Genomic DNA, 209,410 nt, shown 5'->3' on the forward strand with positions numbered 1-209,410 from the left:
GTTCGGCCAGCCGCAGCAGCTTCTGCCCCGCCGCCGACAGCTTCAGCGGTTTCGAGCGGCGCACGAATAGCTCCACCCCGGTCTGATCTTCCAGCCCTTTGATTTGGTGCGACAGCGCCGATTGTGTTATGTGCAGCACGTCCGCTGCCTTCGCGAGCCCCCCGGCATCGTGAATCGCCTTGATTGTGCGCAGGTGACGGAACTCGAGATGCATCTTGTTGTTACACTCATAACGATTTTGAAGATTATGAGTTTGTCTCACAAAGCCCGATCTGGCACAAGAGAGCGAACGAAAGGACAGATTCCCATGACGACGCCCAAGGTCAGCTTCGAATTTTTCCCGCCGAAGACGCTCGATGCGTCGTTCCGGCTGTGGGAAACCGCGCAGGTTCTGGCACCGCTGAAACCCGAGTTCACCTCCGTGACCTACGGGGCGGGTGGCACGACGCGCAAGCTGACCCATGAGGCGGTCGGCACGATCCACAAGAATTACGGCCTCAACGTCGCCGCCCACCTGACCTGCGTGGAAGCGACCAAGGCCGAGACGATGGAGATCGTGGACGCCTATGCCGAGGTCGGCGTGACCGAGATCGTGGCGCTGCGGGGCGATCCGCCGCAGGGCGCCAAGCATTTCACGCCGCATCCCGAGGGCTTCGCCTCTTCGGTCGAGCTGATCGAAGCGCTGGCCGAGGATGGCCGCTTCACGATCCGCGCGGGCGCCTATCCCGAGCCGCATCCCGACGCTGCCGACGCGATGGCCGACGTGCGCTGGCTCAAGCGCAAGGTCGAGGCGGGCGCGACCTCGGCGATCACCCAGTTCTTCTTCGAGCCCGAGACCTTCTTCCGCTTCCGCGACGCCTGCGAGAAGGAAGGGATCGACGCGAAGATCATCCCCGGCATCCTGCCGATCCAGTCGTGGAAAGGTGCCAAGAAATTCGCGCAAAGCTGCGGCACCTCCATCCCCGCATGGGTCGAGGAAGCCTTCGAGGCCGCGATCCGCGACGGGCGCGAGCATCTTCTGGCGACCGCGCTGTGCACAGAACTGTGCGACAAGCTGATCGAGGGCGGCGTGGAAGACCTGCATTTCTACACGCTCAACCGCCCCGGCCTGACCCGCGACGTGTGCCACGCGCTGGGTGTGACGCCCGATACGGTGCTGGAGAAAGTGGCCTGAAAGGGCGCTCAAATGGATTGAACGGAGGGGCCTGGTAGGGCCCCTTTTTCTTTTACGGTGGCGGGGCACTGCCCGCCCTACCCCACAAGGCACTCAGGAAATCCCAACCCTCGTGATACTCTTTACCCTACGGAAGCTAGCTCAAATCTGCCGACGAGATCGCGCCGATGGCTGACTTCCGTTCCAGGGAGGAAAAACAATGGGACGTTTCGTCATCACAGGGAGTTTCTCGCCGCAGGCCCTGAAGGGCTTCATGGACAGCCCGACCGACCGATGGGGAACCATCGACGCTTTGATCAAAGTGGCTGGCGGGAAAATGGAAACCTACTACATCACCACTGGCCCGAGTGATTTCCTGATCATCGCAACGGTCGACGACGTAAAGAAGGTGCTGCCGGCCATCATGGTCGCTGCGGGTTCGGGTGCGGTATCGAAGGTACAGACGCAGGAGGCCTTCACGACCGCCGACTTCAAGGAGATGCAGGAGGCCGCAGCCGGCATCCGTTCGAACTTCGTGCCTCCGGGCAGCTGAAACCACTTCGGCCGCGAGCCGACACCTACCTCCCCTTTCCTTTCCGCGTGGCGACGATAGCTTAGGGCCGACCCGGAAAAGGAACCAAAGATGCCCGACCAGTATTTTGCCGAAGGACCCGACGATTTCCTCCCGCTCGAGGAGGTCCTATCGATGTCGGGGCTAGACTACGTGCGCAAGATGGTCACGGGCGACGTCCCCTCCCCCACCGTGCAGAAGCTGATGGCCTACCGGATCACCGAGGCCGAGGAAGGCCGCGTCACCTGTCGCGGCACGCCGGGCCATCCGCAGACCAACGGCTATGGCGGTATTCATGGCGGCTGGTATGCGATGATGCTCGATACGGTCATGACCTGCTCGGTGATCACCGGGTTGAAGAAGGGTCAGACGCAGACGACGCTCGAATTCAAGGTAAACCTGATCCGCGCGATCAAGCCCGGCTCCGAGGTGATCGGCGTGGGCCAGCTTGATCATATCGGGCGGTCAACTGGCGTCGCGCGGGGTGAGATCCGGGGCGCCGAGGATGGACGCCTCTACGCGACCGGCACCGCCACCTGTTTCGTCATGACGCCCGAGGTCTGAGGCCGGCGCGGAGCCGCGCGCGAGGCGGCGGATTTCGGGGCGCAGGATGCGCGGTCGGAAAATCGCGCGCGAGCCTTCGGGCAAGACGACGCTCTCATGCAGCCCTTCGGAAGGGTCGCGGCCCACGACACGCGGCGCACGCAGCCAGAACAGCCTGCCCCAGCCGGTCCATGTGCCGACGGATGGCGCATTGGGATCGCGCGGGAACTCCGCCTGCCAGCCGGGCTGCAGGCTCAGGCCCAGCGACTCGGCGCGCTCCAGCATCCAGACCAGCGGGATATTGGCGAGCGGTCGGGCATCGCCAAAATGGCCCAGCATCCCGCCGATATCGCCATGAGCCCCGCGAAACCAGCGCTGCTCGATCCGGGTTGCGGGCGGATCTGCCTCCACGTCGTCGCTTTCCCAGACCAACGGCTCCAGCACCGAGCGCCGCTCGTCGAGCGCGAGCGCCTGAAACCCGTGGCGCACATGATCGCTCAGGTGGTGGTCGTGAAAGCGCACGCGCTCTTCGCTGACGATCCAGAAGAACGGCACCCGGATGCCCAGCGCCTGCACCGTGTCGAACGCGCCGACCATCTCGATCTCGACATTCTCGTGGCATAGGCTGTTGCGGAAGCTTTGCAGGATGTCCGCGGGCGTCTCTTCCTCGTAATGGCGCCAGGCGAGGCGGGTGTTCCGCTCGATCGCATGTTCGGGACGCAAGAGGCCGATCCGCCCGATCATCCCGGCCAGCGAGCGCGCCGCGAAGGCGCCCCGAGAATAGCCGATCAGGAAAATCCGGTCGCCCGGACGGTAGCGCATCGCGAGCCAACCATAGGCGCGCGAGATCTGCTGGTTCACGCCCCAGCCGAACCACACGTCCGACATGTCGTGCCAGTCCCGCCAGCGCAGCCCGCGCCCGTAATAGACCGACACTTTCGGCGCGGCCCGGCGCAAGAAGCGATAGATCAGCCCGATCGAGGTGAGACGGTCGGGCCGCAGCGAGCCAAGCGTCCCGTCGAGCAGCACGACATGATCCACCGGCCCACGGCCTGCACCAGCTGCCGCGCGCGCCTCGGCCCGTTCCGGGCTGCGGCGACGCAGGGCAGAGATCACACGCTCGAAGAGACCGCGCATATCAGCGCTCCTCAGATAAGTTGGGCTTATACTATCCAATGTAGGATAAGTTTCTCTTATCTTCAGGGGCAATCGCGGCAGTTTGTTGACCCGATCGTGCCCGCCGCGCTTTTTCGGACCGCGCGCACGGGGTTTTCCTTGCCGCCTGCGCGGGCTAAACAGCCCTCAAGCCGAGCCAAGGATGCCTGACATGACGATGGACAAGACTTTCGATGCCGCGAGCGCCGAGCCGCGGATCTACGCGAAATGGGAAGAGGCCGGAGCCTTCAAGGCCGGGGCCAACGCATCGCGCGACGAGACCTTCTGCGTGATGATCCCGCCGCCCAACGTGACGGGCGCGCTGCATGTGGGCCACGCCTTCAACAACACCGTGCAGGATATCCTCGTGCGCTGGCACCGGATGCGCGGTTTCGACACGCTCTGGCAGCCGGGTCAGGACCATGCGGGCATCGCGACCCAGCTGATGGTCGAGAAGGAACTGGCCAAGACCCAGCAGCCCAAGCGGGTGGAACTGGGCCGCGAGAAATTCCTCGAGAAGGTCTGGGAGTGGAAGGGCGAATACGGCTCGACCATCATCAACCAGCTCAAGCGTCTGGGGTCATCCTGCGACTGGTCGCGCAACGCCTTTACGATGTCGGGTGCGCCCGGTGCGCCGGAAGGCAATGAGGGCAACTTCCATGACGCGGTGATCAAGGTCTTCGTCGACATGTACGAGAAGGGCCTGATCTATCGCGGCAAGCGACTGGTGAACTGGGACCCCCATTTCGAGACCGCGATCTCCGATCTGGAAGTGGAGAATATCGAAGTCGCCGGTCACATGTGGCACTTCAAATACCCGCTCGCAGGCGGTGAGACCTATACTTACGTCGAGAAGGACGAGGACGGGAATGTCCTCTTCACCGAAGAGCGCGACTACATCTCGATCGCGACCACCCGCCCCGAGACGATGCTCGGCGACGGTGCGGTTGCGGTTCATCCCTCGGATGAGCGTTACGCGCCGATCGTCGGCAAGCTCTGCGAAATCCCGGTGGGCCCGAAAGAGCATCGCCGCCTGATCCCGATCATCACCGATCAATATCCGGACCCGGACTTCGGCTCGGGCGCGGTGAAGATCACCGGCGCGCATGACTTCAACGACTACATGGTCGCCAAGCGCGGCGGCATTCCGATGTATCGCTTGATGGACACCAAGGGCGCGATGCGCGCCGACGGGCTGTCCTATGAGGAATGCGCGGCACGTGCGATGGACATCTCGAAAGGCGCCGAGTTCACCGAGGCCGAGATCGACGCGCTCAACCTCGTGCCCGAGGAACTGCGCGGGCTCGACCGGTTCGAGGCGCGTGAAGCCGTGATCCGTCAGATCAACGACGAGGGCCTCGCGGTGACGACGACCAAGACCGTCACCGACGAAGACGGCAACGAGACAGAGACCACCGTTCCCTACGTCGAAGACAAGCCGATCATGCAGCCCTTCGGCGACCGCTCGAAAGTGGTGATCGAGCCGATGCTGACCGATCAGTGGTTCGTCGATGCCGAGAAGATCGTCGGCAAGGCGCTGGACGCCGTGCGCAACGGCGACACCGTGATCATGCCGGAAGCTGGCGAGAAGACCTATTTCCACTGGCTGGAAAACATCGAGCCGTGGTGCATCTCGCGCCAGCTCTGGTGGGGCCACCAGATTCCGGTCTGGTACGGTCTGGACATGGAAGCGCCCGATTTCCGCGATGACGAAGGCGACGGCACGATCGACCTCGTGGAAATGGGCCGCCTGCTCGTCGAGACCAAGATGGTCCATCGCGACGACCGCTATCACTGCGCGTCCGATTTCGAGAGCGTCATCGGCTGGTTCAAGGCGCAGAACGCCGAGCTGCCGACACCGCTCAACGCCGCGCGCATCGTCGAGGTCGAAGACCGCCACAAGGCGATCGAAGTGCTCGCCGCGAGCCTCGCGCAATACGAGATGACCGAGGACCCGACGCAGCTCGTCTATCCGGTCTGGCGCGACGCCGACGTGCTCGACACATGGTTCTCGTCGGGCCTCTGGCCGATCGGCACGCTCGGCTGGCCCGAGGATACCGAGGAGATGCGCAAGTACTTCCCGACCGATGTCCTCGTGACCGGCTTCGACATCCTGTTCTTCTGGGTGGCGCGGATGATGATGATGCAGCTGGCCGTCATGGATCAGGTGCCCTTCCACACCGTCTACCTGCACCAGCTCGTCCGTGACGAGAAGGGCAAGAAGATGTCGAAGACGACGGGCAACGTGATCGACCCGCTCGAGATCATCGACGCTTACGGCGCGGATGCGCTGCGCTTCACCAATACCGCGATGGCGGCGATGGGCGGCGTGCTGAAGCTGTCCGAGGAGCGCATCAAGGGCTACCGGAACTTCGGCACGAAGATCTGGAACGCGACCCGCTTCGCCGAGATGAACGGCGTGTTCGAAGGCCCGGTGATTTCGGAAACTCCGAAGCCCACGCATACCGTGAACCGCTGGATCATGGCGGAAACGACCAAAACCCTTCGGCTCGTTGATGAAAGCTTTGAGGCGTATCGCTTTAATGATGCTGCGCTTGGGCTCTACAGCTTCGTTTGGGGTAAAGTCTGCGATTGGTATGTCGAGTTCGCCAAGCCTCTCTTTGATGGTGAGTATGCAGATGAGACGAAGGCAACGATGCGTTGGGTGCTGGATCAATGCTTCATCATGTTGCACCCGATCATGCCTTTCATCACCGAGGAGCTCTGGGATCTGACCGCGCCGGAAGGTGACCGAAAGAAGATGCTCGTTCACGCAGATTGGCCCACCTACAATCCTGACCTCCATGACGTGCTCGCAGAAGGCGAGATGAACTGGGTGATCGACCTGATCGAGGCGATCCGCTCCTCGCGCACCCAGATGGGCGTGCCGGTGGGGCTGAAACTGCCGATGGTTCTGGCCGAGGCCGATGACGCCGCGCGCGCAGCCCTCGCCAATAACGAGGCGCTGATCTTCAAACTGGCGCGCATCGAGAGCATCACCGAGGCGCCGATCCCGAAAGGCGCGATCTCGATCCCGGCGCAGGGCGCGCTGTTCGGGCTGCCGCTCGAAGGCGTGATCGACATCGCCAAGGAGAAGGCGCGTCTGGAGAAGGCTCTGGGCAAGATGGAGAAGGAAATCGGCGGCATGAAGGGCCGTCTGAACAATCCGAAATTCATCGCCAATGCCGATCCCGACGTGGTCGTGGAAACCCGCGAAAACCTCGCCCGCGCCGAGGAAGAGGCCGAGAAGGTGCGTCAGGCCGTGGCGCGTCTGGCCGAGATGGGCTAAGCGAGGCCTTTAGCGAAACTGGCTCGGGGCGACTAGCCCCGGGCCGCGCCCATTCGTCGGGCTTACGCCGCGCCACTGGCGCGACGGTCCCTCCTCATTCCCCCCGGGAGGGCGCATTGGCGATGTCACAGCGCGCACGCGCGACATCCGAGCTTGCGAGATAAAGCGCTCGGCCACGAGCGAAGCACAGCGCCCGCCCGAGGTCGAGCGCGCCCCTCATCGCTTACGGCTCACTCCGACACTTCCTTCATCGTGAAGGCCACGCCCGAGGCGACCACGCAGATTCCCGCATAGACGATCAGCACCATATCCGGCCCCGCCATCGCGAGCGCCGAGCTTGCCGCGCCGAAGGCCAGCAGCATCACCCCCACGGTCGTGTTGGACACCGCCGTATAGACCGCGCGGTCATCCTTGGGCGACATATCCACGAGGTAGGTCGAGCGGCCCAGCCGCACCCCCTGATAGCCGATCATCAGCCCGAATAGCGCAACCGGCGAGGCCCAGATCGTCCCCATCAGCCCCGACCAGCCCAACACCACCGCCAGCGCCAGAAACGCAGCCGCGACCAGCCCGGTGAAGATCAGCACCTTGCGCGAGGAGCGATCCGCCAGCCGACCCCAGATATAGGAGCTCACCAGCGAGGCCAGCGCCGAGGCGAGCACCATCGCCCCCAGCGCGCCGAACCGGTTATCGCCCGCCTGGGCTGCGAGCAGCACGATATAGGGCGGCGCGAGCGCGGTCGGCAGCAGCAGCACCCGCGCGATCACGAACTTGCCCAGATCGGCGTCTTTCCACAGCAGGCTCAGCTCGGACAGGCCGATGCTGCTCTTGTCTTCACCCGGCTGGTCTTCCTCGCGAAGCGTCGAGAACAGCACCGCCGCCGTAACCCAGAGCACGGCCGCCAGCGAGATCGCCCCGATTACGAGGCTCATCCGCTCCACCACGCCGGTCATCAGAATGATCGCGAACAGGATCACCCCGGCGGCAGAGACGCTCGTCGCGATCCCGGTCGTCGTGCCGCGCCGTGTGCGATCCACGGTCTTTCCCAGCACATCCTTGTAGCTCACCGAGGACAGCGAGCGCGCAATCGCCAGCACGCCCAGCGCAACCAGCATCGCAAGCCCCGCGGCCATCCCCTGCATCGTCAGTGCGATCACCACGATTGCCGCCGCGGCCAGCCCCTGAATCAGGCTCCCCGCCGCCCAGGCCCATTTGCGCTGCGGCATCTGGCGGACATGCGGCGCGGTGAACAGCTGCGGCAACAGAGAGCCCGCCTCGCGCACCGGCACCAGCCAGCTGACCAGCGCTGCGGGCGCGCCCACCGCCTGCATCAGCCAGCTCAGCACCAGTTTCGGATCGATCAGCCCATCGGCGAGCTTCGTCATCGACAACGAGCCGACATGGCGCAGGAAACTGCCGGGTTCGTGCTCGGCGGCGCGCTCGCTCAACTCTTTCACATTTCCCGGGCGGTCCCCTGTCAGCGTCTCGAACAGGGAGGTGGAGAAAGAGGTGTCGCTGGCGCTCATCGGCTGGCTTCCCAAACATATGTGATTTTTAAAGATTACGCCGGGACAAGCCTTGAGCCTAGTCCCCGGTTCCGGTGTTCCGGCTCCCCTCGCTACCTCTTGAAGCGCCCTCTTGCCGCATGACCGCTTTGCGCTTACGCCTGTAGCCATGACCGGACCCCGATATACCCGCCTGATCGACAACCTTCCCGCCACCGTGCCCTTCGTCGGGCCCGAGGAACACGAGCGCATTGCCGGTCGCCGCTTCACCGCGCGACTGGGTGCGAATGAAAACGGCTTCGGCCCCTCGCCGCGCGCGATTGCCGCGATGGCGGCGGCGGCAGGCGATGTCTGGAAATACGGCGACTCGACCAGTTTCGAGCTGCGCACGGCGATTGCCGAGCATCACGGCGTCGCGGTCGAGAATGTGCTGGTCGGCGAAGGGATCGACGGGCTTCTGGGCTATCTGTGCCGTCTGGTGATCGAACCCGGCGACCCGGTCGTCACCTCGGACGGGGCCTATCCGACCTTCAACTACCACGTCGCAGGATTTGGCGGGGTGCTGCACAAAGTGCCTTATGCCGATGACCACGAAGACCCGCAGGCGCTGATCGCGAAAGCGGCGGAGGTGGGCGCGAAGCTCGTCTATATCGCCAATCCTGACAATCCGATGGGTACCTATCATCCGCGCGAGACGATCGAGACGATGATCGAGGCGGTGCCCGAGGGCACGCTGATGGTGCTGGACGAGGCCTATGTGGAATTCGCCGACGACGGGACCGAAGCGCGCATCGCCGCCGACGATCCCCGCGTGATCCGGATGCGCACCTTCTCGAAGGCGCATGGGATGGCGGGGGCGCGTGTGGGCTATGCTCTGGCCGCGCCCGAGCTGATCGCGGCCTTCGACAAGATCCGCAATCATTTCGGCATGTGCCGGATTTCTCAGGCCGGTGCGCTGGCCGCGTTGCAGGACAAAACTTGGCAGGCCTATATGCGCCTGCTGGTGGCAGGCGCGCGCGACCGGATCGACGTGATCGCACGGGAGAACGGGCTGAGCACTCTGCCCTCCGCCACGAATTTCGTCGCCATCGACTGCGGGCAGGACGGTGAGTTCGCGCGGGCTGTACTGCAGGAACTGGATGCGCGCGCGGTGTTCGTGCGGATGCCCTTCGTCGCCCCGCAAAATCGCTGCATCCGGGTTTCGGTCGGACCGGAGGCCGAGCTCGACGCCTTCGCTGCGGCTCTGCCCGACGCGCTAAAAGCCGCCCGCGCACGCTGAGCCGCGCGCCCTCTCGGACACAATTCCGCCGATCAAATCGGCAAAAAAGCACCGGCGTCGACGCGTCTCGCCGCAAGGTGAGTTGCGCCGACTCGGGGGCGCGCCCATGTTTTGCTCAACAACAGGAGCAGACCCATGAGCCGCAAGACTCGCAACGCCCGTATCGCAATGCTTAGCCCGCTGGCCTTTGCCTTGGCCTTCGGCGCTTATGCAGGCATGACCCAATCCAGCCGCGAGATGAAGCTCTCGACGTCGCGCACCGAAGCACCGCAAGTGTCGCGCGAAGCCTCGGAAGAGGTCGAACAGCTCACCGACTGGCTGGAGCGTCACGGTCAGGCCTGACCGGCGCCTTTCGCAATCGCGCCAGCCGCCGCGGCGATGCCGCCGGGGTTGTGCGGGATTTTCAGCGCCTGCATCCCGGCCTCCATCGTCGCCAGCGCACCCAGCGTCATATGGGCGTTCACGTGGCCCATATGGGCGACACGCAGGAAATCGTTGGCCTCGGGAGTACCGGGTTCGGCCATCCCGAGCCCGATCCCCAGCGTGACCCCCGCCTCGCGCTCCAACCAGCTGCGCAGCCGCTGGGCGTTGCCCGCCCCGATCCGCGCCGCAGTCACCGAATGGGCGCGATGGGCCGGGTTCGCGATGTTGAGCGCGATGTCACCCTGCTGCCCCCACGTCTCGAAAGCGGCCCAGACGGCGGAGGCAAGCGTCGCGTGACGCGCCCAGATATGGGTCAGCCCCTCTTCCTCGAGGATCATCTTGAGCGACTCATCCAGGCCAAAGAGGTGATGGGTCGGCGAGGTGCCCCCGAAATACTGATAAACCATCTCGGGGAAGGCGCGCGGCTGCCAATCCCAATAGGGTGTGACCAGATCGGCCTCGCGACTCGCAGCCAGTGCCTTGTCGGAGAACCAGACGAAACCCAGACCCGGCGGCACCATCAGGCCCTTCTGGCTGGCGGCGACCATCACGTCGACGCCCCAATCATCCATCCGGAACTCGTCGCATCCCAGAGAGGCGATGCAATCGACCATCAGAAGTGCCGGATGCCCCGCCGCGTCGATGGCTGCACGGATCGCCGCCACGTCATTGACCACCGAGGTCGCGGTATCGACATGGGTGAGCAGCACGGCCTTGATCTCGTGATCCTTGTCGGCCCGCAGCGCCTCTTCGACTCGGGCCGGATCGGCCGACGCCTTGATACCGAATTCCAGACGCTGAACGTCCACGCCCATCGTGGCCGCGTTGCGCGCCCAGATATTGCCGAAGCGCCCGGTCACGAGGCTCAGCGCCTTGTCGCCGCGCGAGAACACGTTGGAGATCGACGCCTCCCAAGCCCCGTGCCCATTGGCGATATAGATCGCGACATGGGACGAGGACATCGCCACCCGACGCAGGTTCGCCGCAACCCGGGCCGCGATCTCCTCGATCTCGCCTTCGTAGATATTGGGCGCGGGACGATGCATCGCGGCCAGAACACGGTCAGGCATCGTCGAGGGGCCGGGAATGGCGAGGTAGGGGCGACCTTGGGCAAGGCTCATCGGGTATCTCCGTCTGGCAGAACGGATAATCGGTAATGCCGCCCGCCCGCCGCGTCAATCTCGCGCCCGGCTTGCACGCGCCCCCTGTCTCGCGGTAATTCACGGGCTTAACCGCGTGCCGAATGGCGCGCCTATCGCATGGTGCCTCGTGGCCAAGACTGCAAATCCTTACACGTCGAAACACCTCGCGGGCCGGATGTGGCGCGACTATCTGCTCAAGCACTGGCCGATGATCGGCGTGTCGATGGTCCTTCTGATGATCGAAGGCTCGACGCTGGGCGCACTGAGCTGGATGCTCAAGCCGCTCTTCGACAAGGTCTTCGTGCAAGGCGAGAGCGATCTGATCTGGTGGGTCGGCGCCGCGATCTTCGGGCTGTTCCTGATCCGCGCGACGACCTCGGTGGCCTCGCGCACGGTGATGACGAGCGTCTCGCTGCGCACCTCTAGCGATATGCAGATCGACCTGTTCCGGCACATGCTGCGGCTCGACCAGCATTTCTATCAGGCCAACCCGCCCGGCGCGCTGATCGAACGCGTGCAGGGCGACACCTCCGCCGTGCAGAACGTGTGGAAGATCTTCATCTCCAGCACCGGGCGCGACGCGGTCTCTCTGATATCGCTGTTCGGCGTGGCGGTCGCCATCGATCCCGGCTGGACGCTGGGGGCCGTGATCGGGGCACCGCTCCTGATCCTGCCGGTCGCGATGGCGCAACGCTATATTCGCCGCAAGACCCGCCAGATGCGCGAAAGCTCTTCCGAACGCGCAACCCGGCTCGACGAGGTTTTCCATGGCATCGCCGCCGTGAAGCTCAACGGGATCGAGGAGTATCAGGCGGGGCGTTTCTCCCGTCTGGTGAACGAGGTCCGCATCGCCCAGATCAAGACCACCTTCATCTCGGGTCTGGTACCAGCGATGATCGACATCATAACCGGGCTGGGCTTCTTCGTGGTACTGATCCTCGGCGGCCAGCAGATTCTGGCGGGCGAGCGGTCAGTCGGCGATTTTATGTCTTTCTTCACCGCGATGGCGTTGGCCTTCCAACCGCTGCGCCGTCTCGCGAATTCCGCGGGCGCATGGCAGACGGCAGCGGCGAGCCTCGAGCGGATCTATCGCCTGTTCGACACGCAACCCGCGATCACCTCGCCCGCGCAGCCTGCCGCCCTGCCCGAGACCACGCGGATCGAGTTCGACGACGTGCATCTGCATTACGGCGACAAGCACGTTCTGCGCGGCCTCAGCTTCGTTGCCGAACCGGGCCAGACTACCGCGCTTGTCGGCCCCTCGGGTGCGGGCAAGACCACCGTGTTCAACCTGCTGACCCGGCTCGTCGATCCCGATAGCGGTCGTATCACGTTGGGCGGCACGCCGCTGAACGATCTCGGCCTTGCCGAACTGCGCCAGCATTTCTCGACGGTGTCACAGGATTCCGCGCTGTTCGACGAGACGATCCGCGAAAATGTCCTTCTCGGGCGGCAGGAGGTCGATCCCGACCATATCCAGACCGCGCTCGAAGCGGCTCATGTGACGGAATTCACCGACCTTCTGCAAAACGGCATCAATACCGGCGCAGGCCCGCGCGGCTCGGCGCTGTCGGGCGGGCAACGCCAGCGGGTCGCCATCGCGCGCGCCGTGCTGCGCGACGCGCCGATCCTGCTGCTCGACGAGGCGACCTCCGCCCTCGACACCGTCTCCGAGGCCAAGGTCGCGCAGGCACTGGCGGACCTGAGCCAGGGCCGCACGACGCTGGTGATCGCCCACCGCCTGTCGACCGTGCGCAATGCCGACAAGATCGTGGTGGTGGTCGAGGGTCAGGTCGTCGAACAGGGCACGCATGACGAGCTGCTGGCCAAGAACGGGCCCTATGCGGGGCTCTGCCGGATGCAGCTTCTCGATTGAGTTGGCATTCCCGTCCCGGCTGCCTACATGGGCGGGGAAAGGAGACCTCAATGGCCGAGCGCATTCTCTACGAGATCACCGGTGCGGATCGCGAGCACTTCCTGCAAGGGCTGGTGACGAACGACGTGAGCCACGTGAAAGACGGGCTGGTCTATACCGCCCTGCTGACGCCGCAGGGAAAATTCCTTGCCGATTTCTTCCTGCTGGCGCGCGGCGAGGCGATCGTGCTCGATATCGATGCCAGCATCGCCGAGGCGACGATCAAGCGGCTGGGCATGTACAAGCTGCGTGCGGATGTCGCGATCGCCCCCTCCGATCTGAAGGTCTATCGCGGCACCGGGCCCGCGCCCGAGGGCGCGCTGGCCGATCCGCGCCATCCCGACATGGGCTGGCGGCTCTACGGGGACAAAGCGGGCGATGACGGCACCGATTGGGACGCGATCCGCGTTGCGCATTGCATCCCTGAGACCGGTATCGAGCTGACCCCCGACACGTTCATCCTCGAGGCCGGGTTCGATCGGCTGGACGGCGTCGATTTCCGCAAAGGTTGCTATGTCGGCCAGGAAGTCACCGCGCGGATGAAGCACAAGACCGAGCTGCGCAAAGGCTTCGTCACGGTCGGGATCGAAGGCCCTGCCGAGCCGGGAACCGAGATCACCTCGGACGGGCGCAGCGTCGGGCGTCTGTTCACCCGCTCGGGCGATCGCGCGATTGCTTATCTCCGCTTCGGCCGCGCCGCCGACGCGATGTCGGCGGGTGACGCGGTGGTCACTTATTTATGACCAGCAAGGATCAAATGTTTCGGAAAGCGCAAGCCCCATCCATGCGTTTTACGGAACATCGTGACGCAGAGGAAACGACCGCAAGAAATCCTTCGTAATACGAACGAATTCGCGCGATCTAAAGGCCATCAATAGAGCGCAATTTCAATCACTTAGAAGACCATCTAGGCCTTTGTGCGTTCGCGCTTCGCAAATAGCCGGCCTTGAATTCCAGCGGCACACGCTTACTTCGCGTGCATTGCGATCCCTTGTGAGGGGGCTAGCTTTTGATGGGCGGCAAAGGTGATATGCGCCAGACGCATACCTGCCATGTGACCCAAGGCATATCGAATCGGGGGCCGAACGGCCTAGATGGCCCTCACGCCAGGAAACGCAAGAGCAATAACAAAGGACGGAAGAATGCGCGATTTCGTTGACGGCTCGGCCTTCAATTACGAGCAGGGCCAACGAGCCCGCAAACTGTTCGCCGCTGTGGTTCTCGCGGCGCTGGATGATGCGATTGCAGACGACAAGAAATACGGCAACGGTCCCGAGCAGATCGCCCGCTGGGCACGCTCGCGCGATGGCCGTGAAGTTCTGTCCTGCGCCGGCATCGATCCGAACGAGCGCGTCGTCCGGGGTTTGATGGAATTCGTCGGCAAAGGTGTCCGCACGTCGGTCGCTCTGTCGCGCGAAGAAAGCGAACGCCGCCTCGCCGCGATTTCGGACGAGCACGAGGCCGAAGCCGCCTGATCCTGTCAGGCGCCACGGCGACAGTTGGATACACAAAACGGCGCGTCCCACAGGGCGCGCCGTTTTGAATTTCTTGGGCGTGTTTTTCTCAGCGATCTAAAGAGACGCCTTGCGTGCCTCGTCGGTGGCAAGAGTTTCCCGGTCGATGCACACCTTGTTGGCCGCGCAGAGCAGGGCTAAGTCGCTCTCGGGCGTCCCTGCCCGAGCATCTCCACTCAGTCCAGATCGCGGCTCATCAGAGCGCGCTGCACTTCGCGACGCACCATCTTGCGCAGGTTGCGCGTGATCTTCGCACCGAGCGCGCCTTTAAGCTCTTCGCGCAGCAGCGATGACACGAGGTGCCGGAGCTGGGTCTCGGTCATCGATTGCGCCAGCGGATGCAAGGCGGCATCGGGCTGGTCCGATGTGGACGCAAGCTCGGCCTCGAGCGCGGCGATCTCATCCGCCTCGAAATCTTCCTCGAGCGTCGCACGAAGCTCCGCATAGCTGGACGTCCGCGGCTCCGGCTCCGGGGCACGCGCCCCGGCATCGCTGAGATGCAGGCGACGCGGCGGCGTATCAGCCGCATGCTCGCTAGCCTGCACGAAGTTGGGAGCACTGTCAGCGCCGTCCATCTCCGGCGTGAGATCTTCCCAATTCTGAGCTGCGGTGACGTCCTGCGGCGGCTCAGGCTCAGGCTCGGCTTCGGCCCCCGGCGGCACATCGAAGCCGATCATTGCCTCGGTCCCGAAGGCCTCTTCCTCCGCGCTGATGTCTTCCGGCTCGGTCTCTGCGGGAGAGGCGTCATCGAAATCGAGGCCCGCCAGAGGATCATCCTCGGCGCTTTCAAGCGTCTCGCTGGCGATATCCGTGTCGTCTTCCGCCTCGTCGGCTTCCGGCGCTTGGGGCGCCACGAAACCGGCCACGTCCTCCCACTCGGCGCTGGTGAAGGTCTGCTCCGGATCGGAGCCCTGATCCCAAACCGGCGTAAAACTTTCGGGCAATTCGGTCAGCGGCGCGGTGCCTGCCGGTTCGAACGCGTCGCCCGTCTCGGATTCGTAATCGGCACCATCGCGCGCCACTTCCGCCTCGAGCTGGGCGAGCGAGCCCTCCAGCCGCTTGAGCTCGTCATCAAAGCTGCCCTGCGGCAATTCCGCCTCCGACGGCCAGGGCTCGGCCTCGGCATCGTCGAATTCGGGTTCGAAATTCTGCGGCTTGCGACGCGCCTCGGACAGCGGTGCGGGCTCCACCGACTCGGTGGGCGCCTCCGACAGATCGGCCGCGTCATCCTGCGCCTCTGCGGCTTCCTCTTCCGGCGAAACACCCGGCGCGGACCATTCGAGATCGTGGATATCGCCTTTCGACCCCGCCTGAGTGTCCGACACGAGATGCGCGGGTGTCAAAACCAGCGGATCGGGCGTCGAGCCCTCCCCTTTCGAAGTCGGATAGCTCTCGGCCACACGCGGGCTGTCCTGCGACACCAGTCGCCGGATCGATGCCAGCACATCTTCGATTTCGGGTCTGGGTCGGGTATCAGCCATGATCACTCCATCCTGCCGCGCGCACGCGCGCCTGTCCAGCCGTGACGGATCCGAAACTGCGAGGGACACCCGGAGGCTGCGATGCCTGCGCCACAGCGGCGCGGCAGGCGGGCCCGAAAGCCCGCCGAAACACCGTTCGGTCGTTACTGGCCGATGGCCTTGAGCACACGATCCAGACGCTTGCCCTGCGGGCTGAGCGTGAGGGGCGCGGTGCGGACCGAGTTGTAATAGGCCGCGGGATCATAGGTCGGAATTCCAAGCTTCAGGTTTTCTACCGTCAACAGACCCATAGCGGACAAAAGTTGATAATAAGCTACCTGCAGAGTGGCCGCCGCGTCGATCCGGCCCGCCTGCGCATCCAGCAAGTCCTGCTCGGCCGAGAGCACGTCGAGCGTGGTGCGCGCGCCCAGAAGCGCCTCTTCCTTGACGCCCTGATAGGCGGTCCGGGCTGCGGTGATCTGCTGATCGTAAGCCGAAATCTGCGCCTTCGCGATGTCGATCGCCGCCCAGGCGTTGGCCACGTTTTGCGAGACCGTCACGCCGGCCTGGCTCAGTTGCGCGCGGGCCGATTGATCGTTCGCCACGGCCTGACGCTGCGCCGAAAGAAGCGCGCCACCCGAATAGAGCGTCTGGTTCAGCTCGATCCCGGCGGATTGCGTCTGCACGCCCTGCTCTTGCTGGCGCAGGCCAAGCGAACCGGTGATTTTCGGCAGGCGATTGGCGCGGGCGTAATCCACACCGAGGTCATAGACCGCGACGGTGTGCTGCAGCTGCTTGATGCTCGGATGGGTGCGCAGAGCGATGTCGCGCGCCGCATCCAGCGAACCCGGCAGAGACGGACGCTTCGGGAAGGCCGCGAGGTTGCTCGGATAGTGGCCAGTGGCCGCCTTGTAGGCTTCGCGTGCGGAGCGCAGGTTGCCCTGTGCCGCAGCGAGCGAGGCGCGGGCGGAGGCCAGCTGTGCCTGAGCGAGCGACACGTCGGTCTTGGTGACTTCGCCCACTTCGAAACGGTCGTTCGAGGCCTTGAGCTCTTCGTTGAGGACGCGCGCCGAGTTCTGGTTGATCGCGACCTGCTCGGAGGCCGATTTCACGTCCGAATAGGCCTGGATCGCCGAGAGCAGCACGTTTTGCTCGACCGAGCGCAGACCCTCGCGGGTGGCCAGCACGGTCTCTTTCTTCATAGAGACATTGATCTTGTTGCGACCGAAATCGAACAGCGTCATCGACGCACCGAGCGAAGTCGAGGCGCTCTGCGAGATCGCCCCCGTGGCGTCGGAATTCAGGTAATCGTAGCTCGCGGTCCATTGCAGGACCGGGCGCAGATTCGCGACCGCCTGCGCGACGTCTTCATCGGCGGCCCGCAGTGCGGCCCGGTTCTGCTCCAGCAGGTTCGAATTGCGATATGCAGAGACCAGCGCATCGGCGAGCGTCTCCGCCCCTGCCGCGACCGGCCCAAATGCGGTAGCCGCGACCAAAGCGGTCATAGTCAGAGTCTTGCGCAGCATCGAATGTCCCTCGTTTCCTGTATCGCCGCAGATGCAGGTGTTGTCCCTCTGCCGCCGGGCGCGATTACTTCAAATTCTATCGGCTCAGCGCCCGATTGCATATCCTGCAAAACAGCTAGCCTATTCGATGTGCTCCTCAGAGCACGAATTCACGCGGCTTCACGAACCCCTGGAGGACAGGTGCGGTGCCATTGAAAAGATCGCGCCAGCTCATCGCACCGTCGATCTTGTAACCGATCCGGGCGACCCCGAGGGCGCCTTCCATGAAAATTGCGGTGATCCGGCCGCCTTCTTTGAGTTGCTCGATCAACGCCGCGGGAACGGTTTCGACCGCCCCTTCGATGAGGATCGCGTCATAGGGGCCGTGCTGGGCCGCGCCCTCGGTCAGCGCGCCGGTGACGACGGCGACATTGTCAGCCCCCGCCTCTGCCAGCGCGGACTCTGCCTGCGACGCCATCTCTTCGTCTTCGAGCGCGACGACCGCCTCGGCCATCCGCGCGATCACCGCGGAGGAATAGCCGAGCCCCGCGCCCACATCGAGCACCAGATCATCGGGCTGGATGTCGAGCGCATCGAGCATCTTCGAGAAGTTGCGCGGTTCCAGCAGGACGCGCCCCGGCGCGAGCTCGAGGTTTTCCCCGATATAGGCGGCTTCGCGCTTGGCCGCGGGCACGAATTGCTCGCGCGGCACATGCAGCATCGCCGCGATGATCGGGAATTTGGTCACATCGCTGGGACGGACCTGCGTGTCGACCATCATGGTGCGGCGCGTAGCGAAATCTTGCATGTCGAGAACTCTTCGGTAGCAAACCCTTGTGGCTGGTTTTGCCACAGAAGCAGGGTCTGAGCAAGTTATGCGAGAGGGCCTTCGGACCTGCCCTTGCGCTCAGAGCCGACGTCGCCTGCGCACAATGCGCCAAAGGCACAACTCACCTCTTGCGCGGGCGCTTGCGATACCGTATCTGACGCCAACACCACGGCGGCGAGTTGGCGGAGTGGTGACGCAGCGGATTGCAAATCCGTGTACACCGGTTCGATTCCGGTACTCGCCTCCAAATTTTTCAATGACTTACGTCGCGCTTTCTCGTTCAGAAATCGGATTTTGAAACAAGCGTTGAAACTTTCACGTTCCCTTCTTGTTCTGTTCCATTCGATTCCGGGCTTCTTGGGCCTGCTGTGCAAAAAGTCGCTGTCGGACCTCACCACCATATTTTTTCAGCATTTCTACGCCCGAGTGACCTGTGACGGCCTTCACCATTTCGTCGTCGCATCCAGCTAAGTAGAGCTCGATCGTCGCATTCTTGCGTAGACCGTGCGTGACATATTTCTTAGCTTGCGGGTGCTTCATGCTTGCCTTCACCTTACGCATCTCCTCGGCGATCATGCGGTAGCTTACTGGCCGCCCCTTCGCATCTGTGATCACGTTAAGTCCCTTCTTGGGAACCGCAGATAGATACTCCGCCAAGCGTTCGGTGAGCGGGATCCACAACTCCTTGTCAGTTTTGCCTTGCTTAACCCGATAGACGCCCTCCGAAAGGTCGCCCCAACGGATCTTCACCACATCGCCAATGCGCTGGCCGGTCCCGATACAAAGTTCGTAAACAAGCCTTGCTCTCGCTGTCGCAACTTCTTCGAACTCTTCGCGCACATCCTGCGGCCACGGCTCCCAGCCGTCACTTTTTTGCTTCAGGAGAGGAACGCCATGCGCCGCGGTTTTGTCACCGGTTCCTTTAATAAAGCCTTTCAGTCTTGCATGGTTGAGGAGCACCACCATAACCTGAACGAGATAGTTCGCTTGGCGCCAATGATGCCTGTTCGCTTGCTGTAACTCGTAGATGTGCGTTGTTTCGATCTTAGCCGGCTCATAGTCGCCCCAAATATCTCGAATATGGCTAATATACTTGTGGTAGTCGCTTTTCGTGCGGGGAGCGAGTTTCTGAAAAGCCTCGCTTTCATAATAGCTTAGAATAAGGGCCTCAAAGTTCCTCTTGGAAGGAGCTGACTTTTCTGCCTTAAGAAGCCGATTATAATGATCCCAGAATTCTGGCGACCCCGGTTCCTCGTGCATCATCTCTGACTGGCCGCGAGCCCGGCGAATAAACCGAACATACTCACGATCTTCGTAGACATATTTAGGGAGCGCTCTCCTCGTCATTTCTTCCTCATCCTCAGATCACCGCTGAGGAAGTCATCAGGGTGTTCTTGTTCAATCTTCGTCATGTGGAGGATGACACAGCCATCTGGCTTAATCTCGATCCGCGCGCCGGCCAATCCAGCGTCGGACAATTCGCGCACAAGTGTGGCGACAAGTCTTTTCGAGTGTGCCTGGGGGCTTGTGGCCATCTTCTTTTCCTAGCGATATTCCCTCTTGGGGCCTGAATTTCCGAGGTTTTGGCCCCGCATTCCCTATTGTGGTGCTTTGGGGTGAAATACCGAAGAGGTTTCGTTCCTCAATCCACAGGAAATCGTGGACAGGATGTAGCCGCTCCCTACGCCACATGGGTCCAGGCGCGGCTCTTCTGCTTCGGCGTGAGGATTAGCTTGATTGATCTGGAGCTTTGATTTTCTTTACTTCGACCTGGATCGGCAGCCATTCTCTTGTGAATAAACCGCGCGGATCGAGCACACGAAGTTTTCTTCAGTCACGTGTTCGGAACACGTGGGAGACCTCAGATGACATCCAACTCGAACGCTCCGGCAAAAGAAGATTTCACAACCTTCAGCACGCAAAGGGCGGCCTTCGTCGTGCTGCATCAGTAACGCTCCCCACTCCGCCTGGTGTGCCACGCAATCACTCTGCGTCTGCAAACAAGCTGAAACGCGCGACCAACGCTAAATTCTCGGGAGAGAGCGCACCTTCATGACACTGCCCCCGAGGCGTCTTTCACGAAAGCGAATAGCACCTCCTGTTTGTGAAGAAGATGAACCTTTGCCGCGCGGCTCCAATATTCGGAAGACAAGCGAAGCAACGCCTTCTTCGCGGAAACACCTCACGCTTCGATCAGTGCCCCGTCGCGGAGATGGATCAACCGATCGAAGCGGTCGAAGATTTTCTCGTCATGCGTCACGGTGAGAATACAGGCTTCCTGCTCGACGGCGAGCTTTCGCAGCAAATCCATCACAAGCTGAGCCCGCACGGAATCGAGAGCCGCCGTTGGCTCGTCGGCAAGAATGATCCGGGGTCGGTTCGCCAGCGCGCGCGCGATGGCAACGCGCTGCGCTTCCCCGCCTGACAGATGCGCGGGCTTGACCCCGGCGCGATGTCCGACCTCGAGATAATCCAGCAATTCGCGTGCCCGTGCTTTCGCCGCCGCAGGCTTCCAGCCCGCGAGATTCAGCACCACCGAGACATTCTCTTCGGCTGTGAGGAACGGAAGCAAGTTATGCGCCTGAAAGATGAAGCCGATCTTGTCGAGACGAAGTTGGCGCAGGTTGCCACGCAGCCATCGGCCGTCAAACACCGTCTCGCCATCAAGCAAGAGACGGCCTGCCGAGGGGTCAACAATGCAGCCGATAATGTTGAGCAGTGTGGTCTTTCCCGAACCCGAAGGGCCGAGCATCGCCACCACCTCGCCCGCATGGATCTGCAATTCGACCACGCGCAATGCATCGACGCGTGTTTCACCCTCGCCATAATGCTTGGCTACGCCTGACACATCGACGAGAAGATCACCAATTGCCATCTCAGCCTCCAATCGCCGTCGCAGGGTCGACCTTGAGCGCGGCACGGATACCGAGCCCGGAGGCCACGATGCAGACACCAACGATGATCCCGGCAAGCACCAATGCGTTGGTGGGCTCCAGCACAACACGGCGAGGAAAATTGTCTTTCACCAGCAAAATCAAAGACAGCCCGATCGCCCAGCCGGAAATTCCCAGGATCAGAGCCTGCTGAACGATGAGACCGAGGATCGTGCGATCTGGTGCCCCGATCAGCTTGAGCGTCGCGATCTGTTTAAGCTTCTCCATCGTCATCGTGTAGATGATCAGCGCTATCACCACCGCCGAGACCGTCAGCAGGATTCCCAGAAACAGCCCGATCTGGCGGCGTGCGCGATCGACGACCGATGCGAGCAAAAGTTCTTCTTGCTGTGCCTGGGTCAGAGCGCCCAAATGCTTCCATTGCCTGATCGTCGTAGCCACCCGCTCAACATCGGCATCGGGCTCAATCCGTGCAATTACTGCGGAGACATTGCTGGCGTCTGGCGACGTAGCGCCACGCGCCGCGCGGACCCTCTCGGCAGCGGGATCGAGTTCGCTTTGCAAAGCCATTGCATCGGAAAGCGTCATGAAGACCGCGGGGTCACCGCCGGAGTTCATCGCATTTTCTGTCAGCCCGACGACGGTAAACCGGTTACGTCCGATACGGATCGTGTCGCCGACCTGAAGCCCTGACTTTCGATCGGCCACCAATTCGTAGTGGCTGCGCCCAAGCCCACGCCCATCAGTGATGGTGAAGGGACCTCCCGGACGACCGCGCTCGTAACCTATAACATATAGCCGGAGCGTCTGCGTCCCGTGCTGTGCCTCGATCGTCTGGTAAGTGATCGCGCCCGCGTCAGAGATCCCCGGAAGGCGCGCCACCGCATCGCGCGTCGCGGAAGGTAGCGAAGACGCCTCGGCAAAGGGCCCCTGAGTATTCGCCTCAACGACCCAGAGATCTGCGCGCGGTGCTTTAACCGCCGCAAGTGCATCCGAAACAAGACCGTTATAAATCCCGATCATCGCCAGCACGACAGTCATCAGTAACCCCAACCCGAAGCAGGTCAGGACAAAGCGAAACAGGCTATGCCGGATATCCTTGAGCGCAAGATTCACTCGTCCACCTCGACGCTCACCTTTCGGCCTTCGACCGCGCCTTTGGGAACCGGCGAAACAACCTCTGCGCCTTCCGGCAGACCGTCCGTCACCTCTGCGCGGCCGAGATCGTCGCGCGCACCGAATTCCAGGGTCGCCTGCGCGAGCGCACCATCCTGCGCGATCCAGACCGTTCCCGAAGCACCGTCGAAGCCCGTGATATCGACCTCGGGCACCATCAACGCCCGATCGCGATGACCGGTCGTGACCAGAGTCTCAGCCTGTTCGCCCAGATACATTTCGGCGGGGCAATCCGTGCAGGCGAGCCAGACCTTGCGCTCCTCGTTGACGCGGTCGCTTTCCAGCCCGATCCGCACGATTTCGCCATGAAACTCTTGTTGCGGGCGCGAACGAAGACGGATGGCGCCCACCTGCCCCAGCGCAAGCTGACCCGCGCGCTCCTCGTCGATATAGGCCTGAATCCAGATCGTCTGCGGATCAATCAGGCTGAAGATCGTGTCACCCGCCTTGACCACCGTGCCGGCCTCCGCCTTGCGCGCAATGATCAAGGCATCATAGGGCGCCGCCAGAACGTGTTTTTCCAGAAGCGTGCGGGCCGATTGCAGATTAGCATCCGCTTCCGCCGCCTGAGCCCGCAGCACCATCAGCTCGGTTTCGGCCACCGCGAGATCGGCGCGCGCCACATCGAGATCGCGCTGGGTTTCCTCCGCGCTCTGCTTTGAGGCGCGATCCGTTCGTGCAAGTTCCTGCTGGCGCGTATTGGCCGCCTCGCGCTGTGACAAAACCGCCTGAGCGCGTGGCAGGGCAGCTTCCGCCTTGGCGAGCGCTGCACGTGCCGCTTCCACCCCCGCATCAGCCTGGGCAACGCGCGCCTGTTGTTCTTCGGGATGCAAACGCGCCAATTCCTGCCCAGCCATAACACGATCACCAGCATCTGCTGACAGGCTCTGCACGGCGCCCCCCAGTTCGAAGCCAACGGCGCTCAGCACACGTGCCTCAACTGTTCCCAAACCATAAATCCGGAGCGTGACATCCGTCTCTGGCGAAAGCACCGTTACCGGCAGCGGACGGTGGCGCAGCACCCAAATCCCAACCGCCAGCGCGACTGCGGCTACACCGACGACAAACCAGCTCTTACGCATCTCTCAGCCATCCTTCCTGCATTCGAGCAAGCGCAGTTGCACATCCAGCAGCGCCAGCCCGGTCTCTTCCATTGACGTCGTGCGCGGCCCGAGCGCCCATCGGATCGCGGCGCCCTGGACAAGCGAGCTCAGCAGATAAGCAGCATCACGCGGCATGAGATCGACCGATACCCGCCCCTGTGCTTGTGCGGCGGCGATGTCCGCCTCAAGCGTTTCATGGAATACGCTTAGGCGCTCCCGAAAAGCCCCGCGCAGAACTTCGTTCTCGGTCGTCAATTCTCGCGAGAACAGGAGCATTGGGATCGCCGGAGTGCGCGCGATCACCCCAAGCTGTGCCGCCACCAATGCGCGCACCCGGTCCAGCGGATCTGACACACCCTCGAGCGCTGCCTCCCAGGCTGCCGCCAGGGTGTCGGTGACATGCTCGGCGACCGCACCCCAAAGCTCCGCCTTGGACGGGAAGTGCCGGAACAGAGCCGCCTGTGTCAGCCCGATCTGTTTCGCGACCGCATTCGTAGTCACGCGATCAGGGCCGATCTGGTCGGCCATCTCGAGGACGGTCGAAACGATTTCTGCTTTTCGTAGATCTGCGGATTTTCGCATCACATGCCCATTAGTAAGTTATTGATTACTTACTAATGGGTGGCTTTCGAAACGTCAACTGGCTCTTAGAACTGAAACCAATCCCGCATTGCCAGCGACCATTGCTCTCGGAATTTGCGAAATCGAAAGCACCCTCGGTGGCCCGTCAGGCGCCCACAAGACCGCGCGCATCGTCGAACCAGTCGTTGAGCGCCTCGAGTGAGAAAGGAAGGCGACAACCATATCCGCCCGTAAACTCGTCATAAGCAAGTTCGTTCAGGCCGTTGATACCAACGAGGACGGGAATTCCCTGCAGTATAGCTTCAGCAATCACCGGGCGAAACCCGCGCCCCTCGGACTCCATCTTACCGAACTTATTCACGACAAGCAGATCGGCTCCACATGCAAGGCTATGTGAAACCGCTGCGACAGAAGCCTCAAGCGCTGCAGGATCAAGGCGGCAGCCGCGAGATCCCTCGCCAAGTGATTGCGAGATCGATAACACCGGCCCGTCGGGCAAAACCTTAATATCCATATCGCAGGCATGGCTTTTAGGCCGATCAATATTGACCTGAACAACGCCGCACACGCGATGCCCTCGCGCAATCACCTGTCGGGCAAAGCGCGCCATCAGAAAGTCCACGTCGCCCCGGCCAGGGCTTTGAATAGCTGCGATAGAAAACATTTCATGTCCTTTCCAATCAATCATTCGCCAAGATTCAGCGCTGCACATCCTCACCGAAAACGCTCGCGCGCGTGATGGTGCAGTCGAGGTCAGCGAGAACCCCGTCCTTGAGCCCATAGATCAATCCGTGAACCTTGACGGGCTCTCCTGCGGTCCAAGCTTGCTGAAGAATTGGTGTCTCAGCTATGCGTCGCACACCCTCGATCACGTTGAGCTCGGCCAAACGGTCGCGCCGGGCCTCGATATTGGCCAGCTGCCCCAGATCAATCGCATAGGCGCGCGCAAGACGACGAATTGGTTCAAGCCAATGGTCCGTGAGACCGCCGAGCATCTCCTCGGTCGCAGCTTTGACACCGCCGCAGCCGTAATGACCACAAACGATAATCTCGCGAATACCAAGGCTTTCGACGGCAAATTCAAGCGCACTCAGCAAGTTCATGTCTGAAGAATGCACGACGTTGGCGACGTTCCGGTGGACGAAGACCTCGCCGGGATCAAGCCCCGCAACAACATTCGCAGGCACGCGGCTATCGGCGCAACCAACCCAGAAGAACTCCGGGTTTTGCCGCGTCGCAAGACGTGAGAAATAGCCAGGCTCCTCCGCCTTGCGGCGTTCCGACCAAGTGCGGTTGCGGGTGAAAAGATCGCTCAGCATCGCTTTCGTCCCTATGCCGCCAGATCGACCCCAGAGATATCTGCTCGTGCGGCGAGCTCCGCCACGAAGGCGCGCACTGCGCGTGTCCAGGCTGCCTTCTCCATCGCTTCGGCAATACGCGGACGCACGGTCTCGTATGGCAGTGGAGCGCCTTCGGCGACCGCATCGAGCCGGATCACATGCCAGCCGAAGCGACTGAGCACGGGCTCCGCGGTAAGCTCTCCTTCGCCAAGCGCACGCAGCGCTTTCTCGAACTCAGGAACGGTGTCGCCCGGGCCGAGCTGGCCGAGGAAGCCGCCCTCGCCGCGCGACGAGCAGTCGCTATTCTCCTTGGCTAGACGCGCAAAGCTTTTGGGTTTTTCGATCGCCTCTGTCGCCAAGGCGCGCGCGCGGGCCTCAGCTGTCTCGCGTTGCGCCTCGTTGCGCGGATCGCAGGCGATCAGTATATGCGCGGCTTCCCAAAGCGGCGGGGCGCGGAACCGCGTGGGATCACGGCTCCATTCGACTTGGATATCCTCCTCGGAGGGAGGCGTCACCTCGACGGCATCCTCGAGAAGCGCACGGATCAGAGCCTCGTCCTCGGTCTCGATCTGTCCCGGAGCGACCTCCTGAGGGTCGACGTCAATCGCACGTTGCTCCGCTTCTTGCAGAAGAAGCGCGCGAACCGCGAGCGCATTGGCCGCCTTGCGCCAGGCAATGCCGGGTTTGTCACTCGGGCTGTTATGATGCTGGGCTTCCGCAGCAATCGCCGCGGAAGGGATAGTCTGGCCATTCACGACCACATCGGGAAAGAGCGGTTTGGTCATTGCTCTCACTCCGCAGCCGAAGGTCGCTTCGCCGCAGCGATACGCCTCTTATTGATGTCGGCAGCACTGCGCTCAGGCAACTTGGAGCTCCGGCGAGACCGCACGATCTGATAACCGGGGCGCAGCAGCAAATAACGTAGCGGCGCGAAGATCCCCGAAGCTATGTGAACGAGGCGGGTGAAGGGGACCAACAGGAAAATGGTCAGTCCGAGCGCGATGTGCAGCTTGAACACAAGCGCCGCGCCCGCGACATAGTCCGCAGCACCCGGCTGGAACGTCCAGATCATCTGCGCCCATGTCATGAACTTGACCATCTCGTGACCGTCGGAGTGTTGCCAGCTCACCGGAACCGTCCCGAGACCGAGCAGAAGCTGAGCCAGCAGGAGCACGAGGATCGCGATATCGGCAAAGCTCGACGTCAACCGGATACGTTGGTCGGTCCAGCGGCGATAGAGCAGCATCCCGCCGCCGATCGTCGCCATCACGCCCGCGATCCCGCCTGCCACGATTGCGAGGATTTGTTTGGCGCCGTGGCTGACATGGAGCATGTCGAATACCCAGATCGGCGTCAGAAGGCCGACGACATGGCCCACGAAGATCACAAGAACCCCGACATGGAACAGGATCGACGCGATCGCGAAATGACGCTGTCGCAGCAACTGGCTCGACGAGGTTTTCCAAGTGAAGGGATCACGATCGTAACGCGCGATCGATCCCAGGAAGAGCACGGAAAGTGCGATGTAGGGGTAGATGCCAAAGAGAAACGTATTCATCTGAGCCTCCGTCATTCCGCCGCAGTTTTCGCGTGGCGCAGTTTGGGCGGATCCATCTGCGCGAGCATGTCGCGCACCTGCGGACAGCCTGCATTCGGGTCGGGACCGAAGGTAACCTCGGTTTCTTCCCAGATCTTGTCGATCTCCTCGAGATCGTCGGGGGACGGATCAGGTCGCGCGAGAATCTCGGCCACAGCCTCCTCGTCAGCCATCTCACCCGACATTTGCACGAGCGCCGTGAAGATCGCCGCATAGGCGCTCTCGCGCTTGCCCAACCGTTCCCCGACCGCAGCGAGGATATGGGCTGCATCCGCCAGCATATCGCGCGCTTCCTCGGGCGGACGAGCCGCAAGGAACTCGAGCAGCACGGGAAGATGGTCGGGCAGTTCGGTCGTTGCTGGCTCAAAACCTGCCGCACGATAGGTCTCGAGCAGGTCGACCATGGCACCGCCACGATCACGGCTTTCTCCATGGACATGTTCGAAGAGGTTGAGCGACAGGCTGCGCGAGCGGTCGAAGAGCATCACATAGTCCTCTTCGAGCGCGTAGATGTCACGGGCACCGAGTTCTTCGATCAGCGGGCGCAAGTCCCGCCGTGCCACCGCCGTGAGCCGCGTCTCGGAGGCGAGAACGCCCCCGATTTCCGGCATCGCTTGTTGCAGTTCCTGCGTCGGATAGCTCAGCAGGACCGAGAAGGCCTTGAGCGTGCGATCGTTGAGTTGATGGTCCATCACTGCACCTCCTGCGGCATCTTGAGCGGTCTTTTGGAGCCCCCGAAGAGCGAGCCCTTCGAGATCCCGGTCGAGCAGCCGTTGCAATCGGTGAACCCGGTGCCCGCGCGCAGGTCATAGGCATCCTCGACCTGTTCACGATGGGTCGTCGGGATCACGAAGCGGTCCTCGTAATCGGCGAGCGCCATGATCTTATACATATCCTCGATCACACGACCCGAGAGACCGACACGTGCGGCGATCCCTTCGTCGCGAACCCCGTCGACGGTCTTGGCCCGCATGTAGGAACGCATCGCAAGCATCCGCTCAAGCGCGGTAGCGATCGGCGCCTCGTCACCGGCTGTCAGCATGTTGGCGAGGTAGCGCAGCGGAATACGCAGGCTCTTCACGTCCGGCATCGCGCCATCCATGCCGATCGCGCCCGCCTCGGCGGCGTTCTGGATCGGTGAGAGCGGCGGAATATACCAGACCATCGGCAGCGTCCGGTATTCGGGATGCAGCGGGAAGGCGACCTTCCACTCCATCGCCATCTTCCAGATCGGGCTTTGCTGCGCCGACTTGATCCATTCCTCCGGAACGCCATCGGCTCGTGCGGCCTCGATTACGACCGGATCGTTGGGATCGAGGAACACGTCGAGCTGCGCGTCATAGAGCTGCTGCTCGGAGGGCGCATTCGCCGCTTGCTCGATCTTGTCGGCATCATAGAGCATGACGCCGAGATACCGAATCCGGCCCACGCAGGTTTCCGAACAAACGGTCGGGTTGCCGCTCTCGATCCGCGGGTAGCACAGGGTGCATTTCTCGGATTTTCCGGTCGACCAGTTGTAATAGACCTTCTTGTAGGGGCAGCCCGAGACGCACATCCGCCAGCCGCGGCATTTTTCCTGGTCGATCAGGACGATGCCGTCTTCCTCACGTTTGTAGATCGCACCCGAAGGACACGACGCTGCACAGGCCGGATTAAGGCAATGCTCGCACAGTCGCGGCAGATACATCATGAAGGTGTTCTCGTATTCCCCGTAGATCTCCTTCTGCACCCCCTCGAAGTTGTAGTCCTTCGAGCGTTTCGAGAATTCGCCGCCAAGGATTTCTTCCCAGTTCGGCCCCTTTTCGATTTTCTCGATCCGTTCGCCAGTGATCTTGGAGAGCGGGCGGGCGGTCGGAAAAGCCTTCATCTCGGGCGCGTTGGCGAGATGCTCATAGTCGAAATCGAACGGCTCATAATAATCGTCGATCGCAGGCAGGTCGGGGTTGGCGAAGATATTCGCCACGATCCGCCATTTCGAACCCTGCCGCGGGATCAGCTTACCGGAACGGGTGCGTTTCCAGCCACCGTTCCAGCGTTTCTGATTTTCCCAGTCGGTCGGGTAGCCGGTGCCGGGCTTAGTCTCGACGTTGTTGAACCAAGCGTATTCGACACCGTCGCGGCTGGTCCAGACGTTCTTGCAAGTCACGGAGCAGGTGTGACACCCGATACATTTGTCGAGGTTCAGCACCATGCCGATTTGTGCGCGGACTCTCATTCTGCTGCCTCCTGGGTAGCGGGCTCATCGAGCCAGTCGATCTTCTTCATCTTGCGGACCACGACGAATTCGTCGCGGTTCGCACCCACGGTGCCGTAGTAGTTGAACCCGTAGGAAAGCTGGGCGTAGCCACCGATCATATGCGTGGGCTTGAGCGTCGCGCGGGTCACCGAATTGTGGATGCCTCCACGCAGGCCGGTCTTCTGAGAGCCGGGCGTATTCACGATCTTCTCCTGGGCGTGATACATGAAGATCGTGCCTTCCTTCATCCGCTGAGAGACAACCGCCCGCGCGGTCAGCGCGCCGTTAACGTTGTAGGCTTCAACCCAGTCGTTATCTTCGATTCCCGCTTTCTTCGCGTCGGTCTCCGAAATCCAGACCACCGGCCCGCCGCGGTTCAGCGTGAGCATCAGCAGGTTGTCGGTATAGGTGGAGTGGATGCCCCACTTCTGGTGCGGAGTGATGAAGTTCAGCACAACATGCTTGTCGTCGCCGGCGAGCACATCTTGCGTCACAGTCTTCAGGTCGACCGGCGGACGATAGGACACGAAGCCCTCGCCGAAAGCGCGCATCCAGAGGTGGTCCTGATAGAGCTGCTGACGACCTGAAAGGGTGCGCCATGGGATCAGCTCATGCACGTTGGTGTAGCCGGCGTTGTAGCAGACTTCCTCGCTCTCGATACCCGACCAGGTCGGGGACGAGATGATCTTGCGCGGTTGCGCGGCGATATCACGGAAGCGGATCTTCGTGTGCTCCTGCCCTTCGGCAAGGTGCTTATGCCCGCGGCCGGTGGGCTTCTCGAGCGCCCCCCAAGCCTTGACCGCAACCTCGCCGTTGGTTTCGGGCGCGAGCATTAGGATCACCTCGGTTGCGTCGATGTCGGTATCGATTTTCGGACAACCTTTGGTGGGACCATCCTCCCATTCGCCATTGAGTTTGCGAAGCGCTTCGACCTCGTGCTTGGTATCCCAGCCAATGCCCTTGCCGCCATTGCCCAGCTTGTCCATCAGCGGACCGAGCGCCACATACCGATCGTAGATCGCACCGTAGTCGCGCTCGACAGTGACGTAGTTAGGCGCGGTTTTACCCGGGATCAGGTCGCATTCACCCTTCTTCCAATCGCGCACCTCGGGCTGAGCCAATTCGCCTGCCGTGTCGTGCAGGATCGGCGCCTGGACAATGTCGGTTTCCTGACCAAGAACCTCCGGCGAAACCTCTTGGAATTTCTTGGCGATCGCCTTGAAGATCTCCCAGTCGGACTTCGACTCGTAAGCTGGGTCTACAGCCGCTTGAAGCGGGTGAATGAACGGGTGCATGTCCGAGGTGTTGAGGTCGTTCTTCTCATACCACGAAGCGGTCGGCAGAACGACGTCGGAATAGACTGCGGTCGTCGACATACGGAAGTCGATGCAAACGAGCAGGTCGAGTTTGCCTTCCGGTGCCTCGTCATGCCAAACGGCCTCCTTCGGCTTCGCCCGACCTTCCTCGCCGAGATCCTTTCCGAGAATCCCGCTGTCGGTGCCGAGTAGGTGACGAATGAAATATTCGTGCCCCTTGCCCGACGAACCCAAGAGGTTCGAGCGCCACACATAGAGATTGCGCATCCAGTTTTCAGGAGCGTCAGGGTCCTCGCAGGACATCTGCAGCTCACCGGACTTCAGCTTTTCGGCCACGTAGTCTTTGGGATCCATGCCCGCTGCCTTGGCAGCCTTGGTGACCTCAAGCGGGTTCGTCTTGAGTTGCGGCGCCGAAGGCAACCACCCCATACGCTCGGCGCGTATGTTGTAGTCGATCAGCGAGATGTCCCAGTCACCCTTCGGCGCGGTCGGAGACAGGATCTCGTCCACCCCGAGCGTTTCGTAACGCCATTGGTCAGAATGGGCATAGAAGGCTGAGGTGCCGTTCATCTGACGCGGCGGGCGCCCCCAATCCAGAGCGAAGGCGAGCGGAAGCCAACCCGTTTGCGGGCGCAGTTTCTCCTGACCGACATAGTGGCTCCAACCACCACCTTCCTGACCGACGCAACCGCACATCACCAGCAGGTTGATGATGCCACGGTAGTTCATGTCCATATGATACCAGTGGTTCAGACCCGCCCCCAGGATCACCATGGATTTGCCGTGAGTCTTTTCGGCATTGCTGGCGAACTCGCGTGCGACCGCGATGATCTTGTCGGCGGAGACCCCGGTGATCTTCTCGGCCCATTTCGGCGTGTAGGGCAGGTCCTCATTGAAGTCATGGCTGACCCAGTCGCCCCCCAGACCACGATCGAGACCGTAATTCGCACAAAGGAGGTCAAACACGGTCGCGACCATGGCCTCGCGGCCATCAGCGAGCGTGACCTTTCTAACCGGCACGTTTCGGGTCAGGACGTCAGGGTGTTGGCACTTGACGAAATTCTCCGTAGCGGCGCCGCCGAAATAGGGGAAATCGACACCGACGACATCGTCATGGCACTCTTCCATAACCTGGCTAAGCCGAAGCTTCGCCTCTCCCGTGCTGGCGCGGTCCTCGAGGTTCCACTTGCCCTCTTCCCCCCAACGGAAACCGATGGACCCGTTCGGCACGACCATCGCCCCGGAGGCTTCATCATAGGCAACGGTCTTCCATTCGGGGTTGTTGCTCTCACCCAATCCGTCTGCGAGGTCCGAAGCCCGAAGCATCTTGCCGGGGATGTGGCGGCCATCCTCCTCATCGAGCAGCACGAGCATCGGCATGTCCGAATAGCGACGCGCATAATCCTCGAAATACTCGGCCTGACGGTCGAGATGATATTCGCGCAGGACCACATGCCCCATCGCCATCGCCAGCGCCGAGTCGGTGCCCTGCTTGGGATTGAGCCAGATGTCACCGAATTTCGAGGCTTCCGAGTAATCAGGGCAAATCACGGCGGATTTGGTGCCGCGGTAGCGGGCCTCGGTATAGAAATGAGCGTCCGGCGTGCGGGTTTGCGGCACGTTCGAGCCCCAAATCAGCAGATAGCCCGCATTATACCAATCCGCAGATTCCGGGACGTCGGTCTGCTCGCCCCAGGTCTGCGGCGAGGCAGGCGGAAGATCGCAATACCAGTCATAGAAGGACAGACAGGTGCCGCCCAGCAGAGACAGGTAACGCGCACCTGCAGCGTAGCTGACCATCGACATGGCCGGGATCGGCGAGAAGCCGAAGACGCGATCGGGCCCGTAGGTCTTTGCAGTATAGGCATTGGCGGTCGCAGCGATCTCGGTAGCTTCGTCCCAGCTCGCGCGCACAAAACCGCCCTTCCCGCGGGCCTTGGTGTATTCGGCGCGCAGCAGAGGATCGCTCTGGATGGCAGTCCATGCTTCGATTGGCGACTTGGTCTTGCGCATCTCGCGCCACATTTTCAGCAGCTTGCCACGCACCATCGGGTGCTTCATCCGCGCTGCGGAATAGAGATACCAGCTATAGGAGGCGCCGCGGGCACAGCCGCGCGGCTCGTGGTTGGGCAATCCGGGACGCGTGCGCGGGTAATCGGTCTGCTGGGTCTCCCATGTCACGATCCCCGACTTCACGTAAATCTTCCAGCTGCAAGACCCGGTGCAGTTCACACCATGGGTCGAGCGGACGATCTTGTCGTGACGCCAGCGGGACCGATAGGTCTCTTCCCATTTACGGTCCTCGCGGGTCACCTGCCCGTGGCCGTCGGAGAACTGCTCCAACTCCTTGGATTGCAGGAAATTAAGTCTGTCGAGCAAGTGGCTCATGTCGCGTCTCCTTGCGGAAATGGATTGGAAGCGCGCGCCGCGGGACGCCACGGCGCGCGCCGGTCGCGTCAGCAGGGAACGGAGGCGCCCTTGCGGCTGTAGAAGAACCACGTCACCACCACGCAGAGCGCGTAGAAGATCATGAAGCCCCACAGAGCTGCGTTGGGAGCGCCGGTCAGGCTGATCGACGTGCCGTAGAATTTCGGGATGAAGAAGGCACCATAGGCCGCGATCGCCGAGGTGAAGGCGATGATCGCCGAGCTCTCCAGCTCCGATTGCTTGAGCGTGGCGGCCGCGTCGAGATGCGGGTTCAGACGCGGCACTTCCTGACGCATGATCGAGGGGATCATCTGGAAGGTCGAGGCATTGCCCACGCCGGTCAGGAAGAACAGCGCCATGAAGCAGGCGAAGAAGCCCCAGAAGCTACCGGCGTCACCGGCCGAGGGCAGGAACTGCAGCACCCCCCAGACGGCGACGATCATGCCGACGAAGGTCCAGAAGGTCACGCGACCGCCACCGAACTTGTCGGAAATCCAACCCGTGCCGGCCCGGCTCAGCGCGCCCACGAGCGGCCCGAGGAAGGCGAACTGCAGCACGTCCACCTCAGGAAACTGCGTCTTCATGAGCAGCGGGAAGCCAGCGGAATAGCCGATGAAGCTTCCGAACGTGCCGGTGTAGAGGACGCACATCACCCAGTTGTGGAAGCGCGAGAAAATCACTGATTGCTGTTTGAACGAAGCGCTGGCCGATGCGATGTCATTCATCCCGAACCATGCGGCGATCGCCGAAAGGACGATGAAGGGCACCCAGACGAAACCAGCGTTCTGCAGGAAGAGCTCACCCCCTGCCGACAATTGCTGGGGCGCGCCGCCGAGGGAGCCGAAGACGCCCGTGGTGATCACGATCGGCACGAGGAACTGCATCACCGAGACGCCCGCGTTGCCGAGGCCTGCATTGAGAGCCAGCGCGTTCCCCTTGGTCTTCTTGGGGTAGAAATAAGCGATGTTGGCCATCGAGGAGGCGAAGTTTCCACCACCGAAGCCGCAGAGCAGCGCGAGCAGCAGGAAGATGGCGTAGGGGGTCTCGGGGTTCTGCACCGCAAAGCCGATACCGAGCGCGGGCAAAAGCAGCGTGGCGGTCGAGAAGGCCGTCCATTTGCGGCCGCCGAAGATCGGGATCATGAAGCTGTAGAAGATGCGCAGTGTCGCGCCCGACAGGCCCGGCAGTGCCGCCAGCCAGAACAGTTGTCCGGTAGAGTAGTCGAAGCCGATTGCGGGAAGCTTGGCGACCACGACGGACCACACCATCCAGACCGAGAAGGCGAGGAGAAGCGCGGGGATCGATATCCAGAGGTTGCGGGTGGCGATCGCATGCCCGCGGGTTTTCCAGAACTCCGGATCCTCGGGACGCCAGTCGGTCAGCACGTGGCCGCTTTGACCGGAGGTTGCTGTTGTGGTGGCCATTGGAGTGGCTCCTTCAGAAATGTGCGAGGGGGGCGGGCCACCCAGCGGGAAGCCCGTTGGGTATTCATCAAGGCATGGACTTCGCGAGCGGCTCATCGGGCACATCGGAAAGATACTTCTCTCCTTTGAGACCAGGATGCCGTGCATGTTCCATGCGGCGGATGGCGATGTGCATCCAGACCGTCGAGACGAGGACCAGCACGAAGAGCAACATGAAGGGAGCAGTCCAGACACCGCTTTGGTCGAGCAAGAAGCCGAAGCTGATGGGCAGGAAGAAACCACCCAGTCCCCCGATCATGCCGACGAGTCCGCCAACGGCCCCGACGTGATGCGGGTAATAAACCGGGATATGCTTGTAGACGGCAGCCTTTCCGAGGCTCATCACGAAGCCCAAGATCACGGTCATCACCATAAACATCGTCGCGTTGAGGCCGAAGGTGAACGAGATCGGGCCGTGGATGCCTTCAACTGTGTAGCTGGTCTCGGGGTAGCTCATGACGAACAGGAGCACGAGCGAGACAATGAAGGTCAAATACATGACGAAACGCGCGCCCCATTTGTCGGACATCCACCCACCAAGAGCGCGGAAAACGGAACCAGGCAGGGAGTAGAAGCCAGCAAAGACTCCGGCCGTCGTGAGCGGCAGCCCATAAGCCCCGACATAGTAGCGCGGCAAGAACGAGGCGAGCGCAACAAAACCGCCGAAGACGAAGAAGTAATAGGTAGCGAAACGCCAAACCTGGATATTCTTGAGCGGTGCGAGTTGGTCCCCTGCAGATACCGGTTTGGCGCCAGTCTTCTTGCGTTCCTGTTGCACCGGATCGGTCTTCGCAGTCAGGTAGAAGAACACTGCCGTTGCAGCGAGAACGACGGCATAGACCTTCGCAGTCCCTTCCCAGCCAAGCGCGACGACAAGGAAGGGAGCAGCGAAGTTCGTCACCGCAGCGCCGACGTTGCCCGCGCCGAAGATACCCAAGGCGGTGCCCTGACGTTCTTTCTCGAACCAGCGTGACGTGTATGCGACGCCGACAATGAAGGACCCCCCCGCCAGGCCAAGGCCAAGTGCTGCGATCAGGAAAACCTCGTAGGTGTGAACCGTTGCCAGCAGCCAGACAGCAACTGCCGTAATGAGCATCTGCAGCGGAAACATGATCCGGCCACCGAACTGCTCGGTCCAGACGCCAAGGAAGATACGGCTGATCGAACCCGTCAGAACCGGGGTGGCAACCAACAGTCCGAACTGCGTATCGGACAAGCCAAGCTCCTGCTTGATCCGGACGCCAATGATCGAAAAAATCGTCCAGACCGCGAAGCAGACGGTGAAGGCGAAAGTGCTGAGCCCCAATGCCCGGTATTGGTCCGAACGAGTGACTCCATCGAGTGTATGCATGTTCTCTCTCCGCAGTTGGGCCGACGTGAACCGCCGGTCTGGTTGCGGACAGATCAACAGGCAGGGAGACTGGAAAAGGTTGATCGAAATCAAACCGATTAGCTGGTAGGATCGAAATAAGTCACCGCTCGGCAAGGATCACGCCGACAGAAAACACCTATCAACCCGCTCGCCAATCGGTGACAATTGACCGCTTGATATTTATCAAGCATCACCGTCAGGCACGATTAGAGGTGAAGCATGGCCATCCGCTTGCGCGACGATGAATCTTCCGAGATTCGCGCGCTACGACTGTTTTCCGGGATCGACGACGAGAATTTTTCTGCGTTGATCCGAGGTGCCTATGTCCAAAACTTTCCGCCGCAAATCGAGTTGTTCACTGAGGGCGAGACTAGTGATTTCCTTCACGTCGTCATCAGTGGGTCGGTGGAATTGTTCGCAACATGGAATGGGCGCGAAACGACGATGGAGACGCTGCAGCCCGTCTCAACCTTCATCGTGGCGGCTACCGTCAAAGCAGCGCCCTACCTGATGTCTGCGCGCACGCTTGAAAAGTCGCGCATCATCTTGGTGCCATCAGAGGATGTTCGTGCAATCTTCGATGCCGACCAGACATTCGCACGCAACGTCGTAACAGAGCTCGCTCAGGGATATCGTGGGGTTGTGCGGAACACAAAGAACCTAAAGCTCCGAACTTCCCTTGAGCGCCTGGCCAACTACCTTGTTCATCGCCACACATGCGAGGATAAGGCAGATGTCTTTGATCTTGGGATCGAAAAACGGCGTCTGGCTTCTTACTTGGGCATGACACCAGAAAACCTGAGTCGAGCGATCCGTCAGCTGGAACCCTACGGCGTGCAAGTTGACGGAAGCTGCGTTACGATCACCGATGCAAAAGATCTTCGTGCTTTTGCCAAACCTTCTGAACTGATCGACGATCCCTGTTCCTGAAGGTCAGCGCCTTCCCTCGGCCTCGTCGATCACCCCCTTCACCCAGAGCGAGAAACCCCATGAGGCGGGCACGCCCAGCGGCAGCGAGAGCGCCAGCGCCACGAGCGGCGGGATTGCGGGCAGGCCGATCCATTGCCCCATCAGCCCCAACATGAAGAGGTTGATCGCGACCGCTGCCGCGGCGAAGGGATAGGGCAGCAGCATCAGCCGCGACAGGCGCGGTCCCTCAGTGGCTGGTGCCGTCATCGAAGGTGATCTTGTTCCAGACATTGTATTTCCCCGAGGGCTTGCGCATCGGCAGTCGCTTCGGCTTGTCGAGCTTGCAGGAATTTGAAGGGGGCCCAACCGACGGCCCCAAGAAGAAATTCGGAGATCTTTACGATCGACTGACCTTCGATCTGACGAATGAGGACTACGCTCCTTTCCGAAACCTGCTACGCGATCACATCCTCAAAACTTGGCCGCTCGGCCCTGGGGATGACCTGATGGGTGAGCCTGTTTTAACGCGCCACCTTCACTCGGTGCTCACCGCATCTCGGGAGTATGGCATCGACAGTCGACGGCTGCGAAAATTGCTCGTCTCCGCAGGGGTAGTGCGTCCGGTCGAGCAAGGTCGGTCAGATGCCTGGGAACTGTTCACCCCCGAAGACGCTGAACCGGTCCTAAGCCGTCTGGAGACGCTTGTCTCCGCAACAGATCTTCAAGATGCGCTCCTCATTTCGCGCACGCATTTTGAATCCTTGCGTAAGGACGGCTACTTCGCGCCGACATTGGAAGGTCCTGAGCACAAACCACTTTGGGACCTCCGTGAAGCTCGCAGTTTTATCGACGGTCTCCTGCAAGGAGCGGAGCCTGTCTATGTCCCGATGCACAGCTGGGCTTACCTGTCGGATGCAGCTATCCGCCTGACCACCAGGCGCAGAAACAGATCATCAGCTGCGCAGCGCACGAATGTCAGAATAGCGCGGGGAGCAGCCATTCGCTGCATTGTTCACGAATGTCTGCTTCGCACCTCCGGCATAATGGATCACCTTAGGTGAGGATGAGGTCACAGAGCATCCTTTCTGCGGGCAGCGTCAATCCGGCGTGCACATCTTGATGGATCGTGAAGGCCGGTTCCTCGACAACGTCTTCATCGAGCATCTTTGGCGAATCCTGAGATACGATTACAGCTACCTACACGCTTGGGAGATCGGATCGGAGACGTAAGCGACCAACGGGAATGGATGGCCTTCTACAAATACCAGGGTCCTCGCGCAGCCCCGGCGGCAAGCCACAGACGCTAGTCTATTGGCAAAGAAATGATCTCAACCAACACGATCATTAGATGCAACGCATCTCGCAATTTACGCCAGATCCTGTCCAAGAGTAAGCGCTCTATTGAGGCTGTCTGCCGACGGACGCAGGAAATAAGACAGGTGTATAGCGACGTGTTTCAGGTGATCGCACAAGTATCAGCCAGGTGGTGCCATCGAAGTTGTTGCTTTCCACCTCGACCAACTTGCAACGATTTGCCGATGGCAATGTGCGTGCTGCGTTCCGCGCGAGCTTGCCGCGCAAGTAGCCTGAACAGACAACTCGCAAAACCATACCTAAACCCCGCCCGCCAATTCGGCGTGGCGGGATGTTTGATACTTTTTCACTGAAGAGCGGCTGCTGCCTCGTGACGGTGATACCAGACGGCCGCCGCTGTGCGGTTACTCACGCCGAGCTTGTTGATGATCCGATGGATATGGATTTTCGCGGTGTGCTCGGAGACCTGAAGGCGATCCGCGATGATCTTGTTTTGCTGACCGGATGCCAAGAGTTGCAAGACCTCCCGTTCGCGCCGCGTCAGAGTTTCGATCAGGCCCGGCGCAGCCACCAGATCAAAGCCCGGCTCGGCAAGCTTTTTCGAGATCGTTTTCGAGACCGTCAATCCGGTCTCAAGAAGCGCTGGCGGGACAAACTGCCCCCCCGACAGAATGAGGCGCAATGTCAGCATCCAAGTCGTGATATTGATGCTCATCGGAAGGAAACTCACCTGCTCGAGCAAGGCGCCCGATCGAAGGAAATCCATTGCCTCCATTTCGGGCGTGTCCTCGCTGTAGGCAATCGCGACACGCATGCGCGAAAGGGCTTCTCCGCGCGCCGCGATGAACGCTCTTAGTCCCGCGGCGTTGCCTTCATCCACGATCAAAGCGCAAACCCTTTCGCCATTCGCAAGGCGGCCATTCTCATCAATGCGTTGAGAGATTTCCTCCAGATAGTCTACGCGGTCCACCGAGACCTCCGGCACTTCGCTCTCTATCGTCCGGATGATCGCATCGCCGAAAATCTCTCGCTGCCCTACTAAACATATGCGCGCATCACTCTTGCGCCGTGGCGCAGCTCGAGACACCCCGCTAAAATCCGCCCTATTGTGCGTATCCATATCCCCTCCAATTTTTTGCCTCCCCAGGCCTTAATGAAACAGGATAACACAGGCGCGTGAACGGGGTATCTGCCCGAGTGATATATAATCGAAAGGCCCTAACGACCGGTGCATGCCGATGCGAAACTCGGTTTCGTGGAAAGCTTCAACGACCGTAAACGGCTGCTGCCTCCCTCCCCCGGGTAAAGCGTGGCGGTATGAAGTTGCAGGACCGGAGATCGTCGATGCGGCCTTTCAGATGGCGGCGGCAATGGCCTCCCGGGGTGGCCTTGAGATCGGCGGCAGGTCAGCGTCCGGTTCTCGCAAAATGGCTGCGAAACGACGATCGAGAGGGACACTAACCGTCTGTAGGTCACGGAAATCGGCCGCCGAAATTTGACGCGACATCATACCTCCAGGCGAATGACTGTCGCCTGAAGCAAAGACGTCACCTTATGCCTACGCGCGACAGGGCCTTTTGCGAGGCTGTGGGAGTGCGCCTCCAACGCGAACATGGACCGCGCGGAAATGCGATGTCGAATACGAAAGATAGTAGCAACATGCATTGGAGTTATCTTTCCTGAGCGAAGAGTGCTCCGGGTAACGACGGCTAGATCTGCAAGAATGAGACCTAAAAGTTGTCTCGGGAGGAACCAACCCTATCGATGCTTGTTTCGATAATGTGCGGCCGATCGCGCAAAAACTCTTACTTTTTCAAAGTTGTTAGCCCTGCGAAGCCTTTCGAAAGGTCGGATCGTGAGACGCCCCACTCCGCGCCCATCTCATGGCACGCCGATAGCCCGCCCGGCGGTCGGTCTCGCTTCCCGCAAAAGCGCAAACGTGCCACAATCGGTTGCGCTCATCGGCAGCGGAGCTACGGCCATTTATGCGCTCAAGCACCTGATTGAGATCTCCTCCCCACTCACAATTCATATCTTCGAGCGCGAGCGCGAGATCGGGCCCGGGATGCCCTATCGAAATGGGGTTAACCACCCGCAGATGCTCGCCAATATAGGCAGTCGAGAGATCCCGCCCGTGGTGGAGAGCTTGGAAGCGTTTCTGCTACAGAGCAATGCGGCAACACTCGTAGAATTCGGGATCACTCGTGCGGAAATTGGGCCAGAGGCCTTTTATCCGCGGGTCGTCCTCGGCCGCTACTTTATCGCTCAAATAGCGGCTCTCATAGCGAAAGCGCGTGGCCGCGGACATAGTGTAGAGGTCCGCTCGCGCCATACTGTCGTGGATGTAGAGCCGACCAAGCTCGGGACGCGTGTGAAGTGGGAGACACCGCACGAAAGAGGCACGGAAACTTTCAACCACGTTATCCTGGCGACCGGGCATCAATGGCGCGATCGGAAGGATAACTCGGGAGTTCAGCTCCATTCGCCGTGGCCCGCGGAATCGTTGCGACGCTTCATTGGCTGTGCAGTAGGACTCCTTGGCAGTTCGCTTACTGCGATTGATGCTGCTGTCGCCCTGGCATCCTTCCAGGGGCGATTTGAAGAGAATGAGAACCAAGTGCGCTGGGTCCCCCACGCTCCCGACGCCGGGTTCACGATGGTAATGATGTCGCGCCGTGGTGTCTTACCCGATGCAGACTGGTATTACCCTCACCCGCTTCCGCCACTTTCGCTGTTTACCCACGAAGCGCTTTCAGAGCTCGTTAAGCACGACAACTTCCTGATCAATTGCCAATCGGTTCTTGCGAAAGAACTGGAGGCACTGGACCCCGCATATGCCGCACGCACGCGACCCGCGCAGCTTGAAGGGTTCGCGCAGCGCCATTTTGCCGATCGGCTGTCAACAAACTCTTGGGAGGATGTGCGTTCCGATTTGAGTCTCGCGAAGGCGAAGCGCGCCGCAAAGATCAGTGAACCATGGCGCGTGGGCTTACTGGCAGCACATGAAGTTTATCAGGGCATCGTTCAGCATCTGACACCTGAAGACCGCGCACTGTTTGATCGTGAATTGCTTCCGGTTTTCTCCGATGTCTATGCATCGGTGCCGCATCGCTCAATCGAACGCATGCTTGCGCTGCACGACGCTGGCGTGCTCGAACTCGTGAGGCTTGGGGAGGACTATACGATCGCGGCGGAGGGACAGACGGTAAGAATCACCGGTGCTTCCGGCACGATAACAGTTGAGCACTTGATCGATGCGCGCGGCCAAAGGCCTGCCGACCTCACCGAGTTGATGTTCCCGACGCTCCGCGATGCGGCCGATCTCGATCCAGAGACTCTACTGGTCAGCGGCCCGCATCAAGCAGCCGGAACGATAACCTGCGTGGCGATCCCGGTAGTGCTGAAACGCAACCCCTTCGTGCAGGGACTGGAAAATGCCGAAGCGTTGGGGCGGCGCGCCGCGCAGAACATCGCCGATGCAATCGCGTTCTGCAGCCAAGCCTAAGAGCACTCACCCGCTTCAAACAAACAACGGCGTAGCCACGAAGACTGCACCGTTGCTTCTTTCCGGACCTTTTCCCAATCACTCTGCCGCAGGCAAGAGAAAGGCGCGCTGCGCTCTCTCAACCTCGGCCACCCGGGCTGCGTCTTTCGTTTTCGTATGCGAGGGGGCGAGCTTGTCGATCACGCGGCACGTCGTCGCGTAGGGCATGTCTTCCATTTGGGAGCAAAGCGCATAATCCATCTCGTCGGGTTCGCGCAGGATACGAATGCCGTTCGGCGTGTTCTCGTTGAGTCCATCAGACGAAAAGCGTGGGGCCTGCGTTCCATCGGCATGCAATGCGCATGTTATTGATGGAAAACCTTTGCACCCGTAACCCAGAAGATGGGAATGCCCTTCTCGTCGAGGGTGCGACCGAAATCAGCATCTCGCCGACATAGCTAACATAGCGCTCATCAAACAAAGCGGACAGAGCCCAGCTCTCGCGATCGGGTGACACCTCTCAAGTTTGGAGGGAGGTTCCGCTTGATCCTTAAAGGGTGAGGGGTTGGTGGTTTCGAGCATGTCAGAAAGGGCCCCTCTTCGCACCTCGCACTAAGTCTGCCCCCCGCCCCAACGCCACCCAACCCAAGCGTTCGTCGCCCACCGGAACCTGGCGCGGCAGAGGGCGTTACCCCAAGGTCAAGCATAAGGAGCCGCCCATGGCCTCACGCGCGATCTGGAAAGGCCAGCTGCGACTGTCGCTGGTCAGCATCCCCGTCGAAATCCACTCCGCGACCAAAACGGGCGCGCGGCTCTCGTTCCGGCAAATCCACGGCCCCTCCGGCAAGCGCGTCCATTACGAGAAAACCGTCTCCGGTATTGGGCCTATCGATGCCGACGAGATCCTCAAGGGCTACGAGATCGGCGATGACGAGTATCTGCTGCTCGAACCCGAGGAGATCGACGCGATCAAGCTCGAGACCAAGAAGACGCTCGAACTCGTGCAGTTCGTCGACGCGCCCGAAATCCCGCCGCTCTATTACGATCGACCCTATTACGTCGTGCCGACCGACGATCTCGCGCAGGATGCCTACCGGGTGGTGCGCGATGCGCTACGGCAATCGAAGAAGGTCGGGCTTGGGCAACTGGTGATGCGCGGCAAGGAATATCTCTGCGCACTGCGACCCTGCGGCGACGGTATCCTGCTGGAGACGCTGCATTACGCCGATGAAATTCGCGAGGCCGATCCGCTGTTTTCCGACATCGAGGACGAGCCGGCGGACAAGGAGCTGTTGGAGGTCGCCACGCAGCTGATAGACCGCAAGACCGACAGTTTCGACGCATCCGCCTTCACCGATCACTACGATGCGGCGCTGCGCGATCTGATCGACCGCAAGCGCAAGTCGAAGAAGACGCCCCGCGCCAAGACGGGAGAGGACGACAGCAGCAGAGGCGGCGATAACGTGGTCGACCTGATGTCCGCGCTGCAGGACAGCCTCAAGGCCGATGGCGGCGGCAAATCCGGCTCGAAGTCCGGGGGCAAATCGACGGGTCGGAAATCGTCATCGAAAACCTCCGGTTCGAAGTCGTCCGCGTCGAAATCCAGCAGATCCTCCGGCGCGAAGTCTTCAACCAAGAAGTCCGCGTGATGGGAAGCCTCGACCGTTATCTCGAGATGCGCGACTTCGCGCAGACGCCAGAGCCCGATGGCGGCACTGCCTCGGGCCATCTCGCGCCGCGCTATTCGATCCAAAAACACGACGCGACCCGCACACATTTCGATCTGCGCCTCGAATGGGAGGACGTGCTGCTGTCCTGGGCGATCACCAAGGGACCGTCTTTCGATCCGGGTGAAAAACGGCTCGCGGTGCGGACCGAGGATCACCCGCTGGATTACCTCACCTTCGAGGGCACGATACCGAAGGACAATTATGGCGCGGGCACGGTGATGCTCTGGGATCTGGGGCATTGGCAGCCGCTGATCCCGGTCGGCAAGGCGCTCAAGAAAGGGCATCTGCATTTGCGCCTGCATGGCGCGCGACTCACCGGCGAGTGGCACCTGATCCGCATGAAAACCGAAAGCAAACGCGAGAACTGGCTGCTGATGAAGGCGGAGGACGCGGCGAGCGGCGCGCGCGATCCGGTGGCGCGCTATCGCCGCTCTGTCCAGAGCCAGCGCACGATGCGCGAGATCGCTACCGACAAGGCGCCCATCGAGACGCAGGTGGGCAAGCGCCCCGGCTTCTCCAAGCCGCAGCTCGCGACGCTCTCTGACAAGATGGTCGCAGGCGACGGGTGGTGGCACGAGCTGAAATTCGACGGCTACCGCGCCCTGATCGCGCTTGGCAAAGGCGGTCCGCGTGTCTTCACCCGCAACGGCAAGGATTGGACGGATCGCTTCGACGACCTGCTACCCGCGCTGGCCGAGGTCGACTGCGACAGCGCCCTGATCGACGGCGAGATCGTCGCAGGCGCAGGGCTCGACGGGTTTTCGGAGCTGCAAAAGGCGATCACCGCAGGTGGACCGTTCCGCTTCTACGGCTTCGACATCCTGTCGCGCGACGGTAACGACCTGCGCAAGGCGCCGCTCTCCGAACGCCGCGAGGTTTTGGAAGAGGTGATGAAGCCGCTCCCCGCGCTTGGGCCCGCGCAGCTCTCTCCGGTGATCTCGAAAGATCCCGAGAGTGCATTCGACACAATCTGCAAGGCGGGCGGCGAGGGGCTGATCGCAAAGCGCATTGACGCGCCCTATCGCGGCGCGCGCTCTAAGGCGTGGATGAAGGTCAAATGCGAGCGCCGCGACGAGTTCGTCATCCTTGGCTGGCAGGAAAGCGACAAGCGCGGTCGGCCCTTCGCCTCGCTGGCGCTGGGGGCCGCCGAGGGCGACGGCTGGCGCTATGTCGGCAAGGTCGGCACCGGCTTCGACGAGAATCAGGCCGAGGCGTTGGCCAAGGCGATGAAACCGCTCGCTCGCAAGACCGCCCCCGCGGATGTCGAGGCGTCGGAGGCAAAGGGCATGCACTGGATCACGCCCGAGCTGGTTGCGGAAATTCGCTATGCCGAGCGCACCGGGGGCGACCGACTGCGGCACGCGGTCTTCCTCGGGCTGCGCGAGGACAAGCCCGCGCGCACGGTGCGGCTGGACAATGACATAGCCTCCGAGGAGCGCCCGAACGTTGCGGGGATCGGGATTTCCTCGCCCGATCGAGTGGTCTTCGAAGGTGCGGGCTATACCAAGTTGGACGTGGCGCGCTACTACGAGGCAATGGCCGATCGCATCCTTCCGCATCTTGCCGAGCACCCGGTGTCGCTGCTGCGGCTGCCGGAAGGTCTGGGCGGCGAGCGCTTTTTCCAGAAACACGCGGGGCGCGGCTTTCCTGACGGGATCGAGAATGTCGAGATCACGGAGTGCGACGGCAAAACCGCGCAATACATGGTGATCCGAAAGGCGGAAGGTCTGGTCGCGGCGGCGCAGATGGGCACGATCGAGTTCCATATCTGGGGCAGCCGCGTCGACCGGCTGGAGCGGCCCGACCGTCTGGTCTTCGATCTCGATCCCGACGAGGGGCTGGATTTCGCGGCGGTAAGGGATGCGGGTTTCGAGATCCGCGATCTGCTCGCCGAGTTGGACATGCAGAGTTGGCCGCTCCTGTCCGGCGGCAAGGGTGTCCATGTAACGGTGCCGCTGCGGCGCAGTGCCGGTTGGGACACGGTGAGGCTTTTCGCGCGGGTCTTCTCGCATTTGCTCGTGGCGCGGTCGCCCAAGCGCTACACCGCCGAAATGTCGAAGGCGAAGCGGAAGGGCCGGATTTTCGTCGACTGGCTGCGCAACGGTGAGGGAGCCACGGCGATCGCGCCCTATTCGCTGCGTGCACGGCCCGGGGCGCCGGTCGCGATGCCGGTCTCGTGGGACGAGCTGAAGAAAGTCCGCAAGGCCAACGCCTTCGATCTGGGCGCGGCGCTGAAGCGTGATGCAGAGATCGCGTTTCCCGACGCCGTGTCGATTAGTCAGGGCCGGGTCGACAAGCTCAAGGACATGCTGGAGGCTTCGGAGTAGCGCGCCTCATGCGAGGGTCGCCGTGCCACGGAGGTCGGATGCGAAATGCTTAACGACATTGAGCGGTTGGGCAACTGATCTTCCGAGAGTTCCGAGACGCCTGAGAGGCGCGCGACCTGCCGCGTCGCTCGTTCTTTTGTCTTGAGCACAGCGGCAATCGGCCTCGAACATGTGTGCTTGACCTAAGCCTTCGGCGGGCGGAAAGTTTCTCGCGCAAAAGTAGAGAAGAACTAGCGTGACTTGATGAGTGTCGACTACGTCAGGATTTCCTTGGAGGACGGATGTCAATCTTACGAGTGCTTGCAGCGGCGGGGACCATCTTGGGTCTCGCCTCCCTCGCGGGCCTTGGGCTCTCCTCTTTTTTGGGGCATCTTCAGGTTCCACCCGCTATCGCCGTCGCCGTAACAGGGTTTACCTATCTGTGCATGGCTGTGCTCTTGTGGGGCGGAGATCTCGCCAGCAGGTTCAGGCCTCGTGAGGACGAGAATGCCTCTCAGAGTATCCTCTGCCCGCGTTGCCACCAGCCCGTGGAGATTCGACGTGCTGAACGGGCCGCCTATTGCCGGGCCTGCGGGGCTCGGATCCCTCCGCGGCGAGACCCGCCGATCTCGTAGAAAGATTGGGCCGCGAAGGCCCTCTTCTCGTCTGATTGGGGCTGAACGAACTCAGTTATTCACGTCCCAAATCTTGCAATTAAGCGCGACGAGACTGAAGTTCTGACCCTTGGGGGCGCCTCGCGAAGATCCTCGGACTGAATGGCCTCGAGGGAGCGAGCTCCTCTCGGGGCCGACCGAGACGCCCGATAGGGCGCCCTGACAGAGAGGGCGGATTCCGGTCGTTCGCTGCAGACGCAAACCGCTTTAGCCGCCAGATCGAAAGAGGATGTTCAACTCGAACCATTTCCCGAAATTGCGCCGCGCCGCGGCAAGGCGGCTTCGGGCCCGGAGCTCCATCCCAGCCATTTCAAGTCAGAGATTTGATGGGCAGCCCTGCTTGATCGCACAGGCCGGGAAAATTCAGGCGAGCCAGCCAAAATCTGTTAACACGCTGTCATAAAATAGACTTCGATGCGCGGAACACTCTTCGCGCATAGACCCGCGAGAGCAGATCAAAAGCTCAACTCTCGCCTGGAACGCCACTGGTCAAGCCGAGCATCGTCGCATGCCACGCAGCCTCCGCCCGCGAGGAAATGCCGAGTTTCTTGTAAATGGACTTGATGTGGGTGGCGACCGTATTGCCGGACAAGCCCAACAGGGCCGAAACATCGGAATTGCGCATGCCACGCCCAATGAGGGCAAGAACCTCTCTTTCTCGTGCCGTCAAGACTTCCTCGTCGCCGACAGCTGGGCCCGTGCGTCGAAAATGCTCAATGATGCGACGTGCAACCGGCGGCGAAAGCGCCGGAATGCCCTGAGACAGTTGCGACAGCTGGAGGATGACCAGCTCGGCGGGTTGTTCCTTGAGAATGTAGCCATCCGCCCCCGCAGAGAGCGCTGCAACGATGTTTTCGTCACCTCCCAGAACGGTGGTGACCACATAGAGCCCCCGCGTGGACCGGGTCCGCAGGGCGCGCAACACGTCAATGCCGCTCCCGTCGGGCAGCTTCAGGTCGATCAGGGCCAAATCATAGTCATTCTGACCTGCCGCCGATAACCCCGCCTGGCAGGTTGCGGCCAGATCGATCTGAAGCGGGCCGGGAAAGGAGGCCTGTGCGATGTCGTGCAGCCACGTCCGCGCTTCCGCCAAATCTTCAAGGATCAAGGCGCGCATCATTCAAATTTCCCCCAGAAGTTCGAGCTGCCCCGAGGCCTTGAGCCCCGGCGCCGCATCCTCGAAAGCAATATGTCCCCCCAGGGCCAGGATTCGAGCGTTGATATTGGCAAGCCCGTGGCCCTGATCTGGCGCCTCGGCCGGCAGGCCGACACCATCATCGCGCACCGTGAACCGAAGTGTGCCGTTCCGATACGTAAGCCGCACATCGAGGCTGCGGCCCTTCGAATGGCGTAGGGCATTGCTCACCAACTCCCGCAGAACAGACCGAAAGCCATGCGCCGCACCGGAGGCGACGAAGGCGGCCTCGTCGTCACAGGTCGTGTCCCATGTCAGCCGGATATTGGCAAATTCCAGACGCTCGGAGGTTTCCAGCCGCAGATCCGCGAGCAGATCCCCGATGCTCAGGCCGCCGCGCGCCGCGTTCTTCACGATGTCGCGCATGTCGGCAATCGTGTCTCGAATAAGCGTGTCCTTGCGCTGGTCCGTCTTGCTGTGTAGCGCCGAAAGCAATTGCGCCCCGAGATTGTCGTGCAAGTCGCGCGCGATGCGGATGCGTTCGTCCTGCATTCCGCTGCTATAGGCATTCCGGCTGCTGATCGCATGGGCCAGCATGGTGTGGATTTCGGTGGCGAAACGCTGGTCTTCCAGATTGAAAAGGGCGCGTCCAGTCCTTGCATAGGACAGGCGCAGCGGATCAAGCTCGGACACCCCAGGAATGATCAGCGAGACGCCTTCATTGACCAGCCGCGGATGCGATTGTTCGGAGCCGGTATCGATGGCGATTTCAAGCGGTTCAAAGCAGTCACGTAGCACCTGTTGCCATTTTCCCTGCCGCAACTCGTGGGGCGCGAGCGCCACGTCCACGATCCTGTTGAAGATTGCATCGCGCGGCACCCGGCTTTTTGGCGTGAGCCAGACTGCGAGCCTTTCGCGCAACGGTAGATAGATCCACGCAATCGCCGCCAGCGACAGCGCGAAGGCCGCCGGACGGCTAAGCGAGACAACGTAGATCAGCACCGCATCAATCATCACCAATAGCGCCACGGCACCGAAATAGAACACCAACCGAAACGTCACGCGATCGAGATCGAAAAGCTGATACCGGGCCACGCCTGCCGCGACGCCCATAAATAGAAGCGCGAAGAGGGCAAAGGCATAACCTTGCGACAAGACCGGTTCGGCGGAGAACAGGGGCGGCACGAGAATAAACAGGACGAAGCCCCCCGCCCCCGCTCCGACCGACAGCGCGAACCAACGCACGGCAGCCCTCGCGGCCGGGTCTCCGGCGGTCTTTACGAATTGAGCGATGCCCGCCAGCACGATGGCCAGCATCAGCAGAACCGCCGGAAGATGAAAAAGTTCTGCTGGTCCAAGCGGGAGGGCGCGTGCCGTCTCCACCACCCAGCCCCCGGCGAAGAAGACGGTAAGCCCCCACAACAGCCGCATGGACACCAGCCTGACCGGGTAGACGAGCAGCAAAGACAGCATCGCAACCCCGAACATCAGGGCCCCGGCGTGGTTGAGGGCGCCAAGCCACCGGAACAGGGCCCCCGGAAGGGCCAGTTCCCGTGTCGAATAAAGCGCCGCCGCAAAGGCGGACAGCATGACCCCGCCCCCCGCGATGGCAAGCAGCCGCGCGGGCAACTGGCCCCGGCGCAGGCTCAGCACCCAGACCCCGATCATCGCGCTGACCATGCCCGACAGGATCTGCACCCAGAACACGGGCGGAAGGCTGGTGATCGGGCGGCTTGACCGGGGCACGACGGTGAAACGCGCCGCATCGTCTCCGCCGGTTTCAAGAATGACCTGCGGTGCGCGGATAAGCGTGTTCAGCTTCTGCTGGCGGTCGAGGAACATCCGCATCGCGACGAAGTCCTCCGCCACGTCCGGCTCCTCGACCATGTCGAAGGCAACCAGTGGCATGCCCGAAAGCGCCACGAGGGGCGCCCCGACGAGACTTGGTGGAAGAACCTGTGACGCCGGTCCGTCCGGGGCGATGGCCCGGATCATCACCGCACGCGCCTCGGCTCCCGTTTCCGGCTCAGCTGAAAGGCGCAGGCCCATCCATGGCTGCGCCAGAGCCACGAAAACTGTGAGCGCCGCGATCAAAGCGCACAGAACCGCAGTGCCGATCAAAATCCTGACCGGCGTAAATCGTCGTGCCAAGTCGTTCTCCGCCGTCCGCGCCTCATGAAGTTGCACTTGAAAAAGACAGGCTCGCCAGAGGCTTCTCACCTGTTCAAGTGATACCCACACCAACCAAACAAACTTAGTGTCGCCTTAGCAAGGGATTTGAATACGGGACGAAATAAAATGACAACCATCGGTAAACGGCGCCGGTTCATGGGGACTTCGGCGCTTCTGTCCGTGTGTCTTCCTTTCTGCAATCCGGCGTTTGCAGACGTGAACACGCAACTCGAAACCATCACCCCGGCGGAGGATACGCGCGCCTACTACGGGGACACGCCTGATCCACGGGACGAGAACTACAGCTACAGGTTGACCCACGAGGCCGTCGTGGGCGGGATGACAGCGGACGGCAACGCGTTCGTGGGAACCGTTTACCGCAACTACTCGAACGCCATCTACGCCGGGTTCGAATGGACCGAGACGGGCGGCGTCGGGCCTGCGGGAAATGCCGCCGCCACGACCCCCTCCGAGGCCTATTACTACTTCACGGCGAACGACATTTCGGCAGACGGATCCGTTATCGTCGGCAAGGCCGCAGGCGGCATTTCAAATCATCCAGGGGTTCAGCGCGCCTATCGATGGACGGCTGCGGAAGGGTATCAGGATCTTGGCACCGTGGATCGGACGGCCACGTTCGGCCAGTCCGATGCCCGCGCCGTTTCCGGCGACGGCCGCACCGTCGTCGGCTATGACCGCGCGCTAAATGGCAGCGAAACGGCGTTTCGATGGACGCAAGAAACCGGCATGGTCAGCCTTGGTTTTCTACCCGGACGCACCTCTTCCGGAAATGACTGGGCGCGTGGCGCGTCTTGGGATGGCAGCGTGATTGTCGGACAGGCAACCGGCGCCCCCGAGGGCTCCTTTGGCGCCAGCGCCCTGAAACCGTTCCGCTGGACCGAGGCAACGGGGATGGAACAGTTGTCGATCCCGGCAGGCAACAACCCCTACGCGCTCGATACAGGTTACGCCAGCGACGTGTCGTGGGACGGGCGCGTGATCGTCGGCGCGATGCAGCCGGGCGGCATCTATGGTCATCGCGCCGTGCGCTGGACCGACGGCACCATGGCCTTGCTGGGCACGCTGCCCGAGGTAGAGGCGGCCCAGGCGGCGGACATCTCCGAAGCGCTCGGTGTGTCCGGCAATGGCGACGTCATCGTCGGCTTGGTGAATGGCTTCGACAGCCGCACCCATGGCTTCCGCTGGACCGAAGACGGCGGGATGCAGACTGTCGAGGACTGGCTACGCGACAGTGGCGCGACGATTGACGCATCAGTTCCCGGCCGCTCCGAAATCACGCTGACGGCAGTCTCGACCAATGCGGACGGATCGGTCGTCGTCGGGATCACCCGCGACAGCGAGACCTATATCGCCCGTGGTAACGGAACAGGCTCTGCCGCCCTGCCCGGCTCCGGCGACACCGGCGGAGGTGACACCGGCGGAGGCGGCACCGGCGGAGGTGACACCGGCGGAGGCGATACCGGCGGAGGTGGCACCGGCGGCGGCGTCACCGGCGGCGGTGATACCGGCAGCGGCGATACCGGCGGCGGCGACACTGGCGGAGGCAATACCGGCGGAGGCGACACCGGCGGAGGTGGCACCGGCGGCGGCGACACCGGGGGCGGCGACACTGGCGGAGGCGATACCGGCGGAGGCAATACCGGAGGCGGCAATACCGGCAGCGGCGTGGGCATCATTACGGTTTCCAGCCTGGGTTCCAGCCTCGCGACGACCGGTGCCGCAAATACGACGACGACCCGCAGCCTCGGTGTCATCGTCAATGGCGCAGGCTCGCGTCCGCTTGACCGACGTGTCGAACAGGGGCGCTCCATCTTCTGGACGGGCGGCGATTGGGGAACGGACCAGATCGACGGCAAGGACGGTCGCTTTGGTCTTGGTGAGGTCGGCTTTGGCCATAACTTCGGCGCGTTTCAGCTGAACGGCGTGGTCGGCACGATTGCCAATCATCAAGACGCGATCCTTGGCGGGAAAACCGAAACCCGCGCCACCTATGTCAAGCTCGAAGCTCTGCGCCAGTTGAGCGGCACGAACGACCGCGGGCTTTGGGCCGCGTTCACGGCCTCGGGTCTGTGGGGCACGGCCGAGCTTACGCGCGGCTATCTCGTGGGCGGCGGCGCGCTCGACACGTCTCGAGGCAAAACGGATGTCGAAGCCTACGGGATCCGCGCTCGCCTCCAATACGAGAACATCGTGCCGATGATCTCTCCCTATGGCGAGCTTTCGCACTCCAAGTCATGTCTTGACGCATATAGCGAAAGCGGGGGCGCATTCCCGGCCGCCTTCGACCGGCTCTGCGACGAGGCAACGGAACTTCGGCTCGGTTTCGATGCGGAAGTGCCTTTGTCCAGCAGGATCAACCTGCTCGGCACGCTTGAAGGGGTTCACCGTTTTCAGGACAGCGGCTCTAGCGTGGCGGGCGAAGTGATCGGCATCGGCGCCTTCGACCTGGGTGCGCCGGATTACCAACAGGACTGGCTGCGCGCCGGCCTGGGTATTTCTGCGGATCTTGGTGGATCGAAACTCAGCATCATTGCTAACGGCACCACCAAAGGTGAAGCGGCAGATGCGTGGATCGCCGCGAACTGGAGCATCAAGTTCTGAGACACGATAGCACAGTCGGCCAGACACCTTTGCGCCGACTGTGCGTTCCTCTAATGGCATGTGTGAATGCGTTTTCATCGGCTATGAGCCGTCGAACGGCTCTGTGCGCACAGCATCGTTACGCCGAACCTGATGTCGTGCGAGCTGCGAATTGCAGGAAGGTCCGACTTGTGGCGCTATCCAACCCAAAAATGCGGCAAGACGCACGAACGACGTCTTCTGGCCGTCCTCGCCAGATGATCGCCTCGCCCAGGTGGGCTGATCCCCGCAGCGCTCTATGACCGGTTCGAGCCCCTTTTGACCGTGATCCAATACGCGGATAAAGGGAGGTAACGAAAATGCATTCGACTGGCTGCGGGGCGTGCCTGTCGGGAGGTGTGTGAATGGACGACAATCCAGCCATCGGACAATGCCTGTGCGGCGCAGTGAAATTCCGCATATCGGGAAAGTTCGAGAGCTTTTTCCTGTGCCACTGCGCCCGTTGCCGCAAGGACAGCGGGTCGGCCCACTCGGCAAACCTGTTTTCGTCCACGGCCAAAATTACATGGATATCAGGTGAGGAAAACATCAAGACGTTCCGGCTCCCCGGTTCACGCCACGTGAAGAGCTTTTGCTCCGACTGCGGGGCCGCGCTGCCTGTTTCCCAACCGGAGGTTGATTTGCTTGTGGTGCCAGCAGGATCGCTTGACAGCCGGATCGACATGCGACCCAATGCGCATATCTACTGTTCCAGTCGCGCGATTTGGGACAACGACCTGGCCTCCATTGAGAGTATCGACGGGCTTCCCGGCTGAACGGTCGCGCCGATAATGCATCTCGGACAACAACCAGACGACAAGGGCGCGACCGTCGGCTTCGTCTCGCACACCGACGTTTTAATCGAAAAGTGCTGCTCGGCACGTGAACGGCTGCCTCGAGGGGCCGCACCGCAGCATTCGGACCGCGATGCCAGGGTCGGCTCAGGGCCGAGAGCGTCGATACGGTCGGGCGAGTCTCACGACAGGTTTGCCGCGACGCCGCATGGCCGCTTCGAGCCCAAACTGACCGTGTTGTTCTTGGGAGATTTCGCACTTGCAGCGCGGAGGCGTCCGGCGCATTTCGGCCCTTAGCGGCCGTTCGCCGGCCGGTCTAACGCTGCAGCGCGGTTTCACCGAACCGGACCTTCGCTCAGCGCGCAGAATCTCCACCGCCCTAATGACCGCTGATCGGACGAAGCGAACGTTCTCGAAATCCCGTGGCTATAGCCAGCTGTAGCGATGTGGATCTCGTGATTTGAGCGCCTCTTTCATACGCTTGCGTTCTCCTCGCGTTGCAGCCGCAAGGATCGACCGGATCTCTCGATCAATCGTTTCCTGATCGGCGCCCAAGGCTTCCGCTTTCGCATACCAGTCGGTGCCAGCCATGAGGTCCCCCATTTCCATGTGGACTGCACCAAGCAGCGTGCAGGGGCGAAAGTCGGTTGGTGTCAGTTCGTGAGCCTCGTCACCGGACAGCTTTGCTTCATCGTAACGCTGGAGGTCACGCTGCGCGCCGCCTCGTGTCGTAAGGGCCGCCGAGCGCATTTTCTTATCAGTGACCTGACTGAGCGCCTGCCCGGCTATGGCGAGTCCTGTTTCGGCACAACCGGCTTTCCTCCAATGCGCACATGCATTGATGGCCTGCCAAACATCGTTGGTGTGATGCCATGCTTCGGTAAATGCTTCTGCTTTGTTGCAGTGGTGGGCTTTACGCAGTTCTTCGGTCCAGTAGTCTGAGCCCGTAGAGCCCAGCCAGAGAAGGTCATCAGTTTCGATCGGATTTCCATCTGCGACCGATCGGAGAATACGCATGACCCTCCCGTAATGCGCGCGGTCAATATAGCCTTGGCCGAACAGGTCAAGAAAACGACGACGCTCGAGCTGTTTTTCCCTCTTCGCGAATAATACGTTATTCGTTTGCTCGGTCGCTTCATCTCTTCGGCGACGTTCAGCCGCTTCTTTTTGCTCAGCGGCAATCTTTGCTTTGAGACGTCGTTCCTTTTCCATCCGTGAATTTTCACGAAAAGCGTCCCTGTCCAGTTTGCCGATGGCTAACTGAAGGAGCGCTTCGTATCCGCGCTCTCGCAAAAAATGCTGTTGAATGACAGTCAGCGGAGAGCAAGCCTCAACCCGTTGAAGAACGGCGTGAAGGCGACTTCCAGGAATAGCGGCGCCAGGCACGTCATCGAGGAAATACATTGAGGCAAGACCAGTATTAGATGAGTTCAAGGTGCGCTCCCTCCGTGAGCCGTTGCAATCAGACTGCGTCAGGCTGTCTACTGATCGCAAGTCAATATTTCCGCCGGTTTCCGGCGCTAATATTTCCACTATGGACCTGCGGCGTTGAGGCCATAAGGGGAGACTTTCTTTGAAAGACGAGCCGTCGCTTCGGTCTCCAAGCCGACTTGAAACAGTGCGACACGACCCCGCACGCCTCATCGCCTCGGACTGGTTTTCTCCATGACTGCTGTAAGCAGAACGGCATTTCTGTGCGCGCATATCGAGCCCGAGTGAAAGCTGGCTGTCGCGAAGTCATTGCCGCAACCATGGGCTTGAGTTGGCGCAGTGAACGGCCGAGGCTGTGTGGAAACTGAAGTCCATGGTATATTTCCGCAAGGCAGCGGGAGGCACGGATGGCGGGTTTCATTGATGGCATCGACCGGGAGCAAGCCACGCTTTCCCCCGAGCGTCTCGAAGATTGGATTGGGGAGGATCATCTGGTCCGTGTCGTCGACCTCTTCGTCGATGAGCTCGATCTTCTCGCGCTCGGGTTCGGACGCTGTGTGCCTGCTCGAACCGGTCGCCCGGGCTACCATCCATCCGTCCTCTTGAAGCTCTTCATCTATGGCTACCTGAACAGGATCCCCTCCAGCCGCAGACTGGAACGCGAAGCCGGTCGCAATGTCGAACTGATGTGGCTGACCGGTCGCCTGGTGCCCGACCACAAGACCATCTCCGACTTCCGGCGGGACAATGGCCCGGCCATCCGCAGGACCTGCGCACAGTTTGTGGAACTATGCCGCCGGATTGGCGTGCTGAAGGGGGATTGCGTTGCCATCGACGGCGAGCCAGGTTCAAGGCAGTGAATAACCGCGACCACAACTTCACGAAGGACAAGATCGCCAGCCGTCTGGCACATCTCGAGACCGATGTTGAGCGCTACATCGATGAGATGGTGCGCATAGACCGTCAGGAGGAGGGTAAGGCCCGGGCCGAAAAGGTTGCCCATCTCGCCCGTCGCTATGGCCGCATCCGGCAGGAGATCGCGCGGCTGAAGTCAATGGAGAAGGCTTTGGCCGATGCGCCCGACGGGCAGATATCGCTGATCGATCCCGATGCCCGCGCCATGTCGACCAGCGCCCGGCACAGCGGCATGGTCGGCTACAATGTGCAGACAGCGGTCGATACCGAGACGCATCTGGTCGTGGCGCACGACGTTACCAATCAAGGTTTCGATCGAGACCAGCTCAGCCCAATGGCGACCGCCGCCAAGGAAGCCCTGCGGCGCGACGACCTTCACGCCGTCGCCGACAAGGGATATTTCAGTGGGGCTCAAATCCTGGCTTGCCATCAAGCGGGGATCACCACGACCGTGTCGCGCCCGGAAACCTCGGGCAACCGGGCCAAAGGTATGTATGTGAAGGCCGATTTTGCCTATGACCCGGCACGCGATGTCTATACCTGCCCCGCGGGTGAAGAGTTGACCTACCGCTACACGCGCGAGGAAGACGGGCTGCAGGTCGGTCGCTACTGGACCAATGCCTGTCAGCAGTGTCCGGTCCGGCACCGCTGCACCAGTGGTAAGGAACGCCGGATCACGCGATGGGAGCATGAGCATCTGGTCGATGCGATGCGCGAAAGGCTGAGCGGGGACGCGGACCCGATGACCCTGCGCCGCTGCACGGTCGAACACCCGTTCGGCACGATCAAGGCTTGGATGGGGCACACCCATTTCCTGACGCGGAGGCTGAAGAATGTCAGCACCGAAATGGCGCTCAATGTTTTGGCCTATAATATCAAGCGAGTGATCACGCTGATTGGCCTCCGGCGCCTGATGCAGGCCATTCCGGCCTGATCGGGCAGCCGCCCCGGGCTCAGTCGTCATGCTCTGCCCAGCAAGGGCTCACCAGGCCGCGATGCGCGCGAAGGAATGGTCGAAGGCCGCGAAAAACGAGCCGTGCGGAAAACTTGCATCAGGAAGCCCTCGTCGACGGGTTTCCACACAGCCTCGGCCCACAGCCGACATTGCTGACAACCGCGACGAAGGTCCGGAATGAGCCCGTTTCCGCCATTGAGGCCCGAGCGCATCCATTCACACTCGGGCCACGCGGTTTGCTTACGTGCGTCTGAGATTGTCGAAGTCCTGCCGAAGCGGGGCGGTGTCATAGATGATCGTCAGTTTCTCGAACCGATCTCGCGCGTCGTTCAGTTCAAACACATCAACACATTCAAACGACACCAGCTTACCGTCAGCCAAGGTCCATTCGTATCGGAAGTGAAGGGCAACCGATTTCGACATTTCAGACGTGTCGAACACATTCAGTAACGAGGTTTCTGATCTGTTCGTATCTTTGAAAAGATCGGCATAGAACTCAAAGGCATCTAGCACCCCATAGAGCGGGGATACAACCTTCGCGTTGTCGCTGAAGAGGGCGCGCACATCCGCGAGATTTCCCTCGTTCAGGGCTTTTAGATAGTCGATGCAAAGCTGTTTGGTCGTCATTTTAGCTCCATTGAAAGAGCCGCGACCGGGGATGTCCGAAGAAGCAAACCGCCCAATCACGGCGGTTTGGATCAGCAACACTATCCACCGCCTCAGGAGCGGCGGTAATAGGTGCCTTGAGCAAGCTGGATGTGCTGACTGATCATGAAGGCCTGATATTGCTGGCGGCGCGAGAAGGCAATGCGTATTCGACCAAATGGTCGCTTTGTCCGCATTGCCGACCTTGGCACGCCAAACCATGCCGCATGAGGCACCGATGGCCGGTTTGGGGAAGCTGCGCCGCGGCAAAGCCGAACCTAGCGAAGGTCGGGATTGGGCCGTTCGCGACGGGTCCGTAGGTCTGGGCGGAGAGCAGTCGTTCACAGCGAGGCCGAAGGCACCCCTTCCGGTGTCAGGACGCGGACATACAGTCGGGAACACAGGCCCGCTCCTCGCTGAAGGTCAGGACGGGCGGAAGCGCGGGATCGAGCACAGAAAAGACTGCGCCCGGTGGCGGAAGTTATGGCGAAGTTGTGCCTGGAAATCGCGCGCCAGTATCTATGCCCTTGTTCGAATTTGTCGGCCCCAAGGATGCGGGGTGGTAGATCGCGAAAAGGCCATCTATCGTCAGCACTCTCGGGCCTTCCATTTGTTCGCATTTTGTTCTACTGTTTGGTATGGAACAGTCGATCTACTATGACGTGCAACAAGACATTGAACTTGGTGCATGTATGGCAAAAAAATTTTTTGAAGAGCGCGGCGATCAATCAGTCGTTAAGGCCCGTATTATCCAAAAATACTTTGTAGCGTGGGCAAACATCGTAGTTGGAACAGCGAAGAGGTGGGGTGAGGGAAAAATCGCCTATATCGACCTCTACGCTGGACCAGGGCGATACAAAGATGGCGCTGCTTCGACGCCCTTGATGGTGCTGGAGAAAGCAATTGAAAACGAGCGCATTCGAGACGCCCTAGTTGCACTGTTTAACGATGTTGATGAAAACAACTCTAACACTCTCAAGCAGGAAATAGCCAAGTTACCTGGTATCGAAACTCTCAAATACCCGCCTGTCGTGAATTGCAACGAGGTCGGGAAGGACGCTGAAGAGTATTTCTCGGAAACTCAAATCATTCCCGCTTTCACTTTCTTCGATCCCTTCGGCTACAAGGGCTTGTCATTACGCTTGGTCAATGGGGTGATCAAGGATTGGGGTTGCGACTGCGTCTTCTTTTTTAACTACAACCGCATCAACGCGGGTATCTCCAACCCGTCTGTTAAATCTCACATGGATGCATTGTTTGGGGAGGAGCGCGCTAATCAATTGCGCATCAAGGTCAACGACGCAAGTCCGGCTCACCGACAGGAAATGGTGCTCGAGGAGCTTTCCAATGCTCTGGTGGAAATGGGTGGAAAGTTTGTGCTCCCGTTCCGCTTTAAGAACCCGGAAGGCCGTCTGACTCACCATCTTGTCTTCGTATCGAAGGATTTTAAAGGATACGAAGTCATGAAGGAAATTATGGCAAAGGAGAGTTCCACCGAGGATCAGGGTGTGGCGAGTTTTGCTTATTCGCCTGCCGATGAAACTATGCCTTTTCTGTTCGAACTTCAGCGTCCCTTGGATGATCTTGCGGATATGCTTCTTCACGAATTCGCAGGCCGGACTGTCTCTATGAGAGACATCTACTGTGAACATAGCGTAGGCCGCCCCTTCCTGAGTCGCCACTACAAAGATGTCTTGGGAAAATTGGAGGCTGCTAAAAAAGTTTCTGTCGTTGATCCAGAAGGTAAAAATAGAAGGAAGAATTCCTTCGCTGACCGCTTACTGGTAACGTTTTTCTAGGTAGTATCATGGGCACGAACTCGAAAATTGAATGGACTGAGGCGACGTGGAATCCAGTCGCCGGTTGCAGTATCGTCTCGCCCGGCTGTACCAATTGCTATGCTATGCGGATGGCGCAACGGCTTGAGGCAATGGGGCAACCGAAATACCAAGGCCTGACCCGAAAGTCGGGCGGACGGCCCAAGTGGAATGGGAAAATACGCTTAGACGAAGAGGCTCTTCAGATTCCTGGCTCCTGGAAGCAGGGCCGGATGATATTCGTCAATTCAATGTCTGACCTGTTTCATGAAGATGTACCTCTTGATTTCATTGAGCGCGTTTTTTCAGTGATGCGTGGGTGCTCGCGTCATACGTTTCAGGTTTTGACAAAACGCTCGGAGAGGCTGAAGGAATTATCTTCATTCCTTCAATGGTCTTCCAATATCTGGATGGGGGTGAGCGTAGAGAGTGCCGATTACACTTTCCGAATTGATGATCTGCGAGCGAGTGGGGCATTCACTAAGTTCTTGTCCCTTGAACCGCTCGTGGGAGACGTTGGACAGATGAACCTAGAGGGTATCGACTGGGCAATTGCGGGGGGAGAAAGTGGCCCTGGGGCTCGCTACATGAATCCAGATTGGGTCCGTTCGATACGAGATCAGTGCGTCCGTAGTGGCGTCGCCTTCCACTTCAAACAGTGGGGTGGTGTTAACAAAAAAAAGGCTGGCCGCATTCTCGACGGTCGCACATGGGACGAGTTACCTTTTCGGGCTGTAGCATAAGGAAAGTATCAAGACATCGCGTGAGCGCCTAGCTCTGGGCGTCTCGTTAAGAACGCTGCGCAGTTCGTGTAAGACGGGTCTAGGTAAGCTGCATTGCGGCGTCGGAACGGGAGATTAACGGCGGCTATGGGCCGATGCCGTATGGAAACGCGCTGGCAAGGCCTACCTGATGCTGGTTGCCGCTCTGTTCGTTTTTGGCGGCCTCAAATCATTCATTCGCTCCCATCGCCGCCTGATGAGCCCATGTTAGGCAAGGCAACATACCCAGAGGGAGGAGTGACGCTGCCGAATGAATCCGGTCGAGTTTCGCCGAGTCTGCGGGAGAGCCGCGCCGTTCTTATACCTGAGGCGCAACCACTTGCTTCTCTCGCAACAAAGATAAGACGCGGTCTACGAGGTCTGTCTCAAAGAATGGTTTGCTTACGACCTCCGTCCCTTCGAACGATGAAGGTAAATCGGAATGATCGACTTGGCCGCTCAAGATCAGAAAAGGGATTTCCTGTTCAGACAGTTGCGACGCGATCACTTCGCTGGTCTCATCTCGAAGGTTCACGTCCAGCAGCGCAACTTCAGGGAGGCGCCGCAGGGCCTGGAGAGCGCTTAAGACGGTCGTGAAGGGACCAAGCACTTCCGCCCCGCGCGAGTGGAAAATCTCGGCGATATCCATGCCGATGATTGGGTCGTCCTCGACGATCATGATCTTTCGACCTGTGCAAGAAGTGTCGTTGCTTGCTTTCGTGTCCGCGGGGAGCTCCAAGGTTTGAGCCGGTGCTGCGTCCGCAGCGTTCAACACCTCGCGTTCGAAGCTATGATGAACCAGGATATCGCAGATCAAACCCTGCTCCGCGAAATCTAAATCGACCGTGCCTTCGTCGCGCATGGCGTTTTGCAGGATGGTCGAGCCTATACCAGTGCGCCGTGTTTTCGGAACGGGAGGCCCACCTTCTTCGGCCCATTGAATCAGAACCTGACGTCCTTCTCCCTGAACGATACTGAGTGCGACCTGACCTTTCGGCACAGAAAGCGCTCCGTGCTTTACCGCGTTGGTGAGCAGTTCATGAAGGATCATTGCCAACGCTTCAGACGCCGCGCCGGAAAACCAGATTTTCGCGTTCCCAATAATTCGGATCCGTCCTTGCCAGCCGTCAAAAGCATTGAGTTCCACTTCGAGGATATCGCTCAAGCTCGAACGCTCAGCCTCAGAGGCGATGAGAATTTTGTTCGCACGCGCCAAGGCGGCGAGCCGTTCCAGCAAAGTCGCGGAAAAGTCCTCGACCGTCGTCGCCTTCTTGCTCGCATGACGAACCATAGAATTCATAATCGCATAGGTATTCGCGACGCGGTGATTGAGTTCCCGGGATAGCAGTTTGAGGCGGTCTTCGTTCAGCTTCGTCTCGGTGATGTCGATCACGTGCCCGATGAGTTTCACAACCTGACCGGCATCAGAGAACTTGGGCATCCCCTTTGCGCTTATCCATCGCTCTGCCCCATCCGCGCGCCGGATACGCGTTTCGAAAGACCAAGGTTCGCCCTTGGCCAGAGATGCCTCCAGCAATTGCTTGACCCGATCACGATCGTCAGGTTCGACATAAGTCAGGAATGTATCCGCGCTCCATTCGTGCAGGCGCGTATCGTGGCCAAAGATCTGATCGTGGCGCAGATTGCGCACCGCTTTTCCCGTCGCAGCATCCAGTTCCCAAATCCCGATCTCGGACGTCGCCAAGATAAGGTCCAAATGGCCGCTGCCGTCCGCCGGCAACTCGAGATCGTTCATGGCTGCTCGCTGGTTAATATGCATTGATCATACGCTCACGATTATCCCCCCGAAGCAAGCCAATGCTCCGACTTAGCGAAAATTGGCATGCTGTTCCGATGCGCTCAATTTCGGAGATTTGTGGCTGCACATGGCGAACGAGAAAGCGGACTTTCGCCGCACTGACGAGAAATGCCTGCTTAGGGCCGTCACTGCGCCGGAGCAGGAAGGGCGGAAAGCGGACCTTCGCTGCGCTCGGCCCAAATGCCTGCTATGCGCACAAAGCCGCCCCTCTCCAAAACCAGGGCGCGTTGACCCGGGTCCCGTTCGGACGACAGCTTTGCGCGCCTTGCAGCTGCCGCCTACCGAGCGCCCCTTCTTTTGTTCTGCGCATCGGCGGTCAGCGCGGCGAGGCGATAGAAGCCGTGCGCCATCTTGGAAAACGGAGTCAGCAGGAAGAATGCGAGCACGGCCCCAAGATGCAAGGCCAACATGGCCGGCATCAGCGGGGTTTGACCGAGCACATAAAGCGCCAACCCGCTCAAACCCACAAAACCCAACAGAGCGATGAAGCCGAATTCGCCGCTCGTCGCGCCGGAGGCACCGAGTTCCGGATCCGCCCGTAGCTTCAGACGGATCATCTCGATGCAACCCAGGGTCAGCAGCAAGCCACCCGCCACGCCGAGAAGCTTCGGCATGGACCAGAGCGGGTAAGGGGCGCGCAGATCCAGCAGGTAATGCATCAATGTCGCCACACTCGTGGCGGCGAAACACAGAAGAAAGCCATACATCACGGCCTGATGCGCGAAGCGGCGGCCTTGGGAAAAACGGTCCTCGTCCTCGAAATTGCAGCCGTCGCCGTGCCCGCCCTTGAGGTTGCGCATGTTCGCCGCGGCGGCAAAGCCTCCCCGAAGATCGGAGAAGCGAACCCGACCGGCCCCGACCGCGCGCCAATACCGCCGCAAGCTGATCGCGAGACTAAGTAGCGGGAACAGGAAGGCAGGCAGGAAGATCGCCACCATCGTGTTGTGCGCCATGACCGCGTAAAAACCCTCGCCGCCTGCGCTTGCAAGCGACAGCATGGCCCAGATCAGGAGCGCAAAGCCCAGCACGGTCGCGAGCGCGATGCGCAGCCCGCTTTTTTGGAAGGCCTGCCCCGCCACGCGGGGAAACGCGAATTCTTCCCAGCTATCCTGCCGAACATTCGCCAGCGCCTGCGGCAGATTGAGGGCAAACTCGTGCGGTGCCGTGTATTGGCAGGCGTAATAGCACCCGCGACAATTGTGACAGAGATTGGCGAGCTGCGTCAGATCGCCGTCGCTGAAGGCGCGCTCAGCATGGAGCGCCGGAAAGACCGAGCAATATCCTTCGCAATACCGGCAGGCGTTGCAGATCTCGGCCTGACGACGTGCCTCTTCGAGAAACTCAGTTTGCATGGGCGGCGGCCTCCTTGCCTGCAATACGTCCGAAAACGGTGCCGATCGTCATGCCGAAACCGGCGAGATACCCCTGCCCGAGGATCGACCCGGCCATGGTTTCGCCGGCAGCCCATAGGTTCGAGACCGGGCGGTTTCCGACCGAGCATTGTGCGCGCTCGTCGACCTTCAGACCGAGATAGGTGAAGGTCACACCGGTGCGCAGCGAGTATCCGTAGAACGGCGGTTCGGTAATCGGACGCGCCCAGTTGGTCTTTGGCGGCGTGATCCCGGTGGTGGACACGCCGTCCAGCTCGGTCGGGTGAAATCCGGATGTGTCGCCGCAGGCTGCGTTGAACTCGGCCACGGTCTCGGCCAAGGCTGCGGACGGAAGTCCCATCTTGGTCGCCAGTTCTTCGAGCGTATCGGCCTTGATCGGCGGGAAGACCGAGGGCATGAACAACTCGAGCGACTTCGCGTCGATGATGACATAGCCCACCTGATCGGGCTGCGCCGCGACGAGACGACCCCAGATCGCATAGCGCTTCGGCCATACGTCCTCCCCCTCGTCGTAAAACCGCTCGCCATTCTTGTTCACGACGATCGAGAACGGCACGCAATCGAGCCGCGTGACTATCCCGCCATCGAATTTCGGCGCGCGCCCGTCGATCGCGACCGCGTGGCATTGCGTCGGATCGCCTACCTGTTCGACCTTCTGCTCGAGAAGGTCCGCGAGCACGACGCCGCGATTGTAGGGCGTGCCGCGGATCAGGAAGTTCTTCGCGGCCGGCCCCCAGGCGCGGGCGAGCCAATCGGTATCGGCTTGAAATCCGCCCGAAGCGACCACAACCGATTTCGGGCTGATACGCCGCGTCTCGCCATTCTGCGTGTAGTCGATATGCGTCACGCGATCATCGTCGATCTCCAGATGGGTGACGGCCGCTTCGTATTCGACTTGAACCCCGAGCGCTTCTGCGGTGCGGTAATAGGCGTTCACGAGGCCCTTGCCGCCACCGAGGAAGAAGGCGTTTGTCCGCGCGAGCGAAAGCGTGCCCGACAGCGAGGGCTGAAAGCGCACGCCATGCGCCTCCATCCACGGCAGGCATTCCTCGGAGCTTCGAATGGCGAGCCGCGCCAGACCTTCATCGGTCTTGCCGCCGGTGACTTTCATCAGGTCGGCAAGGTATTCTTCCTCGGTATAACTGTCGGTGAGTGGACCAAGCGGCCCGCGATGCATGCAGCGGAAGTTGCGCGTATGGCGGGAATTGCCGCCCCGATAGGGTTTCGGCGCGGTTTCGAGAATCAAAACGCGCGCCCCGGCCTCTGCCGCGGTGATCGCGGCACAGAGTGCCGCGTTACCGCCGCCGATGACGGCAATGTCGGGTTGAGGTGAAGCAAGTGTCACAGCAGATCTCCGTCATAGCTGGGGGTCTGGCCGGGCTCGGAGCGCAGGGCACGCACGCGCACCCGCTGGGCCGCCTCGATATGTGCGCGCATCGCGCTCTCGGCGAGCGCGCCGTCGCGCGCCTTGACGGCCTCCAGCACGGCGAAATGTTCTTCTACCGCCTTCACCGCCCGGTCCGGCTCGGTCAGCGTGGTCGGTCCAAGGATCATCAGCGCCTTTTGCAGCGAGCGGATCGAGCGGGTGAGGAACCGGTTCTTCGCTGCGTCGAGCAAAGCGGCGTGGAACTGCCGGTTAAGCGTGAATGCCTCAGGGACATTGCCGATCTCGCCCAGCTGACGGTTCATCTCGTAGAGTTCGTCGATCTCGATATCCGAAGCCGCCCGGGCCGCAAGCCGTGCCGCTGTGCCTTCGAGCACCGCGCGCATCTCGTAGAGCTCCATGACTTCGGCATAGTCGAGCCGTCGAATGCAGGCGCCCTGCCGCGCAACGTGACTGACGATGTTATCCGCTTCGAGCTTTCGTATCGCTTCCCGGACAGGCGTTCGCGACATACCCAGGCGCTCCGCAAGTTCGGTTTCCCGCAAGCGGTCGCCCGGGTTGAGCCGCCCTTCGCGCAATTCGGTCAGCAGACGGTCGTAAGCAGCGTTTCCCTGCGGTGTGCTGCCATCCTCATTTGCCATTTCGCCCTCCGCGTTCATCTTGTGTCCAATTGGATACAATCGTATACACGTCACGTCAAGACGAACAGGAGACCAGTTTGCGCAAACATATTTATGCGGGTGCCATGCGGCGGCGCGGCCTTACATTTCTCCTCGCAGCCTGCGGCACCGCGCTCTTCTGGGCGCTGGATTTGCCGCTTCCATTCCTCTTCGGGCCGATGGCATTTTGCCTTGCCGGCGCGCTGGCGCATTTACCGCTTCAGGGCTTCGGCCAGATCTCTGTCGGCGCGCGCACGATCCTCGGGGTGGCCGTCGGCGCCTCGATCACGCCCGAGGTCATCGCGCAATTGCCGCGCATGGCGCTCTCGGTCTCTCTCGTCCCTGTCTTCATCGCGGTGATCGCGCTCATCGGCGTGCCTTTCTTTCGAAAGTTCTGGGGCTTCGACGCGCCCACCGCCTATTACGCCGCGATGCCTGGCGGACTGCAGGACATGGTGATCTTCGGCACGGAAGCGGGCGGCGACCCTCGCGCGCTTTCGTTGGTGCACGCGACACGGGTTCTGATCATCGTGACCGTGGCGCCGTTTTTCCTGAGCCATTTCTACGGTGCCGAACTCAGCAACCCGATCGGCGCGCCCGTCGCGGATCTGCCGTGGTATGAGCTGGCGATCATGGCCGTCGCCGCGGTGCTCGGCTGGAAAGGCGGCGAGAGGCTCGGGTTGTTCGGCGCCTCGATTCTCGGCCCGATGATCGTCACGGCGGCCCTGTCGCTCTCGGGGATCATCCATTTCCGCCCGCCCGCCGAGGCGATCCTCGCGGCCCAATTCTTCATCGGCTGCGGGATCGGCGTGCATTTCCTCGGGGTGACGTGGAAAGAGCTCACCCGCATCGTGTCGGCAGGCATCGCCTACGTGCTGGTGCTGGCCGTGCTGGCCGCGGGGTTTTCCGGTCTGGTGACCGTGTTGGGTCTGGGCGAGCGGGTGCCAGCGTTTCTGGCCTTCGCGCCCGGCGGCCAGGCGGAGATGACAGTCCTCGCGATCGTGACCGGAGCAGATCTCGGCTTCGTCATCACCCATCACCTTACGCGCATCGTGCTCGTGATCGTCGGCGCACCCGTGGTGGCGAAGATCCTCACGCGAAGGCGGACGGATTGACCATTTGGATCGGGTTGCCCTCCGCATAGGCATTTACTTGCGCGAAGATGTCGGTGAACTGCTTGTCGAACTCGTCCTCGGTCACGTAGCCGATATGGGGCGTGGCGATTAGGTTCGGATGCGCGAGCAGCGGATCTGTCGCGTCGGTCTCGGGCTCGCGGTCGAAGACATCCACCGCAGCCTGCCCGGGATGCCCGGCCTCAAGGGCCGCCAGCAAGGCCCCCGGCACAATCAGCCCTGCGCGTGACGTGTTCACCAGCACCGAGCGCGGGGACATCTGCGCGAGATCCTCGGCGGTGACGATCCCGCGGGTCTCGGGGGTCAATCGCAGATGCAGCGAAACAATGTCGCTTTGCGCGAAGAAGGCGGCACGGCTCTCGGCAACGGTTTCCCCGTCAGCCAAGACACGCGCCCGCCCCGCCTCGGAGGCCCACCACACGACCTGCATCCCGAATGCCCGGGCATAATCCGCGACGACCCGCCCCAAACGCCCGTATCCGTAAAGGCCCAGCACTCGCCCGCGCAGGCTACGGCCTACGCCAATCTGCCAGTTGCCGGCTTTGACGCTCGCCATCTGCTGCGGAAGCTGGCGCATCGCGGCGAGCATCAACGCGAAGGTCAGCTCTGCCGCGGCATAATTGGCGCCATCCCCGCCGGTGTTCGAACATAGCAGAACGCCCTGGTCGGTGCAGGCCTCCACATCGACATGCGGCCACGTGCCCCGCTGCGAAATTAGACGAAGATTGGGTAGCCGCTCGAGCAAGCCGCGCGTGATCTTCGTGCGCTCGCGGAAGAGAACAACGCATTCAGCACCCGCGAGGCGGCGCGCAAGCGCTTCCTCGTCGGGCTCGTGATCCGTCCAGACCGTCACCTCGTGCTCGTCCAGCATGCGAAAACAGGGCAAGCTGCGGAGCGTGTCGAACCAGTCGTCGAGAATATGGACCTTCATTGCCTCTCCCTTGGTTAGCCTTGACCGGACAGGGCCTTGATCGCACGGCTGACCCGGTCGTGCAGGAGCACGAGGTCGGGTGATTTGCCTTCGTCTCGGGCAATCTTCGCGACAATCTCCTTGCGAATGTCCTCGAGGTCCTGACGGACGCGGCTCAGTTTCTCGAAATGGGTCATGGCCTCCTCAATGCGACAACAATACGGGAATTTTCGTGCGCGCAAGCACTTCCGAGGTCACCCCGCCAAGGAAATCTTCGCGAAACTTGGAATGCTCGAAAGCCCCGAGCACAAGAAGCGACGGGTCGTTGCGTGTGCACCATCTTAGGAGCGTGTCCGCCACGGGTCGCGGCGTCGGCCATTCCTCATGAATGGCCGAAACACCATGCCGGGAGAGATGGGTCAGAAGGTCACTGATGGCGCGGTCGTCCTGCGGCCCAATGGTCAGAACACTGACCCGCCCGTCATCCTCGAGAAGTCGAAGACTGTCGGAGAGCGCTCGCGCAGCGGCCCGCCCTCCATCCCATGCGAGCGCCGCGTGGCTGTGCTGTGCGCCCGCATTATAGCCTTCCGGAACCACGATCACCGGACGGCCCGACATCAGCGCAATACGATCCGGATGCAGGATCACATGCGCATCGCCATCGTCAGCCTGAGTGCCTACGATCAGCATATCGTAGTAGCGCGCCGCTTCGGAAAGGACGTTATCCACGCGTCCGGCCACGACTTTCAACTCGAGATCACTGCCAAGCCCGAGGGCACGGCGCTCTTCCTCGAACCTCGCCTCGATCTCGCGCAGAATGTCGCCATTGGCCGTTTCAAGAAGCGCACGCGCTTCCTTCGGGATCCAGCGTGAGCGGCGGTCGATCACCTCGTGCGCCGCATGGGCCATTATCGCCGTCACATTAGCGCCACGCTGCGCCGCCATGGAGGCGGCATAGCGCAGGGCGGCGACCGACCCGCTCGATCCATTGAAGGCGACCAGAAGGTTCATCATTGGCATGTCAGCGTCCTTTCCAAACCGAAGCGGGAACATAGACCCGTCCGTCGGCTAACTTGCGCGCAGTGCGCAGCAAACCCGCGGAGTTCAGCGTGAAGTGGTTGTTCATTTCGAAGTCGACGAGGACTTCGATCGTGCCGGACGCATGCTCCAGCACCACGCTCGCCGGGCTCGTGGTCGGGCGCTCCAGTAGTCCGTCGGCCACGGTGCCGGGCGTAAGCGCGCAGGAGGCAAGACATTGCGCCCCGGTGACCGCCATCGAGGGATGCGTGTTCCACGGCATGAAATATCGCGTCGCGACGGTTCCACCCGTCTTGGCGGGCGCAAGCAGGCCGAATTTCGGCGTCACCGATTTCGAGACGTCGCCCATCCCCATAGCCGCGCCCGCCTTGAGGCGCACGGCCTCCATACGGGCGAAGAACTCGGCATTCGCGTCGAGCTCTGCTGCGCTTTCATAGCCGGTAAGGCCGAAGTCCTGCGCCCGCGCGATCACCATCGGCATCGCGACATCCATGCAGGTCACCTCGATACCGTCGAACTCATCGCGCAGATGCCCCGTCGGAAGAAACGCTCCGGTCGAGGAGCCGACAACCCCCATGAAATTGAGCGCGATCGGCGCGGCCGTGCCGGGCACGCCGGCGATTTCCGCGTCACCGTCGTAGCGCATCGCCCCGCCCGGCGTCTGAACGCGCGCGAGAACCTTCGCCCCGGTATTGACAGCGCGGATCTTCACCTCGGTCTCGTCCCCCGTGGGGCGGACGAGGCCAAGCTCGATCGCGGCGGGCCCCACCCCCGAGAGGATGTTGCCGCAGGTCGGCTTGAAGTCGACGAGCCGATCTTCGACAGAGACCTGCGCGAAGAAATAATCGACCTCCGCCCAGTCATCGTCCGAGGGCGAGAGCATGGCGACCTTGGTCGTCACCGCGACGCCGCCGCCGAGCCCGTCGATATTGTTCGCATGGCCCGAACCGAGCACCGCGATCAGAACCTCGGCCAGCGTCTCGCGATCAGCAGGCAGATCGGCGCGGTTGAAATAGGGGCCGCGCGAAGTGCCGCCACGCATGAATACATAGGGAATGGCTGTCTGTTCCATCTCATTCGCTCCGTCGGATCATTTCAGGGGCCAGGGAAGATTGGCTGCGTGCTGCAGCAGGCCGGGCGGGAAATCGCGGTTCAGCGCGCCGGCCATGACGCACATCAGGGCGATGCCGCTGGCGGCGAGGATCAGCGTCTTGGGCCAGCTGGCCTGGGCGCGGATGCGCAGGAAGGTGACGAGGAACCCGGCCAGTGCGAGGATGAAACCGACGACGTAAGTCGCCGCGATCAGCCCCGCGAACCACGCGAGCGTCCCCCACAGGCCATAGGGCGCGTCCGCGTCCTCTCCCGAGACTTCCTTGTCCGCGAAGATCACATCGCGCTCGGCGCGCAGGATCATCTGCACCAGAAGGATCACCAGCGCCGTCAGCGTGATGCCCCCAACCACGAGCGGCACGATCTTGTCGGTCATGTTGTAGTTCGGGATCAGGCTCGCGTTGACGAGCGCCGCAATCACGTAGCCCATGACCACCAGCAGGAAGATCAGCGGCGCGCGTTTGGAGCCCGACTGGACATCACCCTCGGCCATGATCGACTTAGCCTGCCGCAACCCGAGGAAGACCGACACGACCGTCACTATGAGCAATACGATCACGATCGGCGAGAACAGGTAGTCGACGCCCGCCGAGAAGGAATTGCGGAACCGGAAGGATGCGATCTGGAAAGCCTGGTTGGAGAATTTCTCGACCGGGTTCGACAGCACGAAGCCGATCAGGAACGCCGGACGCGACCAGTCGAACCGGCGCAGGAAGATCCCGATGAGGCCAATCGCGAACAGGGCGAGGATGTCCTCGAAATTCTGCCCTGACTGGAAGGCAGCAAAGGAGATCAGCATGAACAGGAACGGCGCGAGATAGGTGAAGCGGATCGTGGTCAACTTCGCGATCCCGCCCGAGGCCGCGATGCAGAGCACCGTGCCCACGACGTTTGCCAGAGCCAGCAGCCAGACGATCGAGTAGGTGATATCGAGATTGTCGCGCAGCATGTTGGGGCCGACTTCGATATCGCCGGAGCCCAGCAGGGCCAGTGCGCCGATGAAGATTGCCATCGAGCCCGAGCCCGGGATGCCGAAGAGCAGCGTCGGAACGAGTCCGCCGCCTTCCTTGGCGTTGTTCGAGCTTTCCGGCCCGATCACGCCGCGGATTTCGCCTTTGCCGAAATTCGACTTGTCCTTGGTGGTCTGAACGGCGTGGCCGTAGGCGATCCAGTCGACGACCGACCCGCCGAGGCCGGGGATCACACCGACGATCACGCCGATCAGCGAGCAGCGGACGGACAGCCATTTGTTGGCGACCCAGTCGCGCACGCCCTGGCTCCAGCCGGCGCCGAGCGTCGCGTCCTTGGCGATCGAGCTGTCCTGACGCAGCAGCGAGACGATTTCGGGCAAGGCGAAAATGCCGAGACCCACGATCACCAGCTGCAGCCCGTCCGTGAGATAGGGAATATCATAGGTCGCCATGCGCAGGCTGCCGCCGGCATCGGCCTCGCCGATCGTGCCGATCAGCATGCCAAGCCCCGCCGCGGCGAGCCCCTTGAGCGCCACGCGCCCCGCGAGCACAGCGACCATCGAGAGGCCGAGGATCGAGATCATCAGCATCTCGGGCAGACCGAAGGCAAGCACCAGCGGCCGGGCGACCATGATGAACATGGTCAGGAAAAGCGCGCCGACGAGACCGCCGAAGAGGGACGAAGTGAAGGCGGCCGAGAGCGCCCGCGCCGCCTGCCCTTTCTTGGCGAGCGGGAAGCCGTCGAGAACGGTCGCCTGGCTCGCCGAGGAACCGGGGATCCCCATCAGCACGGAGGCGAAGGTGTCGGAGGTCGGCACGACCGCGACCATGCCCACCATCAGGGCCAGCCCCAGCACCGGGTCCATACCGAACATGAAGGGCAGCAGGAGCGAGAGGCCGGCGATGCCGCCGAGACCGGGGAAGACCCCCACGGCCAAGCCCATGACGACCCCGAGCACCAGGTATCCCAGAACAACAGGTTGCAGAATCAGAGCCCATGCCTCGCCAAGCGCAGGCACGGCGGTTGCGAAGACATCCATCTCGCCCACCTCGAATTTTAGGATTATGAGAAAGTGAGCGGTCCGCGTCCCGCAGGAAGGGACCGCTCGAGGGTTTCGCTTAGTTCAGCGAAACGCCGTAGGCTTCTTGAAGCCAGTCGGTCACATAGGCTTTGGCTTCGGGAGACACGGTCGTGCCTTCCTTCGTCGCCTGCTCGGCGCCCTTGCCGACGAAGACGTCGTATTTACCAACCTGCTGTGCCGCGATTTTCTTGAAGTCCGGACGGTTGCGCACGGCGTCGAAGGCTTCGGTATAGGCTTCGACCACGTCATCGGGCGTGCCCTGCGGCAGGAACGCAATCTTCTGAACCGGGAAGCCCGCGATGAAGAACGCTTTCCACGAATCCCAGGCTTCGCCGGAGGTTTCGCAGCCATCGGTGGCTTCGCAAACTTCCTTGAAGGTCGGCAGATCGGGGAAGGTCGGATCGCGGACGATGTTGTTATTCTCGTCGAGCGCGCCCCAAGTCATCATCGGAACGGCCTTGCCAGCCTCTACCATCGAGGCCGAGCCGCCGAGATAGCCGGTCGTCGTCTGATAGTCGATCGTCGCTTCGCCGCGCTCGAACATCAGGCGGCCGTCACCGCGTCCCTTGATACCGAAGACCGGCTCAACGTTCATGCCCAGCATCCGCCATGCGAGAAGCGGCACGAGGTCGAGACGGGTTGCGCCCTGCGAACCGTAAATGAAGTTGAGGTCCTTGAGGTTATTCGCAGACCCGTCGAATTTCTTGCCGGCCTCGGGATTGAGATAAGCCACGCCGCCCGTGCCAGATGCCATGACCGGGATCCAGTCGGAATACTCGTAGCGCACCCGCGGATCGCCGAGCAGATAGGGGAACTGCGTCGAGCCGGAGGTGCCGAAAAGCAGCGTGCCGTCCTCGTAGCGCTGCTCCTGGAACCAGTTCGCACCCTTGGTCGAGCCTGCGCCCGGCATGAACTTCACGATCACGGTAGGCTTACCCGGCAGCTCCTGCGCGAGAAGCGGCGCAAAGAAGTTGGCCCATTTCGCGGAGCCCCCGGTCTCCGAGAACGGAATGACCCATTCGATGGTCTTGCCGCTGAAGTCGACATCCGCGAGGGCCGGTGCCGACATGAAGGCGAGCGCCGCCGCAGAATATATGAATTGCTTGATGGTCATTAGTGTCCTCCCTTAGACCTTTCGAACCGGGCGGGCTCGAAGCCGGCCGGTATGTAGTTATTCTCCTCAAGGGACGAATCCCTCCTCCTACACCGGCAACATGTCGTCCTAACCTTGCGCGAAACTTGCGCAACATGACAAAGAAGTAACCATGCGCATCGCCATCATCGAAGATAACGAGGCTCTGTCCCGCGCCATCGCCTTCCGCCTGCGGGATCGCGGCCACGCCGTGGACCTTCTGCATGATGGACTCGAGGCCGACCGTTTCCTCGCGCAGGAAGGCGCCGATCTGATCGTGCTTGACCTGAACTTACCGGGTATGGACGGGATCGAGGTGCTTCGGGCGCTGCGCAGGCGTGGTGACGGGGCGCCGGTGATCCTGCTGACCGCGCGCTCGGAAACGGCCGAGCGGGTTGCTGGGTTGGATGCCGGGGCAGATGACTATCTCACCAAGCCCTTCGAGATGGACGAGCTGGAAGCCCGGCTGCGGGCGATGGCACGGCGCAAGAACCTCGAATTCATGGAGCGCGACAAGTTCGGTCCGCTCGTCTTCGACCGCACCAGTCGCCAGCTGATGCATGACGAAACTCCGCTCGAAATTCCGCGTAAGGAAATCGCCACGCTGGAATGCCTACTCGAACGGCGCGGACGGATCGTCTCCAAATCGGCATTGATCACGCATGTCTATGGCACAGGCTCGGATGCCGAGGAGAGCGCAATCGAACCGCATGTCTCGCGGCTGCGCAAACGACTTGAGCCATACGGCATCAAGATCAAGACGGCCCGTGGCCTGGGTTACATGCTCGAGGTGGAAGCTTCATGATCGCGCAGCCCAGGTCCGTGTCCCTGCGGATGAGACTGTTCCTCGTCATCCTTCCGCCGCTCTTGCTGGTTTCCATCTTGTTAGGGTGGTGGCGCTTTACGGTGGGGCAACGGACCTCGGAAGAGCTATTCGATCGTAGTCTCCTCGCCGCGGCGCTGGCGATTTCGCGCGATGTCGCGATCTCTGAGGGCGATGCGCTTTCGCCGAGCACCCGGGATATCATTTCGGACGCAGGCGGCGGCGAAGTTTTTTACCACGTGACCGGACCCGGCGGGATCTACGTGACCGGCTACGCCTACCCGCCGCGCCCCGAGACAGACGGTCCGCAAGACAAGCCTTACTATTACATGGCGGAATATCGCGGCGAACTGATGCGCGTCATGCGGATGCATGAACGCCGGACGATCGGCAACATGACCGGAGAAACCGTCGTAACGGTCTGGCAACGGGCGAGCGATCGCCGTGCCTTCGCCCGCCAATTGGCCCAACGGGCGGCAGCCGTCATCGTCGTCCTGATGGTCGCGCTGAGTCTGCTGATCTGGTTCGGTGTCCAGATCGGTCTCCGACCTCTCAACGACCTTCAGGCCGCGATCGAAAAACGCTCGCCCGATGATCTCGCCCGCATCAAACGCCCCGTGCCCAAAGAAGTCATGGGCATCGTCACGACGCTCAACAGGCTGCTGTTGCAGATGCGTCGGAGCATAGAGACCCATCAAGCCTTCATCTCCGACGCGGCCCATCAGCTTCGCAATCCTGCGTCCGCGCTTCTCGCACTGGCCGAGACTTTGCCGGGTGTGCGTGATCCTGCCGAACGCGAGGCGCGCCAGCAGGAACTGATCGAGGCTGCGCGCAACTCCGCCCGACTGGCGGATCAACTTCTCTCGCTCGAGAGGCTTCGCTACGAAGGGGGCGAAACCGTCGAGGCGTTCGATCTGAACCCGGTCCTGGAAGAGGTCTGCCGCAGCTTTGGTTCCGCGGCGCTTTCGCGTGACATCGAATTCGAACTCGAAACGTCACCCGAGCCCCTTCCCGTGAGCGGCGACCCTGTTCTGATCGGCGAGGCCGTGCGGAACCTCCTGGAGAACGCACTGCACCATGGAGGACCAACGATGACACGTATCGCGGTGAATACGGAACGATCCGGGACGGAAGCCAAGGTCATTGTTCAGGACGATGGGGTCGGCATCCCGCTCGATCAAGAAGAGATCGCATTTCGGCGCTTCTCGCAACTTAGGAATGGCGAGGGCACCGGTCTCGGCCTCGCGATCGTCGAACAGGTTTTGCACCGCCACCGAGGGGAGGTGAGACTGACCCCTTGCGACCGCGGAACTCGCGTCCGACTGACGCTTCCGCTTGCCGCGCGTAACCCGGGCGACTGTTAGAACGACCTTCGCAGAGGGAACTACGAGTGTTCGGGTGAGTGTCCGTTCGACGTTCGAAGCGGATGCTACGTCCCAGCAAACCCAAGGGCCGCAAAGGGCCGTTTCCAGCATTACTGCTGGAAGGTCCCAGAGCAGAAATTCCATTTACGCCGCAAGAAAGCCGATGGCTACGAGGCGACGATTCAGCCCGTGGGCAACGCGACGGTTCAAGTCGAGCCGCCAACCCATTTCTTGAAGCGCTAAGTGCGCTCCAAGTCAATAAGTGCGTCTGCCAAGTTCAATTCTAGCTTGACAGGTCGTGCGCAGGCTTATGCTTTCGCCTGCGCACTCATTTGCTTTTTCTGGCTTTTCGCTGACCCGCACGAAGCCAAAACTAATGCGACATCAGCTCTTACTTTTTTCCTCCTCTAGCTTGTGGCCGTCGTCATTTAGCTCCTCCCAAGCTTCACGAGCCCTCATTTCAAGATCGTGTCTCACTTCGAGCTGCTCCACCTGCGCATTGAACCAACGGGCCTCCTCCTCGGTCAGCGGCGCATGGGATCGCTTCCACGAGCGCCGCTCAAACCAAATGGTCGCCCATAGAGCGATGATCACCAAGACGCCAAACATTGCGGCCACCACGATCGCCAGATCCAAATTCGGGTTCACACAATCCGCCATTTCAATCTCCCTGTTTCACTGCAACGGAGGACGGTTTTCGTGCGCGACTAGGGTGTCGATCAGTTTGATCACCGCGCGCAGATCCCACCCGCGCTCGGCTCCTCGCAGCATGTCCGTTAGCGCGTCGACCGTATCCGCTGGCAGGCCTCGTGCCGCCCCTTCGCGCCGCGCGAAATACGCCAGATGTGCGCCGGCGAGCGGCGGGATATAAACCACGCGACAGCGGCTTTGCAGCGGCGCTGGAACGGCAAGACGGTCGTTCGAGGTCAGGATCCAGCTGATCCAGCGCATGTCGAACCGCACGCGGAAAAATGGGCAGCTCCAGGTCCGCGCACTGAGGGGGTCCAGCAGCGGCAATAGCGCATTGCTCAGCGCAAAGCTAAAGCCTCGACTTGAACGCACATCGCCGCACTTATCCACCTCATCGATCACGATGACCGGGTTACCCACGCGCTGATGCAGGATGAGCTCCACAGGCCGGCCCGGATGGGCCGTCGACCAGCCTCGTTGGCTTCCGGCCACCGCGAAGCCCGCCGGTTCATTCGATGCGTCGATCAGTTCTGTCGGCGTGCCGATCAATTCCGCCAATCGACGCGCCCAGTGGCTCTTTCCGATGCCAGGAGGCCCATCAAGCAAGAGCGGCGGCAGACGGAGGGCGGGAGCACCTTTGCGCATGCTTTCACGCATCGCATACCACGCGAATTCTGTCGCACTGGACATCCAAGGCATCTCCTCGTGTAGCGCCGCGGCAATTTCGTCCACCCTATGCTCGCTCTCAAGCTGAATAAGCTGGACGCCGTTTTGGAGTGCCGAGAGCTTCTTCCGTTCGTCATAGCTGAGATGGCTCATTCTGGAGGCCTGCTGTCGAAGCTCTACGAGCTTTTGAGCGCGGCGGCGGATCTTGTCCCTGTCTTTGCGGCTTGGGGAGATCTGATCCGTCACATCAGACCATTCCCCGCCTCGATCGAGGTTCGAAAACCAGTCTTCATCGATCCCTAGATTCTTGCGGCGCAGTTCCGAGAGTGCCTTAGAGAGACGGGTCTCAATGTCATTTGCTGTGTCCGACGGGAAAAACCGAATATCGGCAATCTGAAAGTGAACCGAGCGACGCGGGCCGCTCCTGGTGGGGACGGAACGTCTCGTCATTCCAACGACCCTGCAGTTCGACAGAAAATCAAGGGTTCACGGCTATGCACGATAGAAAACCTCACCCGTGGTTCGCACAAGCGGCGAGCCGTCCTCCGAGAGAACTCATGGGGCCTGCACTCCGGCGACATTCCACGAACGGGGTCAATACATGCGGTTCTCTTGTCAGGAGCGCTTTTGAGCGTCGTCATTGAAAAAACTCCCGCCACTCATCGTCGGAGAAATTGCAGGAAAGATCGTCGTGAACCTTTTCCAAGGCCAGACGTTCAAACGCAGCTGTGCGATATGCCTCAGCGGTTCTTTCGCTTCGGTGACCACAGGCCTTCATGGCTAACTCGACGCCGCGGGAACCGAAACGGGCGAATTCATCATGGAGCTTCGTTCGCGCCGCGTGCGATCCTGTCCCCAGAACTTGGCTCCAGAGGAAGCTCACGTAATTCTTGTGAGGTGCTGTGTCGTCATAGTTCACAAACAACAATCGTCGTTTCTGGAAACAAGATTCTCGCATTTCCGACAAGTAGATCGGCGCACACCCTTGCAGCACGACTTGATCAATGAAGAAGGCGAAGACTGGATGGATGTGGGACTGAAACCGACGACCAGTCTTCGATACCTTCAAATCGAATTTGTAGCCAGCTTCGTCCCAGGCAAGTTCCTTGCCGAACGAGATGCGTGTATCCGCGACGCGCAACGGTAGTGCTGCAAACAGAGTGATCGCAAGCGCGGCATTCCGTCGATACTGAGCATGTCGTGGATTTGGCAGCCGGTCGGCTTCTCCAAGCATCTCGAAAGCTATCGCAAACATCTCCGAATATGTCGGCAATGAGAGGACCTTTGCCTCCTTCTTTGGCTGAATCTTGGCGGAACGACGCTCGTGGAAACGAACACGCTCAAGAAGATAATCGAGAACTTCCTCCTTGGCGCCGATGTATCCTCCGAAGTCGCGCACTTGCCGCATCGCAGAATGAATAGTGACCGGTGAGAGTGGGCGCTCTCGGTTGAACAGGGACTTCTCATATTCCCGGGTTGCCTCCAATGTCAGGTCCATCGCCAGACCGCGATCACGTGCGACTTTGGCAAACTCCCGCAACTTCACTTTCGTCGTTGCAATCATGGAAGGCGCAGGGGGATTGGCCGCAACGCCCGGCAAGCCATCTTCCATCGCTGCAAGGGCCTCCAACCAACTGTGCGGAAGATCACTAATATCCAGGGAGAACCTTTTCTCGCGCGGCTTGTGAGATCTATGCCTGTCTTCTGGGGGGCCGTGCCATCGCGCAATGGCGATGTCCAATTCACGTTCAAAAGGAGAGCGCTCAAAGATTTTCCTGAGCGCCGCTCGCAGCGAGGTCAGTTTACCCCACGTCCAATATTCGGTAGCTTTCGATATAAGGCCCGCATCAATGTGTGCCTCAGCATCCAGTTTCAATGCAGAAAAAAACTCGTCTACAATCGAAATCTGTGCAACCGAAATTTCACGCCTAACGATCTGATTCAGAGTTTGGTCAATATCCAGAATTTGTGTTAATCGCCCGCGCTCGATAATTTCTCTTGCCCTCTTCACGCGATACGTCGGTGCGTTTCCATTCTTCATTTGGAGAACCCCGCCATCTTAATAATCTTATCCTGAACTTCGAGAAGCTCTCGCTCTTCATCAATCCAAGCATAATATTTACGAACTACGTTCGGGGTATTACACAAAAGCCGCGCGGCGCCAGCGTAGTCTCCAGGCTGAGCTCGCAAGTAAAGAGAAGCGAGCCCATGCCGAAAATTATGCGGGAACATTTGAAGGTGATGATTGCGTGCGTGGCGATGCAGCCAGCCCCGCAAAACGGTTGAAGAAAGTTGGGGAACCCCATAGCCAGGAAAGAGAAAATCCGACTCTTCCGATCCATGAATCTCTGGCCGAATTTCATCAAGATACCAGATCAATACCTCCAGCGCTCGCGTTGGACCGTCCACGAGCGATGCCTTGATATCACGCTTATTTTTCACGGAATGCGCTGGTAGTAATACGTATGCCTGCCTCCGCGCCCCAACGGGAAGAATGAGATTTGCATCCTCTCCCCTATGTCGAAGTTGAAGCATATTCGACACTCGCAGCGGCACCCCCCATAACGCGATCGCGGAAAAGCATGCGAGAACTCCCAGCTGAATAATTCTTCGCTCCTTGTAAGGAGAATTAAAGACTTCCGCTCGTAATGACTGAGCATCCCTCATGAATGCCAGATGTAAACTTTGAAAAGTGAGTTCTGCACGACGATTTCGAAGAAGATGCTGGCAAAACGCTTTTGCCGGTTCAGACATCTCTTGCGCGTCGCGTTGCCCCTTTTTTAAGGTAGGATTTATCTTGAGCGATGTTCTCATGAAGCTCGTATCAAGGTGCAACCACTCTGCGAGGATGGCGATGTTAGTTATATAGGAACGCATCGTGCGTTCCGAAATGCGGATGTTTCCATCTTGGTCTTGGATCCAAGCCCGAACAATTTCGAGAAATACAGTGCGATCGAAAATCTTCTCAAATGCGACGATCTCATGCTTGATGACACCAATCATTAATCCGGTCCGAAGATACTTATTGAGAGCCGCCTGGCGCACATTTTGCGCAGCTTTAGAAAGCCCAAAGACCGCTTCCCCACTAATTTCATCCATCTCGCCGGACGAGGCGTTTTCGATCAACTGATGGGCTTGCTGTTGCAGATGAACGGGAATGTGATCGGGCGCCGACCTCCGCACCCTATCCGGAACCTCCAGGTCGCATGTTGGCAGAGTCTCCGCGATTTCGGATGAAAGGTGCCGATACTCATTCAGCCTGCGCACCGCCTGAGAAATAGTTCGACGACGTTTCGCATCGAGTGCATCAGAGAGGGTAGAGAGCCATGCGCCGTCAAGTTCATGAGGCTGGCGTCCAGCACGTCTAGCTTCTTTTGCAAGCTGCACGATCGGTATAAGTTCCTGGCGCCTGCGGCCAAAGGTTCCATCGACTAGCCTTTCGCATTCGAAAAGTAATTTGCTCCAGAGATCTTTGGGGGCGACCGTGGTCGCTGTCGTGGCTCCGCTGCTCTTTTTCAGTATGGAAACGACCCTCTGGCGCCAACCTTTGTAGGATTTGAATGTTTTGAAAAGATCGGGATCATAGCTTTTGCGATGGAAACGCCCCTCAAACGCCACCACATCCGCAGGGATACTAGCGAGACTGTTGACTTGATAAACTTTCAAGCAACGGCGGATCGCATCTCGGTAGATCTTTTTCGTTCCATCCGTATATCCCGCCTCGCATTCAATCCACCGAAGCACATCTACCATTGTGCCAACTGCGCCATCTTCTTTCTTTCCGGACATGTTCGCTAATTCCACTTTTCTTCGATATAACCGACTGGAAAACTGAACACTCCATTTCTTTGAGGCGCCGAAAAAGAGAGAGTGTTCCGTTGTTTTCTCGCTAATACCCACTCTGTTCCTTATTACGCAGGTAGAGCATCGTGCTCGCCTTCGCCGTGTCGCCCCCTGTAGTGTCAACGAGACGCACAGCCTTCCCAAATCGCGGCTCAAGCCACCATTCGAATGGCTCGTTCAAGCGCCACGCATCGACGTGCGCGGGCAGGTAGCGACGAATTCGCGGGCCAAGATCCGCGTGATGCGGCAACCTCCACTTCGGGTCTCTTTCGTTGCCAGCCCGGCGGATCGTGTGTTCCTCGATGCCCGCCATCGCCGCTAGCTGCTTCACCGAAAGAAGTGGCCGCTGGAGCTGTGGCAGCTCTGAAGATGGGATCTGATGAAGTCGCCACAATCGGCGGAGCAGGTCGACGAAATTCACGCGCCCGCCCGGCATCATCTCGCAAGAGAGCTCGCCCACTACTTTCGTGGCGGTCTTGCGTGTAACGCTCAGGTGCTCTGCGATCCTCGATATCGTCATCGGATGATAGCTCGCATATTTGATGGCAATTTTTCTCATGCCATCATTTTTTCACATCACACCTCTAAACGGGAACGCCCAAAGACGGTCAAAAGCCACGAAACAGCAAAAAACTTGTGGATTACGAGGCATTTCCGAACTCGAACAAGAAGGCTCAAAGCGAATTAGGAGATAATTGCGCAATTTTAGCCGAAATCGACCCTTCTATTGCGCAAAAACATATATTTTTTCGCACAGGAAATTGCCATTACTGATACGATTTAATTTTCGATTTTTAGACGAAAGAAACCGGCGAGTAGGCAGGCAAAAGCAATTGCCTTGGCACGGGTTCTCAACCTGGCGATCGGATGTAAGTGACACATCGCTGTATTTAACTGAAGCGTTGGTCGGCGTGGAGACCGTTGTGCTCCTCAAGCCAACAGGATCAAAGCCAGTGGCCGTGCGGCGCGCATGATGGGCGTGCGGTCATCCTTCGCGCCCGCGACGAGCATACGCGCGACCTCCCGGCAGCCCCCTGCCAGTTCTCGGGGCTCGCGTTCGATTTCGACCGTTCCCGGCTGCATCTGGGACAGTCGTAGAGTTGCCGCGAAAGCCTTCCCCTTCATCGTTGCTTTCGCCGCGACAGCAATATTCTGGATATTGGATCCTGAGCCTAAGCGGAAAGTCCATCGATAGAGTCGAGGCGAACATGCAGCTTCACCAGATCTGCTTGGCGCGCCAGGACCTAACGACGTCCAGTATGCCAGAGAGAAAAGGCGAGACTGACAATGACGATCACGCCGCCAGCCAGCATGGACGGCGTTGGCTGAATGCCGGTTCCGGCCCAGATCCAGATTGGGCCGAGAACGGTTTCGAGAAACATCAGCAGGCTCACGTTCGATGGGTGCGTGTAGCGAGATGAAAGCGAGAGCGAGAAGAACGACACGGGGAGCACCAGCCCGCCTGCGAGGGCAATTGCCCAAACGTGCCCCTCAGTCAATGCGCCCGGTTCCGTCAATGCAAGACATGCAAGCCCCGCCAGTGTGGCCCACCACCTACCAGGAGCAGGATCGGCAATTGCGCATTGGCTCGGATGGTAACGAAACTGATCGCCAAACACATCGCGACGCCCAGACCTATTGCTGCACCAAGCAGTGGACTACCGGTGGTCTGCCCGGGATCCGTCCCGAAAACTGCAATGCCGATTCAGGACAGCACGACTGCGGTCGTGACCCAGGTCGTCCAATGTGCCCGTTCGCCCAGAAACATCTAGGACAACAGCGCAGCAAAGATCGGCACGGTGGCAACGCTGAATAAAACAACCGAGACCGGCGCAACCGCGATGTCAAATGCGAAAGGCGAAGCGTTGCAAGATTGACAAAGCAGGACGAGCACACCGGCCCAGCAGATAGTGACACGCAAATCTTTGCGAAGTTGCCGTCGCCGGAAAATCAGCCAAGCCAGCAACATCGTAGAGCCCATCAGGAGCCCGCGCCAAGCCATCATCTGGCTGCCGCTCATCTCCGACCACCGCATGAGCAGAGTGTCAGGTGAGATCGCCAGCGCCCCAAAGAGGGCGAGGAAGATACCGAACCTGGGGTTGCTTGTCATTTTCGGTTCCAGAAGCGAGGAAGCGCCCAAGCCTTACCGGTCCACTGGTAGCATTCCAAGCTTTGTCGAAGCATCGTTAGGTCTCAAAAGGAACAGAGCAGCATCTCGTCGCTTCCGACCCTTACCTGCCGTCCGCTTCGCGTCCGAGCGCTGCGGTGCAGCGTCTCGAGAGCGGCCATTGGTTCATCGTGCAGCATTTTTGGAGGATGACGGTCTGCTGTGCGGACGAAGCCGACGGTCGCGCCCTCGTCGTCTGGTTGTTGCCCGAGATGCATTATCGGCGCGACCGTTCAGCCGGGAAGCCCGTCGATCCTTTCGATGGCGACCAGGTCGTTGTCCCAGGTCGCGCGACTGGAACAGCAGATATGCGCGTTGGGTCGTATGTCGATCCGGCTGTCAAGCGACCCCGCTGGCACGACAAGCAAACCAATCTCCGGTTGAGAAACAGGCAGCGCGGCCCCGCAGTCGGAGCAAAAGCCCTTAACATGGCGTGAACCGGCGAGCCGGAACGTCTTGATGTTTTCCTCACCTGACATCCATTTAATTTTGGCCGTGGACGAAAACAGGTTTGCCGAATGGGCCGAACCGCTGCCCTTGCGGCAGCGGGCGCAGTGGCACAGGAAAAAGCTCTCGAATTCTCCCGATATGCGGAATTTCACAGCGCCGCACAGGCATTGTCCTATGGCCTGATTGTCGTCCATTCACACTCCTCTCGAGAGACAAGCCCCTGTCGCCAGTCGAATGCATTTTCATTTCCTCCTTGTATCCGCGTGTTGGATCACGGTCAAAAAGGGGCTCGAAGCGGGCTTGCGGCGTCGCGGCGCGGCTGGGCGCTCTCAGTGAGCAAAGATCGTCGCTCTCAGCCCTGAGTTGGACATTGAAGCTGGCGGGTCTGCGCAAATGCTGCTTGATCGAACCCGCCATTCGCGCATCGTGCAGCCGTCGTTCACGTCTTGTAGACGAATGATGCTTCGCCAAGAGATGGTGCTCACTTTAGTCGTTGCGGTGGTTGGTCTCGTCGCGATCACGTTCATATCTTTTCATGTCCGGAAATTCCGGTAGCCAGGCTTCGCGACGAACGACCCAATTCTCATAGGTTGGTTTCAATTGGTCGGGCGCATCGAGGCAACCGAGATGCAGTTCGACCTCATCGCCACTTCGCGCGAAAACGGACGATCCGCAGCGTGGACAAAAATTCCTCCCGGCATAGTCACGCGTGTCGCCGTCGATGTTCACCGCGTCTTCAGGGAAAACGGCGGCCGCGTAGAATAGGGCGCCATGATGTTTGCGACAGTCGAGGCAGTGACATATGCCGACCCGATAGGGGCGGCCCGAAGCCACAATTCGAACATCGCCGCACATACAACCGCCCGTGAAACGCTTCATAATCGTGTTTCCCTTCGATCAAACCTGTGAAAATTCAGCCGCGCGCTGCAGCATCGCCGGTCTCGCCGGCAACATGAACAGCCAGTTTGCCAAGCGTTTGAGCGCCAAATTCGACAGCCCCGAACCCGATAACCGCTGCGCGGCGTTCTGGCGTCGGATGCATCTGGCGCAAGGTGACAACGGTTTTCCCATTATCCTGCGTGTCGAAGGTGACGAGAAGCCGGAAGCGGTCGGGGTCATCATCGATATCCTGACCATGATCGGCCTCGATCAGGCTTGGTGCCTCGACCCGCAGAAAATCCATACGGTTCGAGAACCGCGTGCCGTCCGGAGCAATCATGTCGAACCGCCAAACGCCACCTGCCCGGATGTCGGCCTCATGGGACTCGATCTGGAAGCCCTCAGGCCCGAACCAATGCACGATTTGTGCTGGATCGGTCCACGCTTCGAAGGCGGTCTCACGTTCAGCGTCGACGACACGAGCGATGACAATTTCCTTTTCCAAAGGCCACTCGGCCCATGCAGAGACGATTTCGGCGGCTCCATCAGTCACTGGATTTCTCCTCCTTTATTTTCTCGAGGTGGGTCTCAAAGCGATCCAAGCGGCTCTCCCATTGCTTGCGGTGGGAGGCCATCCAATCTTCCGCAGCCTTCAAAGCCAACGGGTTCAAAGTGCAGACACGGCTTCGCCCCTGTCGTTGCGACATGATAAGGCCGGCGTTTTCCAGAACCCCGAGATGCTGTGTGAAGGACGGCAGCGCCATGTCGAAAGGCTGGGCCAGTTGTGAGACGGTGGCCGACCCTTCGCTAAGCTTCTGAACGACTGCCCGCCGCGTCGGATCGGACAATGCGATGAAGACCTGTTCTATGGAGCGCTTTGAGTTAGGCATGCGCCTAAGCATGTGGCCGTAATAAAGTTAGGTCAACACCTAACTTTGAGAAACCTGCTGGGGTGTAGCCGATTTCGGCGCCACGCACAGCAACGGGAATGCTCAGCTCAGTGCGGCTTGGCGGGTCCACAGAGATCAGAAGTTCAGGCAGGGAAGAAAACGTTGGCCTTCGGCCCATTGCGGCCCTTGATCCCAAGGCGCACCGCTGCGGCGCAGCGTCACCGAACCGGTCCTCCGCCCCTTGCGCAGCAAACCGGTTCCGGCAGAGGTCCACATTGCGGACAAAGCCGCCGCGTCTTGGCTTTGGTCTTGTCCAGATGCCGCGTTACCATGCCGAGGCGGCTCTGACCGCCCGCGAGTTCGTCGAGGTTCTGACCGATTTTCCGCCGTCACTCTCGCCGGTTTCCATCCTTTATCCTGACAACCGGCAGCTCTCCCCCGCCTGTGGATGTTTCGAGATTGGTTGGTGGCAGTGTTCTGAAGACGCAGGACCCGGGCGGAGCGGCACCGCTGTCAGGGCGGCAGACCGGACCCGCACATGGCCGCGAAGATCGTCTGCAGGTGCCTGCGCATGGCATCCGCGGCGGCGTCGGCCGCGCCCCGTTGAATGCACGCGACCAACTCCTCATGCTGTAGGCTGTGACGTTCGGTGAATTCGGCGACACCGAGTTTTCGGTAAGTGACTTCCCATTCGCGCTGCCAGGCGGCATGGCGGCGCGCGCCCGCGAGATAGTCGAGTAGGCCAAGCAGGATGGGATTGCCTGTTACCTCTGCGATACCACGATGAAAGGCGGCATCGAGCCGTTCGCAGTCGGCCCGGGTTGCGGCACGGCGGCCCCGGTTGACCAGATCGGAAAGATAGGCGATCTCGGCAGGGGTCGCGAGCGCAGCGGCCTCGGCGGCGACGGAGGGCTCGAGGGTCAGGCGCGCCTGCATCAGCTGAAGCGGTGAAGCGCCTTGCACTAGAATGGTCTCGCGCACAGGGTGGCCCCGCGGGCGGGGGCCAAGGAACGTGCCTTGCCCGACATGCCGCCAGAGATCGCCAGCGAGCTCCAGCTCGGCCAAGGCATTGCGCAGCGTCTCACGGCTGCACCCCAACCGACGCGCCAGATCCCGCTCCGGCGGCAGCTGTCCGCCCGGCGCGATGGCGGCCGCCGCGCAATAGTCGCGCAGCGCTTCCACAACCTTTCGAGTTCGCTTCGTGGTCATTTGCACCCCGATACAGACCAATTTGCAGACCAATCCGGCATCATGCAACAGCGGCGCGGTTTGAAGGAGAACGAACATGCTGACAGGTATAATACTCGTGCTGGCCGGCTTGGGCGCCGGTGCGCTCAATGCAATCGCGGGTGGTGGCACCTTTCTGACGTTTCCCGCACTCGTCTGGGCCGGTGTTCCGCCCATCATGGCGAATGCGACCGCGACCTTTGCCGCCCTTCCGGGCTATGTGGGCAGCGCCTGGGCCTATCGCACAGATATCGAGCGCGGCGGGAAGCCTCCTCTCGCCCATCTTTTCGGCACGGCGATCGTCGGGGGGCTCGCTGGCGCTAGTCTGCTGCTGGTCACGCCGGAAGAGCTGTTCTCGGGCGTGGTGCCCTGGCTCTTGTTGATGGCGACCTTGGCCTTTGCCACCGGACCGTCCTTCGTTCGGTATCTCGCGAAGTCCGGGCGCGAGACGCCCAGCCCCACCGCACTTGCTCTTGTGTTCGTGGTCTCGGTCTATGGCGGCTATTTCAACGGTGGCCTCGGCATCATGCTGCTCGCGGCTTTCGGCGTCATCGGCATGACCGACCTGCACCGGATGAATGGGTTGAAGAACTTGATGTCCGTGATCCTGTCGGTGGTCTCGGTCGCGACATATGCCATTGCGGGCCTGATCGACTGGGGCAACTTGCTGATCGTCGGCCTGTCCTGCGCCATGGGCGGATACATCGGCGCGGTTCTGGCGCGGCGGGTTAGGAACACGGCCGTGCTGCGTCTGTTCATTATCGCAATCGGCTTGATCATGACCGTTGCCTTCTTTATGCGCCCCGCAGGTTGATCTTTCGTCAAACCGGTGAAACTTTCGGCGACAGCTGATGTTGAGGCGTCGCGTTGCACATTTTGAAATCACTTGGCCCGGCTGTGGCCCGTGTTCCAACCAAGGAGGCGCTGCGCGCGGGGCTTGGCGCGCTGATCGGATTGGCGCTAACCGGATTGTTCCTGTTGTCGCCGACCGTCGATCTGGACCTCGGTCTTTATCTCGTCGCGCCCTTTGGGGCGTCCTCGGTTCTGCTCTTCGCCGTTCCGAACAGCCCCTTGGCGCAGCCCTGGTCGGCGATCGTGGGCAATACCGTCGCGGCCTTTGTCGGGGTTGCGGTTTGCCTTTTTGTGACGGACCCCGCCTTGCGCATCGCGCTCGCCGTCGGGCTTGCCATCACCGCAACCATCCTGTGCCGCGCAGTCCATCCGCCCGCTGGTGCCGTCGCCATGACCGCGGCCATGTCCCCGGACTCCATCGCGCATCTGGGGTTTTGGTTCGCCCTGACGCCAATTGCGTTCGGAACCATCGCACTGGTTCTGCTGGCAACCCTCTATGCGCGGCTGACGGGACGCCACTATCCCTTCCGGCAATTCGAGGATCCCAATATTCATGGAACCGCAGATCGCAATCCGATCGAGCGACTTGGGCTTTCGGAAGAGGAGCTGACGGGGATTCTCGAACGCTATCGTCAGTCGTTCAACCTCGGCGTCGAAGACCTGGCCCGACTGATCGGGGCCGCCGAACTGCAGGCGGCGGCGCATTCGTCGGGCCCGTTGACTGCGCAAGACATCATGTCGCGCAATCTCGTCACCGTCACGTCGAACGCCCCATTGGGCGAGATCGCGGATCTGTTCCGGCAGCATCACTTCACATCGCTTCCGGTCGTTGGTGTGGATCAAACCTTTCTGGGCGTGATCTTCCAGATGCATCTCATCAGCCAGGCCCGCGACGATGCCCTGCGCCTTGATCGCGGCTTTCGGGCAGCGTTCCGCAGGTTGTTGGATCGGGACCGGGAAAGACCGATGACCGCCGCTGATATCATGAGTGTCGCCAGCCCCCGCGCCACCGGCGACACCCCGATCGGGGCTTTGCTGCCGATGATGGCCGAGGGAGATACAGATGCCGTTCCGGTCCTTGAATACGGCAAGATCGTCGGCATCGTCACCCGGACCGACCTCGTAGCGGCGCTGTCCCGGAGCGCGGCGCGCGCCGGCTCCGCCTGACCGGGGTGCCTGGAACCTGGATGGGGCTCAGACCACGTCTCTCACGGTCTGCATCCCTTTCTCGGTCACGATGAGATCGAGCGGGATGTCATGAGGTTGCGGGAAGATGGTCTGAAGGCGCGCCTCTTGAAACCCGACACCGGCGACAAAGGGTTTCGGTTCCAGCGCCGCTAAAGTTCGGTCGAAATAGCCCCCGCCATATCCGAGGCGATAGCCTTCTGTGGTCCAGCCGAGGAGCGGCGCAAGTGCGATGTCGGGTGTGGCGAGCCGCGCGTCCGGGGGCGGGACAGGAATGTTCCAGTCGCCGCACACCATGCGGCTTTCGGGCGTCCAGCGGCGAAAGGTGAGCCGGAGCCGCCTTGGTTTCGACCAGTGGCAGGGCGACGGTTATACCGGCCTTGTGACGCTCCGCCATCAGCGGGCGCAGGTCGGGTTCACCCTTGATCGGCCAGTAGGCGGAAAAGACCTTGCCCGGTGCCCCGCCGAAGCGGTCTTTCAACACCTTTTGCAGATGCCCGGCCAGCGCCTCGCCGATCTCCTTGCGCTCTGCAACCGACAAGGCCAGACGCGCAGCGCACAGGCGGGCGCGTTCGGCCTTGCGCCAACGGGCCACGTCGCGGGCCTGTTCGGGATCGACGGCCAGCGGATCGAAATAGCCCGGGGCGACCTCGGAGGCAGGTCAATGCCGCCTCGGGTCCGACCAATTAGACGACCACGCACCTTTTTTGGCGGCCATGCGGGTCACCGTTCGGTGGGCCTTTAGGTCTGTCGCGTCGATCATCACGGCCTTATCTCCGCCGTGTTCCGACACCAGCGCGGACATCATTCGCGCGAAGATGCCCTTTTCGCTCCAACGCTTCCATCGGCTCTAGAGCGTTTTGTGAGGGCCATTAGCAGCAGGAGCGTCGCACCAGCGCAAGCCATTGCGGTTGATGAAGATAATCCCGCTCAGCACCCGCTTGTCGTCAATTGGGCACTAGCACATCGTGCGGTCATAAGCTTCATCGTCCAAACGGTGGAACATCTGACCGGCAAAGAGGAATCGCCCGTTGTCGCCAATGCCCTCAAGTAGATACTCGATGGCAACCTAACGATGGTGGTCAACGACAGCCCACTTAGCAAAGGCACCGATGAGGAGTTCGATAATCTCATCGAAAGGTTCTCAGTATGATAGGCCAGCTGGCCCCCGCGCACTGGTAAGCGCAGAGGTGTATTGATTCCCGACTGTTTTTGTTCTAAATTGATTACATAACCTTTCATCGAGAGTTGGGTTGAAAAGGCCGTTGGGTGTGTCGCAGCCTCAATGGCCTTTACTTTTGCACAGCGTCGAACGAGGGCCGCGCGCGCTCGAAAACAGGCTGCCGCGCTGCGTTTAGAGATGCTGGCGGTGCCCTCGTTGCAGGACCACCGCCATGCGCCCTCATATCGTCGTTCAGTTGGCTGGTGCGCCGCCTCTGCGCATCTTTGCCTCGATAGCCCGTTTCGTCGTTAGGAGCCCGCGCGAAGCCAGGAAAGACCGAGGCACAAATGCGGTCGATATGAAGAAGTTGCTTCGCGTAGCAGACATCGGTGTAAAGTGCAGCGAGCGACCGCATTCCTGAAGGTTTTTCGATGCGGGCCGCGGCGCGACGTGGGCGGCCGGGAGGCGGCGGCCCGCGTTGACAAACCTCGGAAGGAGGAAGCCGCGGGGGGGCTTGGATAACCCTATGGGGAAAATGCGTGGGCGGTCGGGGCAGCGGCTGCATCCGGGGTGCGAGTGATGGCGAGCCAAATGCCTGATACGGTCGCAAACGCGCCGGTGATCCCGACAAAGCTGTGCGTTTCTGAGCGTCTGCCGGCTTTGGCCGCGCTGTAAACGGGAGCGCACAAGCTATTTGGACCGGATCAGCGGATTGTAGCCGGTGCTGCTTCGTGTCGGATGAGGGGCGATATGTCATGCGGCCTGCTCCTTGGATGGCGCACGTGCCATCGGTTTCTGGCCGCGCCGGAAGATTTCGACGATGCGCATTGGTCCGCCGCAGCAGGGGCATGGCTCACGCAGGGTGAGCGGGGTGATCTTGGTCTGCGGGTCCGGCACGGCGACCTGTTGAGACCGCTGGACGCAGAGCAAAGCGCGGATTCTGGTGATGTTGGCCTTGCGGGCGGAGCTGGAGAGCAGCCCGTAGTGCCGGATGCGGTGGAAGCCGTCTGGCAGGACGTGGATCAGGAAGCGGCGGATGAACTCCGGCGTGGCCAGCCGCATGACCTTTTGCCGGTCGCCGGATTTGATCCGGTAGTCCTTCCAGCGGAACGCGACGGTATCGGCATCGGCGCTGACCAGGCGATTGTTCGAGATCGCCACCCGGTGGGTATAGCGACTGAGATAGGCCAGCACAGCCTCGGGTCCTCCGAAGGGTGGCTTGGAATAGACCACCCATTCGTTCTTGCGGAACGGGGCGAGCCAGGCGGCGAAGGCTCCCGCGTCAGCCAGTCCGGCGAGGTCACCGAAAAAGTTGAGCGCGCCCGTGCGATGCAGGTCGAGAAAGTCCTCGATGAACAGCCGCCGGAACAGCCGCGACAGCACCCGCACATGCAGGAAGAAGCCCGGGCGGTGGGAGACCCACCGGGTGCCGTCGGGCGACAGGCCGCCGCCCGGAGCGATCATGTGGATGTGGGGATGATGCATCAGCGCTGAACCCCAGGTGTGGAGCACGCTGGTCATTCCAACCCGGGCGCCGAGGCGCCTGGGGTCGGCCGCGATGGTCATAACGGTTTTGGCCGAGGCGCGGAACAGGAGACCGTAGACCGCCTTCTTGTTCCAGTAGGCGATCTGGGCGATCTCCGCTGGCAGGGTGAAGACGATGAGGAAGTATTCCACGGGCAGCAGGTCTTCGGCCCGCGCCGCCATCCAGTCGCGCGCCGCCGGTCCCTGACATTTGGGGCAATGCCGGTTCTTGCAGCAGTTGTAGGCGACATGGTGGTGGCCGCACTTGGCACAGCCCGCCACATCCCGCCGAGCGCCTCGGTCCGGCAGGCCTCGATCGCTGACATGACCTTCAGCTGGGTCAGGCTGACATGCCCTTCATTGGCCTGCCGCCACGCAGGACCATGGGCACGGAAGATGTCAGCGATCTCCAGCCTTGGCCGGAACACCGACCCCGGGGGCTACTCCAGTCCTCATCGCAGGGTCTCGTCCTGAAGCAGCTTCATCTGCTCGAAAGGGCTGACCGTGCCGCGGATCGTCTTCGTCGCCACATGGGTGTATCGTGCCGTCGTCGTCAGCTTGGCATGCCCGGAGCAACACCTGGATCACCCGCACATCAGTGTTGGCCTCGAGCAGATGGGTGGCGAAGCTGTGTCGCAAACTATGCAGTGTCGCGGCCTTCTTGATGCCCGCCATATGCTTGGCCGAGGTGAACGCCCGGTTCAATTGTCGTGGCGACAGCGGGTTGATCTTGGGCTTACCGGGGAACAGCCAGCCCTCAGGACGGGACTCGCGCCAATAGTCCGGCAACAGATCCAGCAGGCTGGGCGAGAGCATGGCTTTGCGGTCACGCCCGCCCTTGCCGTCATCGGCATGGATCAGCATCCGGTCGCTGTCGATATCCTTGACCTTCAGGTTGCAGACCTCGGATGCGCGGAGCCCCGCTCCGTAGCTGATCCCGAGCGCTGCGCGATATTTGAGCCCAGGGCCGGGCACGGCGGCCATCAGATCGGCCACTTCCCCGACGCTCAGGACAATGGGCAACTTCCGGGGATTGCGGTGGAACTGCATGAAGCGCTTCATCTCGTCGCGACTGCACGTTACGCCGAAGAAGAACCGCAGCGAGATGATGCGCACGTTGAAGGTGCTGGCGGTCACCCCCTCTTGGGTCATCTTGAGCTGGTATGACCGCAGATCCTCCGGCGTGGCGGTGTCCGGCGGCCTCCCGAGGAAGGACGCGAAATGCTTCACATTCCGAATGTGCGCCTTCTGCGTTTTCTCGCACAACCCGCGGATGTTCATGTCCTCGATCATCCGCTGGCGCAGCGGGGTGGTGTTCTTCTCCTCCATGGGAATCTCCTGTCTGACGGTGGGAAGCCCCCCATCGTCAGCCCAGAAAGCTCAGCCACATAGAAAAACGCGGAAATGACGGGCAACGCCAGCCACGAGCGCCATTGCCGCGGAGCGGCTTAGTCCTCCCGCCCTTCGTCCGCGGGGACTGAAACGGTCCTAACCAGACATTCGTTGTCCTCGTCGGCGCTGCCGCGCAGCTTCTCCGAAGCGGTCTTCTGGGCCCGCCGCAGCACCTTTCCGGCTCCTATAGAAGCTCTGCGGGACAAGCCTGCCGATCGCAGCATTCACTCGATCTGTGCCGCAAGGGCGAAGGATTTTGCAAGGGCGCTGGAATTGGATTTTTGCTGCAGTATCGATGAAGGACTGAACAAGAAAAGGAACGGCTGATAGTAGGTTGTGCTGAGCCGACTATTCTGTTGCCCCATCGCTTCGGAGACTTCTCTCAAAGCAGTTCGATCGACGGGCATTCCGGGCCAACGCCATGGCCCGGAGCCATCAGGAACGGTTCAGATCAGGGCTTGTAGGCCGCGTCTTTTTCCCAACCGGCGAAACCAGTTTGCAGAACTACGACGTTCGTTCGACCCGCCACCCGCAGGGCAAATGCTGCTTGGGCGGACAGACTGCCGGTGTTGCAGAAGAGGACTGTCATTCGATCCTCGGGGATCTCGTCAATCCGGTCCAGCACTTCGCGCCATTCGATATTGATGGAACCGGGAATCGTGGCAGCGTCGAACTGCTCTGCGTCGCGTGTGTCGACGAAAAGCGCCGTTTCAAAGACGGCCTGGTCGATCTGTTGCGGTAGTATGATGCCAGCCTCATACTCCGAAAACATCATGTATTCCTGCATAGCCTCGATGGCCGCGTCCTGCGCCAAAATGGGAGTGGAATAGAGGCAAAGCGCGACAGTGGCCGCGCCAAGAATGTGGGACAGTTTCATCTGGGTGCTCCTTGGTTTTCGATCTTATTCGGTGACTTGTGCTTGCAGCTCCGCAAGGAACGCCTCGATGCGTCGGGCATTGGCGCCACGGTCGATCTGCCCAAGGCGCGAGCGTGACCGCATGTCGATGCGGCTGCCTGTCTCGATGTCGGTGACCCGAACTGCCACCTCGTCCTCGAAGCCGAAGACGCGGCTTCGGGCGATGGCTTCGATTTGGTTTTCCGCAGGATCGGCCGAGAGAACCTCCCAGCCATGCGTTTCGACAAGGGTCAACGCCTCTGCGAATGCATCCTCGACCGGGATCGGAAGATCCAGCGGGCGCACGTCAGGATAGGCGGAGCGTTGTGGCTCGGCATTCTGCGCAGGGTAGTCCGTTGGGGTGGCGGTGAACCAGTAGACCGGCGGGTCTTCGGTATCGGTCGAGATGTCGTTTATCGGCGGTGTCGTTCGAGCGGCGATTTCGAAAGCCACTCCGAGGCCTGCAACGGGTAAGGACAGGATCAGGCCAATCAGCGCAATGCTGGCACCGCGCCTCTTGCGGACAGCCCCCGCCAAAGTCACGAGCGCTGCGACGACCCCCGCTAACGCCGTCCAGACACCCCACCCGGCGATGTCATAGGCTTGGGGCCAAGGCCATCCGCCCGCACGATAACCCCAGACGGACAAAGCAAGAAGCGCAAGGGACACAAGGCCGAGAAGGATCGCCGCAAAGCCAAGGCGTCGTGTTATGTTTTCAAGCATCTGTATCTTTCTGATCGGGGGCGGGATTTAAGCGGGCGTGCGTTTCCATGGATCAGCGAGCCTCCTGAAAGCCGAAAAGAGCACCTACAAGAGCTGTTCAAGAAAGGGCGCAGGTTCTCACGGATGCCGAGGATGTAGGTCATTTCTCTTTCTCCACCGCGATGCGTGGGTCGAGAGCTTGGCCCGAAGCTGGGCCGCGCAGGGGCTGGAGGAGCATCCTGTCGATCCAAAGGTCACGGCGCGTGCGGAACTGTTCGATCCCGATCTCCATGTCCTGATGCCCCCTTGCCGGTTGCGCGACATAGGTGCCTAATAGCCGATCCCACCAAGGCAGGTTGAAGCCGTAGTTCGAATTGGTCTCACGCGGATCGATGGAATGGTGGACGCGATGCATGTCGGGGGTGACCACGAACAGGCGCAGCACCCTATCAACCGGGCGCGGCAGATCGACATTAGCGTGGTTGAAAAGCGCGGTCGCATTCAGGATCACCTCGAACAGCAGCACCGCGACCGCAGGCGGCCCGAGCGCCGCGACCACCGCCAATTTGATCCCCATCGAGATCAGGATTTCCAGCGGATGGAACCGCAGGCCCGTCGTTGCGTCGAAGTCGAGATCGGCATGGTGCATCCTATGCAGCCGCCAAAGTCCGGGAACCGCGTGGAACATGACGTGCTGAAGGTAGATCGCCAAATCGAGCACCAGCATCGAAACAAGGATGGCTGCCCAGGTGGGCCACTCCAGATTGTTGAACAGCCCCCAGCCACGATCCTCGGCCATGACGGCCAATCCGACTGCGAGGATCGGGAATGCCAGGCGCAGGATCACCGTATCCACAAAGACCAGGGCGATATTGTTCGTCCAACGGATCAAGCGCGGGATCTCTCTGCGCCGCCGGGGGGCCGCGACCTCCCATAGCGCCATCGCCGCCAATACGCCCAGGAAAGCGGCAAGTCGGATCGTCGGCTCAGCGGTGAGGATCGTTTCGGTCATGCGGTCGGCTTTGCTCTTGTGGCGCAGGCTGGGTTCGCTATCATTCAATTATTCGATTGAATGATGTAATATCCCGAGGCAGCCCATGTCAATTAGCCCGAAGATGACCCTTCTCGAAGAATATGCCCTTGTCGCGCGGGCCTTGTCGGCCCCCGCACGCCTTATGCTTCTTGAGCAGCTCGCCCAGAGCGAGCGCAGGGTAGAGGCGCTTGCGGAAAAAACCGGGCTCACTGTTGCGAACAGTTCGCAACATTTGCAGCAATTGCGGCGTGCTGGCCTTGTCACCAGTCGGCGCGACGGCAAGGCGATAATCTACAGGCTGACCGACGCGAGGACACTGACGTTGTTGGGGGTTTTGGGCGATGTGGCCGAAAGGAACCTCGCACAGGTTGGGGAGATTCTGCGCGGGCTATCAAACGGCGAAGACGCGCCGGAACCGATCAACCGCAACGAGCTTGCCGCTCGACTGAGTGAAGGGTCGGTGACCGTCCTCGACGTGCGCCCCGCCGACGAGTTCGCCGATGCTCATATCCCGGGCGCGCTCAACATGGCCGTGACGGAGCTGGGCAAGTTCCTGACGGATCTCGACCGAAACACCGAGATTGTGGCCTATTGTCGTGGTCCATACTGTGTCTACGCTCACCAAGCCGTGGCGTTCTTGCGCAAGAATGGCTTCAACGCTCGTCGTCTTGACGGCGGTCTGCCTGAGTGGCGCGAAGACGGTCGAGCCATTCAGGCAACATCCTGATCGACAAAGGCCTTATTCGATGTCGCTACGGGTCGACCTGACTATGTGATCGCACTGCATGCGAGGCCTTCAAAAATGCAATGACAATTCGCCCAGACTTCACATGAGATCTCATGATGGAAGCAACCTCCGCTTAGTGTCTGCTACCGGGTCGCCGTTCATGGACGGCCAGTTGCTGCCGTTGATACGCATGCCGGAGCGCTGCTCTACACCGCGACACACCTCGCGCAACTCTCTTGATACCCGCGCGCGCCACCGCCATTTTGCGTGCGGTAAGCGGCGATGACCGCATAGGGATGGACTGAGATGTTCGAGATTTGGGGGCCCATTCTGGCGGGGCTGGTCGCGCTGGTGGTCGGAGGCGAGCTTATGGTCCGCGGGGCGGTCCAGACCGCTGAGCGGATCGGTATCTCACCGCTTGTGATCGGATTGACACTGGTGGGGTTCGGCACCTCGACACCGGAACTGGTGACATCGGTTCAGGCCGGTCTGAGTGGATCGCCAGGCATCGCCTTCGGCAACGTCGTGGGCTCAAACATCGCGAATATCCTTCTGATCGCTGGCGTTTCTGCCGTTATTGCGCCCCTCGTTGTGGCGCGCGTCGCCCTGCGACGAGATGCGATGGTGATGCTGGTCGTCGCCGTGGTCTTCGCTGGGGTCGCGCCGTTCGCTCCGATGGGGCGGATCGCTGGAGTTGGATTGATCGCAGCGCTGGTCGGCTATTTGGGCTTCGTGATCCATCAGGAACGCCAGCACGCTGACCGCGGCGCGATCTACGACAAGACGGTGGCCCTTGCTGACGCGGATCCCGGCCTCGCGCCACCGCATGCACCTCACGGTATTCTCATGCCGCTGTTGCTCGCGTTCGCCGGATTGGGACTCGTGGTTTTCGGTGGCTCATTGCTGGTTGGTGGCGCCGTATCGCTCGCGCGGGCTTTTGGCGTCTCGGAAACGGTCATCGGTCTGACCATCGTGGCGATTGGCACCTCGATGCCCGAGCTGATCACCTCGATCGTGGCGGCGCTGAAGCGTCAGGGCGAGGTGGCTTTCGGAAATGTAGTCGGATCAAACATCTACAATATTCTCGGCATCGGTGGGACGACGGCGCTGATCGCCCCGTCGCGCGTGCCCGAGGAAATCGCGCGATTTGACGCCCCGCTGATGGTTCTTGTCTCACTCCTTCTGGTGGTCTTCGCGACCACCGGGCTACGGATCACCCGATGGGAGGGGCTGGCGCTAATCGCGGGCTACGGTATCTATCTTTGGAAGCTTTGGCCTTGAGAACGTTGGAGCCAAAGGTGAAAACTTTGAAATGTCGAACCCTGGGCGGGGCGGCGTCAAAATCTGAAAAAGCATATGGATCACGAACACCAGGCGCCTTGATAGCAATGCGATTATTGCCAGCGAATAGGGGATTTGGATGAACGAGGCGCGAAAGGATCACTGGGACCGGATCTACGGCAGCAAGAGTGACAGTGACCTCAGTTGGCATCAGGACGCTCCGGAGATCTCGCTCGAACTTGCCGAACGCGCCGGTGTGACGCCGGACACCCGGGTGATCGACGTGGGCGCCGGCACTTCGCGGGTCGTTGACGGCTTGATCGCGCGTGGCCTGCGCGACATTTCCGTTCTCGACCTCTCCCAGACGGCCCTCGACGCCCAGCGTGCCCGGCTTGGGCCGCGCGGCGCGGATGTGGAGTGGATCGTCGCCGATATCACGCGCTGGTCGCCCCAGCGGGTCTATGACCTCTGGCATGATCGCGCCGTGTTCCACTTTCTGGTCGACCCATCGGACCGGGATGCCTATGTGACGCGCCTGTCTCGTGCTCTGCGCATTGGGGGGCACGCGATCATCGCGACCTTCGCTCCTGACGGGCCGGAGACCTGCAGCGGCCTTCCCGTTCGTCGCTACAGTCCGGAGGCCCTTGGCGGTGTGCTGGGCCCCGATTTTGAGTTGGTGGCGAAACGGTTCCAGAAACACACGACGCCCTCAGGCAACCTGCAGTCTTTCCAGTTCAGCCTGTTCCGGAAGCTCCGCTGATCGGCCCCTGTGCAGCGGGGTCAGCCTATCGCGTCGTGATCGTCGGCGAGACATTCCGAGTGGTCGCGCAGCACCTCCAGCACCCGGCACTCCGAGGCTGTCCCACCCCGACATTCGCCGATCATCCGTTCCAGCTCGCTCCTGAGCGCCTCAAGCCGCGCGATCCGGGTCTCGACCTCGCGCAATTGCCGCCGCGCGATCGAATCCGCGGCCCCGCAATCGCGCGCAGGGTGATCCGACAGGTCCAGCAATTCGCGGATCGCCTCGAGCGGGAAGCCGAGCTGGCGCGAGTGGCGGATGAAGGCGAGCCGGTCGAGATCGGCATCATCATAGCGCCGCTGACCGCCTGCGGTCCGCCCCGGTTCGGGCATCAGGCCGATCTGCTCGTAATAGCGGATCGTCTGCACCTTGGTGCCGGTGCGGCGGGCCAATGTTCCGATCGTGTGCATGTCGCTCCCTTTCACGGCTACGTGAGGTCGAATTTCCCTCTTGAACCTATAGTTGCTGTAGCTCTTATCTTCTCCTCTGTCGAGAAATCGAGAGTGAGAGGATGGTATCGGATGACCGAGGCGAAAGACCTTCAGGAATGGCGCGTGACCGGCATGGATTGTGGCGCCTGCGCGGCGAAGGTGCGCGGCGCGGTCGAGGCTCTGCCCGGTGTGGACGCTGTCGAGGTCACACTGATGAACGAGCGGCTGCGGTTGCGGCTCGACACGGCCACTACCTCGCGCGAGAGCGTGGAGAAAGCGATCCGCCGCCTCGGCTATGGCGTCTCGGCCAAAGGGGCTGCGCCGGAAAAGCCCAAGGGCGGCTTCATCCTGCCTGACGGCGCTTTCCCCGGATCAGAGAAAAGCGCGGATGAGCCGGATAGCCCGGCCCAAAGCATGGATACCCGGCCTACCGATCCGTCATGGTATGCGACCCCGAAGGGCCGTTACCTGATCGCGACCGGGCTTCTGCTGGCTGCGGCATGGATGGTCGAGCTGTTGATCGGCGGGCCGGTCGCGCATTGGGCCTTCGTGCTCACGACCGTGATCGCAATTGCCCCTGTGACCAAGCGCGCCGCCCTGATGGCACGGGCGCGGATGCCCTTCACAATCGAAATGCTGATGAGCATCGCAGCGATCGGCGCGCTCTTCGTCGGTGCGGCGGAGGAAGCGGCGCTCGTGGTCTTCCTGTTCGCGGTGGGCGAGATGCTCGAAGGGCTTGCGGCGTCGCGCGCCCGCGGTTCGATCCGGGCGCTGGCCGATCTGGTGCCGAAGACCGCGCGGCTGGTTGTCGGCGACCGCATTCGCGAGGTTCCCGCCGACAGCCTCGCCATCGGCCAGATCGTGCAGGCCCGCCCGGGTGACCGCATCCCCGCCGATGGCAACATCGTCTCCGGCAGTTCGGGCGTCGATGAAAGCCCGGTGACGGGCGAGAGCGTGCCGGTCCTGAAAGAGCCCGGCGACGCGGTCTTCGCCGGAGCGATCAACACCGAGGGTGAGCTGCGCATCCGCGTCGAGAAAACCGCCGAAGACAACACGATCTCGCGCATTCTGCACCTCGTGGAGGAGGCCGAGAGCGCGCGCGCCCCGGTCGAGCGGTTCATCGACCGGTTCAGCCGCGTCTACATGCCCGCGGTTGTGGGCGTGGCGCTTCTCGCCGCGATCGTGCCGCCGCTGGCCTTCGGCGCGCCGTGGGAGACGTGGATCTATCGCGGCCTTGCGCTGCTGCTGATCGGCTGCCCCTGCGCGCTGGTGATCTCGGTTCCCGCCGCGGTTGCGGCGGGTCTCTCGACCGGGGCGCGCCACGGTCTGCTGATGAAGGGCGGCGCGGTGATTGAGACGGCCGCCAGAACCAGCCTCGTCGCCTTCGACAAGACCGGCACGCTGACCGAGGGGCGGCCGCAGATCACCGATCTTCTGCCGCTGAACGGGGCCGAGGCTGAGCTTCTCGCCACCGCCGCGGCGGTCGAGACCGGTAGCAGCCACCCGCTGGCACAGGCGATCCTCGCCCGGGCGGAGGCGGGCGGCATCGCGGTGCCGGAGGCGACCGAAGGCATGGCGATCCCGGGCCGCGGCGCGCGGGCCAAGATCGACGGCGAGGTCTGGAATGTCGGGGCACCGCGCCTCGCGACCGAAGCGGGCGTTCTCAGCGCCGCCGACAGCGCCACCGTCCGCCGCCTCGAAAGCGCGGGCAAAACCGTCGTCTGCGTCTTCACGCCCGGGCGCCTTCTGGGCCTGATCGCGCTGCGCGACGAGCCGCGCGCCGATGCGGCAGAGGCGGTCTCCGCGCTCAAGCAAATGGGGATTTCCTCGGTCATGCTGACCGGCGACAATCCGGTGACGGCTCGCGCGATCGCCGACGGGTTGGGCATCGAAGCCCGTGCCGGGCTGCTGCCCGAGGACAAGGTGACGGCAGTGCGCGATCTGGCCCGCGATGCGCATGTGATGATGGTGGGCGACGGCATCAACGACGCCCCGGCGCTCACCACCGCGCATCTCGGTATCGCGATGGGCTCGGGCACCCATGTCGCGCTCGAGACCGCCGACGGCGCGCTGCTGCGCGACCGCATCACCGATGTCGTCGAGCAGATCCGGCTGGCCCGCGCGACGATGGCCAACATCCGTCAGAACGTGGCCATCGCGCTCGGGCTGAAAGGGGTGTTTCTGGTGACGACGCTGCTCGGTCTCACCGTTCTCTGGATCGCGGTAATGGCCGATACCGGCGCGACGGTGCTGGTCACGATGAACGCGCTCCGCCTCCTACGGTTCAAGGCGGAGGCGCAGTAGGCCTGAAATCTCTGCTCAAGCGCTGGAGATTTCCTAAATCGACAAACCCCGTGCCGTTCAACCGGGCAGCCGAAAACGTTTGAGGCAACTCGGAGCTGGAGTGCCTACTCTTTCTTTGAAGGAAACCGCCGCGGTAATTTGTGGGATAGCGTGCCCTGAATGGCCGCTTCCAAACGATAGAGGCACCACTTTGTCTTTGTAGCGAACGACAGCTTTCCGCCCATTCTATTGAAAAAGTCTTTGTTGCAGTGCGGCAAGTCTTTCGATTCACTCGTCGATGAGGGGATGGGAGGATTTCGGGATGATGGGTCGGCAGGACGCTCCAGTGCAGCTGTTTTATGATTTCAATCTGGACCGTCATGTCCCGGCCGATCATATGCTGCGAGAGATCGATCTGTTCCTTGACGGCGACAGCCTGCGGGACGCGCTGCGACCGTTCTACAGCCACCTTGGCCGCCCCTCCATCGACCCCGAACTGATCATTCGGATGCTGGTGATCGGCTACGTCATGGGCATCCGATCCGAAGGACGCCTGTGCAACGAGGTTCACCTGAACCTGGCCTATCGTTGGTTCTGCCGGTTGGGCCTAGAGGGCAACGTCCCGGATCATTCGACCTTCTCGCGGCATCGCCACGCCAAGTTCCGCGAAAGCAACCTGCTGCGACAGGTGTTTGAAGCCACTGTGGAGCGGTGCCTGAAGGAGGGGCCGGTCTCCGGAAAGGGCTTTGCCGTCGATGCCAGCCTGATCTCCGCCGACGTGAACAACCACCTGCCCGGTATCGGCGATCTGATCGACTTGACCGTTCAACCCGACACGTGGCACGTTTTCGACCCTTCAAGCGGCGCGAACCTGTCGCTGGCCTAGCGTCGCCCGCGCCCCAAGCAAGGATGATCCGATGACGCCCCTCCCGGCCCTTTGCCGTGACGACCAAGCCAATGCGGCCTCGTTGCAATATCGACTGCAAATATTGCTATTACCTTGAAAAGGAACATCTCTACCCGCAGGAAAAGAAGTTCCGCATGTCAGATGCAGTTCTCGAAACTTATATGCGCGATCTGATCGCGGCGAGCGTCAAGGCGGGGCAGCGCGAGGTGCAGTTTGCCTGACCGGGCGGAGAGCCGACCCTGCTTGGCCTGCCCTTCTTCGAGCGCGTGGTCGCGCTGCAGCGCCACTATTGCCCCGTCGGCGTGACTTGCGCCAATCCGACAGACGCGCCGGTCCCGCTCTACGAACATCGAGCGAAATGCGGACTGCCTTTCCCCGGTTCCAATATCCACCCGAGGGCGGAATTGCGGCGTGGCATACGATGCGGCTGACGGAGGCCTGGCCAGGATCGCGACGGCATTGATGCGCTGGAGTTGCAAGAGGCCCTGTGGGCCTTTGAGGCGCGCGACAAGGCTCGGATCGGCACTTAGAGAGCTATGGCCGGAGGCGAGAACTCGGGTCACGCCAGCTTTACAAAGATCCAAACCTTTTAATTCGCGCGACTTCTGTCAAGATGCTGTGAGGTCGTCCAAAAACATTTCCGAGCCATGCCGCAAAACCCTTTGAGACAACAAGCCGAACGCCCCGCACCCTCCGACGCGCCACAGGCACGGGGCCGTTCGAGACGTAGTCACGCGCATTACATGCTGCTGGGCGGCGCGCTGCTCTTGGCCAGTCTTATGGCCGGGCCTTTGTCTGCGGCGGCACAGACGACCCAGCCGCTGCCCGAGCTGGCCTTGCCCAAGCCGATGCCCGCGCCGCCCATGACGGTGCTGCTTCCCGTTCCGGACGCGCGGATCACGGCGGCGATCTCGACATTGGATGATCTCAGTCAGGATATCCTCAAGCGAACCGGCATTCCCGGACTGGCGGTCGCTGTGGTTCATAACGGACGCACCGTCTATGCGCGCGGCTTTGGCAAGCGCGCCGTTGGAAGCCCGGAGGGCGTCGATCCCGAGACGGTCTTCCTTCTCGCCTCGCTGTCAAAGCCCGTCGGTGCCACCGTTGTCGCCACCCAAGTGACCGCAGGCCGCGTCAAATGGGACAGCCCGATCCACGATTTTCTGGCCGCCTTCAGTTTGGGCGATCCGTGGATCAACGAACATATCACCATCGCCGATCTCTATGCGCATCGCTCGGGCCTGCCCGATCATGCCGGAGACGATCTGGAAGATATCGGGTTCGACCGGAGCGAAATCCTCAAGCGGCTCGCTCTGCTGCCCCAAGGCCCATTCCGGGCGCAATACACCTATACCAATTTCGGCATTACGGCTGCAGCCCAAGCGGTGGCCACGGCCGCAGGCAAGGATTGGGCGCGCCTGTCGGAGACGGCGCTCTATGCGCCTCTTGGCATGGGCGCGACCAGCTCGACCCATGCCGATTACATGGCGCGGGACAATCGGGCCGCAAGCCATGTGCCGGGTGGCGATGGCTATGTGATCTCCGACAAACGCCAGCCCGACGCGCAAAGCCCGGCGGGCGGGGTCAGCTCCAACGCGCACGACATGGGGCGTTGGATGGCGATGGTGCTGGGCGGCGGTATGGCGGACGGGACGCGCCTGATCTCTGAAGAGGCGCTTCTGCCTGCAACCTCCCCGCAGATGATCCGAGGCGCGCCGATGGCGGTCTCTGCGCGCGCGGGCGCCTATGGGTTTGGCTTCAATGTCGATACCCGCTGGTCAGGCCGTGTGATGCTAAGCCATTCCGGGGCCTTCACATTGGGCGCATCGACAAGTGTCGCAATGCTGCCCGAGCTCGATCTGGGCATCGTCGTCTTGACCAATGCACCGCCGACAGGGGCCGCCGAAGCCATCACCGCGAGCTTCCTCGATCGCGCGGAACTGGGGAGGGATACCCACGACTGGCTGGCGGCCTATGCCCCGATCATGGCGCCGCTATCGGCCCCTGTGGGGCAGCTGGTGGGTGCAAAGCCCCCCGCTGACCCTGCCCAGGCAGCGCCCGCGCAAACCTATGTCGGCACCTATGACAATCCCTATTTCGGCCCCGCCTCGATCTCTGAGACCAACGGATCGCTTGTGCTAACGCTTGGCCCGGACCACCGAGCGCTGCCCATGCGCCATTGGGATGGTGACACCTTCGTTGTCTATCCGGTGACCGAGAACCAACCCGCAGGTTCGGTCTCGCGCGTCACCTTTCGCGCAGCCTCCCCCGGACCGGCCACCGAAATGCAGATCGAACACCTGAACGAAGAACATCTCGGCATCTTTCGACGCCCCGACTAACACAGCCGGGTGTGCGCAAAATGCCCCTCAGTCCTCCCAAAGTGCTCAGTCATCGCCCTTTGCGGCCTTCTCAGCGGGTGAGTTTCGCGACCGAGCGGTCATCAGCGATCAAACGCGGCGCAAAATAGGCAAATGCCTCACGAAACATCGGATGCCAACTTGCATCCAATGGCTGGTGCAACGGGTGCCGGAAGAAAACGAACAGATGACCTAATCACCAGCCCGGCCTTCGTGGTGATCAAGGCGGCAGAGGAGTTCCACGAGAAGACGGTCCGACCGAACCAGCTCTGGCAGACCGACTTCACCTACCTGAAGGTCATCGGCTGGGGCTGGTTCTACCTCTCGACCATCCTCGACGACTACAGCCGCTACGTCATCGCCTGGCGGCTCTGCACGACGATGAAGGCGTCTGATGTGACCGCGACACTGGAAGATGCTCTGGTCGCGTCCGGCTGCAATCAGGCCACAGTTGCCAACCGGCCCCGGCTGCTCAGCGACAATGGCAGCAGTTACATCTCCGGGGAACTGGCCGACTGGCTTGCTGACGAGGGCATGGATCACGTCCGGGGTGCTCCCCGCCACCCTCAGACCCAGGGCAAGATCGAACGCTGGCACCAGACCCTCAAGAACCGCATCTTGCTCGAGAACTATTACCTGCCCGGCGCTCTGGAATAGGCGATCGGCGACTTCATCGACCACTACAACCATCACCGCTACCACGAGAGCCTGGGCAACCTCGCGCCCGCCGACGTCTATCTCGGCAGGGCCGAAGCCATCCTGAAAACACGAAAGGAGATCAAAGCCAAAACCATCGAGAAGCGCCGCTTGCTGCATCGCCAGACCGCGGCATAAACTGAAACCACAACGAGCCAGGCCCTCCGTTCTCGATCAGGCCCTCGTGTCCCAAATCATCTCACGACGGACAGGATGGATGGTAGCCCGGGCGACCGGTTCGAGCAGGCACACAACGTCCGAACCCGAGCGCGCGAAGATCAAGCTCATCGACGAGGAGGTCGATGATACGGACCAGATGATCCTCACTAATCCATTCGTCGACGCGCTCGGGGAAAAGCGTGGTTTGCTCCCGGTCGATGCCGTCGATGAAACCCGCCATCCGTGCCTCCCGCTGCCTTGCGAAAGTATACCATGGGCTTAAGTTTCCACACAGCCTCGGCCCGAAGCTGCCATTCGAACAGGACGCCTCGAAGGCCCCGACCAGCTCTTTCCAGATGCTCGCAGGCCACCGCAGCGCTATCACGGATCGTCCATCGGCCCTGGCGACGCGCGGTCGGTCAGTTCCGCGCACATCCGGGTGGATGCCTATATCTATTGCGCTAAGGCATCCAGTTCGTCCATCAGCCCTGAGAACCGTCTCAACTGATCGTATTGCTCTTCGTCGATCCCGTCCGGATCGAAGTGCATCACGTCGTTTCGGATTTCGCGGACCTTATCCAGCTCAGCGCAAAATACGCCCCTGTCTACGCGAAGGTCGAGCAGTTTCCAGTTCTCTGGCTTCTGAATTATCCGAAGATACTCACCAAACGTTAGGTCTACGACAGATTGAATTCGCTCCCTTCTCTCCGAGTCCGTGTCGCCACAGACCTCCTGCAAAGTCTGGGTAGTGAACTTTCCATTCATCAGTTTTCGGATCTGGTTCTCAATCTGTCCGATGAGGAGAAATGGCTCTGATAGAAACTGAAATTGCTCGCTCAGATCTGTCGCGGTGACGATGCCAGTAACCTTCTTGTCGGTTGAGGATCGGACGAAGACGAATTCGTGCTCGATGATCAATTTCGTAGCTTTGAACAGCGCTTCGCTTTCTTCCAGAGCGACGGCCGTCTCCATGGCGTCTCTCACTTCGACGAGATTATTCTCGTGGCTCAAGCGCTTGCCGATCGTCTTCCAGCTAATCGCACCGTTCAGCGTGTGCTCGTTCGACATGACCGCCAGCTGCGAGAAATCGTGCGCCAGCATCAGGGTAATCGCCTTCTCGACGGTATCCTGCGGGTTGACCGAAACCACACCGCAGTTGGCCGCCTTGAGCATGCTGATGAGGAAGTTTGCCTCTTTTGGGGCATAGGCTGCACCATCCTCGCCTTGGTCGCTACCGGTAGATTTGGTAGCAGCCGCTGCAACCGGCGCTTTCTTGAACGTTATTTCTGCGTCAATCCAGACCTTAGTGAAATCTGGGCTGGTTATGATACCCGCATTATCCAACTCGGTTTGTATTCTCTTGACGACGCCGGTGCGGCGCCTGCGGGCACCGAACCAGCGAAGCAACTCTCGGACCGTCGTCGAAGCTTCCTTTCCTTCGCCGATGTCGGCTTTGACCTCTTCGAACTCCTTGTTCAATTTGGTGCCCCTCCGATCATCCCGTTCCGATCGCGGTGAATTGCCCGGACGCTTCTATGCAGTCCCATACGTGGAGGACGAGGCGGAGGCCTCGATATTCCATTGCGGTAATTTATGCCACGGCTTGATTAAATCCAAAAGAAAGAATGACAGCTAGGGACCGGCCGCACCCCTACCCTATTGCTGACGGCCCTGGCTATGCAGAAGCTTTCTTTCTGCACATTGCGGGCCTTGATCCCTGCGCCGCGAATGACCGCTCCCCGCCCCGAACAACCTGGCTCGTCGGTTTCGGCCTTTTGTGGACATTCGCGCGACAGCCATTGCTGCCGCGCAATGCCTCCGAACCAGCATTTGGCGGCGACGTCCAGCATTGTCCGGCAGGCGAAGGCCCCACAGCGGCCAGTTCAGCCGGCCAGCTTATTGCCAGTAAGCCCGCCGGAGTTAGCTGATTGGGCGTAAAGCGGCGGGAATGGGTCAGGTCTGATTGTGGTTATTGGGAGCCGTCCAGCTGCCTGCTAACTTTCCTTCTCGGGGGAGGTGGCTCATTCATCGGCGATTCACGGCAAAAACGCCAACTCGTCTAGAGGTGCTAAGGCTCTAAAGACACCGCCCTTTTTCGCGCTATCAGTTCCGGCGCTATCAAACAGGTTGAGAAGAAGGTCATACACCGGTTCAAAATTGTCGAACCCGTCCGGTAGCGCCTGAATGGCTCTGGCTATCGCGCGATCATCCTCCTCTTCAAAAAGACCAGCAAAATCCCCGTCGATCATCTTTGCGAGGATTGGCACAGCTTGCCCTCCAGCAGCGTTGAGCGCGCTTCGTTGGCCTCTCAATCGCTCTAAGGCGTTGGCTTTGCTATTCGCGTAGACTGCTACGGTTCCATTCAATGCTTCAATCGCTTGAGCCTTCGTCACCCCCGCCTGGTTCAAGAAGTAAAACATCGGCCAACCATTGGCGCTGAACTTGGGCGGATACCTTTACATAGAAGCGTGACGAGGCAGCGACACAGTTCCTCTCTGCACTATCTCGTCAAATGGGTGCCATCCGACAGAATAATTTCGTCCATCGGCACATCCCAAGGCATCGGGTAGATGGTGGGCAAGACGCAGTTTGAAAAGCCGATACCAACGATCCGCGGCTTCTTATCAAAACGGGCGAGCGTGCGGTCGTAATAGCCTCCCCCGTTTCCGAGGCGATGAAGCGTCGTGTCGACACCGACAAGGGGGACGATCACGAGGTCGGGCGTGCGAGGTTCGCCTGCGGCTGGCACGGGGATGTTCCAGACGCCGCGCACCATGCGGCAATCCGGGGTCCACGTATGGAATTCGAGCGGCGCATCTCGTTCGATGACGACGGGCAACAGGACTTCGGCCCCGGCCTCATGTGCCTTGCCCATCCAGCCCCGCAGATCCGGTTCGCCCCGGATCGGCCAATAGACAGCCACGGTGAGGCGGGCATCGAGAGGAACTGTCCGGTCGAGACCGTCAATCAGCCGGACGGTCGCGCGCTCTCGATCTTCTGCGGACAAGGCCCGCGCGGCCACGAGCCGAGCGCGCTCCGCCCGTCTGAATCGCGCCACATCGCGTGCCGCCTCGGGATCGACCAGGTGCCCATCGACCAGAAGATGGGCAAAGCAGGCGGGGGCTCCTCCGGTAGCATCGTCATCCATATCTATGCCATCCGCTTACGTTTCTGAGGCGGAAAGATCGTATCGTATCCCCAAGTGAAAACGAAGGCGTAGACGAGGTAGAAGCCTGCAAAGGACAGTTCCATCACGACAATGGTCAGCAGGGAAGCGTCGAGCCACCATGCGAAAACCGGCAGAAGCAGGGTAAGCAGCGTCACCTCGAAAAGCACCGCGTGAGAGATCCGAATTGGCATAGTCTTACGGACATCGCCACGACGCCAGAGCAGGAGATGATCGAAGGCCAGGTTGAAAAGATAGTTCCAGGCAGTAGCCGCTGTTGCGCCAAGCACGACCAGCACGCCCATTTCCTCCATCGGATGATCGAAAGCCCAGGCGAAAAGCGGCGTTACGATGAGGAGGCCGATGATTTCAAAGCTCACGGCTTGGCGGATACGGTCTGGGGTGCTGCGCATGGAAAATGTTCAATCGTGGGTCAGGCGGTCCAGCGTGCAGAGCTTGTGATTGGGCGAGGTCATCCCCGGGAAGCCTTATGGTGGGACCCGTGCGTCCGCTTTTCAAGCATGGGCGCACGTCGCGCGGTCACGATGTCCAACCTCTCGGTGCGGCCCTCGCCGATCTTGTGCATCTCAAGTGCAGGGCAGCGGAGGACAGCCTCAAGGAAGCTGGCGAGCGCCTCTTCACCTTCAGCAGGCTCGACCCGTCGCAATGGAAATCGGCCAAGACCGCAAACGCCATCAAACGCCTGAACGAGGAATTCCGCCGCCGGATCAAGACCTAGACCGTGCTGCCCTGTGCCGAGACCGTGCCGATGCTGCTTTGGGGGCTACTGGCCTCTTCTTTCGCTATTTCTGTAGACACTTGATCAGCGCTGCTATGGTCAAAACCACCAACACCAGAATAAGAAGGCCGAAAAGCCAACCGATCACCATTTCGAAACTCATTCCATTTTCCATGTCACTCTGGTCCACTGTTTCGTTGTCATGATCTTCGGTCGACGCGCCGCGACGCACGCGGCTATTCGCGACTAACCATCGGCGGGCCGAGCTAATCCACTGCGAACTCCACCGCGAATGAGTGCGGAGACGAGAGCATCCCGATGCCGCGGCCATCGTTGTCTTCCATCACGCTGGGATCTCTCAAACGGCTGTTTGCTGATGCGGTCAGCACAGCGGACGATGTGCGCGGTGCCTCGAGTGGGAGCCGGCCTCACAGTTCGAGCGTGCGTCGAATGGCACCCGCTCCCCACAGCAGCAGGCCGGTGGTCAGCGCGCTGACCCCAACGCTGTGCGCCCATGGCCCCGCAATGCCCGTGTCGCCGAAGGTGATGAGGGTGATGCCGGCCAACGAAAGCCCGAGCCCAGCCATGAGCCGACATTCTCCCGGGGTCGGGCACGGCCTTCGCTCGTCATAGCTCTCCTCCTTCGGCGCGGCGGGATCGCTCCCCGTCACGCTGTTCGCTCCGTTCAAATCGCTGTTTCTCATGGCCTTGCGAACCTCCTTTCGAGATACTCTTTCAGCGCAACGTCAGTCGCATAGATCTATAGCGCGGGTCGGGCGGGCGCCGAATTCTGCCCAATGCGCGGCTTCGAGGTTGCCCACCGGCCCGCGGCGTGTCGGAGCCTGCGGCGGAGTTCCAGGCTCCGCGGTTTTCGGAGCTTCTGACCCCGGCAGCTTCTCCCACGCCACGCTTTGCGGCCAGACGCGATCCAAGAGACGCTGTTGACTGCCGGAAACCCTGCGGCCCGGTAAGCTCGTTTAATCCATATGCCGGTCATCTTCCGGTCGTCCGCGGGAAGCGCGGACTTCAAGTATTGCGCGATTCATAATATTGGGAAAGCAAATATAAATGCGATATGATATTCGCAAATGCGATACATGGGGGATCCATGAACATCGAACATGCCCGAACTTTCCTTGCCGTCGCCGATACCGGCAGCTTCGTAGCGGCCGCCGAAAGGCTTCACGTCACCCAGTCAACCGTGAGCGCTCGTATCCGAGCACTCGAAGATCAGTTGGGCACCAGGCTTTTCACTCGCAACAAGGCCGGCGCGGCGCTGACTGCGGGCGGTGGCCGGTTCCTGAAGCATGCAGCGCAGATGGTGCGAGCCCTCGAACGCGCGCGGCACGACGTCGGCCTTCCTGGACAATTCCGCGCGCGTGTCGTCATCGGTGCGCGCTTCGGCCTGTGGGAAGGGCTGATGATGAAATGGTTCGCCAATATCCAGCGGACCCATCCCCGAGTTTCGTTTCATTCCGAAATCGGCTTCGAGCCTGAACTGATGCAGGCGCTGGTCGACGGGCGGATGGATATCGGAGTCATGTTCACCCCGCAGCGCCGTCCGATGCTCGAGCTCCTGCCATTGCTTACTGAACAGCTGGTGCTCGTCTCTACCGAACCGACCGCTAGCATGCAGCCTGACGGCTATATCCATGTCGAGTGGGGCCCGGAATTCGACAATCAGTTCCGCGCTGGCTTTCCGGAGTTTCCCGGTCCTGCACTCTCGGCCAACATCGCCTGGCTCGGCCTTCAATATCTCAAGCTCAATGGCGGCAGCGGCTATTTTCCCCGGCGTCTGGTCGAACACCAGATCGATAGCGGCGCCCTGTTCCCGGTGCCCGGTGCGCCAGTGTTCGAATTGCCGGCGTGGATCGTGATCCGCGAGGATCGCAACAAAGCGCTTGTTGATCCGATAGTCCAGAGTTTGATGGTTGGCCTTGTGGCGCCTTGATCTGCGATCAATTTCCGCTCTTGTCCTTTCCCAGCGGCCTGTCGCTCGCGTTCGGTATCCTGCTGGAACATTCCCGATCGGTCACCTCGCGTTCGGGCTCGCTGCGTAGTGCTTTCGCGGGATCGAAAAAACTCCTTCCGGCAAGGTTTCGTCCGCCCTTTGGTCGATCGAACCGAGTATGTCTGTCAGAGGCTTCATGCCGCGACCGAGGGTCCATAACTGATCGTTAGACGACCATCCACGCGGGAAGCAGTCGCGCCAGTTCTCTGACCGGCGCGCAAAGCGAGGTGGTGAGCAAAAGCAACCTTGGCAGCTGAGCTCTTGAATTCGTCGTTCACGGCTTCGACTTAAAAGCACGTCAAAACGGGTGTTCCAGGAGATGACGGGCCTGCGCGACCATGCCGTCCAGACGTGCAGCGGCCGTGGGGACATCGTTGAGCGCACCCACACCCTGACCCGCATAGAGTGCCATCGCCTCCAAGTCGCCGGTCGTGGTTCGCAGCGGCGAATCCGTGCTGAAGCGCAGGCGCGGCTGCTCGCCGTCGCGGGCGATGGCCTCGCGCGGAAGACTGTCAGGGTCGTGGCCGAGGTAATGTCCGTCCAGGCTCTCGGTCACGCTATTGGCGATCACCCGCACCGCAGCGCCCTTGGGCCAATTCAGAACGAAAACATCGGTCAGAACCGTGTGGTCGCCGGTGGCCTCCGTGATTCGGGATTTGTGATAGGGATGAGCGAAGGATTCCTCGGTCGCCAGAAAGGCCGTGCCGCATTGCACGCCATCGGCGCCGATGGTCAACGCGGCGGCGAGGCCCTCGCCCGTTGCGATCCCTCCGGCGACGACGACCGGCAGGTCGGTCTGCGCAAGGATTTGCTCGGCCAGCCCGAAAGCCGGGTGTCGTCCATGCACGTGACCGCCCGCCTCGACGCCCTGCGCGATGATCACATCCGCTCCGGCCTCTTCGGCGATCCGCGCGGCCTCGACCGTGCCGACCTGATGCAGAACAAGGCAACCGGCACGTTTCACGCGGGCCACCACGTCAGGCATCACGTCCCAGAAAAAGCTGAAGGCCGGCACGCCAAGATCGAGACAGCAGGCGATCTGCGCATCGAGCAGCGCTGGTTCGGTCGCCGCGGGGATCAAGTTGACGGCAAAAGGTCGGTCAGTCGCGTCCCGCAGCGCAGTAACCTCTGCGGCGATCAGGGCTGGGTCTTCGCGCACCATGCCCAAAATCCCGTAACCGCCCGCATTGGCCACGGCGGCGGCCAGTTCCCAGCGGGAAACGCCGCCCATCCCGGCCAGCAGAACTGGCTGGGCGCACCCCAGCAGGTCGCAAAGCGGTGTGTGCAGCGGGTTTATTGGCTGGTCCGTCATGCTTGCTCCTCCCGTTCTATAACCATTGGCGCAGGTAATCGCGTAACACGACGGCGTTATTATGTGCCTCGTCCTTTGAAGCATAAAGTAGCGTAACGACGTTCTCGCGTGCATATCCGGCGAGCTCGCGGACCAAATCGTCATGAGCGGCAAGTTCCGCCTCATAACGCGTGGTGAACTCCTGCCACCTATCAGGGTGCTCGTGGAACCAGCGCCGCAATTCGTCGCTCGGCGCGATCTCCTTGCACCAGTGAAACAGTCTGGCGCGGTCCTTCGCCATGCCGCGCGGCCAGAGACGATCGACCAATATCCGCTTGCCATCTGACACGCGTGCCGCGCGATAGATCCGCTTGACGCGGATAAGCTCGCCAGGAGCTTCGGAGGTGGGGGGGCTTGCTGACGGCACCAGCTGTCCGGCTTGTCCGTGTCGCCGATCATCTCAACTGCTTTCAGAGCATGGGTCCAAGAGGCGCCGGCGCGCATTTCCGCGGCGACCCAAATCGCTTCCATGACCTGTTCGTCCGAGGCGCCCGCACGCCGGACGGCTTTGACATGGCTCTCGATGCACCATGGGCACTGCGTTACGTGCGCGACGGCCACGGCGATAAGCTGCTTGCTGCGCGCATCGAGCGCCCCTTCAGTGAACACCGCTTTCGAAAATGCGCGGAAGGCGTCCTCGGTCTTCGGCGCCAAGGCATGACGCCGCTCGAAGAGATCCTTAGTTGGGTTGGGAAGATACATCTCAGACATGGCCTGCGCCTTTGGTTTCGAATTGCGGGAATAACACGTCGTTTTCCAGCCGAATATGGGCTGCCAGGTCTTCAAGAAATTCACCGACCCCGGCATAGAGCCGCGTCCAGCTTTGGCATGCACCGTCCGGCAATGTGAGATCGTTTGTCAATTGCCGGATCTGTCCGACCTCCGCCTCATGGTCGTCGTGATCCGCGCGCATCGCAGCGATCGGCCCGTCCAGCCTCGGTGCCGCGTTGCGAATGGCGGGAAACAAAACCAGCTCCTCCTTCTTCATGTGGACTTCGAGCTCGCCGATCATCCGGTGCAGTAGCGCGGACAGCCCTGCAGGGACATCTGCTTGCCCGGCATGGACGGTTTCCACCTTTTCCGAGAGCGCCGCCAGTTCAGGCAATTGAGTGCGATGCTTGGCGTGATACTCTGCCTCGATGTAGCGGGTGAGGCTGGCGGAATCTTGCGGGGGTAGCGGTCTCGTCATGTTGGTATCCTTTGGTCAGAGCAAAGAGGGGACGGTTCGGGGCGTGGCGTTCTCGACCGCCATATGCAGCGAGCGCGCGATCCGCTCGGCGCGTTCGATGAGATGGGCGGCCCCCTCGGGGGGACAGGTCTCGGTTGCGGTCTCGCGGAACAGCATCAGCCACCGTTCGAAATGATCCCATTCCACTGGCAAGGACGCATGGACCTGCATCGGGGCGCCGTGAAAACGACCGGTCATGAGTGCGACCGAAGACCAGAACTCCACCATCCGCTGCAAATGCGGCGCCCAGTCGGAAATCCTGGAGGCGAAGATCGGCCCGAGAACCGCATCAGCACGCACCTTGTCGTAGAAACGATGCACCAACTGGGTCAGTTTATCCTCGTCCAAACCCGTTTGCGCCATGATCGCAGCGGTCGTTTCGGGGCGCGCGGATATGATCTGTCGATCAGCAGGTGACATGGGATCCCCCGAGAATTTGAACTTGAGGCTCATGCTATCTCCACAAAATAAGCATTGTAAATACCTATTGCGGTGAGTGTAGGATGCCCATGAACTTCGCATTCTCGCAAATTACGGGCGGAGCATTTCGAGCCGGATGGCAAGCGTCCGCGAATCTGGTCTTCCCGACCGCACGCCCTCGGCTGAATCCTTGATGCTCAAGAGGGTGCAGGGGTTACGTTTTCGGACCGTAGCCAGAAGACACGAAACCCTTCAGCACCTCGTCCCTGGCGAAGGTTTGGTCTGGGCTTCCTGCGTGGCGCATCAACACGCGCAGGCCGTTATCGGCGGAAGAGGTGGGGCGAATTGTCGCGGCTCACAATGAATATTTGAATTACTTGCGCGCCTTGCCGCCCTATGCGGGGAGGTCGGACTAAGTAACGGCTTCTATCACGGCGAAGCTGGGTATCGTCGGATCGCCATGGCAGCGACGGCCTGATGCCCGCACCTCTCGTCGCGAAATTCGCGCAACGGGGGTTGTCCAATCGGACCGGCTCACATCAGGTTGTTCGAGGAGCAGAGCGCATCAGGCGAGCGTTGCAAATGCAGGTTCGATGGTCGTTACCGAACAGACCAGCGGGTTCCCTATAGCCCCAGTGGCGCGAGATAGAGCACCAGCAACAGGAGGCACACGCCTGTCAGCGCCACATCGAAGCCGCGCTGCCAAGCGGGCGCCTGCACCAATCCCAGATATTTTCCGAGGATGATCCGCGCCTTTTGCCAGGCAAGTGCCATCACGACCACCGCTGCCGCCCCTGGCCACTTGGCCCAGACCCCCGAGAATGAAAGCAAGGACGAGCCAAGGGTGAGGAGAACAAGCGTGCCGAGGGCGATATAGAGGGACCGGCGTGTCATTGCAGGAGATAGACCACTGGAAAGAGCAACACCCAGATCAGATCGACCATGTGCCAGAACGCGGTCGCATCCTCGATATTTCCCACATGATCGCGCCACGCCACCAGCAGCAACAGGATGACGCCGGCTGCGACATGCGCGGCGTGAAATCCGGTCAGCAGGAAATAGAAATTGAAGAAAGGATGCGTGTCCCAGACAATGCCTTGCGCGGCCTTGGACGCGAATTCGGCGCCCTTGATCCCGAGAAATGCCGCGCCGAGCAAAGCGGCACACACAAGAGAAACGCGTGCGCCGCCACGCCTGCGCGATTGCCTCAGATTCAGTGCCAGGGCAGCGAAAAAGCCGCTCGTCAGCAAGATGATCGTGTTCGTCGCAGCGGCAGTCCGGTTCAGCGCATTCTGCGCTTCGGCAAAGCCCGTCGGATCAGTGATCCGCACCGACAAGAAAACGATCAACCCCGCACCGAAAACCAGCAATTCGCTGATAATGAGAACCCACATCAAAAGATCGCCGGGCAAATCGTCCAATGCAGTTCGGGTTTGATCCGTCATTCAACAAGACCTTTGCAAGAGCCTTCGGCCCGTCACGACTCAATCGGCTTCAACCTTCGTCGCCATGATCTCTCACTGCACTATTTTAATGCGCATTGTAAATACCAATTGCCGCAGTCAAGATGACTCGATGCCCTTCTGTCACTTTCACGGTCGAACGAGGGGACCTGTGCGGCCACCGGCCGCATGGTCGCACATTTAGTTTGAGCCACAGCAAAGAAGCCCGCTTCTGTCTGTCTGATAATAGGGCATGGAACACACAGAAACACTTCGGGCCCTTGGCCTCTTCGATGCGCGCGTGCCGCGTTACACGTCCTACCCGACTGCGGCGGCCTTTTCGCCCGACACAGGCGCGTCCTTTCAACGCCATGCGCTTGAACAGTTGGACCCCAGCGAGCCTGTGTCGGTCTACATGCACATCCCGTTTTGCGAGCGGCTATGCTGGTTCTGCGCCTGTCACACACAAGGCACGAAAACCCTTGGCCCGGTGGAAAGCTATATCGAGGCGCTCGAGGCAGAGCTCGAAATGGTGCGCGCCATCATACCGAACGGCCTGAAAATGGGCCGCCTTCACTGGGGTGGCGGAACGCCCACCATCCTGCCGCCGGAATTGATACATCGTCTCTCGGAATCGATACGCCGTGTGTTTCCACCAGCTCAGGAGTTCGAGTTCTCGGTGGAGATCGACCCGACCATGGTCGATCGCGCGAAGATCGAGGCTCTCGCCTCCGAAGGCATGAACCGCGCGTCGATCGGCATTCAGGATTTCGATCCTGAAGTCCAGAAAGCAATCGGCCGCCTGCAACCGTTCGAAACCACACGCGCGTGCGTCGAAGACTTGCGCTCGGCCGGCATCGCCTCTCTCAACACCGATCTGGTCTATGGCCTCCCGCACCAGAGCCTCGCACGTATTGAAGACACGATTGAAAAGGTTCTCACCTTTACGCCGGACCGCGTAGCGCTCTTTGGTTACGCGCATGTGCCTTGGGTTTCAAAACGGCAAAAGCTGATCGACGAAGCGGCGCTGCCGGACGATCTGTCGCGCTACCACCTCGCCACGCGCGCTGGAGAACTGTTTGTTGCAGCCGGTCTTACAGCTATCGGCATCGACCATTTTGCGCGCCCCGACGACACTCTGACGGCGTCGCTCGAGGCCGGACGACTGCGCCGCAATTTCCAAGGATACACGACCGACACATGCAGCACCCTCATAGGGCTCGGGGCATCGTCGATTTCGCGCTTTTCGGAAGGTTATGTCCAGAATGCGCCCGCGACCGCCGCGTATCAGCAGCGGATCGCAACCGGTGTTTTTCCGGGCGCTCGTGGCTACCAGTTAAGCCCCGAAGACCAGCTGCGCGCTCGGGCGATCGAGGAGTTGATGTGTCGGTTCGCGGTGGATCTTGACGATTTGAGCCAGGAGTTCGGCACCGATGCCCAGAAGCTGCTACCGTGCCTGACGGAAATGGCCACGCGCTTTGCGCCATTCGCAAGGCTTACGGGAAAGCGCATTGCCATTGCACCGGAAGGTCGCCCGTTAACACGGATGATCGCTTCGGTTTTCGATCAGCATGTGCCGGAGGGGGTGCGCTATTCGCGCGCGTCCTGAACAAGGCGCGTCTGATGGCGGAGCGCGCCTTCAGCAGGGTGTCACGCTAGACAACTCGCCGCCGGCAACAAGAAGCGGAGCTTGCGGGGGAGGGAGGGGCAGATCGTCGTGCTTCTTTCCCGCGGGAAATTGCTGATCAGGACTTCGAATGTGTCGTTGCGAGGTCGCGCGGAGCCGCAACGGGTGCGTGTGAGGGAAAGGTGCCGCGTGACAGGATCGCGCCGTTCTTATCGACAACGAGGCGTAGAGCGCGACCGCCAAAGTAGAAGGTCAGCCGCCATCGGCCGGCATCGTCGTCGACACCGGCCTCGCATCTGCTTGTGACCTCGCCGTCGCGGAGTTTCGCGAGAACATCGGCTGGTGGGAGGCCGAAAGCGCGTCCAACGAGTTCTGCGTCGACCGTGAAACCGTCAGTGGTGAAAGACACGTTACGCATCGCTATCTCCTTTCAGACCGCAGATGGAACAGTGGCCGGCAAGGCGATGTCTGCCAGCGTCGAACGATCGAGTTCTGCCAAAAACGCGGTCTCTGCGGCGCGGAGTCTGCCCTTCAGGCCGCAGACGGGGGTAATGCAGCACGCGCCGTCAGGAGAGAAACATTCGACAATGGCCTGGTCCTGCTCGAGAAGCCGCACGAGGTCTCCCAGAACGATCTCGTGGGCGGGACGGCCGAGCATTGCGCCGCCACCGGTCCCGCGCCGCGTGGTCACGAAGCCGTGCCGGGCCAGGCGCTGAATGACTTTATTCAGGTGGTGGCGAGAGATACCGAACTCTTCGGCGATCTCGGCTGTCGAGAAGGCACGCTCCGGCGCGCTGGCCATCCGCATCAGCGCTCGGAGTCCGAAATCTGTGAAACTGGTCAGGCGCATATGGTGCCTCCAACAAACAAGCATCAGAAATGCTTGTTATAGATTTAGCCACGATCACGCAATGATCTTCGCGTTAGGTCGGTCATATTGAGGCGCGATCCTCGGTTCCGTAGTTCTAACCCGCGCGAATTGCGAACAAGCCTGCGCGGCAGGAGATGTCCAGCTTGCCATCGGCGCGCTTGCGGCAGGTGATCACGCTGGAGGGGGCGATGCCGAGCTCGGCCGCGATTGCCTCGGATTTGCGATCAGAGGGGATGCCGAGGCAGACGGCGCGCTCGCGGTCGCTGAGCACCGTGAGCGGGGCCGGGACGCCGGTGTCGAGGGCGCGCTCGAAATGCAGCAGGGCGAGCCGCGCGGCCAGTCTGGCGAGGTCTGGATCGCAGACGTCGTCCTCCGCCTCGACCGTCTAGAAGCTGACGAAGAGACGCAATGTCTCGCTCAGGTCGAGCACCGTCGTCGTCGCCTTGAGGCGCGGCCGTTGACCGGGCGATCTCTGTTCCAATGCCTTGGGTGAACGAACGCCCCGCTGTTAGAAAAGCTAGCTGGCAATACCGTTGGAAAACAAGAGCACCATATATGCTGCATAGGCGGCCAACATAAGCGCACCCCATACGCGACCAATCTTCTTAGTAGCGAACAGCAAGCCCAGCAGTAGGAGAGACGACGCCAGCATGACTGGGGTATCGATCTCGCGAAAGCGCGTGCTGACTTCGATCGGCTGGATCACGACGGTGACGCCGAGGATCGCGAGGATATTGAAGATATTCGAGCCGATCACGTTGCCGAGCACAACATCGGGGTGACGCCGGATCGCCGCGACTATACTGGTGGCTAGCTCTGGTAGCGACGTTCCGATAGCCACGAGCGATAGGCCGATTACCGCGTCGGGCACCCCGAACTCGCGGGCGATGTTTACTGCCCCTTCCACCAGTAAGTCCGCTCCGAACACCAGAGCGGCAATGCCAACAATGACCAAGAGCGGCGCAAGCCAAGGTCGCGGTAGCGGAATGTCTTCGAACTCCTCAGCTTCATGTTGAAATGCCGTTGCCCGGCGGTTGCGTTTTTCCAGCCAGTAGCTGGAAAAGAGGTAACCCGTGAGGACCAGAAGCATTGCGATGCCTTCGATCCGAGTGATGATTTCACCCTGAACAAGTGCGTAGGTCGCCAGCGAAACAAGTGTTGCGACCAACGCTTCGCGCAGAGCTGTTCGCGCCCAGCCAAGGATCGGTGTGATAACTGCTGCCACGCCGACAATGAGCAGAATGTTCGCGATGTTCGAGCCTACGACGTTACCCAAAGCAATCTCAGGCGCGCCGTCTATGGCAGCGTTCACGGAGACAAGCAGTTCCGGTGTCGACGTGCCGAAACCGACGATGATCAGACCGATTAAAAGCTTCGAGATGCCGAGGCGCTCGGCAATTGCGACTGAGCCACGCACGAGCCCTTCGCCGCCGACAAAAAGGAGAATAAGGCCGGCAGCCACGAGGAGGAGGTCATGCAACATTTCTATTTCTGTCCAATAGTTGTGCTCGCCTAAGAAGACGCATCGCCATGACTTAGTGCGCCGGTTACAGGAAAAGAATAGGAAGGCCGCACGTTCAGGAGCGGACCGGTCGGTATTCCGCCAAAGTGCCTTGAACCGGCAGTCCGTCTTTGGTCTTTTTCTGAGCTTAGCCTCCTCATCAGCTCTTTCAGAAAACACTCCCGACGTGGGCCGACAATCGTGGTTCTCGGAATGCGTAACTCGGTCATGCTGATATAAGTCGGAGGCGCCCCGAAATTCGGACACTGAAATAAGCTACGATTTGCGGTCTGCTGATCTTCGCCGAGAAGGAGGTCAGAGATGTCGAAACGCACGCAGCACGCGCCCGAGTTCAAGGCAAAGGTCGCGCTAGAAGCCTGAAGGGTGAAGAGACAGCGGCCGAGCTGGCGAGCCGGTTCGGGGTGCATCCGACGATGATCCATCAATTGAAACGGACCCTGCTCGAAGGCGCGTCCGATATGTTCGAGTGCGGGGGGCGCACTGGGGAGCGGATCAAAGTTGGGTTGGACTCTAATCGATGGTCGTGGAAAAATCCCATGGCAGGTCAGACCGGCAAAGAGGAATCGCCCGTTGTCGCCAATGCCCTCAAGTAGATACTCGATGGCAACCTAACGATGGTGGTCAACGACAGCCCACTTAGCAAAGGCACCGATGAGGAGTTCGATAATCTCATCGAAAGGTTCTCAGTATGATAGGCCAGCTGGCCCCCGCGCACAGGTAAGCGCAGAGGTGTATTGATTCCCGACTGTTTTTGTTCTAAATTGATTACATAACCTTTCATCGAGAGTTGGGTTGAAAAGGCCGTTGGGTGTGTCGCAGCCTCAATGGCCTTTACTTTTGCACAGCGTCGAACGAGGGCCGCGCGCGCTCGAAAACAGGCTGCCGCGCTGCGTTTAGAGATGCTGGCGGTGCCCTCGTTGCAGGACCACCGCCATGCGCCCTCATATCGTCGTTCAGTTGGCTGGTGCGCCGCCTCTGCGCATCTTTGCCTCGATAGCCCGTTTCGTCATTAGGAGCGCGCGCGAAGCCAGGAAAGACCGAGTCACGAATGCTGTCGATATGAAGACGTTGCTTCGCGTAGCAGACATTGGTGTAAAGCGCAGCGAACGACCGCGTTCCGCCTTTCCTGCGTGGGAGCAGTGAACGGCCCATTCCGGACTTTGGCCATACCAGCCATTGCTGCACTGCGGCTTCCCCATAGCGGACATAGCGCCACACTGAACCGGACGAGGGCCCATCGTAAGGCAAGGCGCTGCTCTGATGCGAATGGCACGAAGCTTCGCGAAACAGTTCGAGATGGATGTGAAAAGTTGTTACGACTAGGTAACCTCATCACCACAAGCTCGAAGCGTAAGAATGTTAACAGCAATCATAAATGGCAACCAAAGTAGACCCATCCCGGGGACTGTTGGGCAATGCCCGTTTTGCAAATCTGAAATGTTTCCGCGTTGCGGCGAGGTCAGGGTTCATCATTGGGCGCATAAAAGCAAAGTGGCCTGTGATCCTTGGTGGGAGCCGGAAACCGATTGGCATCGGAACTGGAAAAACGAGTTTCCACTCCGTTGGCAAGAGCAAGTGTTTACTGATCAAGATACAGGTGAGAAGCACATTGCCGACGTGCGCACGCTGGCGGGCCTCATTTTGGAGATCCAACATTCTCATCTCGATCCCAACGAGCGTAGAGCCCGTGAGGGTTTTTACAAAAACATGCTTTGGGTGGTTGATGGGTCTAGGCTCAAAGGCGACAGGAAGAAAATCCTGGGGTGGCGGGACGCACTTACGGAGATTATTCAAGGCAGCGAGCGAACCAATCTGTTCTTAATAAGGGATGCCAACGAGCTTTTTCCAAGCGATTGGTTGCAAAGCCCGGTTCCAATATGTTTCGACTACTTGGGGCCAAATGCCGAAACAGAGACTGCACCAACGCAACTGTTCCTTTTGTATCCTGGTACAGTGCATGGTTGCCGTTTGGTAGAACCTCTGCCACGCGACGGATTACTGCGAGCCATCTATTCTGAACGCGTGCACATGCCCGCTGTTCGCGGAATCCTGCAAAACGTGTCACGACTGAGACTGTCGAGAAAGCGGAGCTAGTAGCGCCTGACTGAAAAGGATAGCTCGCCACCATCGGCCCTTATCGGTCATTCAATCGGCGCCAAACAAAGGTCGGCTTTGAGTTCTTCGAGTTTTCGGGTTTTCAACTTGTTTCCGCTGAGAAAGGCGGCCTGCGATTTGATTGTCGATCCGCTGCTGGAGCTTTGGGTTCGTCGTCCTTGCGCGCTCTTGCTTCAGCTCGGCAAGTCGCTTCAGTTGGCGGTTAGGAAGGTGTGTAGCCCCACCCTTTACAATGACTCCTGTGATATCAGCCGGGGCGTTTATCAAGCTGACTTCCTTCGACGCCTTGAGCCGTAGCCCGTTGCCAAAGACGAGCTTTTTGATCTCCCAGATCAGCGCCTTGGGCACGATATCGCCGGAAATGGTTATGTCGTCTGCATAGAGGCTTAGTTTACACTCTTTCGCCTTCACCAGCTTCTCGACGGCAAGCCAGATATGGCTGTTGCTGTAGTAGGCTAAAATCGGGCTGCAAGGAGAACCTTGGGGCAGGCATCCGCCTAGAGTTACGACGTGAACCAAAACAGCGGTCACGTCCCGAGAGCATTCAAGCTCCCCGACGAAAAATCGAGCGACGTTATTGGCTGAGCAGCTTGGGAAGTAGTCCGCAACGTCCAGAAGCCAGAACGCCTTGGCCTCTTTGTGGTGCGCTGCGTTGTCGACGTATGAGCGTCCCTTTACCGGGCTGAAAAGGAACTCTGGGGCTTTGACACGCCCCAGAAGATCACCAATGCGGCCTTGCATCGCTTTAAGCCGCGGGTCGGGAATGTCGATCGGGCGGTAGTTCTCCGCCTGTTCCGGCGTTGGAGGGTGTTTCAGCCACGCGCCTTTTTCATCATCCTTTAGCTTCTTGTGCTTCCAGCGGCGGACGTAGAGGTCATTGCGGCGGCTTATCTCGTCCAACGTATCGGCAGACACTCGGAGAAGCTTGGCCAGTTGTTTCCGGCTTCTGAGGCGGAAGAATGGGCTATCCTTGAGTTGGTAACCCTCTTCAGGCGGCGTCGTCGGCATCTGCTTTCCTTTCAACGAAACGCAGAATGTCGATGACCTTGCCTGCAATTCTTGAACGAATTTTGTCGCCCGACTTGGCGTTCGGCAGCTCTTCCGCAAAGAACATGATAGAAGAAACCGGAATTTTGAACTCTGCCGCATATCTTTGGATCAGATCGAGCGAGGGAGTTTTGTTACCCTTTTCGATCTCCGAAATATGGGACTTCGAGACGCCGAGTTTTTCCGCCAGTTCGACCTGTTTCAAGTCATGGAACACTCGGATCAACCTCAGTGCTTCATGGATCATAGTTTCATCCCGTTTGCTTTTCCCGCTTAGACATTAGGCGGGCGGCGATTAGCCGGGCGATCCGAAAATCGCCATCAACCACCGGACAAGCCGGTAGATGAAGAAAGCCACCCTAAGGATGACTATCACGGTGCGAGGGTTCCGGAGTTTCCTCCAAAACCGACGTCGCCGCCGCCGTCGGTGTGTATCTTCAGAGAGAGCCATATTGCTCCTCCTTTCTGTTGGCCCCGGCGCAACATCCACAGCGGATGCCACTAACCAAGGGTCCTCACCCAACAGAAAACGGAAACCGACGACTAAACCCTTTGCCTAGACGCGATAGCTGTCCTTGCTATCGCGTCTGCTTCGCCCGCCGCCGTCCCCTCGTCCCCCTCCGGGGCCTCCGGGCCGTGTGCGGTTGAAGTGGTAGAGGGGAAAACCCCTCCGCGCTTGAACAAGTCCAAGCTGGGTATGAGGAACTTCTTCCGTTGTTACACAAGAGAGATGTGGGAATGGTATTGTCAGCTTTCAAGGAAAAAAGTTCCCTGAGAGCGAACTTTTTCTGACGCGGTCAAATAGGTGGGTTCTTCCAAAGGAGACATTGAGCCAGCGCGCAGCGAACGACCACTCACCTCCCCTCTTAACCCAGAGGCTGCTCACAGCAGATAGTCGCCATCGCTGCCGTGTGCAGCGGATGGCCACTCCTCGATCCAAAATTCCAATCTAGAACAGTTTGGAAAGCCCACAATCGCCAACCCACTGCCTGAAAATTAGGAAAGTAGACGGTTCGATTTCGAGTTGCTAGCCTTTGAATACATTTCTCGGAGAGCTAATGATGAAAGAATTACCTGATTTCCTCTCAAGCGGTGATGAGGCACGTTTATTCCCGGTCCTTGCCGAAACGAGTAAGGAAAAGCGTGTGGCCTCGATATTCCTCGCTGTAATGACGCAAATCCCCGCTCTGGCGCAGGAAGTCTTAGCTTCAACCGGCGTGCGTGTTGGGAAACGCACCACGGTTCAAGCCTTCACGGAGGTGGTTTTTCGAGAGAAAGCTTTTGCGAACTGCCGACCCGACGGATTGATCGTAATCGACACAGGACGCACGCGGTGGTCTGCTTTGATCGAGGCGAAAATCGGCAAAAACGGTCTCGATGTCGAGCAGGTGCAACGTTACGTCGAGATCGCTCGGGCCCAAGGGATCGACGCGGTTATTACCGTCTCAAATCAGTTTGTATCTCGGGCGGATCATTCCCCTGTGAATCTCCCGAAGACACTTCTGCGCAGGGTTTCACTTTTTCACTGGTCCTGGACCTGGCTTGCCACGATCTGCGAAATTCTCGGCTATCAGAACGCTGTCGATGATACTGAACAGTCCTATCTCTTGGCGCAGCTCAATGACTTCTTGGCTCATCCAGCTACGGGCGTTGAACGCTTCACACAAATGGCAGCTCAATGGAAAGACATCGTCCAATCGGTCGCGAATGACGAAAAGCTGAAGAAATCGTCTTCTGAGGTTGAAGCGTCTGCCGCGAGTTGGATCGCCGAAGAACGCGACCTATGCCTACACATGTCGAGCCATGTAGGGACACGCGTTGACAGCATCGTCGAACGCAAACTCCGGGAAGATCCTGCAGCAAGATTGAAGGAGCAAATAAGCTCGATCGTCGAAACGCATATGCTGACCTCGAAGCTCCGGGTTCCAGATTGCGCATCAGATATCGACCTCTGTGCAGACATTGCGCGCAAAACCGTGTCAGTTTCGATGACTGTCAAAGCGCCGACTGATCGAAAGTCAACAAAGGCGCGGCTCAATTGGCTGCTGAGGATGCTTCCCCAAAATGACGAGCGGATTTTTGTTCGCGCTCTTTGGCCGGGCCGTTGCCCTCCAACCATGAAGCCCATTTCGCTCCTTCGCGAAGAACCGGAACTAATTCAGACCGACAATTTGGACCTCGTTCCCCATGGATTTGAGATATTGATGATCGAAGGGCTCGGAAAGCGTTTCGGAGGCCGAAGGACTGTTATCGAAGACATTGAGCGTATCGTTCCAGAGTTTTACGACCTTGTGGGAGCAAATCTAAAAGCATGGCAGGCCCCTCCACCCAAACCAGTGAAGTCGCGCACTGCGCCGGACCCGGGAGAACTCGAACCAAATGATCTCGGCGATGCCGGTTCACTACCGTAAAGCAAGGCGTAAGAAAGCGTTCCCTTCGTCGCCGCGGCGAGTTTAGAAATGCAAAGGTCTACGGCCAGGTCCCTGAATCTCGAAAGTCCGAAATTAGCTATCGCGTCCTTATCGCGATTAGTTTGCCGCGGCAGCGGCAATGCGCCGATACCCCGCTTGACCGTGATAGAACCCATTGGAGAACGAAATCCCGTCGCAAAGTTTGCGCAACGCTTGTTCACCGTCGATCATGCTGTGGGTGCCATCCAGAACGTTGCGGAACGTCGTAGCCACTGCAACCATATCCACCGCCTGTGGCATCAGCCGAAAATGGGTGACGCCGTTTACGATCATCTGTCCGGCTTCGGGCAACAGGTCGATGTAGCTTTCCGACTGGGTCTGAATACCGTTCACGCGAAGGATCGGGCGGTCGTCTGTGGTGCGCAAGGGCATGCCGTCCGCGTCCTCTTCGCACACGAATTGGCAGTTATCCTTGGTCCGGCCATGGGCGCGCGCATGATAGCATCGTGCGGACACCGCAAGCGAAGCACGGCCAAACACCTGCACTTCCACCCCCAGCCCAAGCTCGCGCGCCGCCGCAGCGGCCGCAGCAATCGCCGGGGCAGGCATTTCGGTCGGCAGGCAGACATGGGTCGCACCCCGGCCCGCCATCCAGGCGATGGTCGCCTCATTATAGGCGTTCATGAACGGACCGATGCGGTGCGGGCGCTTGCCTCGTGCAAACAGGCCCGCCGCGTTATTGATCTCGATCTCTGGCGCTTCCATGGCGGCCAGATCGGCTGTCGCCTTGCGTTCGCGTTTCAACATCACCTCGGCCAGCGACGACAGGATCACCGTCTTACCACCGCGTTCCAGCCGTTCGATCGTGGCAGGCAGATCGGCCTCGTGAAACGGCGCGCGCTTCGAGCAGATGACCTCGCCCAGATAGACCTCGTCAATCGGCGCCTCGTCGGCGACACGAGCGTAGAAGTCGCGCCGCGTCTGGGTGGACCAGTGATAGGCGATGGGGCCCAAGGTCAGTTTCGTCATGTCGTTTACCGCCATTTCTTTGTCTCGAACGCGCCCTGGGTCTGTTTCTGGCCCTCGGTCAGGGCGACCAGATCGGCGATATTCGCCTCTCGACCCGCGCGGATGTCATCAACGGCCTGCCGGAAGGCCGACACCACACCTCGGACATAACTCTTCGATCGCTGGCGACCTTCGATCTTAAAGGCGTGAACACCGGCCTCGACCAGATCGGGAAGCAGCCGGGAAAGGTTCAGGCTGATCGGCTCCTCGAAGGCATAATATGGCTCGGAGCGGTGCGGCGCCGTATAGCGCCCCTTGCAGATTGTCGGGTAGCCTGCCTTTTCGTCTGCCCCGAAGCAGTCGATAGTGAAACCCGCGAGTTGCGAGGACATAGAGCCATCCGTGTGGCGCTTGTATTCCACGTCCGAGGCCGGAGAGCACACCCCGTCCATGTTGGTCGATTGCCCGGTGAGGTAGTTGGTCAGGCTGCACCGTCCTTCGACCATCAGCCCGTGATTACCGAAGATAAAGGTCTCGATCTCACAGGGAATTTCCTTGCGGATTTCACGGATCTCGGGGATCGTCAGGATGCGCGGCAGCACGACGCGTTTCACTGCGAAATTCTCGCAATAATACCGGATCGCCTCGGGACTGGAGGCGGCGGCCTGAACTGACAGGTGCAGACGAACACCGGGATGGGTGCGCGCGATATAGTCTGCCACGCCCATATCCGCGACGATGAAAGCATCAACCCCAAGCAGCGCACCTGTATCAGCGGCTTGTCGCCACAGATCGACCTTGCCCGCAGGCGGGTAGGTGTTCAAAGCGAGCAACACCTTGGTGCCCTTGTCATGCGCGTAGGCGACCGATGCGGCCAGTTCGTCCGGGGTGAAATTCAGTCCGGGAAAGTTGCGTGCGTTGGTGGCATCCTGAAAGCCGCAGTAAACCGCATCGGCGCCGGCATCGACGGCGGTGCGCAGGGCGGCGGGCGTGCCGGCCGGGCAGATCAGTTCGGCGAGGCTCATGGGACGAGGGGTCCTTTCTTCACGTTGGATAGGCGCGGCGCAGTCTTGCCAGAATGGCGCGGCCAGCAGGGCCGAACATTCCAGCGGTTTCCTCGGCGATGGATCCATCGACATCGTCGAGTGCATTGCGAAGCCGCACGACAGCTTCGGTGTCGCCCGTGACTTCCAGGTCGCGGGAGAAGAACGCGGCATCTCCATCCTCTTCGGAATCGACCAACTCCAGAAGCAGCATGAACTTCCCCCGAATTGTGGCTCCCGCTTCGGGCGCCGCATTGCGCGCGACGGCCCGGAACACCAGCGCTTGCGGATCTGGTCGCAGGTGCAGGGCAAAGGGCAGTTCCACCGGATCGATTACGAAATCAGTCCCCTGATGTGGACCGAGCCGCGAGAAAAGCGACGGATGCTGTTTGGCGACGCGCCTGACCACGCGGGTCAGGACGGGTTGCACGATCACGCATGAGAGGCGAGCGAGCACGGACGTGCCTAGGTCGGCAGCGCGCGGGAGTGTGTCGTCGCCCGCGCTCATGACTGGAGCATTCTAGTGGCGCGCGCAGGCGATCCGAGCTGGGAAGGCCGGGCGAAAATGATGGAAGGGAGTGAGTGGATCATCGTCTTGCCGTTTCTTGTCCGAGCGAGTGCATGGCCGCCTCGATCCGTGAAAAGAGCCCCTCGTTCTCGAGGCTGCTGCTTCCGTCGAGATTTTCCGCGAGCAGAAATCATGGCTAGGCTTTCTAGTTTGCGGTTTCTCTAGGTAATTAGTATTTGGTTTGCGTATTACACTCACTTAATGCGCATTGCAAATACCAAATCGCGAAGCTGCATTTGCGTCTCACCTCCTTCACCGACTTCGGACTACACGTCCTCATGGGGATGGCCAGCACCCCTGATCGACCGTTCACCACCGCGGAGCTGGCGGAAGAGTTCCGTATTTCACGCAATCATCTGGCAAAGGTGATCTCGTCACTGTCGGCTGCTGGCTATCTGGAAACGCGACGCGGCGGCGGCGGTGGTGCGGTGCTCGCGCGGCGGCCTGAAGAGATCCTTCTGGGCGACGTCGTCGCCTATCTCGAGGCAGACCAGGCTCTGGTCGAGTGTTTCCTGTCCGGGAGCGCCGCCTGCACATTGACGCCGCACTGCCGTCTCAAGGCGCGCCTGGCCGCTGCCGAGACAACCTTCATTGCCAATCGCAACCGCAGTTCGCTTGCGGAATGCGTCTATCCGCCACTTAACGTGTAATCGGCCGTCAGGGTCATTAAGGCAAGGACGGCGAAGCGCAACGTCTTCGTAACCACCGTGCGCAACTCGAACATTTAAGTTCTACAAAACCAAGCGAAGCTAAGCAAAAGACCACGTCCTGCCCAAAGGCACGCAATAGAAAGTGTCTGGATGCGGCTACTCCGAACACGGCACGGATGCGTCTTCTTCCGCTCTGAAGGCGTCAGTGGCGCCAATTTTGCGTTTGAAACTTTCACGAATGGTTCACGATCTGTCCGTGACTTTTTGAAACACTTAGCCATTGAAAAGCAACGTTTTCTTCCCGGATTGCAAATCCGTGTACACCGGTTCGTTTCCGGTACTCGCCTCCACTACTTAGCCGAAATTCGGGTTTTTAATGTACAAGTCGGCTTCCAGAGCCGGCCCGAAATCTGGTTTTCCGGCTGATATTTCAGATGGGCAATCGAAGCCTGGCTCCGTGGCAGGCGGGGTTTGGAGTGAGGCGGAAAACGCGGCGATCAACTTCCAAGGGTCGCGCGAGCCCGTTCTGCATGAACTTTCCCGGCGCGGTGTATTGCCACGCGATCCGGCGCTCGGAGCAACACCGGGACTAGGCACTGCAAGCGGCCCCTCTGCGCTCTCGAGAGAGCTGATCGTCCGTCCGGGCCAGGCACCTACCTGACCCGAAGCCTTCGCTCAGAAAATCATTCCGCGACGAGTTCGCCGCTGTCGATCTGCTCGCGCTCGATCGACTCGAAGAGCGCCTTGAAGTTCCCTTCGCCGAACCCGTCGTCGCCCTTGCGCTGGATAAATTCGAAGAAGATCGGCCCGATCACAGTCTTCGAGAAGATCTGCAGCAGGATCTTGGTCTCACCGCCGCCAAGGACACCTTCGCCGTCGATCAGGATGCCGTGCTTCTTCATTCGCTCGATCGGCTCCTCATGCCCGGTCACACGGTCATGGCTGAGCTCGTAATAGGTCTCGGGCGGGGCCGGCATGAAGCGGATGCCGCGATCGGCGATCGCGTCGGTCGCCTCGTAGATGTCGCGCGCGCCCACGGCGATGTGCTGGATGCCCTCGCCCTTGTATTTCTTGAGATAAGAGACGATCTGCCCGGTCTCGCCGCGATCCTCGTTGATCGGGATGCGAATCCGCCCGCAGGGCGAGGTCAGCGCCCGAGAATAGAGACCGGTATATTTCCCCTCGATATCGAAGAACCGGATCTCGCGGAAATTGAACAGATCGCCATAGAAGTTGAACCACTTGTCCATGTTGCCCTTGAAGACATTGTGGGTCAGGTGGTCGAGGTAATAGAAGCCCACGCCTTTCGGCTTCGACGTCTTCAGCCAGTCGAATTCTGCGTTATAGGGTGAGGTGTCGTAATACTGGTCGGTGAAATAGATCAGGCTGCCGCCGATCCCCTTGATCGCGGGCCAGTCGACGGTCTTATCCGCCCCTTCATAAGGCTCCGCCCCGTTCTTCACCGCGTGATCGAAGGCGTACTGCGCATCGACGACGCGCCATGCCATCGAGGGTGCGCAAGGCCCGTGCTCCTCCACGAAACGGGCCGCGAAACTGTCCGGGTCGGCGTTGAGAACGTAAGTGATGTCGCCCTGCTGCCAAAGCTCGACCGGCTTGGATTTGTGGTTGGCGACATGCTCGTAGCCCATCTTCGCGAAGAGATCGCGCAGCTCTTGCGGATCGGGATGGGCGAATTCAACGAATTCGAACCCGTCCGTACCGGCGGGGTTCTCCTCGGTGATGGTCGATTGCGGGGCATCGTGCGGGAACGGTCCCATGGGTCTCTCCTCCTGTTTGCGCTGCGAAGAGGATAGCCCGGCGCGAATGCTCGTTCCGCGCGAAGTCGCGCATATGATCCCTAAGATTTGCGGGAATATTGCACCTTATGCCAAAAGGGCGCAGACTTCCCGCATGATCGACGATATCGACAAACGCCTTCTCGCGGAATTGCAGCAGAATGCACAGCTGACCTCCCAGGATTTGAGCGAGCGACTGAACCTGTCACCCAGTCAGGTTGGGCGCAGGAGGCAGCGGCTCGAGGCCGAGGGGCTGATCCGCGGCTATGGCGCGCGGCTCGAAGCGGCGCGGCTTGGACTTGCGGTTCAGGCCTTCGTGCAGGTGCAGATGCTGCGCCACGGGGCGGAGCCCGCGCAGCAATTCTCGCGCCTCGTCTCCTTGCAGCCCGAGATAACCTCGGCCTGGACCCTTACCGGGGAGGCCGATTATCTGCTGCGGGTCTATTGCGCGGATCTGGCCGCGCTGCACCGGCTGATCCACGACGTGCTGCTGGCTCACCCTACCGTCGCGCGGGTACAGAGCCAGATCGTCATGCATCAGTTCAAGCAGGATGCGCCATTGCCGATCTGAGTGCGGACCGCACTCTGGAACGTCATTCATCACACGTGATCTCAGGCCGGTCAGCACGCGCCGTCAGCCGAGAGTGAGCCCCTTACGCAGGGCGATCAGGTCGATGTCACGTGAGACGAAGACAGCACCGGCCTCGAGCGCACGCTGATAGACCTCATCGTCGGCGGTCAGGATGCCCGGCGGCAGGCCCGCGGCGCGGATGCGCGCGATCGCGTCGAGCACCGCCGCAGTGGTCTCGGGGTGCGAAGGCTCGCCCGGATGCCCAAGCGAGGCCGCCAAATCCGCAGGCCCGACGAAAATCCCATCCACCCCGGGCACGGCGGCGATCTCCTCGAGATTGGAGAGCCCCTCGACGCTCTCGATCTGCACGACGAGGCAGATCTCTTCCCGGGCGATCTTGTGGTAACCGGAAATCTTGGCGAAGCGCGTGGCGCGGTTCATACCGGAAACCCCACGCATGCCCTGCGGCGGATATTCGACCGCCGCCACCGCCGCACGTGCCATCTCTGCATCGTGCACCATCGGCACGAGGATCGTCTGCGCGCCGAGGTCGAGTAATTTCTTGATCTCCGCCGCATCGAGGGATCCGGGCCGCACGATCGGCGAAACAGGATAAGGGGCCACCGCCTGCAACAGTGGCAAGACACTGCGCACATCGAGTGCCGAATGCTCGGTGTCGAACATCATCCAGTCGTAACCGCAGCCAGCGATCAGCTCGGTGGCGAGCGGGTCGCTCATCGTGCACCAACAGCCACGCTGGACCTCGAAGGCTTTCAGCGCCGCTTTGAACGAATTTCTTGGCAGATCGACCATAGTGATTTCTTCCTTGTTGACCTCGGCACCCGCGGAACGGATGCGCGGGGCCGCCCTGAAAAGGTTGCTTGAGTTTATTCGAAACGAACGCCGATCGCACCTCGCGAACAGCATTCCGCCGGGCTTGCATGGCCTGCCGTCTCAATCGAAGGCGATGGACACATCCCCGAAAGCGCCGAAATCGGCCTCAATCCGGGTTCCGGGCGGGCACTCGAGTGGCGCGATGAACGAGCCCGACAGGATCACCTGTCCCGCCTCGATCCGCTGACCGTATTGACCCATTCGCCGCGCCAGCCAGACCAGCCCCTGCACCGGATCGTCCAGCACCGCTGCGCCCAGCCCGGTCGCCTCCACTTCGCCATCCTTGCGCGCGATCGCGCCGGTCCAGCGCAGATCGACCTGCGTCGGATCGTGGCGCGCCGCGCCCAGCACGATCCCCGCATTCGCCGCATTGTCCGAAACGGTATCGACGATCACACGCGCCTGCCCGGTCGCGGGGTCGCTGCGCAGAATGCGGGTGTCGAGAATCTCCAGCGACGGGGTCACGTAATCGGTCGCGGCCAGCACCGCTGCGCGATCCGCCGTGGCGTCGAGCGGCGCTTTCATGACGAAGGCGATCTCGGCCTCGACCCGCGGTTGGATGAAACGCCCGGCAGGCACCGTCGCCCCGCTGGCGAACAACATATCGTCATAGAGCACGCCAGAATCCGGCGTGTCGATCTTGAGCGCGGCCTGCATCACCTTCGAGGTCAGCCCGATCTTCCAGCCAAGGATCGATCGTCCCGCCGCCAGCTTGCGCGCCATCTGCGCCGACTGGATTGCATAGGCGTCGTCCAGCGTCATGCCGGGATGGCGCAGGCTCAGCAGCCCGATCTGTTTGCGCGCTTCTTCGGCGGCCAGCAGGTCATCGGCGGCCTGCGCGATCTGATCGGGGCTCAGCATGTCGGCTCATCCGCAACGGTGTTGCGCAGCAGGCCGATACCTTCTGCCTCGACTTCGATCACGTCGCCAGGTTGCAGCCAGATCGGAGGATCGAACCGCGCCCCCGCCCCGGTTGGCGTGCCGCATAAGATCACGTCGCCCGGCACCAGCGTTGTGAATGTGGAGACGTAATTCACGATATAGCGGAAATCGAAGATCATCCGGCCTGTGCGATCATTTTGCCGGATCTCGCCATTCACGCGGGTGGTCAGCTCGATATCGTCCAACTGGGTCGCGTCGCGGAACGGCACCAGCCACGGGCCCATCGCCCCGGAGCGGTCCCAGTTCTTGCCCTGCGTTACGTTGAATTTCGCATGGCGCACCCAATCGCGGATCGTACCCTCGTTGCACAGGGTCAGCGCGGCGATGTGATCGTAGGCGTCTTCCTTCGCGATCCGGCGACCCGCCTTTCCGATCACGATCACCACCTCGCCCTCGTAATCGAGTTGCGGGCTTTCCGGCGGACGGATCAGCGGCTGATTATGGCCCGTGAAACTGCGCGGGAAGCGGATGAACATCGAGGGATAAGGCGGCGCGGCCTGCCCGTCTTTGTATTCGGCGTTTCGGTCGGGAAAGTTCACCCCGATACAGATCAGCTTTTCCGGGGCTGCCATCGGGATCAAAAACTCGACCTCGTCGATGCGATAATCAGAAGCGCGGCCCTCCGCCGCCGCAATCACCTCTTCCAGCGCGCCGGCCTCGACGACCTGCTGAAGGGGCGCGAACCGCGCGCCGAACTCTGGAGTGAGATCCACGATGCCGCCATCCTGCACCACGCCGTAGCGATCCGTGCCACCGGTGCGAAACGCCGCGATGCGCGGCAGTGCCAGAGTCATGACAGTCCCTCCTGTGCAAGCCCCAGACCATCGAGAATGGCGCTATAGGCGATGTCGATATCGGATTCGCTCATCGCAAAGGACCCGGCCTGAAAGCGGATCGCCAGCTGTTTGCCAACCCGCGTTTGGGTGAGATAGATGCGCCCGTCATCATTGATCGCGCTCACATGCGAGATCGTGTCGTCATCCGATGCGCCCGCCCGACGAAATGAGAACAGCGACAGCACCGGGGCGGTCACGATCTCAACGCCCGGGGTCGCAGCCAGCCGGTCATGCAACATCCCCGCCCAGCGAACGTGATCGCGGATCATCGCGCGCAGCCCCTCAAGCCCGTGAAAGCGCAGCAGGAACCACAGCTTGAGCGCGCGGAAACGGCGTCCCAGCGGCACGGACCATTCGGAATAGTTGACGATCCCATCGCGGCCATGGGTCTTGAGATACTCGGGCTGGATCGCCAGCGTGCGCACCAGCATCTCGGGGTCGCGAATGAAATGGGCCGAGCAGTCGAAGGACGCACCCAACCACTTATGCGGATTGAAGACGACAGAATCCGCACCCTCGACCCCGGCCCAAAGCGTGCGGAACTCGGGACAGATCATTGCAGAACCGGCCCAGGCAGCATCGACATGGATCAACAGATCATGGGCATGCGCGACCTCCACCAGTACTCCGATATCGTCGCATGCCCCGGCGCTGGTCGCCCCCACGCAGCCGATTACCCCGGCGGGCTGATACCCGGCCGCCAGATCCGCGCGGATCGCGGCCTCCAGCGCGTCGGGCGGGAGCGCGCCGCTGCGCGGATCGGCGGGCAGTTTCACAAGGTTGTCCTGCCCGATCCCCGCGATCCAGATCGCCCGGTCAATCGAGGAATGCACCTGATCCGAGCAGTAAATCCGCAAGCGCGGCGCTTGGCTGAGCCCCGCGCGATTGCCCTGCCAGTCCAGCGCACGCTCACGCATCATCAAGACCGCGGCCAGCGTCGCGGACGAGGCGCTGTCCTGAATGACGCCCGAGAACGCTTCGGGCAGCCCCAGCGCGTCGCGCAGCCATTCCATCATCCGGGTTTCCAGCTCGGTCGCCGCGGGGGAGGTCTGCCAGAGCATGCATTGCGCGGCCATAGCGGTGACCAGATATTCCGCCACCACCGACACGGGGGCTGCATTGCTGGGAAAGTAAGCGAAGAAGCGCGGATGCTGCCAATGGGTCATGCCCGGCTCGATCAGGCTCTCGAACTCGTCAAATATCCGCTCCATTTCGCAGCCGGTTTCGGGCGGCTTGGGCGGGATCGCGCGGTAGATCTCGCCGGGAGTCGTGCGCGCGCGCACCGGGCGGGCATCGAGTGTTTCACGATATTTCACGCCCCATGACGCCGCGCGCCGCGACCATGTCTCGAAGTCCTGAACATCCATCCTGTTTCTCCTGCAAGGGCTTGCGTGCGGGGCCCCGCTCACGGCGCGATGATCGGAGTGGCCTTCATGTCGCTGGCGACCGGCTCGACATCTTGGAACAGCGAGCCATGCTCGAACCACGAGCGCGGAGCGGGCGCCCCCCACAGCGTCTGGCGCTGCGGGTCCTTCAGATCCCAGCGGATCGCCTCGAGATCGGGATCGACGGTCTGATAATCCGAGCAGTAGATCTCGATCCGGTGACCATCAGGATCGAGGATATACAGGAAGAACGCGTTCGAAATGCCGTGACGGCCCGGTCCGCGCTCGATATTCGCGACATAGCCGGTGGTCGACATCAGGTCGAGCAGATCGATGATGTTGAGCGGCGTCGGCACCCAGAACGCGGTGTGATGCAACCGCGGACCAAGCCCGTTCGTGAAGGCGATGTCATGCACCCCGCCCTTGCGATGGGTCCATGCCGCCCAAAGCCGTCCGCTCTCTTCATCTTCGGTATATTCGGTGACGCGGAAGCCGATGCGATTGTAGAATTCGACCGCCTTATCGACATCGCTGGCAAAGCAATTGAAATGGTCGATCCGGAGCGGCTTCACGCCGTGATAGAGCGCATATTTCTGGTGGATCGGTTCCAGACGGTCCATCTGGAAATAGAACTCGATGGGCATCCCGAAACAGTCATGGGTGCGCAGCGTGCGGCCCTGATAGGGGCGCTCGACCCATTCGACCGAATGCCCCTCGGACTTGAACCAGTCATGCGCCTTGTCCAGCTCGCCCTCGTCGAAGAGCTTGAAGGCGAGCGAGCGCACATTGGCCTCGGGCGTCTTGACCAGAACGACCGAGTGATGCCCGCGCTCTTCCATCGCACGCAGGAAGATATGACGGTCGTCCTCGTCGGTCACCTGAAGCCCCAGCGTATCGACATAGAAGGCGCGGCTGGCGGCCAGATCGGTCACGCCGAAGACGACATGGCTGAGGCGGATGATGTTGAACGGCGGATACAGGTTCGGGGCCGGAATGGGCATGTCTCGCTCCCTTGAGATAAGATCGGGGCGGCCTCCTCCGACCGCACTCTGTCGTTAGCCGAGGCGCGGTACGCGATGCGCCTGACGCGGGAAGGAAACGTTGACCGTCTCCATGTAGAAATCGAAGGACCAGTCACCGCCATCGCGCCCGATGCCGCTGGCCTTCACGCCGCCGAAGGGACTGGGAAGATGGCGCACGTTTTCCGAATTCACCCAGATCATGCCCGCCTCGAGCGCGTCGGTCATCCGCATCGCGCGGTCCAGATCGGCGGTCCACAGATAGGCGGCCAGCCCGTAATCGACGTCATTGGCCAAGGCGAGCGCTTCGTCTTCGTCGGCGAAGGGGATCGCGGTCAGCACCGGGCCGAAGATTTCTTCCTGCGCGATGGTCATATCGTTGCGGGCCTGCGTGAACAGCGTGGGCGCAACGTAGCAGCCCTGATCGCCGACTTTCTCTCCACCGGTCGCGATGGTCGCGCCCTCCTCGCGGGCGGTCTCGAAATAAGACAGCACCTTGGCCTCGTGCTCGGGATGGATCAGCGGCCCCACCACCGTTTCCGAATCGAGCGGATGGCCGACCTTGATATTCGCCGCCACCTTGGCGACGCGCTTGCAGACGTCGTCGTAAATGCTCTCCTGCACCAGAATCCGCGAAGACGAGGTGCAGCGTTCGCCGTTGAGCGAATAGATCATGAAGCTCGCCGCATCGACGGCGCGGTCGATATCGGCATCGTCAAACACGATCACGGGGTTCTTCCCGCCGAGCTCGAAATGCACGCGCTTCAGCGTCGCCGCCCCCTGCGCCATGATCATCGAACCGGTGCGGCTTTCGCCCACAAAGGCAATCGCCTTGATGTCGGGATGTTCGGTCAGCCGCTTGCCCGCATCCTCACCATAGCCGTTCACGAGATTCAGAACCCCTTTCGGCAGGCCCGCCTCTTCGGCGATCTCGACCAGCAGCTTTGCGGTCATCGGCGAGAATTCGGCCGGTTTGTGCACCACCGTGCAGCCCGCCGCCAGCGCCGGGGCGATCTTCCAGGTGGACAGCATGAAGGGCGTATTCCACGGGGTGATGACGCCCACGGGGCCGATCGGGCGGCGCGAGGTCACGTTCATCTGCGTCGCGTTGCGAAGGGCCTGACCATCCTCGGCCGCCGGGGCCTTGTCTGCAAAGAACCGGAAATTGGCCGCCCCGCGCAGTGCCGCTTTCGACATGAAGCGCAGCGCCTGCCCGGTGTCGAGACATTCGGTGAAGGCGATGCGCTCGGCATTCGCCTCGATCGCCTCGGCGACTTTGATCAGGATTTTGCGGCGGTCCGCTCCGGGCATCTTGCTCCAAGTCTTGAACGCCTCTTTCGCGACGGCGACCGCGCGGTCGATATCCTCGACCCCGCCTTTCGCGACCTTTGCCAGCGGCTTCAAATCGACGGGCGAAAGCGTGTCGAACGTGGCACCGGATGCGGCCTCGACACTTTCACCTCCGATGTGATTGCGCACGCCGGTTTGAGCGAAATGCGCGATATAGCCTTCGGCACGGCGCAGGTTTTCCGTCAGATCGGTCATCACTTACCCTTGGCTTGGCCCGACAGGCGGGCGTGAATCGGTGTCTGCTTCCAGCTCAGCTCCGGGTCGATCACCCGGATTTCGAGCGAGAGCGCGAAATGTTCGGTGGCCAGCGGACCGGCAAGCGCGGTCTGGGCCGCGGCGAAAATCGCATCGCCCCCAGCGCGCAAGGTCGCCGTGTCGCGCCCCGCCCCCACCGAAAGCGTCAGCGCGGCGAAATCGTTTTCCGGCAGCCCGTCGGCCACGATCGCATGATCGGCGCAAAAGGCGCGCACCCGAATTCCGGCCACCGGGAACAGTCCACATTCGACCATCGCCGCATGCAGTGCCTGGCAGGCCGCCGAGATATCGACGCGCTCCGCCAGCCCTGCGGAATATTCGATCTTGAGATGCGGCACGATTCTCCTCCCGCGCTTTTCATTAACATGTTAAGTTTATCCAGACTTGTCAACCGCCCCAAACCCTCCGATTTTTGCCCGCCACCTGACAGGAACGAGGTATCGATGACCCAAGACAGCGCCCCCCGACAGCGGCCGGACGGGTTCGAGTTGAACGCCCCGCGTCGCTCATTGCCGATCGCCCTGCTGCGGGCGCGGGAATTGGTGATGGAGCGTTTCCGCCCGATGCTCAACGCGCATGACGTGACCGAGCAGCAATGGCGCGTGTTGCGAGTGCTGCGCGAAAGCGGGCCGCTCGATGCTTCGATGCTTGCCGAACGTGCCTGCGTTCTGGCCCCTTCGCTGACGCGAATGTTGCGCGCGCTCGAGGCTCGTGGACTGATCGAAATCCGCCGCGATGGCGAAGACCGCAGGCGCGCCAGCGTCGGGCTCAGCGAGGCCGGCACCGCCTTCCTCCGCGACGTCTCGCCCCAAAGCGCCGAAATCTATGCCAAGCTCGAAGCCGAAATCGGCGCAGAGCGGATCACCCGGCTTCTCGACGAGCTCGAGGCCTTCGTCGCTGCCCTGGAGCATGACGACCGCGCGTGAGATAAGTCATTTCATTGCGAACGAAACGGTCGTAGGGTTGGGTGTGTAAATCGGAGATCGCATGAAGCTCGAAGAGTTCTTTCCCTACCGTCTGGCCGTCGCGGCGGAAGCCTTCTCCCGTCGTCTGCAGGATGTCTACTCGCGCGAATATGGCCTGACGCGCGAGGAATGGCGGCTCATGTCGATCCTTGACGGGGTCGGTCGGATCAGCTCGCTCGACATCGCGCGGCGCACCACGCTCGACAAGGTGCAGGTGAGCCGTGCGGCGACCCGGCTTGAAGCGCGGGGGCTGATCGAACGGTTCGTGCCCGACAGCGACAGACGACTGCGGGAGTACGAATGCACGCCGGAGGGCCGCGCCCTCTATGCCGAAGCGCGACCAAAGGTGAACGCGCGCGCGCAGGCGATGCTGTCGGCGATGCCCCCCGAAGCGCAGGTCGCCCTCGAATACGGGGTCAACAGCCTGATCGACTCGCTCGCTCTCGATATCGAAACCCGTAACGAGAGCGCCGAGACCTGATCAGCAGCCAGGCCCGTCAGGGCCCGACCAGCCAGAGCGAGATCGCCGGGAAGGCGATGATCAGCACGATGCGCACGATATCCGCGACCCAAAACCACAAGATACCGCGGAACATCGTCATCAGCGGCACATCGGGCAAAACCGAGCGCAGCACGAAGACGTTCATGCCAACTGGCGGGGTGATCAAGGAGATCTCCGTCGCCACCACTACGATCACTGCGAACCAGATCAGAGCGTTATCGGGATTGGCGAGAACGCCCGAGCCGAAATCGAGTTGGTAAATCAGCGGATAGAAGATCGGCACTGTCAGCAGGATCATCGAGAGGCTCTCGAGCACCATGCCGAGGAGCATATAGATCAGCACGATGATGATGATCACCTCGAAGCCGCCAAGGCCCAGGTTGTAGACGATATCGGCCAGCGCGTCGGGCAGGCCGGCAAACGTGACGAAATTCCCGAAGATCTCGGCCCCGATTATGATCGCGAAGATCATCGCGGAGGCGATCGCGGCATCCTTCAGCGCCTCCCAGAGCGCGCGCATCTTCAGCCCGCCCACAGCCGCCGCGATCACCACGGCAGCCGCAGCCCCCATACCCGCCGCTTCGATCGGCGTGAAGAAACCACCATAGATCCCGACCATGATAAAAATGAACAGCGCCAAAGTCGCCAGCACGCCAATGAAATCGGTTCGCTTCATCGGAAGTGGCTCTCGCACCTCGGGGGCGAGTTTCGGGTTCAGCCGCACTGCGACCATCACCGAAACGAGATACAGGCCAATGCCCAGAACACCGGGAATGATCCCTGCGATGAAAAGCTTGCCGATATCGCTCTCGGTCAGCAGGCCGAAGATGATCATGATGACCGAGGGCGGGATCAGAATGCCCAGCGTGCCGCCCGCGGCAATTGCGCCCGTGGCGATCGAGTCATGGTAGCCGAAGCGGCGCATCGAGGGCATCGCGACCTTCGACATCGTGGCCGCCGTCGCCAGAGACGAGCCGCAAACCGCCGAGAAACCGCCGCAGCTGAGGATCGTGGCCATCGCGAGACCGCCGCGCATCCGCCCGAACACCCGGTCGGCACCGGTGAATAGTCCGCTGGCGATGCCGGACCCGGCAAGCACGTTGCCCATGAAGATGAAGAGCGGCACAACGGAGAGCGAGTAGTTCATCCCGGTCTCGAAGACGGCGCTGCCGACCATCGAGCCTGCGGCATCTGCCCCGCGCATCCACGCGAACCCTGCCCCGCCGACAAGCGCCATCGCGAAGGCGATCGGCACGCGCAGAAAGACGAGGGCCAGAAGAATGGCAAAGGCGATCAGAGAAATTGTCATTCCGGTCTCCGGAGCAGGGCGACCACGGCGGAGGCAACAAAGCTGACGATGCCGATCACGCCGAAATACCACAGTTTGATTCCAAGGCCCGATGTTGCGAGCTGGGTGTGGAACTGATCCTCGGCCAGGATCGCGAGGCGCCACGCGAAATAGCCCATGACGAGGGCTGCCACCACGCCGCCAATCCGCCCCAGCGCCCGGCGGACCGCCGTGGGCAGAAGCGGCATCAGCAGGTCCACCTCGACATGGCCGCCTTTGCCCGTGGTCAGCGGCATCGCCACAAAGACCAGCGCGCCCAACAAGACCTGCGTGATCTCATAGGCGCCGGTCAGCGGATTATTGAACAGGTAGCGGCCGACCACGTCGACGCAGGTGACGAGGATCAACCCCGTCACCAACCCGGCCGCGATCGCCTCGAGAACGAAGCGGGCGCGTGCAATCATGCGGACACGCCGGTCTGCTTGCGGAACTCTTCCAGCGCCGCGCGCCCGTCATAGTCACCGCCCAGGCTATCGGCCCACTGCCCTTCGAGGACGGCGGCCTGCTCCTTGATCGCATCGAGCACGCCCTGCGGCGCGGTCTCGGCGACCATCCCGCCATCGGCCGCAGCCTTCTTGCCGCGCTCATCCGCACCGTTCCACGCCTTGCCGACGCGGGTTGCGAAGGCGAGCCCCGAGAGCTTGTTGATCGCCTCCTGATCGGCCGGGGAGATCGAACCCCACTTGCCGGAATTCATCACGAGGAACCATGTGGTGTTGTAGATGCCGCCCGGGATCGTCGTGGTGTATTTCAGATAATCCGCGAGGTTGAACGAGGCGATCGCGTCATAGGGAAAAGTGACCCCATCGACGACGCCGCGCGAGAGCTTCTCATAGACCTCGCCCGAGGGGGTGAAGATCGTCTCGACCCCGAAATGGCTCATCAGATCGGCGATGTAGCCGCCCGGCACACGCATCTTCAGACCCTGCAGGTCTTCGATCTTGTTGATCGGACGCTTGTTGTTGTGGATCATCCCGGGTCCGTGGTTAAACAGGCCCAGCAGGTGGGTGCCGGCATGCTCCTCCTTGGCACCGAGCTTCTCGGTATAGACCGTCCAGAAGGCTTCCGACATCGACACCGCGTCATTGCCGAGGAAGCTGAACTGACCCACGCGCGAGTTCTTGAAGCGGTCGTCCTGCGTGAAGCTGTGCAGACCGTAAGTGATGTCGGCCACACCGTCGCGCGCCATGTCGAAATGCGCCGGCGGCGAGCCCAGCGGCTTGGCGAGGACGCGGATGCGCACACGGCCTTCGGTCGCAGCCTCGATATCCTTCGCCCAGGGCTTGATCGCGTCCACCACGATCGGGTGGCGCGGCGGGAGCCAGCTGGAAAGTACGAGATCCACCCCTTCGGCGCGCGCCGGAATTGCCGGGAGCGCAAGGCTGGCCCCGGCTAGTGCCGCAGTGCCGAGCATCGAACGTCTGGTCAGTTTGGTCGTCATTTTTTCCTCCCCTGATGACGAAGCCTCGGGCCGAGCCCGATTAACTTAACGTGTTAACTTCATTCGCAGTCGTGTCACTTGTCAACTTCGCCTTGTGTCCGCTCTGCCGTGCGAGCGCGAAAGCTTCTTCCAGAACCTCCGGATCGCCGACGTGATTCATCAAGATCAGAACGAGCCGCGCGTTGAGTGCTGCGCTCTCCGCTTCCGTCAGCCCTTTATGCGTCGCGATCAATTTCTCGTAGAGCGCGTCGTGATCCTTGATATTGAGTTCGGTCTGCAAGCTCATGCCCGTCCCTCCTTGATCGCGGTGAGATGGTCGGTGATCTGGGCGGGCTCCGCCGTTTCCCAGCGCGCCGCGATGATCTGGTCAGGGCGGATCAGGTACAGCCCTGCCGTCGCCTGTCCGAGATAGCGCGCGCTCAGCTCCGGCGTGACCTCGAGCGCGAGCGTATTCTGGCCATCAACCTCAGGCGCCTTGCAGCCAATCGCGAGCAGGGTGAACTGGCCCGCAAGCTTTTGTAGGAGCCATTCATTCCCGAGAGGCGCGTCCGGCGCGACTTTCCCGGGGCGGCTCACATCCGGCATCGCCTCGACGTTCGGCGCAGCATCGAGCGGATAGCAACACGGAAGGCTGAGCCGCCCGGAATTGACCATCGGTCGCGCAAAAGGCGCATGTTCCGAAAGCGCCAGAACCGCGTCGCGGAACCAGCGCTCAGCGCCGGCACGAGGCGACATAAACCGTGTCGTCCGGCTGGAATTGGTCAGGTTCTCATCGGAGCCATAGGTCCGCTCCGCATCGTAGCGCTCAAGAAGTTCCGGGCTCGCTCCGTCGTTGATAATCGCGGCAAGCCGCCAACCGAGTGCATCGACATCTTGCAGGCCGCCATTGCCGCCACGTGCGCCGAACGGGGAAACGACATGGGCGCTATCGCCCACGAAGATCACACGATCATGCACGAACTTCTCGAGCCTGCGGCACTGGAACGTATAGATCGACGTCCAGTCGAGCTTGAAGTTCGAGTGACCCACCGCTTTCTCGATACGCGGGATGATCCGCTCGGGCTTGCGCTCTTCCTCCGGGTCTGCCTCCCAACCGAGCTGAAGGTCGATGCGGTAGATATTGTCGGGCTGCTTGTGCAAAAGCGCCGACTGCCCGGCGTGGAATTCCGGCTCGAACCAGAACCACCGCTCGGATGGGAAATCGGCCTGCATTTCGATATCGGCAATGAGGAAACGCTCCTCGAACAACTCGCCTTCGAAATCGAGCCCCATCATCTGGCGAATGGGTGAACGCGCCCCGTCGCAGGCCAGCAGATAGTCTGCTTCAAGCGCATACTCACCATCGGGCGTTTCGATCTGCACAACCGCACAATCGTCGGTCTGGCTCAGCCCGGTGACCTTGTTCTTGAAACGGAGGTCGATCAGCGGATTGGCCAGCGCCGCCTCGACCAGATACTCCTCGACATAGTATTGCTGAAGGTTCACGAAGGCGGGCATCTTGTGGCCGTCTTCGGGCAGCAGGTCGAAGTTGAAGACCTCGCGCGCGCCGTGCCGGGTGCGCCCGACCTTCCAGGTCACGCCTTTCTGCACGCAGGCATCGCCCACGCCGAGACGGTCGAGAATTTCGAGCGAGCGTTTCGACCAGCAGATCGCGCGGCTGCCGACAGAAACGACATTATTGTCGTCGAGGATGACGGAGCCCACGCCGTGGTTCGCAAGCTCGATCGCAGCCGCAAGGCCAATCGGCCCTGCGCCCACGATGATGACCTTGTGGCGAGCCTCCGGCCCCGAAAGGCCGGGAGGCGCTACATAGTCGAACGGTTTATAATCATACGGCATGGCTCTCCTCCCTCCCGGCTCTCCTCAGCCTTGCAAAGCGTTCCACATTTCCTGATCGCGCTCAGCCGTCCAGACACGCGGGGTGTCGATGCCGCGGGCCTCGTCATAGGCGCGCGCCACGTTGAACGGCAGGCAATGTTCGTAGATCGCGTAATCGGCGAATTTCGGATCGCAGGCTTCGCGCACCGCGTCCCATGCCTCTTTCAGGGTGCCGCCGCGGGCCACCACACGTTCCACCGGCTTGTAGCTCGAGCGGATGAAGTCGGCGGTGTTTTCCAGCGCCTCGGTGACCATCTCCTCACCGACCAGCGCATCACCCCGACCGGGCGCAATCGCCTTGGGCTCGAAAGCCGCGATATTGGCAAGCGTCTCGGGCCAGTCCTGATAGTGCCCGTCGCCGCAATAACAGGCCGAGTGATACTCGACGATGTCACCGGTGAACATGACCTCCTGATCCGGGACCCAGATCACCGCGTCGCCTGCGGTATGGGCGCGGCCCAGATGCATGATATCGACGCGGCGGTTGCCCAGATAAACCGTCATCTGGTCTGAGAAGGTCGTGGTCGGCCAGGTCAGACCCGGGATTTCCTCATGGCCTTGGAACAGACGCGGGAAACGACCGAATTCACTGTCCCAGTCTTCCTGACCGCGTTCGGCGACCTGAGCGCGCGAGGTATCGGACATGATGACTTCGCGGGCACCATAAGCCGATGCGCCGAGAACGCGCACGGCATGGTAGTGGGTCAGCACGAGGTGGCTGATCGGCTTGTCGGTCACCGAGCGGACGCATTCGATCACCTTGCGCGCAAGTCGCGGAGTGGCCTGCGCCTCAACGATCATCACGCTGTCGTCGCCGATGATCACACCGGTGTTGGGGTCACCTTCCGCGGTGAAGGCATACAGCCCCTCGCCCACCTGGGTGAAGCTGATTTTCTTGTCTTCCATGTCGCCTTGCGACGCGAATGCCTTGGCCATGAGATGCCTCCTTATTCCTTAGCCCAGTCCGGCAAGGCGCGGGCGGGCAGAACCTGCCCTGCGCAATCACCGAACCCGATGCGGTATCCTTCACCCTGCGCAGCACCGCGCAGGGTCAGCGTGTCACCATCCTCGATGAAGCTGCGGGTCGAGCCATCGGGAAGTTCCAGCGGCTCCTTGCCCGACCAGCTGAGTTCGAGCAGCGAGCCCCGGCTGTCTTTCTCGGTGCCCGAGATCGTGCCCGAGCCCAGCAGATCGCCTACGCGCATGGCGCAGCCCGACGTGGTGTGATGGGCCAGCTGCTGCGCGGCAGAGTAGTAGAGCATCGAGGTATTGGTGCGCGAAATCACCGCTTCCTCGCCGCCCTCGGGGCGCAAAGCGACCTCCAGGTCGATGTCGTAATTCATCCGCCCCGGCTCGCGCAGATACGGCAGGAGCGGTCGCTCGCGCTCGGGCGTCGAGACCCGGAACGGCTCCAGCGCGGCGCGGGTCACGATCCACGGACTGATCGTGGTCGCGGTCGCCTTGGCCTGAAACGGACCGAGCGGCACGTATTCCCAAGCCTGGATATCGCGCGCCGACCAGTCGTTGAGCAGCACATAGCCAAAGATCATCTCATCGGCCTGACCGACCGAGATCATGCCTTCCGAGGGCTGGCCGACGATGGCGCCGAATTCCAGTTCGATGTCGAAGCGCGCCGAGGGGGCGAACCGCGGCAGATCCTCGTTCGGACCTTTCACCTGCCCGTTGGGGCGGATGACCGGCGTGCCCGAGACGACGACCGACGAGGCGCGGCCGTTATAGCCGATCGGGATCGACAGCCAGTTCGCGGGCAGCGCGTTTTCCGCCCCCCGGAAGATTGTGCCGATATTGGTCGCGTGGTTTTTGCCTGCATAGAAATCCGTGTACTCGGCCACGCGGAACGGCATCAGCATCTTCGCGCCGGACTGCGGCACCAGATGCGGCTCGACCGCCGACTTTTGCGTCTCGTCGGCTAGAAGCTCGGTCAGGCGCGCGCGCAGCTTGGCCCAGGTGTCCGGGCCGGCTTCCATGACGCGGTTCCAAGCGGGCTCGGCAAAGAGCTCCGCCGGAAGCCCGTGATCCACCTTGGCCACATCAAGTATCATATCGCCGATCGCGACGCCCATCCGCGCCCCCTTGCCGTCGTCAAAGACGCCGTAGGGCAGGTTCTGGATCGGAAAGTCGGTGTCGCCCTGTGCGGACGACACCCAGCTGGTCTTGTCGGTCATTTGATCCCCGGTTTTCCATCGAATTTCTTCTCGATGCTGTCCCAACAGTCGATGTAATCGTCCTGAAGGGGCGCTTCCTTCGCCGCGAATTCGGTCAGCATCTGCGGGAAGCGCGTCTCGAACATGAATTGCATCGTGTCAGCCTGATAGACCGGCTCCATCGGCTCGTTCGATGCATGTTCGAAGGCGTTGCGATCCGGCCCGTGCGGCAGCATCATGTTGTGCAGGCTCATCCCGCCCGGCACGAAGCCCTGCGGCTTGGCGTCGTAGATGCCGTAGATGTTGCCCATCAACTCGGACATGATGTTCTTGTGATACCACGGCGGACGGAAGGTGTGCTCCGCCACCATCCAACGCTCGCGGAACAGCACGAAATCGATATTCGCGGTACCTTCCTGCCCCGAGGGCGCGGTGAGCACGGTGAAGATCGAGGGATCGGGGTGATCGAACAGGATCGCGCCGACCGGGCTGTAAGTGCGCAGGTCGTATTTATAGGCGCAGTAGTTCCCGTGCCATGCCACCACGTCGAGCGGGCTGTGGCCGATGAACGTCTCGTGGAACTGCCCGCACCACTTGATGACGACCCGGCTTTTCGCGTCACGATCTTCGAAGGCGGCGACGGGGCATTTGAAGTCGCGCGGGTTGGCAAGGCAGTTTGCGCCGATCGGACCGCGGCCCGGCAGGTCGAACTTCTGGCCGTAGTTTTCGCAGACAAAGCCGCGCGCAGGCCCGTCGAGAAGCTCGACACGATACACGAGACCGCGCGGCAGGATCGCGATTTCCTTGGGCTCGAGGTCGATGATCCCAAGCTCGGTGCAAAAGCGCAGACGCCCCTCCTGCGGGACCACCAGCAATTCGCTGTCGGCCGAAAAGAAATACTCGTCTTCCATCGATTTGGTGACGAGGTAGATATGGCTTGCCATGCCGACCTGAGTGTTCACGTCGCCGGCCGTGGTGACCGTGCGCATCCCGGTGATCCAGGTCAGCTCTTCGTCGGTATGCGGCACCGGATCCCAGCGATACTGACCAAGGCTGATCACGTCGGGGTCGATATTGGGCGCCGATTTCCAATACGGCACGTCGATCTTCTCGAACCGACCGGTATGCTTCACCGAGGGTCGGATGCGGTAGCACCACGTGCGCTCGTTCTGGCCGCGCGGTGCAGTGAATGCGGTGCCCGAAAGCTGCTCGGCATAGAGGCCATATTCGACCTTCTGCGGGCTGTTCTGCCCCTGAGGCAGAGCGCCGGGCAGCGCCTCGGTTTCGAAGTCATTGCCAAAACCGGGCATATAACCTTCATGCGTGCCGGTGGTGCCGGTCGCGCGGATCATGCCCTTCGGAAGCGCTTGATCGGTCATGAGATCCTCCAATCCCTTGGTCACGGGCAGCGCGGAAAGCTGCGGTTTCGAACCTGGCCTGATTTTTCGTTTCATTCGCAACGAAGTCAAGGATATTTATTGCACTCGCAATGAATTCACCGCTGTATTATGATGGCGCGGATGTAAAAAATGTGCGAAAGTAGGGGGTTGAGGATGTCTGAAGATGCAACTGAGATGCCCGAATTTGATCTCTACAGCTTTACCCCCTATCGGCTGGCCGTAGCTGCCGAGAAACTTTCGGAGAGGCTCGCCCGGCAATATCGAGACCGGTTCGGTATCTCGATTCCCGAATGGCGTGTCCTCGTCCATCTCGCACAGAGCGATGACGTATCGGTGCGGGACATCGAAGCGCGGGTGGCGATGGAAAAATCCAAGGTCTCGCGCGCGGCATCCCGGCTGGAGACCAGCGGGCTGATCGCAAAAGCCCGCCACGAAGGCGACAAACGACTGGTGAAGCTGCGTCTCACCGCGAATGGCCGTGCAATGATGGCGGAGCTTCTGGTGCTGGCGAACGCCTTCCAAGCCGAGTTGGAGGCAGAACTCGGCGACGCGGCCACAAAGCTGGAGACCGGTCTGGACCGGCTTCTCGCACTCCCACCACGGTAAACGACATGACTTCCCGGTCTCTTGGTTCTCTCGGCTGCACATCGCCGCCGCTTTGTCGTTGCAAATGAAACGTGTTTTGTGCTTCTTTGTTGAAAGCGCAACAAAACACAGATGCCCACGCGACGATGACCCGACACGAGACCGATACACCGCTGCCCGAGTTCCAGCTCGATGATTTCCTGCCCTATCTGATGGCGGAGATCGCGACGAAGCTGAGCGACGAGTTGGCTCAAGGCTATCGCGAGGCCGGGCTGAGCATGCCGCAATGGCGAGTGATGGTTCACCTCAGCCACGCCGGGCCGGTGTCGGTGCGCGATATCGAACGGCGCGTCTCGCTGGAGCGGCCCAAGGTCAGCCGGGCCGCGGCGGCGCTGGAACAGGCGGGGCTTTTGACGAAACGCCCCGACCCCTCCGACGGACGCCTGATCGCGCTCAGCCTGACCCCGACCGGACGCGAGTTGATGGCCAAACTTCTACCGCGTGCCATTGCCTATCAATCGGATCTGGAGACGCTTCTGGGCCGCGATCTGGCGGGGCTGCGACGCGGCATGGATAAACTGCTTACAAAGAAGGCGGCACAATGACGGTGCTCTATGATTACTGGCGGTCCTCGGCGAGTTACCGGGTGCGGATCGCCCTCGGTCTGGCCGGAATGGACTGGACGAGCGTTTCCGTCGACTTGACCAAGGGCGAGCAGACCGAGCCTGCGCATCTTACGCGCAATCCGCAAGGGCTGGTTCCTGCGATAGAGCTCGACGGAAAGTGCTTCACCCAATCCTTGGCGATCCTCGAATATCTCGATGAGACGCGTGATCTGAACCTTCTGCCCGGCGATGCCGCTGAACGCGCGAAGATCCGTGCTCTCGCCCATGCCGTCGCCATCGATATTCACCCGATCTGCAATCTTCGCGTCGCCAAACACGCAGTCGCCGCCTCTGAGGGAGCGATCACGATGCAGGGCTGGATGCAGGCCTTCATCGGACCCGGCCTTCAGGCACTGGAGGCGATGGTGGACGCGGGCGATTACTGCCACGGTGCGTCGGTAACACTTGCCGATCTGTGTCTCGTGCCGCAGCTATACAATGCGCAGCGCTGGAAGGTCGACCTGACAGGGATGCCGAAACTGACCCGGATCGGCGCGCATCTCGAAAGCCTGCCCGCCTTCGCCGCGGCGCATCCCGACAAAACCCCGCATTGAGACGCATGCAGACAGCTTGAATGCACCCGGCCCGCAGATGCAGGCCGGGCTTTTCCTTCAGACCGCCGACAGCCCTGCGTCGAGCGCGCCGAGGATCGTGGCGATGTTCTCTTCGGTCACGACCAGCGAGGGGGACAGGATCACGTTATTGCCCGAGATCCGAACCATTGCGCCCGTCTCATACGCGCCGCTATGAACCTTGGCGATGCTCGCCTTGTCGATCGGCGCCTTGGTCGCGCGATCCGAAACCAGCTCCAGCGCACACATAAGACCACGTCCGCCACGCACGTCACCCACGATGTCGTGCTTTTTCTGAAGGTCGAGCAACCCTTCGTAGAGCTGCGTGCCACGCGCGGCCGCGTTGTCCTTAACGTTGAGCGACTGCGTCTCTTTCAGGCAGGCGATGGCCGCCGCGGCGCCGACCGGATGGCCCGAGTAGGTGTAGCCCGAGCCGATTGCCGCCTTGCCGCTGGTGTCGGACTCGAACACTTCGGCCACGCGCCCCGAAATCATCACGGCGCCGAAGGGGAAATAACCGTTCGTGATTGCCTTGGCGGTTGTCATCATGTCGGGCTGCACACCCCAGAGCCGCGAGCCCGACCATGCCCCCGTGCGACCGAAGGCGGTGATCACCTCATCGGCGATCAGCAGAATGCCGTATTTGTCGCAGATCGCCCGCACGCCGGGCATGAAACTCTCATACGGGACGATCACGCCCCCTGCCCCAAGGATCGGCTCCATGATCATCGCGGCGATTGTCTCGGCGCCCTGGAACTTGATCTCGTCTTCTAGTGCAGCGAGGCAAAGCTGCGCCAGCTTCTCGGGATCGGTTTCGTTGAAGGGGTTGCGATAGGTATAGGGCGCGGGGATGTGATAGCAGCCCGGCATCAGCGGTTCGTACTGTGTGCGGAAATTGGAGTTGCCGTTGACGCTTGCGCCCAGCGTATGCGTGCCGTGATAGCCCTTCTTGAGAGAGAGGTATTTCACCCGGCCCGCCTCGCCGCGCACCTTGTGATATTGCCGCGCCAGACGCAGCGCGACCTCCACCGAATCCGAGCCACCCGAGGTGTAGAACGCGCGCTCCAGTCCGTCGGGGGCGAAGAACTCGGCCAGCATCTCGCCGAGTTCGATCACCGCGTCATTCGTGGTGCCACGAAAGATCGAGTAATAGGGCAGACGGTCGAGCTGCGCCGCGATGGCATCTTTCACCGGCTGGCACGAGAACCCGAGATTGACGTTCCAAAGCCCGCCCACACCGTCGACCGTCTTGCGGCCATCGACATCGGTGATCGTCACACCGTCGCCCGCCACGATGATTTCGGGTAGATTCTTCTGGCTGTCCGCAGGGTGAGCCATCGGGTGCCAGATCGAACGGGCGTTGCGCTCTTTCAGGAAATTTTCGTCTTTCATATCGGTCCTCATCATAGGCCCAGAAGGCGCAGCGCGGTGGCGTAGCTCTGAGCAGGAGTTTGCACGTCGAAGTGAACGGGGATCATGCCGACGGCCTCAGCGCCACGAATGTTGCGCAGCTGGTCATCGACGAAAACGCAGGCTTCGGCCGGAAGGTCGAGCGCCTCGAGCACACCGTGATAGGCGCGCGGATCGGGTTTCAGAATCTTGGTATAGGTCGCGTCGATCACAGCGTCGAAGCGGCGCAGGAAGGGCAGCTTCTCGCGGAAATCCGCGCCGTAGAACAGATCGAGCTCGTTGGACAGGATCGCGAGGCGGCACCCTGCAGCCTCGGCCCTGCCGATCGCTGCGAGGAATTCCGGGCGGAGCACATCGGCAGGGCTCGCCCCGCGCGCCGCGCGCACGAAATCGGACATCTCGCTCCAGTCGCGTCCGACCAGAGCCGCCACTTCCTGCGTGCGCTGGCGCCAATAGTCGCGCTCCGAGATTTCATCCGCCTGCATCGCGCGCCAGAGCGGGTCGGTCTGAGGCTCGAACGGACCGCGCCAGGTCAAGCTTCCCGACGCAAGACCCAACGCAGCCTCGGTCAGATCATGCGTTTCGAACAGCGTGCGTGAGATCACGCCACCGAAGTCGAGCACGAGCGCGCGCTCAGCCATGCGACACCTCGCGTTGTTGATAATCCGCAGAAAGCGAACCGCCCATTAGCTCGGACAGGCGGGGCACCCATTTTCGCAGAGCCTCCACCATGGCTGCGCGTTTCTCGGCCCCCGCGCGCGACGAAGGAACCGCGATCGAAACCGCGCCGATCACCGCACCGCCAAGCCCGAAGATCGGCCCAGCGAGAGAAGAAACCTCGTCGTCGAAGCCCTTCTCCACCCAAACACTGCCATTGCCACGGCATTCCGCCAGCTTTTCGCGCAGGCTATCGGGATCGACGACGGTCTGGGCGGTGAAGCTCTCCAGCGGCGCATCCAGAACCCGCGCCCGCAGATCGTCTCCGCCGAAGCAAAGCATCACCAAGCCAGAGGCTGTCGCGTGCAGAGGCAATAGCTGCGACTCGTCGAAAGCGACCTGCGTCCCGTGCAGGCGCGGATCATGATGCACGACCGGCGATAGCTGCTGGCCTTGCAACAGAGAGACATGGACCAGTTCGCCGACTTCCTGCGCCATCTCTTCGATAAAAGGACGCAACACCGAACGCAGCGGCATATTCGCCTCGCGCACCCCGTAGAGACGCAGAATCGCGGGGCCCAGCCGATAGCCACGGGTCTCCGGGTTCTGTTCGAGAAAGCCGCATTCGGCCAATTCAACGAGATGACGGTGCACAGTGGCCTTATCGCGCTGCGTGAGACGAACATATTCGCTGAGCCCGATCTCGGGGCGCTGAGTGGAGATATAATCCAGCAATTCCAATGCCTTTGTGATCGTTCCCATCGCGCCCTTTGACAGCCTCCCGTAAAATTTCCGTTCGTTGCAACTGAAACGTTGACAGAAAAGAAAACCCGATGCAAGAATATTTGATACCAACGGTTCAAATAATAAACCACTCAACAGGAGAGCTTCATGACTTCGACCTTCAAGCTGCTGGCAGGGGCGCTCGCCCTCGGCCTCCCGCTTGCCGCGGGCCTGCCCGCGCAGGCCGAATACCCCGAGAAACCCGTCGAATTCGTCGTCCCGTTCCCGCCGGGCGATCTAGAAGACGTGCTGACCCGGATGATCGCGGACGAGTTCCAGAAGACCTATGGCGTTCCCGCTGCGGTGGTGAACAAACCCGGCGGCGGCGGCGGCCCCTTCCCCGGCGCGGCCGAAGTCGCGCAGGCTCCGGCCGATGGCTACACGGTCGGCTCGTTCGTGATTGACGTGCCCGTGGTCGGCCCCTCGGTTGGCATCCCCGCGCTCAGCCCCGATCCTTTCGAGCCGGTGGGCATTTTCCTGACCTACCCGTTCGTCATCGCCGCCTCAAAGGACGCGCCCTATGCAACGATCGACGAGCTGGCCAGCTATGCCAAGGACCACGACGTCGCTCTGGGACACTTCGGCTCCTTCCTGATCCCGACGCAGGTGACCTTCGCACTCGCGAAGAAAAAGGACTTCGATTTCGGATCCGAAGCGGCGTTCGACGCGCTTGACTGCAACACGCTAGCTTCGGGCGACGCGGACGTGATCAACACCACCCTGCAACTGATCCTGCCCTGCCTCGACGATGTGAACGTGATGGCCTCGATCGGCGAAAAGCGTATTCCGCTGACGCCCGACACGCCGACGGTCGGCGAGCTGGAACCGGATCTCGACCTGGCGCTGTGGGATGGCCTCTTCGTCAAGAAAGGCACTCCTGAGGACGTGCGCGAAAAGATCGCTGCCGTCGCCGAAAAGGTCATGAGCTCGGATAAGGCCAAGGAGCTGGCCGATCAGACGGGCGCGCTGATCTACTGGCAAAATGCCGCGACCGCGACCCAGCGCATCGCGCATGACAGTGAAACCCTCGGCACGATCGACGGTCTCATCAATGGCGAATGAGCCATCCTCTCCAGGCCCCGCGCGCGAGATTCCTCCGCGCGCGGGCGTCCGCTTTGCCCGGGCGATCCGCACCAAGAACCTGGAGGATCTGTTCAAGCGCTATCGCCGTCCCGGTGACATGGCCTTCGCCGTGCTGTTCTTCGCGCTCTCCATCGGTTTGTTGATCGCCCTGCCGTGGCAGACCGAATGGGTCAAGCGCACGAAGACCTACGCGCAACCCGCCTTCTGGCCGATGATCTCGATCATCGCGATGGTTGTATTCAGCATGTTTCACCTTCTCGGCTCGTTTGTCTCGGAGCGCATTCCCGGCCGATGGCGCGAAGTCATGCAATGGCTACGCTCGCTCGAATATGCGGTGTGGTTCATGGCCTATGTCGCGTTGGTCCCGCTCATCGGATACCTGCCCGCCACGATCCTGTTCAGCTGCGCGATGACGCTGCGTCTGGGATACCGCGGCTGGCGCTGGATGCTGATCTCCGTCCTGTTCTCGGTCGTCGTCGTGGTGCTTTTCAAAAGCTTCCTGCAAGTCAAAATCCCCGCCGGACTGATTTACGAGGCCGCCCCTGCGCCCTTCCGCGCAATTCTAATGACCTACTTCTAAGGAGCGTCCCTCATGGACATGCTGCTTTCCGGCGCAGAGATGCTTATGCGCCTCGACGTTATGGTCGCTCTCTTGATCGGTTCGATTGGCGGGGTGATCATCGGTGCGATCCCCGGCGTCGGCCCGGCCGTCGCAATCGCCATCCTGCTGCCCGCAACCTTTGCGATGCCGCCGCTGGTCGGCTTGACCATGCTTCTGGGCATCTACGGGTCGTCAATGTTCGGCGGGTCGCTGCCCGCAATTCTGATCAACACGCCCGGCACGGCGGTCAACGCGCTGACCACCTATGACGGCCACCCGATGACGAAAAAGGGCGAGGCGTTGCGCGCGCTTGGCCTCGCCTATGGAGCCTCGTTCTTCGGCGGCGTCGCCTCGATCATCGCTCTGATCCTGCTTTCGCCCGTGCTGGCGAAAATCGCGCCGATGTTCGGCTCGCGAGAGATTTTCCTGGCCGCGCTGCTGGGTATCGTCCTGGTGATCCTCGCCCATCGCGGCCAGACCTTCGCGGCCGGGATGCTGGCGGCCTTCGGGATCTTTCTGCAGACCGTCGGGCTGGAGCCCGTCAAATACACGATGCGCTTCACCTTTGGTTTCGACTTCCTGAATTCGGGCTTTGATTTGATCGTGGTGGTTCTGGGGCTTTTCGCGCTGAGCCAAGCCTTCCTCCTGCTGATCGAGCCGGAATCGGCACCTCATGCGCAGCGCATCGAAGGCTCAATGGGGCGAGCGATGATGGGTGTCCTACGCCACAAAAGGGTGGCGGGCTTTGCCGCGAGCTGCGGCGTGATGATGGGAATGATCCCCGGCGTCGGCGAGTTCACCGCGCAATTTCTGTCCTACACTTACGCACAGAAAACCTCGAAGACGCCCGAAGAATTCGGCAAAGGCAGCCCCGAAGGCCTGATCGCCTCGGAGGCGGCGAACAATGCGGTTCCCGCCGCCGCGATGATCCCGCTGCTGGCGCTCGGCATCCCGGGCGAAGCGCTCACCGCAATGATGCTGTCGGTCTTTTACGTCCACAACGTGATCCCCGGCCCGCAGCTGTTCCAGAACAAGCTCGATTTCGTCTACGCGCTCTATATCGCGATGATTCTGCTCAACATCATCGTGGTGTTGTTCATGCTCGTCTCGTCGAACTGGCTGCTCAAGATCATCCAGATCCCGACGCGTTTCCTTGGCATGATGATCCTCGTGCTCAGCTTCGTCGGCGTCTATTCACTGCGCAACTCGATTGTGGACTGCGCGATTGCTGCCGCGTTCGGTGTCCTCGGACTGATATTGAAACGGCAAAACCTGCCGATCGTCCCGATCGTTCTAGGCATGGTTCTGGGCGGCATCATGGAAACCAAGTTGAGGTCGTCGATGGCGCGCGTGCACGTGCCGATCGATTTCTTCGACCGTCCGATCGCGGCAATCCTTGGATTGGCCATAGGCGGACTTCTGATCGCCCATTTAGCGAGCCTTTACCGCGAGCGCCAGAACCGCGAGCCAGAGAGCGCGCACGATCACGACATGCATGACAGTTTCACGAGGTAAGCAATGCTCGATACCGACAAGATCGCGGCGCTGCGTAGCGCCGACATCCCCCCTGCCCTGCATCTGATCGAGGGCGCGGCACAGCCCGCCTCGGACCATGGCACATTGCCGGTGATCTCACCGCTCGACGGGCGCGAGATCACCACGCTGGCGCGCGGCACCACCACCGATGCCGAAGCCGCCATCGCCAGCGCACGCGCGGCCTTCGATGACGGGCGCTGGTCAGGGTTGGCCCCGGCTGCACGCAAGGCAGTGCTGCTGCAATGGGCCGCGTTGATCGAGGCCAACGCACTGGAGCTTGCCGTTCTCGGCGTGCGCGACAACGGCACCGAGATCGGCATGGCACTGAAGGCCGAGCCGTTCTCCGCCGCCGCGACGATCCGCTACTATGCCGAGGCCATCGACAAGATTTATGGCGAGATCGCCCCCACCGCGCCCGATGCGTTGGGGCTGGTGCATCGCGAGCCGGTGGGCGTGGTCGGCGCGATCGTACCATGGAACTTCCCACTGATGATCGGCGCGTGGAAGCTGGGCCCGGCACTGGCGGCGGGAAATACCGTGGTTCTAAAACCGGCCGAGACCGCGTCGCTCACGTTGCGCCGTATCGCCGATTTGGCGCTCGAGGCCGGGATGCCGCCGGGCGTGTTCAACGTCGTGCTGGGCGAAGGCGCGGTGGTCGGCGAAGCGATGGCTCTGTCGATGCAGATCGACGTGATGGTGTTCACCGGCTCGGGTCCGGTCGGGCGGCGTCTGCTGGAGAACGCCGCGAAATCGAACCTCAAACGCGTCTATCTGGAACTGGGCGGCAAATCGCCCAACATCGTCTTTGCCGATGCGCCCGATCTGGACATGGCGGTGAAGGTCGCGGCCAACGGCATCTTCCGCAACTCCGGCCAAGTCTGCATCGCGGGATCGCGACTGCTGGTCGAGCGGTCGATCCATGACGCCTTCGTCGAAAAGCTGCGTGCCTTCACCGAGACGATGCAGGTGGGCGATCCGCTCGACCCGGCGACGCAGGCCGGCGCGGTGAACTCCGCCCGCCAACTGGAGCATAACCTGCGCTTCGTCAGCGAGGCCGAAGCCGCGGGCCGACAGGTCTTCGGCGGCAAGCGCATCCGTGAAGAGACAGGCGGGTTCTTCATGGAGCCCACGATCGTCACCGGGGTCGCCCCCGACGATCCGATCGCACAGCGCGAAGTCTTCGGCCCGGTTCTGGCAGTGATCCCGTTCGACACCGAAGAAGAGGCCCTGCGCATCGCCAACGGCACCGATTATGGGCTGGCCGCGGCCGTCTGGACCGCAGACCTGAGCCGCGCGCACCGGATGATCCGGGGCATCCACGCGGGCGTCGTGCATGTGAACACTTATGGCGGATCCGACCTGACCGTGCCCTTGGGCGGGGTCAAGCAGTCGGGCAACGGGCATGACAAGTCACTGCATGCGTTCGATAAATATCTCGATCTGAAAACCGCTTGGATCAAACTTTAAGGGGGCGCATATGACTGATCGCACCATTCTCGTTGTCGGCACTTACGACACCAAGGACGATGAACTGACCTATCTGCGCGAGGTGATCGAGGCACAGGGCGGACGTGTCCTGCGCATGGACGTCTCGGTTCTCGGCGAGCCCTCGACCCCGGTTGAATACAGCAAACATCAGGTGGCCGAAGCGGGCGGCTCTTCTATAGAGGCTGCGATTGCGAGCGGCGACGAAAACCAGGCGATGCAGATCATGGCGCGCGGGGGCGCGATGCTGGTCGCGCAACTCCATGCCAAGGGCCTGTTCGACGGGATGGTCGTGCTGGGCGGAACCATGGGCACCGATCTCGCGCTCGACCTATGTGCGGCGCTGCCAATCGGGGTACCGAAATATATCGTCTCGACGGTCTCTTTCTCGCCGCTTCTGCCGCCCGAACGGATCGCGGCGGATGTGCAGATGATCCTCTGGGCGGGCGGGCTTTACGGGCTGAACTCGATCTGCAAAGCCTCGCTCAGTCAGGCGGCGGGCGCGGTTCTGGGCGCGGCCCGCGCGGTGGAACGGCCCGATCGTTCGAAACCGCTTATCGGGATGACGTCCTTCGGGAAATCCTTCCTGAAATACATGGTGACGCTGAAGCCCGAACTGGAAGCGCGCGGCTACGAGGTCGCGGTATTCCACGCCACCGGCATGGGCGGGCGCGCCTTCGAGAGCCTCGCGGCACAGGGCGCCTTCGCCTGCGTTTTCGACTTCGCGACGCAGGAAATCGGCAACCACCTGCATGGCTCTGCCATCAGCGCAGGCGCCGACCGGATGACGAATGCAGGCGCCTCGGGCACGCCGCAGATCATCGCCCCGGCCTGTCACGATCTGGTCGATATGGTCGGCTGGCAGCCCCTGCCCGACAAATGGAAAGATCATCCGAGTCACGCGCATAACCGGCTGCTGACCTCGGTCGTGCTCGATAATGCGGAGCGCCGGGCGGTGGCGCGTGCGCATTGCGAGAAATTGGCTGGGGCAAAGGGACCGACCGCACTGCTGCTGCCTTTGGGCGGGGTGCACGAACTGGACCGTCCCGGCCACGATCTGCACGACCCTGAGGGGCTGGCGGGCTTTTTCGACGAAATCCGCGCCTGCGCGCCCGACAATGTCGCATTGCACGAGGTAAAGGCCCATATCAACGACCCCGACTTCCCCGCAGCGGCGCTTGAGATTTTCGACGCGTGGCGGGAGGAGGGTCTGATTAAGGGCTGAGTTAGAGCAGCATGGGCAGAGGCGTTAGGGAGATAGATCCTTAGACGAGGTCAAACAGAAAGGAAGCCACCTTCGATGGGCAGCGCCGCACCAGTGACCACACCGGCCTCTTTGGAAAGCAACAGCGCGATTGCCTGTGCGACCTCCTCGGCCTCCGCAATAGCTCTCGCCGCTACGGTCATCTATTGGCTATACGTCCTGAGCTTCGCCGGGACCGCAACGTCGAATTGTCGACCCAGAGCGATGTCCAACTCGAGCGGAAACTTGCCGCCTGAAGGGGCGGTCCGGTACCGGTCACCGATCTCAGCCTCGATGCTAAACAGTTGTGCTGGGCGCTAAACGCCGAACATAGCCGATACCGGCTCAATCTTCGCCCTCAAGCCTGGGGCGGTTTACAAGTCGCCCCTTAAGTCATTGATATTACATCAAGCGAAATTCGCTCAGTTTACTAGAAAATTCAATGAAACCCGTGGCCAAGTGCGGATTGCAAATCCGTGTACACCGGTTCGATTCCGGTACTCGCCTCCACTATTCAGCCGAAATTCGGAGCACTGCATTGCAGGTTGGTTTCCAGAACCGACCCCGGTTTCCGGGTTTTCCGGCTGACATTCCAGATACCCAATCGTAGTCTGGCGCCGCAGCAGCAGCGGACTGGAATGAGGCGAAAAACGCCGCGATCATAGCGGATGGCTTCGCCATACTCGCAGACGGTCTTTACGGGAAAGCGCGCTCCGCGCCGCTGGTTGCGACAACATCGCCCACGAAAGCGTAGTGGTGGTGATGTGATCCTCTCAAATGGGACCAACTGGAGCCAGACGCTCGGACATCGAACGCGATGACGGGCGGGGCGCCCTTGAGAGCGCCCCGATCACGATCAATCGCGCAGGGCCTCGGTCATCGCGACCAGCATGACATGGGCCGAGGCCGCGCCCGGGTCCATGTGCCCGACAGAGCGTTCTCCCAGTTTGGCCGACCGGCCCCGGCGGCTTTCGATTTCAGCGGTGTAGTCGCGGCCATTTTTTGCCCCGGCGCAGGCCGCCTCGAGACAGGCGATCACGTCACCGCCCGATTGCAGGGTCTCGCGCGCTTTCGCCACCGCCGGAACCCATGCGTCGATCATCGTCTTATCGCCGACCTGTGCGCCACCGCGCGATTGGATGCCTGCGCAGATCCCTTCGATCCACGCGACCATCGCGCCGGCATCGAGATTGAGCCGATCGGACACTGCCTCGCCCGCCTTGCGGAAAGCGGTCGCATAAAGCGGCCCGGAAGACGCCCCGACCGCGTCGAGAAACGCCTTGGCCATGCGCGCGCAGGTCTCGGACACGGTTTCATCCGTCGGGTCTTTCAGCTCCTTGCGCACAGCGGTCCAGCCGATATCCATCGTGACGCCGTGATCGCCATCCCCGATGACCCCGTCGAGCTCCGACAGCCAGTCGCGGTTCGTGTGGATCGCATCTGCAATCGCCAGCATCATCTGGCGGAAACGCACAGGCGTGACGGGGCCGTCGATAGCAAGGTCAGACCGCTCGATCCCGCTTGTGCTGGAGGCGGTGGCATGAGTGCGGCGGGTGCGCTTGCCCACCGGCTCAAGGCTTCCGGCGACCGTGAGTGCAGGCGTCCGGCACGGCATATCGAGCAGCGTCTTGAGGTCCTCGTCCAGCTTGAGCAGCGTGATCGAAGCCCCGGCCATTTCCAGAGAGGTGCAGTATTCTCCGACCCAGCTGTGGTGAATTTTCACGTCGCGCTCGCCAAGAATCTGCGCGATCCGGCGGTGCAGGATGTAAAGCTCCAGCGGCCCGGTTGCGCCCAGCCCGTTGACCAGTACCGCGACCTCGTCGCCCTTGCCCAGCTCCATGTCGGTCAGGATGGCCTGCATCAACTCGTCGCTGACGGCATCGGCGCTTTCGAGATGACCGCGACGCATGCCCGGTTCACCATGGATACCCATGCCGATTTCCATCTCGCGCAGGCCGAGGTCGAAATTGAGCTTGCCGGTCTGGGGCAAGGAGCACGCGCTCAGCGCGACGCCCATAGACCGGCAATTGTCATTGGCATGCTGTGCTGCGGCATAGCAGCCTTCGAGGTCGCGACCGGCCTCGGCTGCGGCGCCTGCGATTTTGAAGACGAAGAAATCCCCGGCAATTCCGCGTCTTTCTTTCTCCCGGCCCTTGGGCGCCGAGGCCACGTCATCGGTGACCTGAACCGAACGGGCGGGAATACCCATCCCCTCGCATTCCTCGGCGGCCATGTCGAAATTCATCACGTCGCCGGTGTAATTGCCATAGAGGAACATCACCCCCGCGCCCCCTTCGACCGCGCGCGCGGCATCCATGATGTGCTCGGGCGAGGGCGAGGCAAAGACGTTGCCGACCGCCGCCGCATCCGCCAGGCCGCGCCCGACATAGCCCGCGAAGGCCGGTTCGTGCCCGGAGCCGCCGCCGATGATGATACCGACCTTGCCGTCGCGCGGGCCGTCCTTGGCCACGATCGCGCGGCGCGTGGCACCCTCGACGGTCAGCAGGTCGGGATGGGCGGAAAGCATCCCTTCGATCGCCTCGGGGATGATGTCCTCGGGCGCGTTCATCAGTTTCTTGGTGCGAATGTCGTCGGTCATCTCAGCGCCCCTCGGTAAAAGTTTTCGCGGCTGCGGTGGTCTGTTCGATCCACGGCTGTTCCTTGGCAATCGCCGCCTCGAGGCCGTCGCTCTCCAGCATCAGCCAATGTTCGAGGATCACGCTCATGTCGGCGGGGCAATGCGCCAGCTGGTCGAGGGTCCACGCGATCGGCGCGCGGCCCGTGCCCAAGGGCACGCCATGAATGCGGAAGCCGACGCCATAGGGGTCCGGCGTGATCTCGTAATCCTTCAGGTGCAGGTTGATCGTCCAGGGCGCCAAGAGAGTGATCGTCTCTTCGGGCCACTCGTTTGCACAGATCGAATTCGCCACGTCGAGACAGACCCCGAGGTGATCGTCGCCGACCGCCTCCAGCAGCTCGACCATGCGCGGGCTCGGATAGTTGAAGTGGTTCTCGATCGCGATTTTCATGCCTGCGGCACGCGCACGATCGACCCGCGGTCGCAGCTGCTCGGCCAGCTCGGCCACCGGCATGTGGCTGTCTTCGGCATCGAGCGCGACACGCATGATCTTTGAGTGAAGGCGCTGGCCGATCTCGATATAGCGGTCGACTTCATCGGCATCGAAACATTGCGTTCCCAGCTCGAGTTGAAGGCCCTTTTGTTGGGCGATCTCGTAGAGCTTGTGATGATCGTCCGCAGTGTAACGATCCAGCGGCATATTGTCCGCATATTGCACGACCTCAAGTCCGAGCGCTTCCGCACGATCCAGAAGGTCGAATGCCGTCAGTGGCTTAGAGGGGATCTGATCCTTGATCCCGATGGACCAGCGATAGGCGTAACTGCCCAAACCCAGTTTCATGATGTCCTCCCGTAGTCATGCTCCGCACACGACCTCCTCAGTGTAGCGCGCAGAGCTTCCCCAACAGGAGTAGCGGGGAAACCACCGCTCGGACATCAAAACCAGCCGGGAAGTTGTGAAGAAATACTAACAACGAGTTTAAGTTTCCTTTCTTTTTTTGGAGCGCTCCTCGCGGCAGTGTTCTGGGCAGGATGCGGCTGATGGAGGATCGCCGCAGGGGAGGAACCATGCCAGAACTTACCGCAAATCTGCGGTCGAATGTCTCGTTGGCGCGCCGCGCCTGGGGCATCCGTCGCAAAGCCCTCCAGATGGGCGAAGTCCAGGGACAGGGCTATGTCGGCCAGGCGCTTGGTGTGGCTGACGTTCTTGCGACCTCTTATTTCCACGCATTGAACCTGCGCGCCGACGATCCCGAATGGGAAGGGCGCGATCGTTTCCTGCTGTCGATCGGCCATTATGCGATCGCGCTTTATGCCGCGCTGATCGAGGCGGGCATCCTGCCCGAGGACGAGATCGGCACCTACGGTATGGACGACTCGCGCATGCCGATGTCGGGCATGGCCTCCTACACGCCGGGGATGGAGATCACCGGCGGCAGCCTCGGCCATGGGCTGGGCATCGCGGTCGGGATGGCGCTCGGGCTGAAGGCGAAGGGCGGCGATCAGTTCGTCTACAACCTGATGTCCGACGGCGAACTGGGCGAAGGCTCGACTTGGGAGGCCGTGATGTCGGCCACCCAGCACCGTCTGAGCAACCTGATCTGCATCGTGGATTTCAATAATCAGCAGGCCGATGGCCCGACCCGTGACGCGCTCGCCGTCGGGGCCGAGGCACCGAAATGGGAGGCCTTTGGCTGGCACGCGCAGGAAGTCGACGGCAATGACCTCGATGCGCTGGTCGCAGCCTTTGACGCTGCCCGCACCTGCCCCGAGCAAAAGCCCCGCGTGATCATCTGCAATACCAAGATGTGCAAGGGCGTGCCGTTTCTCGAAGAGCGCGAGATCACCCATTTCGTTCGCGTCGAGCCTGATGAGTGGACGCGCGCACTGGATATTCTAGACGCAGAGGTGCCCGCATGACCGCCGCAGCCCGCGCCCGCAAATACGAACCCCGCCGCGTGCCCGAAACGAAGGTCGCGACAAGCGCGATGATCGCTTCGCTGGCAGCGGAAGGCTATGACACCGTCGCCGCCCCCTTCGGGCATGCGCTGGTCGAGGCCGCGAAGGATGATCCCCGCATCGTCGGCCTGACGGCGGATCTCGCGAAATACACCGATCTGCACGTCTTCGCGCAGGCTTATCCCGACCGGTTCTATCAGATGGGTATGGCCGAGCAGCTTCTGATGTCGGCGGCGGCAGGGATGGCGCATGAGGGCTTCATTCCTTTCGCGACGACCTATTCGGTCTTCGCCTCGCGCCGGGCCTATGACTTCATCTGCATGGCGATCGCGGAGGAGAACCTGCCGGTCAAGATCGTCTGCGGTCTGCCGGGCCTGACCACGGGTTACGGACCCAGCCATCAGGCGACCGAGGATCTCGCGATCTTCCGCGGGCTGCCCAACCTGACCATTCTCGATCCCTGTGACGCGACCGACGTGGCGCAGATGGTGCCTGCGATGATCGCCCATGATGGGCCGGTCTATGCCCGGCTTCTGCGGGGCAAGGTGCCGGAGGTGATCACCCGCTACCGGCCCGACTACCAGTTCGAGCTGGGCCGCGCGCAGATGATCCGCGAGGGGCGCGACGTTCTGGTGGTCTCCTCGGGGATCATGACCATGCGCGCGCTCGACGCGGCGGAGTTGCTGGCCAAGGACGGGATCGACGTCGCGGTTTTGCACTGCCCGACGATCAAGCCGCTCGATACCGAGACAATCCTCGCCGAGGCAGGCAAGGGCCGACTTCTCGTCACCGCCGAGAACCACTCCGAAGTCGGCGGGCTGGGCGAAGCGGTTGCCCGCTCGCTCCTGCGCGCAGGTGTGACGCCGGCTTTCCGCCAGATGGCGCTGCCCGATGAATTTCTCGAAGCGGGCGCGCTGCCCACGCTTCATGACCTCTATGGCCTGAGCACCGCGAAGGTCGCCCAACAGATCCGCGGCTGGCTTTAAGCGCCGCGCCAACGACACGAAGAAAGGAACACAATGGGACTTCTGGACGGTAAATTTGCCATCGTGACCGGGGCGGCCAGCCCTCGCGGGCTCGGCAAGGCGACGGCGACGCTTTTTGCGCAGCATGGCGCGACCGTGGCGATCCTCGACCTCGACGCGGATCAGGCCGCTGCCGCTGCCGCCGATCTGCCCGGCGAGGGACATGTTGGCCTCGCGTGTAACGTCGTCGACAAGGCTGCCTGTCAGGCCGCCGCGGACGAGCTGATCGCAAAATGGGGCGCGGTGGATATCCTCGTGAACAACGCGGGCATCACCCAGCCGCTCAAGCTCATGGACATCATGCCGGAGAATTACGACGCGGTGACCGATGTGAGCCTGCGTGGCACGCTCTACATGACGCAGGCGCTGACGCCGCATTTCCGCGAGCGCAAGGCCGGTTCGATCGTGAACCTGTCCTCGGTTTCCGCGCAGCGCGGCGGTGGCATCTTCGGTGGCCCGCACTATTCGGCCGCGAAGGCGGGCGTGCTGGGGCTGACCAAGGCCTCGGCGCGCGAGCTTGCCCCCGACGGCGTGCGCGTGAACGCGCTTTGCCCGGGCTTCATCGCCACCGACATCACCGCAGGCAAGCTGACCGAAGAGATGCGCACGCAAGTCCTCGCCGGAATTCCGATGGGACGCGCGGGCACGGCCGAGGATGTGGCTGGTTGCGCGCTGTTCCTTGCCTCTGACCTTTCGGCCTACTGCACCGGCACCGAAGTCGACGTGAATGGCGGCTCGCTCATTCACTAGGCCGACCGAATAACGCCTGTTCGCGGTTGTGCCTGACCGCAAGGCAACTAATCTCCGGCCCGCAGTGAGGTGGGCCGGATGAAGCCGGAGCCAATCCGGCGGGACGGTGAGGAGACCGTCCGAACCAATCGGGAGAGAGACCAATGAAATCTATGTTGACCATCGCACTTCTCGGCGCGACGGCCCTTGCAGGGGCCTCTTCGGCGCAGGCTGACGAAGTGATCTTCGCGCACGGTGCGAACCCTGGAAACCCGCGCTACATCGCGGCGGAAAAATGGGCTGAAATCTTTACCCAATGCACCGACGGCAAGGATACGGTGAACGTCGCGGCCTCGGCCACGATGGGCGACGACTCTGAGATGCTGACCTCGACCGCGGCAGGCGTGATTCAGGTCACGGCCAACAGCCAGGGTCCGATGGCGCAGATCGTGCCGCAGATCGGACTGCTGGGCCTGCCCTTCCTGTTCAAGGATCTGCCGACCGCGTGGAAAGTGCTCGATGGGCCGGTGGGCGACTCTCTTGATGCCGACGCACAGAAAGCCGGGCTCAAGATCCTCGGCTTCTGGGATAACGGCATTCGCAACATCACGACGGTCAACAAGTTCGTCAAAGAGCCTGCCGACCTCAAGGGCCTGAAGATCCGCACCCCGCCGGATCAGATGACGATCGACATCTTCGACGCGCTCGGCGCATCGCCCGCGCCGCTGGCGTGGTCCGAACTGCCCTCGGCGCTGCAATCGGGCGTTTTCGACGGTCAGGAAAACCCGCTGACCAACATCAACTCGGCCAAGCTGCAGGAGATCACGCCCTACATCACGATGACCGGGCACAAGTATGAAAGCACCCCGGTCGTGGCCAGCCTGTCGTGGTGGGAAGGCCTTGATAAGGCGACGCAGGATTGCGCGCTCAAGGCGACCTCGGAAGCGGGCGCGATGGAGCGTGACATGTCGCTCAAGGCAGACAAGGAGCTGATGCCGAAGATGGAGGCAGACGGCGCCAAGTTCGCTGAGGCGGACCGCGCGGCTTATATCGAGGCAACCAAGTCGGTCTATGACAAATACGCCAAGGACTACCCCGATACGGTCGCCGAACTCAAAAAGGCTGCGGGGCTGGAATGATCGACTCTGACCGCAGCGACGCCGCGGGATCAGGCGAAGGGAGGGGGCGTATGCGCCCCTTCCTGCGCCTCGCGCAAGGCGTGATCGACCTGCTGGAATGGTCGGGAAAGCTGATCGCTGCGGGCACGCTTTCGGTGCTGTTCGTGGCGCTTTTGACAAACGTGATCCTGCGCTACGGGGCCGGCAAGGGCATCCCGTGGGCCTATGAAATCCATGCGATCCTGCTGCCATGGCTCGTGGCTGGCGGCATCGTCATCGCCACCGCGCGCTCGCGCAACATCGCGATCACCTTGTTGCCGGAGTTGGCCGGAGCCCGGGTTCGGCGCGCCTTCATGCTGTTTGTCGAAGCCGCGATCATCGTGATCTCGATCTCGGTCCTCTGGTCCAGCCAGCCGATCCTGCGCGCCTCGACCTTTCAGACGCTGTCCACGCTCGGGGTCAAGGCGATCTGGGGCTATTCCAGCATGGTCTATTCATTCGGAGCGATGGCCATCATCGCCGCGCTCGACATCGTGTTGCTGCTGGGGGGCAAGTCCGTGATGGATGACGATCCCGCCCATGCAAGCCTGAGCTGAGGAGACCCGCAATGGCCGGTGTCATGATCTTCGTCTTCTTCGTGCTGCTCGCGCTTGCCGTGCCGGTGGCACATGCGATGCTGGGCGGCGTCGCCGCCGCGCTGTGGCTCGACCACAAGCCGCTGGCGGTGATCGTGCAGCGTCTCTACACGCCCACCCAAAGCTTTCCGATGCTGGCGGTGCCGTTCTTCATCCTTGCGGGCAACCTGATGATGGCGGGGCGGTTCGGCACCTATCTGGTGAATATCGCCCGCCTCGTCGTGGGGAATTTCAAGGGCGGTCTGGGACAAGTTTCGATCCTCGGATCGGTGATGTTCGGCGGTGTCTCGGGCTCGGCCGTCGCGGATGCGACCGCGATGGGCAACGCGCTGATCCCGGTGCAGAAAGCCGAGGGCTATCCGGGCGGTTTCTCGGGGGCGATCAACTCTGCCTCGTCGACCGTGTCGGTGCTGATCCCGCCGTCGATCCCGCTCATTCTGTACGGGCTGGTGTCGGGAACCTCGATCATCAACCTGTTCGTCGCGGGCATCCTGCCCGGGGTGATGCTGGGTGTGGGCATGTTCATTGCCGTCGCGATCGTGGCGCGCCGCCGCAATCTGCCGCGCTCGCCGCTGGAAGGAGGCTTCACCGCCTTCCGCAGCCAGATCTTCAGCGCGATCCCGGCCCTGCTGATGCCCGTCTTCGTGATCGGCACCCTCCGCTTCGGCGTGGCGACCCCGACCGAGGTCAGCGTGATGGCCGTCGCCTATGCGCTTCTGGTCAGCGGCGTCATCTACCGTGACCTCAATCCCAAATCCCTATGGGAGGCGGTGGTCGACACGGCGATGATGACCGGCGCGGTCATGTTCATCATCATGGCATCCTCCACGATCCAGTGGCTGCTGACTGCAGAGCGCGTGCCGCAAGAGCTCGCCGCATGGGTGGCTGCGACCATTCAGGAGCGCTGGCTGGTGATCCTCGCGCTGAACGTGGTGATGTTGATCGTGGGCGCGTTCCTCGATCTGCCCGCAGCGGTGCTGCTGCTTGGCCCGCTCTTCGTGACGATCGGGCATACGATCGGTCTCGATCCGGTGCAGCTTGGCCTGATGATGGTCGTGAACCTGTCGATCGGTCTTTATACGCCACCGGTGGGAACCACGCTGTTCATCTCAGCCGCGATCGCACGGGTTGGCGTGATGGAGGTGGTGCGCTCGCTGGCGCCCTTCTACCTCGTGGCGATCCTCGTGCTGGCGCTGATCTCCTACGTGCCGGCGCTGACGATCTACTAACCCGGATCCAGCATCCGCATCAATTGCGCGCGCCTTGGCAACAGGGCGCGCGTATTTCATTCGGGCAGGTATTCCTCTCCCGGTAGCTGCCGACCGCGCTGCTCCCGGATGCGGCAGCCAAAGCCAGTGATCAGCGCCGAGGCGCGTGCATCATGGGCAGCACCTTCCTCTCGCATCCAGTCCGAGAAGATCCGCACGATCCGGCGGCTGGTATGGCGCGCCGGGGAGACAAGCCAGTAAGCAGGGAAACGGATCGCCTCGAACGCGGTCGACAGCGGAACGAGGGCCCCACGCTCCAGTTCGTTCAGGGCGAGCGTCGTACTTTCCAGAACGACCCCTGCCCCGTCAGTCGCCAGCTGAATCGCCATCGACGAGCGGTCGAACCGCATCGGGTAGATCATCCGCTCTCCCATGATGCCGTGCCGCGCCAGCCAGAAATCCCACCGGTAATGGGTCTTCACGGAGTCGATCAGCCGCGCCTGTCGCAACTGCCCGATCGGATCGTCGGACAGAGCGCGCAACTCTTCCAGATAGCCGGGCGAGCACATCGGCAGCACGAGGTCATGGACCACCGGTTCTTGATGCAGGCCGGTCCAGCCGCCTTCGCCATAGCGCAGGTCCAGATCGACGACCTCCGTCTCGAAGTCGGAGAAATCGGGCGCGGCGTCGATCCGCATGTCCCAGTTCGGCGCAAGCTCGAGAAACGACTTGAGCCGCGGAGAGAGCCAGCGCACCGCGAAAGAGGGCGACACCCGCAGGATGAAATGGCGCGTCTCCCGCTGGCGCTGGATTGCGGAGCGCACATCGCGCATCATCCGGAACGCCTGCGTCGTCGTCTGGAAAAGCCGCTCGCCATCCAGCGTCAGTGACAGCCGCCGCTTCTCCCGTTTGAACAGGCGCACACCCATTTGCTGCTCGAACTGCCGGATCTGCTGGCTGACGGCGGAAGGCGACACGCCCAGCTCCTCGGCCGCCTTCGATATGCCGCCGAGCCGAGCGACGGCCTCGAAGTGGTTCATCGCGTTGAGATTGATGTCTTTGAGCATGTCCTGCTCCTTGGAAATACGACCGTGCCGGATGCGATTGCGCGCAAATCGTGTGGCGGAAGCCGTCACGGATGCTGCCCGGCATCGCGGCAAGTCTTTCCTTGATGTTTAATAGCAGATGCAAACTCTGTGAAGCGCTGCTTCAATTCACTGCGCTTTCTCGATGGCGCAACCGACCCGCTGTCGTGACAAAGGGCGGAAAAAGCGGTGCCCTACCCGCTTTTAGCCACTTTAAGCACGGCCCCCGTGGCCTCGATCTGCGTTTGGGCTGCCTCCGACGGTTCGGCGTCGGTGATGACCGCCGCGAATTCCGAGAAGTCGGCCAAGACGTGCAGCGCCGTCCGGTCGAAACGCAGATGGTTGATCAGCAGCACCGACTGCGCCGCGGCGTCCATCATGCCCCGCTTCGCGCGCGTGATGTCGTCGTCCATGTGATAGGCGCGCCCATCCCCCGCCGCCGGCGTCGAGATGAAGGCCAGATCGGCCCGCAGCGTAGCCAGCGCGCCTTCCGTGACCCGACCGACCCACGCGTTGTATTTCGCCGAGTAGCGTCCGCCCAGCGCGATGACGGTGATTCCGGCCTCTGCTTTCAGCGCCTCCATCACCGCGTCGTTGTTGGTGATTACCGTCAACGGACGCTTCTCGGGCAACAGGCTGCCCAACACGGACGCGGTCGAGCCATCGTTGACCATCACGGTCATCCCCGGCTCCACCCATTCGAGCGCGGCGCGGGCCATTCGATCCTTGAGGTCATGGCCCTGCAGCTGGCGGAACCGAAAATCGCTCTCGAATTGCGAGCCGGGCTCGATCGTGGCGCCGCCCCGGATCTTGCGCAGCAGACCCTCTGTTTCGAGATCGTCGAGATCGCGGTGGATCGTCATTTTCGAGACGCCGAACCGTTCGGCCAATTCGTCGAGCTGCACCGCCCCGTCGCGTACCAGTGCGTCGAGGATGCTCTGCCTCCGGTCGTCTCGTTTCATCAGGGTCGTCCTTTGCGTGCCGTCAGCTCAGTAGCGCGCGCGCGGTCCGTTCGTCGGTGATCAGCCCGGCCACCCTGCCAGACCGCAGAACCGCCCGGATCGCTTCGACCTTGTCCGGCCCGCCCGCGATCGCGACGATATCCTCTTCGCGCTCGGGATCGTAGCCCACTGCGAGCGTTCGGGCCGAAAGCGTGGTTTCTACAACATTGCCGGAGGCGTCGAAGAAATCTCCCAGCATCTCGCCCTGCGCGCCCGCCGCTGCAATCGCCTCGATCTCTCCCGGTTCGATCATCCCCGAGGAGACCAGCTGTGCATCAGCCGTCGCGGTGCCGATACCGACGATCTTGAGCGTCGCGGATTGCGCCATGCGGAAGACCTCGTCGACGCCGCGCTGCGACAGCAGCACCTCGCGGTCCTCGACGGTATTGGCGAAGAACGGCACCGGCATGACATAGGCGCGCGCGCCGGTCTTTTCGGCGATGCGATGCATCACGTCATGCGGGTTGGCGGCGAAATTGCGGGTCAGCCCGCCCAGCAGCGAGACGAAATGCAGCCCCTTGGCATCGGTGCGCGGCAATTGCCGGGTCACTTCGGCCAAGGTTCGGCCATGCCCCAGCCCGATGATCGAATGTTCGCCCGCTTCAAACTGACGCTTGAGATAGGCCGCGCCCGCCAGCGCCAATGCGCGCAGCGGCAAGCCCTCTTCGCCGATATCCGGCGCGACTTCGCAAAGCTTGAGGTCGTAGGTCTCGAACAGCCGCGTCTCCAGCTCGACGCATTCGACGATATCGCCCTCGATCGACACTTTCACCCGGCCGTCAGCCACCGCCTTGGCGATCAGCCGGTGGGCCTTGACCGACGGCAGACCAAGCCGCTTGGCGACCTTGGCCTGCGTGAGCCCGCCCACGTAGTGCATCCACGCTGCGCGGATGGCGAGTGTTTCATCGGTGTCGTTCATGCTGTCCTTCGGCTCGGGCCGCGCAAGATCGTTGCGCGGCGTTATTGATAAGGCGCAGGCGAGGCCTAGGGAAGCCCCGCCGCGTTGCCCGGACCTCAGACCTTGAGGTCAGAGGCACCGGTGTCGATATGCGGCGCCCAGAACGCCACGCTTTCGGCGATCTGCGGGATCACCTCGCGGTCGTTGGGCTCGCGCTCCTTGAAGGACAGCTCGAGGCAGATCTCGTTATCCGCCGCGCCACCCTCGGCGAAGGCCTTGAGCAGCGGCTCGGGCTGGATGCGGCCGCGCGCGTTGAACTCCGCCGTGAAGGGCCGATGCCCGCCCTTATCCATCAGGCTTTGCTTGATGTGGATGATCGGAGAGACCTTCGGCACGGCCCGCGCCCAGGCATAAGGGTCGAAGTCGTCCGGGTTCTCGGAGGTCACGTCGCCATGGTCGATATCGGCCATCATCCACATCGGGATCGCCATATTCGCCGCCGTCAGCCGGTCTTGCAGCGCCATGCATTCGGAGATGGTCTCGCCGAATTCGCGCGCCACGCTCATCGGCTCCCAGAAGACATAGTCCAGCCCGGCGGCTTTGCCGTGCTCGGCCACTTCGGCCCAGCAGTCGATGGCGATCCGGATCATCTCCTCGCGCTTGGCCGGGTCGTCCTGCTCGCGATAGGTCAGAATGGCGAATTGCGTGCCCACCGACGTGCCGCCGAGATCGGCGGTGATGTCCGCGAAGGTCTTGAACCAGTCGACATAATAGCGCCGCACGTCGCGGTCGGGATGGCCGAAATGGTTGAGCCGCCCGTAGGGCCCCGTCATCCCAGAGGTCACACGCACCCCGGTCCGCGACAGCGCCGCGCTCATCTGCCGCGTCAGACGTCGGATCACCGGCGCGGGCCAGGACGGGTTGATGAACTCATGCGTCAGCTGCAGATCGCGGATTCGCAGATCGCGGGCGACGCAATCGATCAGGTCATCCGGATCGGCGAAGCGGTTCACCAGCGGATTGGTGTTCAAAGACAGCGTCAGTCCCATCAGGCAGCCACCGCATGCGCCGTGTCGAACCATTCGGTGAAGGCCGCAATCTCGGCCTCGGACATGGTCAGCCGGTGCTTGGTGCGCCGCCAGAGGATATCCTCCGCCGTGGCCGCCCATTCATTCTCGACCAGCCACGTCACCTCGGCCTCATAAAGATGCCCGCCGAAGTGACGGCCCAGACCTTTGGGGTCATTGGCCGTGCCCACGATCCGATGCGTGAGCGTCCCGTAGCGGCGCCCGTAATATTCGCGCAAATCCCGGGACATCCACGGATATTCGGCCTTCAACGTCTCGCGGAACGCGTCGTAATCCGCCCCCGGCATGTCGCCGCCCGGCAGTGCCGCCTCTTCGGTCCAGTCGCCGTCCATCTTCGGGAAGACATGGCGAATCTCGTGCATGCCCCGTTCGGCCAACTCGCGGAAAGTGGTGATCTTGCCGCCGAAGATGTTCAGCAGCGGCGCGCCGCCGGTCTCGTCGAGATCGAAGACATAATCGCGGGTCACCGCCGAAGGGTTGCCCTTGCCGTCATCGAAGAGCGGTCGCACTCCCGAGAAGGTCTCGAGAATATCCTCGCGCCGCAGCTTCTCCTTGAAGTAGCGGTTCACGCAGTCGAGCAGATAGGTGATCTCGCCGTCGTCGATCGAGACATCCTCGGCCCGGCCTTCATAGGCGATATCGGTCGTCCCGATCAACGCCTTGTCGCCCTCATAGGCATTGATGAAGATCACCCGCTTGTCGGTATTCTGCACGAGGTAGCTATGCGGCCCCTCCCAGAATTTCGGCACGATGATATGGCTGCCCTTGACCAGCCGGACATTGCGCGTCGAATTGGCCCCGGCGACCCGGGTCAGCACGTCGGTCACCCACGGACCGGCGGCATTCACCAGACATTTGGCGAGGAATTCGCGCTTTTCTCCGGTCAGGCTGTTTTGCGTGGTCACGCGCCATTTGCCGTCTTCACGCCGCGCGCTGATCGCGGGCGAGCGGGTCATCACGATGGCCCCGCGCTGCGCCGCATCGAGCGCGTTGAGCGTCACCAGACGCGCATCGTCGACCCAGCAATCGGAATATTCGAAGCCGCGTGTATATTTGTCGAGGAGCGGCGCGCCCTCGGGATCGCGAAGCAGGTCGAGCGTGCGCGTCCCCGGCAGCTTCTTGCGCCCGCCGAGATGGTCGTAAAGGAACAGCCCCAACCGCACCAGCCAGGCCGGACGATCCTGCGGCGAATGCGGCAGCACGAAGCGCAGCGGCCAGATGATATGCGGCGCAGCGTTCATCAGCACTTCGCGTTCGATCAGCGCCTCGCGCACGAGCCGGAACTCGTAATATTCGAGATAGCGCAGCCCGCCATGCACCAGCTTGCCCGAGCGCGACGACGTGCCCTCGGCTAGGTCGTCCTTCTCGCACAGCGCCACCTTGAGGCCACGGCCGGCCGCGTCGCGCGCGAAGCCCGCGCCGTTGATTCCGCCTCCGATAACGAAAAGATCCAGTTCCTGCGTGCTCATGTCACGATCCTCCTTGCGCGGTGCGCGGCGCATCGATTTCGGGGGTGGTCCGCCGGTCGCGATGCTCTGCGAGCCGGTCCCAGACCGGTTCGAGCGCCTCGCGGGCTTCGGCATAGGCGGGGTAAAGGTCTGCATAGGTGGTCTGAAGCGCCGGGTCGGGGGCCTCGGCCTCGCCCAGAAGCGGCGTGACCCATTCGGCGACGCAGCTTTCCATATCCGGGTAGGCACCGATCGCGACGGCGGCCATCATGGCGCAGCCAGCAGCCCCGGCCTCCTCGCGCGCCGACACCCGCACCGGGGCGCCGACAGACGCGGCAAGTATTCCACGCAACGCGCCGGAGCGCGCAGCACCGCCGGTCAACCGCAACTCGCGCGGCAGCTCTCCCATCGCGCCGTAGCAGTCGCGGGCGGCCATGCCGAGGCTTTCGACGACGGCGCGGATCATGTCTGGGAAACGGTGGCCTGCAGAGAGGCCGATGAATCCGGCGCGGGCATTGGCGTTGACCATCGGCCCACGCTCGCCCGCCTCGGAGACATAGGGTTGATAGAGCAGCGCGCCCGGTTCGGATCGGGCCAGCCAGCCGTCGATCCGCGCCACCAGATCGGCGTAGTCATGCGGATGGCCGGTCTCGCTCATCAGATCGGCCGCGACGCGCAGCGCCCAGTCGATGTTCAGCGTGGCGGCCATATTGGTCTGGACCTGCGTGACCATGCCCTCTGCCGGAAGGCAGATCACATAGCCCGAGCGCCCGTTCAGCGTGACGTCCTCGTCGCGCACCGCGCGCATATGCACCCCGGTCGAGCCGATGGTGGAACAAGCCGCCCCCGGCGTGCCGGTATGGACGCCCGCGCCGAGCGCGGTCATCACCATATCCACGTAGCCAAGGCTGACGGGCGTGCCAGCCAGCAGCCCCGTCGCCTCGGCAGCCGCGTCGCTCAGTGGATGGGTCTCGCGGCTGCCATCAAGTATCGGCGGCAAAAGATGGCTGCGGCCCCGCAGCTCCAGCGCCTCGATCACGAGGTCGGAATAGCTGCGGGTGCGGAAATCACCAAAGGTGAAGCTCGCCTCGGAGGGATCGGTCGCGCGGACGCCCGTGAGGTTCAGATAGAGCCAGTCCTTGCAATGCAGCGCCACCTCGGCGCGGTCCAGCAGATCGGGGCAATGGCGATCCATATGCGCCATCTGCGCACCCTGCTGACAGGTATTGAGCGCGGTGCCAGTAGCGCGGAAGCGAGCCGCGTCGCGGCCGTGCCCAGCCAGCCTGCGGGTCGTCTCCGCCGCGCGCGCATCGAGCCAGAGCCAGGCGTCACCGACCGGGCGATCGCCCTGCCCTACGAGCCACGTCCCATCGCCCTGCGCGGTCACGGCCAGCGCGGCGGTGCGGCGGGCGAGCCCGTCGACACGCTCGCCGAGACTGCGCAGCGCGCTGGCGCAGTCGGCCCATGTGCGGTCCATATTCTGGGTCGCGGCCCCGTTCGGGCCGCTGTCGTAGCGGTTCGGCACGGCCGCCGCCGCGATCTGCCGCCCAGACAGATCGAAGGCCACAGCCTTGATGACGGAGGTTCCCGCATCGATGCCGATAATGATGTCGCGATCAGCCATACTGCACCGTTTCGGGACGCAGATGGCGAGCCACGCAAGGCGCTTGTGCCATGCGACCTCCTCCCTTGATTTGCGACCGCGGCCCCTCCAGCCAATGCGGTCTTGTCGGGGACAAATCTGCCCTCGAGACGCATCAAGCATACCCAAGCCCGACCACATGTCGAGTGTATTTTTTTTCTTTCTTTGTAATTTTTTTCAGGTATGGTGATCAGCACGAACCGAACGCCACTGCCCGCCAAACGGAGGAAAAGGCTGGCAAATTCAGTGGATTCGGCAAGTGGCAGGCGGAACGGGCATCGGCACGATTCGTCTTGCGAAACGGGAGGATGGCGGTCTGCACTTTGGATAGGCCGTGCGAGATCTCAGCCGTGACACGCACCCCGACGACGCCGCCCGCGCGGCGCGCGACAGGTGCTGGTCTCAAGCGCGCCAGGATCGAGCGAGCCGGTGTCGTTTGGCGCCCGGGTCAACATCTCCCGACACAGGATCAACAGGCCCCGCCGGGGCCCGAGGGGAGGAGCGACAGGCCATGAATGCCACCGATATTTCCATGAAACCGCGTATCGGCCGGCGGGGCGTCATTGTCGGCGCCGTGGCGCTGTGCACCCTCGTCGCGATCGGGCTCGACACCACCGTCGTCACCATCGGCTCCGAGCAGGACACCCGCGTTGACGGGTTCTCCCCCGATGCCTATGGCACCAAGGAATTCCCCCGCATCCGCGACGATGTGGCCAAGCGCGCCGTCGACGCCAAGACGCTCGCCGCCGCACTGGCCGAGGACAAATCCGCGGCCGCCAAGAAATACGGCACCGGTGGCGCGATGCCTGTGCTGCCCGTGCGCGTGACCGGCACCGTCGGCGAAGGCAAATCGGGCATTTACGATATCAATGTCGATGGGCTCGACAATGTGCGCATCCGCGTCCAGACCGGCCCCGCGATCAACGGCACCGACCTGCGCGACGCCCCCGGCGACATCTCCTTCGGCGCCTTCAAGAACCAGATCGAATATCAGGATGCCGGCGCGGGCGTTAACCGCGCGATGAAGGCCGAGGTGCTTGACGGGATCGATACCGCCAACCTGACCGGCAAGACGGTGACCGTCACCGGCGCCTTCAAGCTGATCAATCCGAAGATGTGGCTGATCACGCCGGTCGAGGTGAAAGTCCAATGACCGTGCAGCAAAGCATTCGCCCCGAGGCGCCGCGAGGGACCGGCGAGGTCGTCATGTCGGCTCGCCACGTCGCCAAGCATTACGGTGCGGTGAAGGCGCTCAAGGGCGTGAATTTCGACATCCATCGCGGTCAGGTGACGACGCTGTTCGGCGAGAACGGCGCGGGCAAATCGACACTGATGAAAATCCTCGCGGGAATCGTGACGCCGACCTCGGGGCAGATTCTGCTCGACGGCGAACCGGTCACCTTCAACGGCGCGAATGACGCGCTGGCGCAGGGCATCTCGATCATCCACCAGGAGCTCGCGCTCGCGCCGAACCTGAACGTGCGCGACAACATCTTCATGGGGCGCGAAATCCGCACCCGCCGCGGCGTCGATTTCGCCGAGGAAGAGCGGGTCACCCGCGCCCTGATGGAAGAGCTGGAAGAAGAGATCGACCCCCTCACCCCGGTGGAGGAGCTGCGTCTCGGGCAGCAGCAGATCGTCGAGATCGCCCGCGCCCTGCAGGCGAAAAGCCGCATCCTGATCATGGACGAGCCGACCTCGGCGCTCTCGGCCTCGGAAGTGGAAGTGCTGTTCAAGGTGATCAACGACCTCACTGCGAAGGGCGTCAGCATCGTCTATATCTCGCACCACCTCGAAGAGGCGCTGGAAGTGACCGATCACGCGGTCGTGCTGCGCGATGGCGAAATGACCGCCTACGCGCCACGCGACGAGATCGACCTCGAATGGATCGTGCGCAACATGGTCGGCGAAGGGTTCGACCTCGGCACGCCCCCCGACAGCAAGATGGGTGAACCCTCGCTGATCGTCGAAGACCTCTGCGTTCCCGACCCGTCGGGTCACGGGCTGGTGGTCGATCACATGAGCCTCAGCGTGCGCGCGGGCGAGATCGTCTGCATCTACGGTCTGATGGGCGCCGGGCGCACCGAAATGATGGAATGCGCCGCCGGGCGTTTGCGCGCGAAAAGCGGCGCGGTGAAGCTGCACGGGCGCGACATCTCGCATATGTCGATCGCCGAGCGCATCGAGGCCGGGCTGGTGCTCGTCCCCGAGGATCGGCAGCGCGACGGGCTGGTGCAGACGATGACCGTCGGCCAGAACCTGTCGCTGTCCTCGATCGGCGCCTTCACGCGCGGGCTGTTCACCAGCCGCAAGGACGAGCGCAAGGTGATCGACGACTCGATCCGCGAAGTGACCGTCAAAACCGATGGCGGCGGCGCGATGATCGGTTCGCTCTCGGGCGGCAACCAGCAAAAGGTGGTCATCGGCAAGATGCTCGCCACCCGGCCCGAGGTGATCCTGCTCGACGAGCCTTCGCGCGGCATCGACATCGGCGCCAAGGCCGAGGTCTTCAAGCTGCTCGCGCGCACCGCGCAGGACCGCGGGCTGGCGGTTCTCTACTCGACCTCGGAAGTCGGCGAATGCCTGAGCATCGCCCACCGGATCATCGTGATGAACAGGGGCCGGATCGCGGCCGAGTTCGATCACACCGCAACCAAAGAACAGATCATGGCCGCCTCTGGCGAAGCCGTGCACCACTAAGGGAGGCCAACATGGCGGACGTTACGAATTCCAAGCCCGCATCGGGCGGCATGGGCCTGAACATCGGCAAGATCCTTCTGGAGGGCCGCGCATTCTTCGCCCTCGTCGCGATCATCGCCGTCTTCTCGATCCTGTCGCCGGTCTATTTCAGCATCGGCAACTTCCTGATCATGTCGTCGCATGTCGCGATCTTCGGGCTGCTGGCGATCGGCATGCTGCTGGTGATCCTGAACGGCGGCATCGACCTGTCCGTGGGCTCGACGCTGGGCCTCGCCGGGGTCGTCGCGGGCTACCTGATGCAGGGGGTCGAGATACCGGCCGCCGGTGTCGTGCTTTACCCGCCGGTCTGGGCCGTGGTCGTGCTGACGATTTGTCTGGGCGCCTTCGTGGGCCTGATCAACGGCGTGCTGATCGCGTTCTTCAACGTGCCCGCCTTTGTGGCCACGCTTGGGATGCTCTATGTGGCGCGCGGTGTCGCGCTGCTGATGACGAACGGCCTGACCTACAACAACCTTGGCGGCGCGGAAGCTCTGGGCAATACCGGGTTCGACTGGCTCGGCTTCAACCGCATAGCGGGGGTGCCGATCGGGGTGATCGTGCTGGCGCTGGTCGCGCTGACGGTCGGCCTCGTGCTGGCACGCACCGCCTTCGGTCGCTGGCTCTACGCCTCGGGCGGTAACGAGCGCGCGGCGGAACTCTCCGGCGTGCCGACCCGCAGCGTGAAAATCTCGGTCTACGTGCTGTCGGGCATCTGTGCCGCCATCGCGGGCCTCGTGCTGTCGTCGCAGCTGACCTCGGCAGGCCCCACCGCAGGCACCACCTACGAACTGACCGCCATCGCGGCCGTCGTCATCGGCGGGGCCGCCCTGACCGGCGGGCGCGGCAACGTGCGCGGCACGATGCTGGGCGCTTTCGTCATCGGCTTCCTGAGCGACGGGCTCGTGATCATCGGCGTCTCTGCATACTGGCAGACCGTCTTTACGGGCGCCGTGATCGTGCTCGCCGTGCTGCTCAACAGCCTGCAATACGGCCGCGCACGGCGCTGAGACTTCGAGGACGCGGGACAGGGAGGTTCCGCGCCCGAATACCCGCCGGACCTATCCGGCATCTACAACAACCCCACGGGAGGAAACCCAACATGAAATTCACCAGGCGCACCATTCTCGCGACCGTCGCAATGATGCCGTTGATGGCACAGGCCGCGATGGCTGACGGTCTGATCTCGATCATCGTCAACGATCCCTCGAACCCCTACTGGTACACCGAGGGCGAGGTCGCCAAGGCCACCGCCGAAGAGCTTGGCTATGACGCCAACGTCTCCGCTCACAAGGGTGACACCAACACCGAGAGCAACCTCGTCGACACCGCGATCACCAACAAGGCCAAGGCGATCATCCTCGACCCGGCGAACGCGGACGGTTCGGTCGGTGCTGTGAAGAAAGCGGTCGAAGCCGGTATCCCGGTCTTCATCGTCAACGCCGAGATCAACCAGTCGGGTCTCGCCAAGGCACAGCTGGTGTCGAACAACGCGCAAGGTGCGGCGCTCGGCGCGATGAAATGGGTCGAGGCGATGGGCGAGAAAGGCTCCTATGTCGAGCTGTTCGGCGCCCCGTCGGATAACAACGCGCAGACCCGCTCGAACGGTTTCGAGACGGTGCTGAGCCAGTATCCCGACCTCGACAAGAAGGCGCAGGAAGTCGCCAACTGGGACCGCACGCAGGGCTATTCCAAAATGCAGTCGATGCTGCAGGCCAACCCGGACATCACCGGCGTGATCTCGGGCAACGACGAAATGGCGCTCGGTGCGATCGCCGCGCTCAAGGAAGCGGGCAAGCTCGACGGCATGGTCGTCGGCGGCTTCGACGGCTCCCCCGATGCGGTCGACGCGGTCAAGGCAGGCGAGATGACCTACACCGTGCTGCAGCCGGTCGCGATCTTCGCCGAGCAGGCCGTGCGTCAAGCCGATCACTTCATCCAGACCGGCGAGCTGGAAGTCTCGGAAGAGAAGCAACTCTTCGACTGCATGCTGATCGACTCGAGCAATGTCGGCTCCTACACCGGCCCGTTCACCCTGGATCAATCCTCCTGATCCGGCGCAACGGAACACTGGAAAGGGGGCCGCGCGGCCCCCTTTTTTCGTTTTGACAGGCGCGTTGGGAGTTCGGGAACGTCACGCCGAACGCGACTTCGCAACGAAGAAAGGGCGCCCGCCCGGGCGCCCATTTTCTGTGTTCTGCAAAGGGTGACGCGCTCAGCGCGCGGCCATCGCCTCCAGCGGCAGCGGCGTGATCCGCGAGGCGTGACCGGCGGTGCCAAACGCTTCGAACCGCGCCTTGCAAAGCTGCTGCATCAGCGCCTTGCCCTCGGTCAGATATTTCCGCGGATCGAATTCGCCGGGCGTCTCGGACAGGACTTTGCGCACGCCTGCCGTCATCGCCATGCGGTTGTCGGTGTCGATATTCACCTTGCGCACGCCCGAGCGGATGCCGCGCTGGATTTCCTCGACCGGCACGCCCCAAGTCGGGCGCATATCGCCGCCATAGCTGTTGATCATCTGCCGCAGATCCTCGGGGACGGAGGACGAGCCATGCATGACCAGATGGGTATTGGGCAGGCGGCGGTTGATCTCTTCGATGACATTCATCGCGAGAATGTCGCCATCGGGCTGGCGGGTGAACTTGTAGGCGCCGTGGCTCGTGCCCATCGCCACAGCCAAAGCATCGACGCCGGTTTCACGCACGAAGCGTTCGGCTTCTTCAGGGTCGGTCAGCAGCTGCTCTTCCGAGAGCTTCTCGGTCGCACCGTGGCCGTCTTCCTGATCGCCCATGCCGGTCTCCAGCGAGCCGAGCACCCCCAGCTCGCCCTCGACCGAGACACCGCAGGCGTGCGCCATCTCGACCACGCGCGCGGTGATATCGCGGTTATAGGCGTAATCGGCGGGTGTTTTGCCGTCGGCCAGCAGAGAGCCGTCCATCATCACCGAGGTGAAACCGTGCTGGATCGCGGTGGCGCAGGTGGCCAGATCGCTGCCGTGATCGAGATGCATGCAGACCGGGACTTCGGGGAAGGTCTCGACCAGCCCGTCGATCAGCCGCGCCAGCAAGCGGTCCCCCGCATAGGCCCGCGCGCCGCGCGAGGCGGCAAGGATCACCGGCGCATCGGCCTCGCGCGCGGCGGTCATGATCGCGAGCCCCATCTCCATGTTCGAGATGTTGAAGGCAGGCACGGCATAGCCGTTCTCCGCCGCGTGATCGAGCAACTGGCGCAGGGTGATGCGGGCCATAGGTCAGGTCTCCTCCGAAAGATATGTCTTGATGATCTCGACCTCTTCCGCTGCGCCGAACACGAGCGGCACGTTCTGGTGCGGCGCCTCCGGCACGAGATCGAGAATGCGCTTGGTGCCATCGGTGGCGCGCCCGCCCGCCGCTTCAATCAGGCAGGCGATCGGCACCGCTTCATAGGCCAGCCGCAGCCGCCCTTCGCGATAGCCCTCGCGCCGGTCCGCCGGATAGAGGAACGCGCCGCCTTTCAGCAGGATACGGTGCAGTTCACCGACCGCCGCCGCCAGCCAGCGCATGTTGAAATCGCGCCCGCGCGGACCATCCGCACCGGCGCGCAACTCGGCGGCCCAGCGTTGCAGACCCGGGCTCCAGTGACGCTCGTTCGAGGCGTTGTAAGCGATGGTCGATGCCTTGGCCGACAGCCGGACATCCTGCGCCGTCATGCGGAAATCGCTGCCATCATAGGTCGCGATCTGCACCCCCTGCCCGGCCGTGAACCCGAAATCCAGCGAATGTCCGAAGGAGGCGTAGCCAGCCGCGATCGCCTCCGAACCCGGACGCCGGAAATCGGCGGGGCCGGTCGGATAGATCGCAAACAGCATCCCGAGCGGCGCGCCGATACCGATCGAGCCCGACCCGTCGATCGGATCGATCGCGAGATCGAATTGGCCCTCCGGGTCGAGCAGCTCGACCTCTTCGGCCTCTTCCGACAGCATGTGCCGCACGCCCAGCCCGGCGAGCGCCGCAAGGATGTGGTCATGCGCGCCGACATCGAGCGCCTTCTGCACATCGCCGCTCTCATTCTGACCGCAGGTCGCGGCCGGATCGCCGGGCAACCGGCCCGCCGCGAGCCGCTGCTCGATCGGGGGCAAGGCATCCGCCAGCGCGGCGATGATCTCTCCAAGCCCGCCATCAGGCAGGCAGTCACGCAGGTACGCCGCCTGCGAGGGACGGTCGTTCGGCAAGGTCAGCATGTGGGAATTCCGTCAGTGAGTTGGGACCGGGCGGCGAACCGCCCGACCCTCGGGAGTTCGCTCAGTCCGTCGTGTGATACTTGGCGTCGACCGCGTCAATGGCCTGAACGTTGCCCGCCGATTTCCCCTCGGGATCGAAGGACGAGGACAGGAAGGCATCGGCGATGTCTTTCGCGAGCTCCGCACCCACGACCCGCGCGCCCATCGTGATGATATGCGCGTTGTTCGAGGTCGCCGCCTTGCCCGCCGAGTAAGTGTCGTGGGTTTGCGCGGCGCGGATACCCGGCACCTTGTTGGCCGAGAGGCAGACGCCGATCCCTGTGCCGCAGCACAGGATCGCCCGGTCATAGGTTCCGGCTTTCACGCCCGATGCGACGCGATCCGCGAGGTTGGCGTAGAATTCATCCGGCCCGGCCTCGGTGCGCGAAGCTTCAGTCACCTCGTAATCCGGGTTCTGGCTAAGATATTCGGCCAGGATCTTGGCGAGCGGTTCGCCGGCGCTGTCGCCGGCCACTGCGATTTTCATGACAGTTCCTCCGTTTTGACTTGTGCGTCCAGCGCGGCGTTGCAGCGCGCGAGAAGGTCGAGATATCCGGCCACGTTCCAAGCGGAGCGACCGATGAACAGCCCGTCGATATGCGGGCAGGAGATCAGCTCTGCGCAGTTGTCGGGATTGACCGAGCCGCCGTAGAGGCAGGGCACGCGGCGGCCCGTCACCTCCTGCGCGACCGCGATGATCTCGGCCTGACGGGCATCGGCGTAATCGGCCGTGGCGGGGATACCGTTTTCGCCGATGGCCCAGACCGGCTCGTAGGCCAGCCAGATCTCGGCCTGTTTCTGTTCGTCCGACAGTTTCGACAGCGCGCCGCGCACCTGCGTGGCCAGCACTTCTGCGGCCCGCCCCTCTTCGCGATCCTCGAGCGTCTCGCCGATACAGATGAGCGGGATCAGCCCATGGCGCACCGCAGCCTCCGTCTTGAGGCCGACCGTCTCGTCGGTCTCGCCGAAATGGGCGCGGCGTTCGGAATGGCCGAGCTCCACAATGTCGAGACCGCAATCCACCAGCATCGGCGCGGACACTTCGCCCGTCCAGGCGCCGGCATCGGCCCAATGCATGTTCTGCGCACCGACCAGCGCGGGCGTGTCAGCCAGCGCGGCCTTGACCTGCCGCGTCGCGGTGAAGGGCGGAATGACAAAGCTCTGGATACGCGGCGACAGGGTCGCAGCCGCGAGGCCATCCGCCCAGGCCAGCGCCTCGGACAGGGTTTTGTTCATCTTCCAGCTGGTGCCGATCCAAACCTCGGGCATGTCGAACGCTCCTCCGTCGTGTTGAGGTTAAATAACATGCGCCACGTTAGTTTCAACATTATTTTTGTTACTTTGTGATTTTTAATTGTTAGAACCTGTGACCGCTGCTAGCGTTCGCGGCATAGGAGGATCCCATGCTCGATCACGCTCAAGTCGCGGCCAAAGCCGCTATCGACCCTGAAAACTTTGCCCTCGCCAATTGCCTGCGGGCGTTGGCCATCGACGCGGTGAATGCTGCCAATTCCGGCCATCCCGGTGCGCCGATGGGCATGGCCGACGCGGCCACCGTGCTGTTTCGCAATCATCTGAAATTCGACGCCTCGGCCCCCGACTGGCCCGACCGCGACCGCTTCGTTCTGTCGAACGGCCATGCGTCGATGCTGCTTTACGGGCTACTGCATCTGACCGGCTACGAAGACATGACGCGCGACCAGATTCGCAATTTCCGGCAATGGGGCTCAATCACGGCCGGCCATCCGGAATGGGGCCATGCGAAGGGCGTCGAGACGACGACCGGCCCGCTGGGACAGGGTTTGGCGACCGCCGTCGGCATGGCACTGGCCGAGCGCGCGCTGGCCGCCGAGTTCCCCGGCCTCGTCGATCACCGCACCTGGGTGATGCTGGGCGACGGGTGCCTGCAGGAAGGGATCGGACAAGAGGCGATCTCGCTTGCGGGGCATCTCGGGCTGGGCAAGCTCAACCTGCTTTACGACGACAATGACATCACCATCGACGGGCCGACCTCGGTGTCCTTCTCGGAGGATGTTCCGGCGCGGCTTGCGGCCTGCGGCTGGCATGTGATCCGCTGCGACGGGCATGACGCCAAGGCGCTCGACGAGGCGATGGAAGCGGCGAAGGCCGAGACCGCGCGTCCCAGCTTGATCGCGATGAAGACGGTGATCGGCTTCGGCTCGCCGAACCGGGCGGGCACGGCGAAGGCGCATGGTGCACCGCTCGGGGACGAGGAAGGCGCGCTGGCCAAGCAGGCGCTCGGTTGGGACGCAGCGCCGTTCGATATCCCCGAGAACCTCGCTGCAGCCTGGGCCGCCATCGGGGCCCGTGGCACGCAGGCCCGCGCGGAATGGGAGGACGCCCTCGCCGCCTCGAGCAAGGCCGCCGAGTTCACCGCCCGCGTCGCGGGCAAGCTGCCCGAAGGCTACGCCGCCGCCGTCGAGGCTGCGCGTGCCGAGCTGTTCGAGAAACCGCAATCGGTCGCAACCCGCAAAGCCTCGCAGATCGCGCTGGAGCATCTCGCCAAGGCGGTGCCTGCGATGATTGGCGGCAGCGCCGATCTCACCGGCTCCAACCTGACGCGCGTTGCCGCGGTCGACTCTTCCTACACCGCCGCCCAACCGGGCCGCTATATCGGCTACGGTGTGCGCGAGTTCGGCATGGCGGCGGCAATGAACGGTCTCGCGCTGCATGGCGGCTTCAAACCCTATGGCGGCACGTTTCTCGTGTTCTCGGATTACGCGCGCAACGCGATCCGCCTGTCCGCCTTGATGGGGCTTGGCGTCACCTATGTGATGACCCACGACTCCATCGGTCTGGGCGAGGACGGCCCCACGCACCAGCCGGTCGAACATCTGGCCTCGCTGCGCGCGATCCCCAACCTCAACGTGTTCCGGCCCGCAGATGCGGTGGAGACGCTGGAGGCATGGGATATCGCGATCCGGTCGACAGGCACGCCGTCTTTGCTGGCGCTGTCGCGGCAAGGTGTACCGCAACTGCGGGGCGCGGGGGATGAGAACCTGACCGCGCGCGGCGCCTATGTGATCCGCTCCTTCGGGGAGGGCCGCGACGTAACACTTCTCGCGACAGGGACCGAGGTGGCGCTGGCCGTGGAGGCCGCAGAGGCGCTGCATGCGGACGGCGTCAATGTCGCCGTGGTCTCGATGCCATGCTGGGAGTTGTTCGACGCGCAGTCCGAGGAGTACCGGGCCGAAGTTCTCGGCACCGTGCCGAGGATCGCTGTCGAGGCCGCGTCGGCCTTCGGCTGGACCCGCTACGTCGCGCGCGAAGCGGATGTGATCGGCATGCCGGGCTTCGGCGCCTCCGCTCCCGCAGAACGGCTCTATGCCGAGTTCGGCATCACCAAAGATGCGATCGTTGCGCGCGCCAAGGCGCTGATCGCGGGCTAAAGTTGGTGCGGGCCTGAGCGACAGGCCCGCGCTTTTTCCTCAGCCGTCGAGGCGGCGCTCGATCCCCGACGACGAGCCTGTTGCCCCATCGACCAACCACAGCGTGCTTGGGCTTTCAGAGCGCCCGCGTGGTCATCGAAACCTGACAGCCCTCGAGCCCGCCACGCACCTCCGCGCCCGCGGGCAGAGGTTGCGGGCCGATGCGCGCGCCGGTGACGATGCAATGCTCCGCCCGCAACCCCGGCCCGATGACGGCGGCCCGCTCGGCAAGGAAGCTGAGGAAGCACAAGATCTCGGAGAGCGACATGCCCGCGGCCATCGTGGGCGGATCGGAAGGCGTGCCGATCGCAAGCGGCAGGCGCGTCAGATCGCGGCTCTGCCAATCCGGGACCTCGTCGCCCAGCACGATCGCCTGGTTCGAGAACCGGTCCGCCATCTGCGCCAGCGGCGGCTGTTTTTCGAGCGCGGCAAAGCGCGACTGCAGCACCTCGAAAGCGACATGAACGCTGCCGATCGCATCCACAATCTCGGCAGGCTTGGCCTTGGGCGAAATATCGGCGCGCAGTCGCACGGCGATCTCCAACTCAAGCCGGGCATGGGGCGCGACGGCGAGGGTCGTCCCCGACGGGTGGATCGCTCGGTTCAAAACAGGTGCGCAAGACAGGTCGCGCCCGCCCAAAAGCGCGTGTTTCCAGCCGCCCACCGGACCGAGATGGCGCAGGCTCTCGGCCTGCACCGCATAGGCCTCCGCCGGGCTTTCCGGGAGCGGGTTCAGCGCGTCGAGCGTCTCGCCGTCATTCGCGGCGGCCAGAGCTTCTGCTGCGCTTGCGATTTGGTCACGCTGCATGATGTGCAACCTCTTCTTTCATAGCTTCGCGCGGGATAATCGCGCCGGGATTCCGGACGACGCAGCTTGCGAGCCGTGCGCCATCGAGAATTGCCGCCTCCAGCGGCTTGCCGCGTTGCAGGGCAGAGAGAAGCGCGGCGTCGAAACTGTCGCCTGCGGCGGTGGTGTCGACGGCCGCGACGGGCTTGGGCAGCGCAACCCGTAGCGCTTTACACGATGCGTCGCGCGCCAGCACGGTGCCGCCGCCGGTCGTCAGCACGATCATCCCCGGCGCATGTGTCTCGCAGCGCGCCATGCCCGCCTCGGGGTCGGTCTCGTCCCAAAGGGCCGCGAGATCGTCGAACGACGGCAACGCGAGGCTCGTCACCGCCAAGGCGCGCTCCGTCCACTCCGCCGCCTCGGCCCGGTCGCGCCAGAGCCGCGGGCGGTAATTCGTGTCATAGGCGACGGTGACGCCGCGCTGGCGCAGCGCATCGAGCTCCGCCAGCAGCCGCGCGCGCGCCTCCTCGGGAAGGATCGCCAGAGTGATACCGGAGAACAGCAGAACGCGCGCCTGACCGAGCGCCGCGACCTCAGTCCCTTCCGCGCCGAACATCCGGCGCGCCGGCGCCTGATCGCGCCAATAGGTGAAGCTGCGCTCACCCGTGGCATCGGTGGCGATGAAGCTCAGCCCCGGGCTGCCATTGGCCTCGGCCCCGATCGCCTCGATCTCGACACCCTCCTGCGCAATCGTGTCGCGCATCCAGCGGCTCATCCCGTCTTCGCCCAGCCGCGAGAGATAGCCGACCCGCAGATCAGGCCGCAGCCGCGCGAGATAGATCGCCGCGTTGAGCGTGTCACCGCCGAGGCGACGATGGAACAGATCGGGCGTTGCGGGATCGTTAGTGAACTCGGCGAGAGGCTCGCCGATGCAGAGAAAGTCCAGCATGTAAGGCTCCGATCAGGCAGGCGTTACCGGGCTCGGAAGCGGGCTTCCGGCCAGATAGGCGTCGATATTGGCGATCACCAGCTGCGCCATCGCACGCCGCGCCTCGTTCGTCGCCGAAGCGATGTGCGGCGTGAACAGCGTATTGGGCGCGCGCAGAAGACCGTCCTCCGCCCCATCGGGCGCGACAGGTTCGACTTCGAACACATCGAGCGCAGCAGACCCCAGCGTGCCACCATGCAAGGCCGCGGCCAGCGCCGCGCTGTCGACGACCGAGCCGCGCGCGACATTGACCAAGGTGCCCTCGGAGCCCAGCGCCTCCAGCACCGGCGCATCGACGATATACCGCGTCTCGGGCGTGGCCGAGAGCGTGACGAACAGGACATCGCTTTCGGCGGCCAGCGTCCGGGCGTCGGAGCGCCACGCGTCCGGCGCATCATCATGGGGCTTGCGCGCGTGGTAGATCACATCGCCCCCCAGCGCGCGGAGCATATCCGCCAGCGCCCGCCCGATCCGGCCATAGCCGAGGATACCCGCCCGGCAGCCGGTCAGCGCCTGACCCAGCCGCGGTTTCTGTCCGTTCGACCAACCGCCGGAGCGCAGCAGCCGCTCGCCCTCGCCGATCCGGCGCCGCACCGAAATCGCAAGACCCAGCGCCAGTTCGGCCACTGCCTCCGACAGCACGTCGGGCGTAGTCGTCACATGGATGCCGCGCGCGGTCGCCGCATCCAGATCGACCGCATCGGTACCGACACCATTGACCGCGATCAGGCGCAGGTCGGGAAATTCAGCGATCTCCTCGCCCGAGAGGCCGCGCGCGCCGCTGGTCAGCACGACCTCGATGCCCTCGCGGGCCTCTGCATCGCGGGTAACCGGATGCTCGGCGCAGAACGCTTCCATCATGTCGGCGGGCTTCAACTCGATCAGTGCGAGGATCGACGGGTTCGATTTGGCCTCGTCCTTCATGAGATCTGCCCCAGGAAGTTGCGCAGACGCTCGGATTTCGGATTGCCGAAGAACTCCGCCGGCGGCCCTTCTTCGATGATCGCGCCCTGCTCCATGAAGATCACCCGGTCGGCAACGGCGCGGGCGAAATCCATCTCGTGGGTGACGCAGAGCATCGTCATGCCTTCGCGGGCCAGATCGATCATCGTGTCGAGCACTTCCTTGACCATCTCGGGATCGAGCGCCGAGGTCGGCTCGTCGAACAGCATGATCCGCGGCTCCATGCAGAGCGCCCGCGCAATCGCGACCCGCTGCTGCTGGCCGCCGGAGAGTTGGGCGGGAAACTTGTCGGCCTGCTCCGGGATCTTCACGCGCTCCAGATATTTGCGCGCGGTCGCCTCTGCCGTGGCCTTATCCGCACGTCCCGTTTTAAGCGGAGCGAGCGTGCAGTTCTGCAGAACAGTCAGATGCGGGAACAGGTTGAATTGCTGGAAGACCATCCCGACATCGCGACGCACCTTGGCGACGTTCTCGCCGCCAGCCGTCAATTCGATCCCGTCGACGGTGATCTTGCCGTCCTGAATCTCTTCGAGCTGGTTGAGCGTGCGGATCAGGGTCGATTTGCCGGAGCCGGACGGACCGCAGACCACGATCCGCTCGCCTTGTTCGACCGTCAGATCGATCGACTTCAGCGCCTGAAACGCACCGAAGAACTTGGTGACGCCGCGCATCTCGACGGCGGGCTGCTGTGCTTGTGTCATGGGATGCCTTGTAGGGTGATCCGGCGCAGCGCGGGGGCTGCGCCGGATATGAAGTGAGATCAGTTCGTGGCCGTTTTCGGCGTCGCGGCTTCCTCAGCCGAGCCGTTGCGGACGAAATCGGGGATGTCCGTCGCGAGCCACTGCTCGGAGATCTTGTCCATCGTGCCGTCTTTCATCGCGGAACCGACGAACGCGTTGATCTTCGCCAGAAGCTTGTCTGCGCCCGGCTCGACCGCGATGCCCTGAACCTGGCTCGAGAGCGGGAACTTCTCGTCGAAGCGACCCGGCGCGGCCTTCTCGATCTGGGCGGCCACGACGTTCGACACGCCGATCAGCGGCACCTGACCCGAAAGCAACGCCTGCACCGCGCCTGCATCGTCGTCGAAACGGCGGATCGTTGCGTCATCGGGGGCGACCTTGGTCACGCCCGCATCCTGCGTCGAGGCGCGCACGACGCCGACCGAATCGCCCGACAGATCAGCCGGCTTGGAAACCTTCTCGTCCTTCTTGCCGTAGACCATGATCTCGATCCCGGCATAGGGGCGCGAGAAATCGACCCGCTTGGCGCGCTCGGGCGTGATGCCCAGCGAGGCGACCAGCACGTCGACCTGACCCGAGAGCAGGTAGGGGATGCGGTTCGGGCCGGTCACCGGCACGATCTCGATCTTGGTGCCGAGGTAATCGGCGAGCGCCTTGGCGGTATCGGCGTCATAGCCTTCCGGCTTGCCGGTGGTGCCCATCAGACCGAAGGGCGGGAAATCGACGAGCATGCCGACTTTGAGCACGCCGGCCTTCTCGACCTGATCGAGCGTGGTGGCCTGCGCCTGACCTGCCATCAATGCGCCGACCGTCAGGGCCGCCGTTGCAACTGTCTTGAGAAACTTCATGGATTACTCCTCCTAAACCTGAAGCGGGTGAAAAATCAGCGGGTGAATGCGAGGCGCATCCGCCCTTCCAACCGACGCGCGTAAAGCGACAGCGGCCAGCAGATGATGAAGTAGATCGCGGCCACCAGCCCGAAGACGACGAACGGGTCGAAGGTCGCGTTGTTGACGATCTGACCGGCGCGGGTCAGCTCGGTGAAACCGATGATCGAGGTCAGCGAGGTGCCCTTGATCAGCTGCACGAGGAAGCCGACCGTCGGGGCCACGGCGATCCGTGCCGCCTGCGGCAGAACCACATGCTGCATCCGGTCGCGATAGCTCAGCGACAGCGCGGTGGCGGCCTCGGTCTGCCCCGAGGGCACCGCCTCGATCGAGCCGCGCCAGATCTCGCCCAGATAGGCGCTGGCATGGAAGGTCAGCGCGATCGCCGCCGCCAGAAGCGGATTGATCGGCAGGTTCAGCACGGTCAGGCCGAAATAGAACAGGAACAGCTGCATCAGGAGCGGCGTGCCCTGGAAGATGCGGATGAACCCGGCGCTGATCCGGCGCAGCGCTTTCGAGCCTGAGCTGCGCGCCAGTGCCACGAACAGCCCGCCGATTGCGCCGCCGATGAAGGCGATGGCCGACAGCAGAAGCGTCCAGCGCACGGCCTCGATGATGAACAGGATGTCGGAAGGTCCGAATTGGCGGATCATGTCAGCGGCTCGCAGGATAGTTGAATACGGCGTTCTGGATGAGCTTGAAGAGCCCCGAGAACAGCAGCGAAAGGACAAGGTAGATGCCGGTCACGACGAAGTAGATCTCGAAGCTGGCGAAGGTCTTGGCGTTCAGATCTGCGCCGATGGAGGCCAGATCGTTTGCCGAGATCGTCGAGACGACCGACGAGGTCAGCATCAGGTAGATGAACTGGCTCGTCATCGCCGGATAGACGTTGCGCAGCGCCGGTTTCAGGATCACGTAGCGGAAAATCTGGATCGGCCCGAGACCCAGCGCGCGCCCGGCCTCGATCTGGCCATTGGGCACGGATTCGATCCCGGCGCGGGTAATCTCGGTCCCGTAGGCGCCGACATTGATCACCAGCGCGATCAGCGCCGCGACATTGGGATCGAGCGAGATCCCGATCGCGGGCAGCCCGAAATACAGAAAGAAGATCTGCACGAGGAAAGGCGTGTTGCGGATGATCTCGACATAGGCACCAACGATCGCGTGCAGCACCTTGGAATGCGACGTGCGCGCGGCAGCCCCCAGAACCGACACGATCAACCCCAGGATCATCGCCGCGAAAGACAGGCGGATGGTCAACCATGCGCCATAGAGCAGCAGGTCGAAATTCTCGAATACGGGCGTGAAATTGAAGTGATACACGTCGCCTCCCCTGCGTGTAACCACATGCCTGCTCGCTCCTCAACGATCGGACATATGCATTTTTAGATCGATCTAATTAGAACGATCTAAATCCTGAGTCGCAAATCACGGATGCGTGATGGTCTTTGGTGGGGATCAGTCGACGGGGCCGGTGGTGTCGCGCACCCGCAGGCGGGGCGTCACGATCTCGGATTTGAGCTCTGCGCTCGGGTCCTTGATCCGCCGCAGCAGCAGCTTAGCCGAGGCCGCCCCGATCTGGCGCGGGAAGACCTGCACCGTCGTCAGGCGCGGCGGCGCGCCGAGATCGATGAAGGACAGGTTATCGTGCCCCACCACCGAGAGATCGCGCCCCGGCATCAGGCCGAGGTCGAACAACCCCCGCAGCAGACCCGAGGCGAGAATATCGTTGAAGCAGATCGCGGCGGTCGGGCGCGGCTCCAGCGCCATCAGCATCGCGGCCGATTGCGGCGAGCCATCCCATTCCAGCGGCACGTCGATCACCCCGGCATTGACGAGCCCCTGCGCGCGCAACTCCTCTTCGAAGGCCCCGAGACGTTCTTCCCGCGTCGACACCTTCCCGGCGAGCGAAACAAAGGAGATCCGCCGGTGGCCGAGATCGCGCAGATGTCGCACGCTCAGTCGTACTGCGAGGCCGTGGTCGGACCCCGCGAAATCACTCAGATCGCGCCCGACATGGCGCATCGCCTGCACCAGCGGCACGCCTGCTGCGACCAGCTTCTCTATCGTGTCCGGCTCGGTTCCCTCGGCGGGAAAGAGGATGATCCCTTCGGCATCGTGCTCGCGCAACCGGCGCAGCAACCCTGACTGCCGCTCGGGATCATCGCGCGAGCTGGCCAGCATGACCTGATAGCCCTGCTCGTCCAGCTCGGCCTCGATCCCCTCGACGAATTCCGAGAAGAAGCTGTTCACCAGGTTCGGGATGATGACGCCGACCGTGCGGCTTTTCTGGCCGCGCAGACGGGCTGCCCCGCTATTGGGCACGTAGTCGAGCTCGGCGATGACCTTCTCGACCTTCTCGCGCGTCTTGTCCGCGACCAGATCGGAGCCGCGAATGACGAGAGAGGCGGTCGCGCGGGACACGCCCGCCGCCCGCGCCACATCCATCAATGTCGTACGCTTGACCGCCATAATCGCGGAGTAACGACACGAAGGCGATCACGCAAGCACGACAGATTCGGCGCGCCAACCGCTGCCAGGACGCGAGACCCTAGCGGTAATGCTTCTGCGTCATGTCGAAGGCGCCGCGCTTCAGATCCATCTTGAAGAACTTGTGGTCGCGCTTGAGGCGTTTCACCGCCTCGCGCCCGAAACACAGCAAGTCATCGACGAACAGGTCGAAGGGCTGCATCGCCTCGATGATGCGCGGCTCGATCCGGTAATCCAGTTCGCCCGCATCGTCGGAGCGCGCATGGGCCTGCGCCAGCGCCTGACCGCAAGCATGGGCATAGTCGCGCCAGCTGCCCTTCGAGAGATCGTCGAGATCGATATCGTCGCGGAACGGCGCGCGCTCGCGCGACATGAAGCTCATCTCGTCGATCTCCACGCTGCCGTAGAACACGTCGCCCTGCGCCAGATGCACCCGCTGGCCATGCGCGATCCGGTCGCCCTTGTCGCCGGCGACGAAATCATTCTCCGGCACGAGGCCTTCCAGCGCGGATTGGCGGGCGCGCTTGAACTCGATGATCAGATCGTCGCTCGCATCCTTGCTCGGCCCTTCGATCAGGCAATAGTAGCGCGGCAGCCCGAGCGAGGCCGTTCCCTGCCCGTGGCGGATGCAGACATCCTTCACCTTCAACTCGCCCGCGCGACCGCCCGGATCGATCCCGTTCTGCTTGGCCACGTCATTGATGTAGCCCTGAAACTCCGAGATTCGGCTGGAGATCGGCGTCAGTTCGTCATTCGCCCGGAAGCCCCGCCCGGTCTCGTTGAGATAGCGATCCCAGAGCCATTTCTTCCGGCTCTTGCGCGCCTTCTTGAACATCCGCTGGATCACCTTCGGGCTGTTATCCGGGCGCATCTGCTGGCTCGCCTCCTTGTCGTGACGGGCGTAGAGTTCCATCCCGTCGCGATAGCCCTCGACGAATTTTCGCACGATCTTCTCACGGTGCTTTTTCTTCTGATCGCCCTCTTCCTTGGCCGCGATCAGGAAGCCCGTGATCCCGCGCTTCAGATCCCAGGTGAAGGGGCCGTAAAGCACGTCGTCGAAATCGTTCACGCCGAAGATCGGCACGTTATCGGCATTGGGCATGATCCCGAAATTCTCGGGGTGGACGTCCCCGAGCGCCAGCACCGTCGGCATCCGCTCATCCTCGCCCAGCATGTCGCGGTGGAACAGAAGCGAGGTGCCGCGGAAGAAGGAAAACAGCGAATCCGCCAGTTCCTCGAACTTCTCGCCCGCGCCCTCGGCCTTCTCGTCGATACGCACCGCGTGGTCCTCAATGATCGTGGAGCGCACATGCAGGCGTCGCGCGAGCCCGGTCAGATCGCCCGGACGCATCACGCAGGGGTATTTCACATAGGCCTCGGCAAGCTCGCGATAGGCCTCGACGCGACTCTGGAGCTGTTCGACGGGCGCGACCCCGGTGGCCTTGCGCGACCGCTTCGGGCTTTGCGCTTTCGAATTGGAAGATTTCGGCTTGTTGTTGCCTTCGGCCATGGGAGGTGCTCCTTTTCGGGGTTCGCTCTCCTAACGGAAAGGCGGGCGAAGACGTTCCGAAAAACCGGCGTGAACACCAAAGATCAGGGCGTGTATTCCCCGCAAAGCGCGCGGGACAGGCGGGCGGCCCGCTCCTGCGGATCGTCGCGCGAGAGGACATGGGCGAGCTTTGTATAGGCCGCCTCGGGCGTCATGTCGCGCCCGTCGATCACCCCATGATCGCGCAGGATCGCCCCCGCCGCATAGGTGCCAAGCGCAATGCCGCCCTCGGGACATTGGCTGACCGCGATGACGGGGATCGCGCGCTCTTGCGCAGTGGCAAGTGCTGCGCGCACGCCGGGCGTGTCGGGCGCAGTGCCAGAACCGTAGCAACGCAGCACCAGCCCGTCGCAGGTCTTGGCGGCATGTTCGAGAAGGCTCTCCTCCGCCCCCGGCGCGACGGCCAGAACGGCGATCCGCGCGGGCCGGATCGGGTGGCGCGTCAGGCGCGGCCCCGGCTGGCTAGGCGGAATGTCGGACGGATCGGCGGCGAAGGCGTCGAAGGCGCGCGAATGGCTTTTGCGGACCCGCGCGCCGTGCAGCACGCGTCCTGCAAATTGCACCCAGACGCCGGGCTCCGCCTGCCCCGCTGCCGTGATCGCGTCGCGCAGATTTCGCGCGCCGTCATTGCCTTCGACCGACAGCGGCAGCATCGAGCCGGTCACGATCACTGGCTTGGCCAACCCTTCGAGCGCGAAGCACAAAGCCCCCGCCGTATAGGCCAGCGTATCGGTGCCATGGGTCACGATCACGCCGTCGTATCGGTCGTGATGCGCGGCAATGGTCTCGGCAATCCGGTCCCAGTCGGCGGGCGTGGCATTGGCGCTGTCGATCAGCGGATCGAGGCGCAGGGTCTCGACCTCGCGCCCCTCGGGCAGCGTGGCGAGGAACGCCTCGACCACGCCCTGCTGCGGCACGAAACCCGCGTCCGAGGCGACCATGCCGATCGTGCCGCCCGTATGGATCAGAAGCAGCGCCACGCCACGCGTCTCAGTGCCGCGACAGGACGCTGGAAGGCCGCGCGCGCGACAGCGACACCGTCAGCGCAGCCACGATCAACGCCTTGATCATGTCACCCGGGATGAAGACCAGCATCAGCGAGGTGCTCTCGATCAGGCTTTTGCCAAGCGCGAGCGACAGCCCGACGATCCCCATCGCGTAGGACAGCACGATCCCGCCAAGGATCGCCCCCACGAAGACCGAGGCACCCAGCGGCACGGAGCGCCACTTCTCGACGATGAAACCGGTCAGCCACGCGGCCAGCGGCCAGCTGAACAGGAACCCGCCCGTCGGGCCGAAGAAGACACCAAGCCCGCCGCGACCACCGGCCAGCAGCGGCAGACCCACGGCCACCAGCAGCAGGAACAGCAGAACCGCCAGCGCACCGCGCTTCGATCCCAGCACGGCGCCGGCCAGCATGATCCCAAGGCTCTGCGCCGTGATCGGAACCCCGAAGCCCAGCGTGATCTTCGGGATCAGCGCGAGCACTGCAATCAGGGCCGCAAACAGCGCGATCAGCGCGACATTCTTTTCCATCTCAAGTCTCCCTCTCGGATGTGAGCCCTCCGCGGGCCCGTAGCGCATCGCCGACATGGTCGGCATCGTCAAGCGCAAGAAGCGTGAAGGGCAGCACCAGCCGCCAGCTTGGCCGCCGGGTGGCGCGGGCGCGCCAGCTCTCGGTGAGGCGCCCCCCTTTGTTGGTCAGCACCGGCACCATGCGGATCACCAGCGCGATTGCGATCTCCAGCGCAGCGGTCGAAAGCCCGAAGCGGCGCAACGGCGTCGTCAGCCAGCGCACCACCGAGATCATATCACTCAGCCGCGTCGTCATCGACACGAGGTTCGCCAGCGCCACGGCAGAGATCATCCGCATCACGATCACCGCGCCCTGCACCAGCTCGCCGATCACCGCCTGCCAGATCGCGACGATCACGATGAAGGGCCAGAGCAGTTTCAGCGCCGCCAGCCCCGCGTGCAGGAAGGCGCGGCCCGGCAAGGCATAGGCGATCGCGATCGCCGTGACGACGCCCGCAAGGATCAGCGGGTTCTCGATGTAGAACAGGCCCACGGTCGCCACGCAGAGCGCCGCGAGCTTCAGACCCGCAGGCCAGTCATGGGCGGCGGTCTTAACGGGAGAGCTGAGCGATATCATCGGCCTCTCCCGCGCGGGTCATCTCTTCGACGTAGACGGGCAGCACCTCGCCCGCCGCGCCATGCATCCGCAGCCGTCCTTGGTCGAGCCAGAGGATTTCGTCGTAATGCTCCAGCTCGCGCGGGTCATGCGTCACCTGCACCAGCGTCCCGCGATAGAGCGTCAGCGCCCGGCCCAGCTGCGCCTTGGTCGGGATGTCGAGGCCCGAGAAGGGCTCGTCGAGGATCAGCAGGTTCGGGGCCATCGCGCTCACCGCCATCAGGCACAGAAGCTGCTTCTGGCCCTGGCTGAGCGTGGTCACATAGGCGTCGCGCCACGCCGCTTTGCCGAACTGCTCCAAGGTGCGATCGGCCATAGCCTCGGCCTCGGGCTTCTTCATTCCCTGCTGACGCAGCCCGAAGGAAATCTCTTCGATCACGGTCGGAAAGATGATCTGATGATCGGGGTTCTGGAACAGGATGCCGACCTCGTGCAGCGCGGCCTTCCGGTCGGCGGCCAGATCGTGCCCGTTGATCCGCAGGCTGCCCCGGCTCGGCGCGATCAACCCCGCCATCAGTCGCGACAGGGTGGATTTGCCCGACCCGTTGCGCCCCACCACGCCGATGCGCCGGGCGCGGGTCTCCAGCGAAATCCCCTCCAGCACCGGACGACCGTCAAGATCGTGGCCGAGATCGGAAATCGCGATATGGCTCGCGGAGGTTTGGGTCGCGCCGTCAGACATGCGCCGGGTCATATACGCAGACGCGCCGCGTTTCCAGACGCCCTGCACATAGCGAAAGGCGCGCGAGGTCTCCCCCGCGCGCCTTTGTCTCAAAGCTTGGTCGGCTTACCGAGGTTCGGTCCGCAGACCCTTCCAGATCGCCCAACACATCACCAGCAGAACCAGCGTGAAGGGCAAGCCGGTCGAGATCACCATCGCCTGTAGCGCACTCAGACCGCCGCCGATCAAAAGCACGATCGCGACCGCGCCCTCGAAAGTGGCCCAGAACACACGCTGCGGAACCGGTGCGTCGACTTTGCCGCCTGCGGTGATCGTATCGATCACGAGCGAGCCGGAGTCCGACGAGGTCACGAAGAACACGATGACCAGGACGATCGCGATGACCGAGGTGATCGAGGCCAGCGGAAGCCCCTCCAGCATCGCGAAGAGCGACAGCGGCGGGTTGTAGCTATCGATGACCTGCGCCTTCACCAGCGAGCCGGACGGATCCGAGATCACCTGATCGATCGCAACACCACCGAAGACCGCCATCCACAGCACGCAGACGAGCGACGGGATCAGCAGAACACAGATGATGAACTCGCGCACGGTACGGCCACGCGACACGCGGGCGATGAACATGCCGACGAAGGGCGACCAGGAGATCCACCACGCCCAGTAGAACGCGGTCCAGCCGTCGCGATAGCTGTCATCCGTGCGCCCGATCGGGTTCGACAGCGGGATGATGTCCTTCGCATAGGCCAGAAGACCTTGCCCGAAATCGGTGAAGATCATCAGCGTCGGGCCCGCGAAGAGCACGAAGAGCAGCAGCAGCGCCGCGATCCCCATGTTGATCTCCGAAAGCAGCTTCACGCCGCCATCGAGGCCGCGCAGCACCGAGAACAGCGCCACGCCGGTGATCAGCGTGATCAGGATGATCTGCACCGTGGTGTCGATCGGAACGCCGAAGACGTGGTTGAGACCCGCATTCGCCTGCTGCGCGCCGAAGCCGAGCGAGGTCGCAAGGCCGAACAGCGTCGCGAACACCGCGATGATGTCGATGATATGGCCGGTCCAGCCCCAGACTTTCTCGCCGAAGATCGGATAGAAGGCCGAACGGATCGTCAACGGCAGACCCTTGTTATAGGAGAACAGCGCCAGCGCGAGCGCCACGACCGCATAGATCGCCCAGGGGTGCAGACCCCAGTGATAGATCGTCGCGGCGAGGCCCATTTCCTTAGCCCGTGCGACGTTCTCCGGGATCAGATTGCCATCCGCATCGAAGGGCGAAGGCGTGCCCAGAGGCTGCGAGACCGCCATGTGATAGACCGGCTCGAGCACGCCGAAGAACATCAGGCCGATGCCCATACCGGCTGCGAAGAGCATCGCGAACCACCCCATATAGGTGAAGTCCGGCTCCGCATCCGTGCCGCCCAGACGCACTGCGCCATAAGGCGAGACGATCAGCGCGAGGCAGAAGATGACGAAGATGTTCGCGGCGCTCATGAAGAACCAGTCGAAGGTCGAGGTCAGCCACGGGCGCATCGCGCCGAACAGCGAACTCGCCTGTTCAGGCAGAGCCAGCGCATAGAAGACGAAGGCCACGATGGACAACGCCGAGATCATGAAAACAGGGTTGTGAATGTCGAAACCGAAGGGCCCTACATGCCCTTCGACGTTGTCTTGACCGATCTCATAGTCGGTCTCGATCAGTTGCGTGTCCCCTTCGGGGGCAGGGATGCCCTGAACTTCTTCAGGTTCGGCCATATGCCGTCCTCCTGTCCTTATTGGTTATATTGGTCCGCGTTATCCGCGTACGAGAAACACCGACGCATCGCTGTGCGCGGCGAGGTGGCCGCCATGCGACGCAAAGAGATAGTTGGCCGCGTTGGGCACATGCGTGGCCATCACCACCAGATCGGCCCCAAGATCGTCAGCCGTCTTCAGCAGCGTCTTGTCGAGATCAACGGCCGGATCGGGCACGATGACTGCCTTCGATGACCCCTTATGCCCAAACTCGTTGGCATGGCTCTGCGCGAAATCGTCCAGTTTCGCGGCATATTCCTTGGCATTGTGGCCGAATTCGCTCGGCTCTTGGCTAGTGACACCTATGAAAACAACTTCTGCGTCGTGTTTCGCTGCGATTTCCGAAGCGACTTTCAACGTCTTGCCCATCTTCTCGACATGACGCAGGTCGACCGGAACCATGATTTTTTCAAACATATCGATCCGTCCCTCAGTCTTGAAGCGCAGCACCCTATTGCAGGATGCAACGATATCCAACCAACCCAGTGTGTCACATTCGGTTCCGGATTTCGTGAAGAAAAATTAAAGAAATGACATGCCCGCCTCGGGGCCTGCGGCGCGCGGTCACATCGGCGCCGGATTCCGTCCTACGTCGCCGTATGACTTCCAGTTGGCTCAGGAAGGAGAGACCGATGCGTTTTCACAGCTCACTTGGAACAAGACTTAGCGCGATAGTCACCGTGATCGCGGTCGTTTTAGGCACGGCATTGCCCGCGCACGCGGCGCTCAGCTCGGCGGAACATAGGGCGGTGCTCGCGGCGCTGGATGACGAGTATCACGCGCAGGCCACCTATCGGGCGATCATGGAGAGGTTTGGCGCCGTGCGCCCCTTCTCGAATATCGAGCGGGCCGAGATTTCCCATGCTGCGGCGCTGATCGCTGTGCTGCGGGAGAACGGGCTATCCGTGCCCGCCAACCCTTATCTGAGCGGGGCCAAGCCTCTTGCCCCGGTGCCGGGCACGCTGGCCGAGGCCTGCGCGCTTGGCGTGCAGGCGGAGATGGCGAATTCCGGGCTCTATGACGGACGGCTCCTGCCGGCGGTCGCCGGGAATGCCCAACTTACCCAGATCCTGACGCGCCTGCGCGATGCCTCTCAGACCAAACACCTGCCCGCCTTCCAGCGCTGCGGGGGCGGTGGGCAGATGCAGGGGCGCGGCATGGGCGGCCAAGGGCGCGGCTATGGCGGCGGCAGAGGCCCCGCCTGGAACTGAGGCGCCCTGCCCTCCGAAGACACACCCCACGAATGCAAAACGCCCCGGCCTTTCGGTCGGGGCGTTTCGGTATTCAGACGAACCGGTCGGCTCAGCCGCGCTCTTCGACGATTTCGACGAGGTGCGGGATTTTCGCGACCATACCGCGGACGGCCGGGGTATCTTCCAGCTCACGGGTACGGTTCATCTTGTCCAGACCCAGACCTTTCAGCGTGGCACGCTGGATGGCGGGGCGACGGATCGGCGAACCGATCTGCTTGACGACGATGGTAGCCATTGATCGCTCTCCTTACGCTTCCGTGGCTTCGGCAGGTGCCTCAGCCTCGGGCTTCTTGAGGATGTCGGCCACTTTCTTGCCGCGGCGCGCAGCCACCTGACGGGGGCTTGCTTCGCGGGTCAGACCGTTCAGCGTGGCACGGATCATGTTGTAGGGGTTCTGGGTGCCGGTCGATTTCGACACGACGTCCTTCACGCCCAGCATCTCGAACACGGCACGCATCGGACCACCGGCGATGATCCCGGTACCTTCCGGTGCGGTGCGCATCACGACCTTACCAGCGCCGTGACGGCCCTCGATGTCGTGGTGCAGCGTGCGGCCATCGCGCAGCGGGACGCGGATCAGGTTGCGCTTCGCTTGCTCGGTGGCTTTGCGGATCGCTTCCGGAACCTCTTTGGCCTTGCCTTTGCCGAAGCCGACACGGCCACGCTGGTCGCCGACGACCACGAGGGCTGCGAAGCCAAAGCGCTTACCACCCTTCACGGTTTTAGACACGCGGTTGATCGCGACGAGGCGATCGGCGAATTCCGGGTTTTCGTCGCGGTCGTCGCGGCGGCCCCGGCGGTTGTCACGTTCTGCCATGAGGCATTCCTTCTCGTGATGGCGTGGTTTCACGCCGTTTGTCTCAATCCAGGTGCCCCGCCCCGAAGGGCGCGGCCCGGATCATCGGGGGGACGCGAACGTCCCCCACCAGTCTTAGAACTTCAGACCGCCTTCGCGGGCTGCGTCGGCGAGCGCCTTGATCTTCCCGTGGAACAGGAAGCCACCGCGGTCGAAGTAGCAGGTTTCGACACCGGCCTTCTTCGCACGCTCGGCGATCGCGGCGCCAACTTTGGCTGCCGCTTCGACGTTGTTCTTGCCGACCACACCGAGATCTTTCTCGAGCGTGGAAGCGGCGGCCAGAGTGCGACCGTTCACGTCGTCGATCAGCTGAACGCTGATGTTTTTCGACGAACGATGCACCGAAAGACGGGCGCGACCAGCGGCCATCTTGCGAAGCTTGTTCCGGACGCGCAGGCGGCGCTTGAGGAACAGATCCCGTTTGCTGTTTGCCATTTTCGCGTTCCTTACTTCTTCTTACCTTCTTTGCGGAAGATATACTCACCCTTGTAGCGGATGCCCTTGCCCTTATAGGGCTCGGGAGCACGCCATTCGCGGATATTTGCCGCGACCTGGCCCACCTGCTGCTGGTCAGAACCTTCCACAACGATCTCGGTCTGCTTCGGAGCGGTGACAGTCACGCCCTCCGGAACCTCGAAGTTGACTTCGTGCGAATAACCGAGCGACAGCTTCAGGACGTTGCCCTGCATCTGCGCACGATAACCAACACCCTGGATCTCCAGCTCCTTCTTGAAGCCTTCGGTCACGCCCTGGACGAGGTTCGCGACCTGCGAGCGGGTCATACCCCACTGCTGGCGCGCGCGCTTCGACTGGCCACGCGGGGTGACGGTGACGGCGTTGTCCTCGACAGCGAGGGTCACGTCGTCGGTCGCGGTGAAGGTACGGGTGCCTTTCGGCCCCTTCACTTCGATGGTCTGGCCCGACAGCTGCGCAGAAACGCCGCTGGGAAGCTCGACCGGTTTCTTACCAATACGAGACATTGAGCCCTCCTTAGAACACGGTGCAGAGCACTTCGCCGCCAACATTGGCGGATCGTGCGTTTGCATCCGACATCACGCCCTTCGAGGTCGAGACGATCGAGACGCCGAGGCCCTGACGGACCGACGGAACGTCTTTCGCGGCCATGTACACGCGGCGACCGGGGGTCGAGACGCGCTGCAGCTCGCGGATGACCGGGGTGCCCTCGTAGTACTTGAGGCTGATTTCCAGCTCCGGATGGCCGGCAGCAGACGTCGCCTGCTCGTAACCACGGATGTAGCCTTCGTCAGCCAGCACGTCGAGAACCCAAGCGCGAAGCTTGGAGGCCGGGGTGCGGACGGTGGATTTGCCACGCAGTTGTGCGTTGCGGATGCGGGTCAGCATATCGCCGAGAGGATCGTTCACAGACATGTCGCCCTCCTTACCAGCTCGACTTCACCATGCCGGGGATCTGACCGTAGGAGGCCAGGTCACGCAGCATGATCCGCGAGAGTTTGAGCTTACGGTAGTAAGCGTGGGGACGACCCGTGAGCTGGCAACGATTGTGCAGCCGGACCGCCGACGAGTTGCGCGGGAGTTCCGCGAGTTTCAGCGACGCCTTGAAGCGCTCTTCCATCGGGCGCTCCTGGTCGTTGATGATTTCCTTGAGCGCGGCCCGCTTGTCAGCGTACTTGTTCACAAGACGCTGGCGCTTCGCTTCGCGCGCAACCATGGATTTCTTAGCCATAAGTTTCGTTCCTCCGCGATCAGGCGTTGAAGGGCATGTTGAAATGCTTCAACAGCGCCTTCGCTTCGGCATCCACGTCAGACGTGGTCACCATGATGATGTCCATACCCAGAACCTCATCGACCTTATCGAAGTCGATCTCGGGGAACACGATGTGCTCCTTGAGGCCCATTGCGAAGTTGCCACGACCGTCGAAGGACGGCTTCACACCGCGGAAGTCGCGAACGCGCGGCATAGCAACGTTGATCAGGCGATCGAGGAATTCGTACATCCGGTCACCGCGCAGGGTCACTTTCGCACCCAGCGGCATCTCTTCCCGGACGCGGAAGCCAGCGATCGACTTCTTCGCCTTGGTCATCACGGCCTTCTGACCAGCGATGAGCGAGAGCTCTTCGGCGGCCTGCTTGACCTTCTTGGTGTCTTTCACGGCTTCGCCGACGCCCATGTTCAGCACGATCTTGTCGAGCTTCGGGATCATCATGTCGTTCTTGTAGCCGAACTCTTCTTTCAGCGCCGCCTTGATGGTGTCGCGGTAAAGAGCGCGAAGACGCGGAGTGTAGGTAGCTTGATCGAGCATCAGATCGCATCCCCCGTGGTCTTGGCGAAACGCACCTTCTTGCCGTCTTCCTCGCGGAAGCCGACGCGGGTGGCTTTGCCGTTTGCGTCCATCAGAGCCAGGTTCGACAGGTCGATCGGCATAGCCTTGGGCTGGCGACCGCCCTGGTTGGACTGGGTCTGACGCTGGTGGCGGATCGCAACGTTCACGCCGTCGACGACAGCTTTGCCGGCTTTCGGGTCAACAGAGGTGATCTCACCCTGCTTGCCCTTGTCCTTGCCAGCGAGAACGACGACCTTGTCGCCTTTGCGGAGCTTAGCAGCCATTACAGCACCTCCGGAGCAAGCGAGATGATCTTCATGAAGTTCTTCGCACGCAGCTCACGCACGACCGGCCCGAAGATACGGGTGCCGACCGGCTCGCCCGCGTTGTTCAGGATGACGGCGGCGTTGCGGTCGAAACGGATGGCGGTGCCATCGTCGCGACGAACTTCTTTGGCGGTGCGCACGACGACGGCCTTGCGGACGTCACCTTTCTTCACGCGGCCGCGCGGGATCGCTTCCTTGACCGACACCACAATGATGTCGCCCACGGATGCGTAACGGCGGTGCGAGCCGCCGAGGACCTTGATGCACTGAACCCGGCGAGCGCCGGAGTTGTCAGCAACATCCAGATTGGTCTGCATCTGGATCATGGGGTTACTCCCGACCTTTGGGGACGCCTATGCAGTAAGGGCCCCAGGGTTTCGAATACTGACGGATGGCCCCGGCTTACGCCGAAACCACGACCCGCCAGCGCTTGGTCTTCGAGACGGGTGCGCACTCTTCGATGCGAACAATGTCACCGGTCTTGAACTGGTTTTCCGCGTCATGGGCGCGGTATTTCTTGGACTTCCGGATCGTCTTCTTGAGAACCGGATGCGTGAAGCGGCGCTCGACCGAAACGGTTACGGTCTGGTCGTTTTTGTCCGACGTCACGGTACCTTGCAGGATGCGTTTGGGCATAGGAAGCTCTCCTTACTTCGCGGCTTCAGCGGCTTTTTGGTTCAGCACGGTTTTGATACGTGCAACGTCCCGACGAACGGTGCGCATGCGCGCGGTGTTCTCGAGTTGGTTCGTGGCCTGCTGAAAGCGGAGGTTGAAGGCTTCTTTCTTCAGCGAGACGAGCTGATCACGCAGCTCATCAGGCGTCTTCGCCTTGAGTTCTTGGGCGTTCATCCCGGGTCCTTTCTTGGCATCAGAGGGCCCCTCGCGGGTGACCCTGCTTTCTGATGGGTTATGTCGGTCCTGATTTCAGGAACTTGGGGCCAATATCAGAGCGAATCGAATATGGCAAGGATTGTTTGGCCTTCGGCCCGCTTTGGCGTAACAGGGGGATAAATCCACGCCCAGTTGCGAGAGCCCTAATGTCCGAGCCCAAGACCCAGATCGAGTCCCTCTTCGTCACCCGCCTCTACCGCTCTGCCCTATCCGAATTCGGCCCGAAGGTCGATACCGGCGAGCTGGAGGCGTCGTGCTACGCCATCGCCGAAGACGACGAGGCCGGGCAGGACTGGTGCGAGGAGAACGGCTATCCGGGCTACACGTCCTACGCCTCGCTCACTGACCTGCCCTGGCGCTTCCCGATCTTCGCGGACATGGTGAAGGCCCTCGACAAGCACGTCGCGGCCTTCGCCGAGGATCTGCAATTCGATCTGGGCGAGGGCAAGCTGGTGCTCGAAGACCTCTGGATCAACATCCTGCCCGAAGGCGGCACCCACAGCTCGCACCTGCACCCCCATTCGGTGATCTCCGGCACGACCTATGTCGCGATGCCCGACGGTGCCTCTGCGCTGAAGCTGGAAGACCCGCGCAGCGCCCGGATGATGGCAGCCCCAACCCGCCTCAAGACCGCCCGGCGCGAGCTGCAGCCCTTCATCTACATCGCCCCCGAGCCCGGCGAGGTGCTGCTCTGGGAAAGCTGGCTGCGCCACGAGGTGCCGATGAACATGGCTGAGGACGAGCGCATCTCGGTCAGCTTCAATTACAAATGGGTGGATTGAGACCGGCGCTTTGATCGCAATCATAGCCAAACTGGGTCTCACCTGATTTCCTTGCTGCGCAACCAGATAACGGGAGCGCAGCATGAAAACACTCGTCGCCTATGCCTCCAGCGAGGGGCAAACCCGCAAGATCGCGCGGCACGTCGCGGATCGGATTTCCGAATTGGGCCACTCCGCCGAATTGATTTCCACTAAGGAAGCCGAGGGGATGAACCTCGACCGGTTCGACCGGATCATCCTCGCGGCCTCGATCCATGTCGGACATTATCAGGGTCGCTTCGCCGATTTCGTCGCAGAGCAACGCGACATCATCCGGAACCGCCCGAGCCTCTTTCTCTCCGTGTCCCTGGCCGCCGCGGGCCACGACGCGGAGGATTGGCGCGCACTCGACAAGATCCTCAAGGACTTCGAAGAGGCGACCGGCTGGACGCCGGATCTGACCGAGCAGATCGCGGGCGCCTACCTGCCGTCGAAATACGATATCTTCCGCCGGTTCGTGATGCGCCGGATCGTGGCGAAGAAGGACCCCGATGCCGATCTCGACGCCGATATCGAATATACCGACTGGGAAGCACTCGATGCGCTGATCGACGGCTGGATTTCCGACGGCGCCTGATCATACCGCCAACAACGCAAAAGCCCCGCCATCTCTGGCGGGGCTTTCGTTTGTCTTCAGCAGTCAGACCGAGATTACCAGTCCTGACGCTCGACGATACGGCAGGCGACCGGAAGCTTGGCCGCGCCGAGGCGCAGAGCCTCGCGAGCGGTCTCTTCGTTGACGCCGTCGATCTCGAACATCACGCGGCCGGGCTTGACCTTGGCGGCCCAACGGTCGACCGAACCCTTACCTTTACCCATACGGACTTCGGTGGGTTTCGCGGTGATCGGGGTATCCGGGAAGATCCGGATCCAGACACGGCCCTGACGCTTCATGTGGCGGGTGATCGCACGACGCGCAGCTTCGATCTGACGGGCGGTGACGCGCTCGGGCGCCTCTGCCTTGAGGCCGAAGTGACCGAAGTTCAGGTCGAAACCACCTTTGGCTTCACCGTGAATCCGGCCTTTGTGCATCTTGCGGAACTTCGTCCGTTTCGGTTGCAGCATAACTATCTACTCCCTCAGCGATCGCGACGCGGGCCGCGCGGTGCCGGGCCCTCTTGGGCTTCAGCGTGCTTGCGGTCACGAGCTTGCGGATCATGTTCCATGATCTCGCCTTTGAAGATCCAGACCTTCACGCCGATGATCCCGTAGGGGGTCGACGCTTCGGACAGCGCATAGTCGATGTCGGCACGCAGGGTGTGCAGCGGCACGCGACCTTCGCGATACCACTCGGTACGTGCGATCTCGGCGCCGCCCAGACGGCCAGCGACGTTCACACGGATACCAAGACCACCCATGCGCATCGCGTTCTGCACCGAGCGCTTCATGGCGCGACGGAACGAGACACGACGCTCGAGCTGCTGTGCGATCGACTCGGCGACGAGCTGCGCATCGAGTTCCGGCTTGCGGACTTCGACGATGTTCAGGTGCAGCTCGCTGTCGGTGAAGTTCGCCAGCTTCTTGCGGAGCGCTTCGATGTCAGCGCCCTTCTTGCCGATGATGACGCCCGGACGTGCAGCGTGAATGGTCACACGGCACTTCTTGTGCGGACGCTCGATGATGACGCGGCTGATGCCGGCCTGCTTGGCTTCCTCGTGGATGAACTCGCGGATCTTGATGTCCTCGAGCAGCAGGTCGCCATAGTCTTTGCTGTCGGCGTACCAGCGGCTATCCCAGGTGCGGTTGACCTGGAGGCGCATGCCGATCGGATTAACCTTCTGACCCATTACGCTTGCTCCTCAACCTGACGCACCTTGATGGTGATTTCCGAGAACGGCTTCATGATCTTGCCGAAGCGACCACGTGCCCGCGGACGGCCACGCTTCATCACCAGGTTCTTGCCAACCCAGGCTTCCGCCACGACGAGCTCGTCCACGTCCAGGCCGTGGTTGTTCTCAGCGTTGGCGATTGCCGACTGAAGGCACTTCTTCACGTCGAGCGCGATGCGCTTCTTCGAGAAGGTCAGGTCCGAAAGGGCCTTGTCGACCTTCTTGCCACGGATCATCGCGGCGACGAGGTTCAGTTTCTGCGGCGAGGTGCGAAGCATGCGGGTCTTCGCCATCGCTTCGTTCTCCGCCACGCGGCGCGGATTCTTTTCCTTACCCATGACGATTACTTCCTCTTGGCTTTTTTGTCGGCCGCATGCCCGTAATAGGTGCGGGTCGGCGAATATTCACCGAACTTCTGACCGATCATTTCCTCGGTGACGTTCACCGGGATGTGCTTGTGGCCGTTGTAGACCCCAAAGGTCAGACCAACGAATTGCGGCAGGATGGTGGAGCGACGCGACCAGATCTTGATGACGTCGCCTTTGCCCGACTCGCGAGCCTTCTCTGCTTTTTTCAGCAGGTAGGCATCAACGAAGGGGCCTTTCCAAACAGAACGAGACATATGTTAGCGACCCTTCTTCTTCGCGTGACGCGAACGCAGGATATACTGGTCCGTCTTCTTGTTGACGCGCGTGCGCTTGCCCTTGGTGGGCTTGCCCCACGGCGTAACCGGATGACGGCCACCCGAGGTACGACCTTCACCACCACCGTGCGGGTGGTCGATCGGGTTCATCGCGACACCGCGGACGGTCGGACGGACGCCCATGTGGCGCTTACGACCGGCTTTACCGAGGTTCTGGTTCGAGTGGTCGGCGTTCGACACGGCACCGATGGTCGCCATGCATTCCTGACGCACGAGGCGCAGTTCGCCCGACGAAAGACGCAGCTGAGCGTAGCCACCGTCACGGCCGACGAACTGGGCGTAGGTGCCCGCGGCGCGTGCGATCTGGCCACCCTTGCCGGGCTTCAGTTCGACGTTGTGGACGATGGTACCGATCGGCATGCCCGAGAACGGCATCGCGTTGCCCGGCTTGACGTCGTGACGCGAGCCCGAAACGACCTTGTCACCGACAGCGAGACGCTGGGGTGCAAGGATGTAGGCCTGCTCACCATCTTCATAGTTGATCAGCGCGATGAAGGCGGTCCGGTTCGGATCGTATTCGATCCGCTCGACGGTGCCTTGAACATCGAACTTGCGACGCTTGAAATCGACGATGCGATAGAGACGCTTCGCGCCACCACCCTTGTGCCACATCGTGATCCGCCCGGTGTTGTTCCGGCCACCCGACTTGGTCAAACCCTGCGTGAGGGCTTTGACCGGACGGCCTTTCCAAAGCTCCGAACGGTCGATCAGAACCAGCCCACGCTGGCCCGGCGTCGTCGGCTTATACGACTTGAGTGCCATGCTTTCTGTCTTCCGTTGGTTTGCGGCGAGTTGCCCCGCCTGTCTGTGTGTATAGGGCCCCGAAGGTCCCCGAATTCAAAAATCACGGGCCCCGGAACGAATCCGAGGCCGCGAGACTGGCGCGATGTAGCAGGGATGCGGGGGTGAGTCTATAGGCTTGGCCTGTTTTTGCGCGCGATGGTCCAAGCAACTGGCGCTTCGCGGTCCGGACATGCAAAATGGCCTCCGAGGCAGAAGACATAACAGGAGCAACCAATGCGTCCAACCCGAGCAATCCTCCTCGCAGCCCCGCTCTGCGCGGCAGCGACCCTCGCCACCCCCACCCTCGCCGACGCGTGGCGCGGCACCTATGAGGTCGCCGGGGTGAAGGGGCAAGACATGCTGAAACTGCGCGCGGGCCCCGGCACCGGCTACAAGGTGATCCTGGGCCTTCCCAACGGCGCGATCGTCCATGTGCGCAGCTGCGAGCGCAGCGGCAACACCCGCTGGTGCAACGTCTCGCTCGACGCCGCCCGCAACCTGCGCGGCTATGTCTCGGAAAGCTACCTGCGGGAGAAGTGACGCGCAGCGCCTGGGCGCGCCATGAGAGGTAAGCGCCCCCTCCCCCAACACCGCAAACGAAAAGGCCCCCGCGGATCGCGAGGGCCTTTCCAATGTCTCCGTCCTACCGGATTACAGGCCGGTGGTGACGTCGATCGTGTTGCCTTCTTCCAGCGTCACGTAGGCTTTCTTGAAGTCCGAGCGACGGCCGGGGGTGCCCCGGAAGCGCTTGGTCTTGCCTTTGGTGATGGTGGTGTTGACCGCCTTCACCTTGACGCCGAAGAGAGTCTCAACAGCTTCTTTGATCTGCGGCTTCGAAGCGTCTTTCGCCACTTCGAAAACAACAGCGCCGTTCTCCGAGGCCATGGTGGCTTTCTCGGTGATGATCGGCTTGACGATCACGTCGTAATGTTCGGGTTTCGCGCTCATTTCAGACGAGCCTCCAGAGCTTCGACACCCGCCTTCGTGAGCACGAGCGTGTCACGCTTGAGGATGTCATACACGTTGGCGCCCATCGAAGGCAGCACATCGATGCCGTCGATGTTGCGCGCGGCTTGGGCGAAGTTCTCGTTCACCTCGGCCCCGTCGATCACCAGCACCTTCTTCCAGCCCAGCTCCTTGGCGGCTTTCGCCAGCAGCTTGGTCTTGGCTTCGGCGAGCTGCGCGTCCTCAAGGACGATCAGTTTGCCAGCAGCGGCTTTCGACGACAGCGCGTGCTTCAGACCCAGAGCCCGGAACTTCTTGGGCAGGTCGTGAGCGTGGCTGCGCGGGGTCGGGCCCTTGTAGACACCACCCTTGCGGAAGATCGGCGCCTTCCGGGAGCCGTGACGTGCGCCACCGGTGCCCTTCTGACGATAGATCTTCTTGGTCGAGTAGCTGACCTCCGAGCGGGTGAGAACCGAGTGGGTGCCCTGCTGAGCCTTCGCGCGCTGCCAGCGCACGACGCGATGCAGGATGTCCGCACGCGGCTCGAGCCCGAAGATCTCGTCGGCGAGGTCGATCGAACCGGCTTTGCCGGCGTCGAGCTTGATCACATCGAGTTTCATTGCTTGTCTCCTTCGGGCGCTTCGCCGCCGTCTTCGCCTTTGTCGGCTTCGATCGACTCTTCAGCTTCCTTCAGCGCAGCAGCTTCCTGAGCGGCCTGCTCCTCGGCGAGACGCTGAGCTTCGGCTTCAGCCTCGGCAGCAGCAGCGGCAGCGGCTTCTTCAGCAGCTTTCGCAGCGGCTTCGGCAGCCGACTTCAGCGCGGCGGGGTAGATGATGTTCTCGGAGAGCGGCTTCTTGACCGCATCCTTGACCGTCACCCAGCCACCTTTGGCGCCCGGCACCGAACCCTTGACCATGATCAGGCCACGGTCGGCATCGGTCTTGACGACCTGAAGGTTCTGGGTCGTGACGCGCACGGCACCGAGGTGACCTGCCATCTTCTTGCCCTTGAACACTTTGCCCGGGTCCTGACACTGACCGGTCGAACCGTGCGAGCGGTGCGAGATCGACACGCCGTGCGTGGCGCGCAGACCGCCGAAGTTGTGACGCTTCATAGCACCGGCGAAACCCTTACCGATCGAGGTGCCCGCGATATCCACGAACTGACCTTCGAAATAGTGGTTCGCGGTGATTTCCTCGCCCACTTCGATCAGGTTTTCTTCAGCGACGCGGAATTCCGCGACTTTGCGCTTCGGGGCGACATTGGCTTTCGCGAAGTGACCACGCAGAGCGGCGGTCGTACGCTTGGCCTTGGCTTCACCAGCGCCGAGCTGAACGGCCGTGTAGCCGTCGAGTTCGGAAGTGCGCTGAGCCACCACCTGAAGCTTGTCGAGTTGGAGAACGGTCACAGGAACCTGCTTGCCGTCCTCAAGGAAGAGCCGGGTCATGCCCAGCTTCTTGGCGATAACACCAGTCCGCAGCATAATGCCCTCCTTACACCTTGATCTCGACGTCGACGCCCGCTGCGAGGTCGAGCTTCATCAGCGCGTCCACGGTCTGGGGGGTCGGATCGACGATGTCGAGAAGACGCTTATGCGTCCGGATTTCCCACTGGTCGCGCGACTTCTTGTCGATGTGCGGACCACGCAGAACCGTGAATTTCTCGATCTTGTTCGGGAGCGGGATGGGCCCGCGAACCTGAGCACCCGTGCGCTTCGCGGTGTTCACGATTTCCTGGGTGCTGGCGTCCAGCACGCGGTAATCGAACGCCTTGAGCCGGATGCGGATATTTTGGCCGGTCATATGTCATGCCTCTTCGCATGGCGTGAAGGTTGAGAGGCAGACGGCACCGAATGTAGCGCCTGCATCGAACCTGAAAATCTTGGCAGATCAGGCGCGTCCTCTATGGCGTCACCCTGAGTCTGTCAAGAGCGAATGGCGCGCCTTTCGGCGCACCATTCAAATTCTTTCCAACTGTCGTTTTCGGGGCCCCGGAGAGGGCCCCGAAACCATCGATCACGCGATGATTTTCGACACGACGCCGGCGCCGACGGTGCGGCCACCTTCGCGGATTGCGAAGCGCAGACCGTCTTCCATCGCGATCGGAGCGATCAGTTCGACTTCGAACTTCAGGTTGTCGCCCGGCATCACCATCTCGGTGCCCTCGGGCAGCGTCACGGTGCCGGTCACGTCCGTCGTGCGGAAGTAGAACTGCGGACGGTAGTTCGCGAAGAACGGGGTGTGACGGCCACCTTCCTCTTTGGTGAGGATGTAGGCTTCAGCCTCGAACTTGGTGTGCGGCTTCACCGAACCCGGCTTGCACAGAACCTGACCACGCTCAACGCCGTCACGGTCCACACCGCGCAGCAGCGCGCCGATGTTGTCGCCAGCTTCACCACGGTCCAGCAGCTTGCGGAACATCTCGACGCCCGTGCAGGTCGTCTTCGAGGTGTCGCGGATACCCACGATTTCCAGTTCGTCGCCGACGTTGATCACGCCACGCTCGACGCGGCCGGTCACAACCGTACCACGGCCCGAGATCGAGAACACGTCTTCGATCGGCATCAGGAAGGGCTGGTCCACGGCGCGCTCCGGCGTCGGGATATAGCTGTCGACAGCTTCCATCAGCGCGCGGATCGAGTTCTCGCCGATTTCCGGATCACGGCCTTCCATCGCGGCCAGAGCCGAACCCTTGATGATCGGGATATC

205 protein-coding genes, 1 tRNA gene and 11 pseudogenes (1 of these 217 running past the window's edge) are annotated in these 209,410 nt (G+C 61.8%); 67 read left to right on the forward strand and 150 right to left on the reverse strand.

Annotated features, from left to right (window positions below; genetic code table 11):
* Positions 1 to 214 carry the 5' end (the start) of a LysR family transcriptional regulator gene (locus BMI86_RS16005; protein WP_075773886.1) on the reverse strand. The gene continues 692 nt to the left of window position 1, outside the view, so only the first 214 of its 906 coding nucleotides appear in the window; its start codon is at positions 212 to 214; its stop codon lies beyond the left edge, outside the window.
* A gap of 93 nt (positions 215 to 307) precedes the next feature.
* On the opposite strand from BMI86_RS16005, the gene metF reads away from it, so the two are divergent.
* From metF to BMI86_RS16020, 3 genes are all read left to right on the forward strand, one after another.
* Positions 308 to 1,174 (forward strand): methylenetetrahydrofolate reductase [NAD(P)H], encoded by an 867-nt coding sequence (gene metF, locus BMI86_RS16010; RefSeq protein ID WP_078542277.1) that lies wholly within the window; start codon positions 308 to 310, stop codon positions 1,172 to 1,174.
* Between the two features lie 199 nt (positions 1,175 to 1,373).
* The gene (locus tag BMI86_RS16015) at positions 1,374 to 1,706 is read left to right on the forward strand and encodes a GYD domain-containing protein (RefSeq protein WP_078542278.1); all 333 of its coding nucleotides are present in this window, start codon (positions 1,374 to 1,376) and stop codon (positions 1,704 to 1,706) included.
* Positions 1,707 to 1,796: 90 nt separating this feature from the next.
* Complete coding sequence (locus tag BMI86_RS16020; protein WP_078542279.1) at positions 1,797 to 2,288, forward strand: PaaI family thioesterase; 492 nt, start codon at positions 1,797 to 1,799, stop codon at positions 2,286 to 2,288.
* Here BMI86_RS16020 and BMI86_RS16025 read toward each other — a convergent pair.
* Complete coding sequence (locus tag BMI86_RS16025; protein WP_078542280.1) at positions 2,190 to 3,404, reverse strand: DUF2235 domain-containing protein; 1,215 nt, start codon at positions 3,402 to 3,404, stop codon at positions 2,190 to 2,192. The two genes, BMI86_RS16020 and BMI86_RS16025, sit on opposite strands and share 99 nt — an antisense overlap.
* A gap of 190 nt (positions 3,405 to 3,594) precedes the next feature.
* Between BMI86_RS16025 and BMI86_RS16030 the strand changes: the two genes are divergently transcribed.
* A complete protein-coding gene (locus BMI86_RS16030; RefSeq protein ID WP_078542281.1) occupies positions 3,595 to 6,711 on the forward strand; it encodes a valine--tRNA ligase in 3,117 nt (1,038 codons plus the stop codon).
* Positions 6,712 to 6,941: 230 nt separating this feature from the next.
* Here the strand turns inward: BMI86_RS16030 and BMI86_RS16035 are convergent, their stop codons facing one another.
* Positions 6,942 to 8,237 carry an MFS transporter gene (locus BMI86_RS16035; protein WP_078542282.1) on the reverse strand — a complete coding sequence of 432 codons (1,296 nt, stop codon included), beginning with the start codon at positions 8,235 to 8,237 and terminating at the stop codon, positions 6,942 to 6,944.
* 148 nt (positions 8,238 to 8,385) lie between these two features.
* On the opposite strand from BMI86_RS16035, the gene BMI86_RS16040 reads away from it, so the two are divergent.
* The gene (locus BMI86_RS16040; protein ID WP_078542283.1) at positions 8,386 to 9,495 is read left to right on the forward strand and encodes a pyridoxal phosphate-dependent aminotransferase; all 1,110 of its coding nucleotides are present in this window, start codon (positions 8,386 to 8,388) and stop codon (positions 9,493 to 9,495) included.
* A 135-nt stretch (positions 9,496 to 9,630) separates the two neighbouring features.
* A complete protein-coding gene (locus tag BMI86_RS16045; RefSeq protein WP_078542284.1) occupies positions 9,631 to 9,837 on the forward strand; it encodes a hypothetical protein in 207 nt (68 codons plus the stop codon).
* On the opposite strand, the gene BMI86_RS16050 is transcribed toward BMI86_RS16045, so the two are convergent.
* Positions 9,828 to 11,039, reverse strand: coding sequence for an aminotransferase class V-fold PLP-dependent enzyme (locus BMI86_RS16050; protein WP_078542285.1), 1,212 nt, complete (start codon positions 11,037 to 11,039; stop codon positions 9,828 to 9,830). The genes BMI86_RS16045 and BMI86_RS16050 overlap by 10 nt on opposite strands.
* A 196-nt stretch (positions 11,040 to 11,235) precedes the next feature.
* Here BMI86_RS16050 and BMI86_RS16055 point away from each other — a divergent pair, with 196 nt between their 5' ends.
* The 3 genes from BMI86_RS16055 (at position 11,236) to BMI86_RS16065 (ending at position 14,450) form a co-directional block, all read left to right on the forward strand.
* Positions 11,236 to 12,936 carry an ABC transporter ATP-binding protein gene (locus tag BMI86_RS16055; protein WP_078542286.1) on the forward strand — a complete coding sequence of 567 codons (1,701 nt, stop codon included), beginning with the start codon at positions 11,236 to 11,238 and terminating at the stop codon, positions 12,934 to 12,936.
* Positions 12,937 to 12,986: 50 nt separating this feature from the next.
* Positions 12,987 to 13,718, forward strand: coding sequence for a folate-binding protein YgfZ (locus BMI86_RS16060; RefSeq protein WP_078542287.1), 732 nt, complete (start codon positions 12,987 to 12,989; stop codon positions 13,716 to 13,718).
* 399 nt (positions 13,719 to 14,117) lie between these two features.
* Positions 14,118 to 14,450 carry a DUF6280 family protein gene (locus tag BMI86_RS16065; protein WP_075773874.1) on the forward strand — a complete coding sequence of 111 codons (333 nt, stop codon included), beginning with the start codon at positions 14,118 to 14,120 and terminating at the stop codon, positions 14,448 to 14,450.
* Between the two features lie 215 nt (positions 14,451 to 14,665).
* Here the strand turns inward: BMI86_RS16065 and BMI86_RS16070 are convergent, their stop codons facing one another.
* The 3 genes from BMI86_RS16070 to BMI86_RS16080 form a co-directional block, all read right to left on the reverse strand.
* Complete coding sequence (locus BMI86_RS16070; protein ID WP_078542288.1) at positions 14,666 to 15,970, reverse strand: hypothetical protein; 1,305 nt, start codon at positions 15,968 to 15,970, stop codon at positions 14,666 to 14,668.
* Between the two features lie 143 nt (positions 15,971 to 16,113).
* Entirely contained in the window at positions 16,114 to 17,475 is a 1,362-nt protein-coding gene (locus tag BMI86_RS16075) for a TolC family outer membrane protein (protein ID WP_078542289.1), read from the reverse strand.
* Positions 17,476 to 17,611: 136 nt separating this feature from the next.
* Complete coding sequence (locus BMI86_RS16080; RefSeq protein ID WP_078542290.1) at positions 17,612 to 18,262, reverse strand: protein-L-isoaspartate O-methyltransferase; 651 nt, start codon at positions 18,260 to 18,262, stop codon at positions 17,612 to 17,614.
* 194 nt (positions 18,263 to 18,456) lie between these two features.
* On the opposite strand from BMI86_RS16080, the gene BMI86_RS16085 reads away from it, so the two are divergent.
* A tRNA-Cys gene (locus BMI86_RS16085) sits at positions 18,457 to 18,530 on the forward strand.
* A gap of 68 nt (positions 18,531 to 18,598) precedes the next feature.
* On the opposite strand, the gene BMI86_RS16090 is transcribed toward BMI86_RS16085, so the two are convergent.
* From BMI86_RS16090 to BMI86_RS16160, 15 genes are all read right to left on the reverse strand, one after another.
* A complete protein-coding gene (locus BMI86_RS16090; protein ID WP_078522433.1) occupies positions 18,599 to 19,630 on the reverse strand; it encodes a tyrosine-type recombinase/integrase in 1,032 nt (343 codons plus the stop codon).
* Complete coding sequence (locus tag BMI86_RS16095) at positions 19,627 to 19,818, reverse strand: hypothetical protein (RefSeq protein WP_078522432.1); 192 nt, start codon at positions 19,816 to 19,818, stop codon at positions 19,627 to 19,629. The genes BMI86_RS16090 and BMI86_RS16095 overlap by 4 nt, the downstream gene beginning before the upstream one ends.
* 647 nt (positions 19,819 to 20,465) lie before the next feature.
* The gene (locus BMI86_RS16100) at positions 20,466 to 21,170 is read right to left on the reverse strand and encodes an ABC transporter ATP-binding protein (RefSeq protein WP_240497842.1); all 705 of its coding nucleotides are present in this window, start codon (positions 21,168 to 21,170) and stop codon (positions 20,466 to 20,468) included.
* Positions 21,160 to 22,293: an ABC transporter permease gene (locus BMI86_RS16105; RefSeq protein ID WP_078522430.1), complete on the reverse strand. Its 1,134-nt coding sequence runs from the start codon at positions 22,291 to 22,293 to the stop codon at positions 21,160 to 21,162. The genes BMI86_RS16100 and BMI86_RS16105 overlap by 11 nt, the downstream gene beginning before the upstream one ends.
* Positions 22,290 to 23,435: an efflux RND transporter periplasmic adaptor subunit gene (locus BMI86_RS16110; RefSeq protein WP_078522429.1), complete on the reverse strand. Its 1,146-nt coding sequence runs from the start codon at positions 23,433 to 23,435 to the stop codon at positions 22,290 to 22,292. The genes BMI86_RS16105 and BMI86_RS16110 overlap by 4 nt, the downstream gene beginning before the upstream one ends.
* Positions 23,436 to 23,438: 3 nt before the next feature.
* Positions 23,439 to 23,984, reverse strand: coding sequence for a TetR family transcriptional regulator (locus BMI86_RS16115; RefSeq protein ID WP_246831736.1), 546 nt, complete (start codon positions 23,982 to 23,984; stop codon positions 23,439 to 23,441).
* 199 nt (positions 23,985 to 24,183) lie between these two features.
* Positions 24,184 to 24,726 carry a DUF2478 domain-containing protein gene (locus tag BMI86_RS16120; protein ID WP_078522427.1) on the reverse strand — a complete coding sequence of 181 codons (543 nt, stop codon included), beginning with the start codon at positions 24,724 to 24,726 and terminating at the stop codon, positions 24,184 to 24,186.
* A 10-nt stretch (positions 24,727 to 24,736) separates the two neighbouring features.
* Entirely contained in the window at positions 24,737 to 25,357 is a 621-nt protein-coding gene (locus BMI86_RS16125; RefSeq protein ID WP_078522426.1) for a carbonic anhydrase, read from the reverse strand.
* A gap of 11 nt (positions 25,358 to 25,368) precedes the next feature.
* Positions 25,369 to 26,163 (reverse strand): peptidylprolyl isomerase, encoded by a 795-nt coding sequence (locus BMI86_RS16130; protein WP_078542291.1) that lies wholly within the window; start codon positions 26,161 to 26,163, stop codon positions 25,369 to 25,371.
* Positions 26,164 to 26,168: 5 nt separating this feature from the next.
* Positions 26,169 to 26,936 carry a respiratory nitrate reductase subunit gamma gene (gene narI, locus BMI86_RS16135; RefSeq protein WP_078522424.1) on the reverse strand — a complete coding sequence of 256 codons (768 nt, stop codon included), beginning with the start codon at positions 26,934 to 26,936 and terminating at the stop codon, positions 26,169 to 26,171.
* Positions 26,937 to 26,947: 11 nt separating this feature from the next.
* A complete protein-coding gene (narJ, locus tag BMI86_RS16140; RefSeq protein WP_078522423.1) occupies positions 26,948 to 27,667 on the reverse strand; it encodes a nitrate reductase molybdenum cofactor assembly chaperone in 720 nt (239 codons plus the stop codon).
* Positions 27,667 to 29,190 (reverse strand): nitrate reductase subunit beta, encoded by a 1,524-nt coding sequence (narH, locus tag BMI86_RS16145; RefSeq protein WP_078542292.1) that lies wholly within the window; start codon positions 29,188 to 29,190, stop codon positions 27,667 to 27,669. The genes narJ and narH overlap by 1 nt, the downstream gene beginning before the upstream one ends.
* Positions 29,187 to 32,915, reverse strand: a complete 3,729-nt coding sequence (locus BMI86_RS16150) for a nitrate reductase subunit alpha (RefSeq protein WP_078522421.1) — start codon at positions 32,913 to 32,915, stop codon at positions 29,187 to 29,189. The genes narH and BMI86_RS16150 overlap by 4 nt, the downstream gene beginning before the upstream one ends.
* A 68-nt stretch (positions 32,916 to 32,983) precedes the next feature.
* Positions 32,984 to 34,378, reverse strand: a complete 1,395-nt coding sequence (locus BMI86_RS16155; protein ID WP_078522420.1) for a NarK family nitrate/nitrite MFS transporter — start codon at positions 34,376 to 34,378, stop codon at positions 32,984 to 32,986.
* Between the two features lie 67 nt (positions 34,379 to 34,445).
* Positions 34,446 to 35,768 carry a nitrate/nitrite transporter gene (locus BMI86_RS16160; protein ID WP_078522419.1) on the reverse strand — a complete coding sequence of 441 codons (1,323 nt, stop codon included), beginning with the start codon at positions 35,766 to 35,768 and terminating at the stop codon, positions 34,446 to 34,448.
* A 240-nt stretch (positions 35,769 to 36,008) separates the two neighbouring features.
* Here BMI86_RS16160 and BMI86_RS16165 point away from each other — a divergent pair, with 240 nt between their 5' ends.
* The gene (locus tag BMI86_RS16165; protein ID WP_093477004.1) at positions 36,009 to 36,719 is read left to right on the forward strand and encodes a cyclic nucleotide-binding domain-containing protein; all 711 of its coding nucleotides are present in this window, start codon (positions 36,009 to 36,011) and stop codon (positions 36,717 to 36,719) included.
* A 3-nt stretch (positions 36,720 to 36,722) separates the two neighbouring features.
* Here the strand turns inward: BMI86_RS16165 and BMI86_RS16170 are convergent, their stop codons facing one another.
* Positions 36,723 to 36,965: a hypothetical protein gene (locus BMI86_RS16170; protein ID WP_246831737.1), complete on the reverse strand. Its 243-nt coding sequence runs from the start codon at positions 36,963 to 36,965 to the stop codon at positions 36,723 to 36,725.
* An 11-nt stretch (positions 36,966 to 36,976) separates the two neighbouring features.
* On the opposite strand from BMI86_RS16170, the gene BMI86_RS21045 reads away from it, so the two are divergent.
* Both BMI86_RS21045 and BMI86_RS21495 read left to right on the forward strand, forming a co-directional pair.
* Positions 36,977 to 37,759 (forward strand): hypothetical protein, encoded by a 783-nt coding sequence (locus BMI86_RS21045; protein ID WP_168173868.1) that lies wholly within the window; start codon positions 36,977 to 36,979, stop codon positions 37,757 to 37,759.
* Positions 37,760 to 37,790: 31 nt separating this feature from the next.
* A pseudogene (locus BMI86_RS21495) lies at positions 37,791 to 37,922 on the forward strand (IS3 family transposase); the annotation flags it as partial.
* Between the two features lie 436 nt (positions 37,923 to 38,358).
* Here BMI86_RS21495 and BMI86_RS16175 read toward each other — a convergent pair.
* On the reverse strand, positions 38,359 to 39,132 hold the full coding sequence (locus BMI86_RS16175; protein ID WP_078523535.1) for a response regulator transcription factor: 774 nt from the start codon (positions 39,130 to 39,132) through the stop codon (positions 38,359 to 38,361).
* Positions 39,133 to 39,951: 819 nt separating this feature from the next.
* Between BMI86_RS16175 and BMI86_RS16180 the strand changes: the two genes are divergently transcribed.
* A complete protein-coding gene (locus BMI86_RS16180) occupies positions 39,952 to 41,517 on the forward strand; it encodes an FAD/NAD(P)-binding protein (RefSeq protein WP_168173875.1) in 1,566 nt (521 codons plus the stop codon).
* 78 nt (positions 41,518 to 41,595) lie between these two features.
* Here the strand turns inward: BMI86_RS16180 and BMI86_RS21310 are convergent, their stop codons facing one another.
* Positions 41,596 to 41,757, reverse strand: coding sequence for a hypothetical protein (locus BMI86_RS21310; RefSeq protein ID WP_168173876.1), 162 nt, complete (start codon positions 41,755 to 41,757; stop codon positions 41,596 to 41,598).
* Between the two features lie 458 nt (positions 41,758 to 42,215).
* Between BMI86_RS21310 and BMI86_RS16190 the strand changes: the two genes are divergently transcribed.
* Both BMI86_RS16190 and ligD read left to right on the forward strand, forming a co-directional pair.
* Positions 42,216 to 43,145, forward strand: coding sequence for a Ku protein (locus tag BMI86_RS16190; protein WP_078523458.1), 930 nt, complete (start codon positions 42,216 to 42,218; stop codon positions 43,143 to 43,145).
* On the forward strand, positions 43,145 to 45,553 hold the full coding sequence (gene ligD / locus BMI86_RS16195; RefSeq protein ID WP_078542294.1) for a DNA ligase D: 2,409 nt from the start codon (positions 43,145 to 43,147) through the stop codon (positions 45,551 to 45,553). Before BMI86_RS16190 ends, ligD begins: the two co-directional genes overlap by 1 nt.
* A gap of 1,116 nt (positions 45,554 to 46,669) precedes the next feature.
* Here ligD and BMI86_RS16200 read toward each other — a convergent pair.
* Together BMI86_RS16200 and BMI86_RS16205 are read right to left on the reverse strand one after the other, a co-directional pair.
* Positions 46,670 to 47,326: a response regulator transcription factor gene (locus BMI86_RS16200; RefSeq protein WP_078523460.1), complete on the reverse strand. Its 657-nt coding sequence runs from the start codon at positions 47,324 to 47,326 to the stop codon at positions 46,670 to 46,672.
* Positions 47,327 to 49,492, reverse strand: coding sequence for an ATP-binding protein (locus BMI86_RS16205; RefSeq protein ID WP_078523461.1), 2,166 nt, complete (start codon positions 49,490 to 49,492; stop codon positions 47,327 to 47,329).
* Between the two features lie 147 nt (positions 49,493 to 49,639).
* Between BMI86_RS16205 and BMI86_RS21400 the strand changes: the two genes are divergently transcribed.
* Both BMI86_RS21400 and BMI86_RS16215 read left to right on the forward strand, forming a co-directional pair.
* Entirely contained in the window at positions 49,640 to 52,135 is a 2,496-nt protein-coding gene (locus BMI86_RS21400) for an autotransporter domain-containing protein (protein ID WP_210402731.1), read from the forward strand.
* Positions 52,136 to 52,518: 383 nt separating this feature from the next.
* Positions 52,519 to 52,929 (forward strand): GFA family protein, encoded by a 411-nt coding sequence (locus BMI86_RS16215; RefSeq protein ID WP_078523463.1) that lies wholly within the window; start codon positions 52,519 to 52,521, stop codon positions 52,927 to 52,929.
* Positions 52,930 to 53,373: 444 nt separating this feature from the next.
* Here BMI86_RS16215 and BMI86_RS16220 read toward each other — a convergent pair whose 3' ends face one another.
* Positions 53,374 to 54,351, reverse strand: coding sequence for a hypothetical protein (locus BMI86_RS16220; RefSeq protein WP_078542296.1), 978 nt, complete (start codon positions 54,349 to 54,351; stop codon positions 53,374 to 53,376).
* A gap of 434 nt (positions 54,352 to 54,785) precedes the next feature.
* Between BMI86_RS16220 and BMI86_RS16225 the strand changes: the two are divergent.
* Positions 54,786 to 56,227, forward strand: a pseudogene (locus BMI86_RS16225) (IS1182 family transposase).
* Positions 56,228 to 56,488: 261 nt separating this feature from the next.
* Here the strand turns inward: BMI86_RS16225 and BMI86_RS16230 are convergent.
* A complete protein-coding gene (locus tag BMI86_RS16230; RefSeq protein ID WP_210402732.1) occupies positions 56,489 to 56,953 on the reverse strand; it encodes a nuclear transport factor 2 family protein in 465 nt (154 codons plus the stop codon).
* A gap of 578 nt (positions 56,954 to 57,531) precedes the next feature.
* Here BMI86_RS16230 and BMI86_RS16235 point away from each other — a divergent pair.
* Complete coding sequence (locus tag BMI86_RS16235) at positions 57,532 to 58,692, forward strand: three-Cys-motif partner protein TcmP (RefSeq protein WP_210402733.1); 1,161 nt, start codon at positions 57,532 to 57,534, stop codon at positions 58,690 to 58,692.
* Positions 58,693 to 58,700: 8 nt separating this feature from the next.
* Positions 58,701 to 59,453 (forward strand): phage Gp37/Gp68 family protein, encoded by a 753-nt coding sequence (locus BMI86_RS16240; protein ID WP_078542298.1) that lies wholly within the window; start codon positions 58,701 to 58,703, stop codon positions 59,451 to 59,453.
* Between the two features lie 337 nt (positions 59,454 to 59,790).
* On the opposite strand, the gene BMI86_RS16245 is transcribed toward BMI86_RS16240, so the two are convergent.
* The 4 genes from BMI86_RS16245 to BMI86_RS16260 all read right to left on the reverse strand — a co-directional run bounded on the left by BMI86_RS16245 (position 59,791) and on the right by BMI86_RS16260 (position 64,706).
* Positions 59,791 to 61,227, reverse strand: coding sequence for an HWE histidine kinase domain-containing protein (locus BMI86_RS16245; protein WP_168173877.1), 1,437 nt, complete (start codon positions 61,225 to 61,227; stop codon positions 59,791 to 59,793).
* A gap of 341 nt (positions 61,228 to 61,568) precedes the next feature.
* The gene (gene tcuB, locus BMI86_RS16250; protein ID WP_078542300.1) at positions 61,569 to 62,642 is read right to left on the reverse strand and encodes a tricarballylate utilization 4Fe-4S protein TcuB; all 1,074 of its coding nucleotides are present in this window, start codon (positions 62,640 to 62,642) and stop codon (positions 61,569 to 61,571) included.
* Entirely contained in the window at positions 62,632 to 64,026 is a 1,395-nt protein-coding gene (gene tcuA / locus BMI86_RS16255; RefSeq protein WP_078542301.1) for an FAD-dependent tricarballylate dehydrogenase TcuA, read from the reverse strand. Before tcuA ends, tcuB begins: the two co-directional genes overlap by 11 nt.
* Positions 64,023 to 64,706, reverse strand: coding sequence for a GntR family transcriptional regulator (locus BMI86_RS16260; RefSeq protein WP_078542302.1), 684 nt, complete (start codon positions 64,704 to 64,706; stop codon positions 64,023 to 64,025). Before BMI86_RS16260 ends, tcuA begins: the two co-directional genes overlap by 4 nt.
* A 104-nt stretch (positions 64,707 to 64,810) precedes the next feature.
* Between BMI86_RS16260 and BMI86_RS16265 the strand changes: the two genes are divergently transcribed.
* Complete coding sequence (locus tag BMI86_RS16265; protein WP_078542394.1) at positions 64,811 to 65,839, forward strand: AbrB family transcriptional regulator; 1,029 nt, start codon at positions 64,811 to 64,813, stop codon at positions 65,837 to 65,839.
* Here BMI86_RS16265 and BMI86_RS16270 read toward each other — a convergent pair.
* The 6 genes from BMI86_RS16270 to BMI86_RS16290 all read right to left on the reverse strand — a co-directional run bounded on the left by BMI86_RS16270 (position 65,817) and on the right by BMI86_RS16290 (position 72,082).
* Complete coding sequence (locus tag BMI86_RS16270; protein ID WP_078542303.1) at positions 65,817 to 66,788, reverse strand: D-2-hydroxyacid dehydrogenase family protein; 972 nt, start codon at positions 66,786 to 66,788, stop codon at positions 65,817 to 65,819. The two genes, BMI86_RS16265 and BMI86_RS16270, sit on opposite strands and share 23 nt — an antisense overlap.
* A gap of 14 nt (positions 66,789 to 66,802) precedes the next feature.
* On the reverse strand, positions 66,803 to 66,964 hold the full coding sequence (locus BMI86_RS21315) for a hypothetical protein (protein ID WP_166504574.1): 162 nt from the start codon (positions 66,962 to 66,964) through the stop codon (positions 66,803 to 66,805).
* Positions 66,965 to 66,971: 7 nt separating this feature from the next.
* On the reverse strand, positions 66,972 to 67,787 hold the full coding sequence (locus tag BMI86_RS16275) for a universal stress protein (RefSeq protein ID WP_078542304.1): 816 nt from the start codon (positions 67,785 to 67,787) through the stop codon (positions 66,972 to 66,974).
* A gap of 1 nt (position 67,788) precedes the next feature.
* Positions 67,789 to 68,877, reverse strand: coding sequence for a 4-oxalomesaconate tautomerase (locus BMI86_RS16280; RefSeq protein WP_078542305.1), 1,089 nt, complete (start codon positions 68,875 to 68,877; stop codon positions 67,789 to 67,791).
* Between the two features lie 18 nt (positions 68,878 to 68,895).
* A complete protein-coding gene (locus BMI86_RS16285; protein WP_075774267.1) occupies positions 68,896 to 70,926 on the reverse strand; it encodes a tripartite tricarboxylate transporter permease in 2,031 nt (676 codons plus the stop codon).
* A 79-nt stretch (positions 70,927 to 71,005) separates the two neighbouring features.
* Complete coding sequence (locus BMI86_RS16290) at positions 71,006 to 72,082, reverse strand: tricarboxylate transporter (RefSeq protein ID WP_078542306.1); 1,077 nt, start codon at positions 72,080 to 72,082, stop codon at positions 71,006 to 71,008.
* 151 nt (positions 72,083 to 72,233) lie between these two features.
* On the opposite strand from BMI86_RS16290, the gene BMI86_RS16295 reads away from it, so the two are divergent.
* Entirely contained in the window at positions 72,234 to 72,905 is a 672-nt protein-coding gene (locus BMI86_RS16295) for a response regulator transcription factor (RefSeq protein ID WP_078542307.1), read from the forward strand.
* 29 nt (positions 72,906 to 72,934) lie between these two features.
* The gene (locus BMI86_RS16300; protein ID WP_246831738.1) at positions 72,935 to 74,287 is read left to right on the forward strand and encodes a sensor histidine kinase; all 1,353 of its coding nucleotides are present in this window, start codon (positions 72,935 to 72,937) and stop codon (positions 74,285 to 74,287) included.
* A gap of 384 nt (positions 74,288 to 74,671) precedes the next feature.
* On the opposite strand, the gene BMI86_RS16305 is transcribed toward BMI86_RS16300, so the two are convergent.
* The 13 genes from BMI86_RS16305 to BMI86_RS16360 form a co-directional block, all read right to left on the reverse strand.
* Positions 74,672 to 74,947, reverse strand: a complete 276-nt coding sequence (locus tag BMI86_RS16305) for a hypothetical protein (protein ID WP_078542309.1) — start codon at positions 74,945 to 74,947, stop codon at positions 74,672 to 74,674.
* 15 nt (positions 74,948 to 74,962) lie between these two features.
* Positions 74,963 to 76,093 carry an AAA family ATPase gene (locus tag BMI86_RS16310; RefSeq protein ID WP_078542310.1) on the reverse strand — a complete coding sequence of 377 codons (1,131 nt, stop codon included), beginning with the start codon at positions 76,091 to 76,093 and terminating at the stop codon, positions 74,963 to 74,965.
* Positions 76,094 to 76,280: 187 nt separating this feature from the next.
* Positions 76,281 to 77,684, reverse strand: a complete 1,404-nt coding sequence (locus tag BMI86_RS16315) for a hypothetical protein (RefSeq protein ID WP_143594832.1) — start codon at positions 77,682 to 77,684, stop codon at positions 76,281 to 76,283.
* Positions 77,681 to 79,543 (reverse strand): tyrosine-type recombinase/integrase, encoded by a 1,863-nt coding sequence (locus tag BMI86_RS21055; RefSeq protein WP_143594833.1) that lies wholly within the window; start codon positions 79,541 to 79,543, stop codon positions 77,681 to 77,683. The genes BMI86_RS16315 and BMI86_RS21055 overlap by 4 nt, the downstream gene beginning before the upstream one ends.
* Complete coding sequence (locus tag BMI86_RS16325) at positions 79,533 to 80,045, reverse strand: hypothetical protein (protein ID WP_078542313.1); 513 nt, start codon at positions 80,043 to 80,045, stop codon at positions 79,533 to 79,535. The genes BMI86_RS21055 and BMI86_RS16325 overlap by 11 nt, the downstream gene beginning before the upstream one ends.
* Before the next feature lie 371 nt (positions 80,046 to 80,416).
* Entirely contained in the window at positions 80,417 to 80,569 is a 153-nt protein-coding gene (locus BMI86_RS21320; RefSeq protein WP_168173878.1) for a hypothetical protein, read from the reverse strand.
* Between the two features lie 161 nt (positions 80,570 to 80,730).
* Positions 80,731 to 80,985 carry a hypothetical protein gene (locus tag BMI86_RS21500; RefSeq protein ID WP_246831739.1) on the reverse strand — a complete coding sequence of 85 codons (255 nt, stop codon included), beginning with the start codon at positions 80,983 to 80,985 and terminating at the stop codon, positions 80,731 to 80,733.
* Between the two features lie 269 nt (positions 80,986 to 81,254).
* A complete protein-coding gene (locus BMI86_RS21505) occupies positions 81,255 to 81,596 on the reverse strand; it encodes a hypothetical protein (RefSeq protein WP_246831740.1) in 342 nt (113 codons plus the stop codon).
* Between the two features lie 290 nt (positions 81,597 to 81,886).
* On the reverse strand, positions 81,887 to 82,297 hold the full coding sequence (locus tag BMI86_RS16340; RefSeq protein WP_078523501.1) for a GFA family protein: 411 nt from the start codon (positions 82,295 to 82,297) through the stop codon (positions 81,887 to 81,889).
* Between the two features lie 292 nt (positions 82,298 to 82,589).
* On the reverse strand, positions 82,590 to 82,982 hold the full coding sequence (locus tag BMI86_RS16345; protein WP_078523502.1) for a GFA family protein: 393 nt from the start codon (positions 82,980 to 82,982) through the stop codon (positions 82,590 to 82,592).
* A gap of 34 nt (positions 82,983 to 83,016) precedes the next feature.
* Entirely contained in the window at positions 83,017 to 83,535 is a 519-nt protein-coding gene (locus tag BMI86_RS16350) for an SRPBCC family protein (RefSeq protein ID WP_078523503.1), read from the reverse strand.
* Complete coding sequence (locus BMI86_RS16355; protein ID WP_078523504.1) at positions 83,528 to 83,872, reverse strand: metalloregulator ArsR/SmtB family transcription factor; 345 nt, start codon at positions 83,870 to 83,872, stop codon at positions 83,528 to 83,530. Before BMI86_RS16355 ends, BMI86_RS16350 begins: the two co-directional genes overlap by 8 nt.
* Positions 83,873 to 84,385: 513 nt before the next feature.
* On the reverse strand, positions 84,386 to 85,159 hold the full coding sequence (locus BMI86_RS16360) for an FCD domain-containing protein (protein WP_246831741.1): 774 nt from the start codon (positions 85,157 to 85,159) through the stop codon (positions 84,386 to 84,388).
* Here BMI86_RS16360 and BMI86_RS16365 point away from each other — a divergent pair.
* Together BMI86_RS16365 and BMI86_RS16370 are read left to right on the forward strand one after the other, a co-directional pair.
* Positions 85,158 to 85,913, forward strand: coding sequence for a sulfite exporter TauE/SafE family protein (locus BMI86_RS16365; RefSeq protein ID WP_078523505.1), 756 nt, complete (start codon positions 85,158 to 85,160; stop codon positions 85,911 to 85,913). The genes BMI86_RS16360 and BMI86_RS16365 overlap by 2 nt on opposite strands.
* A 53-nt stretch (positions 85,914 to 85,966) precedes the next feature.
* The gene (locus BMI86_RS16370) at positions 85,967 to 87,118 is read left to right on the forward strand and encodes an HPP family protein (RefSeq protein ID WP_078542315.1); all 1,152 of its coding nucleotides are present in this window, start codon (positions 85,967 to 85,969) and stop codon (positions 87,116 to 87,118) included.
* A 27-nt stretch (positions 87,119 to 87,145) separates the two neighbouring features.
* Here the strand turns inward: BMI86_RS16370 and BMI86_RS21510 are convergent, their stop codons facing one another.
* The 7 genes and pseudogenes from BMI86_RS21510 to BMI86_RS16405 form a co-directional block, all read right to left on the reverse strand.
* Complete coding sequence (locus tag BMI86_RS21510) at positions 87,146 to 87,433, reverse strand: 5-formyltetrahydrofolate cyclo-ligase (RefSeq protein ID WP_246831742.1); 288 nt, start codon at positions 87,431 to 87,433, stop codon at positions 87,146 to 87,148.
* Positions 87,434 to 87,796: 363 nt separating this feature from the next.
* Positions 87,797 to 88,088 (reverse strand): annotated as a pseudogene (locus tag BMI86_RS16380) (transposase); the annotation flags it as partial.
* 963 nt (positions 88,089 to 89,051) lie between these two features.
* Positions 89,052 to 90,250, reverse strand: a pseudogene (locus BMI86_RS16385) (IS91 family transposase).
* 24 nt (positions 90,251 to 90,274) lie between these two features.
* Positions 90,275 to 91,151 (reverse strand): annotated as a pseudogene (locus BMI86_RS16390) (site-specific integrase).
* A 514-nt stretch (positions 91,152 to 91,665) separates the two neighbouring features.
* Positions 91,666 to 92,091, reverse strand: a complete 426-nt coding sequence (locus tag BMI86_RS16395; protein ID WP_078523298.1) for a rhodanese-like domain-containing protein — start codon at positions 92,089 to 92,091, stop codon at positions 91,666 to 91,668.
* A gap of 24 nt (positions 92,092 to 92,115) precedes the next feature.
* Positions 92,116 to 92,778, reverse strand: coding sequence for a DUF1499 domain-containing protein (locus tag BMI86_RS16400; protein ID WP_168173879.1), 663 nt, complete (start codon positions 92,776 to 92,778; stop codon positions 92,116 to 92,118).
* A gap of 193 nt (positions 92,779 to 92,971) precedes the next feature.
* Positions 92,972 to 93,823: a sterol desaturase family protein gene (locus tag BMI86_RS16405; protein ID WP_078523323.1), complete on the reverse strand. Its 852-nt coding sequence runs from the start codon at positions 93,821 to 93,823 to the stop codon at positions 92,972 to 92,974.
* A gap of 103 nt (positions 93,824 to 93,926) precedes the next feature.
* Between BMI86_RS16405 and BMI86_RS16410 the strand changes: the two genes are divergently transcribed.
* The 3 genes from BMI86_RS16410 (at position 93,927) to BMI86_RS16420 (ending at position 96,612) form a co-directional block, all read left to right on the forward strand.
* A complete protein-coding gene (locus BMI86_RS16410) occupies positions 93,927 to 94,571 on the forward strand; it encodes a metalloregulator ArsR/SmtB family transcription factor (RefSeq protein ID WP_246831743.1) in 645 nt (214 codons plus the stop codon).
* 306 nt (positions 94,572 to 94,877) lie between these two features.
* Positions 94,878 to 95,852 (forward strand): calcium/sodium antiporter, encoded by a 975-nt coding sequence (locus BMI86_RS16415; RefSeq protein WP_078523301.1) that lies wholly within the window; start codon positions 94,878 to 94,880, stop codon positions 95,850 to 95,852.
* A gap of 139 nt (positions 95,853 to 95,991) precedes the next feature.
* Positions 95,992 to 96,612, forward strand: a complete 621-nt coding sequence (locus BMI86_RS16420; RefSeq protein WP_078523302.1) for a class I SAM-dependent methyltransferase — start codon at positions 95,992 to 95,994, stop codon at positions 96,610 to 96,612.
* A gap of 20 nt (positions 96,613 to 96,632) precedes the next feature.
* On the opposite strand, the gene BMI86_RS16425 is transcribed toward BMI86_RS16420, so the two are convergent.
* Positions 96,633 to 97,061 (reverse strand): helix-turn-helix domain-containing protein, encoded by a 429-nt coding sequence (locus BMI86_RS16425; RefSeq protein ID WP_078523303.1) that lies wholly within the window; start codon positions 97,059 to 97,061, stop codon positions 96,633 to 96,635.
* Between the two features lie 111 nt (positions 97,062 to 97,172).
* Between BMI86_RS16425 and BMI86_RS16430 the strand changes: the two genes are divergently transcribed.
* From BMI86_RS16430 to BMI86_RS16445, 5 genes and pseudogenes are all read left to right on the forward strand, one after another.
* A complete protein-coding gene (locus BMI86_RS16430; protein ID WP_078542317.1) occupies positions 97,173 to 99,386 on the forward strand; it encodes a heavy metal translocating P-type ATPase in 2,214 nt (737 codons plus the stop codon).
* Positions 99,387 to 99,687: 301 nt separating this feature from the next.
* Positions 99,688 to 100,149, forward strand: a pseudogene (locus tag BMI86_RS16435) (transposase); the annotation flags it as partial.
* A gap of 173 nt (positions 100,150 to 100,322) precedes the next feature.
* Positions 100,323 to 100,493 carry a hypothetical protein gene (locus BMI86_RS21325; protein ID WP_168173880.1) on the forward strand — a complete coding sequence of 57 codons (171 nt, stop codon included), beginning with the start codon at positions 100,323 to 100,325 and terminating at the stop codon, positions 100,491 to 100,493.
* Between the two features lie 441 nt (positions 100,494 to 100,934).
* On the forward strand, positions 100,935 to 102,614 hold the full coding sequence (locus BMI86_RS16440; protein ID WP_246831744.1) for a serine hydrolase: 1,680 nt from the start codon (positions 100,935 to 100,937) through the stop codon (positions 102,612 to 102,614).
* A gap of 207 nt (positions 102,615 to 102,821) precedes the next feature.
* Positions 102,822 to 103,466 (forward strand): annotated as a pseudogene (locus tag BMI86_RS16445) (DDE-type integrase/transposase/recombinase); the annotation flags it as partial.
* Between the two features lie 73 nt (positions 103,467 to 103,539).
* Here the strand turns inward: BMI86_RS16445 and BMI86_RS16450 are convergent.
* The 5 genes and pseudogenes from BMI86_RS16450 to BMI86_RS16470 form a co-directional block, all read right to left on the reverse strand.
* A pseudogene (locus BMI86_RS16450) lies at positions 103,540 to 103,728 on the reverse strand (IS5/IS1182 family transposase); the annotation flags it as partial.
* Between the two features lie 212 nt (positions 103,729 to 103,940).
* Entirely contained in the window at positions 103,941 to 104,966 is a 1,026-nt protein-coding gene (locus BMI86_RS16455) for a CBS domain-containing protein (protein WP_078523306.1), read from the reverse strand.
* A gap of 557 nt (positions 104,967 to 105,523) precedes the next feature.
* Positions 105,524 to 105,907, reverse strand: coding sequence for a hypothetical protein (locus BMI86_RS16460; RefSeq protein WP_078542318.1), 384 nt, complete (start codon positions 105,905 to 105,907; stop codon positions 105,524 to 105,526).
* An 80-nt stretch (positions 105,908 to 105,987) separates the two neighbouring features.
* On the reverse strand, positions 105,988 to 106,635 hold the full coding sequence (locus tag BMI86_RS16465) for a 5-formyltetrahydrofolate cyclo-ligase (protein ID WP_078523308.1): 648 nt from the start codon (positions 106,633 to 106,635) through the stop codon (positions 105,988 to 105,990).
* A gap of 2 nt (positions 106,636 to 106,637) precedes the next feature.
* Positions 106,638 to 107,066 (reverse strand): PACE efflux transporter, encoded by a 429-nt coding sequence (locus BMI86_RS16470; protein ID WP_078523309.1) that lies wholly within the window; start codon positions 107,064 to 107,066, stop codon positions 106,638 to 106,640.
* 77 nt (positions 107,067 to 107,143) lie between these two features.
* Here BMI86_RS16470 and BMI86_RS21580 point away from each other — a divergent pair.
* Positions 107,144 to 107,389, forward strand: a pseudogene (locus BMI86_RS21580) (transposase); the annotation flags it as partial.
* Between the two features lie 431 nt (positions 107,390 to 107,820).
* On the opposite strand, the gene BMI86_RS16480 reads toward BMI86_RS21580, so the two are convergent.
* Positions 107,821 to 108,096 (reverse strand): hypothetical protein, encoded by a 276-nt coding sequence (locus BMI86_RS16480; protein WP_078523312.1) that lies wholly within the window; start codon positions 108,094 to 108,096, stop codon positions 107,821 to 107,823.
* A 404-nt stretch (positions 108,097 to 108,500) separates the two neighbouring features.
* Between BMI86_RS16480 and BMI86_RS16485 the strand changes: the two genes are divergently transcribed.
* Complete coding sequence (locus BMI86_RS16485) at positions 108,501 to 109,343, forward strand: LysR family transcriptional regulator (RefSeq protein ID WP_078542319.1); 843 nt, start codon at positions 108,501 to 108,503, stop codon at positions 109,341 to 109,343.
* A gap of 358 nt (positions 109,344 to 109,701) precedes the next feature.
* Here the strand turns inward: BMI86_RS16485 and BMI86_RS16490 are convergent, their stop codons facing one another.
* The 7 genes and pseudogenes from BMI86_RS16490 to BMI86_RS16515 all read right to left on the reverse strand — a co-directional run bounded on the left by BMI86_RS16490 (position 109,702) and on the right by BMI86_RS16515 (position 113,847).
* Positions 109,702 to 110,715 carry a nitronate monooxygenase gene (locus BMI86_RS16490; protein WP_078542395.1) on the reverse strand — a complete coding sequence of 338 codons (1,014 nt, stop codon included), beginning with the start codon at positions 110,713 to 110,715 and terminating at the stop codon, positions 109,702 to 109,704.
* A 16-nt stretch (positions 110,716 to 110,731) separates the two neighbouring features.
* A complete protein-coding gene (locus BMI86_RS16495; RefSeq protein ID WP_078523314.1) occupies positions 110,732 to 111,121 on the reverse strand; it encodes a DUF488 family protein in 390 nt (129 codons plus the stop codon).
* 44 nt (positions 111,122 to 111,165) lie between these two features.
* A pseudogene (locus BMI86_RS16500) lies at positions 111,166 to 111,561 on the reverse strand (carboxymuconolactone decarboxylase family protein); the annotation flags it as partial.
* A complete protein-coding gene (locus BMI86_RS16505) occupies positions 111,458 to 111,943 on the reverse strand; it encodes a hemerythrin domain-containing protein (protein WP_078523316.1) in 486 nt (161 codons plus the stop codon). The pseudogene BMI86_RS16500 and the gene BMI86_RS16505, both read right to left, overlap by 104 nt.
* Before the next feature lie 15 nt (positions 111,944 to 111,958).
* The gene (locus tag BMI86_RS16510; RefSeq protein ID WP_240497849.1) at positions 111,959 to 112,435 is read right to left on the reverse strand and encodes a group III truncated hemoglobin; all 477 of its coding nucleotides are present in this window, start codon (positions 112,433 to 112,435) and stop codon (positions 111,959 to 111,961) included.
* 591 nt (positions 112,436 to 113,026) lie between these two features.
* Complete coding sequence (locus BMI86_RS21330; RefSeq protein ID WP_146684066.1) at positions 113,027 to 113,296, reverse strand: nitric oxide reductase F protein; 270 nt, start codon at positions 113,294 to 113,296, stop codon at positions 113,027 to 113,029.
* Positions 113,293 to 113,847 carry a cytochrome c oxidase subunit 3 gene (locus tag BMI86_RS16515; RefSeq protein WP_078523317.1) on the reverse strand — a complete coding sequence of 185 codons (555 nt, stop codon included), beginning with the start codon at positions 113,845 to 113,847 and terminating at the stop codon, positions 113,293 to 113,295. Before BMI86_RS16515 ends, BMI86_RS21330 begins: the two co-directional genes overlap by 4 nt.
* Positions 113,848 to 114,097: 250 nt before the next feature.
* On the opposite strand from BMI86_RS16515, the gene hemN reads away from it, so the two are divergent.
* The gene (gene hemN / locus BMI86_RS16520; RefSeq protein WP_078542320.1) at positions 114,098 to 115,453 is read left to right on the forward strand and encodes an oxygen-independent coproporphyrinogen III oxidase; all 1,356 of its coding nucleotides are present in this window, start codon (positions 114,098 to 114,100) and stop codon (positions 115,451 to 115,453) included.
* 136 nt (positions 115,454 to 115,589) lie between these two features.
* Here the strand turns inward: hemN and BMI86_RS16525 are convergent, their stop codons facing one another.
* The 4 genes from BMI86_RS16525 to BMI86_RS16540 form a co-directional block, all read right to left on the reverse strand.
* The gene (locus tag BMI86_RS16525; protein ID WP_078523319.1) at positions 115,590 to 115,889 is read right to left on the reverse strand and encodes a DUF6522 family protein; all 300 of its coding nucleotides are present in this window, start codon (positions 115,887 to 115,889) and stop codon (positions 115,590 to 115,592) included.
* 12 nt (positions 115,890 to 115,901) lie between these two features.
* Positions 115,902 to 116,321 (reverse strand): Rrf2 family transcriptional regulator, encoded by a 420-nt coding sequence (locus tag BMI86_RS16530; protein WP_078523320.1) that lies wholly within the window; start codon positions 116,319 to 116,321, stop codon positions 115,902 to 115,904.
* A gap of 115 nt (positions 116,322 to 116,436) precedes the next feature.
* Complete coding sequence (locus tag BMI86_RS21075; protein ID WP_158522135.1) at positions 116,437 to 116,613, reverse strand: LuxR C-terminal-related transcriptional regulator; 177 nt, start codon at positions 116,611 to 116,613, stop codon at positions 116,437 to 116,439.
* 246 nt (positions 116,614 to 116,859) lie between these two features.
* Positions 116,860 to 117,825 (reverse strand): calcium/sodium antiporter, encoded by a 966-nt coding sequence (locus BMI86_RS16540; RefSeq protein WP_078523322.1) that lies wholly within the window; start codon positions 117,823 to 117,825, stop codon positions 116,860 to 116,862.
* A gap of 339 nt (positions 117,826 to 118,164) precedes the next feature.
* Between BMI86_RS16540 and BMI86_RS21515 the strand changes: the two are divergent.
* Both BMI86_RS21515 and BMI86_RS21080 read left to right on the forward strand, forming a co-directional pair.
* Positions 118,165 to 118,328: pseudogene (locus tag BMI86_RS21515) on the forward strand (IS3 family transposase); the annotation flags it as partial.
* An 892-nt stretch (positions 118,329 to 119,220) separates the two neighbouring features.
* Positions 119,221 to 119,958, forward strand: coding sequence for a competence protein CoiA family protein (locus BMI86_RS21080; RefSeq protein ID WP_143594835.1), 738 nt, complete (start codon positions 119,221 to 119,223; stop codon positions 119,956 to 119,958).
* Positions 119,959 to 120,009: 51 nt separating this feature from the next.
* Here the strand turns inward: BMI86_RS21080 and BMI86_RS16550 are convergent, their stop codons facing one another.
* Positions 120,010 to 120,987 (reverse strand): reverse transcriptase family protein, encoded by a 978-nt coding sequence (locus BMI86_RS16550; RefSeq protein ID WP_078521066.1) that lies wholly within the window; start codon positions 120,985 to 120,987, stop codon positions 120,010 to 120,012.
* Positions 120,968 to 121,273: a helix-turn-helix transcriptional regulator gene (locus BMI86_RS16555; protein WP_078521068.1), complete on the reverse strand. Its 306-nt coding sequence runs from the start codon at positions 121,271 to 121,273 to the stop codon at positions 120,968 to 120,970. The genes BMI86_RS16550 and BMI86_RS16555 overlap by 20 nt, the downstream gene beginning before the upstream one ends.
* Positions 121,274 to 122,087: 814 nt before the next feature.
* Here BMI86_RS16555 and BMI86_RS16560 point away from each other — a divergent pair.
* Positions 122,088 to 123,437 carry a hypothetical protein gene (locus BMI86_RS16560; protein ID WP_143594836.1) on the forward strand — a complete coding sequence of 450 codons (1,350 nt, stop codon included), beginning with the start codon at positions 122,088 to 122,090 and terminating at the stop codon, positions 123,435 to 123,437.
* A 117-nt stretch (positions 123,438 to 123,554) separates the two neighbouring features.
* On the opposite strand, the gene BMI86_RS16565 is transcribed toward BMI86_RS16560, so the two are convergent.
* The 3 genes from BMI86_RS16565 to BMI86_RS16575 are packed head-to-tail and all read right to left on the reverse strand — an operon-like array spanning position 123,555 to position 125,996.
* Positions 123,555 to 124,466, reverse strand: coding sequence for a U32 family peptidase (locus tag BMI86_RS16565; RefSeq protein ID WP_246831745.1), 912 nt, complete (start codon positions 124,464 to 124,466; stop codon positions 123,555 to 123,557).
* Between the two features lie 5 nt (positions 124,467 to 124,471).
* Positions 124,472 to 125,470, reverse strand: coding sequence for a peptidase U32 family protein (locus BMI86_RS16570; protein ID WP_078542321.1), 999 nt, complete (start codon positions 125,468 to 125,470; stop codon positions 124,472 to 124,474).
* Between the two features lie 19 nt (positions 125,471 to 125,489).
* Positions 125,490 to 125,996 (reverse strand): SCP2 sterol-binding domain-containing protein, encoded by a 507-nt coding sequence (locus tag BMI86_RS16575; RefSeq protein WP_078521076.1) that lies wholly within the window; start codon positions 125,994 to 125,996, stop codon positions 125,490 to 125,492.
* Between the two features lie 296 nt (positions 125,997 to 126,292).
* Between BMI86_RS16575 and BMI86_RS16580 the strand changes: the two genes are divergently transcribed.
* Positions 126,293 to 126,706 carry an Rrf2 family transcriptional regulator gene (locus BMI86_RS16580; RefSeq protein WP_078521078.1) on the forward strand — a complete coding sequence of 138 codons (414 nt, stop codon included), beginning with the start codon at positions 126,293 to 126,295 and terminating at the stop codon, positions 126,704 to 126,706.
* A gap of 683 nt (positions 126,707 to 127,389) precedes the next feature.
* Here the strand turns inward: BMI86_RS16580 and hppD are convergent.
* Entirely contained in the window at positions 127,390 to 128,484 is a 1,095-nt protein-coding gene (gene hppD, locus BMI86_RS16585) for a 4-hydroxyphenylpyruvate dioxygenase (RefSeq protein WP_078542322.1), read from the reverse strand.
* A gap of 133 nt (positions 128,485 to 128,617) precedes the next feature.
* On the opposite strand from hppD, the gene BMI86_RS16590 reads away from it, so the two are divergent.
* Positions 128,618 to 129,073, forward strand: coding sequence for an Lrp/AsnC family transcriptional regulator (locus BMI86_RS16590; protein ID WP_078542396.1), 456 nt, complete (start codon positions 128,618 to 128,620; stop codon positions 129,071 to 129,073).
* A 63-nt stretch (positions 129,074 to 129,136) separates the two neighbouring features.
* Here BMI86_RS16590 and BMI86_RS16595 read toward each other — a convergent pair whose 3' ends face one another.
* The 7 genes from BMI86_RS16595 to BMI86_RS16625 form a co-directional block, all read right to left on the reverse strand.
* Positions 129,137 to 129,886: an aldolase/citrate lyase family protein gene (locus BMI86_RS16595; protein ID WP_078542323.1), complete on the reverse strand. Its 750-nt coding sequence runs from the start codon at positions 129,884 to 129,886 to the stop codon at positions 129,137 to 129,139.
* A gap of 141 nt (positions 129,887 to 130,027) precedes the next feature.
* Complete coding sequence (locus tag BMI86_RS16600) at positions 130,028 to 130,825, reverse strand: 2-oxo-hepta-3-ene-1,7-dioic acid hydratase (protein WP_210402736.1); 798 nt, start codon at positions 130,823 to 130,825, stop codon at positions 130,028 to 130,030.
* Complete coding sequence (locus tag BMI86_RS16605; protein WP_078542325.1) at positions 130,822 to 131,703, reverse strand: fumarylacetoacetate hydrolase family protein; 882 nt, start codon at positions 131,701 to 131,703, stop codon at positions 130,822 to 130,824. Before BMI86_RS16605 ends, BMI86_RS16600 begins: the two co-directional genes overlap by 4 nt.
* A complete protein-coding gene (locus tag BMI86_RS16610; protein ID WP_078542326.1) occupies positions 131,700 to 133,112 on the reverse strand; it encodes a pyridoxal-dependent decarboxylase in 1,413 nt (470 codons plus the stop codon). The genes BMI86_RS16605 and BMI86_RS16610 overlap by 4 nt, the downstream gene beginning before the upstream one ends.
* Before the next feature lie 38 nt (positions 133,113 to 133,150).
* The gene (gene hpaD, locus BMI86_RS16615) at positions 133,151 to 134,131 is read right to left on the reverse strand and encodes a 3,4-dihydroxyphenylacetate 2,3-dioxygenase (protein WP_078542327.1); all 981 of its coding nucleotides are present in this window, start codon (positions 134,129 to 134,131) and stop codon (positions 133,151 to 133,153) included.
* Positions 134,132 to 134,185: 54 nt separating this feature from the next.
* Positions 134,186 to 135,694: a 5-carboxymethyl-2-hydroxymuconate semialdehyde dehydrogenase gene (hpaE, locus tag BMI86_RS16620; RefSeq protein ID WP_078542328.1), complete on the reverse strand. Its 1,509-nt coding sequence runs from the start codon at positions 135,692 to 135,694 to the stop codon at positions 134,186 to 134,188.
* Positions 135,694 to 136,092: a 5-carboxymethyl-2-hydroxymuconate Delta-isomerase gene (locus BMI86_RS16625; RefSeq protein WP_078542329.1), complete on the reverse strand. Its 399-nt coding sequence runs from the start codon at positions 136,090 to 136,092 to the stop codon at positions 135,694 to 135,696. Before BMI86_RS16625 ends, hpaE begins: the two co-directional genes overlap by 1 nt.
* A 105-nt stretch (positions 136,093 to 136,197) precedes the next feature.
* On the opposite strand from BMI86_RS16625, the gene hpaR reads away from it, so the two are divergent.
* Positions 136,198 to 136,680 (forward strand): homoprotocatechuate degradation operon regulator HpaR, encoded by a 483-nt coding sequence (hpaR, locus tag BMI86_RS16630; RefSeq protein ID WP_078542330.1) that lies wholly within the window; start codon positions 136,198 to 136,200, stop codon positions 136,678 to 136,680.
* 61 nt (positions 136,681 to 136,741) lie between these two features.
* Complete coding sequence (locus BMI86_RS16635) at positions 136,742 to 137,200, forward strand: MarR family transcriptional regulator (protein ID WP_078542331.1); 459 nt, start codon at positions 136,742 to 136,744, stop codon at positions 137,198 to 137,200.
* A 16-nt stretch (positions 137,201 to 137,216) separates the two neighbouring features.
* Here BMI86_RS16635 and BMI86_RS16640 read toward each other — a convergent pair whose 3' ends face one another.
* Genes BMI86_RS16640 through hmgA form a run of 8 tightly spaced genes read right to left on the reverse strand, consistent with a single transcriptional unit; the run spans position 137,217 to position 145,432 of the window.
* Positions 137,217 to 138,530: a TRAP transporter large permease gene (locus BMI86_RS16640; protein ID WP_078542332.1), complete on the reverse strand. Its 1,314-nt coding sequence runs from the start codon at positions 138,528 to 138,530 to the stop codon at positions 137,217 to 137,219.
* Positions 138,527 to 138,973 carry a TRAP transporter small permease gene (locus BMI86_RS16645; RefSeq protein WP_078542333.1) on the reverse strand — a complete coding sequence of 149 codons (447 nt, stop codon included), beginning with the start codon at positions 138,971 to 138,973 and terminating at the stop codon, positions 138,527 to 138,529. The genes BMI86_RS16640 and BMI86_RS16645 overlap by 4 nt, the downstream gene beginning before the upstream one ends.
* The gene (locus tag BMI86_RS16650) at positions 138,970 to 140,010 is read right to left on the reverse strand and encodes a TRAP transporter substrate-binding protein (protein WP_246831746.1); all 1,041 of its coding nucleotides are present in this window, start codon (positions 140,008 to 140,010) and stop codon (positions 138,970 to 138,972) included. The genes BMI86_RS16645 and BMI86_RS16650 overlap by 4 nt, the downstream gene beginning before the upstream one ends.
* 40 nt (positions 140,011 to 140,050) lie before the next feature.
* Positions 140,051 to 140,296, reverse strand: a complete 246-nt coding sequence (locus tag BMI86_RS16655; protein WP_078542334.1) for a DUF2783 domain-containing protein — start codon at positions 140,294 to 140,296, stop codon at positions 140,051 to 140,053.
* Entirely contained in the window at positions 140,293 to 141,849 is a 1,557-nt protein-coding gene (locus BMI86_RS16660; RefSeq protein ID WP_078542335.1) for an FAD-dependent oxidoreductase, read from the reverse strand. Before BMI86_RS16660 ends, BMI86_RS16655 begins: the two co-directional genes overlap by 4 nt.
* Positions 141,850 to 141,873: 24 nt before the next feature.
* The gene (locus BMI86_RS16665) at positions 141,874 to 142,824 is read right to left on the reverse strand and encodes an MBL fold metallo-hydrolase (RefSeq protein ID WP_078521176.1); all 951 of its coding nucleotides are present in this window, start codon (positions 142,822 to 142,824) and stop codon (positions 141,874 to 141,876) included.
* 11 nt (positions 142,825 to 142,835) lie between these two features.
* Positions 142,836 to 144,074, reverse strand: coding sequence for a fumarylacetoacetase (gene fahA, locus BMI86_RS16670; RefSeq protein ID WP_078542336.1), 1,239 nt, complete (start codon positions 144,072 to 144,074; stop codon positions 142,836 to 142,838).
* Positions 144,071 to 145,432, reverse strand: coding sequence for a homogentisate 1,2-dioxygenase (gene hmgA / locus BMI86_RS16675; protein WP_078521180.1), 1,362 nt, complete (start codon positions 145,430 to 145,432; stop codon positions 144,071 to 144,073). The genes fahA and hmgA overlap by 4 nt, the downstream gene beginning before the upstream one ends.
* A gap of 174 nt (positions 145,433 to 145,606) precedes the next feature.
* Here hmgA and BMI86_RS16680 point away from each other — a divergent pair, with 174 nt between their 5' ends.
* The 3 genes from BMI86_RS16680 (at position 145,607) to maiA (ending at position 147,257) form a co-directional block, all read left to right on the forward strand.
* Positions 145,607 to 146,059 (forward strand): MarR family winged helix-turn-helix transcriptional regulator, encoded by a 453-nt coding sequence (locus tag BMI86_RS16680; protein ID WP_078542337.1) that lies wholly within the window; start codon positions 145,607 to 145,609, stop codon positions 146,057 to 146,059.
* Between the two features lie 125 nt (positions 146,060 to 146,184).
* Positions 146,185 to 146,643 carry a MarR family transcriptional regulator gene (locus BMI86_RS16685; RefSeq protein WP_078542338.1) on the forward strand — a complete coding sequence of 153 codons (459 nt, stop codon included), beginning with the start codon at positions 146,185 to 146,187 and terminating at the stop codon, positions 146,641 to 146,643.
* Positions 146,640 to 147,257: a maleylacetoacetate isomerase gene (gene maiA / locus BMI86_RS16690; RefSeq protein WP_078542339.1), complete on the forward strand. Its 618-nt coding sequence runs from the start codon at positions 146,640 to 146,642 to the stop codon at positions 147,255 to 147,257. Before BMI86_RS16685 ends, maiA begins: the two co-directional genes overlap by 4 nt.
* A 57-nt stretch (positions 147,258 to 147,314) precedes the next feature.
* On the opposite strand, the gene BMI86_RS16695 is transcribed toward maiA, so the two are convergent.
* The 3 genes from BMI86_RS16695 to BMI86_RS16705 are packed head-to-tail and all read right to left on the reverse strand — an operon-like array spanning position 147,315 to position 150,221.
* Positions 147,315 to 148,667, reverse strand: a complete 1,353-nt coding sequence (locus BMI86_RS16695) for an aminotransferase class III-fold pyridoxal phosphate-dependent enzyme (RefSeq protein WP_078542340.1) — start codon at positions 148,665 to 148,667, stop codon at positions 147,315 to 147,317.
* An 11-nt stretch (positions 148,668 to 148,678) separates the two neighbouring features.
* The gene (locus BMI86_RS16700) at positions 148,679 to 149,326 is read right to left on the reverse strand and encodes an HAD-IA family hydrolase (protein ID WP_078542341.1); all 648 of its coding nucleotides are present in this window, start codon (positions 149,324 to 149,326) and stop codon (positions 148,679 to 148,681) included.
* The gene (locus BMI86_RS16705) at positions 149,319 to 150,221 is read right to left on the reverse strand and encodes an IclR family transcriptional regulator (RefSeq protein WP_246831747.1); all 903 of its coding nucleotides are present in this window, start codon (positions 150,219 to 150,221) and stop codon (positions 149,319 to 149,321) included. Before BMI86_RS16705 ends, BMI86_RS16700 begins: the two co-directional genes overlap by 8 nt.
* 12 nt (positions 150,222 to 150,233) lie before the next feature.
* On the opposite strand from BMI86_RS16705, the gene BMI86_RS16710 reads away from it, so the two are divergent.
* Genes BMI86_RS16710 through BMI86_RS16730 form a run of 5 tightly spaced genes read left to right on the forward strand, consistent with a single transcriptional unit; the run spans position 150,234 to position 156,055 of the window.
* Positions 150,234 to 151,187, forward strand: a complete 954-nt coding sequence (locus BMI86_RS16710; RefSeq protein ID WP_078542343.1) for a tripartite tricarboxylate transporter substrate binding protein — start codon at positions 150,234 to 150,236, stop codon at positions 151,185 to 151,187.
* Positions 151,177 to 151,788 carry a tripartite tricarboxylate transporter TctB family protein gene (locus tag BMI86_RS16715; protein ID WP_078542344.1) on the forward strand — a complete coding sequence of 204 codons (612 nt, stop codon included), beginning with the start codon at positions 151,177 to 151,179 and terminating at the stop codon, positions 151,786 to 151,788. The genes BMI86_RS16710 and BMI86_RS16715 overlap by 11 nt, the downstream gene beginning before the upstream one ends.
* Before the next feature lie 12 nt (positions 151,789 to 151,800).
* On the forward strand, positions 151,801 to 153,324 hold the full coding sequence (locus BMI86_RS16720) for a tripartite tricarboxylate transporter permease (protein ID WP_078542345.1): 1,524 nt from the start codon (positions 151,801 to 151,803) through the stop codon (positions 153,322 to 153,324).
* A 3-nt stretch (positions 153,325 to 153,327) separates the two neighbouring features.
* A complete protein-coding gene (locus BMI86_RS16725) occupies positions 153,328 to 154,812 on the forward strand; it encodes an aldehyde dehydrogenase (RefSeq protein ID WP_078542346.1) in 1,485 nt (494 codons plus the stop codon).
* 10 nt (positions 154,813 to 154,822) lie between these two features.
* The gene (locus tag BMI86_RS16730) at positions 154,823 to 156,055 is read left to right on the forward strand and encodes a Tm-1-like ATP-binding domain-containing protein (RefSeq protein WP_078542347.1); all 1,233 of its coding nucleotides are present in this window, start codon (positions 154,823 to 154,825) and stop codon (positions 156,053 to 156,055) included.
* A gap of 50 nt (positions 156,056 to 156,105) precedes the next feature.
* Here BMI86_RS16730 and BMI86_RS21085 read toward each other — a convergent pair whose 3' ends face one another.
* From BMI86_RS21085 to BMI86_RS16740, 3 genes are all read right to left on the reverse strand, one after another.
* Positions 156,106 to 156,237, reverse strand: a complete 132-nt coding sequence (locus tag BMI86_RS21085) for an SDR family oxidoreductase (RefSeq protein ID WP_143594837.1) — start codon at positions 156,235 to 156,237, stop codon at positions 156,106 to 156,108.
* 692 nt (positions 156,238 to 156,929) lie between these two features.
* Positions 156,930 to 158,672, reverse strand: coding sequence for a dihydroxyacetone kinase subunit DhaL (gene dhaL / locus BMI86_RS16735; protein WP_078542348.1), 1,743 nt, complete (start codon positions 158,670 to 158,672; stop codon positions 156,930 to 156,932).
* 1 nt (position 158,673) lies between these two features.
* Positions 158,674 to 159,492: a TIM barrel protein gene (locus BMI86_RS16740; protein WP_078542349.1), complete on the reverse strand. Its 819-nt coding sequence runs from the start codon at positions 159,490 to 159,492 to the stop codon at positions 158,674 to 158,676.
* A gap of 227 nt (positions 159,493 to 159,719) precedes the next feature.
* Here BMI86_RS16740 and BMI86_RS16745 point away from each other — a divergent pair, with 227 nt between their 5' ends.
* The 6 genes from BMI86_RS16745 (at position 159,720) to BMI86_RS16770 (ending at position 165,346) form a co-directional block, all read left to right on the forward strand.
* Entirely contained in the window at positions 159,720 to 160,571 is an 852-nt protein-coding gene (locus BMI86_RS16745) for a transketolase (protein WP_078521206.1), read from the forward strand.
* Positions 160,568 to 161,596 (forward strand): transketolase family protein, encoded by a 1,029-nt coding sequence (locus tag BMI86_RS16750; RefSeq protein ID WP_078542350.1) that lies wholly within the window; start codon positions 160,568 to 160,570, stop codon positions 161,594 to 161,596. Before BMI86_RS16745 ends, BMI86_RS16750 begins: the two co-directional genes overlap by 4 nt.
* A 33-nt stretch (positions 161,597 to 161,629) precedes the next feature.
* Positions 161,630 to 162,385 carry a glucose 1-dehydrogenase gene (locus tag BMI86_RS16755; RefSeq protein ID WP_078542351.1) on the forward strand — a complete coding sequence of 252 codons (756 nt, stop codon included), beginning with the start codon at positions 161,630 to 161,632 and terminating at the stop codon, positions 162,383 to 162,385.
* A gap of 143 nt (positions 162,386 to 162,528) precedes the next feature.
* Positions 162,529 to 163,503: a TRAP transporter substrate-binding protein gene (locus tag BMI86_RS16760; protein WP_078542352.1), complete on the forward strand. Its 975-nt coding sequence runs from the start codon at positions 162,529 to 162,531 to the stop codon at positions 163,501 to 163,503.
* A 50-nt stretch (positions 163,504 to 163,553) separates the two neighbouring features.
* Positions 163,554 to 164,078, forward strand: a complete 525-nt coding sequence (locus BMI86_RS16765; protein ID WP_232621666.1) for a TRAP transporter small permease subunit — start codon at positions 163,554 to 163,556, stop codon at positions 164,076 to 164,078.
* Between the two features lie 11 nt (positions 164,079 to 164,089).
* Positions 164,090 to 165,346, forward strand: a complete 1,257-nt coding sequence (locus BMI86_RS16770; RefSeq protein ID WP_078542353.1) for a TRAP transporter large permease — start codon at positions 164,090 to 164,092, stop codon at positions 165,344 to 165,346.
* A gap of 56 nt (positions 165,347 to 165,402) precedes the next feature.
* Here BMI86_RS16770 and BMI86_RS16775 read toward each other — a convergent pair whose 3' ends face one another.
* The 6 genes from BMI86_RS16775 to BMI86_RS16800 form a co-directional block, all read right to left on the reverse strand.
* The gene (locus tag BMI86_RS16775) at positions 165,403 to 166,392 is read right to left on the reverse strand and encodes a LysR family transcriptional regulator (RefSeq protein WP_078542354.1); all 990 of its coding nucleotides are present in this window, start codon (positions 166,390 to 166,392) and stop codon (positions 165,403 to 165,405) included.
* A gap of 212 nt (positions 166,393 to 166,604) precedes the next feature.
* Entirely contained in the window at positions 166,605 to 167,372 is a 768-nt protein-coding gene (locus tag BMI86_RS16780; protein ID WP_078542355.1) for a DeoR/GlpR family DNA-binding transcription regulator, read from the reverse strand.
* A gap of 22 nt (positions 167,373 to 167,394) precedes the next feature.
* Positions 167,395 to 168,330 carry a sugar-binding transcriptional regulator gene (locus tag BMI86_RS16785; RefSeq protein ID WP_078521221.1) on the reverse strand — a complete coding sequence of 312 codons (936 nt, stop codon included), beginning with the start codon at positions 168,328 to 168,330 and terminating at the stop codon, positions 167,395 to 167,397.
* Between the two features lie 95 nt (positions 168,331 to 168,425).
* Complete coding sequence (locus tag BMI86_RS16790) at positions 168,426 to 169,358, reverse strand: TIM barrel protein (RefSeq protein WP_078542356.1); 933 nt, start codon at positions 169,356 to 169,358, stop codon at positions 168,426 to 168,428.
* Entirely contained in the window at positions 169,358 to 170,866 is a 1,509-nt protein-coding gene (locus BMI86_RS16795) for a glycerol-3-phosphate dehydrogenase (RefSeq protein WP_078542357.1), read from the reverse strand. Before BMI86_RS16795 ends, BMI86_RS16790 begins: the two co-directional genes overlap by 1 nt.
* A gap of 1 nt (position 170,867) precedes the next feature.
* Entirely contained in the window at positions 170,868 to 172,469 is a 1,602-nt protein-coding gene (locus BMI86_RS16800; protein WP_078542358.1) for an FGGY-family carbohydrate kinase, read from the reverse strand.
* Between the two features lie 529 nt (positions 172,470 to 172,998).
* Here BMI86_RS16800 and BMI86_RS16805 point away from each other — a divergent pair.
* The 4 genes from BMI86_RS16805 to BMI86_RS16820 all read left to right on the forward strand — a co-directional run bounded on the left by BMI86_RS16805 (position 172,999) and on the right by BMI86_RS16820 (position 177,276).
* Positions 172,999 to 173,640: a DUF2291 domain-containing protein gene (locus tag BMI86_RS16805; protein ID WP_078542359.1), complete on the forward strand. Its 642-nt coding sequence runs from the start codon at positions 172,999 to 173,001 to the stop codon at positions 173,638 to 173,640.
* On the forward strand, positions 173,637 to 175,187 hold the full coding sequence (locus tag BMI86_RS16810) for a sugar ABC transporter ATP-binding protein (RefSeq protein ID WP_078542360.1): 1,551 nt from the start codon (positions 173,637 to 173,639) through the stop codon (positions 175,185 to 175,187). Before BMI86_RS16805 ends, BMI86_RS16810 begins: the two co-directional genes overlap by 4 nt.
* Before the next feature lie 11 nt (positions 175,188 to 175,198).
* On the forward strand, positions 175,199 to 176,233 hold the full coding sequence (locus BMI86_RS16815) for an ABC transporter permease (protein ID WP_078542361.1): 1,035 nt from the start codon (positions 175,199 to 175,201) through the stop codon (positions 176,231 to 176,233).
* A gap of 92 nt (positions 176,234 to 176,325) precedes the next feature.
* Complete coding sequence (locus BMI86_RS16820; RefSeq protein ID WP_078542362.1) at positions 176,326 to 177,276, forward strand: D-ribose ABC transporter substrate-binding protein; 951 nt, start codon at positions 176,326 to 176,328, stop codon at positions 177,274 to 177,276.
* Between the two features lie 162 nt (positions 177,277 to 177,438).
* Here the strand turns inward: BMI86_RS16820 and fba are convergent, their stop codons facing one another.
* The 4 genes from fba to BMI86_RS16840 all read right to left on the reverse strand — a co-directional run bounded on the left by fba (position 177,439) and on the right by BMI86_RS16840 (position 180,750).
* A complete protein-coding gene (gene fba, locus BMI86_RS16825) occupies positions 177,439 to 178,470 on the reverse strand; it encodes a class II fructose-bisphosphate aldolase (protein WP_078521238.1) in 1,032 nt (343 codons plus the stop codon).
* Between the two features lie 3 nt (positions 178,471 to 178,473).
* Positions 178,474 to 179,442, reverse strand: coding sequence for a class 1 fructose-bisphosphatase (locus BMI86_RS16830; protein ID WP_078542363.1), 969 nt, complete (start codon positions 179,440 to 179,442; stop codon positions 178,474 to 178,476).
* A 61-nt stretch (positions 179,443 to 179,503) separates the two neighbouring features.
* The gene (locus BMI86_RS16835; protein WP_078542364.1) at positions 179,504 to 179,968 is read right to left on the reverse strand and encodes an RpiB/LacA/LacB family sugar-phosphate isomerase; all 465 of its coding nucleotides are present in this window, start codon (positions 179,966 to 179,968) and stop codon (positions 179,504 to 179,506) included.
* A complete protein-coding gene (locus BMI86_RS16840; protein ID WP_078542365.1) occupies positions 179,965 to 180,750 on the reverse strand; it encodes a triose-phosphate isomerase in 786 nt (261 codons plus the stop codon). The genes BMI86_RS16835 and BMI86_RS16840 overlap by 4 nt, the downstream gene beginning before the upstream one ends.
* A gap of 134 nt (positions 180,751 to 180,884) precedes the next feature.
* On the opposite strand from BMI86_RS16840, the gene tkt reads away from it, so the two are divergent.
* A complete protein-coding gene (gene tkt / locus BMI86_RS16845; protein WP_078542366.1) occupies positions 180,885 to 182,891 on the forward strand; it encodes a transketolase in 2,007 nt (668 codons plus the stop codon).
* 115 nt (positions 182,892 to 183,006) lie between these two features.
* Here tkt and BMI86_RS16850 read toward each other — a convergent pair whose 3' ends face one another.
* From BMI86_RS16850 to BMI86_RS16920, 15 genes are all read right to left on the reverse strand, one after another.
* Positions 183,007 to 183,738, reverse strand: a complete 732-nt coding sequence (locus BMI86_RS16850; RefSeq protein ID WP_078542367.1) for a hypothetical protein — start codon at positions 183,736 to 183,738, stop codon at positions 183,007 to 183,009.
* A complete protein-coding gene (locus BMI86_RS16855) occupies positions 183,728 to 184,666 on the reverse strand; it encodes a sugar kinase (protein ID WP_246831748.1) in 939 nt (312 codons plus the stop codon). The genes BMI86_RS16850 and BMI86_RS16855 overlap by 11 nt, the downstream gene beginning before the upstream one ends.
* A 12-nt stretch (positions 184,667 to 184,678) precedes the next feature.
* Positions 184,679 to 185,629: an NAD(P)-dependent oxidoreductase gene (locus BMI86_RS16860; RefSeq protein WP_078542368.1), complete on the reverse strand. Its 951-nt coding sequence runs from the start codon at positions 185,627 to 185,629 to the stop codon at positions 184,679 to 184,681.
* On the reverse strand, positions 185,626 to 186,369 hold the full coding sequence (locus BMI86_RS16865) for an amino acid ABC transporter ATP-binding protein (RefSeq protein WP_078542369.1): 744 nt from the start codon (positions 186,367 to 186,369) through the stop codon (positions 185,626 to 185,628). The genes BMI86_RS16860 and BMI86_RS16865 overlap by 4 nt, the downstream gene beginning before the upstream one ends.
* Before the next feature lie 59 nt (positions 186,370 to 186,428).
* Positions 186,429 to 187,256 (reverse strand): transporter substrate-binding domain-containing protein, encoded by an 828-nt coding sequence (locus BMI86_RS16870; RefSeq protein WP_078542370.1) that lies wholly within the window; start codon positions 187,254 to 187,256, stop codon positions 186,429 to 186,431.
* A 35-nt stretch (positions 187,257 to 187,291) separates the two neighbouring features.
* Positions 187,292 to 187,948, reverse strand: a complete 657-nt coding sequence (locus BMI86_RS16875) for an amino acid ABC transporter permease (RefSeq protein WP_078521256.1) — start codon at positions 187,946 to 187,948, stop codon at positions 187,292 to 187,294.
* A 1-nt stretch (position 187,949) separates the two neighbouring features.
* Positions 187,950 to 188,618 carry an amino acid ABC transporter permease gene (locus BMI86_RS16880; RefSeq protein WP_078542371.1) on the reverse strand — a complete coding sequence of 223 codons (669 nt, stop codon included), beginning with the start codon at positions 188,616 to 188,618 and terminating at the stop codon, positions 187,950 to 187,952.
* Positions 188,619 to 188,753: 135 nt separating this feature from the next.
* Positions 188,754 to 189,767 (reverse strand): LacI family DNA-binding transcriptional regulator, encoded by a 1,014-nt coding sequence (locus tag BMI86_RS16885; protein ID WP_078542372.1) that lies wholly within the window; start codon positions 189,765 to 189,767, stop codon positions 188,754 to 188,756.
* A 79-nt stretch (positions 189,768 to 189,846) separates the two neighbouring features.
* On the reverse strand, positions 189,847 to 191,295 hold the full coding sequence (locus BMI86_RS16890) for a DUF2252 family protein (protein WP_078542373.1): 1,449 nt from the start codon (positions 191,293 to 191,295) through the stop codon (positions 189,847 to 189,849).
* A gap of 83 nt (positions 191,296 to 191,378) precedes the next feature.
* A complete protein-coding gene (locus BMI86_RS16895) occupies positions 191,379 to 192,314 on the reverse strand; it encodes an asparaginase (RefSeq protein ID WP_078542374.1) in 936 nt (311 codons plus the stop codon).
* Positions 192,315 to 192,324: 10 nt separating this feature from the next.
* Entirely contained in the window at positions 192,325 to 192,870 is a 546-nt protein-coding gene (locus tag BMI86_RS16900) for a biotin transporter BioY (RefSeq protein WP_078542375.1), read from the reverse strand.
* Position 192,871: 1 nt separating this feature from the next.
* Complete coding sequence (locus tag BMI86_RS16905; protein WP_078542376.1) at positions 192,872 to 193,486, reverse strand: energy-coupling factor transporter transmembrane protein EcfT; 615 nt, start codon at positions 193,484 to 193,486, stop codon at positions 192,872 to 192,874.
* The gene (locus BMI86_RS16910; protein WP_246831749.1) at positions 193,461 to 194,207 is read right to left on the reverse strand and encodes an ABC transporter ATP-binding protein; all 747 of its coding nucleotides are present in this window, start codon (positions 194,205 to 194,207) and stop codon (positions 193,461 to 193,463) included. The genes BMI86_RS16905 and BMI86_RS16910 overlap by 26 nt, the downstream gene beginning before the upstream one ends.
* Before the next feature lie 105 nt (positions 194,208 to 194,312).
* On the reverse strand, positions 194,313 to 195,953 hold the full coding sequence (locus BMI86_RS16915; RefSeq protein WP_078542378.1) for a BCCT family transporter: 1,641 nt from the start codon (positions 195,951 to 195,953) through the stop codon (positions 194,313 to 194,315).
* A gap of 39 nt (positions 195,954 to 195,992) precedes the next feature.
* The gene (locus BMI86_RS16920) at positions 195,993 to 196,469 is read right to left on the reverse strand and encodes a universal stress protein (RefSeq protein WP_246831750.1); all 477 of its coding nucleotides are present in this window, start codon (positions 196,467 to 196,469) and stop codon (positions 195,993 to 195,995) included.
* Between the two features lie 155 nt (positions 196,470 to 196,624).
* Here BMI86_RS16920 and BMI86_RS16925 point away from each other — a divergent pair, with 155 nt between their 5' ends.
* A complete protein-coding gene (locus BMI86_RS16925; RefSeq protein ID WP_210402734.1) occupies positions 196,625 to 197,203 on the forward strand; it encodes a hypothetical protein in 579 nt (192 codons plus the stop codon).
* Between the two features lie 91 nt (positions 197,204 to 197,294).
* Here the strand turns inward: BMI86_RS16925 and rpmD are convergent, their stop codons facing one another.
* From rpmD to rpmC, 11 genes are all read right to left on the reverse strand, one after another.
* Positions 197,295 to 197,480: a 50S ribosomal protein L30 gene (rpmD, locus tag BMI86_RS16930; protein WP_075773858.1), complete on the reverse strand. Its 186-nt coding sequence runs from the start codon at positions 197,478 to 197,480 to the stop codon at positions 197,295 to 197,297.
* Between the two features lie 12 nt (positions 197,481 to 197,492).
* On the reverse strand, positions 197,493 to 198,062 hold the full coding sequence (gene rpsE, locus BMI86_RS16935) for a 30S ribosomal protein S5 (protein WP_075773857.1): 570 nt from the start codon (positions 198,060 to 198,062) through the stop codon (positions 197,493 to 197,495).
* A 114-nt stretch (positions 198,063 to 198,176) separates the two neighbouring features.
* On the reverse strand, positions 198,177 to 198,536 hold the full coding sequence (gene rplR, locus BMI86_RS16940) for a 50S ribosomal protein L18 (protein WP_075773856.1): 360 nt from the start codon (positions 198,534 to 198,536) through the stop codon (positions 198,177 to 198,179).
* Between the two features lie 11 nt (positions 198,537 to 198,547).
* Positions 198,548 to 199,081, reverse strand: coding sequence for a 50S ribosomal protein L6 (gene rplF / locus BMI86_RS16945; RefSeq protein ID WP_078521275.1), 534 nt, complete (start codon positions 199,079 to 199,081; stop codon positions 198,548 to 198,550).
* 10 nt (positions 199,082 to 199,091) lie between these two features.
* Positions 199,092 to 199,490, reverse strand: coding sequence for a 30S ribosomal protein S8 (gene rpsH / locus BMI86_RS16950; RefSeq protein WP_152845393.1), 399 nt, complete (start codon positions 199,488 to 199,490; stop codon positions 199,092 to 199,094).
* Positions 199,491 to 199,500: 10 nt separating this feature from the next.
* Positions 199,501 to 199,806: a 30S ribosomal protein S14 gene (gene rpsN / locus BMI86_RS16955; protein ID WP_075773854.1), complete on the reverse strand. Its 306-nt coding sequence runs from the start codon at positions 199,804 to 199,806 to the stop codon at positions 199,501 to 199,503.
* Positions 199,807 to 199,825: 19 nt separating this feature from the next.
* Positions 199,826 to 200,383, reverse strand: a complete 558-nt coding sequence (gene rplE, locus BMI86_RS16960; RefSeq protein WP_078521278.1) for a 50S ribosomal protein L5 — start codon at positions 200,381 to 200,383, stop codon at positions 199,826 to 199,828.
* Entirely contained in the window at positions 200,383 to 200,688 is a 306-nt protein-coding gene (gene rplX / locus BMI86_RS16965; RefSeq protein WP_078521279.1) for a 50S ribosomal protein L24, read from the reverse strand. Before rplX ends, rplE begins: the two co-directional genes overlap by 1 nt.
* Positions 200,688 to 201,056 carry a 50S ribosomal protein L14 gene (gene rplN / locus BMI86_RS16970; RefSeq protein WP_075773851.1) on the reverse strand — a complete coding sequence of 123 codons (369 nt, stop codon included), beginning with the start codon at positions 201,054 to 201,056 and terminating at the stop codon, positions 200,688 to 200,690. Before rplN ends, rplX begins: the two co-directional genes overlap by 1 nt.
* Before the next feature lie 76 nt (positions 201,057 to 201,132).
* Positions 201,133 to 201,366: a 30S ribosomal protein S17 gene (rpsQ, locus tag BMI86_RS16975; protein ID WP_078521280.1), complete on the reverse strand. Its 234-nt coding sequence runs from the start codon at positions 201,364 to 201,366 to the stop codon at positions 201,133 to 201,135.
* A 12-nt stretch (positions 201,367 to 201,378) separates the two neighbouring features.
* The gene (rpmC, locus tag BMI86_RS16980; RefSeq protein ID WP_075773849.1) at positions 201,379 to 201,579 is read right to left on the reverse strand and encodes a 50S ribosomal protein L29; all 201 of its coding nucleotides are present in this window, start codon (positions 201,577 to 201,579) and stop codon (positions 201,379 to 201,381) included.
* A 188-nt stretch (positions 201,580 to 201,767) separates the two neighbouring features.
* Between rpmC and BMI86_RS16985 the strand changes: the two genes are divergently transcribed.
* Both BMI86_RS16985 and BMI86_RS16990 read left to right on the forward strand, forming a co-directional pair.
* Entirely contained in the window at positions 201,768 to 202,403 is a 636-nt protein-coding gene (locus BMI86_RS16985; protein WP_078521283.1) for a 2OG-Fe(II) oxygenase family protein, read from the forward strand.
* A gap of 82 nt (positions 202,404 to 202,485) precedes the next feature.
* On the forward strand, positions 202,486 to 203,019 hold the full coding sequence (locus tag BMI86_RS16990; protein ID WP_078542380.1) for a flavodoxin domain-containing protein: 534 nt from the start codon (positions 202,486 to 202,488) through the stop codon (positions 203,017 to 203,019).
* Positions 203,020 to 203,093: 74 nt separating this feature from the next.
* On the opposite strand, the gene rplP is transcribed toward BMI86_RS16990, so the two are convergent.
* Genes rplP through rplB form a run of 5 tightly spaced genes read right to left on the reverse strand, consistent with a single transcriptional unit; the run spans position 203,094 to position 205,736 of the window.
* Positions 203,094 to 203,507 carry a 50S ribosomal protein L16 gene (rplP, locus tag BMI86_RS16995; RefSeq protein ID WP_078542381.1) on the reverse strand — a complete coding sequence of 138 codons (414 nt, stop codon included), beginning with the start codon at positions 203,505 to 203,507 and terminating at the stop codon, positions 203,094 to 203,096.
* A 14-nt stretch (positions 203,508 to 203,521) separates the two neighbouring features.
* Positions 203,522 to 204,229 (reverse strand): 30S ribosomal protein S3, encoded by a 708-nt coding sequence (rpsC, locus tag BMI86_RS17000; RefSeq protein WP_078521288.1) that lies wholly within the window; start codon positions 204,227 to 204,229, stop codon positions 203,522 to 203,524.
* Positions 204,229 to 204,609: a 50S ribosomal protein L22 gene (gene rplV / locus BMI86_RS17005; RefSeq protein ID WP_078521290.1), complete on the reverse strand. Its 381-nt coding sequence runs from the start codon at positions 204,607 to 204,609 to the stop codon at positions 204,229 to 204,231. The genes rpsC and rplV overlap by 1 nt, the downstream gene beginning before the upstream one ends.
* A 5-nt stretch (positions 204,610 to 204,614) precedes the next feature.
* On the reverse strand, positions 204,615 to 204,893 hold the full coding sequence (gene rpsS / locus BMI86_RS17010; RefSeq protein ID WP_078521291.1) for a 30S ribosomal protein S19: 279 nt from the start codon (positions 204,891 to 204,893) through the stop codon (positions 204,615 to 204,617).
* A 3-nt stretch (positions 204,894 to 204,896) separates the two neighbouring features.
* Positions 204,897 to 205,736, reverse strand: coding sequence for a 50S ribosomal protein L2 (gene rplB, locus BMI86_RS17015; RefSeq protein WP_078521293.1), 840 nt, complete (start codon positions 205,734 to 205,736; stop codon positions 204,897 to 204,899).
* A gap of 255 nt (positions 205,737 to 205,991) precedes the next feature.
* Between rplB and BMI86_RS17020 the strand changes: the two genes are divergently transcribed.
* Positions 205,992 to 206,297 carry an SH3 domain-containing protein gene (locus BMI86_RS17020; RefSeq protein ID WP_078542382.1) on the forward strand — a complete coding sequence of 102 codons (306 nt, stop codon included), beginning with the start codon at positions 205,992 to 205,994 and terminating at the stop codon, positions 206,295 to 206,297.
* A gap of 111 nt (positions 206,298 to 206,408) precedes the next feature.
* On the opposite strand, the gene BMI86_RS17025 is transcribed toward BMI86_RS17020, so the two are convergent.
* From BMI86_RS17025 to BMI86_RS17045, 5 genes are all read right to left on the reverse strand, one after another.
* Positions 206,409 to 206,705: a 50S ribosomal protein L23 gene (locus BMI86_RS17025; RefSeq protein WP_078521296.1), complete on the reverse strand. Its 297-nt coding sequence runs from the start codon at positions 206,703 to 206,705 to the stop codon at positions 206,409 to 206,411.
* Positions 206,702 to 207,322 carry a 50S ribosomal protein L4 gene (gene rplD, locus BMI86_RS17030; RefSeq protein WP_075773839.1) on the reverse strand — a complete coding sequence of 207 codons (621 nt, stop codon included), beginning with the start codon at positions 207,320 to 207,322 and terminating at the stop codon, positions 206,702 to 206,704. Before rplD ends, BMI86_RS17025 begins: the two co-directional genes overlap by 4 nt.
* Positions 207,319 to 208,185, reverse strand: a complete 867-nt coding sequence (gene rplC, locus BMI86_RS17035) for a 50S ribosomal protein L3 (RefSeq protein WP_078542383.1) — start codon at positions 208,183 to 208,185, stop codon at positions 207,319 to 207,321. The genes rplD and rplC overlap by 4 nt, the downstream gene beginning before the upstream one ends.
* A gap of 10 nt (positions 208,186 to 208,195) precedes the next feature.
* Positions 208,196 to 208,504 carry a 30S ribosomal protein S10 gene (gene rpsJ, locus BMI86_RS17040; RefSeq protein WP_036639457.1) on the reverse strand — a complete coding sequence of 103 codons (309 nt, stop codon included), beginning with the start codon at positions 208,502 to 208,504 and terminating at the stop codon, positions 208,196 to 208,198.
* 213 nt (positions 208,505 to 208,717) lie between these two features.
* The coding region (locus BMI86_RS17045) for an EF-Tu/IF-2/RF-3 family GTPase (RefSeq protein ID WP_246831751.1) at positions 208,718 to 209,410 on the reverse strand (693 nt) is incomplete at its 5' end.

Origin of the sequence: Thioclava sp. DLFJ5-1 (genome assembly GCF_002020115.1) — a bacterium.
Taxonomy (GTDB): Bacteria; Pseudomonadota; Alphaproteobacteria; order Rhodobacterales; family Rhodobacteraceae; genus Thioclava; species Thioclava sediminum.

What these genes read in the sequence shown, in the direction of transcription:
- metF (WP_078542277.1), top strand. Translation starts at nt 308, where the DNA reads ATGACGACGCCCAAGGTCAGCTTCGAATTTTTCCCGCCGAAGACGCTC.
- BMI86_RS16015 (WP_078542278.1), top strand. Translation starts at nt 1,374, where the DNA reads ATGGGACGTTTCGTCATCACAGGGAGTTTCTCGCCGCAGGCCCTGAAG.
- BMI86_RS16020 (WP_078542279.1), top strand. Translation starts at nt 1,797, where the DNA reads ATGCCCGACCAGTATTTTGCCGAAGGACCCGACGATTTCCTCCCGCTC.
- BMI86_RS16025 (WP_078542280.1), bottom strand. Translation starts at nt 3,404, where the DNA reads ATGCGCGGTCTCTTCGAGCGTGTGATCTCTGCCCTGCGTCGCCGCAGC.
- BMI86_RS16030 (WP_078542281.1), top strand. Translation starts at nt 3,595, where the DNA reads ATGACGATGGACAAGACTTTCGATGCCGCGAGCGCCGAGCCGCGGATC.
- BMI86_RS16035 (WP_078542282.1), bottom strand. Translation starts at nt 8,237, where the DNA reads ATGAGCGCCAGCGACACCTCTTTCTCCACCTCCCTGTTCGAGACGCTG.
- BMI86_RS16040 (WP_078542283.1), top strand. Translation starts at nt 8,386, where the DNA reads ATGACCGGACCCCGATATACCCGCCTGATCGACAACCTTCCCGCCACC.
- BMI86_RS16045 (WP_078542284.1), top strand. Translation starts at nt 9,631, where the DNA reads ATGAGCCGCAAGACTCGCAACGCCCGTATCGCAATGCTTAGCCCGCTG.
- BMI86_RS16050 (WP_078542285.1), bottom strand. Translation starts at nt 11,039, where the DNA reads ATGAGCCTTGCCCAAGGTCGCCCCTACCTCGCCATTCCCGGCCCCTCG.
- BMI86_RS16055 (WP_078542286.1), top strand. Translation starts at nt 11,236, where the DNA reads ATGTGGCGCGACTATCTGCTCAAGCACTGGCCGATGATCGGCGTGTCG.
- BMI86_RS16060 (WP_078542287.1), top strand. Translation starts at nt 12,987, where the DNA reads ATGGCCGAGCGCATTCTCTACGAGATCACCGGTGCGGATCGCGAGCAC.
- BMI86_RS16065 (WP_075773874.1), top strand. Translation starts at nt 14,118, where the DNA reads ATGCGCGATTTCGTTGACGGCTCGGCCTTCAATTACGAGCAGGGCCAA.
- BMI86_RS16070 (WP_078542288.1), bottom strand. Translation starts at nt 15,970, where the DNA reads ATGGCTGATACCCGACCCAGACCCGAAATCGAAGATGTGCTGGCATCG.
- BMI86_RS16075 (WP_078542289.1), bottom strand. Translation starts at nt 17,475, where the DNA reads ATGCTGCGCAAGACTCTGACTATGACCGCTTTGGTCGCGGCTACCGCA.
- BMI86_RS16080 (WP_078542290.1), bottom strand. Translation starts at nt 18,262, where the DNA reads ATGCAAGATTTCGCTACGCGCCGCACCATGATGGTCGACACGCAGGTC.
- BMI86_RS16090 (WP_078522433.1), bottom strand. Translation starts at nt 19,630, where the DNA reads ATGACGAGGAGAGCGCTCCCTAAATATGTCTACGAAGATCGTGAGTAT.
- BMI86_RS16095 (WP_078522432.1), bottom strand. Translation starts at nt 19,818, where the DNA reads ATGGCCACAAGCCCCCAGGCACACTCGAAAAGACTTGTCGCCACACTT.
- BMI86_RS16110 (WP_078522429.1), bottom strand. Translation starts at nt 23,435, where the DNA reads ATGCGTAAGAGCTGGTTTGTCGTCGGTGTAGCCGCAGTCGCGCTGGCG.
- BMI86_RS16115 (WP_246831736.1), bottom strand. Translation starts at nt 23,984, where the DNA reads ATGGCCGACCAGATCGGCCCTGATCGCGTGACTACGAATGCGGTCGCG.
- BMI86_RS16120 (WP_078522427.1), bottom strand. Translation starts at nt 24,726, where the DNA reads ATGATTGATTGGAAAGGACATGAAATGTTTTCTATCGCAGCTATTCAA.
- BMI86_RS16125 (WP_078522426.1), bottom strand. Translation starts at nt 25,357, where the DNA reads ATGCTGAGCGATCTTTTCACCCGCAACCGCACTTGGTCGGAACGCCGC.
- BMI86_RS16130 (WP_078542291.1), bottom strand. Translation starts at nt 26,163, where the DNA reads ATGACCAAACCGCTCTTTCCCGATGTGGTCGTGAATGGCCAGACTATC.
- narI (WP_078522424.1), bottom strand. Translation starts at nt 26,936, where the DNA reads ATGAATACGTTTCTCTTTGGCATCTACCCCTACATCGCACTTTCCGTG.
- narJ (WP_078522423.1), bottom strand. Translation starts at nt 27,667, where the DNA reads ATGGACCATCAACTCAACGATCGCACGCTCAAGGCCTTCTCGGTCCTG.
- narH (WP_078542292.1), bottom strand. Translation starts at nt 29,190, where the DNA reads ATGAGAGTCCGCGCACAAATCGGCATGGTGCTGAACCTCGACAAATGT.
- BMI86_RS16150 (WP_078522421.1), bottom strand. Translation starts at nt 32,915, where the DNA reads ATGAGCCACTTGCTCGACAGACTTAATTTCCTGCAATCCAAGGAGTTG.
- BMI86_RS16155 (WP_078522420.1), bottom strand. Translation starts at nt 34,378, where the DNA reads ATGGCCACCACAACAGCAACCTCCGGTCAAAGCGGCCACGTGCTGACC.
- BMI86_RS16160 (WP_078522419.1), bottom strand. Translation starts at nt 35,768, where the DNA reads ATGCATACACTCGATGGAGTCACTCGTTCGGACCAATACCGGGCATTG.
- BMI86_RS16165 (WP_093477004.1), top strand. Translation starts at nt 36,009, where the DNA reads ATGGCCATCCGCTTGCGCGACGATGAATCTTCCGAGATTCGCGCGCTA.
- BMI86_RS16170 (WP_246831737.1), bottom strand. Translation starts at nt 36,965, where the DNA reads ATGACGGCACCAGCCACTGAGGGACCGCGCCTGTCGCGGCTGATGCTG.
- BMI86_RS16175 (WP_078523535.1), bottom strand. Translation starts at nt 39,132, where the DNA reads ATGGATACGCACAATAGGGCGGATTTTAGCGGGGTGTCTCGAGCTGCG.
- BMI86_RS21310 (WP_168173876.1), bottom strand. Translation starts at nt 41,757, where the DNA reads ATGGATTATGCGCTTTGCTCCCAAATGGAAGACATGCCCTACGCGACG.
- BMI86_RS16190 (WP_078523458.1), top strand. Translation starts at nt 42,216, where the DNA reads ATGGCCTCACGCGCGATCTGGAAAGGCCAGCTGCGACTGTCGCTGGTC.
- ligD (WP_078542294.1), top strand. Translation starts at nt 43,145, where the DNA reads ATGGGAAGCCTCGACCGTTATCTCGAGATGCGCGACTTCGCGCAGACG.
- BMI86_RS16200 (WP_078523460.1), bottom strand. Translation starts at nt 47,326, where the DNA reads ATGATGCGCGCCTTGATCCTTGAAGATTTGGCGGAAGCGCGGACGTGG.
- BMI86_RS21400 (WP_210402731.1), top strand. Translation starts at nt 49,640, where the DNA reads ATGACAACCATCGGTAAACGGCGCCGGTTCATGGGGACTTCGGCGCTT.
- BMI86_RS16215 (WP_078523463.1), top strand. Translation starts at nt 52,519, where the DNA reads ATGGACGACAATCCAGCCATCGGACAATGCCTGTGCGGCGCAGTGAAA.
- BMI86_RS16220 (WP_078542296.1), bottom strand. Translation starts at nt 54,351, where the DNA reads ATGTATTTCCTCGATGACGTGCCTGGCGCCGCTATTCCTGGAAGTCGC.
- BMI86_RS16235 (WP_210402733.1), top strand. Translation starts at nt 57,532, where the DNA reads ATGGAACAGTCGATCTACTATGACGTGCAACAAGACATTGAACTTGGT.
- BMI86_RS16240 (WP_078542298.1), top strand. Translation starts at nt 58,701, where the DNA reads ATGGGCACGAACTCGAAAATTGAATGGACTGAGGCGACGTGGAATCCA.
- BMI86_RS16245 (WP_168173877.1), bottom strand. Translation starts at nt 61,227, where the DNA reads ATGAACGATCTCGAGTTGCCGGCGGACGGCAGCGGCCATTTGGACCTT.
- tcuB (WP_078542300.1), bottom strand. Translation starts at nt 62,642, where the DNA reads ATGCAAACTGAGTTTCTCGAAGAGGCACGTCGTCAGGCCGAGATCTGC.
- BMI86_RS16260 (WP_078542302.1), bottom strand. Translation starts at nt 64,706, where the DNA reads ATGGCAAATGAGGATGGCAGCACACCGCAGGGAAACGCTGCTTACGAC.
- BMI86_RS16265 (WP_078542394.1), top strand. Translation starts at nt 64,811, where the DNA reads ATGCGGCGGCGCGGCCTTACATTTCTCCTCGCAGCCTGCGGCACCGCG.
- BMI86_RS16270 (WP_078542303.1), bottom strand. Translation starts at nt 66,788, where the DNA reads ATGAAGGTCCATATTCTCGACGACTGGTTCGACACGCTCCGCAGCTTG.
- BMI86_RS21315 (WP_166504574.1), bottom strand. Translation starts at nt 66,964, where the DNA reads ATGACCCATTTCGAGAAACTGAGCCGCGTCCGTCAGGACCTCGAGGAC.
- BMI86_RS16275 (WP_078542304.1), bottom strand. Translation starts at nt 67,787, where the DNA reads ATGCCAATGATGAACCTTCTGGTCGCCTTCAATGGATCGAGCGGGTCG.
- BMI86_RS16280 (WP_078542305.1), bottom strand. Translation starts at nt 68,877, where the DNA reads ATGGAACAGACAGCCATTCCCTATGTATTCATGCGTGGCGGCACTTCG.
- BMI86_RS16285 (WP_075774267.1), bottom strand. Translation starts at nt 70,926, where the DNA reads ATGGATGTCTTCGCAACCGCCGTGCCTGCGCTTGGCGAGGCATGGGCT.
- BMI86_RS16290 (WP_078542306.1), bottom strand. Translation starts at nt 72,082, where the DNA reads ATGACCATCAAGCAATTCATATATTCTGCGGCGGCGCTCGCCTTCATG.
- BMI86_RS16295 (WP_078542307.1), top strand. Translation starts at nt 72,234, where the DNA reads ATGCGCATCGCCATCATCGAAGATAACGAGGCTCTGTCCCGCGCCATC.
- BMI86_RS16300 (WP_246831738.1), top strand. Translation starts at nt 72,935, where the DNA reads ATGAGACTGTTCCTCGTCATCCTTCCGCCGCTCTTGCTGGTTTCCATC.
- BMI86_RS16305 (WP_078542309.1), bottom strand. Translation starts at nt 74,947, where the DNA reads ATGGCGGATTGTGTGAACCCGAATTTGGATCTGGCGATCGTGGTGGCC.
- BMI86_RS16310 (WP_078542310.1), bottom strand. Translation starts at nt 76,093, where the DNA reads ATGACGAGACGTTCCGTCCCCACCAGGAGCGGCCCGCGTCGCTCGGTT.
- BMI86_RS16315 (WP_143594832.1), bottom strand. Translation starts at nt 77,684, where the DNA reads ATGAAGAATGGAAACGCACCGACGTATCGCGTGAAGAGGGCAAGAGAA.
- BMI86_RS16325 (WP_078542313.1), bottom strand. Translation starts at nt 80,045, where the DNA reads ATGAGAAAAATTGCCATCAAATATGCGAGCTATCATCCGATGACGATA.
- BMI86_RS21320 (WP_168173878.1), bottom strand. Translation starts at nt 80,569, where the DNA reads ATGCAGCCGGGAACGGTCGAAATCGAACGCGAGCCCCGAGAACTGGCA.
- BMI86_RS21505 (WP_246831740.1), bottom strand. Translation starts at nt 81,596, where the DNA reads ATGACAAGCAACCCCAGGTTCGGTATCTTCCTCGCCCTCTTTGGGGCG.
- BMI86_RS16340 (WP_078523501.1), bottom strand. Translation starts at nt 82,297, where the DNA reads ATGGACGACAATCAGGCCATAGGACAATGCCTGTGCGGCGCTGTGAAA.
- BMI86_RS16345 (WP_078523502.1), bottom strand. Translation starts at nt 82,982, where the DNA reads ATGAAGCGTTTCACGGGCGGTTGTATGTGCGGCGATGTTCGAATTGTG.
- BMI86_RS16355 (WP_078523504.1), bottom strand. Translation starts at nt 83,872, where the DNA reads ATGCCTAACTCAAAGCGCTCCATAGAACAGGTCTTCATCGCATTGTCC.
- BMI86_RS16365 (WP_078523505.1), top strand. Translation starts at nt 85,158, where the DNA reads ATGCTGACAGGTATAATACTCGTGCTGGCCGGCTTGGGCGCCGGTGCG.
- BMI86_RS16360 (WP_246831741.1), bottom strand. Translation starts at nt 85,159, where the DNA reads ATGTTCGTTCTCCTTCAAACCGCGCCGCTGTTGCATGATGCCGGATTG.
- BMI86_RS21510 (WP_246831742.1), bottom strand. Translation starts at nt 87,433, where the DNA reads ATGGTGTGCGGCGACTGGAACATTCCTGTCCCGCCCCCGGACGCGCGG.
- BMI86_RS16395 (WP_078523298.1), bottom strand. Translation starts at nt 92,091, where the DNA reads ATGAAACTGTCCCACATTCTTGGCGCGGCCACTGTCGCGCTTTGCCTC.
- BMI86_RS16405 (WP_078523323.1), bottom strand. Translation starts at nt 93,823, where the DNA reads ATGACCGAAACGATCCTCACCGCTGAGCCGACGATCCGACTTGCCGCT.
- BMI86_RS16410 (WP_246831743.1), top strand. Translation starts at nt 93,927, where the DNA reads ATGACCCTTCTCGAAGAATATGCCCTTGTCGCGCGGGCCTTGTCGGCC.
- BMI86_RS16415 (WP_078523301.1), top strand. Translation starts at nt 94,878, where the DNA reads ATGTTCGAGATTTGGGGGCCCATTCTGGCGGGGCTGGTCGCGCTGGTG.
- BMI86_RS16420 (WP_078523302.1), top strand. Translation starts at nt 95,992, where the DNA reads ATGAACGAGGCGCGAAAGGATCACTGGGACCGGATCTACGGCAGCAAG.
- BMI86_RS16425 (WP_078523303.1), bottom strand. Translation starts at nt 97,061, where the DNA reads ATGCACACGATCGGAACATTGGCCCGCCGCACCGGCACCAAGGTGCAG.
- BMI86_RS16430 (WP_078542317.1), top strand. Translation starts at nt 97,173, where the DNA reads ATGACCGAGGCGAAAGACCTTCAGGAATGGCGCGTGACCGGCATGGAT.
- BMI86_RS21325 (WP_168173880.1), top strand. Translation starts at nt 100,323, where the DNA reads ATGCGGCCTCGTTGCAATATCGACTGCAAATATTGCTATTACCTTGAA.
- BMI86_RS16460 (WP_078542318.1), bottom strand. Translation starts at nt 105,907, where the DNA reads ATGTTTTACTTCTTGAACCAGGCGGGGGTGACGAAGGCTCAAGCGATT.
- BMI86_RS16465 (WP_078523308.1), bottom strand. Translation starts at nt 106,635, where the DNA reads ATGGATGACGATGCTACCGGAGGAGCCCCCGCCTGCTTTGCCCATCTT.
- BMI86_RS16470 (WP_078523309.1), bottom strand. Translation starts at nt 107,066, where the DNA reads ATGCGCAGCACCCCAGACCGTATCCGCCAAGCCGTGAGCTTTGAAATC.
- BMI86_RS16480 (WP_078523312.1), bottom strand. Translation starts at nt 108,096, where the DNA reads ATGAGAAACAGCGATTTGAACGGAGCGAACAGCGTGACGGGGAGCGAT.
- BMI86_RS16485 (WP_078542319.1), top strand. Translation starts at nt 108,501, where the DNA reads ATGAACATCGAACATGCCCGAACTTTCCTTGCCGTCGCCGATACCGGC.
- BMI86_RS16490 (WP_078542395.1), bottom strand. Translation starts at nt 110,715, where the DNA reads ATGACGGACCAGCCAATAAACCCGCTGCACACACCGCTTTGCGACCTG.
- BMI86_RS16505 (WP_078523316.1), bottom strand. Translation starts at nt 111,943, where the DNA reads ATGACGAGACCGCTACCCCCGCAAGATTCCGCCAGCCTCACCCGCTAC.
- BMI86_RS16510 (WP_240497849.1), bottom strand. Translation starts at nt 112,435, where the DNA reads ATGAGCCTCAAGTTCAAATTCTCGGGGGATCCCATGTCACCTGCTGAT.
- BMI86_RS21330 (WP_146684066.1), bottom strand. Translation starts at nt 113,296, where the DNA reads ATGACACGCCGGTCCCTCTATATCGCCCTCGGCACGCTTGTTCTCCTC.
- BMI86_RS16515 (WP_078523317.1), bottom strand. Translation starts at nt 113,847, where the DNA reads ATGACGGATCAAACCCGAACTGCATTGGACGATTTGCCCGGCGATCTT.
- hemN (WP_078542320.1), top strand. Translation starts at nt 114,098, where the DNA reads ATGGAACACACAGAAACACTTCGGGCCCTTGGCCTCTTCGATGCGCGC.
- BMI86_RS16525 (WP_078523319.1), bottom strand. Translation starts at nt 115,889, where the DNA reads ATGCGTAACGTGTCTTTCACCACTGACGGTTTCACGGTCGACGCAGAA.
- BMI86_RS16530 (WP_078523320.1), bottom strand. Translation starts at nt 116,321, where the DNA reads ATGCGCCTGACCAGTTTCACAGATTTCGGACTCCGAGCGCTGATGCGG.
- BMI86_RS16540 (WP_078523322.1), bottom strand. Translation starts at nt 117,825, where the DNA reads ATGTTGCATGACCTCCTCCTCGTGGCTGCCGGCCTTATTCTCCTTTTT.
- BMI86_RS21080 (WP_143594835.1), top strand. Translation starts at nt 119,221, where the DNA reads ATGTTAACAGCAATCATAAATGGCAACCAAAGTAGACCCATCCCGGGG.
- BMI86_RS16550 (WP_078521066.1), bottom strand. Translation starts at nt 120,987, where the DNA reads ATGCCGACGACGCCGCCTGAAGAGGGTTACCAACTCAAGGATAGCCCA.
- BMI86_RS16555 (WP_078521068.1), bottom strand. Translation starts at nt 121,273, where the DNA reads ATGATCCATGAAGCACTGAGGTTGATCCGAGTGTTCCATGACTTGAAA.
- BMI86_RS16560 (WP_143594836.1), top strand. Translation starts at nt 122,088, where the DNA reads ATGAAAGAATTACCTGATTTCCTCTCAAGCGGTGATGAGGCACGTTTA.
- BMI86_RS16565 (WP_246831745.1), bottom strand. Translation starts at nt 124,466, where the DNA reads ATGACGAAACTGACCTTGGGCCCCATCGCCTATCACTGGTCCACCCAG.
- BMI86_RS16570 (WP_078542321.1), bottom strand. Translation starts at nt 125,470, where the DNA reads ATGAGCCTCGCCGAACTGATCTGCCCGGCCGGCACGCCCGCCGCCCTG.
- BMI86_RS16575 (WP_078521076.1), bottom strand. Translation starts at nt 125,996, where the DNA reads ATGAGCGCGGGCGACGACACACTCCCGCGCGCTGCCGACCTAGGCACG.
- hppD (WP_078542322.1), bottom strand. Translation starts at nt 128,484, where the DNA reads ATGGGACCGTTCCCGCACGATGCCCCGCAATCGACCATCACCGAGGAG.
- BMI86_RS16590 (WP_078542396.1), top strand. Translation starts at nt 128,618, where the DNA reads ATGATCGACGATATCGACAAACGCCTTCTCGCGGAATTGCAGCAGAAT.
- BMI86_RS16595 (WP_078542323.1), bottom strand. Translation starts at nt 129,886, where the DNA reads ATGGTCGATCTGCCAAGAAATTCGTTCAAAGCGGCGCTGAAAGCCTTC.
- BMI86_RS16605 (WP_078542325.1), bottom strand. Translation starts at nt 131,703, where the DNA reads ATGACTCTGGCACTGCCGCGCATCGCGGCGTTTCGCACCGGTGGCACG.
- BMI86_RS16610 (WP_078542326.1), bottom strand. Translation starts at nt 133,112, where the DNA reads ATGGATGTTCAGGACTTCGAGACATGGTCGCGGCGCGCGGCGTCATGG.
- hpaD (WP_078542327.1), bottom strand. Translation starts at nt 134,131, where the DNA reads ATGCCCATTCCGGCCCCGAACCTGTATCCGCCGTTCAACATCATCCGC.
- hpaE (WP_078542328.1), bottom strand. Translation starts at nt 135,694, where the DNA reads ATGACCGATCTGACGGAAAACCTGCGCCGTGCCGAAGGCTATATCGCG.
- hpaR (WP_078542330.1), top strand. Translation starts at nt 136,198, where the DNA reads ATGACCCAAGACAGCGCCCCCCGACAGCGGCCGGACGGGTTCGAGTTG.
- BMI86_RS16635 (WP_078542331.1), top strand. Translation starts at nt 136,742, where the DNA reads ATGAAGCTCGAAGAGTTCTTTCCCTACCGTCTGGCCGTCGCGGCGGAA.
- BMI86_RS16640 (WP_078542332.1), bottom strand. Translation starts at nt 138,530, where the DNA reads ATGACAATTTCTCTGATCGCCTTTGCCATTCTTCTGGCCCTCGTCTTT.
- BMI86_RS16645 (WP_078542333.1), bottom strand. Translation starts at nt 138,973, where the DNA reads ATGATTGCACGCGCCCGCTTCGTTCTCGAGGCGATCGCGGCCGGGTTG.
- BMI86_RS16650 (WP_246831746.1), bottom strand. Translation starts at nt 140,010, where the DNA reads ATGACGACCAAACTGACCAGACGTTCGATGCTCGGCACTGCGGCACTA.
- BMI86_RS16655 (WP_078542334.1), bottom strand. Translation starts at nt 140,296, where the DNA reads ATGAGCTTGCAGACCGAACTCAATATCAAGGATCACGACGCGCTCTAC.
- BMI86_RS16660 (WP_078542335.1), bottom strand. Translation starts at nt 141,849, where the DNA reads ATGCCGTATGATTATAAACCGTTCGACTATGTAGCGCCTCCCGGCCTT.
- BMI86_RS16665 (WP_078521176.1), bottom strand. Translation starts at nt 142,824, where the DNA reads ATGGCCAAGGCATTCGCGTCGCAAGGCGACATGGAAGACAAGAAAATC.
- fahA (WP_078542336.1), bottom strand. Translation starts at nt 144,074, where the DNA reads ATGACCGACAAGACCAGCTGGGTGTCGTCCGCACAGGGCGACACCGAC.
- hmgA (WP_078521180.1), bottom strand. Translation starts at nt 145,432, where the DNA reads ATGACCGATCAAGCGCTTCCGAAGGGCATGATCCGCGCGACCGGCACC.
- BMI86_RS16680 (WP_078542337.1), top strand. Translation starts at nt 145,607, where the DNA reads ATGTCTGAAGATGCAACTGAGATGCCCGAATTTGATCTCTACAGCTTT.
- BMI86_RS16685 (WP_078542338.1), top strand. Translation starts at nt 146,185, where the DNA reads ATGACCCGACACGAGACCGATACACCGCTGCCCGAGTTCCAGCTCGAT.
- maiA (WP_078542339.1), top strand. Translation starts at nt 146,640, where the DNA reads ATGACGGTGCTCTATGATTACTGGCGGTCCTCGGCGAGTTACCGGGTG.
- BMI86_RS16695 (WP_078542340.1), bottom strand. Translation starts at nt 148,667, where the DNA reads ATGAAAGACGAAAATTTCCTGAAAGAGCGCAACGCCCGTTCGATCTGG.
- BMI86_RS16700 (WP_078542341.1), bottom strand. Translation starts at nt 149,326, where the DNA reads ATGGCTGAGCGCGCGCTCGTGCTCGACTTCGGTGGCGTGATCTCACGC.
- BMI86_RS16710 (WP_078542343.1), top strand. Translation starts at nt 150,234, where the DNA reads ATGACTTCGACCTTCAAGCTGCTGGCAGGGGCGCTCGCCCTCGGCCTC.
- BMI86_RS16715 (WP_078542344.1), top strand. Translation starts at nt 151,177, where the DNA reads ATGGCGAATGAGCCATCCTCTCCAGGCCCCGCGCGCGAGATTCCTCCG.
- BMI86_RS16720 (WP_078542345.1), top strand. Translation starts at nt 151,801, where the DNA reads ATGGACATGCTGCTTTCCGGCGCAGAGATGCTTATGCGCCTCGACGTT.
- BMI86_RS16725 (WP_078542346.1), top strand. Translation starts at nt 153,328, where the DNA reads ATGCTCGATACCGACAAGATCGCGGCGCTGCGTAGCGCCGACATCCCC.
- BMI86_RS16730 (WP_078542347.1), top strand. Translation starts at nt 154,823, where the DNA reads ATGACTGATCGCACCATTCTCGTTGTCGGCACTTACGACACCAAGGAC.
- BMI86_RS21085 (WP_143594837.1), bottom strand. Translation starts at nt 156,237, where the DNA reads ATGACCGTAGCGGCGAGAGCTATTGCGGAGGCCGAGGAGGTCGCACAG.
- dhaL (WP_078542348.1), bottom strand. Translation starts at nt 158,672, where the DNA reads ATGACCGACGACATTCGCACCAAGAAACTGATGAACGCGCCCGAGGAC.
- BMI86_RS16740 (WP_078542349.1), bottom strand. Translation starts at nt 159,492, where the DNA reads ATGAAACTGGGTTTGGGCAGTTACGCCTATCGCTGGTCCATCGGGATC.
- BMI86_RS16745 (WP_078521206.1), top strand. Translation starts at nt 159,720, where the DNA reads ATGCCAGAACTTACCGCAAATCTGCGGTCGAATGTCTCGTTGGCGCGC.
- BMI86_RS16750 (WP_078542350.1), top strand. Translation starts at nt 160,568, where the DNA reads ATGACCGCCGCAGCCCGCGCCCGCAAATACGAACCCCGCCGCGTGCCC.
- BMI86_RS16755 (WP_078542351.1), top strand. Translation starts at nt 161,630, where the DNA reads ATGGGACTTCTGGACGGTAAATTTGCCATCGTGACCGGGGCGGCCAGC.
- BMI86_RS16760 (WP_078542352.1), top strand. Translation starts at nt 162,529, where the DNA reads ATGAAATCTATGTTGACCATCGCACTTCTCGGCGCGACGGCCCTTGCA.
- BMI86_RS16765 (WP_232621666.1), top strand. Translation starts at nt 163,554, where the DNA reads ATGCGCCCCTTCCTGCGCCTCGCGCAAGGCGTGATCGACCTGCTGGAA.
- BMI86_RS16770 (WP_078542353.1), top strand. Translation starts at nt 164,090, where the DNA reads ATGGCCGGTGTCATGATCTTCGTCTTCTTCGTGCTGCTCGCGCTTGCC.
- BMI86_RS16775 (WP_078542354.1), bottom strand. Translation starts at nt 166,392, where the DNA reads ATGCTCAAAGACATCAATCTCAACGCGATGAACCACTTCGAGGCCGTC.
- BMI86_RS16780 (WP_078542355.1), bottom strand. Translation starts at nt 167,372, where the DNA reads ATGAAACGAGACGACCGGAGGCAGAGCATCCTCGACGCACTGGTACGC.
- BMI86_RS16785 (WP_078521221.1), bottom strand. Translation starts at nt 168,330, where the DNA reads ATGAACGACACCGATGAAACACTCGCCATCCGCGCAGCGTGGATGCAC.
- BMI86_RS16790 (WP_078542356.1), bottom strand. Translation starts at nt 169,358, where the DNA reads ATGGGACTGACGCTGTCTTTGAACACCAATCCGCTGGTGAACCGCTTC.
- BMI86_RS16795 (WP_078542357.1), bottom strand. Translation starts at nt 170,866, where the DNA reads ATGAGCACGCAGGAACTGGATCTTTTCGTTATCGGAGGCGGAATCAAC.
- BMI86_RS16800 (WP_078542358.1), bottom strand. Translation starts at nt 172,469, where the DNA reads ATGGCTGATCGCGACATCATTATCGGCATCGATGCGGGAACCTCCGTC.
- BMI86_RS16805 (WP_078542359.1), top strand. Translation starts at nt 172,999, where the DNA reads ATGAATGCCACCGATATTTCCATGAAACCGCGTATCGGCCGGCGGGGC.
- BMI86_RS16810 (WP_078542360.1), top strand. Translation starts at nt 173,637, where the DNA reads ATGACCGTGCAGCAAAGCATTCGCCCCGAGGCGCCGCGAGGGACCGGC.
- BMI86_RS16815 (WP_078542361.1), top strand. Translation starts at nt 175,199, where the DNA reads ATGGCGGACGTTACGAATTCCAAGCCCGCATCGGGCGGCATGGGCCTG.
- BMI86_RS16820 (WP_078542362.1), top strand. Translation starts at nt 176,326, where the DNA reads ATGAAATTCACCAGGCGCACCATTCTCGCGACCGTCGCAATGATGCCG.
- fba (WP_078521238.1), bottom strand. Translation starts at nt 178,470, where the DNA reads ATGGCCCGCATCACCCTGCGCCAGTTGCTCGATCACGCGGCGGAGAAC.
- BMI86_RS16830 (WP_078542363.1), bottom strand. Translation starts at nt 179,442, where the DNA reads ATGCTGACCTTGCCGAACGACCGTCCCTCGCAGGCGGCGTACCTGCGT.
- BMI86_RS16835 (WP_078542364.1), bottom strand. Translation starts at nt 179,968, where the DNA reads ATGAAAATCGCAGTGGCCGGCGACAGCGCCGGCGAACCGCTCGCCAAG.
- BMI86_RS16840 (WP_078542365.1), bottom strand. Translation starts at nt 180,750, where the DNA reads ATGCCCGAGGTTTGGATCGGCACCAGCTGGAAGATGAACAAAACCCTG.
- tkt (WP_078542366.1), top strand. Translation starts at nt 180,885, where the DNA reads ATGCTCGATCACGCTCAAGTCGCGGCCAAAGCCGCTATCGACCCTGAA.
- BMI86_RS16850 (WP_078542367.1), bottom strand. Translation starts at nt 183,738, where the DNA reads ATGCAGCGTGACCAAATCGCAAGCGCAGCAGAAGCTCTGGCCGCCGCG.
- BMI86_RS16855 (WP_246831748.1), bottom strand. Translation starts at nt 184,666, where the DNA reads ATGCTGGACTTTCTCTGCATCGGCGAGCCTCTCGCCGAGTTCACTAAC.
- BMI86_RS16860 (WP_078542368.1), bottom strand. Translation starts at nt 185,629, where the DNA reads ATGAAGGACGAGGCCAAATCGAACCCGTCGATCCTCGCACTGATCGAG.
- BMI86_RS16865 (WP_078542369.1), bottom strand. Translation starts at nt 186,369, where the DNA reads ATGACACAAGCACAGCAGCCCGCCGTCGAGATGCGCGGCGTCACCAAG.
- BMI86_RS16870 (WP_078542370.1), bottom strand. Translation starts at nt 187,256, where the DNA reads ATGAAGTTTCTCAAGACAGTTGCAACGGCGGCCCTGACGGTCGGCGCA.
- BMI86_RS16875 (WP_078521256.1), bottom strand. Translation starts at nt 187,948, where the DNA reads ATGATCCGCCAATTCGGACCTTCCGACATCCTGTTCATCATCGAGGCC.
- BMI86_RS16885 (WP_078542372.1), bottom strand. Translation starts at nt 189,767, where the DNA reads ATGGCGGTCAAGCGTACGACATTGATGGATGTGGCGCGGGCGGCGGGC.
- BMI86_RS16890 (WP_078542373.1), bottom strand. Translation starts at nt 191,295, where the DNA reads ATGGCCGAAGGCAACAACAAGCCGAAATCTTCCAATTCGAAAGCGCAA.
- BMI86_RS16900 (WP_078542375.1), bottom strand. Translation starts at nt 192,870, where the DNA reads ATGGAAAAGAATGTCGCGCTGATCGCGCTGTTTGCGGCCCTGATTGCA.
- BMI86_RS16905 (WP_078542376.1), bottom strand. Translation starts at nt 193,486, where the DNA reads ATGATATCGCTCAGCTCTCCCGTTAAGACCGCCGCCCATGACTGGCCT.
- BMI86_RS16910 (WP_246831749.1), bottom strand. Translation starts at nt 194,207, where the DNA reads ATGTCTGACGGCGCGACCCAAACCTCCGCGAGCCATATCGCGATTTCC.
- BMI86_RS16915 (WP_078542378.1), bottom strand. Translation starts at nt 195,953, where the DNA reads ATGGCCGAACCTGAAGAAGTTCAGGGCATCCCTGCCCCCGAAGGGGAC.
- BMI86_RS16925 (WP_210402734.1), top strand. Translation starts at nt 196,625, where the DNA reads ATGCGTTTTCACAGCTCACTTGGAACAAGACTTAGCGCGATAGTCACC.
- rpmD (WP_075773858.1), bottom strand. Translation starts at nt 197,480, where the DNA reads ATGGCTACCATCGTCGTCAAGCAGATCGGTTCGCCGATCCGTCGCCCC.
- rpsE (WP_075773857.1), bottom strand. Translation starts at nt 198,062, where the DNA reads ATGGCAGAACGTGACAACCGCCGGGGCCGCCGCGACGACCGCGACGAA.
- rplR (WP_075773856.1), bottom strand. Translation starts at nt 198,536, where the DNA reads ATGGCAAACAGCAAACGGGATCTGTTCCTCAAGCGCCGCCTGCGCGTC.
- rplF (WP_078521275.1), bottom strand. Translation starts at nt 199,081, where the DNA reads ATGTCTCGTATTGGTAAGAAACCGGTCGAGCTTCCCAGCGGCGTTTCT.
- rpsH (WP_152845393.1), bottom strand. Translation starts at nt 199,490, where the DNA reads ATGTCTGTGAACGATCCTCTCGGCGATATGCTGACCCGCATCCGCAAC.
- rpsN (WP_075773854.1), bottom strand. Translation starts at nt 199,806, where the DNA reads ATGGCTAAGAAATCCATGGTTGCGCGCGAAGCGAAGCGCCAGCGTCTT.
- rplE (WP_078521278.1), bottom strand. Translation starts at nt 200,383, where the DNA reads ATGCTCGATCAAGCTACCTACACTCCGCGTCTTCGCGCTCTTTACCGC.
- rplX (WP_078521279.1), bottom strand. Translation starts at nt 200,688, where the DNA reads ATGGCTGCTAAGCTCCGCAAAGGCGACAAGGTCGTCGTTCTCGCTGGC.
- rplN (WP_075773851.1), bottom strand. Translation starts at nt 201,056, where the DNA reads ATGATCCAGATGCAGACCAATCTGGATGTTGCTGACAACTCCGGCGCT.
- rpsQ (WP_078521280.1), bottom strand. Translation starts at nt 201,366, where the DNA reads ATGCCCAAACGCATCCTGCAAGGTACCGTGACGTCGGACAAAAACGAC.
- rpmC (WP_075773849.1), bottom strand. Translation starts at nt 201,579, where the DNA reads ATGAACGCCCAAGAACTCAAGGCGAAGACGCCTGATGAGCTGCGTGAT.
- BMI86_RS16985 (WP_078521283.1), top strand. Translation starts at nt 201,768, where the DNA reads ATGTCCGAGCCCAAGACCCAGATCGAGTCCCTCTTCGTCACCCGCCTC.
- BMI86_RS16990 (WP_078542380.1), top strand. Translation starts at nt 202,486, where the DNA reads ATGAAAACACTCGTCGCCTATGCCTCCAGCGAGGGGCAAACCCGCAAG.
- rplP (WP_078542381.1), bottom strand. Translation starts at nt 203,507, where the DNA reads ATGCTGCAACCGAAACGGACGAAGTTCCGCAAGATGCACAAAGGCCGG.
- rpsC (WP_078521288.1), bottom strand. Translation starts at nt 204,229, where the DNA reads ATGGGTCAGAAGGTTAATCCGATCGGCATGCGCCTCCAGGTCAACCGC.
- rplV (WP_078521290.1), bottom strand. Translation starts at nt 204,609, where the DNA reads ATGGGTAAGGAAAAGAATCCGCGCCGCGTGGCGGAGAACGAAGCGATG.
- rpsS (WP_078521291.1), bottom strand. Translation starts at nt 204,893, where the DNA reads ATGTCTCGTTCTGTTTGGAAAGGCCCCTTCGTTGATGCCTACCTGCTG.
- rplB (WP_078521293.1), bottom strand. Translation starts at nt 205,736, where the DNA reads ATGGCACTCAAGTCGTATAAGCCGACGACGCCGGGCCAGCGTGGGCTG.
- BMI86_RS17020 (WP_078542382.1), top strand. Translation starts at nt 205,992, where the DNA reads ATGCGTCCAACCCGAGCAATCCTCCTCGCAGCCCCGCTCTGCGCGGCA.
- BMI86_RS17025 (WP_078521296.1), bottom strand. Translation starts at nt 206,705, where the DNA reads ATGAGCGCGAAACCCGAACATTACGACGTGATCGTCAAGCCGATCATC.
- rplD (WP_075773839.1), bottom strand. Translation starts at nt 207,322, where the DNA reads ATGAAACTCGATGTGATCAAGCTCGACGCCGGCAAAGCCGGTTCGATC.
- rplC (WP_078542383.1), bottom strand. Translation starts at nt 208,185, where the DNA reads ATGCTGCGGACTGGTGTTATCGCCAAGAAGCTGGGCATGACCCGGCTC.
- rpsJ (WP_036639457.1), bottom strand. Translation starts at nt 208,504, where the DNA reads ATGACCGGCCAAAATATCCGCATCCGGCTCAAGGCGTTCGATTACCGC.